The following is a 230686-nucleotide window of genomic DNA, read 5'->3' as shown; positions in this document are numbered from 1 at the left end:
CCACCTGCGAGACAGCGTCGAACACTCCATCGGACTGGTCACGGCACTCAACCCGCACATCGGATACCAGGCCGCCACCGAGATCGCCAAGGAGGCACTCGAGAGCGGACGAGGAGTCGCGGAGCTGGTGCTCGAACGCGGCCTCCTGACAGCGACACGTCTCGAAGAACTGCTCCGCCCCGAACATCTCGCGAACCTCCAGAACTGAGGACCCGATGACCACGACCACCGATCAGCACGGCGCCGACGACGCCCTCCACGCCGCCGAGAACGACGGCTATCACAAAGGCCTGAAAACGCGGCAGGTCCAGATGATCGCCATCGGCGGCGCCATCGGAACCGGCCTCTTCATGGGTGCAGGCGGACGTCTGGCGCAGGCCGGCCCGGCACTCGTCATCGCGTACGCGGTATGCGGGTTCTTCGCTTTCCTCATCCTTCGGGCGCTCGGCGAACTGGTGCTGCACCGGCCCACGTCCGGGTCCTTCGTGTCCTACGCTCGCGAGTTCTTCGGGGAGAAGGCCGCCTTCGTCTCCGGGTGGCTGTACTGGCTCAACTGGTCGATGACCGCCGTCGTCGACGTGACCGCCGTGGCGCTCTACATGAACTTCTTCGGCCGCTACTGGGACCCGATCGCGTCGGTACCGCAGTGGGTCTTCGCCCTCGCCGCACTGCTGCTGGTTCTGTCGCTGAACCTGGTGTCGGTCAAGGTCTTCGGCGAGCTGGAGTTCTGGTTCGCCCTGATCAAGGTGCTCGCCCTGGTGGCGTTCCTGTGCATCGGCCTCTACCTCCTCGTCAAGGGGACACCGAACCAGGAGCAGGGCCTGTCGATGATCGCCGACAACGGCGGGCTGATCCCCAACGGTCTGCTGCCCGCCGTCGTCATCATCCAGGGCGTCGTGTTCGCCTACGCCTCCATCGAGCTGGTCGGCACCGCCGCAGGCGAGACGCCGAACCCCGAGAAGGTCATTCCGAAGGCGATCAACACCGTCATCATCCGCATCGCGGTCTTCTACGTCGGGTCCGTGCTGCTGCTGTCGCTCCTGCTGCCCTACTCCGCCTACCGCGCGGGTGAGAGCCCGTTCGTCACGTTCTTCGGCTCGATCGGAGTCGAGGGCGCGGACACCGCCATGAACCTCATCGTCCTGACGGCGGCGCTGTCCTCGCTCAATGCCGGGCTCTACTCGACCGGTCGTATCCTCCGATCGATGGCCGCGGCGGGCAGCGCGCCGCGCTTCGCGATGAAGATGAGCAAGGCCGGCGTGCCCTACGGCGGGATCCTGCTCACGGCAGCGGTTACCCTGCTCGGAGTGGTGCTGAACGCGGTGGTGCCCGAGCAGGCGTTCGAGATCGTGCTCAATCTCGCCGCGCTCGGCATCGTCAGCGCCTGGGCCATGATCGTGTTGTGCCAGCTCAAGCTCTGGCACCTGTCGAAGGAGGGCGTGGTGACGCGGCCGTCCTTCCGGTTGTTCGGCGCCCCGTACACCGGCATCGCCACCCTCGTCTTCCTGGTGGTCGTCCTGGTCCTGATGGGCTTCGACTACCCGATCGGCACCTGGACGCTCGCCTCCCTCCTGGTCATCGTTCCCGCGCTGGTCATCGGCTGGCGCGCAGCGCGACCGGGCATCGAGCGGCTCGCCCGCGAGCGCGCCCGTGCGGGAGGGGGAACGGTCGCCCGATGAGTTCACCCGCACTGCCGACGGTCGTCGTCCTGACCACCGGCGGAACCATCGCCAGCCGCGTCGGCCCCGACGGTGTCAGCACCACGGGCCGTCACGCCCACGACGTCCTGGTGGATGCCGGACTCCGCGTGGGAGTCCGGGTCCGAGTCACCGACGTCCTGTGCGTCGACAGTGCCGCGATGTCGCTCCTCGACATGGACACCGTCCGCGGCGCCGTCACCGCGGCGCTGCGTGACGACGCGGTGAGCGGTGTCGTCGTCCTGCACGGCACCGACTCCCTCGAGGAGACGGCGATGCTGATCGATCTCTCCCACACCGACGTTCGCCCCGTCGTGATCACCGGCGCCCAACGCACCCGCGGACCACGTCGAGAGCGACGGCCCGCACAACGTCGAGTCGGCGCTCCGCGTGGCCGCCGATCCCGAACGACGGGGCCACGGTGTACTCGTCGCCTTCGGCCCGCGCGTTCTCCGGGCCCGCGGGGTACGGAAATCGCACACGACCGCGCTCGATGCCTACTCCGGAACGCCGGCGGTGGACCCGGTTCCGCGGGAGACGCTGCCGGACAGTTCGATCGACGGGATCCGGGTCGACGTGGTCGCGCTCTACCCGGGTGTCGACGGACTCGTCATCGACGCCCTGCGGTCCGCCCGCACCGACGGGATCGTGCTGCAGGCGATGGGCGCGGGCAATGCGAACGCCGCCGTCGTCGACGCTGTGCGCCGGTGTACCGATGCCGGTGTCCCGGTGATGTTGTCGACGCGGGTGCCGTCCGGCGGTGTCGTCACCACCTACGGCGGCGGCGGAGGGGGCGCCGACCTGGTACGTGCCGGTGCGGTGTCCGCGGGCGACCTCAGTCCCGCCCAGGCGCGAATCCTGCTGTGCGCGTTGCTGAGCAACCGCCTGCCGGTCACAGCGGATCTGGCCTCGATCAGTACTGCTCGGTGACCATCACCGCAGTCGTCCCGTTCTCGAGTGCCTCGAACACGTGGGGCACGTCGCCGGGGTACGACAGGTAGTCCCCCGGCCCCAGCTCCTCGGTCGCGTCCACCGGCCCGCACACCGCCCGGCCGGACGACACCACCACGTGTTCGATCACCCCGTGCATGTGCGGATCGGACAGCCGGGGCGTCCCCACCTCGGCGGCGAGCAGGTACAGGTCGCGGCGCGCGGTCGGTGGGCAGGACGACAGCAGTGTCGCGGTGTAGTCCGACGACTCCGCGGCGATCGACGGACCCTCACCGCGTCGTACCAGGCGGACCTCCTGCCGCGGCGGTTCCACCAGGCGCGCGAAGGGCACGTTCAGCGTCACGCTCAGAGCCCACAGCGTCTCGACGCTGGGATTGCCCGTTCCCGACTCGAGCTGGGAGAGGGTCGACTTCGCGATACCCGCGCGCCGGGCCACCTCGGCGAGAGACAGGCCCGTACGTCGACGCTCCCGGACGAGCGACGCGGCGATCGCCGCGATGGGTGCGCTGTCGGACATGACTGCATGATGCCACAGTGTTCGTCTCACACTCCCTTCGTTCGCCTTGACGAACGGCACCGCGACCGTTCACCATGAGCATCATGCGTTCGATATGGCGAACACCCCTGTGGCTCACGCTCCGGGACGACCCCGACGTGGCGGTGCGGGACATTGCCGTGGTGTGCCTGGCCGACGCCCTGGTCGGTGCCTCGCTCGGTGCGATCGCCGTCGCCTCCGATCTGCCGTGGTGGCTCCCCTGCCTCCTGTCGATCGCGGTCTTCGCGGGCGCCTCGCAGTTCGTCTTCGTCGGAGTACTCACCGGCGGCGGCAGCGTTCTGGCCGCGGTGTCCAGCGCGCTCCTCATCAACGGCAGACTGCTTCCGCTCAGCTTCTCGGTGGCACCGCTGCTCGGTGACCGACCCGCCGCACGCCTGCTCGGGGCCCATCTGGTCACCGACGAGTCGGTCGCCTTCTCGATGGCCTCGACAACCAGGCGGGGCAGGACCCTCTCGTTCTGGTTCTGCGGCGCGTTCCTCTTCCTCGCGTGGAATCTGGGCGTGCTGGCCGGTGTGGGCCTCGGCGCCGGCGTGGAGAGCGCGGAGTCGCTCGGACTCGACGCCGCCTTTCCTGCCGTCCTGCTCGCACTCGTGATGCCCTCCCTGCACGATCGCGTGACACGCATCGCCGCGGGTGTCGGCGCCGTGGTCGCCGTCGCCGCTGGGGTCGTGGTGCCCGCCGGCGTCTCCGTGGTGCTCGCCCTGATCGCCGTCATGCCGTTCGTGCTCCGACACGGGCGTAGGAACGACGCCTCGTGAGCACCGGGGCCATTCTCGCGGGTGTCGCCGCACTCGCCGTCGGCACGTTCGCGTTCCGCCTGATCGGGATCGCGCTGCGCGGGCGCCGGGAACTGTCCGTGTCGGCCGAGAAGTCGATGACCACGGCGGTCGCCGTCGTGTTCGTCGCCCTCGTCGCGACCTCGACGTTTCCGCGTGACGCGGGCCTCGCGCTCCCCGCCGGGGTCCTCGTCGCCGCTGTTCTCGCCTGGCGCAAAACGCCTTTCGTGCTCGTGGTCGTCGCCGCAGCGGCAGTCACCGCGGGCCTGCGCTGGCTCGGCGTCAGCTGACCCGGGCACGGGCGTAGCATCGTCCGAGTGCCCTTGCTCCTGACCTCGCGTCGCTACGTCGACCTTCGCCTGCAGGCCAGCGCCATCTGTCGATAGACCGTGTTCCTCCCCGGTCCACTCGTCCACCGCGCACCCTTTTTCTCGGCCGTTGTTCTCGGCCGCCCCAGCATTCTCGGAAGGCACCACCATGTCCGCGCCCAGCGCTGCCCCCACCCGTCGACTGCCGCACTGGCTCACGTCGTTCGGGCCCCAGATCGTCGCCGGGTTGATCCTCGGCGTCATCGTCGGACTGATCGCCCGATCCATGCCCGACGCCGCCGACGGCAACCCCAACTGGCTCGTCGAGACGGTGTCAACCATCGGATCGAGCTACGTCAAACTGCTCACCGTCGCCGTGGTGCCCCTCGTGTTCACGGCCATCGTCAGCTCCATCGCCAACCTGCGCGCCGTCACCAACGCGGCACGCCTGGCGGGCCAGACCCTGCTGTGGTTCGCCATCACCGCATTCATCGCCGTGATCGTCGGCATCATCATCGGGCTTGTCGCGCAACCGGGTTCGCGCACCGGCGTCTCGCCAGATCTCGGGAAGGAACCGTCGAGCACAGGGTCGTGGTGGTCGTTCCTCACCGGCCTGGTCCCCAACAACTTCCTGGCGCTCGGCGCCCGCACCAGCGAGACCGAGGGTGCGCTGAGCACCACACTGAACTTCAACATCCTGCAGCTGCTCGTCGTCGCGGCGGCGATCGGTATCGCCGCGCTGAAGGTGGGCAAGGCAGCCGAGCCGTTCCTGACGTTCAACGCCTCTCTGCTCGCGATCGTGCAGAAGGTGCTGTGGTGGATCATCCGGTTGGCCCCCATCGGTACGGCGGCGCTCATCGCCAACGCCGTCGCCACGTACGGCTGGGACGCGATCGGCTCGCTGGGTGTCTTCACGGTCTCGGTGTACGCCGGACTCGCCATCGTGTTCTTCGTCGTCTACCCGATCATCGTTCGGGCGCACGGTCTCTCGATCCGCAACTTCTACTCGGGCGTGTGGCCCGCGACGCAGCTCGGCTTCGTCTCCCGCTCGTCCATCGGCACCCTGCCGCTGACCCAGCGCGTCACCGAGCGCAATCTCGGCGTGCCCCGCGAGTACGCGTCGTTCGCGGTTCCGCTCGGCGCCACCACCAAGATGGACGGTTGCGCGGCCATCTACCCGGCCATCGCCGCGATCTTCGTCGCCCAGTTCTACGGCGTCGACCTCACGATCACCGACTACCTGCTCATCGTGGTCGTCTCCGTGATCGGCTCCGCGGCGACGGCGGGCACCACCGGTGCCACGGTCATGCTGACCCTGACGCTGTCCACGCTCGGCCTGCCGCTCGCCGGTGTCGGCCTGCTGCTCGCCGTCGAGCCGATCGTCGACATGGGTCGCACCGCCGTCAACGTCACCGGCCAGGCGCTGATCCCGGCCATCGTCGCCAAGCGCGAAGGCATCCTGGACCAGGAGCGGTTCGACGCCCCGCGCAACGGCGACCCGTTCGTCGACGACGTGGAGCTCGCGCGCTAAATCACGAACAGCGGCCCGCGCACGAAACCCACGATCAACACCAGTAGTCCGCCGATCTCGGTGGCCGCGAGCGCATACATGAACGCATGCGTTCCCGGCACCGGGCGGACGAACTGGTTGTCGGTGTCGCGCAGGAATCCGTGCACCACGTAGCTGACGATCGCGGCGACGAAGAAGAAGACGACAGCCCCCGACGCGACCAGATTCACCCACGTCGGCCACGCGCCGAAGTGCACCAGCGGCACCAGGACCAGAGTCGCGAACGAGTACAGCAACGCCGCCCTGTGGGCGATGTCCACGTACGGGTGCGCCTGCCCGTTCTCGGACGTCGCCATCTGGCGAAACTTCCAGACGCCGAGGATCAACGCGGCCAGCAGGATCAGTGCGGACGCCAGGATCAGGAGCGTCGCGTCCCAGTCGACCACGCGTGCGGGAAGGCCGGAGGCCGGTCGGGTCGGGCCGCTACGGAGCGTCACGCGAGCATTGGACCATGGTGGGGCAGAATCTCCACCATGCGCCCCACGTCGTCCCCACCCTCACCGTCAGGGCTGCACAGCTCCGTCGAGGAGTACCGCGCGCGGTGGGATCACTTCGCCGCGGCCACGGCAGCGCTGTCGGCCGCCGTCGAGACGTTCGTCTCCGAGGCGGACATCGACATCGACGCCGTCGAGGCACGTACCAAGTCCGTGGAGTCCGCTGCCGGCAAGTTCGCCCGCCTCCGTGAGGACGGGTCGCTCGAGTTCAGCGATCCGCTCGCCGAGGTCACCGATCTCGTCGGGATCCGCGTCATCACATATCTGACGTCGGACATCGACCGCGTCGCGGACGCCATCTCGAAGCACTTCGTGCTGCTCAAGACCATCGACAAGTCGTCCCTCGCCCAGGAGTCCGGCGTGTTCGGCTATGCCGGACGGCACCTCATCCTCAGTGCGGACGGCGACCGCGTCCCGGCGGGCTGCGAGCAGTTCGCCGGCCTCGGCTTCGAGGTGCAGATCCGCACCGTGCTGCAGCATGCCTGGGCGGAGATCGAACACGACATCCGGTTCAAGAACTCCCGCACGCAGGGTTCGCCCACCATCGACCGGGCGTTCACCCTCGCGGCCGGGCTCATCGAGCTCGCAGACGCCCAGTTCGAACTCGCCGATCGGCACCACAAGGAGAAGATCACGGAACTGCGCGCGGCCGATGCCGCACGCGGGATGGATCTCCAGCTCACCGCCGATCAGCTGCGCACCATCGTCACCGACCTCCTTCCCGACTACACCCCCAGTCGGAGCGGTCACTACGAGTGGCTGCTGACTCTCGTCAACGCGAACGGGATCACGACGGGCGCGGAACTCGAGGAGGCCCTCGACCCCGCACGAGTCGAGTACGTGACGGCGGCCATGGACTACCAGTACCGCCCCGGTCAGGTGCGGATGGTGGACGACCTCCTGCTGGACCGCTTCGGCGAGGCCCACATCGCGCGCACCTCCTCGCTCACCACCGAGCGTGACCGTCCGGGCAAGCTGCGCTACCGACTGAGCAAGTTGCAGGGCCAGTCCGGCTGACGGGTGTCCGCTCGGTCTGGTATCCCTACGGCGTGACGACGCCACCGAACGACGCTCTGTCCACCATCACCGTGCGCGGCGCGCGGGAGAACAATCTGCGTGACATCGACATCGATCTCCCCAAACGGTCGCTGATCGTGTTCGCCGGGGTCTCGGGGTCCGGGAAGAGCTCGCTCGTGTTCGACACGATCGCCGCGGAGGCGCAGCGGCAGATCAACTCCACGTTCAGCGCGTTCGCCCAGACCTTCCTGCCGTCCTACGGTCGGCCGGACGCCGATCTCATCGCCAACCTGTCGGCCGTCGTCATCGTCGACCAGAAGCGCCTCTTCGGCAGCCCTCGCTCCACCGTCGGCACCATTACCGACATCGGCGACTGGCTCCGCATGCTGTGGTCGCGCGGAGTCACCCCGTCCATCGGCTATGCCAACGCGTTCTCGTTCAACGATCCCGCCGGCATGTGTCCCGAGTGTGAGGGGTTGGGCGAGGCGAAGGTCATCGACATCGACGAGTTGGTGGATCAGTCGAAGTCGTTGCGTGAGGGCCCCGTGAAGCACCCGGACTTCCTGCCCGGCAAGTGGCCCTACCGGCTGTACGCGGATTCGGGACTGTTCGATCTCGACGTTCCCCTCGAGCAGTACTCCCCGCGCGAGCGGCACCTGTTCTTCGACGCGTCGCCCGGCGAGGTCGAGATGGTCAACCCGGACGCCGTGTTCAAGACGTACGAGGGGCTGCTCTCCCGGTTCCGTCGAAGCTATCTCTCCAAGGATGCCGACGCGTTGAAGGGCAAGTCGAAGGAGGCGTACGACCGTATCGTCACGCGGGGAGTGTGCCCGTCCTGCAGGGGAACTCGCCTCAACGAGACGGTGCACGCCGCGACGCTCGAGGGACTCTCGATCCCCGACGCGTTCGCGATGCAGGTCTCCGACCTCGCCGACGTCATGGACGCGTGGGCGCTCGGCGACCTGGACGGCCCACGCCGCGAGGTGGTGACACAGCTCCGTCGACTGGTCGATCTCGGACTCGGGTACCTGAGCCTCGATCGTGCGACGTCCTCGCTGTCGGGCGGCGAGTCCCAGCGCATCAAGATGGTGCGCCACCTCGGCGCCACGCTCAACGACATGCTGTACGTCTTCGACGAGCCCACCACCGGGCTGCACCCGCGCGACGTGCACCGGCTGAACGACATGCTGATCGCGTTGCGCGACAAGGGGAACACCGTGCTCGTCGTCGAACACGACGCGGAGGTGATGGCCATCGCCGACCGCATCGTCGAGATCGGCCCTGGCGCCGGAAAGCACGGCGGCACGGTGGTCTTCGAGGGCACCTGGCCCGAACTGCGGCAGTCCGAGACGCGTACCGGGACGGCGCTGCGTCGAGACGGTCGATCGCGGCGCACCCCGCGCACTCCGAACGGGTGGATGCGCATCGAGAACGCCGACAGCCACAATCTGAAGAACGTGTCGGTGGACATCCCGCTCGGCGTTCTCGTGGCGGTCACCGGTGTCGCGGGCTCGGGCAAGTCGAGTCTGATCCACGGCCACCTCCGCGACGTCCAGCCCGACGCGGTGGTCATCGACCAGGCACCCATCCGCGGTTCGCGCCGCTCCTCACCCGCCACCTACACCGGACTGCTCGATCCGATCCGTGCACACTTCGCCAAGCGAACGGGACAACCCGCAGCGCTGTTCTCGCCGAACTCGGACGGAGCCTGCCCCGACTGTCAGGGCACCGGCATGATCTTCACCGACCTCGGCTTCACCGACCCGGTGTCGAGTACGTGCGAGACCTGCCAGGGTCGACGCTTCCGCTCCGGCGCGATCAAGCACACCGTCGACGGCGTCTCGATCGCCGACGTCTTCGACATGTCCGTCGACGAGGCCCGCGAGTTCTTCACCGTGAAGAAGGTGCGCGACGTACTCCGGCGGTGCAGTGATGTCGGTCTCGGTTATCTGTCCCTGGGCCAGAACCTGACGTCCCTGTCCGGCGGCGAGCGTCAGCGCCTCAAGCTGGCGACGGAACTGGTGGGCAACTCCCCGGTTCTGGTGCTCGACGAGCCCACCACCGGACTGCACTCGTCCGACGTGGACAACCTGGTCGGACTGCTGTCCGGCATGGTCGACGAGGGTCGATCGGTCATCGTGATCGAGCACAACATGGACGTCGTCGCGGCCGCCGACTGGGTCGTGGACCTCGGTCCCGACGGGGGTCACGACGGCGGCGAGGTGGTGTTCACGGGCACCGTCGACGAGCTCGTTCTGGCCCGGACGCACACCGGCACCCACCTCGCGCGGGCTCTCGCGGAGTAAACCCCCGGTAAAGTGCGGGCATGAGCGACACCGTCACCGCTGCCGCCAGTACGGAACTGGGTGGAATCGCAGGCTGGGCCGTCAGCCTGATGGAGAGCATCGGCGGGCCGGGCGCCGGCATCGCCGTGGCCGCCGAGAACTTCTTCCCACCGCTGCCCAGCGAGATCATCCTCCCGCTGGCCGGGTTCACCGCGTCGCAGGGTGGCTTCTCCCTCGCCAGCGCACTGTTCTGGACCACGCTCGGATCGGTGCTCGGCGCTCTCGGCCTCTACTGGCTGGGCAAGAAGCTGGGCCGCGACCGGATGTACGCCGCCGTGGACAGGATGCCGTTCGTCAGCACGGACGATCTGACCAAGGCCGACGAATGGTTCGTGCGCCACGGCCGCTCCGCCGTGTTCTTCGGTCGGATGATTCCGCTCGTGCGATCCGGCATCTCGGTGCCCGCAGGCGTGTCCGGGATGCCGGTCCTGCAGTTCCTGCTCTACACGACGCTCGGCAGCCTCCTGTGGAACACGATCTTCGTGCTCGCGGGCTACTTCCTCGGGGAGAACTGGCACTACGTCGAGGATTACGCCTCGGTGTTCCAGTACGTCGTCATCGGGCTCATCGCGGTGGCGGTGGTGGTGCTGGTGACCAAGCGCGTCCGGCGGCGCCGACGGTCGGACGCCTGACCGCACCCTGCACGGTCCTACTGCGCGAGCGTGGCCGCAGCCTGAGCCCACAGGAAGTACTTGTTGGTGCCGAGATCGCGCACCGTGGTGATGTTGAAGGCAGCCTTCAACTTCTCCGCATCGCCGTCGCTGACGCCCTTGAGGGCCGCGACCGGCGCGTCGGCCAGTTCCTCGATCGTCTTGTCCGCGTATGCCTTGTCGAACTTGTCGGCGATGCCTGCCATAACGTCCTCCTGACGACCGATGCGCGCTCTGCGCACCCTGGTCGACACTACGACTCGGGACTACTCGTGACCTGAGAGTGCGCTGAAAACACCGGCTGCACCATCATTTACGACGAACCGGACGTACTGCCACGTCAAGGAGACCCGGTAGCGTCGGCGCCATGACCCTCCACACCGCGGTGTTGCCGGGCGAACGTCGTCGAGCCACCGTGTTCCTTCATGGTCTCGGGTCGGCGGGTGTCGCTGCCTTCGGGACCGTGGCCGCGGGACTGGACGACCGCCTGCGGTTGCTCCCGGATCTGCTCGGATTCGGTGACAGCGCCGACGTGGCGACCGACGGCTACACCCTGGACGATCACGCGATCGCCGTCGCCCGGATGCTGGATCAGCACGAACTCGTCGGACTCGACGTCGTCGGACACAGTATGGGTGGATCCATCGCCATCGTCCTGTCGCGGGCACGACCCGACCTCGTACGACGACTGACCGTCCTCGAGCCGAACCTTCTCCCCTTCGACGGCGAGGCGAGTGTCGAGATCGCGGGACAGTCGGAAGAGGACTTCGCAACACAGGGAGTGACGTCACTCATCGCCCGGGCCGACGCCGCGTGGGCGGAGACGCTTCAGCTGGCCGATCCGGTCGCGCTCCACCGCAGTGCTGTCGGCCTCTGTGTGGGCCCGCCGGACACCACCGTTCTCGACATCCTGCTCGCGTCCCACGTGCCGAGAACACTGCTGTACGGATCGAGGACGGGAGAACCCACGCACACCGGCCGGCTTCGTCAGGCCGGTGTCGAGGTCGTCGAGATACCGAACGCCGGGCACGTGATGATGGCGGACGATCCCGCTGCCGTCATCCAGGTGCTCAGGTGATCTATGTGCCGGAGCGAGGTCAGGCGAAGGCCGCGCGCACGGATTCCAGGTCGGCAGCGACGGCGGCGCAGTCCCGCTCGAACTCCTCGTCGGTCATCCCCAGTTGCCGGACCGTGAACACCACCTCGGCGCCGTCCGGGTGAGCGAGCACGCGCAGCGGGTTGTTGACGACGGTGCCGTCGGGCAGCGTCACGTCGTGGTCCAGCACCCCGAAGTCGTTACGCGGGACGAACCGCACCCGGACGGTACCCATTGGTGACTCGGCCAGCAGGTCGTCACCGTCGCGAGTGAAGCCCGATGCGAGCCCGGCAGCCCAGGCGGTCAGGTTGTCCACATCGGCCAGGTAGTCGTACACCGCCTCGGGCGGCGCCGCGATCACTGCACTCACGTGTCGACTGATCATCGTGCGAGCGTAGCCACGCCACCGGCTGTCCGCGAGTACGTCCACAGTGTCGTGATCAGCGGCGATGCGACGACACTTCGGACGTACTCGCGAGGCCAGGAAAGCCTGCGAAGCCCTGGAGGCCCGGGATGGCTCGTCAGGCCGGCTCGGCGCGCGTCCAGGTGTTCACGAAGCCCACACCGCTGCGCACGAACAGCTGCGTCACGGGGCAGCAACGCTTGACCTCCGCGACGAAGTGATCGAACGCATCACCGGTCGCGTCGGTCTCCACCGTCGCCTCGACGGTGACGGTGTCGAAGTTCGAGTTCCCTTCGGCGCCGGTCACCAGGACGGCGGTGTCCAGATCACCCTGCACACGGAAGCTGAACTTTCCCAGCGTGATGCCGAGGTCCTTGGCGACGAGGGTGGCGGTGACCTGGTTGCACGAGGTCAGCGCACCGAGTGCGTAGAACAACGGACTCGGCGCCTCGTCCTTGCCGCCGAAGGCCGGGTACGCGTCGGCGTCGAACTCGTGCCCGGCCGTGCCCTCGACGACGAGGTGCTGGGCGACGCCGGTACCGGACGCCTCCACGACGAAGGGAACGACGGAGGTGCGAATGGTGGAAGTCATGCACCCCACGGTCGAGCACTGTCCACCCTCGGGCCAGGGTTGCGATCACGCAGATTCTCAGACCATCCGGTCATGACACCACGCCGACGTGTCCAGGGCGCGCAGCCCGTATGCGACGTTTCGGCGTTGCGCGTGCCTGCGCCGGACCGGGCAGACTGGAATGACCACAACCCACCTGAACAGGAGCCACACCGTGCCCTCAGTCGACCGGGACGTCGCCATCGTCGGAGCCGGGCCCTCGGGTCTCGCCGCCGCCACCGCGCTGCGGAAGGCCGGCCTCACCGTGGCCGTCCTGGAGGCACGCGACCGGGTGGGTGGCCGGACCTGGACCAAGGAGATCGACGGCGCCGTGCTCGAGCTGGGCGGCCAGTGGGTCTCGCCCGACCAGACGGCCTTGATCGACCTGCTCGGCGAGTTGGGGCTCGAGACGTTCGACCGGTACCGCGAGGGCGAGTCCGTCTACGTCGACACCGCGGGTGTCGCCACGCGCTACACCGGCGAGGACTTCCCCGTCGCGGAGTCGACCGTGAAGGAGATCGACCGTCTCATCGCGATGCTCGACACTCTGGCCGCGGAGATCGGGCCCGAGGAACCATGGGCCCATCCGCAGGCACGCGAGCTCGACACGGTGTCCTTCGAGGGATGGCTCGCGCAGCAGTCCGACGACGCCGAAGCCACCGCGAACATCGGCATGTTCATCGCGGGCGGGATGCTCACCAAGCCCGCCCATGCATTCTCTGCGCTGCAGGCCGTGCTCATGGCTGCGTCGGCAGGCTCGTTCTCGAACCTCGTCGACGACAGCTTCATTCTCGACAAGCGCGTCGTGCAGGGCATGCAGCAGGTGTCGGTCGCCATGGCCGAGCACCTCGGTGACGACGTGCACCTGGACGCGCCGGTGCGGACGATCCGCTGGACCGACGACGGCGTCACCGTTCTCGCGGACGGGGAGCTCGAGGTGACGGCGCGCCGGGTGATCGTCGCCGTGCCGCCGAATCTGTACACGCGGATCTCGTACGACCCGCCCCTACCTCGCCGTCAGCACCAGATGCATCAGCACCAGTCCCTCGGTCTCGTCATCAAGGTGCATGCGGTGTACGACAGTCCGTTCTGGCGGGAGGAAGGGTTGTCGGGCACCGGTTTCGGCGCCACCCAGATCGCCCAGGAGGTGTACGACAACACCAACCACGAGGACTCCCGTGGCACCCTCGTCGCCTTCGTGTCGGACGAGAAGGCGGACGCGATGTTCGAACTCGGCGCCGCCGAGCGCAAGCGTACGATCCTCGAGTCGATCGCCACGTACCTCGGACCGAAGGCGCTCGATCCGGTCGTCTACTACGAGTCCGACTGGGGCACCGAGGAATGGACGCGCGGCGCGTACGCGGCCAGCTTCGATCTCGGCGGTCTGCACCGCTACGGACGCGACGTCCGCACCCCGGTCGGCCCGATCCACTTCTCCTGCTCCGACATCGCGGCCGAGGGGTATCAGCACGTCGACGGAGCCGTGCGCATGGGCCACCGCACCGCCGAGGTGATCGTGAGCGCGCTTCGAGGCTGACCGTCAGGTCCCGCGTGCGATGAGGGCGAGCAGCAGCTCGGCGCGCACGCGGGCATCGTCGAGGGAGCACGGCACCGTCGCCTCGATGCGCGAGACCCTGCTGCGCAACGTGTGTCGGTGCACCCCGAGGGCCGAGGCCGCCGACTCCCAGTGGCCGTTCGCCTCGAGGAACGCACGCAGGGACGCCACCAGATCGGTCCCGTTGGCGGTGTCGTACTTCTCGAGGGGCGCGATGGTCGCGTCACCGACGGTCGCGAGGGCCTGACGCGTCGAGGCGTGCGCCAACAGGACACCGCCCACCAACGAGCCGAACTCCACGGGATCGGCGCCCGCCGCGGCGGACGACGCCGCCAGCCGACTCTCCTCCACCGCCTGCGCGAGCTGCGGAACAGGATGCGGCGCACTGATTCCCACCCGGAGCCGCCGACGTTCCGAGATCTCCAGACCGGCGATCGTCGATGCCGCGAACGTCGAATCGTCCGTTCCGCGCACCACCAGGGTCACCCGCGACGACCATCGTCGAGCGAACAGCTGACGGCCCGCCGCTGCGCTGTGGGTCGCCATCGCGGCCTCGACACGCTGGGCTCGCGAGGGCGTGTCGGCATCGACGGTCACGGCGCGCACGGTGCCGTCGGCCCCCGCGGCCAGGTCGATCTGCGCCCACACGGGTGCCAGGCCGTCGAGATCGGACAGCACGAGGCTCAGTGCCACGGAGTTGAGCTTGTCCTGCGCCGACTGCACCCGCGCCGGCTTCTCGAAGTCGAGCGCCAGGAGTGACGCCGCGTGACCCACGAGAATGTGGTCGACGTTCCCCAGCACCGGCCCCACCACCGCCACGTGGCCGTGCGTCGCCGAGCCGATGGCGATGCGCTGCACACTGATCGAGATGCCCGCCGGGGTCACCGAGACCCGACTGGACACGGTTCCGCGTTCGGCTGCGAGGGTGCGGATCTCGTCCAGCACACCGGAACCGCCACCGCGCGGATGCTGTTCGAGCACGCGTCCGGTGTCGTCGAGGAGCACCACCGCGGACGACGTGGCCGTCGCCAGCTCCCGGACGATCGCGGCGGCGCCTCCGGCGACCACGGCGCGGGTCATCCGCGGCTGCGCACGGGACGCACGCACGACGGCGTCGTACTGCTGCTCCGCCAATCGGTTCATCACGAGAGTCACCACCGCCGCGAACGGCGTGGGCAGGGGGACCTCGAGGACGGGCAGACCCAGCCGATCAGCGGCCTCGACGAGGTCGGACGGCACCTCCGCGAAGGAGAGGCCCGTGCCGAACCCCACCGCCGCCACACCGGCGTCGTGCAGTCCCTCGAGGTACGCCACCCGCTCCGGTGTCGTCACCGGCAGCCTCAACCCCGTGGTGAGCAGCAGTTCTCCGCCGGAGAGCCACCGGAACGGTTCCGACAGTTCCGTGGTGTGGACGAACGACACCTCGCGGTCCAGCCCGCCCGCGCCGGCTCGCAGTTCGAGGGCGAGCGCCTTCTGCGCCAGAACCCAGCGCACCGACACCGTCACGACGTACCCCTCTCCGGTCGGGAAGCTCCCGACGCAAGAGAACACCCCCGCTACCGCACTGGACAAGTCGGAGTGCCCCACCCCCGGACGATCATCGTTTTGTCCGCTGCCGTTTCGCAGCGTCAGGCGCACACTGATCGAACCACCCAGCCGCCCCGACGGAGAGGTACCTCGTGTCGCACGACGTGCTCCGCAACTACATCGACGGCGAGTTCGTCGCCAGTTCGTCCACCCTGACTCTCGACCTGATGAGTCCGGTCACCGAGGAGATCGTGGGCGTCTCCCCCATCTCCACCGAGGCCGACGTGAACGACGCCGTGGCCGCCGCGGAGCGCGCCTTCGCCACGTGGGGCAAGACGACTCCGAAGACCCGGCAGACCGCCCTGCTGAAGCTCGCCGACGCCCTCGAGGCCCACTCGGACGAGCTCGTCGAGGCGCAGAGCCGCAACACCGGCCAGCTGAAGCAGGTCATCGCCGACGAGGAGGTGACCGTCGGAGCCGACCAGCTGCGGTTCTTCGCGGGTGCAGCCCGGATGCTCGAGGGGAAGTCCGCCGGCGAGTACATGGAGGGTTTCACCTCCTACGTCCGCCGCGAGCCCATCGGTGTCGTCGGCCAGGTGACGCCCTGGAACTACCCACTCATGATGGCCATCTGGAAGATCGGGCCGGCGCTCGCGGCCGGCAACACGATCGTCCTCAAGCCGAGCGACACCACGCCCGAGAGCACTCTGGTGCTCGCAAAGCTGTCCAAGGGAGTCCTTCCCGACGGAGTGCTCAACGTGGTGCTCGGTGACGGCGGGACCGGCGCGACACTCGTCGGGCATCGGTCGCTGGGCCTGGTGTCCATCACCGGGTCCGTTCGTGCGGGCATCGAGGTCGCCGTAGCCGCCGCCCGCCAGCTCAAGCGCGCCCATCTCGAGCTCGGCGGCAAGGCTCCGGCCATCGTCTTCGGCGACGTCGACATCGCCTCGGCCGCGAGCGGTATCGCCGAGGCGGCCTTCTTCAACGCCGGTCAGGACTGCACCGCGGCGACCCGCGTGCTGGTGCACGAGTCGATTCACGATCAACTCGTCGACGCGCTCGCGGCCAAGGCCCGCGAGCTGACACCGGGCAGCCCGGACGACGCGGACGCGTTCTACGGACCGCTGAACAACAGTCGTCACTACGCGACCGTCACCGACAAGCTCGCGAACCTCCCGGCCTCCGCGACGATCGTCACCGGTGGCAACCGAGTGGGAGACAAGGGCTTCTACCTCGAGCCCACCGTGATCACCGGAGTCGACCAGCGGGACGACATCGTCCAGGAGGAGACGTTCGGACCGGTGCTGACGGTGCAACCGTTCGCCGACGAGGCCGAGGCGATCGAGAAGGCCAACGACGTTCGGTTCGGGCTGGCCTCGAGCATCTGGACCAAGGACCACGGCGTCACCCAACGCGTCAGTGCGGCGCTGGACTTCGGCGCCGTCTGGATCAACTGCCACATCCCACTCGTCGCCGAGATGCCGCACGGCGGCTTCAAGTACTCCGGCTACGGCAAGGACCTCTCGGCCTACGGCGTCGAGGACTACACCCGCCTCAAGCACGTCATGAGCTCCCACGACTGACATTCCCTGCTCTGCGAAGGATTTCACCATGGACATCAGCTACCGCCTTCCTCAGAAGCGCGCTCTCCTCACCGAACTTCCCGGACCGCGTTCACAGGAACTGACGGCCCGACGACGCGCCACCGTCGCCGCCGGCGTCGGTTCCAGCGTTCCCGTCTACGCGGCCGATGCCGATGGCGGCGTGATCGTCGACGTCGACGGCAACTCGATGATCGACCTCGGCGCCGGCATCGCCGTCACGAGTGTCGGCGCCTCCGATCCCGCTGTCGCGGAGGCCGTCCGGGAGCAGGTCGGCCACTTCACGCACACCTGTTTCATGGTGACGCCGTACGAGGGCTACATCGCCGTCGCGGAGAAGCTCGCCGAGCTGACCCCGGGTGACCACGAGAAGCGCAGCGTCCTGTTCAACTCGGGCGCAGAAGCTGTCGAGAACGCGATCAAGGTCGCGCGACTGGCGACCGGCCGCGACGCCGTCGTGGCCTTCGACCACGCGTACCACGGCCGGACGAACCTCACGATGGCACTGACGGCGAAGACCATGCCGTACAAGACGAACTTCGGGCCCTTCGCACCGGAGATCTACCGGATGCCGATGTCGTACCCCTACCGCGACCAGCCGGGGTTGACCGGTGAGCAGGCCGCGCTGGCGTCGATCGACCGCATCGAGAAGCAGATCGGCGCCGACGCGGTGGCCGCCGTCATCATCGAGCCCATTCAGGGCGAGGGCGGGTTCATCGTTCCCGCACCCGGATTCCTGCCGACTCTGCAAGCCTGGGCGCGAGAGAACGGCGTCGTGTTCATCGCCGACGAGGTACAGACCGGGTTCTGTCGAACCGGGTCGTGGTTCGCGAGCGACGACGAGGGAATCGTCCCCGACATCATCACGATGGCGAAGGGAATGGCAGGCGGAATGCCGTTGTCGGCCATCACCGGTCGCGCGGATCTCCTCGACCTCGTCCACGCGGGCGGGCTCGGCGGAACGTACGGAGGCAACCCGGTGGCCTGCGCGGCTGCCCTCGCCGCCATCGAGACCATGACCGCACTCGACCTGTCCGGACGCGCCCGCCACATCGAGTCCCTCGCCATGCCGCGCCTGCGCGCCCTCGCCGAGGAGACCTCGGTGATCGGCGACGTCCGCGGACGCGGTGCGATGCTCGCCATCGAGCTCGTCCAGCCGGGCACCGACATCCCGGATCCCGTCATCACCAAGGCCATCGCGGCGCATGCTCTCGCGGAGGGTGTCGTACTGCTCACCTGCGGGACGTACGGCAACGTCATCCGGTTGCTGCCTCCCCTCGTGATCAGTGACGAGCTTCTCGACGACGCGATGACGGTGCTGGAGAACACGGTTCGAACGCTGGCGGCACAGTGACCGACTCTGCTGCCCTGCTCGCCTCCGTCCCCACCGGTCTGTGGATCGACGGCGCGTTCGTCGACGCCGCGGACGGCGGCACGTTCGCGGTGCACGATCCCGCCACCGGTGACGTGCTGGCCCGCGTCGCCGATGCCGGTGAGAAGGACGCACTGCGGGCGCTCGACAGCGCCGTCGCCGTGCAGGACGAGTGGGCGGCGACCGCACCTCGGACACGGTCGACCATCCTGCGCGCAGCGTGGGAAGCGGTGATCGAGCGCACGGAGGATCTCGCGCTCCTCATGACTCTCGAGATGGGTAAGGCCCTCCCGGAGAGCCGCGGCGAGGTGACGTACGGCGCCGAGTTCCTCCGCTGGTTCAGCGAGGAGGCGGTGCGCATCCAGGGCCGCTACACGCAATCTCCGTCCGGCGCGGGCCGCATCCTCGTCACGAAGGTTCCGGTGGGTCCCGTTCTCGCGGTGACTCCGTGGAACTTCCCACTGGCCATGGGAACCCGCAAGATCGGCCCCGCCCTGGCGGCCGGGTGCACGGTACTGGTGAAGCCGGCCGAGGACACGCCGCTGACGATGCTGCTGCTCGCCGAGATCATGGCGGGCGCCGGGTTGCCGGCCGGGGTCCTGTCGGTACTTCCCGCGTCGAACGCTCCCGCGGTCACCGAGCCCCTGCTCGCCGACGAGCGACTCCGCAAGGTCACCTTCACCGGTTCCACGCGGGTGGGCAAGATCCTCATCGAGCAGTCGGCGCGCAACGTTCTGCGAACGTCGATGGAACTCGGTGGTAACGCACCGTTCGTAGTCTTCGACGATGCCGACATCGATGCCGCCGTCGACGGCGCCATGGCGGCGAAGATGCGCAACGGCGGAGAGGCCTGCACGGCTGCCAACCGCCTCATCGTCGCCGAGAGCGTCCGCGAGGAGTTCACGGAGAAGCTCACCGCACGGATCGCGGCGCTCACCGTCGGGCCCGGCTCGAGCGACGGGACGAACGTGGGGCCGCTGGTGAACGAGAAGCAGCGCACCAACGTCCGATCCCTCGTCGACGATGCGGTCGCCGCCGGTGCCCGCGTGCGCACGGGTGGTCACGTCATCGACGGCCCGGGGTGGTTCTTCGAACCCACCGTGCTCGACGAGGTTCCGCCGTCCGCACGCATCGTGCGCGAGGAGATCTTCGGACCCGTCGCGGCCATCACGAGTTTCGTGGACGAGCAGGACGCCGTCGATGCCGCCAACGACACCGAGTTCGGACTCGCCGCATACATCTACACCCGCGATCTCGATCGGGCACTGCGTGTCTCGGACAGGATCGCGAGCGGCATGGTCGGTGTGAACCGGGGCGTCGTGTCCGATGTCGCAGCCCCGTTCGGCGGAGTCAAGCAGTCCGGTCTCGGCAGTGAGGGTGGCACCGAGGGCATCGACGAGTACCTCGACACGAAGTACGTGGCTTTCCAGTAGGTCCGGTTCCACCGAAGCTTCCCGAAGGGATGCACCATGCGGTTGATCGTCGGTTATCTCGCCACTCCCACAGGAGAGGACGGGCTCGTCCTGGGTGTGCAGCTGGCCCGCAGTCTGGGTGCGGCGTTGGACATCTGCATGGTGGTGCCGCCCGACCGCGCCGTCCCGGCCGAGGCCAGGTTCGCCGAACTGCTCGCCCAGCGCGGCCGGGCGTGGCTCGACCAGGCAGCCGCGTCGGTGCCCGACGACATCGAGACCGTGGTGCATCTGAGCTTCTCGGAGTCGTTCTCGTCCGGCCTCATGGACGAGGCGGCGCGGCTCGGGTCGGACGCCATCGTCGTCGGTGGCGCCAAGGACGGCCTGCTCGGACGCCACACTCTGGGCACCGTGTCGACCGAGCTGCTGCACTCCGCCCCGATCCCGTTGGCCCTGGCGCCGTTCGGGTATCGCACGTCGACAGCCGACCGGATCCGCGAGGTGACGTGTGCCATTGGCACCCGCACGGGCGCCGACCTCGTGCTGCGCACCGCGGTCCGGTCGTGCGAGCGGATGCACACGTCGCTGCGACTGCTCTCGCTCGTTCCGCTCGACGACACCTCCGACGTCGAGTCCCTGCGCGACCCGGACCGAGAGGCGCGCGCCATCGACCACGCACAGCAGATGCTCGACGCCGCCCGGTCCGGTCTGCCCGAGAGTCTGACGGTGACGTCCTCGGTGGCCGACGGCTCGACGGTCGAGGCCGCGGTGTCCGGTCTGACGTGGGAGGACGGCGACGTGGTCGTCGTCGGGTCCAGCCGACTGGCACAACCGCGCCGCCTGTTCCTCGGCTCGACCGCGTCGAAGATGTTGCGTGCACTGCCCGTTCCCATGGTGGTGGTGCCCAGCACCGAGTTCCGTTCCGACATGCCCAGCAGCACCGATCCGACGGAGGCTTCCCGATGAGCAGTGAACTCACGTCGTCCAAGGGACTGGCCGTCGGACGGATCGGCACGTTGTCCGGCGCCGTTCTCGGCATCTCGTCCGTCGCACCCGGATACACGCTCACCGCCAGCATCGGGTTGATCGTCGCCGCGGTGGGCCTGAAGATGCCGGCCATCTTCATCGCCGGGTTCATCCCCATGTTCCTCACCGCCTACGCGTACCGGGAGTTGAACTCCGACTCCCCCGACTGCGGCGCCTCGTTCACCTGGTCCACCAAGGCCTTCGGGCCCTACGTGGGCTGGATGTGCGGCTGGGGCATGGTCATCGCGACCATCATCGTGCTCTCCAACCTCGCGGCCATCGCCGTGCAGTTCTTCTATCTGTTCATCGCGAAGCTGTTCGACACTCCCTCCATCGCCGACCTGCCGGGCAACAAACTGGTCAACGTCGGTACGACGGTCGTGTTCATCGCTCTCGCCACGTGGGTGGCCAGCCGAGGGATCACGACGAGCGAGAAGCTCCAGTTCGCGCTCGTCGGCTTCCAGATGGTGCTGTTGATCGCGTTCGCCGTCGTCGCGCTGGTCCACGTCGGCGCGGGGGACGCACCGGCCGGGTTGTCGTTCGACATCGGCTGGTTCGATCCGTTCAGCGGACTCACCATGGGCGCCTTCGTCATCGGCGTCACCGGCTCGATCTTCGCGTTCTGGGGATGGGACACGTGCCTGACGCTGGGCGAGGAGTCCAAGAACCCCACGAAGACACCGGGGCGCGCGGGGCTGCTGTGCGTCGCGACCATCCTGCTGACCTACCTGCTCGTCGCGGTCGCCGCGATGATGTACGCCGGTGTCGGCGAGGAGGGCCTGGGGCTCGGCAATCCCGACAACGCGGAGAACGTCTTCGGTGCCCTGGCCGATCCGGTGCTCGGCAGCTGGGGCGGCATGCTGCTCTACCTCGCGGTCTTCGTCTCCTCGATCGCCAGCCTGCAGACCACGTTCCTGCCGGCGGCGCGGACGTCGCTCGCGATGGCGGCCTACGGCGCCTTCCCCAAGAAGCTCGCCGAGGTGAGCCCGCGGTTCCTCGTCCCCTCCGCCGCCACCGTCGCGGCCGGTGTGATCACCGCGGTCTTCTACACGGCGGTGACTTTCCTGTCGGAGAACACCCTGATCGACACCATCGCGGCACTGGGCATCATGATCTGCTGGTACTACGGCATCACCGCATTCGCCTGCGTGTGGCACTTCCGCCGAACTCTGTTCGCCAGCGTTCGGAACACGGTGTTCCGGTTGATCTTCCCGATGCTCGGTGGCCTGGTCCTTTTGGCGGTGTTCGTCGTCTCGGTCGAGGAGAGCATGGACCCGGACAACGGCAGCGGCGCCGAGATCGGCGGCATCGGACTGGTGTTCTTCCTGGGCTTCGGCATCCTCATCGTGGGTGCGGTTCTCATGATGGTCATGCGCTTCGTGACGCCGGCGTTCTTCCGCGGCGAGACGCTCACCGTCGACACCGAGGCTCTGAAGGACGAAGCCGACCTGGTGGGGTGAGAGGCTCGTCAGCTGAGAGGCTCGTCAGCTGCGGGGCGAGCGTGCCTGCAGCCCCGCGATGAGCACTGCGAGCCCGAACTCGAACGCCGCGTCCGCGCGGCCGGCGCCCGAGGTCTCCAGCGCCGCGCGCATGGCGTCGTTCGCTTCGTCGGCCGAGGCCCAGACCTGTTCGGGCGCTGCGAGATCGAGCGCTGACCCCAGGACGAAACTGTCGACGGCGGTGATCGCGTGCAGCACCTCGGCGGGCGCGAAGCCGCCGTCGGACAGGGCCGTCGCCAACGCGTTGTACATGTCGAACGCCACGGCGGAGCGCACCGTGTGCGCCGTGAACAGCGGGATGGCGCGCGGATGTCGGGCGTAGTGGCGGCGGTACTCCTGCGCGATGCGGGAGACCGCCTCACTCCAGTCGCGGGAGTCGGCCGGGATCTCGATGCCCGCCATCATGCGCGTACGCATCAATTCCACGATCTCGGCCCGCCCCGCCACGTGGTTGTACAACGACGACGGCCGCACCGCCAGCCGCTCGGCGAGTCCCGGCATCGTGAAGTCGCCGTGCCGATCGACCAGCGCGAGTGCGGTATCGGTGATCAGGTCGGTGGACAGCAACCGTGTCGACGGACGCGGCATCGCCGGCTCCTTCCTCTTGCGTTCGGGCCGTCGTCACACCATACTTAACGAATCACATTCGTTTTACGGACGAGGACACCCGATGCTGACCATCACCGCCACCACCCCTCCGCCGTCGCCCGCCCGCACGCGCGAGACCGGCCGCCCACCGGTACGAGTGGCGCTGGTGCAGCATCGGTGGCACGAGGATCCGAGCGTGGTGCGCGCCGAACTGGAGGACGGGATCGCCACTGCGGCAGGGGAAGGCGCTCGCATCGTCTTCCTCCCGGAGCTGACCCTCAGCCGCTATCCGGCGTTCGTGCCGGGCGGCGAGAACCCCGCCCGCAGCGCGGAGGACCTGGCCACCGGGCCGACGGTCACCTTCGCCGCCGAGGTCGCCGCGCGTCACGGCATCGTCGTGCACGCGTCGCTGTACGAACGCGACGACACCGTCGGCGACGGCCTCGGGTACAACACCGCCGTCCTGGTCTCGCCCGACGGCGAGGTGACGGCCCGGACTCGGAAACTGCACATTCCCGTCACCGCCGGCTACCACGAGGACACGTACTTCCGCCCCGGACCTGCCGACGACCCGTACCCCGTGCACCGTGCGGCGGACCTCGCACTGGGAATGCCGACGTGCTGGGACGAGTGGTTCCCTGAGGTCGCGCGGGCCTACTCGGTGGCCGGCGCGGAGGTCCTGGTCTATCCGACGGCCATCGGCTCGGAGCCGGATCATCCCGACTTCGACACCCAACCTCTCTGGCAGCAGGTCATCGTCGGCAACGGCATCGCGAACGGCACGTTCATGGTGGTACCCAACCGCCACGGTGACGAGGGCGCCATCACGTTCTACGGTTCCTCGTTCATCTCCGACCCGTACGGCCGCGTTCTCGTGTCGGCTCCCCGCGACCGCTCGGCCGTCCTGGTCGCCGATCTCGACCTCGACCAGCGTGGCGACTGGCTGACGCTGTTCCCGTTCCTCGACACCCGACGTCCGGACACGTACGGCACCCTCACCCAGCCCGTGGCGGGTACCCGGTGACGTGGCGCATGCCCGCCGAGGGCGAACCGCACGAGCGCACCTGGATGGCGTTCCCCAGCCCCGGTTACTCGCTCGGCGACACCGAGGAGGAGCGCCACGAGGCTCGCACGACGTGGGCCGCCGTCGCCCGCGCCGTGGCCGAGTTCGAGCCGGTGACCGTCCTGGTGGATCCCCGTGAGGCCCGCGTCGCCGCGGAGTACCTGGGATCGGGCATCACGATCCTCGAGGCACCTCTCGACGACGCGTGGATGCGCGACATCGGGCCGACCTTCGTGGTCTCGGACGACGGAACCGTCGGCGCGGTGGACTGGGTCTTCAACGGGTGGGGCGCGCAGGAGTGGGCGACGTGGGAGAACGACGCCCGGATCGGTGCACTGGTGGCGCGGGCGGCCGGCGTTCCGGTCGTCGCGTCCGACATGGTCAACGAGGGCGGCGGCATCCAGGCCGATGGCGCCGGAACTGTCCTCCTCACCGACACGGTGCAGCTCGACAGCGGACGCAACCCCACCTGGTCGAAGCAGGACGTCGAGGCGGAGCTGTCCCGCACTCTCGGTGTCGATCGCGCGATCTGGTTGCCGCGCGGCCTGACTCGGGACTCGGAGACCTACGGCACCCGCGGCCACGTGGACATCGTCGCCGCGATGCCGACGCCGGGCGTCGCCCTCGTGCACGACCAGCGCGACCCCACGCATCCGGACCACGAGATCAGCCGCGACGTCATGGATCTCCTCACCCGGGAGGGACTCCGTGTCGTTCCGGTTCCCGCACCGACCGTGCTGCGGGACGACGAGGGCGTCGTCGACTACAGCTACATCAACCACTACGTGGTCAACGGCGGGGTCATCGCCTGCAGCTTCGACGATCCGAACGACGACGAGGCGGTGCGCATCCTGTCCGAGGCCTATCCCGGCCGACGCGTCGTGAGCGTCGACGCCCGGCCGCTGTTCGCCCGGGGCGGCGGCATCCACTGCATCACTCAACATCAGCCGGCGCCTGTCGTACCCCTCCCCTAGCGTGACGCCACCGACAACGGGGGGACGGACATGGGCGGACATCGCCGGGGGCAGCGCAGACGCGGCGAGCAGAGGACGGTGCGCGAGGTCGCCGCACTCGTCGCGGAGCCGGGGTCGCAGTACGGCAGCCGCTGGAACGCGGAGCCGTACAGGTTCTGCGACTGCGACGACGAGGAGTGCGTCGGCGGCGCCGTCTACTGCGAGAACAGGGTCTACGCGCACGAGGAGCTGGGCCGCGTTCTCGGCCGACCGGACCGGCAGCGCGGCGCCTCGTAGGGTGGCAGGCATGACCACGCGCCCCGCCCCTGCGACCGTGCCTCGTATCGTCGGGCGGCTCGTCCTCGGCGCGTTCCTGGTGTTCGCCGGACTGAGCCACCTGTTCTGGGCCCGGCAGGAGTTTGCCGCGCAGGTACCGACGTGGATGCCGCTCGACACCGATCTCGTGGTGGTCGCATCGGGTGTCGTCGAGGTGGTGCTGGGCCTGGCTCTCGTCGCCCTGACGCGGTACCGGGTGGCGGTGGGGTGGGTCACGGCGCTGTTCTTCGTCGCCGTGTTCCCGGGCAACATCTCTCAGTTCGTCACGCACACAGACGCTTTCGGGCTGGACACCGATCGGGCACGAGGTATCCGGCTGCTGTTCCAGCCATTGCTGGTGATCTGGGCTCTGTGGGCCACCGGCGCCTGGTCGGCGTGGCGAGCACGTCGGCGATGACCGGTCAGCCGACGGCCCGCGTCGTCATGCGGTGCACCTCGGCCGAGTAGGCCACCAGGGTCACGAGATCCACGGACACGGGCGCCGACGTCACCGCGCGCACCTGTTCGGCGACCGCCAGCTCCACCGGCCATCCGTACGCACCGCCCGAGATGAGCGGGAACGCGATCGAGGATGCTCCGAGCGAGTGAGCCAGGAGAAGGGAGCGCTCGTACGCTGCGCGCAGGATCGGCGAGCGGTCCTCGCGCGCCGAGTACCGCGGCCCCACGGTGTGGACGACCCACCTCGCCGGCAGGCGGCCTGCGGGCGTCGCGACGGCGGCACCCGTGTCGAGTCCGTTCGGAAGGGTCGTCGCCCGCAGAATCTTGCAGGCGTCGAGGATCTCTCGTCCGCCTGCGCGGTGGATGGCGCCGTCCACCCCGCCTCCACCGAGGAGGGTCGAGTTGGCGGCATTGACGATCACGTCCGCGCGCACGGTGGTGATGTCTCCGGTGACCACATCGATGACACTCATGCTGCTGCTCCTTCTGCGAGGCGACGTCCCAGATCCGCGAGGTCCGCGGCTCGTCGTCCGGGGTACCCGTGCAGGATCGTGGTCCACGCCTCGGGGATCACCGAGGCGCCCCAGCGTGCGCCGAGAAGCCCACCGGCTATGGCCGCGGTGGTGTCGGTGTCGCCGCCCGCGCGGACACACGCCTCCAGCGCCGCTGTCAGCTGGTCCCCGTTCTCCTCGGTGGCCGTGATGGCCGACCAGGCCGTCTGGAGCGCGTGCACCACCCACCCGTTCCTGTCGAAGTCCGACGGGCGCCCCTTCTCCGCGGCGTCGAGCAACGGCGCCCAGGTGTCGCGCACCGACGGCTCCGCCGCGTCGAGGTACAGCGAGATGCCGTCGTAGGTACCGTGCAGGACGGCGTGCCGGATGCCGGCAGTCCAGATCTGGCATGCCTCCCCCGCCTGCGGATCACTGTGCGTCAGGGCGCTGATCTGCGCAGCGGCCACCGAGAGCTGATCCGGGTCGTCGAGATACGCCAGCGCCACCGGGGCAGTTCTCATCAGCGAACCGTTGCCGCCTGTCCTGCCGGACAGTCCTGCGGCGACGGCGGTCATCTCGGCAGCCGACCTGCTGCGCCGGGACAACACCGTGCGCGTCTGGATACCGACGTCCGCCGGGTTCGTGTCGATCCAGGCCACGAAGTTCGCCGCGACGCCGTCGAGTCCCCGGCCCTCCACCAGCGCCTCGGCGATGCAGAGGGCCATCGACGTGTCGTCCGTCCACTCGCCGGGCGCCCAGTCGAAGGTGCCGCCGCCGATCATGTCGATCACCGTCTCGGGCGTCGGGTAGCCGAACTCGTATCCGGCACCCAGCGCGTCACCGGCTGCGGTGCCGAGCACGACGCCCTCGGCGCGGTTCTTCTGTTCGTCGGTCAGCTTCATGTCGTCCCTTTGCTCGTTTGTGCGCTAACCATACCGCACCACTGCGCTAAGCTGCAACCCATGCCCTCCGATCTGACGTCGTACCCACGACCGTCCGTCGCTGTCGACGTCGCCGTTCTCACCGTCCACGGCGGAACGCTGAACGTGGTGACGGTGGAATCACCCTGGGGAGCTGCACTTCCCGGCACATTCCTGCATCCGGGCGAGACGCTCGCAGATGCGGCGAGGCGCGCGTTGAGCACCAAGGCCGGCATCGACGGCGTCGAGTTCCATCAGATCCGGATGTTCGACGCTCCCGACCGCGACGATCGAGGATGGGTCCTGTCGATGGCGCACTGCGCGGAGGCGCCCACCGACTCCCTGCCTTCCGGCACCGATCTCCTGGCCGTCGAGGCGGATCGGCCTGTGGAACCGATGGCCTTCGACCACGCCGACATGGTGTCCGCCGCCGTGGGCGACCTGCGGTCTCGCTACCTCACCCGTCCTGATCCGTCGCACCTGCTGGGAACCACCTTCACGCTGCTCGATCTGCGCACCCTGTACGAGACCGTGTTCGACCGCCCGCTGCGCAAGGACACCTTCCGCCGTCATGTGATCGGGGCGCTGGTCGGTACGGGCGCCACCACGTCGGCTGCGGGCGGACGCCCCGCCGAGCTCTACGAACGCAGGCCCGACGAGACGTTTCCCGGGTCCATCGCCGCGCTGCTCGTGTGAGTCAGTTGGGGGTCGGGCGCCGTGACGCCGGGATCCACCACGCCAGCGCAGAACCCGCCTGCACCACCACCAACGGCCACACCATCGGGGAGTGAAGCAGCGCCACCGCCCACACGATGGCCACTGCCGTCACGACGACGCGTGCCGAACGTCGGCGTTGCACGATCATCGTCGCGAGCACCCCGTGCCCCACCGCAGCGATGACGAGAACGAACGCCCACGCATCGGCGAGTGAGCCCACGAACATCGCGCCGGGCGACTCGTCCGCACTCGCGAAGGCAGCGAGGGCACTGACGACGACGGCGCCGAATCCCGCGATCGCGGCGACACACGCCACCGCACACTGGGTCGCGAACGCGACGAGCACCGCCAATGATGTTGCGTTGGTCAGACTTCCGATACCGCTGGAAGGAACGGGCAGAGTGGTCGAGTGCATGGTGAAGGCCTTCCGATCGTCCGCCGTGGCGCGGTACAGCCTTCGACGCCGCAACCACCCGCTCGGTTCCCGGCGCGCATTTCTGCACACAGAGCGGTTCCGGATGGTCGGATGTGCCCGTGGGGACACCGTTGTGTGCAGTGGGAGCACGGAACCGCAGGAGCGGAGCGTGCGTCCAACGACGTGTGCGCAGGAACTGTGGGGTACTCGCTGTCGCGGCAGTCGTCGCGTCACTCACCGGGTGCGGTGGGATGAGAGGCACCGCCGAGCCGGTCGCGATGGAACTCTTCGACCCCTGCACCGTGATACCCGACGAGGCCATCCGGGCGGCGGGGGCAGATCCGGCGACGAAGGACGACAGTGGTCCACTGAATTCCGATCAGTGGCGATACTGCACCTGGACCAGCGCGAGTCACTTCCTCGGCGTGCAGTCGACAACTCGGACCATGGAAGAGATACGCCGTAACGACACCACCGTGAACGCGGACGCTGTGCTGATCGATCAGCGAACTGACGCTATGACCTACCAACTCGACATTGCCTCTGACCGCAACTGCGTTGTGGCGTTCCCATGGGCACGCGGGGTCATCACCGTGCTGATCGACGTCAAGCTGTCCGTGGTCTCGGAGAACGATCCGTGTGCGGCTGCCATTGCATCGGCGACCGCCTTAGCTCCGTACCTACCGAACTGAAAGGAGAGCGCTGTGACTCGCGATCTGATCACCGATGCGCATCAGGCGGAACGATGCGCGCAAGCCTGCTCGCGATTCGTCGAGGGCCTCGACGCACTGTCGTACTCCGTCACACAGAGCACTCTCTCGGGCGGCTTCGGGACTCTGCCCTCCGGACTCGCGTTGGAGCGCAAGTACTCCGACCTCACCCACGGCCCGGAGGGTTCACTGAGCTCCGTGCTCGCGGCCCACATCACCGCCGTCACCAACCTCCGCGAGGCCTTCCTCGAAGCGGGTCGCGGGTATCAGGAAACGGAGGACGACTCGACGTCCCGCATCGGCAACACCGGCCCTCGCTGACCGACCCGCACTACTTCCAGCCACCTTCACCCCGCTCCGCCGGCGGAAAGGGGTGTGCGCGCCACGCAACCCGCGCACACCACCGCCACGAGCCGCCAACCACCGGCAAAGCACCACCCAGCCGACCGACCCGCACTACTTCCAGCCGCCCACACCCAACTCAGCCGGCGGAAAGGGGTGTGCGCACCACGCAACCCGTGCACACCACCGCCACGAGCCGCCAACCACCGACGCGCACGCACCGACCGACCGACCGCACCTCACGCAACCAGCGCACACCCCAAGCCCAACCCCTACCGCTCAGGCACACCGACCACGGTGAAGGGCTCCACCGGAGTGCCCCCACGCTTGTCGAACTGGCTGTTGACCACCAGCAGCTGATCGTCGACGTCGGCGACGGTGGTGGGGTAGGCGAAGCTGGGGTCGGTGATCTCACCGGTCACCCGCCCACGGTTGCCGTCGTCGTCGAGATCGACTGTGGCGATGAGGCTGTCGCGGTTGCGAACCACGTAGAGCGTGTCGTCCTCCATCTCCATGCCGTCGCCGTTCTGAAGTGTCGCGCCGCCGAGGTCCACCTGCGTGACGGCCTTGGAGTCGCGGGCCACGCGGTACAGGTTGCCGGTGCTGGACTGCACGATCACCAACGCGTTGTCGTCGTCCGCCTCGACGATGCCGTTGGCGTTGAAGCCCTCGCCGTACGCGAACGGGGATCCGGTGAAGTCGACGAACGGCTCCAACTGGCCCTCACCGGTGGCGTTCGCCGGGATGTGCCACAGCGTGGGGTTGCGCGAGTCGGTGATGAAGGCGTCGCCGTTGTCGGCGATGACGACGTCGTTGAGGAAGGTGGCGTCCTGGCCGAGCCCGTTGGTGAACTTCCCGCGCAGTGCGCCGGACTTCGCGTCGTAGATCCAGACGGTGCCGGTCGCACCGCCCGCCACGACGAGGGTGTTCTCGTCGTCGTCCCCGTCGACGTCCAGTCCCGCCGCGCCGGTGCGACCGTCCTGTCCACCGGGGAGGAACGGTTCGACGGTGGTGTTGCCGACCGTGCCGCGGAAGATGGCGCCGTCGGAGGTCGACGAGACGAAGAAGGTGTCGTCGTCGGCGGTGATGCCCTCGGGGAACACGCCGGTTCCCGGCAACGTGTAGACGGTGGCGTTCGAGGACGTACTCGCCGCCGACGACGACGGAGCAGTGCTGGACGACGACGGAGCAGCGCTGGAGGACGCCGGCGTCGCCTGCCCCTCCTCGCTCGACGACGAGCAACTGGTCAGAACGAGGGCGGTGGCGCCGGCGAGGGCGACAGCGGCGGACAGTCTGGTGCGGTTCATGACTCCACCATGCCCCATTGGTCCGAAAAGCGAGGTCAGGCTGTGTGACGGTCCGAACGAGAGGTGTTGTCGATGGCGACCTCGAGGTACTCGCCGAGCTGCTCCTGCAGGTTGCGGTCGAGTGTGCGGCCGAGCAACGAATGCACGGAATCGACTGCGAGAGTGCGCATGATCTGCAACATCTCGGTGGCCCGGAGGACGTCGTCACCCTCGGGAATCCAGCCCTCGCCGTAGCGGTCGACGATGTGACTCTTCACAGTCGAGATCATGTCCTTGGACATTCCGTCGACGGCCGCATGGAGCCGTTCGTGGATGTCCATGACCTCGCGGATTCCGAAGCCGTAGGTCGCGAGGGACGTGAAGCCCTGCAACAGCTTCGGATCGGTGAACGTGCATCGGTCGCCGTTGATGCGGGCCAGTCCGTACTCCACGAGCCTGGACAGCTGGACGCCGTCGGGGTCGCCGAGCATCTGCCGCGCCTCGTCGACGGAGACCGACTGCACCTCGCCGGTCGTCGACCACGGCTCGGTGAGGGCGCGCTGCAGACCGAGAACCTCGGTGAGGTCCTTGCCGCTCTCCCAGCCATCGATGAAGTCGCTGATGTGTGTGGTCGTGTAGCCGCGCTGGAGCAGGATGTCGATCAGTCGCAGCCGGGCGAGGTGCGAGTCGTCGTAGATGCCGACCCGCCCCCGCTTACGCGGGGGCGGGAGCAGTCCACGCTCACGGTAGGCCCGGACGTTGCGCGAGGTCGTGCCCGCGGCATGAGCCAGTTCGTCGATGCGGTACTCGGTCATCGACTCACTCCTCCACTCGGCCGGACCTCCAGACTAACGCTCCGTCACACCGCGGCGACGACCTCGTCGACCGGTGCCGTCGCTGCCGCCGTCACCGAGTAGTCCGGCAACAGCACCGTCTCGAGCTGCTTGACGTACTGCGTGGCGAAGCCCGGAAACATCGTGGCGTTGAAACCGTCCTCGGTGAGGTACCAGCTCGAGCACCCCGAGTTCCACGTCGTCTTGGTCAGCCGCTGCTGCAGGTCCGCGTTGTACTCGGCCTGCACCGAGGCGCGGACGTCGAGCACGAAGTTCTGGTTCACGGCGGTGGCGATGGCATCGACCAGGTAGTCGATCTGCGCCTCCATGTAGACCAGGGCGGAGCTGTGGCCGGGTCCGGAGTTGGGCCCGAACGTGAAGTACATGTTCGGGTACCCGGACACCGCGATCGACTTGTAGGCGTGCGCTCCCCGGCTCCACTCGTCGGCGAGGACGCGCCCGTCGCGCCCGGTGATGGGGATCGGCGACCCGGTCTTGGAGACGTCGAACCCGGTGGCGAAGACGATCGCGTCGAACTGATGCTCGACTCCCTCGACCGTGCGGATTCCCTTCTCGGAGATCTGTGCGATGGGCCAGGTGACGAGCGTGCAGTTGTCCTTCTGCAGCGCCGGGTAGTACTTGCTGGTCATCAGCAGGCGCTTGCAGCCGGCGCGGAACTCCGGCGTCAGCTGGCGCCGCAGCCACGGATCCGGAACCTGACTGCGTAGGTGCAGCTTCGACACTCCCTCCACCACGCGCGTGAGCGGCGAGTTCCAGACGACCCCGAGGGCGACCGACTCGTGGCCCCAGAACCAGGCCTTGCGCGCGACGCTCTGACTGAAGGGCACGCGGCGGTAGATCTCGCGAGTCAGTCCGCGGGTGCGGAAGTTGGTGCGGGGCAGCACCCACCCCGGCGTGCGCTGGAAGACCTTGACCGACTCGGCGACCTTCACCAGCTCGGGAACGATCTGCACGCCGCTGGCTCCGGTGCCGACGACGGCGACCTTCTTGCCGGCGAAGTCGTAGTCGTGGTCCCACCGGGCGCTGTGGATCTTCGCTCCCGCGAAGGTCTCGACGCCGCGGATCTTGGGCAGGCTGACGTTCGCCAGCGGTCCCGACGCCATCACGACGGTGCGGGCGAGGACGGGTTCCCGGTCCTGGACCGAGATCTCCCAGAGCGACCGGGACTCGTGCCAGGTGACGTCCACGACGGTGTGACCGAACCGGAGGTAGCGGCTCAGCTCGAACTTCTCGACCATCGAGTCGATGTAGCCCAGGATCTCCGCACTCCCGGAGTAGGTGTGCGACCAGTCCGGATTGGGGGCGAAGCTGTACGAGTACAGGCGGGACGGAATGTCGCAGGCTGCACCGGGATACGTGTTGTCACGCCAGGTCCCACCGGCACGTGTGCCGCGTTCGAGGATGGCGATGTCGCGAATCCCCCGTTGCTGCAGCCGGATCGCGGCACCGATGCCGGCGAATCCGCCTCCGATGATGGCGGTGGAGAGAATCTCGGTCATGCGACGGGCTCGTACGTGAGTTCCTTGGACCACGTGGGCTGCGGGCGCAGCAGCCGCTTCGGGTACTTGGCCGTCAGCGTCACCATCGAGTCGGCGAACTTGTGGTACGGGTGGTCGCGGTTGATGACGACGCTCCCGTGCCAGCTGATGAAGCGGTACATCGGCAGACGCTTCGGAAACTCGCTGCGTTCGCCCACCTTCTTGAAGCGCTTCATCGCGGTGTAGAGGCGCTCCTCGTCGACACCCATCTCGACGATGTTGTCCCGCATCTTGTTCAGCAGTGGGATGTACCGCAGGGTGCCGATGATGAGCGACGGATGCATCCAGGCGCCGATCGTCTCGACGAGAATGCGGCGCATCTTCGCGTGGCCCAGCAGGTCGATGACCTCGAAGTCGACGGCGAGGTGCCGCGACTCGTCCGCGTTGATGCGCTTGAACACTTCCTGGCAGACCGGGTCATCGATCTCGTCGACGATGAACTTGACCAGCGCACCGTCGAGCGCGACCTCGAGCATCGGGATGACGGTGCCCAGCACGGCGAGCGGCGTCTGATCCGAGTACTTGTCGAGCCAGTCGATGATCAGCTTGACGTTGACGTTCGGCTGCGGGATCTCGTCGTTCTCGAGCATGCCCCACCGACGCATCAGTGCCAGTTCGGCATTCGCGTGCTTCTGCTCCTCCGCGTGGAAGTAACGGTAGATCTCGCGCAGCGTCTCGGTGGGCGCCTTGCGTGCCATCGCGGCGAATCCGCGCGCACCGACGTTCTCGATCCACATGAGGTCGGACAGGAACGGCTTGAGCTTGGCATGCTGCTCGGGCGGGATCATCTCGGCGCCGGGGGCGTCCCAGTCGATGTCCGCGAGGGACCACTGGCGGTCCTTGATCTTGTCCAGCATGGCGTCGAAGTCGAAGGCCATCGTCATACTCCTGTCGAGGCGGAAACAGCGGGAAGGGACTGTGGGGCGGGCTCGCCGGGGAGCAGGCGGTCGAGCAGCCCTGCTCCGCGGGTGTAGAGGGTGGGGAGGAGCCGTTTCGTCAGCCAGATGGCTTTCGCGTCGAGCTGGGGCACGACGTAGAGGCGGTTCCTGTCGTGCGCGTCGAGCGTGGTGACGGCGATCCGCTCGGGTGAGAAGCCGGTCCACCGCATCAACCTCTGCGCGAGTTCCGTGGAGCGCTCGGTGATGCGACCGTCGACCGCGACGTTGGTCTTGACGAAGGTCGGGCACAGCACGGTCACGTGGACACCCGACCCGGAGAGTTCGGCCGCGAGAGTCTCGGACAGTGACATGACGCCCGCCTTGCCGACGTTGTAGGGCCCCATCGTCGGTGCCGCCGCGAATCCCGCGGCGGAAGCCACGTTGATGATGCCGCCGCGACCCGCGGTACGGAGCAGCGGAACGAACGTCTCGCAGCCGTGGACCACTCCCCACAGGTTGATGCCGAGCGCCCAGTTCCAGTCCTCGAACCCGATGTTGCCCACCGGCTTGCCACCGATGCCGACGCCGGCGTTGTTGATCACGAGCGTCGGCGCGCCACCGAACTCGAGCTCGGCGAACAGCGCGAGATCCTCGACCTGCGACTGCACGGCGACGTCGCACTGGACGGCAAAGCCGGGGCCGTCGAGCATCCGCACCGTCTCCTCGGCGCGTTCGAGTGAGATGTCCGCGCAGACGACGCGGCCACCGCGGCGGGCGATCTCGAGTGCGAAGGCGCGGCCGATGCCACTGCCGGCGCCGGTGACCACGGCGTCCGCCCCGTGGGTGAGGCGTGGTCTGGGTCGAGAGAACATCAGTGTCTCGTCTCTGTTCGATGGAGAGCTGTCAGGGCGTGCGCGGCGCGGGCGAGTGCCAGGTCCGCTTCCGGGCTGATGCGCGGCAGAGCCTGGAACACGTGCACCTGGTCGGGCCAGATCTCGAGCGAGCAGGTGCCACCTGCATCGACCACCAGATCGCGCAGGTGCTCGGCGTCGGCGACGAGCATCTCCGCACCGCCGGCCTGAACCACGAAGTGCGGCAGTGCCGTTCCCGCCTCGACCGCCAGTCGTAGGCGCCGCCCGTCGGGATCCTCGCCGCGTGTGTAGAGCGCGGTGAGTGCCCGCGCCGCCGCTGCGGAGATCATCGGGTCGCGACGGATGCGCTCCCGGTTCTGCGCGAGGGTGAAGGTCAGATCGATCAACGGCGAGAACAGGAGGACCGCACCAGGCTGCGGAACCGATCGTCGGGCGTTGTCCAGCACCAGGTCCAGCGCGAGGTGACCGCCCGCCGAGTCACCGGCCACGACGACCGACTCGGGTGCGCGGCCGCTCGACAGCAGCCAGCGGTACGCCCGCTCGACGTCGTCGGCTGCGGCGGGGAAGGGGAACTCGGGGGCGAGTCGGTAGTCGACCACGAAGACCGGACGCTGCGTCGCGCGGGAGAGACGCGACGCCAAGCCGCGGTGCGTCCGTGCGGAACAGATCGCGTACGCGCTGCCGTGCAGATAGAGGATCGGGTCGGCGGTGTCCACGGAACCGTCCCCACCCTCGACCGGCCTCCGGCCTGCCCCATCTTCGACCGGCCTCCGGCCTGCCCCATCTTCGACCGGCCTCCGGCCTGCCCGCGCGTCGACCCACTCCCCGACCACACCGTCCTCGCGCACGGTGCGGACGACCGTGCCGGGTGCGATTCCGCCGCAGGCACGCATGGCCACCTCGACGAGGACGCGGGCGACGCGTTCGCCGCCGCGTCCGAACGGCAGTCGGGACGCGATGGGTCGCAACGTCGACTGCGTTGCTCGGGCCGCGGCGCGGGACCGCAGGGACCCCCGCTCGGGGATCGGACGCGTCGATGTCATGCCGGAAGCGTCACGGATGACTGTGCCATTTGTCAATGGCCTATAGTTCAATGAAACAATCTTCGGTGTAGTCCGGAGTGCCGGACACACCCGGCCGACGAGGGGAAGACATCGTGGCGATCGACTCCGCGGACACCGCCGTCCGCACACTCCGACTGCAGGTCGACGAGGTGATCCGCGAGACGGCGGACGCGGTGACGTTGGTCCTGTCCACTGCCGACGGCGAGGCTCTGCGCTACCGCCCGGGCCAGTTCCTCACGGTCGAAATTCCTCTGAGCGACGGCGGTTCCGCCGCACGGTGCTACTCGTTGTCGAGCAGTCCCGACACCGGCGAGCGCCCCGCGATCTCCGTCAAGCGCACCGCGGGCGGCCTCGGGTCCACCTGGTTGTGCGACACCGCGACGGCAGGATCCGCACTGACGACACTGGCTCCCGCGGGCACCTTCGTTCCCGCGCGATGGGATCGCCCGCTCGTCCTGGTCGCCGCCGGCAGCGGCATCACGCCCGTGATGTCCATCCTGAAGACCGCGTTGGCGTCGCACGACGGACGGGTCGTGTTGTTCTACGCGAACAGAGATCCGGACTCGGTCATGTTCGCCGCCACCCTCGACGATCTGCAGCAGCAGCATCCGGACCGCCTCACGGTGCGGCACTGGCACGAGTCGGCGTCGGGCCTGCCCACTGCCACCGGTCTCACCGACGCCGTCTCCGGCATCGCCGACGCCGACGCGTACCTCTGCGGGCCGGGGCCGTTCATGGAGGTGGCGCAGCAGGGGCTCCTCGCGGCGGGGGTGTCGCCCGAGAACATCCACCGTGAGGTGTTCACGTCGATCACCACCGACCCGTTCCACACCACCCTCGTCGAGACGTCCTCGGCCACGGGCGTTCCCGTGTCCGCGGAGGTCGAGGGCGACGATCACTCGTTCCACTGCGCACCCGACACCGTGCTGCTCGACGCCATGCTCGCCGAGGGAATCGACGCCCCGTTCGTGTGCCGCGAGGGCAACTGCGGCGCCTGCGCGTTCACTCTCGTCAGCGGTGACGTGCACATGCGCGTCAACGACACGCTGGATCAGTACGAGCTCGACCGGGGAGTGCGCCTGGCCTGCCAGTCGGTGCCCGTGTCCGACGCTCTCACCATCCGCATCGACTGACCGACCGAATCCCTGACACCACAGCCGCACCAGGAGACCTCATGCCCGTCATCACCAAGCACGTCGAGATCGCCGCACCGGCGTCGGCGACCTTCGACTACCTGTCCTCGTACGAGAACGTGCCGGACTGGATGTTCGGCGTCACCTCGTTCGTCCCCGTCGGACCGGTGTCGCGCGGCACCGGTGACCGCTTCGACGCCGAGATGAAGCTGGGACCCAAAGCTCTGCACTCCACGGTGGACATCGTCGAGTGGGTCGACGGTTCCGTCATCGCGTTGTCGTCGGTGAAGGGTTTCGAGACCAGTTCTCGCTGGGTGGTCACCCCCGTGGACGACGGACACTGCGTCGCCGACGTCGAGTTCCGCTACGAGTTCCCCGGCGGGTTCACGGGCAAGGCACTCGCGAAGGTGGTCGAACCCTTCATCAACCAGGGGATCTCTGTCACCGATCGGACCCTGCGCTCCCGGTTGGAGTCGCCGCGCAGCACCTAGACTCACCCGGTGACCACGAAGGACCAGCGAGGACGCATTGCCACCGCACTGTGGCGGTGGTGTTCCCGCTTCGAGCCGATCGGCCTCGTCGTCGGACTGGTCTTCTACTGCTGGTCGATGTCCCCGTCGCTTCTCCCCCGACCGTGGTACCTGCAGGCCGTCGCCACGGGCCTCTCGGTCGCGTGCGGTTACGGCGTCGGCGTTCTCGTCGTGTGGAGCGTCCGGCGGATGGAGCTCACTCGCGAGTGGCCCGAACGACTGAGGCGGTGGGGCTGGTACGCGATCGGCGCCGCCGCAGTCGTCGTGCTCCCGCTGTTCCTCGTCCTCGGGGCGTGGTGGCAGAACATCTCCCGCGAACTCGTGGGCATCGAGCCGAGCCAGTCGTGGGACTACGCCGGAGTCTTCGTCGTCGCCGCGATCGTCGTCGTCCTGGTGATCACGCTGGCGCGCGGAATCCGCCGCGTCACAGACCTTCTCATCGCACTGATCGGTCGTGTTCTCCCGCCGCCCGTCTCGCGTGGTCTCGCCGTCGTCGCCGTCGGTGTGGTGCTGGTGTTCGCCGTCGAGGGGCTCCTTGCCACCGGGATCTCACGCATCTCCAACGGGTCCGCCGCTGCGGCCGACACCGGGAGCGCCGAGGGCGTGGAACGGCCGTCGGCGCCCGAACGGTCGGGCTCGCCCGAGTCGAACGAGGAGTGGGACACCTTGGGCCGCGAGGGGCGCACCTTCGTCGCGGGCGGCCCGACGTCGGACGAGATCGCATCCGTGACGGGACGGCCCGCCCTCACCCCGATCCGGGTCTATGCGGGACGCAAGTCCGTCGACGCCGACGGGCTCGGCCTCGGCCGGGACACCGTCGACTCGCTCGCCGATCGACTCGTCGCCGAACTGGACCGAACCGGCGCCTTCGATCGCGAGTACCTGGCGATCGCGACGACCACCGGTCGAGGGTGGGTCAACGCGTCCGTCGCGTCCTCACTCGAGTACCTCGCCGGCGGCGACACGGCGATCGCGGCGGTCCAGTACTCGTACCTGCCCAGTCCGTTGGCGTTCCTCGCCGATCGCGACACCCCGCTCATCGCGGGCCGCGCCGTTTTCGAGGCCGTCTACCAGCGCGTGCAGGACCGTCCCGAGAGCGATCGCCCGAAGCTCCTCACGTTCGGTGAATCGCTCGGGTCGTACGGCGGCCAGGACGCCTTCTCCGGAGTGCAGGACATGCTGGCGCGCACGGACGGCGCGCTGTGGGTGGGGACGCCCAACTTCTCCGAGCAGTGGTCGCGTGTCACCGACTCACGGGACCCGGGCAGCCCCGAGATCCTGCCCGTGATCTACGGCGGGCAGAACGTCCGCTTCGCCGCGGAGCCGTCCGATCTCGACGCGCCCGGTCTGGTGGACTGGGAGAGCCCGCGCATCGTGTACTGGCAGCACCCCAGCGATCCGATCGTCTGGTGGTCGTTCGACCTGCTGTTCGGCAAGCCGGACTGGCTCCGGGAGCCGCGCGGCGTCGACGTCGACAAGGGGATGACATGGATCCCTCTGGTCACCTTCTGGCAGGTGACGCTCGACATGGCGCTCGCCGCCGAGGTGCCGGAAGGCCACGGTCACGCCTACGGCGCCGATGCGGCCTCCATGTGGGCGCCCATTCTGAACGTCGACGACTCAGAGCTGGTGAACCGCGTCACCGACGCGATGCGGTGACTCCCTGAGCGCGCTCGCGCGGACCCACCACGCGAGCGAGATCAGCGAGATCACCTCCACGACGACGAGGATCCGTTCGACGTGGCCGAGGGTGACGACGCGGTACCACGGTGTCGAGGTGGTCATGCCGACGAGCAACGCGTACCCGATGGGCGTGATGGCCACGACGGACAGCACACCCAGCACGAACGTCCGTCGGGCGTGACGGGCCCACTCGCTCGACCGGATCCACGGCGCGGCGAGGGCGATCACCGCCACCGGGATGCTGACGAACGCGACCGCGGCGCCCGCGCGGTGCACCGCGCCGCCGAGTCCGAGCGTCGCGTCGTTGCTCCAGTCCTGCTTGGGAACTGCGACCACGGCGACGAGTCCCACCGTCCACAGTGTCATCGCCACCGCGGCGACCGACGACGCGCGCAGCAACGACTGCCGGACGGCAGCGACGAGAACGGCTCCGGATCCGACGGCGAGGAGCAGCACCCCGGCCGTGAACACCCATTGCTGCGCGCCCAGCCCGTACTCGCTGATGGTGCGGCGCAGATGGGCGGGCGACCCGAGTGCGGTGACGACGTCGAGGACGACGACCGTCGCGGCGCCGAGCAGGATGGAGAGAAGCCCGAGAGAGGCGAGGCGGGTCTGCACAGGGTCCTTTCGGCAGCGGATCTACGACTCCACTGTGCCTGACGGTGAGCCGGACACGGCGACCGTCAGGAGACGCCCACGCGCGCGGTCGATCTGGTCGAGGCACGAGGCCCGCCCTGCCGGATCCGTCATCTCCCGTCGGCACGCCTCGTCGAGGAGGTCGAGGTGGTACCGGACGCGGTCGATCGACGCGGTCGCGGTCGCTGCCGCACCGAGCCGCTCCGCCATCCGGATACCGGCAGCGACCACCATGGGGCTCGCCATCGCGTAGATCCGTACCGCGCCGAGTGCGTGGTCGATCAGGTCGACCACGGACACCCGACGCAGAACGATCCGTACCGTTCCGGCATCGTCGGTCCGGGCACCGCACGGCGGCGGACGGCCGACGAGAGTCGCCATCCCGACGGACAGATCGTCCAAGGCGTTGCGAGCGGTGTACGGATCGTTCGTACCCGAGGACAGAGCCCGCACCGCCATCTCAGCCAGCTGCTCGACGGCGAACTCGATGTCGTGCTGCGGAGTCCGTTCGTCGCCGATCTCGACCGCGGACTCGATCTCGCGCAGGTGTGACGCGGAGGCGGATCCGCTCCACCGTCGTGACTCCGCGATGGCGTCTCCCTCGATCACGTGCTCGCCCGGTCTGCAGAGCAGCACCACGACGGCATCGGCGTCGACGGCCGAGGACAACGCCGCGTCCTCGTCCACGTCGACGACGACTCCGGAGCGCGGAGCACGCACCGTGTCGACGTGGTCGGGCAGCGTCACCTCGGAATCCGACGCCGCGTCGGCCGGCGGCTCCGTCGGGTAGAGCTCGTCGACGGCTGCGGAGAGTTCGTCCCGCACGCGCGAGGACAGCGTCGCCACCTGAATCGACTGGGCGATGTGGTGGATGAAGTACACCAGCACGCCGACATCGAGCACCGCGAGGAGCACGGCGACGTTCACCGCGATGTCGGGTACGAAGACGTCGCCGTCCGAGTCGAGCGACCGGATGGAGCGCAGCACCATCAGTGCGTAGAGGAAGGTCGCTCCGAAGATGCCGAGCACCACCTGGTTCCCGCGGTCCGCCATGAAGTTGCGCACCAGTCGCGGGCCGTAGGTCGAACTGGCCGTCGCGAGGACCGAGATGGTGATGGAGAAGGACGTCGCCGCCACGCCGAGCATCGACCCGCCGATGGCGCCGAGGATGTCCCGGCTGCCACTCGCACCCACGTGATAGAGCAGCGACCCGCCGATCCCGATGCCTCGATCGAGGAGCCACCGATCCAGAGCGACCAGGAGTTGAGCCAGGACGACAGCGACGACGCCCAGGACCGCGGGGACGAACCAGAACGTGCCCTGCAGCCGTACCCACCGTCGTCTCATGGGTTCATGGTGCCCTGACGGTGGGTCGACGTGTCAGACCACCGCGATCGCGTCGATCTCGACGAGCATCTCCTCGCGCGGCAGTCCGGTGAAGACCGTTGTGCGACTGGGCAGGACGTCACCCTTCGTGTGTTCGAGGACGAAGGCGCCGTACGCCTCGTTCATGACGGCGAAGTCCTCACGCTTCGTCAGGTACACCCGCAGCATCACGACGTCGTCGAAGGTCGCGCCACTCGCCTCGACGATGGCCTTGACGTTGGTCAGCGTCCGCGTGGTCTGCGCCGCGACATCGCTGGGATACAGGTACTCGTTGGTCGCCGGGTCGACGGGTCCCTGCCCGGACACCTGGACGAACGGGCCCTTGCGCACGCCCTGCGAGAAGGTATGGGCGGGTGCAGGCGCATCGGTGGTGAGAACGGCGATCTTGTCGGTCATGCGGGTTCCTTCGTCGGGGTCGGACTCCAGCCGAGTTCGGCGGAGATGGTCTCGGCCACCGCGCGCACCTGCGGCAGGGTGCCGAGGACGCGGGCGTGGTCGAGCAGCATGTCGGGCACGGACATCGACACCGCGGCGACGATCGAGCCGGTCCCGTCACGCACCGGCACGCCGATGCAGTTGACGAACGACTCGTGTTCCTCGTGGTCCTCGGCGTATCCCTGACGGGTCACGAGGGCCAGTTCGTCGAGGTAGCGCTCGGGCGTGTCGATGGTGCGGTCGGTGAAGCGGGTGTATTCGATGCGATGGGCGACGCGGACCTGCTCGTCCGCAGGCAGCCCGGAGATCAGGATCTTTCCGACGGCGGTGCAGTGCAACGGGGCCGGGCGTCCGACACGGGAGTACATCCGCACGCTCTGGGTGGCGTCGAACTTGTCGATGTAGACGGCCTCCCCCGACTCGTAGGTGGCGAGGTGGATCGTCTGCTTGGTCTCCGCGTTCAGTGTCGCGAGGTACGGCCGCGCCAACGTCCGGATGTCGCGCTGCTCCAACGATCGGTTGGACAGTTCGAACAGTGTCGATCCCAGGCGATATCGGTGTTCGTGGTCGTGCTGGACGAAACGCTCCGCCTCCATCGCGCGCAGCAGTCGCAGGACCGTGGTCTTGTGCACATCGAGGTGGGCGGCCAACTCGTCCAACGATCGCGGACCGTCGGCCAGCACCCGGAGCAGGCTGAGCGCGCGGGACACACTCTGACTCATACGGCGATTCCCCTCTCGGCGTCGTAGTCGATGGTCGACCACTCCTCGTCCGAGGATGTCACCAGTGCATCGAGACGGTGCAGCGGAAGCAGATGGGCGGCGTCGCCGTGCGCGGTGAGGGCGCCGGCGGCGCACAGGTGCCCCAGCCTGATCGCACGCTGCTGGTCGTCGCCGCGGAGGACACCGGCCAGGTAGCCACCGGCGAATGCGTCTCCCGCGCCGATCTTCTCGACCACCGACAACCGCAGGGCCGGGACGTCGACACGCTCGGTGCCGTCGAATCCCACGACCACGTGGGCGTCGTTCTTGATCACCAGGCGGCGCGGCTCGGGGAACAGGGCACGCAGCGCGTCGGGGTCTCCGGTGCCGAACACCTCCTGCGCTTCGTCGGCACCCATGAGCACGATGTCGCTGCGCCGGACCTGTTCCCCCAGAACGGTATCCGCGCTCCCGGTGGTCCACAACCGCGGACGGTGATTGAGGTCGAAACTCAGCAGACCGGGCGACGACGCCAGCGCGGCCGCAGCCTCGCGCGCGGTGCCCGACAGGGCGAGCGTGATGCCGCTGACGTGGACGAGGTCGGCAGCCGTGAGCACCGGTGTCGCCCCGACGATGTCGTCGACACACAGCGCACTGGCGGCGGAACCGCTGCGGAAGTATGTCATTCGACTCTCCCCGGCGGGTAGGTCCGACGCGTGACCGCTGCCCGAACCGCGCTCCTTGACATACATCCCGGTGGTGCGGGTCTGGTCGACGATCACCGCCGACGTGTCCACCCCACTCGCGCGCATCGTTTCCATCAGGTAGCGGCCGAAGCCGTCGTCACCGACGCGCGAGAGCCAGGACGCCTCGACGTCCAACTGGGCGAGGACCCGCGCGACGTTGGCCTCGGCTCCTCCGGCCGACCGCTCGAACGTGTCCGAGTGTTCGAGCGGGCCGGGCTGAGCGACCATGACCACGAGCCCCTCGCCGACACACACCACCCGTGGAGTCGCCGCGCCGGGTGATCTCACATCAATTCCCTTCGATGTCTTGCGAGTTGTCCCTGTTCGTTGCAGACTAACGACACCGAACACAGTTTGCAATCAGCGTTGCAAAATACGCAACGCTACAGCGCCGCATCCGGCGCAGGAGGATTCGATGATCGACAAGGCCGCCGTCGAGGCGCTGCACGACCGCACTCTCGGCCCCGAGTACAAGTCCGTCCCACCCGCCGCGTGGGGCCTCGCCGTGCGCGACTATCTGGCGACGGCGCCCACTCTCGCCGAGTTCGCGACCCCGGTCGTCACACTGGATCGCCGACACCTCACGTCGAACATCGATGTGATGGCGCGGTGGGCCGATGCGGCCGGCATGCGTCTGGCACCGCACGGCAAGACCACGATGGCGCCGCAGCTCTGGGCCGAGCAGCTCGAGGCGGGCAGCTGGGGAATCACCCTCGCCACCGGGTGGCAGGTACAACTTGCTCGCGCATTCGGCGTGCAGCGCATCCTTCTCGCCAATGCACTGGTCGACCCGGTGACACTCCGCTGGATCTCGGCGGACCTCGACGCCCACGACGACGTCGAGTTCGTCTGCTGGGCAGACAGTGTCGACACCGTGGCACGCATGACGGAGATCCTGGGCGCCGTGACACGACCGATCCCGGTGATCGTCGAACTCGGTGGGCCGCACGGCCGCACCGGGGCACGCAGCGTGGACGAGGCACGACGCGTCGCGGCCGCGATCTCCTCGTCGCCGTCGGTGACCCTCGCCGGCGTGGGCGGATACGAAGGCGCGCTGGCCCACGACCGCACACCCGCAGGACTGGACGCCGTGCGCGCCTACCTCGACGAGGTCGCCGCCCTGCACGCCGGTCTCGCCGCCGACGGCCTGTACGAGGGACGAGCGATCGTCACCGCGGGTGGTAGCGCGTACCAGGACCTGGTGGTCGAGCGGCTCTCGTCCGTCGTCGACGACGACACGGCCGTCGTGCTGCGCTCGGGCGCCTACGTGGTGCACGACGACGGTTTCTACGCCGACATCTCCCCGCTCATCGCCTCCCGCGTCGGCGCACAGCACCTGTCGTCCGCGATGCACGGCTGGGCACGCGTGGTGTCGCGCCCGGAACCCGAACTCGCACTGCTCGATGCGGGCAAGCGCGACTTCCCGTTCGACGAGGGGCTGCCGACACCGCAGCGCATCGGCGGCCGGGACGCGGAAGCGGGGCACCACATCTCGGCGCTCAACGATCAGCACGCCTTCCTCCGGACGCCGGGCACGGCCCGCGACGACGTTCCCGTCGGGACGGTCGCACGGCTCGGCCTGTCGCATCCCTGCACGGCGTTCGACAAGTGGCGTCTGCTTCCGGTCGTCGACGACGCCGACGCGGCGAACCCGCGCATCGTCGACCTGATCCACACCTTCTTCTGATCATGGCGGACATCCTCTTTCGCGGCGGTGACGTCGTCGACGGCACCGGGTCCGACCGAGTCCGCGCCGACGTTCTCGTCGACGACGGACGCATCACGCGGGTCGCGGCACCGGGCACCGTCGCCGACGCGCGGATCGTCGTCGACGTGCCTCGGGGCCACGTCGTCGCACCGGGTTTCATCGACATGCACGCCCACTCCGACCTCGGACTCCTGACCGCGCCCGGACACGTTCCGAAGATCACCCAGGGCGTCACCACCGAGGTGCTGGGTCAGGACGGGCTCTCCTACGCACCCGTCACCGACGAGACGCTCGCGGTCATCCGCCGTCAGATCTCCGGATGGAACGGCAATCCCACCGATCTCGACATCACGTGGCGCTCGGTCGCCGAGTATCTGGACCGGCTCGACCGGGGCATCACCCCCAACGCCGCGTACCTGGTGCCGCAGGGAACGTTGCGCTATCTGGCCGTCGGAGCGGATCAGCGTCCCGCCACCGCTGCCGAGATCGAGCACATGCGAGAGCTGGTGGCACAAGGCATGTCCGAGGGCGCAGTCGGCATGTCGAGCGGACTGACCTACACGCCCGGGATGTACGCCGACACGGGCGAACTGCGTGCGCTGTGCGAGGTCGTCGCCGAGTTCGGCGGCTTCTACGCTCCGCACACTCGCTCCTACGGCAAGAACGCTCTCGGCGCGTACCGGGAGATGATCGACCTCTCCCGTGAGACCGGCTGCGCCCTGCACCTGACCCACGCCACCATGAACTTCGGCGAGAACAAGGGCCGCGCCGGCGAGTTCCTCGACATGGTCGACGCTGCGATCGACGACGGGTGCGACATCACGCTCGACACCTATCCCTACCTCCCCGGTGCCACCACCCTGTCCGCGCTGCTGCCCAGCTGGGCGATGTCCGGCGGACCCGACGCAGCGCTGGGCCGTCTCGCCGATCCCGACGTGCGGCGCCGCATCACCGACGACGTGAACCGCTACGGCTCGGACGGCTGCCACGGCGTCACGGTGGAGTGGGAGACGATCCAGCTCAGCGGCGTCGCGAACGCGGATCTCGACCGCTACGTCGGGAAGACCGTCCTCGAGATCGCGACCGAGGAGGACCGCGCTCCCGTCGACGTGTTCTTCGACGTGCTCCAGCGAGACGCGCTGAGCACGACGATCCTGCAGCACGTGGGGCACGAGGAGAACGTGCGCGCCATCATGGTGCATCCCCACCACATGGGCGGCAGCGACGCCATCCTGGTGGGCGAGCGTCCGCACCCGCGGGCCTGGGGCACGTTCCCGCGCTACCTCGGCCACTACGTCCGCGACGAGGGTCTGATGTCTCTGGAGGACTGCGTCCATCACCTCACGGGACGGCCGAGCGCACGACTCGGTCTCACCGATCGTGGTCTCGTCCGCGAGGGCCACGCAGCAGATCTCGTGGTCTTCGATCCGGCGACCGTCCGGGACACCGCCACCTTCGACCACCCCAAGCAGCAGGCCGTCGGCATCGCGCACGTTCTCGTCAACGGCTCCGTCGCCGTGCGCGACGGCGTCCCTACCGGGACACTCGCCGGCCACTCCCTCCGCCGCACCTCTCACGGAAGAACCTCATGACGACCCGTTTCGATGACGCACTTGCGACGATTCTCGAGGACCGCGCGCTGGTGGTGGTCCGCGCCCCGTCCATTCCCGACCCCGCCGCGTTGGCCGACGCCCTCGTCGCCGGCGGACTGCGGGCCGTCGAACTGACCTTCACCACACCGAACGTGCTGGACTGCCTGCGCGCAGCGTCGTCGTCCGGTGCCGTGATGGGTGCGGGCACCGTGATGACGGGTGATCAGGCTCGCGCCGCCATCGACGCGGGTGCACGCTTCCTCGTCACTCCCGGACTGCGTCCCGACGTCGCCGCGGTGGCGCACGAACGGGACGTGCCCGTCATGATGGGCGCGCTCACGCCCACCGAGATCATGGCGGCGCTCGATCTGGGCGCCGCCGCGGTGAAGGTTTTCCCCGCGAAGCTGTTCGGCCCCAGCTACTTCGGTGATCTCCGCGGACCGTTCCCCGACGTCCCCCTCGTTCCGTCCGGCGGCGTCAATGCCGACAATGCCGCCGACTACCTCGCCCGCGGCGCCGTCGCCGTCACCGCGGGCACCGACGTCGTTCCACCGGCCGCGGTCGCGGCCGGGCTCTGGGACGACATCACCGCTCGCGCCACCTCGTTCGTCCACTCACTCTCCCGCTGACTCTCCACATACTTCGAAAGGCAACCTCATGGGTTCCGTCGTCGACTGGTTGAGGACGTCCACTCCCGGACTCCTCGTTCTGTGCGGTATCGCGATCGCGGTCCTGCTCGTCGTCATCATCAAGGTCAAGCTCGAACCGTTCATCGCCCTCCTCATAGTCGGCCTGGGACTCGCTGTCGCAGCCGGACTTCCGGTGTCGCAGATCGTGGGAACCGCCATCAAGAGCGGCGACTCGATTCTCGAGACGGGCTTCGGCGGCATTCTCGGCCACATCGCCGTGATCATCGGACTGGGTACCGTTCTCGGCGCCATCCTCGAGAGGTCCGGTGGTGCGCAGGCACTCACCGCCAAGCTTCTCGGCGTCTTCGGTGATCGCGGCGCACCCATCGCGATGGGTCTGCTCGGCCTCATCTTCGGCATCCCCGTCTTCTTCGACATCGGCATCTTCGTTCTCGCCCCGCTCGTCTACGTCGCGGCGCGACAGGGCGGAAAGTCGTTGGTGTTGTACGCACTTCCCATGCTCGCGGGCCTGTCGATGACGCACGCGTTCCTGCCTCCGCACCCCGGCCCCGTCGCTCTGGGCGGCCTGCTCGAGGTCAACCTGGGCTGGCTGATCCTCATGGGCTTCATCTGCGGGATCCCCGGCTTCATCGCGGCCGGTCTCGTGTGGGGCAGCTACATCGGCAAGCGCATCATCGTCGAGGTGCCCGAGGACTTCGTCAACGATGCCGACGACGACGGACCGCACACGTCGGGTGGCACTGCCGTCGAGACGAAGCGTCCCGTGGTCACCACTCCCCCGTCCGTCGCGACCATCGGCGCCATCATCGCGGTGCCCCTGGTGCTCATCCTCGGGGCCACCTTCGGCACCATTCTGCTCGACGAGGGCAACCTGCTCCAGGTCCTCACGTTCTTCGGCACCCCCGCGGTCGCTCTGCTCATCGCGGTGCTCATCGCGTTCTACGTCCTGGGCATCCGGCGCGGTTCGACGGTGCAGGAATTGTCCACTCTCACCGGCGAATCGCTCCGCCCGGTCGGCATGCTGCTCCTCGTCGTCGGTGCGGGCGCGTTCTTCGGCAAGGTCATCTCGGCCACCGGCATCGGTACCGCACTCGCGGACACCATGTCCGCGGCGGGACTGCCGATCATCGTGCTGGCGTACATCATCAGCTGTGCGCTGCGTATTGCGCAGGGATCGGCGACCGTCGCCATCGTCACGACCGGTGGCATCGTCGGACCGCTCGTCGCGGCGCAGGACTACTCGCAGATGTCCGTCGCGCTCATCGCCATGGCGATCGCGGCCGGATCCATCATCCTCAGCCACGTCAACGACGGCGGGTTCTGGATCATCGCCAAGTTCTTCAACCTCACCGTCAAGCAGACGCTGCAGACGTGGACCGTGCTGGAGACCGTGCTGTCGGTCGTCAGCTTCGCCGTGGCAGGGGTGCTGTTCGCGATCGTAAGCTGACGATCATGCCCACCTTCGTGACGGACGACGACGTGACCCTGAGCTACCTCGACGAGGGCAGCGGTCCCATCGTCGTCCTGGTCGCCGGATTCGGCGCCCCGGCGACCACGTGGGTGTTCCAACAGGATGCGCTCGTGCGGGCCGGGTATCGCGTGCTCGCGCTCGACCGGCGCGGCCACGGCGACTCCGAGGCACCCGATCACGGCGCCACCATGGCGCGGCACGGCCGGGACCTCGACAACTTCCTCACCGCGGTGGGCGTCGAGACTGCCGTGCTGATGGGTGGCTCCATGGGCGCGAGCACCGTCTGGTCCTACATCCGTACGACCGGGACGTCGAGGGTCCGCGGTGTCGTCTCGGTCGATCAGACGCCGAAGATGATCAACGACGCGTCGTGGCCGCACGGCTTCTACGGTCTGACCGACGCCACCGTCGACGGGTTCTTCGCGAAGGGCATTCCCGCCACGGGACACGGACCCTCGACATTCGCCTCGCTCCTCCCCGTCGCGAAACTGATTCTGCGCCTGCGGTCGATGCCCAGAATGGTGTCGTCCGAGACACCGCCCATGAGAGCACTTCTCGACGACCACGCCCGCCAGGACTGGCGCGCGGACATCCGGGCCGCGGACGTACCGATCCTCATGATCGCGGGACGGAACAGTCAGTTCTGGCCCTCGGATCACGCAGTGGTCACCGCGCGCGACACCGTGCAGGGTCAGGTCGCGCTGATCGACAGCGGCCACGCCGCGAACATGGACCGTCCACGTGAGGTGAACGAGGCCGTGCTGACCTTCCTGCGCGGCATCGGGTACTGACTGTCGTCTGCGCGACGGACAGTGGAGATGCCCGTCGTCTGATTGCATGGACCGGTCACAGTCCGCAGATGGTGAGCTCTGCGAAGCATGCCCCCGACGTCGGGGTCCCCCGAAGTCGTGGCTACCGAGCTGCCCGGAACAAAACGTACGGTCCTCCCAGAACAGCAGCGCAGCGCTGCTGCGTCGAGCAGGGGGACCGATACAGATGCAGGCAATGATGACCGACGACGACATCGTGAGACCGGCCCTCAGCGTGCGGGAGGTGGAGGTCCTGCGGGCGTGGATCATCAGCGACTCGAAGGGCACCGTCGCACGGTCGCTCTTCATCTCCCCCGCCACGGTCAACACCCACATCGCGCGCATTCGCGAGAAGTACGAGGCGGTAGGCCGCTCCGCCGGGTCCAAGGCCTCGCTGGTCGCCCGAGCACTGCAGGACGGTCACGTGGGGTTGGACGAGCTGTAGGTCGCCTGGCGTTTTCGCTCCGCTCACGCCACCTACCGGCGGGATCCCGCGCGACAGGGCGCCGAGAGGAGCAGAAACTCCACCGCTCAGACCACGACGACAGTGACGCCGGCGTCGCGGAAGGGCTGCACCTGCTCCTCGGTCGCGCCGGTATCCGTGACCAGGGTGACGCCCTCGGGGAGGGGCGCCCAGGCGTGGAACGGACGCTGACCCAGCTTCGCCGCGTGCGCGAGCACGTAGACCGTGCCGGCGCGTTCGATCATCAACTCCTTGAGCCGCGTCTGCTCCAGCTCGGCCTCGCAGATGCCGCGGTCGGCGGTGACCGCGTCCGCACCGAGGAAGGCGCGGTCGAAGGACACGCGAGCCAACGACGCCTCCGCGAGCGGTCCTACGAAGCCCTGCGACAGGTGACGCAACGTACCGCCCAGGCACTCGACGCGCACGTCGTCGGCATCCGCCAGCGCCTCGAGCGCGGTGAGACCCGCGGCGATGACCGTGAGGCCCGTCGAGTCACGGAGGTACTCCCCCATGGCACCGACGGTGGTGCCGGCGTCGAGCAGCACCGTCTCGCCCGGGTGCACCTCTCCCGCAGCCCACTTCGCGATCGCACGCTTGGCGTCGAAGCCCTCGACCGCACGCTGGCGCAGCGACGACTCGGGGTGTGGGTCGAGCGCGATCGCGCCGCCGTACGTGCGCGCGAGAAGTCCCTCGGCGGTCAGCTGCGACAGATCCCGACGAATGGTCGAGGCCGTCACGCCGAACTGCACGGACAGGTCCTCCACACTCGCCAGACCACTCGTCTTGGCCAGGCGGACGATCTCCGCGCGCCGCGCCTGTGACTCCCTGAGCGCCATACCCGAAACCTAGCCGACGTCGGCGGTGCTGGTCGCCAGTTCGGCGGCCTGTCGCAGGGCTTCCACCATGCTGCCGGCCTCGGCGATGCCCTTGCCCGCGATGTCGAACGCGGTGCCGTGATCCACGGAGGTACGGATGACGGGGAGTCCCACGGTGATGTTCACGCCGGCCTCGATGCCGAGAACCTTGACCGGTCCGTGGCCCTGGTCGTGGTACATCGCGACGATGAGGTCGTAGTCACCGCGACCCGCGAGGAAGAAGGCGGTGTCCGCGGGCAGCGGTCCGACGGCGTCGATTCCGTCGGCCTGCAGCTTCTCGACGGCCGGGACGATCTTCTGATCCTCCTCGCCGTACCCGAACAGGCCGTTCTCGCCGGCATGCGGGTTGATACCGCACAGGCCGATCTTCGGGTTGCTGTTCCCCGATCGCACCAGTGCCTCGTACCCACGGCGGACTGTCCGCTCGACGAGGCCCGGCTCGATCTTCGCGACGGCGTCGAGCAGTCCGATGTGGGTGGTCACGTGGATGACCTTGAGCTTCGGCGTCGAGAGCATCATCGACACCTCCTCGGTACCGGTGAGGTGCGCGAGCAGCTCGGTGTGACCGGGGAAGATGTGTCCGGCGGCGTGCAGCGCCTCCTTGTTGAGCGGCGCGGTGCAGATCGCCTGGACGTCACCGGCGACGGCCAGTTCGGCTGCGACACGGATGTATTCGTAGGCAGCATGTCCCGCCACTGCGGACAGCTCACCCCAGGCCAGATCTGCGGGCAGCAACCCGAGGTCGATGACGTTGATGCGCCCGCTGGTGAACTCGGCATTGGCGATGCGCTCGATCGAGACGATGTCGCACTGCACACCCAGCACGTCGGCCGCGAGTCGCAGACGCGCGGCGTCACCGATGACGACGGGCTTGCACCACCCCGCCACCTTGGCATCGAGCACGGCGGGGACGATGACCTCGGGGCCGATGCCCGCGCCGTCGCCCATCGTCAGGGCCACGACGGGCAGGTCGAGAGTCTGGAGATCGGTCGATGTCATGGCTGAGTCCTTCGGTCGGAGCGTGGTGTCCGGCGAGCCGCCGGTGAGGTAGGAGTGGATGGCGGACAGGCTCTCTCGGTCTCCGAAACTGCCCGGCCGCGTCACGACGCGTCGGCCCCGCGGGTCGACGGACACGACGGCGCCGTAGTGCACGTGCCCGAGCGGGCGCAGGGTGTCGATGCCGAGCGCGGTGATGACGGCCCGTGCCGTCTCACCGCCGGTGAGCGCGAGGTCGACCGACAGTCCGTCGGTGCCCGCGCGGACGTACTCGGCCAGGGCGACAGACAGGTCACGGGTACGCGCGACGTCCACGGACCCGGTCACGGTGAGCGCGACCGAGCCGTCACGCAGGGCGGAGGAGAGCTCCCGTGCGTCGGCGAGGCCGGAGAGGACGTCGTCCGCGTCCACAGTGAGCAGCCGCACCCCGTCCTCGGCGAGACGACGAACCTGCTCGACGGCGACCGAGGAGGCGGTGCCCACGACGACGAGGACGGGATCGCCCGTACGCGAGACGGAGTGAGGCGTCGCAGTACCACCGAGACCCCGGGCGACAGCCGCGGCGAGCGCCGAGGTGCCCACCAGGGTCACCTCGGGGCGGTCGGCCACTGCCGCCACCACCGCGTCGAGATCAGCGTCGGACTCGATGTCGCACACGACGACCCCGGTCGCGACCGAGAGCGCGTCGATGGTGACGAGCGGAGCATCGAGCATGAGCGGCAACGACTCCGGCGGCGCCTCGGATTCGGCATGCCAGAGATCGGTATCGGCGAGCGGACGACCGTCGACGTGGAGCACGCCGCCGCGCACGACGCGGTCCAGCAGCGGGAGGCCGCCGGCGACTATCACCGGCCCACGCTCGGACAGGGCGCGCACCGTGGCTGCGACGTTGCCGCGCAGCAACGAGTCGATCTTCGCGAGAACCCGGCCGCCCGACGGGACGGAGCGCAGCGCGGACGACACCAGCAGTTCCGCCCGCTCGGCGGCCATCGCTCGGGTGTCGAGATCCACGACAGAGACTGCAGCGCAACCGATCACGGCGTCGAGCGTCAGAGACACGTCGGGCGTGCGGTCGAGGAACACTCCGGCGACCTCCGCGGCGCCCGAGAGGTCGTCGGCCAGTACGACGAGTGAGGTCATCCTCGTACCGCCCTTCCCCTTATTGCGCGAACCACGCATACAACTGTAGCCCAGTTGCGCGTTTCGCGCAGATATTTCACAACGACGCTCCCGCGCACTGCACGATCGCCTGGCCGGTGATGTTGCGGCCGAGAGGGCCGAGCAGGAAGCCGATGAGCCCCGCGACCTCCGACGGGTCGATGAAGGCTCCGAGAGGCGGGAGCTTGGGCGGAGTGTGCGCGCGCGACGGATCCCCCAGCATGGCGGTGTCCGTGGGCCCGGGCGCAACGACGTTGACGGTGATGCCGCGGGACACCAGTTCCATGGCCCACGACCGTGCCATGCCCGTCAGCGCGGACTTCGTGGCGACGTACTGGCTCTTGCCGGCATTGCCGGTCATGGTGCGACTTCCGACGAGAACGACTCGGGCACCGGGTTCCAGAGCGTCGACCACGCCGTTCACCAGGACCTCGGCCGCGGCGACATGGACCTGCCACATGTCGCGGAGGTCGTCGACGTTCAGCGACCCGAGCGGAGCCGAACGCTGCAGTCCCGCAGCGTGAACGACGGCGTCGACCGCGGACAGACCCGACGCGATCTCCGCCACCGCGTCCAGATCACCCAGGTCGGACTCGACCCACGTCAGGTTCTCGTGCTCGATCTCCGGTTTCCGACGACTCAGCCCGGTGACACGCCACCCGTCGTCGAGAAGCGAGAGGGCCGTCGCCGCACCGATTCCGGAGCTGACGCCCGTGACGACGGCGTGCTTCACGACAGCCACTCCGGCTGCACCTCGCAGTACTCGATGGCCTGACGGAAGCGCGTGAAGGCCACGTGCAGCGTCGGACCGTCGGCCACGATGGACGGGTACGAGAACTCGCGGTTCAATCCGTCGCGGGAGTTGTTCGACAGGCAGTACCCGTCGCCCTCCTCCAGGTTTCGGCGCACCGGCCAGGTGACACCGCGATCGGACGAGATCGCCAGGGCCATCGGCGCTCGGGGTGCGCCCCAGAAGGCGTGCCGCGGGTCGCCGTCGTCCAGAGGCGAGTCTTCCTCGACCGTTTCCTGCTTGTCCGCGATGCCGTGATCGTCGATCTCGTCGTACAGCGACAGTCGGCGCGCCGTGGCGTCCTCACGACTGGACTCGTTGTACACCAGGGCGAGTCGATCGTCGGCCAGCACGACGAACTGCACCGACGAATTGTTGTTGGGCAGCTCGGTGGGGACGGGAGCGCTCCACGTGTCACCGTCGTCGTCGGAGACGGAACGGTAGACGTGGTCCGCCCAGCGGCTGCGGTAGAGGGCGACGAGCTGATCGTCGGACACCCGGCCGATGTTCATGTGGACGCACCCGATGCTGTCGGGAACGACTACCTCGCGCCAGGTGACGCCGTCGTCGTCCGACACCATGACGCCGGAGTAGTCACGGTCGCCCACCCACTTGCGGCCTTCGATGCGGACGCAGTGGAAGACAGGCAACAGGATCCGGCCGGAGGGCAGCGTGACCATGGGCTGGCGTACGAACACGCCACCGGCCTCGGTCTCCGGGATGAGGACGTCGGTGTCACCCCAGGTGCGCCCGCCGTCGGGCGAGATCCGCCGAAGCACCCGTGCGGTGTCCTGGTTGCCGGCGTGTTGCGAGGTCCACAGCAGCCAGATCTCGCCGGACTCACGCACGTTCAGCACGGGATTCTGCTCCGACCGCGTCCCGTCGTCCGACAGACGAATCGGCTGCGACCACTCGTCGCCGTCCCGTCGGGAGAACCACACGCTGATGTCCGGAACACCTTCCTGTGTGCCGGCGAACCAGACGCATGCAAGCGAACCGTCAGGCAGCACAGCCAGATTGGCCGCGTGGTTCTGCACCTCGGGCGGGGTCAACAGCGCATCACGGCGCCCGGGCTCGGCGGTGGGGCGCACGATGCCGTCGGCATCCAGTGTGGTGGTCACGGGGATCTCCTCGATCAACTGACGAGTGTCGCGGCGGACAGGTTGTAGGAGTTGGTGGGACGCAGGGTCACGTCCTGGATGCGTTCGCGACGCGCCATCACCGACTTGGGAACGAAGGACCACAGGCAGGGCACGGTGTCCCAGATCTGGCGCTGCGCGTCGGCGAGAAGCTGAGTGCGTCGGGTCTCGTCGACCTCCTCGGACGCACGCGCGATGGCCGCGGCGATGTCGGGGAACATGTACCCGTGGTAGGTGTCTCGGGTCTGCTCCTTCTCCGGGGTGCCGGCGTACATGCCCTGCATGATGGTGATCGCGAGCCCGGTCGGACTCGGGAATCCGTTACCCAGGATGTCCCAGTCGCCCGCCTTGCCCTGACGCCACTGCATGATGTCGCCGCCCGGCTCGAACTGCTGCAACGTGGTGCGGACGCCGATCGCCGAGAACATCTGGACGACCGACTCCATGATGTCGGTGTCGGCAGCGAACTCGCCGGACTCCCAGATGATCTTCAGTTCCAGATCGGAGATGCCGAGAGCGTCGAGCTCGCCACGCGCCCGCGCCGGGTCGTACGTGTACTCCCCGGTCTCGATGGCGCCGTCGAGGATTGCGGGGATGACGCCCTTGGACGCGGTCGCCGATCCCTGCATCACCTGGTCGATCAGCGCCGGCCCGTTGATGGCGTACGTCAGCGCGCGGCGCACCCGAGCATCGGCGAGCGGATGGTCGGCAGGCTTGCGGAAGTTGTAGAAGAGCTGATTGAGCCGCACACCGTCGACACGATCGACCACGACGTTCGACAGGCCCCCGAGCTGGTCCGCCGCGTCGGGCGTGATGGAGTCGATGACGTCCACCTCGCCGCTGCGCAGCGTGACGACGCGCGAGGACTCCTCGGGGACGAAGCGCACGCGCACCGTCTCGATGTTCGGCGCAGTGCCCCAGTACTTCGTGTTGCGTTCGAGCGTGTAGTTGCCGGTACCGCGATCGGCCGACGTGACCACGTACGGGCCGGAGCCGAGACCGGTCTGCAGTTCCTCGGGCTTGTTGTCCGCGGCCGGCGTGATGAGGATGTTGGACATCAGGTAGTCCAGCACCGGGACGGGCTTGGTGGTCAGCAACGAGAAGCTGGTGTCGTCCATCTGCTCGACCGTCGGCCACTCCGGGAAGAAGCCGCCGACGAACGATCCGTCGACCTCGCTGTACATCCGGATGGCCGTCGCGACGTCCTGCACCTGCACGGGCGAGCCGTCGGAGTACACGGCACCCTGCCGCAGGTGGACGAACCAGCGGGTGGGCTCGACCAGATCGAAGCGGTCGGCGAGGACGAGCTGCGGCTTCAGATTCGCGTCGATCTCGGTGAGCGCCTGTCGCACGCCGCGCTGCACGGTGAGGGCGGCGTCGAACTGGTTGAGCTTGTTGTCCAGGCTCACCAGCGACCGGTTGAGCGCCAGGCTCACCGTCGTGGGGCCCGGTGTGCCGGTAGGCGTGGCGCACGCACTGGCACCCGCGCCCAACACCACGCCACCACCGAGCAGCATCCCGCCGCGCAGGAGATTGCGGCGGGAGAACTGCTGGTTGAACGGCGATCTGGTCATCGTCGACCTCTCTTCGAACTTCGAGCGTCATGAGGGGCTGCGGGTCAGGAGCGGAGCTGCACTGTGACCGCAAGCACACCTGGACTGTACGCAGGTCTGCACACAACACGCAACTATGAATTGCTACTTGCGTGATTCGCGCACAAGTGCCATTGTGAGCTGAGTTACATCGAAGCCCGCGCTCGTGACCAGCCAGCGCAGAGGCATCTCCCGAAAGGTCGTTCGATGCACATCACGAACACATGCGCGGTCCGACGGACGGTGACCCGGTGACCGCCGGCATGATCACGCCCGCCGACGCGCCGGCCGCCGAACCCGCGAAGACGAAGTCGAAGTCCGCGGGCACTGCGCGCTACATCGTCAAGCGGCTCGGTCAGAGCGCGCTCGCGATCTTCCTGACGCTCACCACGGTGTTCGTGCTGATCCGTCTCGCACCCGGCGATCCCGCCTACGCGATGGCGGGCCCGCTGGCCTCCAGCGAGGACATCGAGCGGATTCGCCAGAGCATGGGTCTGGACCAGTCGATCATCACGCAGTACCTGAAGTACCTGCAGGGACTGCTGCAGCTCGATCTCGGAACGTCGTACTCGTTCCAGGCGCCCGCCTTCGACGTGGTGCTCGATCGCCTCCCCTACACACTGACGCTCACAGTTGCCTCGATCGGACTGACGACACTGCTCGCCATCCCGCTCGGTGTCTGGATGGCACGCCGTGCGGACACCCGCCGCGAACTGGGCGCCAACGTCGTCACGATCGCAGGACAGTCGATGCCCGACTTCTGGACGGGCCTGATGCTCATCACCATCTTCGCCGTGGTGATCCCGATCTTCCCGGCCGCCGGCTTCGCCACGTGGTCGTCGCTCGTCCTGCCCATGGTCACCGTCGCCATCCTGCAGATCGCATTGATCTCCCGCATGGTGCGTCGAGAGATGGTCGGCGCCTTCGGGTCCCAGTACGCGACGGTGGCGCGCGCACGCGGGGTGTCGGAGCGGAAACTCATCTGGCGCTACGCCCTGCGCAACTCGTCCATCCCCGTTCTCACTGCCCTCGGCACACGCTTCGCGTCGATGCTCAACGGTGTCGTGGTGGTCGAGGTCGTGTTCGCCTGGCCCGGTGTCGGATCACTCGTCGTCCGTCCGCGCGCTCGAGACCCGCGACTACCCCCTCATCCAGGCCACCGTGCTCGTCACCGCGGTGCTCGCCGTCTTCGTCCAGCTCCTCGTCGACCTCTGCTACCCGCTTCTGGACCCCCGTGTCCGCCTGGGGAAGGGAACGTCCTAGATGACAACAACACTCGAGCCCCCGCAGGCGGAGCGCCCGTCGGCAGTCACCGCGAAGGACATCGCCGAGGCAGGCTCCACTCGGCGCGCCCGCGACAGCCGACTGAAGATCTGGGTGGGCAGCGTCTGCGCACTCGTCGTGATCCTCCCCGTCGCGTTCGCTCGTGTTCTGCCGCTGCAGGATCCGGACGCCACCGATCTCGGTGCCCGCCGTCTCGCACCGCTCACCGACGGCCACCTGTTCGGAACAGACCAGCTCGGACGCGACCTTCTCGCCCGCGTTCTGTACGGCGGCCAGGTATCACTGCTCGTCGGCATCCTCGCCGTGCTGGTCTCCGGCCTCATCGGCCTGACCCTGGGCTCCATGGCCGGCTACTTCGGCGGCTGGGTCGACACCGTCATCAGCCGGTTGCTCGAAGCGCAGCTGTCCCTCCCGCTGCTCATGATGCTGCTCCTCGTCGTCGCCCTTTTCGGGCCGTCCATCCCGGTCATCACGTTCGTCATCGCCATCGCGCAGTGGCCCGAGATCGCCCGCCTGACACGCTCCCTGGTGCTCGTGGAGCGCGAGAAGCCCTACGTCGCCGCATCGCGGGTACTCGGACTCGGCAAGGTCGCCATCCTCACGCGCCACATCATCCCGAACGTCATCAAGCAGACCTCGCTGGTGGTGCTGCTCCTCCTCGCCCAGGCGGTGCTGCTCGAGTCCGCGCTTAGCTACCTGGGCGCCGGACCGCAGCGACCGTTCGCCACGTGGGGCCGCATCATCTCCGACGGACAGGACTACATCACGACGTCGTGGTGGCTGGTCACCCTGCCGGGCCTCGTCATCGTGTCCCTCGTCATCGGCGTCAACCTCCTCGGCGACGGTCTGCGCGACCGTCCCGCCGGCTCGGGCCTCAAGGCTCTGCTGGGGCGCTTCGCCATCTCGGGAAAGAAGGCCTGACATGACCGAGTCACTGCTCACCGTCGACGAACTGCAGATCGAGCTGGTCACCGACAACGGCATCGTCCGCGCCGTCGACGGGGTCTCCTTCGACATCGCACCGGGTGAGACCGTCTGCATCATCGGCGAGTCCGGCTCCGGCAAGTCGACCACCGCGATGGGGATCCTCGGGCTGCTGCCCGACGATCTCGCGGTCCTCTCCGGCCGTGCACGCTGGAAGGGCACCGACATCCTCGGCGACGACAAGGCGCTGCGGAAGATTCGGGGCGCGGACATCGCCCTCATTCCCCAGGACCCGATGACGGCCCTCTCCCCTGTCCACACGGTGGGATCGCAGCTGCGAGAGGCCATCCACCACAGCGGTGTTCGCGGCAAGTCCGCGCAGACCACCCGCGCCGTCGAACTGCTCGATCAAGTCCACATCGTCAACCCGGCGGACCAGCTGAACAGGTACCCACACCAGTTGTCGGGCGGCATGTTGCAGCGTGTCCTCATCGCATGCGCCCTGGCCGCCGATCCGGACCTCATCGTCGCCGACGAGCCCACCAGTGCACTCGACGTCACCGTCCAGGCCAGCATCCTCGACCTCATGCTCGAACTGCAGGAGCGCACCGGCATCGGCATGCTGCTCATCACCCACGACCTGGGTGTTGCCCGGCTGATGTCCGACCGGATCCACGTCATGAAGTCGGGCCGGTTCGTCGAGAGCGGCGACGCCCAGTCGATGGTTCGCAATCCCCAGAACGCCTACACCAAGAAGCTTCTCGACGCGGTCCCCCAGCTGGGCACCTGGTCGGGCGCACCCGCCGATCAAGGAGTCCCGGCATGAGCCTGTTGACCGTCGACGACCTGGTCGTCGAGTATCCCGTCGCCACCGGCACCTTCCGCGCCGTCGACGGTGTCAGCTTCAGCGTCGACAAGGGCGAGACCCTCGCGATCGTCGGCGAGTCCGGCTGCGGGAAGTCGACCATCGCCAAGTCGATCGTCCGGCTGCTGACACCGACGTCGGGGCGGATCCTCGTCGACGGGGTCGACATCGCCCGGATGAAGGAGCGGGCCCTCAAGCCCTTCCGCTCGCGCGTGCAGATGGTCTTCCAGGATCCGTACGGTTCGCTGGATCCGCATCTCACGGCCGTCGACATCGTCGGTGAGCCGCTGCGCCTCAAAGGTGTTCGCTCCAAGGCGGACCGGGCCCGACGTGCCGCCGAGCTGATCGACCAGGTCCAGCTGCCGGCGTCCTCCCTGCACCGCCGTCCCGGTGAGTTCTCGGGAGGTCAGCGTCAACGCATCGGCATTGCGCGCGCCCTGGCGTCCGAACCCGAGATCCTCGTGTGCGACGAGGCCACCAGTGCGCTCGACGTGTCGGTGCAGGCGCAGGTGCTCGACCTGCTGCGCACCATCCAGCACGACACCGGCATCACGTACGTCTTCATCTCGCACAACCTCGGCGTGGTGCGGGAGATCAGCGACAACGTCGTCGTCATGCGCAAGGGCGGCGTGGTCGAGAGCGGCGCCACCACAGACGTTCTGACCAACCCGCAGCACCCGTACACGGCAGCCCTGCGCGCCGCGGCGCTCGACCCCTCCACGATGGAGGGCGTCAAGCCGCGCTACGTTCTGTCGGGTCGACCGGCACCTACCTCTGGAGTACCCGCATGATGTTCGGCTCCCTGCCTTTCGGCCCGATGGTGCTGGGCACCATGACTTTCGGCGACACCGTCGACCTCGAGGGGTCGCGCGCTCTGCTCGACACCGCACTCGACGCCGGCATCACCCACATCGACACCGCCAACGGGTACGCAGGCGGAGAGTCCGAACGCATCCTCGCGCAGTTGCTCGCCGGTCGACGCGACGAAGTCACCCTCTCCACCAAGGGCGGCATGTTCCTCGGCGACGCAGACGGCCACTCGCCCCTGTCACCCGAGGGGCTGCGGCTCGGACTCGAGGCAAGCCTGCACCGGCTCGGCACCGACCACGTCGACCTCTTCTACCTGCACCAGCCCGACCGCGCGTCGTCGCTCGAGGACACCCTCGGGACCGTCGCCAAGTTGGTGGCCGAAGGCAAGGTGGGAGCGCTCGGCGTCTCGAATTTCGCCGCCTGGCAGATCGCCGAGGTGAACCGCGTGTGCGACGAGGTGGGTGCGCCGCGGCCCGTCGTCGCGCAGCAGCTCTACAACCTGCTGGCCCGCCGCGTCGAGGAGGAGTACGCCGAGTTCGCCGCCGTCAGCGGCATCACCACGATGGTCTACAACCCGTTGGGCGGCGGCCTCCTCACCGGCAAGCACTCGTTCGACGAAGCTCCCGGCGAGGGGCGGTTCGGCGATTCGCGGCTGGCCGCGATGTACCGCGAGCGGTACTGGAACACCCAGATCTTCGACGCGATCACGCGCTTGTCCGCGGTGGCGTCGGACGCCGGCATGCCGCTCACCGAGCTCGCCCTGCGCTGGTTGCGATCGAAGCCCCTCACCGGACCGATTCTGTTGGGCGGCTCCAAGACCAGCCACCTGCAGGCCAACATCGACGCACTGGGCCGCGGTCCGTTGTCCGACGACGTCGTCGCCGCGTGCGACGAGGTCGGTGCGGCACTGCGCGGTCCGATGCCTGCCTACAACCGATAGGAAACCTTTCATGTCTGCCGCCGATTTCGCCCGTCGCATCCGTTCCCGTGAACGGGCACTGGGCTACTGGTCCGTCATCGACTCCCCCGTCTCCACCGAGTGGCTCGCCCACGTCGGGTGGGACTACATCTGCCTCGATCTGCAGCACGGCCTCATCGGTTACGACGGGATGCTGCGCGGCCTCACCGCCATCGACGCGGCTCAGGGCCCGGCCGGACTCGTGCGGGTCGAGTCCAACGACCAGACCTACATCGGCAAAGCACTCGACGCCGGTGCGCGCGGCGTCATCGTGCCGCTGATCGACACCGCCGAGGACGCCGCCCGCGCCGTCTCCTACGTGCGCTACCCACCTGCCGGCGTGCGCTCGTACGGCCCGATGCGCTCACAGCTACGCGTCGGCCCGCTTCCCGCCGAGGCGAACGACAGTGTCGTCGTGCTCGCGATGATCGAGACCCCCGACGGCCTCGAGAACGTCGAGGCCATCTGCGCCGTGCCCGGACTCGACGGCGTGTACGTCGGGCCGTCGGACCTGCGCATCGCCGTCGGTGGCGCCTCCCCCTCCGACAGCTCCGTGGACGACGTGTTCGACGCGGCACTTGTGCGTGTGCAGGAAGCAGCCGCCGCGGCAGGGATCGCGGCCGGCATCCACACCCCCTCCGGCGAGGTCGCGGCGAAGCGCCTGGCACAGGGCTACACCTTCGCGACCGTGGCCTCGGACCTCACCCACCTCAAAGCTGTGTCCGAGGGGCACCTGAAGGCTGCGCGGGGGTAGGGGTTCCGGTCGAGCGATCCGCGCCGAGAGGAGCGCGAGTGGGCCTGGTGTTCCACTCGTGAGCCGTGCGGGCGGGATCCCGCGCGCAGGACACGCACGTGGAACACCACGACCAGAGCTGCACCGCCTGTCGTACCGCCGCGTTACCTTCCTCCTCCGCATCGACTTCCGGGGGGGAAACTATGTGCAGAGGGTGCGTCTCAGTGCCGGACATCAAGAGGAAGATCGCGCGCCACGGGTGGGCGGTGACCGCCGTGGCCGGGTCGGATCACGAGGTACCCGACGTCGCGTACACGACGGGCCTCACCAGCAGGTCGTTGCCCGAACTGATCGTCTACGGACTGCCGTTCCATCTGTCGGGGAGCCTGCTCCACGACATGGCGTCGCAGATGGTCGCCGGTCTCGCACTGTCGTCCGGGATCACGATCCGCAGTGCGACCGGCGACGAACCGGACATCGTGGTCATTCAGGCCGTCAATACCGCGGACATGGTGGTCACCGGTGCGCTGTACTCGGACTTCACTGCGCTGCAACTGGTGTGGCCGGACGTCGACGGCCACTTCCCGTGGGAGGAGGAGTACTCCATCTGTGCCCACCACCAGCCATTGATGGGCGTGGGGTGGGTATGACGGTTCGGGCCTGACCCGGGCGTGGTGTTCCACTGTCCGCCCTGTCGAGCGGGTTCCCGCGTCCGACATCGGAGGAAAGGGACACCACGCCCAGCGCGGAAGAACAACGAAATGGTCACAAACCATTCGGCCGAGTAACGAGTCGCCCGGAGATGCAGACACACTGAGGACACCAGACCACCCGAGAGGATCCTCATGCGCTCGCTCACGAAGCTCGCCGGAGCCGCGTTCGTCGGCATCACTGCCGCGACGATGTCCGTCGTCGGTGCCGGCACCGCGTCTGCGGTCGACTACCCCGCACCGGTGCCCGTCGATCCGGCGGCCTTCCTGCAGGGCGATGTCGCGTACTTCTCCACCGGCGCCGCCAACTGTTCCATCACCCCGGCGGGGGTCGTGGGTTGCGATCTTCCGGGCGGCGAGTACCTCACCCAGATCCCCTTCGCCCCCGTGGTCTACGACGTGGCGATCGACGTGCCGTGGTTCCCGGCTCACCCGACCTTCGGGATCGGCGGCCCGCGTGGGCGTGCCGGGAGCACTCCCCTCGGTGGCTCGCTCAGCTACGGCGGGGCCACCTGCTACATCGGCTTCAAGGGATCGCTGAACTGTTCCTCGATGGGTCACTCGTTCACGGTGTGGACGCCGTACATGACGTTGAGCTGACCTGAACGCAGCGAGTCACTTCGGATCGGAGCCGCCGTACTGCTGTGATCGCGCAGTGGACGGAGGAGCAGCCATGGAACCGAGTGCCGAGATCGACGCACTGATCGCCCGACACCCCGACTGGCGCGGTGACGCCCTGGCGGAAGCACGACGGGTAATTCTGTCGGTGGACGACGGCATCATCGAGGGCTGGAAGTACATGGGCTCCCCCGCCCGGGATCTCGACGGGCCGCTCATCGTCGGCGACATCTTCAAAGCGAAAGTGAAGCTCGGCTTCCAGTACGGGGCGGCGCTGGACGACCCGAAGGGCATCTTCAACGGTGAGCTCGGCGGGAAGCAGCGGCGCTCGTACGAACTCTTCGAAGGTGACGTCGTCGACGCGGAGGCATTGGCCGGACTGGTCCGTGCGGCGATCGAGCGGAACCGGAACAAGAAGGCCGAGTCGCGCAAGAGATAGCCCCGCAGCCCTACACTCAGCCCCCGTACTTGGACGTCACCCGGTTCTCGAACCACTGCAACGCCATGGTGGGCGGCAGCGCCATCACGAGAATCAGCACCACAGTTCCCATGATGTTCTCCATGCGGATCAGGCTGACGTTGCGTAGCAGTTCGTACCCGATGCCGCTCGATGCCGAGAACATCTCGGCGAGAAGTAGACCCAGGAACGCCAGACCGAAGGTCATGCGCATACCCGTCGCGAGCGAGGGCAGCACCGACGGAACGACGATCTGCCGCACCAGCCGTGGCCAACTCACCTGCAGGGACGCGGCCATCTTCAGGTGGATCCGCTGCACGGACGCCGTGCTCTCCACGGCGACCAGGAACATGGGAATGAAGGCCGCATAGAACGCGAAGCCCGCGCGGCTCAGCTCCCCGATTCCCAGAAACGACAGGAAGATCGGGTAGAGCACGATCTTCGGGATGCTGTTGATCGCATAGAAGATCGGGACCACCGTGCGGGCCCAGAACGGGGTGAGCCCGAGCGCTAGGCCGAGTAGCGACCCGACGATCGTGCTGCCCAGGAAGGCGAGCACCAGGATGCGGAGCGAATCGAGCACGTTGGCACGGAAGTCCGGATTCCCGAGATCGGCGACCAAGGATCGCATCGCCTCGAGCGGCGTCGGGAAGATCAGACTGTCGGCGACGACAGCCGACACCCACCAGATCACCACGGCGAGCACTGCCACCACGAGCGGCGGCACCACACGACGTGCGGTGTGCACACCTCGACGCCGGGGCGCTACGGCCGGCGCGGCGATGGTCGGGGGCAGAGTGGCCACGGAGCGACTCATCAGCGACGCCTCCAATCGAATCGGTTGAGGGCGGCGGAGATGCCGAACGTCGCGATCAGGGCGATGGCCGCGACCACGAGGATGCCTGCGTACATGTCGGCGATGTCGAAGCTGTCGTACGCGATGGAGATGAAATGCCCGAGACCCTGTGTGGACAGGATGAACTCGCTGGCCAGCACCGAGATGATCGCGTAGGAGAGCCCCAGCTTGAGGCCTGTCACGATGTTGGGCAACGCGTACGGCAAGAGAATCGAGCGAAAGTACTGCCAGCGGCTGAGCATCAGCGTGGTGCCCAGTTTGGTGACGATAGGCGACACGGCGTTGAAGCCAGTGCGCGCATTGAGGGCCACGACACCGAACGCGAAGATGGTCGACAGGATGGCGATGGGTGCGACGCCGGCACCGAACAGCACCACCATGATCGGGTAGAGCGCGAAGGTGGGCACCGCGTAGTACACGTTGAGGTATGGCTGGAACGCTCTGTCCCACAGCTCGAATCGCCACAGGACGTAGGCCGCGGCCACCCCGGACACGGAACTGAGCACGAACGCGACCACGATGATGCCGAGCGTCCGTCCGAGAGCGTCGACGAGGAAGTCCGTCTCTGTCAGCAGTCGGAGGGCGGTGAAGAACATGTCGGACACCGGAACGATGTCGAGGGGGGACGCGAAGAACCGTGCCGCGATGTCGACGGCCACCAGTGCCGAGACCAGGATGACCACGGTCCACCCCCACGCCGGTAACCCCAGTGACGTGGCGGGTGCCGGCCGCAGATAACCGGGAACGACGGAGCTGCGTCCGGTGGTGCTCACGGCTCGATGCTCATCGTCTTCTTGGCCTCGTCCCGCAGCGTCGACCAGATGCGCTCGTGCAACGCGACGGCATCGGGACTGGCCAGCACGTCCTCGGACCGGGGCCGCGGCAGATCGATCGGTACCTCGTCGATGAATCGGCCCGGGCGGGCGCTCATCACGAGCACGCGGTCGGAAAGCAGCACGGCCTCCTGGATGCTGTGCGTGATGAACAGGACTCCGCAGGTGAGCTTCTCGACGATCTTCAACAGCTCGTAGGACATCACGAGCCGGGTCTGCTCGTCGAGAGCGCCGAAGGGCTCGTCGGCGAGAATGAGATCTGGCTCCATCGACAGGCACCGTGCGATGGCGACGCGCTGTCGCATACCGCCCGACAGCTGCGTCGGGTAGTGGTCGCCGAATCGCGCGAGCCCGACGGTCGCGAGCAGCTCGTCCGCGCGCTCGCGGCGCTCCTTCTTGCCGACTCCCCGCACTTCGAGTGCGAAGGCGACGTTGTCGCGAATGGTGCGCCACGGCAACGTCGCGGACTCCTGGAAGATCACTGCTGTCTTGGTGCGCGGTCCACTCATCGGCTGGTCGTCGATGGTCACCGTACCGCTGTCATGATCCTGTAAGCCTGCGAAGATCTCGAGAAGTGTCGACTTCCCGCATCCACTCGGACCGACGATCGACACGAACTCACCGCGCCCGATGGTCAGGTCGATCTCGTGCAGGGCGGTCACGTCACCGAAGTGTCGGGAGACCGAGGAGGCGATGGCTATGGCCGACGACGTCTCGGGTCGGGGTCTGGTCGCAGCGTGGGTCACGTCGATACCTTCTTCTCGAGGAGCAGGTCAGGCGGGGCAGTCGCCGGGAACGTCGTCGTCGACGTCGGGGGCGAGGAACTCGGGATCGAACAGGGTGCAGAAATCGGGCACACGGTCGCTGCCCGACGCGTCCACACCCGACTGGGCGGCCTCGACGGATGCCGTGTCGAATCCGCCGCCCCAGGTGTCCACGGACGAGGCACGTTCGACGACGGCGGTGGCCGACTCGACGTCGAATCCTGTGTATTCCGCATAGATTCGGGCGGCTGCGACGGGGTCTGCCTTGATCGAGGCGACCGCGTCGGTGTACCCGTGGTTGATCGCGCGGACGACGCCGGGGTTGCTCGCGGCGTAGTCCTTGGTCGTGGTGATGGTCGACTGCAGGAATCTCTTCATGTAGTCGGGGCTGCTGACGATGAGCTTGAAGTCCTCCGGCCGCTGTTCGGCGACGATGGACGGAATCAGGGCGATGTCGACGGAACCCGCTTCGAGCAGGGCCAACCCCTCCCCGATTCCACCCGACGACACGCGCTCGATCCGCGCAGGATCCGCTCCGGCGAGGGAGGGCAACAATCGGGTGAGTGCGTCCGACGCGGAGTTCGGTCGCGTGTACGCCCACCTTCGGACGTCGTCGATCGAGTCGACCGCCGAGTTCGACGCCAGCGCATAGAAATTCATCGGATACGGACCCTGGGTACCGCCACCCACGATGCGCAGCTCGGACCCACCGGCGTCGGCCTGCACGATGGAGGGGTAGCTGACCTCACCGATGGGGATGTTGCCGTCGAGGAGGGTGCGCATGGTCGCGCTGCCGCCCTTGCCCGGAACGATGTTCTCGACGATGACGCCGTACTTCTCGAACAGTCCCTGCTTCTGTGCGACGAGCCACGGGATGCTGTAGATCTCGGCGGCAGCCGACACCGTCACGTCGATGGTGACGGGGTTCGCGGGGTCTGCGTCGCGGCCCGGTCCCGAACTGCAGGCGGTCAGTCCGACGGTCAGTCCGAGTACCGCCAGGAGCGGCGCGACTCTGCGTCTGTACATCTGTTCCTCGCTGGCTGGTCGATGTGGTGACGGACCACGAGAGGCGTCTCCGACGCCTGATCCGTTCGGTTGCAGTGCGGTTGGTGATCCACGCAACACCGACTTTACGGGATACATACGATGATTGACAGCGTTCGTGGTGATTTGTCACCCGCGATTCCGACAATTACCGCTCAATCATCTGATGTATGACGGCCAGGGCGTCGCTCGTGCCAATCGGTCGCGCCCTGATACCGCACCCCGGCCTCGAAGAGCACACTCTCTCGACCTCGCGCAGCGGTGAGCTGAGCACCGACCGGCATCCCCGACAGTGGGTGGAACCCCACCGGCAGCGCGAGAGTCGGTCCGTCGTGCAACGACCACGGATAGGTGAACTGACCCATCCGTCGAGACAGGGCAACCACGCCGTCACCGCCGGCGAGGGGCGGCACGTCCACGGGCATCGTCGGGGTCAGCACCAGGTCGACGTCCTCGAGGACCGGACGCAGCAGGGCTCGGAACCGTTCGCCCGCCTCGTGCGCCGCGGCGCGATCCTCGTCGGTGATGCCGAGCCCCAGCATGATTCGTTCTCTGGTCGCCGCCTGGAACAGGGACGGTTGCGTACGCAGCCTCGCTCGATGGTGACGCGCGAGATCGCTGTAGACGATCGTGTAGACGATGTCCTGGGCGTCGGCCGCGAAGGGCAGCGACACGGGAACGATCGTCACGTCCAGCTCGGCGAACAGGCTCACGGCGTTTCGGACGGTACGGGCCACACCCTCGTCCACGTCGGCGCAGATGAACACGTCCGGCACTCCGACACGGACTGTGCCCGTGACGTTCTCGGTCGAGCGGGAGGACAGTGCGTCGAACAGGGCGGCCACCTCCCCGACCGTGCGCGCCATCGGGCCCACCGTGTCGAACTCCTCGCTGACCGGGTGAACACCGGCCGTGCTGATCGACCCTCTACTCGGACGCAGGCCGGTGACACCGCATGCGGCGGCGGGGAGTCGGACCGAACCGCCGGTGTCGGTACCCAGCGCGGCGTCCACGATTCCGGCCGCGACGGCGATACCTGAGCCTCCGCTGGAGCCACCCGGAACCCGGCCGAGGTCCCACGGGTTACGTGACGGCCCCGCGGCCGAGTTCTGCGAGGTCACGCCGACGGCGAACTCGGCCATGTTCAGTTTCGCGGTCACCCGAGCGCCGGCCGCACGTAGGCGTGTCACCACGTCCGCGTCGTGGTCCGCCCGGTGGTCGGCGAAGTAGGCCGAGGCACAGGTGGTCTCGATGCCGGAGACATCGATGTTGTCCTTGACCCCGACGGTTTTCCCGGAGAGAGGCCCCTCGCCGGCCGGGGGTGCATCGATCCATCGGATGACACTCCCCAACCGAAGGTCGAGAGCGAGCGGGGACAGGTCCGGTGTCTCACCGGCCTGTCCCCCACTCTCGGTCAGGCTGCGCTCCGCGCTCGCAGCTCCGCCGTCGCGTCCTCGTCGACGGTCCACGATGCGGTGTTCACGACCACACCGTAATCGCGTCGCGCGTCCTCCTCGGTGAGGTACTCGTCCCAGACGTCGCTCAAAACCTGGAACGGGTCCCGCTCGAAGGGATCGCCGAAGCCGCCACCGGACGGGAGCTTGATTTCCAGGGTCTCACCGGCACGGATCGTCTCCTGGGTCACCTTGGAGTAGAGCACCTCCTCGCGGTCGGTCCCGGCGTTACGAGTGAACGCACCCGAGACGCCCTGGTGCCCACCGAGTGCTCCCGCCGGCGGATCCGAGCGGTTGTCCGCCTCGGAGCCCAGGAACGTGTCGGTCTCCATCAACCACTTGCGCACGCTGCCGATACCGCCACGCCACTTGCCGGGAGCCGGTGCCTCGTCGCGCAGCTCGTATCGCAGCGCCCGCATGGCGTGGTTGAGCTCGAGCTCCTCGATGGGGTTGTTGCGGGTGTTGGCCATCAGCGCGTCGACGGCGTCCATGCCGTCCTTGCCGTTGCGGCCGCCGTACGACCCCTCGTTGATCTCGATGTACACCCAGTACGACTCGCCGTCGGGCGCGATTCCGGAGTACGCGATGGCACACAGCGCCGCGGACGATCCTGCGATCGCATGGTCCGGAAGGACCGGTGCGAGAGCGAGATTGATCGAGTCGAACACCCGGTTCACCTGAGAGAAACGCGCGAAGCACGACGCCGGGAAGTCCGGGTTGAAGATGGTGCCCTCGGGTGCGTACGCCTTGACGGGTCGGAAGCAGCCGTCGTTCTGCGGAACGAAGTCCTCGGTGAGGTCCTCGTCCAACAGAATGGTCCGGATCGCCGAGACCGCGACCGGGAGGACCGACCCCTCGAAGGGGACGTTGAAGGCGGTGGGGACCTGACTGTTCGAGCCGGTGAGGTCGATCAGGATGTCCTCCCCCTCGACCTGCACGCGTACGGCCACCTTCAGCGGCTCGTCGCGGTTCTTGCCGTCGTCGTCGAGGTAGCCGATCGGTGCCTCGTAGCTGCCGTCGGGAATCTCGCGGATCTTGGCACGCAGCATGGACTCCGAGTAGTCCATCCACCGTTCGCCCGCACTCATGACGGTGTCGAGACCGTACTTCTCGAGCAGCTCCGTGAAGCGCTTCTCGCCGATCCGCGAGCACGCGATCAGGGCCTCGAGGTCGCCACGGTTCTGCTCGGGGGTGCGGACGTTGTCGAGAATGTGCTGGATGAGGTAGTCGTTGCGGACGCCCGCCTGGTAGATCTTCATCGAGTCCATGAGCTTGCCCTCGGCCCACACGTCGACGACGTCCATGCACAGTCCGGGGAAGTTGCCGCCCACGTCGGAGACGTGGCCGGTGCAGCCCGCGAAGCCGATGTGTTCGCCCTGCCAGAAGATCGGGATGATGACGCCGTAGTCCGGCGAGTGTGCGGCGCCGTGGTACGGATGGTTGTGCAGGATCACGTCACCCGGCTCGTACGTTCCCGCAAGCCTGCGGTTGACACCCCGAATGTAGGCGGGGATCGAACCGCAGTGCATCGGTGTGGAATCCGACTCGCACAGCTCACGCCCATTGATGTCGAAGATGCCGGCGCCGAGGTCCTCCGACTCGCGGATGAGGCTGGAGTACGCCATCCTGTAGAGCACCTGGGCCATCTCCTTGGCCATCGACTGCAGGGCACCGCCGATCACCCGGAGCGTGATCGGATCGACCTCCACGTCGTTCCACGTGCGCGTGGAGTCACCCGCCAACGAAACTCCGGTGGTGGGCATCAGCGTCTTGCTCATGCGAGGTTCCTCTCGATGATGATGTGGCCGACGGCGTCGACGGTGGCGTGCTGATTCATTCCGACGATGGTGGTCGAGTCGAACTGCTCGACGATGGCGGGTCCGTCGAACCTGTTGCCCGCCAGCAGGAGAGATCGCTCGTACACCGGGGTCTCGACCCATTCGGGCTTCGCGGTGTCGTCTTTCCAGAAGAGCGCGCGGGCCGTGGTCTTGATCGCGGCGGAGGCGTCGGCGGTGCCCTTCTCGATGTCGGCGATGCGCACGTGAGGCACCGCACCGACGCCCGTGACACGGACGTTGATCAGCTGCACGGGCTTGTCGTCGAAGCGCTGGGAGTACGTGCGCCCGTGCGCCTCGTGAAAGGCCTCGGCCGTCGTCTTCACCCAGACGTCGTCGATCTCGCCGTCGGGTGCCTGCACGCGGAGCTCGTACCCTTGCCCCACGTAGCGGCAGTCGACGCTGCGCTCGAGCGAGATGTTCTCCGGTGCAACCCCGTCCGCCCGCAACTGGGCCACTGCCTGCTCGGACAGCCGCTCGACCTGCTGACGCAGCAGCTCGATGTCCGGGTCGGCCGACGAGGTCCACACCGTGGTGGGCTCCTCGTAGCGGATGTCGGTGGTGAGCAGACCGACCGCCGACGTGATGCCGGGGTGACCGGGCACGATGACGCGCGGGATACCGAGCTGATCGGCGATCTGCCACGCGAACAGCGGCCCTGCTCCACCTTCCGCGATGAGGGAGAAGTCGCGGGGGTCGTACCCCTTGCGCACCGAGTGCAGGCTGATGGCTTCCGTCATGGAGTGCGCGAGGATCTTGAAGATGCCCATCGCCGCCTCGTCGAGAGGCGCGTCCAGCTTGTCGGCGATGTGGGTCTGGATGGCGGTGCGGGCGAGTTCCGGCTGAACCCGCATGGTGCCGGACAGGAAACTGTTCTCGCGCAGCCACCCCATCATGACCATCGCGTCGGTCGAGGTCGGCTCGGTACCGCCGTGGCCGTAGCACGCAGGTCCGGGAACGGCACCGGCGCTGCGCGGTCCGACGCGGAACATGCCGCCGTCGTCGACCACCGCGATGGAGCCACCGCCGGCGCCGATGGTGTCGACCTCCGCCATCGGCACCATCGCGTGGTAATCGCCGATGCGAGTGTCCAGGAGGTGCTTCATCCGCAGTGCGCCGTCGGGCGCCACTCCCACGTCCGCCGAGGTGCCGCCGACGTCGAGGGTGATGACGCTCGGGAAGCCCGACGCCTTGCCGATGGCGCAGCCGCCGAGGAGACCGGCGACCACGCCGCTGGTCAGCAGTGACACGGGGATCTCACTGGCGCTCCGGGAGGTGACCAGTCCGCCGGCGGAGGTCATGAGGTGCACGTCCTCGCCGACCTGTGCCGCGCTCGCCTTCTGTGCGAGGTTCTCGATGTACTGCGACGTCTTCGGCCCGATGAACGCATTGAGCGCGGCGGTGGAGAAGCGCTCGTACTCGCGGTACTGCGGAGCGACCTCACTGGACAGCGACACGAAGACGCCGGGGAACTCCTCGGCGATGATCGCCTTGACCCGCTGCTCGTGGGTCGGGTTGCGGTACGAGTGCAGAAAGGCGACGGCGATGGCGTCGACGCCTCGCTCGCGCAGGAGCCGAACCTGTTCCCGCACAGCATCTTCGTCCAGGGGTGTCAGGACCGCGCCGGAGGCGTCGATACGCTCCGGAACGACGCGCCGGTTCCGCCGCGGTACCAGTTGCCACTTCTGCCACGGCAGATCCTGGTAGTTGGAGTAGTTGAGGGGTCGCTTCTTGCGTGCGATGTGCAGGAGGTCGCGGAACCCCTCCGTCGTGATCATTCCGACGTCGCACCCGTTGTGCTCGAGGACGATGTTGGTGGCCACCGTCGTGCCGTGGAAGAACATGTCGATCTCGGCCGGGTCGATTCCAGCCCGCTCGGCCAGGACAGCGATGCCGTCCATCGTGCCGATCGAGGGATCGTGGTTGGTCGACGGCGTCTTGTGCACCACCACGGTGCCGTCGTCGTCCCACAACACGAGGTCGGTGAAGGTTCCACCGACGTCGACTCCGATTCGTTTCATGTGCCATCCAATTCTGTCGGCTCTCACGTGGGGAGCAGGAGTGGGACGACCGGGACGCGTCGCTGCAGTCCGGGAGTCCGTGCGGGGTCTCTGTACACCCTGCGAAGGTGACCCGAGTCATAGTGCGCCACCCCGTGCCCGAAAGCAATACCTCTGATGTTTCGGGCAGGTGAAGCGTTGTCACGCACCCTTCGGGCCAGTTCGACGGCATTCGACACCCTAAACAGCCGATGTATCACCGAGGTGACCATCTTCCGATGCCACTGCTCACCGCAGTCGCTCGCGCTACGCTCGTGCTGTTCCGCCACCGTCGCCCCACGTGATCGCCCGTCGTCACGAGCCGGACGACCGACCGAGAGGCCCGCCTCAGTGCCCGAATCCTCGACCGCCGATCCGAGCGCCAAGAGCACGCCGGCCTACGCCGCACTCGCGACACGACTGCGCGACCGCATCCTGTCGGGCGAACTGCAGCCGGGTGAGCGCCTCCCCAGCGATACGGAACTGACGGCGGAGTTCGGCGTCGGCCGGAGCACCATCCGCGAAGCCCTACGGTCGTTGGCGAGCCAGAATTTGGTCCTCACCACTCGCGGCGTCACGGGCGGCAGCTTCGTGGCGGTGCCCAGCGTCGGCCACATCAGCGAGCACCTCGAAACCGGTGTCGCGCTCATGACCACGGCCGATGCCGTCACTGTCGACCAGCTGATGGAGGTACGCAACCTCATGGAGGTGCCTGCGGCGGGCATGGCCGCCTTCCGCCGCACCGAGGACCACCTCGATCAACTGCGCGCCTCGATCTTCGATCCCACCGACGCCCAGGGGCCGGAGACCTTCGTCAAGAACCAGGAGTTCCACCTCGTCCTGCTGCGCGCTGCGCAGAATCCCCTGCTCGAACTCATCACGGCACCGGTGTTCCGGGTGCTGTCGAAGCGATTCGGTCGTGATCACGCGCCGGAGGGCTTCTGGCAGTGCGTCGACCATGACCATCGGGCGATTCTCGACGTCGTCGCCGCGGGCGACTCGATGTCCGCGATGGACATGATGCGTCGCCACCTCGACCATCTGGGCGGCTCCTACCGACAGATGGACAAGCTGCGCACCCAGTAGCACCAAACATCTGCTCTTTCCTCAGAATCGACCGCATCGGATCCTGCAGATCCGGTCAGATCTCCCCCTTGACGGTCTAATCATCTGATGTTTATGGTTCAGGTGCAGGCTTCGCCGACCGACACAGGGAGACACCGTGGCAGTCCATCCGGCCGTTCTAGGGCGCTTCTTCGAGGATTACGTGGTGGGTGACGTCTACCAGCACCCTCTGGGACGCACCGTCTCGCAGGCCGACAACACGTGGATCACGCTGCTGTCGATGAACACGAACCAGAACCACTTCAACGCACATCTCGCGGCGCAGAACCCGATCACCGAGGGGCGCGTCATCGTGAACTCGGGCTTCACGGTTGCGGTGATTCTCGGCATCTCCGTACTCGACATGAGCCAGAACGCGATCTCCAATCTCGCGTTCACCGACATCAAGATGTCTCATCCCGTGTACGAGGGCGACACGCTGTACGCCGAAAGCATCTGCACGGGCCTGCGACTCTCCGAGTCCCGCCCCTATGCCGGCATCGTCTCGATGATCACCCGTGGCCTCAATCAGGATGGCGTGGAGGTCATCTCGTGGAAGCGCTCCGTCATGGTGGCGACGCGAGAGAGCGGCATCGGCCAGAACTACTTCCCGGAGGCGCAGAGCGGTCCGCTGCAGCTGCCGTCCGACACGAAAGGCGACGCACGATGAAACCACTCGAGGATGTCCGCATCATCTCGCTGGAACAGTACGGCGCAGGCCCGTTCGGCAGTCTTCACCTCGCCGACCTCGGTGCCGACGTCATCAAGATCGAGGACCCCAACGTCGGCGGTGACGTCGGCCGGTACGTGCCGCCGTTCAACGAGGGCGAGGACTCGCTCTTCTTCGAGACGTTCAACCGCAACAAACGCAGTCTGTCGCTCGATCTCTCCACACCCGCCGGGCGCTCCGTCTTCGAGGACCTCGTGAAGTCCAGCGACGCAGTCTATTCGAACCTGCGCGGTGACGTTCCCGCCAAGATCGGCATCACGTACGACGATCTCAAGCACCTCAACCCCGCTATCGTCTGCTGCAGCCTGACCGGGTTCGGTATGACCGGTCCGCGCGCGAAGGAACCAGGTTACGACTACATCCTGCAGGGACTCGCGGGCTGGATGAGCGTCACCGGTGATCCCGACGGCCCACCCACCAAATCCGGTCTCTCGCTGGTGGACTACTCGGGCGGGTTCGTCGCCGCGATCAGCCTGCTCTCTGGTCTGCACGCCGCGCGGCGTGACGGTGTCGGCGGGGACTGCGACGTGTCGCTGTACGACACCGCGATGTCGCTGTTGACGTACCCCGCGACGTGGCATCTCAACGCGGGTTTCGAGCCGGTGCGAACCAAGAATTCGGCCCACCCGTCGCTGGTCCCGTTCCAGGCCTTCGAGGCCACGGACGGCTGGCTCATCGTCGGCTGCGCCAAGGAGAAGTTCTGGGAACGGCTCGTCGTCGCCATCGGCCGACCCGATCTCGGCGCCGATCCTCGCTTCGCAAGCTTTTCCCTGCGGGGGCAGAACAAGGACGTTCTGCTGCCGATGTTGGAGGACGTGTTCGCGACCGACACCGTCGCACGTTGGTTGTCGCTGCTGGGCCCGGCAGGCGTTCCGTCCGGACCGATCAACGACGTGGCGCACGCGCTCACCGAACCCCACACGCTCGCACGCAATCTCATCGTCGAGACCGAGCACCCGGTGTACGACACGGTGCGCCAACTCGCCTCCCCCGTCAACTTCGGGCCGCAGCGTCCCGAATACCGACGTGCACCGCAGCGCGGGGAGAACCTCGAGGAGATTGTGGCCGAACTCGGCTACGACGAGGAGACCATCGCCACCCTGCGCCGTAGCGGCGCCTTCGGCGAGGTGACGGCCGAGGCACACGCGTGACCTCGACCGTGCTGACCGAGTGGGCGACGGGAGTGACACTCGACGATGTGCCGCCGGCCGTGCGGCACGCGACCGCTCGTCACCTGCTCGATTCGGTGGGTACCGCGGTGGCCGCGCAGCGTCTGGGCCACGGACGCGCCGCCTGGACCGTCGCCGACGGTCTCGGCGGCCCTCCCGAGGCCCGCCCGTTGACGGGGAACCGAGCACTGTCCGCACCCGCCGCCGCCCTGGCCACCGGCGTTCTGGTGCACGCGCTCGACTTCGACGACACGCACGCTGGCGCGCTGGTCCACGCCACCGCCGTCACCCTGCCGGCAGCCTTCGCCGTCGGCCAGCAGACCCACGCCACCGGTGCCGAGGTACTCACCGCCGCGACACTCGGCCTCGAGACGGCCTGCCGGCTGGGCGCTGTCAGTCCCCACGGTTTCCACGCTCGGGGAATCCACGCGACCGCGGCGGTGGGCCCGCTCGCTACGGCCGTCGTCGCCGGTCGACTCGGAAAGTTCGACAGCCAGACCCTGGTCAACGCTCTCGGCATCGCTGGATCGTCGAGCTCAGGCCTGCTCGAATTCCTCGACACCGATGCCGACACCAAAGCGCTGCACCCTGGCACGGCCAGCTTCAACGGCATCCTGGCCACCCGCCTCGCAGCCGCCGGCGCCACCGGACCGGGCTCCGTGTTGGAAGGGCGACGGGGTATCTATGCGGCACTCACCGATCGACCCGTCGACCTGACCGTTCTGACCGACGATCTCGGAACCCGCTGGGAAGCACTGGGGATCGGCATCAAGCCGTACCCCAGTTGCCAGCTGATGCACGTCACCCTCGACGCGGTGTCCGCCGCTGTCGCGGGCCACGACATCCACATCGACGACATCCGTGACATCGAGGTGCTGGTCCACCCGGACTCCACCCCGTTCGTGTGCGGACCCAACACGGGCGTCGCCTCCCCGCGCAGCACGTACGACGGCAAGTTCGATCTGCCGTGGAGCGTGGCCGCGTTGCTGCGCGACGGCGTGGTCGACGTATCCACCTACACCGACGCGTCGATCGCCCGAGCCGACGTGCTGACAACGGCGCGCACGGTCCGCGTCGTCGAACGTCCCACCGACGGGCCCGCGGCCGCCGCTCCCGGACACGCCACCATCACCCTCGCCGACGGCCGTGTGCTCGTGGGAGACGTCGGCGGAAGTCGCGGCAGTAGCGCATTCCCACTCGACGACGCGGCACTGCGGGAGAAGTTTCTCGGCAACTGCGGCCACGACGCTCGTGCGGACGAACTCGCCGATCGCGTTCTCGGACTCGCCGACGAACACGACCTCTCCGCCGTGCTCGATCTCGCCGCAGCCATCGCGCCCGCCCCCTGACCCTCGCCTGGAAGAAGGACACCACCATGGATTTCACGTACGACGAACAGCAGACGGCGTTCCGTAAGGCATTGCGCACCTTCGTGGACAAGGAGATCGTCCCGGTCGCCAACGAGTGGGAAAAGACCGGCCGCTACCCCACCGAGATCGTCGACCACATGAAGGCCATGGGCCTGTTCGGAATCACGACACCGGAGGAATACGGCGGCCTCGAACTCGACAAGGTCTCCTTCACTCTCGTCTACGAAGAGTTGGCCCGAGGGTGGATGGGCATCGCCGGCATCGTCGGCAGCCACAACCTCTCGTGCTGGATGATCGCCAAGCACGGCACCGATGAGCAGAAGCAGTCTCTGCTCCCGAAGCTGGCCACCGGTGAGTGGCGCACCGGCGTCGGCCTCACCGAGCCAGGTGCGGGCACCGACCTGCAGGGCATCAAGACCACCGCCAAGCGCGACGGCGACCACTACGTCGTGAACGGCGCGAAGACGTGGATCACCAACGCGCGGCATGCGAACGTCCTGCCCGTGCTGGTGAAGACCGACACCTCCGCCACCCCTCCCCACAAGGGCATGAGCCTGCTGCTCATCGACACCACCAGTGAAGGTTTCGAGGTCCAGCGTGACATGGGAAAGCTCGGTTACAAGGGCACCGAGTCGTGTGAGATCAGCTTCGACAACGTCCGGGTGCCGGTCGACGCACTCCTCGGCGGCGTCGAGGGCCGTGGACTGCAGCAGGCGTTGTCCGGACTCGAGATCGGCCGACTCAACATCGCGGGTCGCAGTGTGGGAATCGCGCAGGCGGCCTACGACGCCGCGCTGCAGTACGCGAAGGAGCGCACCGCCTTCGGGCAGCCCATCGCCGAGTTCCAGGCGATCCAGTTGAAGATCGCCGACATCGCCACGCAGCTGCAGGCGGCCAGACTCATGACCTACTGGGCTGCATCGCAGGCGGATTCGGGCAAGCGCGTCGACATGGAGGCGGGCATGGCCAAGTACTTCGCGTCGGAGGCCGCCATCACCGCCAGCCTCGAGGCCATGCGCATTCACGGCGGCTACGGCTACTCGACCGAGTTCGTCGTCGAGCGTCTCTACCGCGACGCGCCGCTCATGGCCATCGGAGAGGGAACCAACGACATCATGCGCACCGTCATCGCGAAGTCGTTGGTCGCGGGATCGAGCGTGATCGGGTGAGTGCGGCGCTCACCTACCTCTACGTCCCCGGCGACATGCCGGCCCGCTTCGACAAAGCGCTCGCCTCGGGTGCGGAGGCCGTCGTGCTCGATCTGGAGGATGCAGTCGCTCTGCGGGACAAGGACTCCGCACGCGCGGAGGTCGCCGCCTGGGTCGCTGCGTGCGAGCCCGGTGACGTCGAGGTCTGGGTGCGCGTCAACCCGGGCCCGCTGCAGGAAGCCGACATTCGCGCGGTGGCACATCCCCGGCTGACCGGGGTGTGGCTCCCCAAGGTCGGATCACCCGAGGAGATCGCGATCGCCGATCGGGTGCTCGCCGACGTGTGTCCGCACGCCGCGGTGTCGCCGTTGCTCGAGACGGGTGCCTCGCTGTTCGACGCGCTCGCCATCGCGCGAGGACCCCGTGTGCGCTTCCTGCAGATCGGTGAGGCCGATCTCGCCGTCGACCTCGGTATCGACGGCGAATCGGACCCCAGCGCGCTGCTGTTCGCGCGGTCACAGGTGGTCGCGGCCAGCGCCGCCGCAGGCCTCCTCCCCCCGCTGGGGGCCGTGTCCCGCAACTTCCGCGACCTCGACGCGTTCACCGCGGACACGCAGTCACTGTCGCGTCTCGGCTTCGTGGGCCGCGCGTGCATCCACCCGGCCCAGGTCCCGGCGGCGCGCGCGGTGTTCGAGCCCACGCCCGAGGACGTCACCCGAGCACGCGCCGTGCTCTCGGCCCTCGAGTCCGGTGGGGCCGGGGTCGACCAGGACGGCCACCTCATCGACGAAGCAGTCGCGAAGCGGGCACGGCGGGTGATGGAGCGCGCGTAGAGGACGAGTGGGTTCGGGCCCGAAACATGTCGGTGCCCTGCTGTACACAGTGAGTAGGCAGACGGATGATTCCTGCCGGCGACGCTCGGTTCTCCGACGTCGAGCTAGCTGTTCGCACAGAATCGAGAACCCATGGACCACGACAGTCGCGGCTTGGGCGGTATCCCCGCCGGCAATCCCGGTTTCACTATCGCAGTCGAGATCGACCGACCCTTCGACCAGATCGAACCGGACGAATACCTCCGGCTACTGCACTTGGTCGGTGACGACGCGGCCAGGATCGACCGTTCCCTACTCGGTCACGCACGCGTCGTCCTCGACGTACCCGGCAGCGGATGGTGGGTCTCCGGACAGGCCGCCCTCCACGCCGTCGACAGGCTGGCAGAGGAGTGGACCGTCCTCGGTGTCGAGACGAGCCGATCGGACCTCTGGTCCACCAGCCCTCACATGGCCGAAAGTCGCCTCCCCCGCACTCGCCGACTGCCGGCGAGTGAGGGCACGCGGTACACCGTCATCATCGAGGTCGAGCCATTCGATGCCGATCACGGCGATATCGAGCTCGCCCGGCACTTCCCGTTCGGCGAGCGCGCCGACGCCGTCGTCGCCGAGAACGGACTCGACCACATCATCGTGTCGAGGCGCGATCGCGACGTGTCCTGGGCCTGCCAGCTCACGGCGAAATCCTTGCACTCCATCAGCGGTGAGTGGTCCATCACGCGCATCAGGGCAGTCGAGACCGCGGTATGGAAACGAGAGCACTCTCGTCCGCGCGCCGACAATCGGCCGACGGCAATCCCGGAGTGGCAGTACGCACTCCGCATCGACGGCACCAGATGCGTCGTCGTCACCGACAAGGATGTCGACCTGGACAACTGGTACGCGAGGTACACCAACTCGGACGGCATGTCGGGCGTCGAGCAGTTCTTCCACGGCCCCGCCTGGTTGACCGACGACGGCGTTGCGAACCTTCGGAGGAACGGCGACGCCATCGACGCATGGATCGCTCCCCTGCCCCGCGGTGGACTCCTCGACAACATCACCGACGGATGCGGCCGAGTTCTGCCCGTCGACGACTCCGAGGGCACCGCAGCATGGTTGATGGAATCGATGTTCGACAAGCCCGCCGGCCTGATCATCGAACTCGGTCCCAGCGACTACGACCCCGACGACGAGGGGGACGTGTTCAACGCGCAGATCCACGTCCTCGACGACGGCGTGTACATGGTGCGCCGATCGCGAGCCGTTCTCCAGCGACTCCGACTGGTCGACCATGGTGTCGAGGGGTTGGAGCTGGACCACTGGCATCACGACGACCACTTCGACGACTGCACGGACGGTTATCTGTTCAGCCGCGACACCCAGCTCATCGCCAACGCGTGCGTCGCGTGGTTCCGGCAGAACGGCGTGACCGACGAGCGCAGTGCGCTGGGCTGCTCCTACGAGTTCGTCGACGAACTCCCCCGCACCTCCTGACAGTCCCACGAGAGGACCCCATGACATCGACGTCCGACGCCCTCACTCGCGCACTGAATGACGTGCCGTTGAAGGAGATGGACCCGTCACTGCTCGCCCACGCCATCCGGTACGAGGCGCGCGGTCGAGGACTCAAGACCTCACCGCTCGAGGATGCTCTCGCCGTGGCGTCCTACGCCCATCTGATGCAGCGCCGCACCACTCGCGGCGATCAGATCAACGATCCGTACATCACGCACCCATCTCGAAACGTGCTGCGTCTCATGAGGTACGGATGTGCTGATCTCGACGTACTCGTGGCCACGGCCCTGCACGACACCGTCGAGGATCAGTCCGACCGCATCGTCGATCTACTTGGCGGGAGCCAGGCTCTCGGCGCACTCGAGGCACACTTCGGTGCGGAGGTCGCACGCCTCGTCGTGGCTGTCACCACCCCGCCGCGCACCGGCGAGGACCGTGCCGCGCAGTACGTCGAACACGTGACGGCGGTGATCCGCGATCCGAAGGTGTTTCTGGTGAAGGTGTCCGACTTCGTCGACAACGCCGGCAGCCTGAAGTATCTGGTCGACGAAGCGAAGCGGACGAAGCTGCTTCGCAAGTACGCACCCCTCGTGACCGTCTTCGAGGCGGCCGCCACCGAGCACGGCGAGGCACTCGGACTCACAGCCGATGGGATGGCAGATCTGCGCGATCACCTGGCGTCGATCGGGGAGCAGACGGAGGGCTGATACCGCGTCATTCCAACCAGATGCGATCGGCGAAGCCACCACGGCGTTCCCGCTTGTCTGCTGCAAGGGCGGCCACATCCTTTATCGTGAGCCCCAAGGACGACGCCAGACAACTGACGACCTCGAACACGTCCGCGAGCTCCTCCGGTCGCTCGTTGCGACCGGCACGCCGGAACTCGTCGGCCTCCTCCACCAGCTTCTCCGCGAGAGCCAGCTCGAACTCGTGCGTGTCGAGCTGCCGTGTCCGCGGGACGCGACCCGAGTGCTCGATGATGTCGGGAATCAGGTCGCGAACGAGTTTGCCCATATCGCTAAGTTTGATGCCATGCACCCACGCACGCCAACCGACGCCCTGACACTCGGCCAGCATCTGGTCAGTGTGCTGGACAGCGGGGCACGGGTGGCGACCTACAAGCTCGCAGTCCTGGTCGCTCTACTCGAGTACTGCGTCGAACACGTTCCCGCGGAACAGGACGCGAGTGTCGACGTCGACCTGACGGACCTCGCTGAACGCGTCATCGCCCTGTACTGGCGCCAGGTGCGCGATTTCGAGGGGGTGTACCTGCGGCAGTCCTCCAACCGGATCGCGCGAATCCCGGACGCGGTGCGGCAGTTGGCGGCGGAGACACTGTCATTCGGCCGTCACGTTCCGCTCGAGACCGCGGCCACTGCGGCACCCGAACTGTGGGAGAAGACGGTCGACACAGTTCGGCTGACCATGATCCAACAGCCACTTCATCGCCTGCAGAAAGTCCCGGGAGCCTCGACCCAGTCGACGTTTCTCTACGACGATTCCTGGATGCACGACGCAGTGGGCAGAAAACGGATCGCAGAAGTCGGCAATCGCATCACCCTCCATCCGGGTGTCGCTTTCGGCCTCGCGCGTTTGTCCGGCCTACTCAAGCCAGGTCTCTTGCTTGCCTGGGTCGACGACGTGCGTCGAATGAACCCTGCGTTGTCCGAGGGCGTCCCCGACCTCGAGGGACACCTCTTCGGCCAGGACCGTATCGCTCTGCAGAGACCGCGGCAGGTCCTGATCGACGAGTACGGGGACCGTTGTTTCTACTGCGGATCACGGGTGGGGCCGGCAGCCCACGTCGACCACGTACTGCCGTGGTCCCGAGTCGGGCTGGACGGACTGGCCAACCTGGTGCTCGCCTGCTCCAAGTGCAACACGAGCAAATCCGACCTGCTCCCTGAGCGGACCCATGTCTCCCGCGCGCTCGATCGCGATCCCGACCGATTGACGAGTCTGGCCGCGGCCATCACGTGGCCCGTCCAGTACCACCGAGTTGTCACTGCTGCGCGAGGTCTCTATGCCACTCAGCCCGACGCGTCCCCGCTGTGGCGCGCGCCGGGCGACGTCGTACCCCTCACGCGGGATGTCACGTGGCTGCACGCGAAGGTGATTCTCCGCAGCTGAGTCATCGAAGCGCCGCCACTTCCCGCCAGACTCCGACGGACAGCAAGTCCGCCTCCGATCCGCTCGACTTCCGGTCAACCGCGAGGGTTGCGCCGCGCGCGGACGGCTGGTGCGGGCGCGAATCAGTCGTCGACGACGACACCGTACCGAGTCGCCAGATCCGCGAGGCCGTCGTCGTACCCCTGCCCCACTGCTCGACACCTCCATGCGGTGCCCCGTCGGTAGATCTCGGTCAGAATGAGGCTCCGCTCGGTGGTCGCGGCGTCCAACACTGCAGTGGCGATGCGCGATTCAGGCGTGGAGAGCGAGATCGCCACGGCACCGACATCACCGAAGGTGTGCTCGTTCTCGATCGCTGCGGCGATCACGATGCGCTCGATGTCATCCGGCACGACACTCAGGTCGATGCGGACGCCCTGCTCACTGTCCCCGTCGAGGGACAGCACCACGGCCCCGTCGGACGTGGACGGGGCGTTGTAGAACACGAAGTCCTCGTCGCTGGACACCACCTCATCCGCTGTCGTCAGGAATGCGACCACGTCGACGGCGATGGGATCTCTGTCGGCGGCGCGCCACGACGCGTCCACCGTCACCACAGTGGTGTTCTCCGGCAGATCGACGACGCCTCCGCGCGGAACGAGCGGGGCCATCGACGGCCGGGTGGTGACCTCGACGCGCGGCGTCACCTCGTCGAGGTTCAAAGCCCTGTCCACGTCGATCGAGGACAGTGTCGTCAGCTGTCGTTCCCGTACGCGTGGCATGCGCGGGTCACCGTCGCCATGGGAGAGAAGGAGTACGTCGGTCACGCCCGCACTCAGATTGACGGCGGGGGTGGCTCCCAGCTGGATCAGTCGCGACCGCATGAGCACCGACTCCGCGTGGGAGCCTCCCATCACCAGGACACGGCGAGTCGCCCACGGTGCGGCGGACGGCGCGGGCAGAGGCATCGTCGCCACGACGGGATTCCGTGGGCCCTTCCGGGTGCCGGGGCGAACGACGCGCACCAGATCGTGCAGCACGTGCTCCGTGATCACCGGAATGCCCTGAGAGCGAGCCCGAGTCACCTTCACACTCTCCGACGCGGGATCGGTACAGACGACGACACTGGTGTACCTGCTGACGGAGTTCATGACGTCGAGGCCGGCCTCGGTCAACTGCTCGGCCAGACGCAGTCGTGGGATGCGCGTCTCGCCGCTGATGACGACGCGCATTCCTTGAACCAGCCCGTGTGCGACGTCGAGCCGTCCGGGGTTCTCCCAGGCGCACTGTGTTCGAGGGATGGAGTCCGGGTAGAGCGTCAGGCGGTCACTGCAGGTGACGACCGGAAGTGGCAGATCGAGTGAGCGTGCCAGCCGAGAGCTGTGGGTGAAGATCTGCGCCAGGACGTGGGCATCGTCGTAGGCGTCGTGCGCCCGCGACTGCATCACCTTCCAGTGCGCGGCGAGGGTGGACAGCTTGTGATTCGAGAGGTCGGGCTGGAGTCGTCGGGACAGAGCCAACGTGCACAACCGCTGACGCGTCGGCATGTCCAGACCGGCGCGCATGGATTCGAGCTTCAGAAATCCGTGATCGAAGCTCGCGTTGTGCGCCACCATCGTGCGTCCGTCGAGCATCGACATGAGCTGCGGCGCGATGTCCTCGAAGCGCGGAGCGCCGGCCAACCGCTCGGGTGTTAGCTTGTGGATGTGGACCGGGCCGGGATCGCACCCGGGATTGACGAGAGTCGACATCTCACTCGAGACGCGTCCGTGATCGTCCAGCGTCAGGGCAGCAACACTCAGCACCCGGTCACGGTTCGCGTTCAGCCCTGACGTCTCGACGTCGACCACGACCCAGCGGTCGTCGGGCACCGAGGTTGCACTGCGCATGGACATCCACCTTCGCGAGGAAACAGACTGCCCGGTCACTATGCACGACGACTACGACATCTCAGTCGGCCGGCGCAGCCGTGCTCGCTCGGGTGACCAGGCTGGGGGCGATGCTGAAGCGTCGGGTGCTCGACTTCCCGGACTCGATCTGCTCGAGCAGGATCTCGACGCTCCGGACGCCCACCTCGCTGAACTCCTGGCGGATCGTCGTGAGCGGCGGTGAGTAGAACTCGGCGTCGGGAACATCGTCGAAACCGACCAGGCTGATGTCCTCGGGAACCCGCCGCCCGTGGGCGTCGAGCGCGCGCAGCACTCCGAGCGCCATGGAGTCGTTGCCTGCGAACACGGCGGTGACACCTTTTATCTGCGCGAGGACGGTGCCGGCCGCGTAGCCCGACCGGGCGGTCCAGTCCCCGTTCATCATCGGCGGCGGGTCGATCCCCCGCTCCTCCTGCACCGACCGCCACCCACTCACCCGGTCCGCGGCCTCGTACCATCCCAGAGGCCCGGCCACGTGCCACACTTCTTGGTGCCCGAGTTCCAGGAGATGCGACGTGGCGTCCCTCGCTCCGAGGACCTGGTCGACGGACACCACCGCGAGATCTCCGGCGGGCGATCCCTCGACCGCGACGAGCGGCAGTTCGCCGGCCAGCCCCGCGATGTCGCCGTTGTCGGTGCGCAGCGGCGCGACCACCACCACACCGTCGACACCCTGCTTGTGCAGACTCCGAACGCACGCGTTGATGGCGTCCTCCTCCAGCGAGGTCGGAACCCCCACCAGCACCGAGTAGCCGGCGTGCCGGGCGGCCCGCTCGACGCTGTACAGCGTCGAGACCGGTCCGTGCAGAGCAACTCCCGTCGCGACGATGCCGATGGTGCGGTTGCTTCCCGTGACCAGAGCCCGAGCCGCGGTGTTGGGCCGATAGCCCAGCTGGGTGATGGCCTGCGTGACCCGCGCCCTGGTCGCGTCGGTGACGTGGGGATGACCGTTGATCACCCGCGAGACGGTCTGATGGGATACCCCGGCAAGTTTGGCCACGTCCGTCATGGCCGGCCCTCGAATCGGCGTCACAGTCCCCCCAGTTCACTCGTCCGTCGTCCAGGATCGCAGGTTCGGCCCCGCCGCGCCGATCTACCTCGACACGGGCGGCGACGCGGTGGCCGCGGGGGCAGCTTTCGTGTCGGTGGAACCGCCCAACATCTCGGCCGGAACCGGGAGACCCATGTAAGTGGACGGTGCCGGTTTCTCGGCCTTGTCGGGTCCACCCCCGCGTCCGCTGGCGGCTCGGCGCTTCGTCCAGATGTCGAAGGCGACGGCCGCGAGGAGGACGAGACCCTTCACCAACTGGACTCGCTCGCTGGGTGATCCGATGAGGGACATCCCGCTGTTGATGACGGCGATGATCAGTCCGCCGGTGAGTGCGCCGACGATGCGCCCGACGCCACCCTGCACGGCTGCGCCACCGATGAACGCGGCCGCGATGGCGTCGAGTTCGAATCCGTTGCCCGCAGTGGGTCCGGCCTGGTTCAGTCGGCCGGCGAAGATGATTCCCGCCAGGGCCGACAGGACACCCATGTTCACGAACAGCCAGAACGTGACCGGCTTGACCTTGATGCCGGAGAGCGACGCGGCGTGGATGTTGCCGCCGATGGCGTAGACGTGCCGGCCGAACACGGTCTTGCCCGCCAGTGTCGAGTACCCCATCACCAGTACCGCGAGGAGGATCAACACGTACGGCAGATTCTTGAAGCGGGCCAGCTGCACGGCGATCGCCAGCACGAGCAGTCCGGCGAAGGTGACCTTGGCCAGGAACAGCGGCAGTGCATCGACGACCTGGCCGTACTTCTGACGTCCGGTTCGAGTCCGCCACTGGCTGAACACGATTCCGCCGATGGCGGCGATGGCGACCAGCAGCGTGAAAATGTCGGCGCCGCCGAGGGGTCCGAGGCCGACGTTGCCCAGGAATCCGGGAAGGAAGCCGTTGGAGAGTGTCCGCACCGGTCCGGGGAACGGCCCGATGCCCTGATTGCCGAGCACGATCAGGGTGACTGCGCGGAAGACGAGCATGCCCGCCAGCGTCACGATGAACGCGGGGATGCCGAAGTACGCGACCCAGTAGCCCTGCCAGGCGCCGATCAGTCCGCCCACGACGAGCGTGATCAGCACCGCCAGCGGCCACGGAACGTTCTGTTGGACCATGAGAACACCCGCGATGGCGCCGGTGGCCGCGACCACCGATCCCACGGACAGGTCGATATGGCCGGCGATGATGATCACGACCATGCCGATGGCCAGGATCAGGATGTACGAGTTCTGCACCACCATGTTGCTGATGTTCTGCGGCACCAGCAGTTGACCGCCGGTGAGTGCGGTGAACAGCAGGATGATCAACGCGAACGCGATGAAGATTCCGCTCTGGCGGAGGTTTCGCGTGAGCAGCCCCCGGACGGTCGACAGCTGATTCATCGAAGTACTCCTGTTCCACGGGTCATGAGATGCATGAGAGATTCCTGCGTCGCGTCCTCCCGAGTCACCTCACCGGTGATGCGGCCTGCGGACAGCGCGTAGATCCGATCGCACAGCCCCAGCAGTTCGGGCAGCTCGGACGAGATCACGAGAACGGCCTTGCCTGCATCGGCGAGGCTGTTGATGATCGAATAGATTTCGAACTTGGCGCCGACGTCGATCCCTCGCGTCGGCTCGTCGAGGATGAGCACGTCCGGATCGCTGAAGATCCACTTGCTCAACACGACCTTCTGCTGGTTGCCACCGGAGAGCTTGCCGACGACGGCGTCCACGTTGGGGGCCTTGATGTTCATGCTCTTGCGGAAACCCTCGGCAACCTCGTACTCGTGGTTGTCGTCGACGAATCCGTGAGCGACCAACTTGTCCAGGGCCGCGGTGGAGATGTTGCGCTTGATGTCGTCGATCAGATTGAGGCCGTAACGCTTGCGATCCTCGGTCGCGTACGCGAGACCGTGCTCGATCGCGTCGTTGACGGACTTGACGTGAATCTCTTTGCCGTACTTGTACAGCCGCCCGGTGATGTCCGTGCCGTAGCTGCGCCCGAAGACGCTCATGGCCAGCTCCGTACGGCCGGCACCCATCAGACCGGCGAGGCCGACGATCTCGCCGCGTCGCAGCGTGAGGTTCGCCTTGTCGACGACCATGCGGCCGTGCTGGGTGGGACTGTGCACGGTCCAGTCCTCGATGCGCAGCACCTCCTCCCCCACCGTCGATTCGTGCGGCGGGAAGCGGTGCTCGAGATCGCGGCCGACCATGAGCGAGATGATGCGATCCTCGGTGACGTCCGGGTCACGCATGTCCAGTGTCTCGATGGTCCGACCGTCACGGATGATCGTGGTCCGATCGGCGATGGCCGCGATCTCGTTGAGCTTGTGCGAGATGATCACGCACGTGATGCCCTCGTCCCGCAGCCCGCGCAGGAGCTCGAGGAGATGGGTGGAATCCGAGTCGTTCAGCGCTGCAGTCGGTTCGTCGAGAATCAGGAGCGTCACGTCCTTGGACAGCGCCTTGGCGATCTCCACGAGTTGCTGCTTCCCGACACCGAGGTCGTTGACGACGGTGACCGGGTTCTCCCGCAGCCCTACACGGTTCAGTAGGGCTGCGGCCTCGGAGTTTGTGCGGTTCCAGTCGATGAACCCACGCTTGGACCGTTCGTTGCCGAGGAAGATGTTCTCGGCGATGGACAGATACGGACTGAGCGCGAGCTCCTGGTGAATGATGACGATGCCCTTGGACTCGCTGCTCCGGATGTCGGAGAACTCGCAGGACTCGCCGTCGAACACGATGTCGCCGTCGAACGAGTCATGGGGATACACACCCGACAGGACCTTCATGAGCGTGGACTTTCCTGCACCGTTCTCGCCGCAGATCGCGTGTATCTCGCCGCGCTCCACCGTCAAGGTGACATCCTGCAGTGCTTTCACGCCCGGGAACGTCTTGGTGATCCCGCGCATTTCCAAGATCTGGCTCGTCATCGCCGAACTCACTTCAATTGATCCTCGGTGTAGTAGCCGCCGTCGACGAGGAGCTTCTCGTAGTTGTCCTTGTAGACGATCTCGGGCTGCAGCAGGTAGGCGGGAACGACCTTCTCACCGTTGTCGTAATCGGTCGTGTTGTTGGTCTCGGGGGTCTGGCCCTCGAGAACTGCCTGTGCCATCTGGATGGTGACCGCCGCCAATTCGCGGGTGTCCTTGTAGATGGTGGCGTACTGCTCACCGGCAATGATCGACTTGACCGACGGGACCTCGGCGTCCTGACCGGTGACGATCGGATACGGCTGACCGGCGGTTCCGTAGCCGTTGCTCTTGAGCGCGGACAGGATTCCGATGGACAGGCCGTCGTAGGGCGAGAGCACGCCCTGCACCTTCTGGCCCGACGAGTACGTCTTGGTCAGCAGGTCCTCCATGCGCTTCTGAGCGGTCGCCGGGTCCCAACGAAGGGTTGCGGCCGTCTCGAAGTCGGACTCACCGCTGCCGATCTTCAGGGTTCCCTTGTCCAGGTACGGCTTCAGGGTCTCCATGGCACCGTCGAAGAAGAAGGTGGCGTTGTTGTCGTCGGGCGAACCGGCGAAGACCTCGATGTTGAACGGGCCGGCGGGGGCGTCGGCCTTGTCGGTGCCGTCCTCGTTCTTCAGGCCGAGGCCGACCAGCAGGGACGTGGCCTGGTCGACGCCGACCTTGTAGTTGTCGAAGGTGGCGTAGTAGTCGACGTTCGGCGAGTTGCGGATGAGGCGGTCGTACGCGATGACGCCGATGCCGTTGTCCTTGGCTTCCTGCAGCTGCGTGGTGATGGCGGTGCCGTCCACGGAGGCGACGATCAGCAGCTTCGCGCCCTGGGTGATCTGGTTCTCGATCTGGTTGACCTGGGTGGGGATGTCGTTCTCGGCGTACTGCAGGTCGACCTTGTAGCCCTTCGACTCGAGCGCGCTCTTGAGGTTGTCGCCGTCGGCGATCCATCGAGCGGACGACTTGGTCGGCATGGTGACACCGATCAGAGCGCCGGCCGTGTCGCCTCCCGCCGAGGGGGCGACGTCGGCGGTCTTCGTGCTGGACCCGCACGCGGTCACCGTGATCGCTATCGCCACCGCGGCCGCAGCCACCGGTAGGTGTCGGAACTTCATCGTGTCTCCTCGGGTGGTGGCTGGTCGGCAGGGACGGCATTCGATTCGCCGTGCTGCGGATCATGCTGCTGTCGAGTGGTGTGAATCACACCGCTCAGCGAGTGTGAGCGATAACATCGACGATGTCAATGCGTCCTTCTAACTGGACTTTGCGACGTGTTAGCGCTAACAGGCTTCGCCAGTCGATCCGCGTTGGCACCACCCAGCTCAGACCACCGTTATGCTTCGGTGCATACAACTACCGAATCAGGACGACTCATGACTCACCCCGGATCGCACGCCTTCGACGACGGCCTCACCCTCGAGCCTCTGGGCGACGGTCGCTACCGCGGCCGGACCTCCGCGCCGTACAACAACATGGTCGGCCCCTTCGGCGGGCTCACCGCCGCGACGCTGGTCCGGGCCGTCGAGCTTCATCCCGACCGACTGGGCGACCCGGTGACGCTGACCGTGAACTTCGCGGGGCCCATCGCCGAGGGCGAGTTCGAGATCTCCACTCGCGCCGTGCGGACGAATCGCAGCAACCAGCACTGGTATCTGGAGCTGAGCCAGGACGGCACGGTCGCCACCACCGCGACCGCGGTCTTCGGTACGCGCCGCACCACCTGGGACGCCCTCGAGTCGTCGCCTCCCGCGATGCCCGACCCCGCGGACGTCGACACGGTCGACTTCCCCGAGTTCATCGCCTGGGCGAACAACTACGAGATGCGGTTCACCGCCGGTGCATTGACCGAGACGGAGTCCGCCGATTCCGTTGCGACGCTGTGGGTCCGGGACTCTCCCCCGCGCCCGATGGACTTCGCGTCCCTGACGTCGATGAGCGACATCTTCTACCCGCGGGTCTTTCAGCGGCGCGGGAAGTACGTCGCCGCCGGAACCATCTCGCTCACCGTGCACTACTTCGCGACGGCGGAGGATCTGGCGGCGCAGTCCGACGGGTACGTCCTCGGGACCGCGCACGCACGACGATTCCATCAGGGCTACTTCGACCAGACCGCCGAGCTGTGGAGCACCAGCGGCACTCTCCTCGCCACCGGACACCAGGTCGTCTACTACAAGGACTGATATCGGGTCCCTGCCGAGCCGCAGTGTGCACAATGTGACACAGGGCACGTAGGTCGTGCGCCTCGCGGATCGACCGGCAGGAGAGTCATGAAGAGCACCATGCAGGACACCCCGTTGTCCATCGGCCAGCTCGTTCGATACGGCACGTCGATGCACGCATCGGCGACGATCACCACGTGGAGCGAGGCGGGGCCGTCGAACATCACGTTCGCCGAGCTCGGTCGACGCGCCGCCAGACTCGCCCACGGTCTTCGAGCGCTCGGAATCGACGGGGACCAGCGCGTCGCCACCTTCATGTGGAACAACTCACAGCACATGGAGGCCTACATGGCCGTGCCCGCCATGGGTGCCGTGCTGCACACGCTGAACATCCGCCTGTTCCCCGAGCAGCTCACGTACATCGTCGAGCACGCCGAGGACAGCGTCATCATCGCCGACGCCAGCCTGCTCCCCCTGCTGACGCCGCTCCTGCCGACCATGACGACCGTGCGGCACCTCGTCGTCGTGGGCGCCGACCCCGCACAGGTGCAGGCACCGGACCACATCGAGGTGCTGGGCTACGAGGACGTGCTCGCAGGCCACCCCGACGAGTACGAGTGGCCCGAGCTCGACGAACGTGCGGCTGCGGCAATGTGTTACACCTCGGGCACCACCGGTGACCCGAAAGGCGTCGTCTACTCGCACCGATCGATTTGGCTGCACTCGATGCAGGTCTGCATGACCGATGCCATGGCGCTCGCGCAGTCGGACACCGTGCTCGCCATCGTGCCGATGTTCCACGCCATGTCCTGGGGACTGCCGTACGCCGCGCTGATGGTGGGGGCGTCGCTCATCATGCCGGATCGCTTCCTACAGCCGGCGCCGCTCGCGGAGATGATGACGACCCTGCGACCCACCGCAGCCGCCGCTGTCCCCACCATCTGGCAGGCACTGCTCGCCCACCTCGAGGACCACCCGGCGGACCTGTCGAGCCTGCGCGACGTCACCGTGGGCGGCAGCGCGTGCCCGCCGAGCCTGATGCGGGCGTTCCACGAGAAGTACGGCGTTCCCATCTCCCAGGCGTGGGGCATGACGGAGACGTCGCCGCTCGGCACGTCCGGGCGCCCCGACGTCGGACTGTCTCCGGAAGACGAGTTCGACTTGCGTTGCACTCAAGGACGTTTCGTGTCCGCTGTCCGCGCTCGCCTGGTCGACGATTCGGGCACCGTCCTGCCGTGGGACGGCACGCACGTCGGCGAACTCGAGGTGCGCGGGCCGTGGATCACGGGCAGCTACTACCGCAGCGACGCGTCCGACAAGTTCGACGACGGGTGGCTGCGGACCGGCGATGTCGGCACCATCTCCGAGGGCGGATACCTGACGCTGACGGACCGGTCGAAGGACATCATCAAGTCCGGTGGGGAATGGATCTCGTCCGTCGAGCTCGAGAACCACGTCATGGAGCATTCGGCTGTGCGCGAGGCCGCGGTCATCGGTGTGCCCGATGATAAGTGGGACGAGCGACCACTCGTCGCCGTCGTCGTGCGCGAGGGTCAGACCGTGACCGCGGAGGAGCTCCGCGACTTCCTCGACGGTCGAGTTGCGCACTGGCAGTTGCCGGAACGCTGGACCTTCATCGACGAGGTGCCGAAGACGAGTGTCGGCAAGTTCGACAAGAAGCGGCTGCGCGGGTCGCATGCAGACGGTGCGTTGGAGGTCGTCGAGGTCGGCTGACGCAACAACGTCAGACGCGGGACACGAGCACTTCCGTCGACCCGTCGAAGGCGCTTCCCGGTGGAGCTGTGGGTGGGGCGTAGTTGAAGCGGTACCGGGTCGGCTCACTCAGTCGAGTCCGCGCCCACTCCTGCGTCAAGGGCTGGACCGGGAAGGTCGAGACGATCTGGGTCCTCGAGCTCGTCACCAGTCCGTACACGACTGCGGTGGAACCGCTTCCAGGATCGGCGACGTAGACGGTGCGCATCGCGTTGGCGGTGTCGACCACCTCGTCGAAGGCGAGGACGACGCGTGTGGTTCCGACCGGATCGCTGAGCGCGGGCAGGACCGTGGATGCGACGCGCTCCATCAGAGGGGTCTCGGATGCCGTCGGCTGAAGGTGAGTGGGCTCCTTGCCGAAGGCGACGGCCAGGTCGCTCGTGAGCCACCTTTGACGTTTCAGTCCGTACGGGGTGACCACTGTCGACAGCAGATAGCCGTACGTGTGCATCAGTCCCGCATGACCGATGGGGAAGTCGTAGACATCGGTCAGCCCTCTGTGGAGCCAGGCGAAGGTCGCCTCGTCGAACACCGGTGCCTGCACGTTGTCGTCGATCACCGTCGACGACGTCCACTGGGCCAACTGCTCGTCATCGTGCTGCGATGCCAGCACCTGCCTCACCAGCCAGGGGGCCGGTGCGCTCGGCTCGTCGAGGTCGCCCGTTCTGCTGAGAAGCTCCGCAGTGGCGGACGATTCGGCGGACAGGCCTTCCTCTCCGGTCACGCCAGCGGCAGAAGATAGTTGGTCACATCGTCCCAGGTCGTAAATTTCTCGGTACCGAACGGGATCAGCTCACCCTCGAATGTCTCTGCACCGTTGGCACGTCGATCATCCACCAGGAAATCACCCCGGTTGAGATTCTTGTGATGGGAGAGGATGAGGCGCTTGTAGGCCACTGACCCGGACTCGTACCCCAAGTGCCACTGCACCCACTTGACCTTGTCGTGCCACGCCTGGGCGTTCTTCCACGGAGCGGTGGACAGAATGTAGGTATCAAAATGCTCAGCCAGCAATTTGTAGGCTTCCAACGCGCCGTCGATAGGCTTCATCAGCGAGAAGATGCGCGGAACCTCGTCCAGGTCTTTCTCGAAGCCGACGATCTCGGGGGGGTGCAGTCGGTCGATACCGGATTGGAAATTGACCAGCGTGTTGTCGAGGTCGACGTACAGAATCTTCTTCTTTTCAGGCATGCGTCTCCCGGTGAGAAAAATGAGGGGGTTGCCGTCCGAGTGGAGGCAACATCAACATAGCAGTGCGCACTGACACGGATGCGGACTCGATTGTTCACTCGCACATTCCACCGATTGCTCTGTGCACTGGCTGTGTCCACTTCCAGGGGCAACCCAGTCGTTGGGCCCACCGCGCCCCCTGGCGTGCTGAGCAACGCAGGGACTGAGGTAGGCCCCCACACCGGGCCATGTCCAACCTTATGGCCACAGGGTTGGATACGGCGCGGTCGTATCAAACCTTGTCGACGGTGTCGGACGTCGATGCCACTCTCGGCGGTGCCTGGTTCCCACGGCACAGGACCCCACTCCCGCCGACGACCCTTGTCGTGACCACCGGTTGCGATCGGAGAGGATGTTCCCGATGCCACCACGTAGACGCTCCACCACGACTCGTACCGTGAAGGCCGGTCAGAGCAGCGCAGCCCGGAAGTTCGCCGGCACTGCCAAGAGGCCGACCAAGCGCCGCACACCCGCGAAGAAGACCGCAGCTCCGGACCTGCGCGTGCCCGACGCCGGTGAGCGCGTGTGGGTGCTGGACGTCCCCTTCGAGGATCGCTCCGCCGCGAGTGCTGCTGGAGCGCGCTGGTACCCCGGCCCACGAGTGTTCGCGTACTACGGCACCGAGTTGCCCGAGTACCTGCAGCCGTACGAGTCGATGCCGTACAGCCTGCAGCGGTGGCTCGAGGACGACGCCAACGAGACCTGGCGCCCCGAGACAGTGCATGCCCGTTCGCTGCTGCCCCGCGACACCCAGCTCGAATCGGTGCATCGGCAGCTCACTGCCCTCGAGGAGGGCTTCCCGTACTTCGCACAGATGGACTCCACCGGCTTGGGCAAGACCCTGTCGGTGTGCGAGGCGGTGCGGCAGATGTCTGCTGCCGAGATCGGCACCGTTCTGGTCGTCGCTCCGAAGGGAGCGCTGCCGGGGTGGCGTCGGACAATTGCCGACAGTGAGGCCGACATCGAGCCCTCCGACCGCAAGCGCTGGCTTCTGGTCACGTACCAGTCGACGAAGAAGCTACTGTCCGTCCCACCGGACACCGATCTGGGGAAACGCAAACGGACACAGAACAAGCGAACGATCACGCTCGGCGAACTGCGATTCGACATCGACGTCGTCATCGCCGACGAGTGCCATGCATTGATGAACATCGAATCGCAGCAGTCGCAGATCGTGTGGCGCTACCAGGAAGCCGCGCGGTCGGTGGTGTGGATGTCCGCGACCCCCGGCTACCAGCCGCTGCACTTCGCCTACATGGCGCGCGCGATCGAGCAGTCACGCGGCGTCGAGATCGTGGGCGACGACGACCAGCTCGGCTACGCCCTCACGGTGAAGTGGGCCAACTTCCTCGAAGAATCCGGTTTCGCGATCAAGGCCGGCAAGGCGTCGACCGGGCTGGCCACGTGGCGCTGGGAGCCAGAAAATGCTGCCCGTCGCGAGCGCGATATCGCTGCCGTGCACGGGTGGCTGTCGGGAGGTGCTGTGCCGTGGTCGATCTCGCGACCGTCCCCGCCCACGCCACGTGAACCGCTGGGCCAAGAGCTGACCGCCGCGCAGAAGCGGCTCTACAACTCCGCATGGGTCGACTACCGCAAGGAGGTCGGGCTGCCGATGTGGAAGGTGTCCGGCGGCAAGCGAGTGCTCCAGAAGAATCCGAGTGTGCGTGCCGCGACACTGCGGTTCCGTCAGAAGTGTTCGTATCTCCGCATTCCCGCGTCCGCGGACCAAGTGCGCACGTGGGTCAAGGCCGGCAACCAGGTGTTCGTGTCGATGTTCTACCGCGAGTCCGTCGCCGCCCTCGCCGACGACCTGCGCGAGGGCGGGCTTGCCGTTGCAGTAGTCGACGGCAGCATGAGCAGTCCGGAGCAGGAGGCCGAGATCCGGCGCTTTCAGACGGGTGACGCCACCGTCATCGTGTCCACCACAACGAGTGCCATCAACCTGCACACCAACGAAATGCTGCTGCCCGAAGGCACGACGTCCACTCTCGCGCCGCGGGTGACGCTGATCCACGACCCTCGGTGGACACCCATCGACATCCGTCAGATCGAGGGCCGCGCCAACCGCATCGACAAGGACCACAACCACACGACCTCCACCTGCTATTACGGCTACGCCGAGGGGACCGTCGAGGAGGAGATGGTGCTGACCGGAGTGGAGCGAATCGCCGACCTGGGATCGATCGTCGGTCAGGCCGATCTGATCGATCCGGAAGCGTTCCTGGCGGCTCGGGTTACTGCTGACAGCTAGTCATCATCCGGCAGTACATAGCTGTGGCAGATTGCTACACTAGGTGCACGACAACGAACGGAGCAGCTCATGGGTACGACGTCATCGCTACGGGTCGACGATGAACTGTATGCATCGGCGAAGCTGGTCGGCAGTGCGTCGAGCCGGAGCGCAGCCCAACAAATTGCACACTGGGCACTGATCGGGCGTGAGATCGAGGCCTCACATCACATAGCCTCACGCGACATCGCCGGGGTATTGGCAGGTCGGCAGAACTACGACGCGCTCACCCCGCGAGAGCAGGCAGTCGTACGCGCGGAATGGTCCGAGCGAATCGACGCGATGTCAGAAGGCCTGGATCTGCGCAGCGAATTCGAGGCAGAAGGACGGGCCTTCGTCGAATGCGACGAAGACGGCGCTGTGATCGAGCATCGTCCCTGACGGAATGACCCGCGACCCGGTTCTGCACCTGCTTGCCGGCCCGAACGGCGCCGGCAAGAGCACCTTCTTTGCTCGGGTGCTGGCGCCCGTCACTCATCTTCCCTTCGTCAACGCCGACGAGATCGCTACCGAGACCTGGCCCGGTGACGAACAAGCGCACGCGTACGACGCATCGAGGTTGGCCGCCGAACAGCGGGTGGCCTTACTCGCACAGGCCGCCTCGTTCGTCACCGAGACAGTCTTCTCGCATCCGTCGAAGCTCGATCTGATCGAGACGGCGAACGAGGCCGGGTACCTCGTCACACTTCATATCGTCGCCATTCCGGTCGACCTGGCCGTAGCCCGCGTCGTCAACCGCGTCGAGATCGGCGGTCATTCCGTGCCCGAGGCAAAGGTCCGTGAGCGATACGTGCGCCTGTGGCCCTTGGTTCGATCCGCGATCGATGTCGTTGAAAATGCCCGCGTCTACGACAATACCAACGCAAGCAACCCCTTTCGCGTTATCGCTCGTTACGACCATGGTCGACTGGTCGGGGACCCGTCATGGCCGTCGTGGGCTCCCGCCGCACTGATGACCTGACACCTCAGCCGCGCAGCGACACGTGCAGACCATGCTCGGATGCCGTGTGGATCGGATAGGTGTTGTCCAGGTGCGTCGTGTCCACCGCGGCGTCCGGGTGCGCCTGAAGGAAGTCGTGCACGAACACCGCGATCATCGACGACGCGAACGACTTGCCAGGGCACGATCTCGGACCCTTGCCGAAGGGGATCACCAGCGGGGCGACGTGATCCGTCGCGTGGGCGTTCAGTATCCGGTTCGGATCGAATGTCGGGCCGTACACCGCGTGCACGGCCTGAATGTTCGACATCACCAGCGTATTACGGTGCAGATCGATACTGCCGTCACCGAGAGCGATGCGGCAGTCGTCGATCACCCGCCCGTTGAATACGGACCCGGGGGTGTCGATGCGCAACGCTTCCATCACGCACGCACGGACCACTACAGAATCGCCCAACGACTCGACGGGCACAGCCGAGAAGGCGTCCTTCCACTGCGTGTTGGCGGGATCGAGCAGATGCTTCAGCGTGGCGAGAATGGCCGTGCGCGTCGTGTCGACGCCGGCGATGAAGGACGTCGTGGTGTCGTCACGGACCATGGTCGACGAGAACCCCGAGATGCCGTGCAACCGCCTCATGTGGCCGGCAATGGTGTCGTCGAGCGGCATATCCGCCAGAACCGAAGCGTGCCGCACCAGCGTCCGAGTGTTGATTCGCATCCACCGCTGCTCCCGCGAAAACGTCCACCGTTGCAGCCGTGGCTCGACTCTCATCGCGTAGGTGTTCGCACAGCGTCGGAGCCGTAAGAAGTTGTCGTACATCGCATCCGCAAACGGCAGCGCCCCATGGGCGCCGCTTTCGTCGACGTAGTCGATCACTGTCGTCGCCGCGTCACCCCACACTGCCTCCGCCACAGCAGTGCGTACGCACTCGGTGACTATCGGCCGCAGGTCGATGCTGTCGTCGTCCGCACGAACATGAGCCGGCAATGCGCGCGTCATCGCTGCACGGGCGGATCCGGCGCTCGTCGCCACGATCATGTTGCGTTTGCGGTCGCGGAAACGGGGCTGTTGCGCCGACGAGAAGGTCAGCGCTTCGGGACTCAGTTGACCGAACGAATACTGCGCGGCGGTGTCACGATCGATATGCACACCGGCGATCTTCGGGTTGACGATTGCTTCGATGGCCCGGCGCGACACCCCATACAGCTGCACTCGACTGCCACGCCAGGTACCGATGAAATCGGACTCTCGATCGTCGACGAACAGGTAGTCGCGCGACAGCTTCTTGCCGAACGCGTCGGACACTTTCCGTTCCGACGACAACGGCAACGGTCCGCCGATGAAACGGATCCCTTGCCGTTGGTAGCTGGCGCGCTGAGCGAACACCGACGCCACGCCACCACGCTCCTCGACAGGGCCGGCTCTGCCACGAACCGGACTCAGCGTGACAGTAGTGCCCAGCAGGTCACCGCGCTTGGGATGATTCACAACCGGCGACGGCCGGCCTCACGGAACGGTCAGCAGGCCCAGCCCCGGGAACAGTGTTTCGGAGAACGGCGCGGGGAACTGTCGACTCTGAGTCACCACAACGGCGACCTGACCGGGTCCGGTATCTGCAACGACGTCGAGCGGGAGCCCTCGGGCGCCGGCATTCGGATCGACAGCCGAGAGATCCTCGGAGGCCCAGTGGCGGAAGTCGACGGCGCCGGCCGCTCCCGTCGAGAGATTGCGCCACTGCACCGTCATCCACCGGTAGTTGTACTGGTAGTAGTACGGCTTGATGTCGGCGGCGGAGAACCGGACCGAGCCCGGTCTCTCCCCCACCGTCGCCTTGATCGGCGTGGTCTGGATGAGCCCGCCGGGCACGCTGACCGGGCCGATCTCCAGACCCGTCACGACGGGCACCTGCAAGATCGACGTCTGGGGTGCAGCGGATGCCGTTCCCGCGCCCACCCCCAGTAACACCGGGATCGCGAGTGCCAAGGCCACTGCCGCTCGACGCGTTGTCTGTCGCATGGTCATCACTCTGGCACCGTCAGGCAGAAAAAGACCGATCGTTTTGTGACTGTTACCGAGTCTTGATGGCTCATCCCAATCGGGGGTGTAGGAGTTGGGGTCTGAAGCCGCCGGTCTCGAGCAGGCTTCGGGCGATGTAGTTGGTCAGGTTGCGGAACCCGAGTGCGGAGCCGCGCAGGTGTTCGAGCCGTCCGTTGAACGCCTCGGTCGGCCCGTTGCTGGTGCCGGGTCGTTCGAAGTAGGCGAGCACGTCGGCGGCTCGTTTCTTCAGGGTCCGGCCCAGGGTGGTGAGCTCGGTGAGCACCTTGGGGACGCCGGCGCTGAGGTCGGTGATCAGCTTCTCCATGAGCTCGCGGCCACGTAGCCGGTCCTCGTGGCGATAGGCGGCGATCATGCGCTGGTAGACACCCCAGGTCGCCTCGACCTCGACGTGAGCGTCATCAACGAACAGCGCGCGTAGCCTGTCGCTCTGCTTGTCGGTAAGCAGGTCCGCGCCGGTGTGCAGCGTGCGCCGCGACTTGTAGAGCGGGTCGTCCCTGAACCCACGGTGCCCGTGGATCGCGAGTTGGACCCGGCGCCGACACCTGTCGAGGGCGTCACCGGCCAGGCGCACGACGTGGAAGGGATCCATCATCGTGACCGCGTCCGGGATCTCCTCTGGCCTCCTCGTGATCGGCCCGTCGGGGATCGTCAACGTGGTGCGGGTGTCGAGGCGATCGGGTCCGACGGCTCGGCGGGGCGCGATCGTCTCGTGCGTTGGCGGACTACGGGAGCTTGGACGCGAGGACGTCGGCCGCCAGGATCTCGGGTGCTGCGCCGAGGAGGTGCTGATTGGCCATCAGGGCTGCGACGATGGCGCCGTTGGCGTGGGCGTCGCGAGCGGCCTCGTCGGGGAATGCATCGAAGATCCAGAAGGTGTCGGCGTGGGTCCTAGCCGCGAACCAGACAATCGTTCCTACTTCTTCGTTGGCGAGTGCGACAGCGCCGGCGAGCAGATCGGCGAGCGCGTCGTGCTGTCCATCGGCCGCGACGATCTTGGCGACGAAGGCATACGGAAGTGATGCGGGTGTGGACATGAGGGGTTCTCCTTGAAGTCGGGGTTCTTCGTGGGGCGAGTTCAGCGTATGACGAGCGAGGGCCGGTGGGGAGTGGCGTATACGACAGTATTGCTATTGTTCGCGCCATGCGTATCGGACTGATCGCGATCGACGGCTGCTTCGGTTCGGCTGTCGCGTCGGTCATCGACATCGTGCGGGTGGCCGACGGAGCCCGCGGCGATGTCGACCCGCGGATCGACCCGATCGAACTCGCCATCCTCGGACCGAAACGGCGAGTGACCACGACGGCATCGATGACCCTGTCGGTAGACCACCCGCTGTCGGAGTCCGGAGAGTTCGACGTGGTCGTCGTCCCTGCGCTTGGAACCCTCACGGCCGCCGCTACCAACGACGCCCTCCAGAGCCGAGATGCACGTTCGGTCATCGCCTCACTCGGGCGCCTCGACGACGCGACCACCCGGATCGCCGCGGCGTGCACCGGCGTGTTCGCCGTCGCCGAGACTGGACGGATGCATCATCGGCGGGCGACGACCAGCTGGTTCCTGGGGCCGGAGTTCCTGAAGCGCTATCCGACCGTCGCCCTCGATCTCGACACCATGGTCGTGGTCGACGGGAACCTCGTCACCGCCGGCGCCGCGTTCGCCCACATCGACCTCGCGCTCTCACTCGTGCGATCGATCAGCCCCGACCTGGCCCAACATGTCGCCAAGCTACTCATCATCGACGAGCGTCCGTCGCAGGCGGCCTTCGTCGCCTACGAACATCTCCGGCACGAGGACCCGATCGTCGTCGAGTTCGAACGCTTCGTGCGCGCCCGCCTGGACGAACCGTTCAACGTCGCCTTCGTCGCGCAGTCGCTCGGCACCAGCCGGCGCACCCTCGAACGACGAGTCCGTGCGGCGCTCAACCTCACTCCGCTCGGCTTCGTCCAACGGCTTCGCATCGAACGAGCTCGGCACCTCTCAGCAACCACGGACCTCACCTCCGCCGAGATCGCGCTACGGGTCGGCTACGCGAACGCCGAGACTCTGCGCTCCCTCCTGCGCAGGGAGCGACGCCGTTCCTGACCTATCGCCATGCCTGTAGCCGGTGTCCTAGCGCTCGGTTGGAACCACCTCTCAGCACGTCGCGTCGACGCTCCTGCGTCGCCCCTGGACGACCCACTCGACACGCCCGCAGCACAGGCCATGTGACGTGCCCCGGCTTCCCGGACGGTCGGGGTTGGGTGGCTGTGATGTCGCTGCGTTCTCGTCGAGGGGGTCAGCAGACCCGATCAGGGTCGATTGGGATGAGCCGCGAAGGCGGTCAGGTCAGGGCGGCCGAAGCCGGCCGGCGGGGTAGCGTCGGACACGTCGAGGTCTTTCGGATGGATGGCGTAGGAACCTCCATCGTCGGGAGACCTCGACGTCTATCTGCGGACCGACGCGCCCGGCCGACCTACACCGTCATCTGGGAAGAGCCGTCTTGATGTCTGCCGCCGCTTGCGGGCGACTGCTTGGATTGGAGTTCCCTGATGAAACAGCAGCGTCCACCCAGCATCTACCCTGCGCCACCACGAGCTTCGGCGCGCGTGACGACCCTCATGCCAGGTCTCGTAGGTCACGTGAACTATGTCGTCGGCGATCCTCCGGCCGTTGAAGTTCGCGCTCTTGATGGGCTCGGACTCGGGCGCGTCGATCAGCGCCGCAATCATCTCGCGCCGCGTCCACAGCCGACCCGACGCGCCGATCTCCTCGAACGACGGGTCGAGCAGTCGGTCGAGTTCAGTTTGCGATGAGCGCGTCGCCGGATCGAGTAGTGCCTTCTCCAGACCGATCACGTGCTCGATCGCCATGTCTCTCATCACATGATCGTGGACTATCGACCCCGGTTTCCGGGGGCTGGATTCCACTATCAGGTCCTGTCGTACGCCGGCCGTACTCTCCGAGCACACGATCCTGGGGGGGGACCTGATGAGTAAGAGCCAACGTAGGGCCAAGGCCGAAAAGCGCACCGCGCAAAGACGGCCGGCATTGTGCTGGCACGACGTGCTGAAACGTTTCGCCGAATGGTTGGTGAACTCGGGCTGCACCACAGACCCGTTGGCGGCATATTCGACGGCGATGGCAGTCGACCGATCCAGGCGCGAACACGACATCCTGGTCGCGGGATCCGACATACCACTGGAGTTGTTCGACACAGACGTGTACGCCGACGAATGCGGACACACACCGTGGTCACCTTACGACACTGTCGATGCTCTCGATCTCTTCGCCAGATTCGTTCGCGAAGAACATGTTTCGCCGACACAGACAGACGACTTCGCGACGTTGGTCCGGGCCTCCCCGCCACGCGCGGCACCGGTCCCGCGACGTCGCTCGGCACCACTCGGTCCGACCACCCTGACGTCTCACGTCCGGCGGGTTGCTGCCTGGTGCGAAGACAACGGCAGCGTTCCCGACCCCTGCTTCGCACACCCGCGCTCGAGCAGGCAGCTTCGAGACGCCCTCGGCCCGACCGGTGAAGGCGATACCATCAGCGAACTGCTGTCGACGGTGACGTACCAGGTGGTTATCGCGACCGCGTTGGGAGTGGGCGTCCTGCGCAACGAGGATCGAACACTTCGAGCAGGAGACGCATTCGATCACTGGCTCTCGGCACCGAGCGAGGAGTGGCGACGCAGAAGTCTCGTCGAGGCCTACATCGCGTGCTTGGAACCCGTTGTCGCACTGAACGCCTCGCCGCAGCGGGAGATAGCCGCAGCCTGCGCGGCGCTGTGGTTCATCCTCGTCCGCTCCCTGGTCGACGACCCAGCCCATGACGGCGAAGCTTTCGACGCGGGCATCGACACCGACATCGAGAAAGTCAGCGCGTGGGTGTTCGTGATACTGGCAACCATGGTCGACCTCGGACTGATCGTCCCGGTGAACGGACAGTTCTGTGTTCCGGACTCTCACGCGCCGGCACTTATCGAGGCGCTCGATCGTCGTCGTCTCGACACGTCGACGCCGGCGGATCTCGAGCGTCGATCCTGATCGTGGACTTCAGACCCCGGATTCCGGGGCCCAAGGTCCACAAACGACTCTGGCCCATGCACGACGCGCGTGCATGGGCCAGAGGGCCGTGAACTACGTGGTCGCAGACTCCAGAGCCTGATTGAACGTCTTGCTCGGACGCATGATCGACGTCGCCTTCTCGGGATCCGGGTAGTAGTACCCGCCGATGTCGACGGGCTCACCCTGCGCGTCGCCGAGCTCCTTGACGATGGCCTCTTCCTGATCGGCCAGCGTCTTGGCGAGCGGCGCGAAGTGCTTGGCCAGCTCCTCGTCCTCGGTCTGGTTCGCCAGCTCCTGCGCCCAGAACTTGGCCAGGTAGAACTGGCTGCCGCGGTTGTCCAGCTCGCCGGTGGTGCGCGACGGGCCCTTGTTCTCCTCGAGCAGCTTGCCGGTCGCGGCGTCGAGGGCCTTGCCCAGGACGTTCGCCTTGCCACCGGTCTTCTTGCCCAGGTCCTCGAGGCTCACGGCCAGCGCGAGGAACTCGCCGAGCGAGTCCCAGCGGAGGTGGTTCTCCTCGATGAGCTGCTTGACGTGCTTCGGCGCGGAACCGCCGGCACCCGTCTCGTACAGTCCGCCGCCGGCCATCAAGGGAACGATGGACAGCATCTTGGCGCTGGTGCCGAGCTCGAGGATTGGGAACAGGTCCGTGAGGTAATCGCGGAGGATGTTGCCGGTCGCGGAGATGGTGTCCAGACCGCGGACGACGCGCTCGAGCGTGTACCGCATCGCGCGGACCTGCGACATGATCTGGATATCGAGGCCCTCGGTGTCGTGATCCTTCAGGTACGTGCGCACCTTCTTGATCAGCTCGTTCTCGTGGGGGCGGTACGGATCGAGCCAGAAGAGCACCGGCATTCCCGAATCGCGCGCACGGTTCACGGCGAGCTTGACCCAGTCCTGGATCGGCGCGTCCTTGACGATGCAGAGGCGCCAGATGTCGCCCTTCTCCACGTTCTGCGTGAGCATGACCTCGCCGGTCGCCACGTCGACGATGTTCGCGACGGCGTCCTCTTCGATTTCGAAGGTCTTGTCGTGCGAGCCGTACTCCTCGGCCTTCTGCGCCATGAGGCCGACGTTGGGAACGGTGCCCATGGTCGTCGGGTCGAACTGGCCGTTCGTCTTACAGAAGTTCACCATCTCCTGGTAGATGCGGGAGAAGGTCGACTCCGGGTTGACGGCCTTGGTGTCCTTGGGACGGCCGTCGGCTCCCCACATCTTGCCGCCGGCGCGAATCATCGCGGGCATGGAGGCGTCGACGATGACGTCGCTGGGCGAGTGGAAATTGGAGATGCCGCGTGCCGAGTCGACCATGGCCAGCTCGGGCCGGTGCTCGTGGCACTTGTGCAGGTCCTCGACGATCTCGTCGCGCTTCGACGCCGGAAGGGTGTCGATCTTGCTGTAGAGATCGGAGAGGCCGTTGTTGACGTTGACGCCGAGCTCTTCGAAGAGCTCGTTGTGCTTGGCGAAGGCGTCCTTGTAGAAAACGCGCACCGCGTGACCGAAGACGATGGGGTGCGAGACCCGCATCATCGTGGCCTTGACGTGCAGGGAGAACATGACGCCGGTCTCGTAGGCGTCCTGCATCTGCTCTTCGTAGAACTTGTCCAGCGCCTTGGCGCTCATGAACATGCTGTCGATGACGTCGCCGTCGGTCAGCGAGACCTTCGGCTTCAGAACGACGGTCTTGCCGCTCTTCGTCTCGAGCTCCATCTTGACCTCGCGGTCGCCCTCGACGGTCATCGACTTCTCACCGTGGTAGAAATCGCCCTCGCGCATGTGCGCGACATGCGTGCGCGACGCCGGCGACCACTCGGTCATGCTGTGCGGGTGCTTGCGCGCGTACTCCTTCACGGCCTTCGGCGCGCGGCGGTCGGAGTTGCCCTCACGGAGAACCGGGTTGACGGCGCTACCGAGGCACTTGGTGTAGCGGTCGCGGATCTCCCGCTCCTCGTCCGTCTTCGGGTTGCCCGGGAAGTCGGGGATCTTGTAGCCCTTGTCCTGCAGTTCCTTGATCGCGGCGTGCAGCTGCGGTACCGAGGCACTGATATTGGGGAGCTTGATGATGTTCGTGTCGGGCAGCTGGGTCAGCTTGCCGAGCTCGGCCAAGTTGTCCGGCACCCGCTGGTCCTCGTCCAGGTAGTCGGGGAACTCGGCGAGGATGCGACTGGCAACGGAGATGTCGCTCGACTCCACCTCGATCCCGGCTGCGCTGGCGAAAGTGCGGATGACCGGCAGGAACGCGTGAGTCGCCAGCATGGGCGCCTCGTCGGTCAGGGTGTAGATGATGGTCGGCTTTTTCTCAGTCATTGCAGGTCTTGCCTCGTTTTCCGTCTGCTCGACGTCGTCTGTCCTTGTGGGCTCGGGAACAACTTTAGTCGTGCAGGGCTGTGTTGTGGCGACCCCGGTCCAGCGGGCTCGATGTGTCTCGAGACATAACCTGACCTGCGCCGACGATCTCCCACCGGCGACCCAGGAGGTTACTAATGAGTAACCTTCCGTGACCAGCAGGGCTTTTGTGCCGCGGCGCCGCTCTGACGACACGAACGCACACTGCCTTCTACTGCATGAGAAGCACGTCCTCGCCCGCAGTACCGACAAGTTGGTTGCCGAATCGTTCAAGGACCTCGCACATGAGCATTTCGTACGGTCAGACTCCAAGTGTCACGCTACCGCATTTCAGGGGCATCTGATGCCCCCCCCCCAGTCCTCACCCCCGGCCCGGACTGCGACCCCTTCGATCCTGCCGAAGCGGGCAGGTCCAGGTGCTGAAAAAGATACACGCCACGATAGACGGTCATCGCCGCATGAGTGCTCCAGCCGGAACCGGAGCGTCCTGCGTGGAGTAGCTGCACAATCGGGGTCATCTGCGCGTAGTAACGTAACTTCCGCTTAGGGGGCCGGTACTGCACGCCGGCACCGAGACAGGAGGCCCGTCTAACACGATGCAAACAAAGATTCACGGTCCACGCCCTACGGTTTAAGCCAAGTAGGCCACCCCTGAACCTGCGATAAGCGCAGTATCCTCAGCGAAGGAGCTAGAAATTTCAGACGCTAGAATGGCCATTTCCATACTATATAATCAACTACTCGTAAACCCCGCGGTGCGACACACGTGGGGGTACTCCGAATGGCGAACCGACATAACCGTTCAACGTGGCGCGCTTGACCGCAAGAAAGCGATCAAGCCCGGCGCGATTAGCCGGGCAACCGGATGCGATCTCCGAAACGAAGATGTTCCATTATACGTCTTCTCCATTGAGCGATACTTGGAGCTCAAAGCGATACTGGCAATCCGAGGAATACTCGGATCGGAAAACATCGCCAACGCACCCAAGTATCTGAAGCAAGCCAGCAAACGTGCAGATGCGACCAGTGCAGCGTTGACCGAACTAGCTCCGTCGTTGATCAGTTCAGAGATCGAATGGGTATCGTCGATAATTAGCGAGTCATCCGGGAGTCCGATCCGAGACCACTTTCAAAGTATTTACCACGAACTACTGCCACGCGAAATCAGGCACGCAGTCGGACAATTCTATACCCCGCAATGGCTCGCCAGGCATACTCTCCGCCAACTGGGTTACAAGTCGGAGGACCCTGATTCGCTACTACGGACCATTTGTGATCCAACTTGCGGATCCGGCGTTTTCCTGGTGGCCGCCGCGGAAGAGGTCCGCCAAGCCGTCCAAAATAGGAGTGTCACAATTGAGGCCGGTTTGGAGCAAGTTGCCCACAGGCTCACCGGTGCAGATATTGGGGCGCTTCCGTGTCTACTGGCTACTACCAACCTGATACTTGCCTTATCAGCCATCTCGATCGATAACAATATAGAACTAATATCGGAAGCGTTACACTCCATAAAATGCGCAGACGCTCTCGATGCACAATCGGGAGATCAAGTTAACGCCGATGTTGTAGTTAGCAACCCACCCTGGACCAATTGGGAGTACATGCCAACGGAATTTCGGCAGAAGCATATAAACTTATGGCCTCGTTTAGGGATCTATAAGAAATCAGTCAAGAACGCCGGTTTCAGCAAGGAAGATGTGTCTGCATTGTTTGTCGCCCACGCTATTGCACACCGCTTGAAACCAGGTGGCGACTTTGCGTTCATCCTTCCCGAGTCGCTAGTAAAATCTGCAACGAATCATGCCGAGTTCCGTCGATTCGAAGTAGGCATTCTCCCCCGGCCTTACGCGATAACGCTTATGGAAGACTTCGTGGCTACAAAGCCTTTTGACGGAGTCTCGAACAGAACTATTGGCATCTATGGTCGGTCAGATAGTCTCACGCGTTACCCTATTGCAGTACATAAATGGGGAAAGTTACCCGGAGACAAACAACCAGTAACCGGGAACGCGGGTCTTAGTTTCGACCCCGTCATCCAGTGGGCGACGTTGTCGAAATCTGATGACGTTACTAGCAGTTGGTCAACTAGTAGCGCAAGTGCGAGTGCTCTTCATCGCGCGGTGGACGGTCCTAATATGTATCGCGGACGCACTGGCCTTTTTACTGGAGGCGCCAACGGCGTCTTTCACATTCGTCGCCTGACAACGAGGGGAGAGTACATAACAGTAGAAAACGTCACCGAGAGAGCAAAGCGCAAAGTGGATACAGTTCGAGCTGTCATCGAACCTACATACATCTACCCGTTCCTTCGCGGTCGAGATGTATCGCAGTGGAAATACGACTCGGAAATTTCCACATTGCTCCCCCATACAAAAGAAACCAAAATGCAACCTGTTGACGAAGAAACAATGCGCGAAGAGGCGCCCTTGACATACGACTATCTTTCACAATTCAAATCAACACTCGCGGATCGACGCGGATTCTCGAAATGGGAACTTCCCTATCTTCAAACGGCATTCTACGCATGCCAGCGAGTTGGCGAGTACACCTTCTCCGACTGGAAAGTAGTCTGGCGATACATCTCAGCGCGTTTTACGACAGCAGTAATTGGCCCCTCCAAAGAAGATCTCAAACCACATATTCCGAATGAAAAATTGATGTTGATTGCGTGTGGGTCAAAAGATGAGGCATTTTTTGTTGGTGGGATTCTCGCATCTGCGCCGGTCATCAGCCACGTCCACAGTCGCATGGTTTCTACCCAGATCCCACCAAGCATCGTTCAGAACATCGCGATCCCACAATTCAATCCAAGGAACTCGATTCACATGGAGATTGCACGCTTCTGCGAGTTAGGGCACCAGCACACGGGCAAAGGCCTAGGCCCTGAAGCACGTCTGTGCGCCGATGAGATCGACATGTTGGTATGCCGTTTGTGGGGTCTTTCCGAGATTGCAGTAGCAGCCGAACGCCGTAGTATTGGATACTAATATTGCCCTTAAGTTTGCTCGCGGCATTGGGTTGAAAAGCCGCCGATTCTGGATTGATCTATGATTCTTATCGGCGGTTCAGGGCCGACCCTTCTATAGTTTGCACGGGAATCGGGCCCAGCACTCCGATCGCAGACCGCTTAGAGACCCGTCCATTAGTGAACTACAGTATTCGCGCCTTGGTTAAAAGATGAAAGAGCAAATGTACATCCCATCACCTGGCCTGCGCATTCGAACATAGCCAGGTCACCGTGAGAGATCCATCTTGGTTGTGTGTGAACGCTAATGCCGAGGTTCACCTAGCGCAGTTGGCTACTAAATCCTCACTGATCAACCCATATTGTCGCCCATCCAGCAGAAACCTCGCGAGCGCTCCGAGGCGCGGATTGAGTCGGCCCGAGAACGGGGACTCCGGGAGCGTATTTCTTACCCATGACTAATGCGTTGGCAGCACTGTAGTGTTCCTCGTCGAATCGTATACCGAGGACGGTGCAAAGGCCCAATCGATTTGCGGCGAGCGCGGACTTGTAACTCGATTTATGTTGGAAGAAATCATCAAAAGTATGCAACATTGGAGCAAGCGTCCCGTTGACGTTCTCCGAGTAACCAATACCATCCACGATTCCCCACATCTCAAGCACCGACTGGGTTGAGTCTTTATAGAATTCGAGACGCTCTCTGATAGCAATATTTGTCTTAGCCTTATCGACACCGAACTGACCAGGATCTGATGACTGCACCAAGGCAAACACTAGAGCCCTGGGCTGTTCATGCTTGTCCAGGACCACAATGTCGGCACTTACGGTTCTTGCTGCATCTCGTTTCACAATTTCGAAAGTGTCGAGCGATACGTTAGGGTCATAGCCACCCATTGGGTTTATGGCTTTATTTTCGGGCAGTATTTTTATACCGCACTCGGAAAGAACTCTTGCTATCTCAGCTTCTGCACCATGTCCACGACGCTTTGTCTCGTTCTGCTGAACTTCTTTTGGGTAAAGCCACTTTTCTTGAACGGCTTTTCTTGTTGGTGCGTCCATGGACCGGTATACCTGGAGAACAGTCAGGGCACCTTTCGCGGTCAAATACTCAGCAGTTACTTGCGCCGCACGAAAACGGCGCTTCGAGGGGCCGTGCGAAATGAGCCGCAGGATTGCCGACGTGGTATGTCGTCTCATCTCACTCGGTAGACAACCACAGATTGTCGGAAGTTCGTATGGCACTATGAGTTGCCGGCTCAGCAAATAGCTCAAGTCTAGGTAGAAACGCTTATCCGATATCGATGCCAGCATTCTTAGCTCGATAGCTAACAACGCGTCTTTCACTAAGAGGTCCGTGAGTGTTGTTTCGCTGAGAGATACATTCGTGGACGCAGCAGATGTCGGAAAGAGGTGCTCAATCTTCAGTAGACCGTTAGGATCTCGCGAGGCCCCTGCTAACGGCATTTCCTCCTGGGAGGCGACGTGTGTCCAGTATTCCCCTAGAGGTGGTCCACAATCGCCCATTCCTACAGAAGCATGATCTGCGTTCATCAATGACCTCCTTGCGTGTAAGCAAGAGTATCACCGACCGGCGGTTGTCCAGCCCGCGAAGTCGAGGCGCGAGCTGCCGAGCGGCGCTTCCGGGCTTGTGACGCGGTCCGCGGCCACTCTCAACGTCATTGCACGACCCTCAGATCAGCATAAATGGCACATTGCCTGCTTTCGGTCCCTGCGCTTCCAAGTCGCACATTTTCTTTGGGCGACCGGTCTAATTGGTACCCGACCGGCAGGTCTGGGTGGTGCCGCCTCGCCTTCACTAGCGCCCAGATCACCTCCCGATTCGTGGGAACGATGCATGCGGCGCCCAGCGGAACTTGAGCGCCCACGGATCGAAAAGCACCCCTCTCGCGCTGATCCCGACCAGACGGTAGCCGGCCTGCCGCAACACCATTGGCAGCGCCTGGGTCGAAGGCCGAAGCACACCCTGGGGTCCCCGGGGTGCTGAGTGAGGGTGCGGGCACCGTAGGGCGAACACGTGGTAGTTCAATGCCCACCTCGGTACCAGCACACATGGTCTCGGCGTCAAAGTCGTCGGCTTGAGCAAGATGTCGGTGAACTGGTCTGCGCTGACCTCGACAAGGCGGCTTGTGCTTGCCTTCGCTGCCTCGACTTGTCGAAGCGGACGGTGGAGGATTCGTCAAGAGGTAGTGGAGTCAACGACGGTGGCCCCTCCCACCCCAGCTCGGCCTGACGGCACTCGTGCTGCCCTGCTTCGACCTCACGTCCGGCCCGCAGTGGCTGTTCGTCGGAATCCACGTCGTGAACGTTCTGTCCGCGACGCAGGACGTCGTCACCGATGGGCTCGCCGTTCGACTGCTCGACGCACGCGACCGAGGAGTGGGCAACGGGATCCAACTCGGGGCGTACCGCATCGGCATGATCGTCGGCGGCGGCGTTCTGCTGTGGTTGTTCTCGTTCGCGGGATGGCGAGCACTGTTCGTCGCGATGGCCGTGTTGATCGTCGCGTCCACGATCCCGGTCCTCCTGCTTCGCACTCAGCTCGACAGGGCGGACGTGCGACCGACCGAGTCGACGACCGCAGTCCGCCTCGCCGGAACGTGGTGGGTTCGTCTGCGCCGACCGGGTGTCATGGCCTTCATCGGCCTGATCGCCGCCTACAAGTTCGGCAACTCGATGGGGTCGGCCCTCGTCGGTCCGTTCCTCTCCGACCTCGGGCTCTCCCTGGGTCAGATCGCGCTCCTCGAAGGCGGAGTCGCGTCCGGCTCTGCACTCGCAGGTGCGGCGCTCGGCGCCTGGTACGCGACGCGCTTCGGCCGACGGCGCGCCCTGCTCGTCGCCGGCATCACCCAGACCCTCGCGCTCGGCTTTTACGTTGCCGCGGCACTCGACATCGGCGGGCTCGCCCTCGTGGTGACTGCCAGCGTCAGCGAGCACGTCTTCGGCGGCGCCGCGACCGTCGTGCTGTTCGCCCTCATGACGGACGCCTCCGAACGCGTCTACGCCGGAACCGATTACACCCTTCTTGCGTGCGCCGTCGTCTTCTCCCAAGGCATCGCCGGACTCGCTGCAGGCGTGGTGGGCCAAGCCTTCGGCTACGCCGCGATGTTCGGGACGGGCCTCGTCCTGTCAGGGCTGGGATGCGCGCTCCTGCTCTGGGCGCTGAAGAGAGGCATCGGGCCCGTGCAGTTGGGCGAGTCGGGCGTCATGGCCCCCGATCAAACCTGACCTCGGCAGCCGTAGTGTCGAACCATGGGAGTGCGCGCGGGTGTGGTGGTCACGGGTAGTGAAGTTCTGGCGGGGCGGGTCAGCGACCGCAACGGTCCCTGGGTGGCCCGGCAACTCCTACAGATGGGAGTCGATGTCGCCCATCTGACGGTGTGCGGTGACCGGCCGGCCGATCTGACGGCCCAGGTCCAGTTCCTCGCCGACCAGCACGTCGACCTCATCATCACTACCGGCGGCCTCGGCCCGACAGCGGACGACCTCACCGTCGAGACCGTCGCCGCGCTGTACGGCCGGGAGATGCACCTCGACGTCGAACTCGAAGGCCGCATCACGGCCATCGTCGAGCGCTGGCGCAGTCGGCTCGGTAGCGTCGCCGACTCCGAACCACTGCGAGCGGGCGTACGCAAGCAGGCGATGGTTCCTACCGGGGCACAGTCCATCCCGCCGACGGGCACAGCACCGGGCGTGGCGATGGCCGATGACTCGGGCACCCTCCCCACGGTCCTCATCCTTCCGGGCCCGCCCTCCGAACTGCAGGCGATGTGGCCGGAGGCGATCGACAGCGCGCCCGTCGCTGCAGTGCTCACGCGGAGGGCGTCGGTCACCGAAGACACCATTCGGGCTTACGGATTGTCGGAGGCCGACCTCGCCGCGACCTTGCGCACCGCAGAGAGCTCGATTGCCGGGTTCAGCGATCTGGCGATCACGACCTGCCTGTCGCGCGGTGAACTCGAGATGGTCACCCGCTACGAGGAGTCCGCGGCCGCCGCCTACTCCGACGTGCTGGCGCTCATCGAGCAACACCATGACGCGCAGATCTTCTCGACCGACGGATCCACCATCGACGACATCGTGGCGACTCGATCCGGTGGCCGCCGCATCGCGACGGCGGAATCATGCACCGGCGGCATGATCGCCGCACGGCTCACCGATCGGGCGGGCTCGTCGGCCTACGTGGTCGGCGGCGTGGTGTCGTACGCCAACGAGGTGAAGATCGGTTCCCTCGATGTCCCAGCCGCCATGATCGAGGAGCACGGCGCCGTCAGTGAACCCGTGGCCGCCCGCATGGCGGAAGGAGCGCTGCACCGCGTCGGTTCCGATGTCGCCGTCTCGACCAGCGGTGTCGCGGGGCCGGGTGGTGGCACGGAGAGCAAGCCCGTCGGAACCGTGTGCTTCGGCATCGCTGTCGCGGGCCGACCGACCGTCACGCGGACACTGCGGCTACCCGGTGATCGTGCGAGTGTCCGCGCACTCTCGGTCACCGTCGCGATGCACATGCTTGCGGATGCACTGAGCGACGCCTGAGGGCCGGATATGACGCTCCCACGCTGGCAGTTCGCCTCGGATGATCTCCTCACGCGCTACGTCGTGGTCACCCACGAGGACGTGAGCGGCTGGTCCATCCACACCCACCATGTCGACGGCACCACTGACACGTCTCTGTTCAACGAGCAGCCGGGGCTTGTCGACGACACCGGTCGGGTGTTCTTTCACGACGACGGGCCGACGCAGGTGTGGGCCGCAGAGATCGACGCCGCAGCCCTGCTGGTCAGTCTCGAAACGCCGACGGGCGTCCTGCTCGAGGTCGACCAGTGGGACGCGATGACCGCGTGGCTCGTCGAGTCGATGCAGGACGAACCAGCCGGGCTCGTCATCGATCTCGGTCCCAATACCGACATCCCCGACGACGAGATCGACGACATCGAGCTCATCACCGCTCAGCTTCACCGTCTCGACGACGGGGTCGTGATGGTGCGCCGCTCACGCCGCATTCTGCACACACTTCGCTTCGCCGATCATTCGGTGCAGAAACTGGTTCTCGACAGATGGCACCACGACGGGCATTTCGACGACTGCACCGATGGCTATCTGTTCAGCCGCGACCTCGCTCTCGCCGCCGGCGCGTGCGTTGCCTGGGTGCGTGATGCCGGTGGTGTGGAGGCCGCCGATCGGCTCGGGTGTTCGTTCGACTTCGCGGACGAGCTACCCGGGCAGGCATGACGTCCTGCAATCAGATCGCGCTCGGTGTCACGTGTTTCGAACAGGTGCGCGGAGCCGGGCTCCGCAAGAGGAGTTCTCAGAAGGGGGGAACTCCACTCTCCGGCGGCCATACGGATGAACTGCGCCCACCATCGCCCCTCGGACGGCACACGTTCGACCGTCATGGCAGACAGTCCATTGTCACCAAAGCTCAGGATCTCGTCACGGGTCAAGGGCCACGGCGGCCCGTCGACTTCCGCGCCGTCCGCGCGGATTCCGGACACCACACACAAGGTCCCGGCGGGCGCGACCGTCGAGGCGATGGCCGAGATCGCGTCGACACGGACCCACACTGGCATGGACTGCACCGTGATCGACTCGACGACGAGATCGAACGCGGACGCCCATGCCGTCGGCATGTCCAACATGTCGGCAACTTCGTACGACACAAGTGAATCCGGGAATCGCGTGCGCGCGGCCTCGACCGCAGTCGACGAGATATCGAACGCTGTTGTGTCGTAGCCGAGTGAGGCGACGTACTCGGCGTCGGTACCGTACCCGCATCCCACGACCAAGGCCCGCAGACCCGGACGCCCAGATTTCGCCAGGCGCTCCACGATCAGAGGATTCGGCTCGTCCCTATCCCATGGAACGACGGCATTGCCCTCGGCGGCCTCGCGATAGAGCCTCTCGAACCACCCTGTCGGATCACGCTGGTCCATCGCGTCGGCGGCGAGCCGACTCGCGTCGGCATCTCGATCGGTCACGTGCACTCCGCATCCGCTCGCATCGGGCCTGTTCCCGACTACTCATCCAGTGTCTCAGGCCCGAACTACACGTCAGAAACTGCTCGCCGCGACGACGACATCTCGCATCGGTCGAGTGCGACTGTAGCGACTCTGTGCTGCCTGCAGGGTGCGGTCGTCCCGGTCTGCGCGATGTCGGATGAGCGGTAACACTACTGGCGTTGCGCGCGCTGTAGATGACCGACTATCGATGGGCGACACCCTGGTTGTCGCGAGACCCTGTCGCTGACAGCGACCGTCATCCACGTCCTGTGATGCGCAGTCCCCGCCACCCAGCCGCAGCGGACGCCAGGACCCCGGCTGCTCCCCCGATCACCGGATAACTCCACCAGGGAACCGGAAGCGCGTTCCACCATCCAGAGCCGGCGTGATCGAGCGTCAGGGTGGTCGAGTAGCTCCTCGTTATCTCCACACCGCGCAACGGCGCATAGGCGCCGTCGTAGATCACCTCGCTCTGATCACGATAGAGGGCGAACCCCTCGACACCCAGGAAAACCAGGCCGATCACGACGCCCGCAAGGGCGCCCCACAGAACGAGAATGCGCACGCAGCACCCTAACCGGCGTCACGCCGTGCGCGGCTTCCCTACGCCGCGAACAGCGGTCATACCTCGACAGTAGGAACGGCTCGAGTCAGCCCATGTGAACCGGGGTGTCGCCGGCCGGCAGGTCGGTCTTGCGGGCACGAACCAACACCAGCACGATCGGCGTGATCAGGATGACCATGATCGCCGCTGCCGCGAACGCGTGCGCGTATCCGGAGACCTCCGCGGAGAACATGTAGTCGATCGTGGAGTTGATGAAGTTGCGGATCGGTTCCGGCAGGGCAGCGAGCTCGGAATCGGACGGCAGGGTCTGCGACGCCAGGGCCTCCGGGGGCACTCCGGCGGGCGGCACGGGCGCGATGTTCGACGACAGGTAGGACGACTTGGCGGACGTGTAGATCGTGGTGAAGACGGCGGTTCCCAAGGCGCCACCGATCTGCAGGGCTGCGTTGACGAGTGCGCTGGCAGCGCCGGCATCGTGATCGGCGACCCCGATGAGGGCCACGTTCTGCATCGGCACCATGAGCAGACCCAGCCCGAGCCCGAGGAGCATCACTCCGGGAAGCACGTGCGTCCAGTACGAGGTGTCGACGCCGATCTGCGTGAGCAGGACCAGACCGATGGCCGAGATGACGGGGCCGGCAGCCATCAACGGCTTCGGTCCCACGCGAGGCATCAATGCGGACGCTGCGGCGGCGGTGATCATGATGCCGCCGGTCATGGGGAGGGAGGCGACTCCGGCCACGACGGGGCTGAATCCGAGCACGATCTGGAAGTAGAAGGTCAGGTACAAGGTGCCGCCGAGAAGGGCGGCGCCGATGATGGCAGAACCGAGGTAGGCGGACCCACGGTCTCGATCCAGCAGGACGCCCAGCGGCAGAAGCGGATTGGCCGAGCGGGACTCGACGACGACGAACGCGGCCAGTAGAACGATGCCTAGCGCGATGAAGCTGAGGGTTGAGACGTTGGACCAGCCGTCTTCAGCCTCGGTGAACCCGTAGACCAGTGAGCCGAGCCCGAGGGCGACCAGAATCGCGCCGGGAACGTCGTACCGCGTGTCGCCATCAGCCTTGCTCTCCTTGACCAACGGGATGGCGGCGGCGGCGGCGAAGATCGCGACGGGAACGTTGACCAGCAGGCACCAGCGCCAGTTGGCGTACTCGGTGAGCACGCCGCCGAGCAGCAGGCCTACGGCAGCGCCGCCACCGGCGATGGCACCGAAGACACCGAACGCCTTGGCTCGTTCCTTCTCGTCGGTGAACGTGGTGGTCAGGATGGCCAGCGCAGCGGGGGCGAGCAGGGCGGCGAAGACGCCCTGGCCGGCGCGGGCGATGAAGAGCTGGTAGCCCTCCTGCGCCAGGCCACCGATGGCCGAGGCGATCGCGAATCCCGCCATGCCGACGAGGAAGGACCGCTTGCGGCCCCAGTAGTCGGCGATGCGGCCACCGAGCAGCAGCAACGCACCGAACGCGAGCGCGTAGGCGGTGATGACCCACGCGCGGCTGCTGTCGCTGATGCCCAGGTCTTCCTGCGCCTGCGGCAGAGCGATGTTGACGATGGTCGCGTCCAGCACGATCGTCAGCTGAGTGATGGCGACGATGCACAGCACGAGCCAACGACGCTCGTAGTTCGGATTGGCGTCGTTCTCTGACGACACGATGTCGGGCGTGCTGGTCACGGGCGTGCCTCGGTCCTGGGAAAGGTAAGCGGTGGAATGTCTGTTCGACGATTCGAAAATGTACCGTTGCGGTCCGACACGGTCAAACGAACTAGTTGGTTGGCGTAGGATTCGGCCTGTGAAGTCGGACACCCCCATCTCCCCCGCCGCCTCTGACACGCGTGAACGAATCCTCGATGCCGCACGCCGCGAGTTCGCCGAGCACGGCCTCGCCGGCGCTCGCGTCGACCGGATCGCACTGGCGTCTCGCTCCAGCAAAGAGCGCCTGTACGCGTACTACGGCGATAAGGAGCGGCTGTTCGGCGCGGTACTGGACCTTGGTTTCCGGCGATTCGTCGAGTCCGTGCACTTCACCCCACGCGATCTACCCGGGTACTCCATGGATGCCTTCACCCGCCTCGCGAGTGAGAAGGACGAGCACCGGATGCTGCTCTGGGCGCAGTTGCAGGGCCATCTCCCCGCGAGCGAACACGCCGAGGTGATGAGTGAGCGTGTTCGCGAGGTCGAGCAGGCTCAGCGCGACGGATACGTCGACTCCCATTGGAGTGCAGCCGATCTGATGACGTTGATTTTCGGTGTGCTGTTCAGCTGGTTCACCACACCGGACCTCGACCAGCGAGCCCATCGGCGGTGGGACGACGACGAGATCGCGCGGCATCGTCTCGTCGTCGGCGAGGCGGTCAGGCGATTGGCGGAGCCGCGGGTAGAACGGTGATCACCCGATAGAAGGAGCCCAATGACCGTGACCGAGGAGCGCCGCCTGATCGCCATCGCCGCACTCGCCGGCGTCGCTCAGAACGCCATCGCGATCCCCTACGTCCGCGAGCACGGCACCCGGTCGGTGGCGGACTTCTTCGTGGGCAAAATCTGGTCGACGGTGCCCGGAAAGTTCGCGATGGTCGATCTGATTCTCGTCGTCGTCGCGTTCCACGCGTGGGCGCTGCCCGAGTCGGGTCGACTCGGGATCCGCCGATGGTGGTGGGCGACGCTGACCATGACCTTCACCGTGGGAATCGGCACCGCGATACCCTTCTTTCTCGCTGCACGGGCTCGGGCGTTGCGACTGGCGCCCTGACGGGGTTTCCGCGCGGGAAGACGTGCCCCCGCTGCACAGCATTCCGCGTAGAGACTCGTTCTCGACAGATGACACCAACGACCCGCGTGTCGACGACTGCACCGACGGGTGCCTGATGATCGCCTCGACCGCCCTTGCCGCGGGGTTGCCGCCGTACATAACCACCCCGACGACTACATCCGACTGGACAAGCTGCTGCAGGTTGTCCCCGTCGCGCGCCCGCGACTCCGCACGAGAGCAGGCAGTGACGGGTGGTCGACTCCCTGCTGCACAACCACGTTCACCCCATCGCCACGAGATCCCGGTACCTCTCCACCATCGTCCCGATCACCTGATCCCCATCCGCCGCCCAGACAGCCGCGTTGAAGATTTCCACCTCCACGTCACCGCGGTAGCCGGCCTCCTCGACCCACCGCCCGATGGTCGCGAAGTCGATCACCCCGTCGCCCATCATCCCGCGGGACAGAAGGGGGTCGGCTTCCATCGGCACCAACCAGTCGCACACCTGGTACGAGCTGATGCGGCCCCGCTCCCCTGCGGTCTTGATCTGTGCCTCGAGGTCGGGGTCCCACCACACATGGAACGTGTCGACGACGACGCCCACCGCCTCCACCGGATGCGGCTCCGCCATGGCCAGTGCCTGACCCAGCGTCGAGATAACCGCCCGATCGGCCACGAACATCGGGTGCAACGGCTCCAACGCGATCCGCACGCCACGCTCCAGCGCGTACGGCACCAGTTCGGCGAGCCTCTCGGACACCCGTGCCCGCGCACCGATGAGGTCGCGATCCGGGATCCCGCCCATCACCATCACCAGCTCGGGTGCACCCAGCTCGGCGGCCTCGTCGAGTGCGCGACGGTTGTCGTCGAGCCCGTCATCGTCGATGGCCGTGAGGAAACCACCGCGGCACAGGGTCGACACCCGCAGCCCGGCATCGGAGATCATCTTCGCCGACTCCGTGACCCCGGCTTCCTGCACGCGGTCACGCCACGGCCCGATCGCGCCGAGCCCTGCCCGCGCCGCACCCTCGACGGCCTCCTTCAGCGTCCAGTTGTTCACCGTCTTGGTGTTGAGAGACAGACGTTCGAGACTCATGCCGACACCCCGTTCAGCTCCAGGTACACGCCCATCCGGTGCACGGCCAGGGCCGGGTCTGCCAGCAGCCCAGCACGATTCGCCAGGACGAACAGCTGCGTCAGATGCTTCACACTGCGGCCTGACGCCAATCCGCCGACCATCGAGAAGCCCGGCTGCTTCCCGTTCAACCACGACAGGAACGCGATGCCCGTCTTGTAGTAGTAGGTGGGTGCCGCGAAGATGTGCCGGCCCAGTTCCTGCGTCGAACGCAGAATCTCCCCGGCACGAGCAGTGTTGCCGCGATCGAGCTCTTGCAACGCTGTGGACGCCGCGGGGTAGATGCCGGCAAAAATGCCGAGCAGCGCATCCGAGTGGTGCACACCGTCGCCCATGATGAGCTCGGGGTAGTTGAAGTCGTCCCCGGTATACAGGCGCACTCCGTCGGGCAGAGCCGCGCGAAGGGCGATCTCATGCTTGGCGTCCAGCAGCGACACCTTCACACCGTCGACCTTCGCTGCGTGTGCCTCGATCAATCCGCGGAACGTTGCGGTCGCGTCGTCCACCACTGCGCTGCCCCAATAGCCCTCGAGCGCAGGGTCGAACATCGTTCCGAGCCAGTGCAACACGACGGGCTCGTCGACCTCGTCGAGCAGCGTCGAGTAGACGGACAGGTAGTCGTCGGGTGACGACGCCACCCGCGCCAGCGCACGCGAGGCCATGATGATGACCTTGGCGCCGGACTCCCGCACCACCGCGATCTGCTCACGGTAGGCATCGAGGACACGAGCGAGACCCTCCCGACCCGACGGCAGCGTCGTCAAGTCGAGTTGATCAGTTCCGGCTCCACACGCGAGTAGTCCGCCCACCCGTGCAGCCTCGGCACCCGAACGTCGGATCAGCTCTGCGGTCGCGGCCCAGTCGAGGCCCATGCCGCGCTGCGCGGTGTCCATCGCGTCGGCGACTCCGAGTCCGTAGGACCACAGCTCGTGCCGGTAGGCGAGGGTGGCGTTCCAGTCGATGTCGGCCGGTGCGCCGGGGGTGTTGTCGCCCGTCACTCGCGGAATGACATGTGCCGCTGCGTACGCGATGCGCGAGGTGATCGGGGAGGTGGGCTTCGTCCACTCACCGGGCTCCCCCAGCTGATACGAGCCGTGGCCCGGCAGCGCGATGGTGAGGCGCGAGTCGACGGCGGTCACAGCGAGATCTCCGGCACGTCGAGGCGGCGGCCCTCCGCGGAACTGCGCAGTCCGAGCTCCGCCAGCTGCACACCGCGCGCGGCGGACAACAGGCCGTAGCGGTGGGGGCGCTCGGCGATCACGTCGCGCAGGAACTCCTCCCACTGCAGCTTGAAGCCGTTGTCCAGATCGGCGTTGGCCGGGACGTCGAGCCACTGGTCGCGGAAGGGCTCGGTGACGGGCAAGTCGGGATTCCATACGGGCTTGGGAGTGTGCGAGCGGTGCTGGGCGACGCAGTTGCGCAGTCCCGCCACTGCGGAGCCGTGGGTGCCGTCCACCTGGAACTCGACCAGCTCGTCGCGGAAGACCCGAACTGCCCACGACGAGTTGATCTGCGCGACAACCCCGTTCTGCATCTCGAAGATGCCGTACGCGGCGTCGTCCGCGGTGGCGGCGTACTCGTTGCCCTGCTCGTCCCACCGTGTCGGGATGTGGGTGGTGGCCTTGGCGGTGACGGTCTCGACCTTGCCGAGGATGCCCTCGAGCACGTAGTTCCAGTGGCAGAACATGTCGACGACGATGCCGCCGCCGTCTTCGGAGCGGTAGTTCCAGCTGGGTCGCTGCGCGGGCTGGCCGTCGCCCTCGAAGACCCAGTAGCCGAACTCGCCGCGCAGCGAGAGGATGCGTCCGAAGAAGCCCTCGTCGACCAGTCGCTTCAGCTTCACCAGTCCGGGGAGGTAGAGCTTGTCGTGGACGACGCCGGCCGTGACGCCCGCGTTCTGCCCGATGCGCGCCAGCTCGATGGCCTGCGTCAGCGTCTCGGCCGTCGGCTTCTCGGTGAAGATGTGCTTGCCGGCCTTCATCGCCGACGACAGTGCCTCGGCGCGACGCGAGGTCACCTGGGCGTCGAAGTAGATGTCGATCGACGCATCGTCGATGACCGACTGGGCGTCGGTGGTGTACTCGGCGATGCTGTGCTGAGCGCAGAGTTCCTGCAGCTTGGCCTCGTTGCGACCGACGAGCACCGGCTCGACCTGGACGCGCGAGCCGTCCGCGAGCAGCAATCCGCCGGCGTCGCGGATCGGGAGGATGGAACGCAGAAGGTGCTGACGGTAGCCCATGCGACCGGTGACGCCGTTCATGGCGATGCGCAGGGTTCGGGTGGGGTGAGACATCGAATGGCCTTTCTGACTGCTCGGCAGCCAGGTCTGAAGAGGTGCACGACCGAGTGGATCGAGGCGCGCGAGGGCCTCGGGAGACGGTGCGGCGGAAAGTCCTGCACGCGTCGAGGGGCAAGTCAGCTTCGGAATGCGCTTTCCAAGCTATGCTGTCGAGGTCGATCGGTCAACAGGCACCGGCGGACCGCAACGATTTCGTGGGGGTGGCGAGCATGGCGGCAGTGCGATTGCGTGACGTGGCAGCAGCGGCCGGCGTCTCCCAAGCCACGGCATCACGGGTGCTCAACGGCTCGTCGAGGGTGCCCGGCGAGGGGGTGGCCGACCGAGTGCGCGCCGCCGCAGCCGATCTCGGCTACATCGCGAATGCCCAGGCCCAGGCCTTGGCGCGCTCGTCGACGGGCCTGATCGGCCTCGTCGTGCACGATGTCGCCGATCCGTACTTCTCCTCCATCGTCCGCGGCGTTCAGAACGAGGCACGTGACGCCGGCAAGCTCGTATTGCTCGCGAGCACCGAGCGCGACTTCGCCATCGAGCGGCAGTCGGTGAGCACGTTCATCTCCCACCGTGCCGACGCCATCATCCTGGCCGGATCGCGGCAGAGCGGCGACCTCGACCGTGCCCTGGAACGCGAGTTCGAAGCGTATCGGGACAATGGTGGTCGCGTCGTCGTCATCGGCCAGCCCATGCCGTTCGGAGCGGCCGTCGAACCCGAGAATCATTCTGCATCAGCAGCATTGGCCGAAGCGCTGTACGAGCACGGCCATCGGCGGTTCGCCATCATCGGCGGCCCGGGCAACATCCGCACGTCCGCGGACCGTCGCAACGGATTCGTCGAGGCACTGTGCCGCCACGGCATCACCCCGGAGATCGAGGTGGCCGGTGACTTCTCCCGCGACGGCGGGTACAGCGCGGCACGACGCCTCGCGGCAGCCTTGGAACTGACGCCCGGTCACGGCACTCCCCCGTGCGTCTTCGCCGTCACCGACGTCATGGCCATCGGAGCCATCGCCGCGTGGCGTGAGCTGGGCCTGAGCGTTCCCGACGACGTCTGCGTCGCGGGCTTCGACGACATCCCCACCCTGCGAGACCATGTCCCGAGCTTGTCGACGGTCGCCCTGTCGCTCGTCGACATCGGCGAGCGTGCCGTACGGCTCGCGCTCGACCCGTCGGACCGCGCCCTCGACGCGCACGAGTACGCACCGGGAACGGTCGTGCTGCGCGCGAGCAGCGCCCTGAACAGGTAGTTGTCCGTTTTCCTTGACACTGTGGGCGCGATCACATTAGATTCGGCCGCAGCTTCGGAAAGCGCATTCCAGCGGGAGTAGTCGGACCCGCACCACTACTAGCTTTAGGACTCCTCATGGCGGTAACAACGTCGGTCGAGGCCCCACTCGCTGCACCGTCGGCACCGCATCCCGCGCCGACGCGTCGTCGACGGTTTCCCTCGTTCCGCAACACCTGGTCCGGCTTGTGGCGGCCCCTCGCTCTCGTGGCTGCGCTCGTCGTCGCGTGGTGGGCGGTCACGACCACCGAACTGGTTGCGCCCTACATCCTTCCGTCCCCCGGTGACACCTGGTCGACGATGGTGGACAACGCGTCCTACCTCGCCGGCCACACCTGGGTGACCACCTACGAGACCATCGCGGGCTTCGTCATCGCCGGCCTGGTCGGCATCGCCGTCGCGGTGGTGATGATCTACTCGTCGTCGATCGAGAAGACGATGTACCCGCTGATCCTCTTCGCCCAGGTCATCCCGAAGATCGCCATCGCACCACTGTTCGTCGTGTGGCTCGGCTTCGGCGCCAGCCCCAAGATCCTGGTGGCCGTCCTCATGGCCTTCTTCCCCATCGTCATCGCGGGCATGGCGGGCCTGCGGTCCGTCGACCCGGAGATCCTCGAACTGACGTCCACGATGGGCGCGAGCAAGTGGAAGACGTTCTGCAAGGTGCGCTTTCCCGCCTCGCTGCCGCAGCTGATGTCCGGCCTCAAGATCGCGGCCACGCTCGCCGTGACCGGTGCGGTGGTCGGTGAGTTCGTCGGCGCCAACGAGGGACTCGGCTACGTGATCCTCCAGGCGAACGGGAACATCGACACTGCAATGCTGTTCGCCGCTCTCATCATCATGTCTCTGCTCGGCATCCTGCTGTTCCTCGTCATCGAGATCGCCGAGAAGTTCCTCATCCCCTGGCATGCGTCGCGCCGCTCCACCGCGTCCGTCGGCGCAGTGTGACCCGGCTGCCTCACCCACACCTCCTCGAAAGAAGACTTCCATGAAGCTCAAGACTGCCCTCGTGGCTGCGGTAGCCGCGTCGCTCGCTCTCGCCGGATGTGGCGGCGGCGGTGGTGGTGCGGAGAAGGCTCCCGGCGCCGACGGTGAGACCACCGCGACGTCGCTGATGCTCAACTGGTACCCCTACGGCGAGCACGCACCGTTCTACTACGGCGTGCAGGAGGGGATCTTCGCCAAGCACGGCATCGACCTCACCATCACCGCCGGCCAGGGCTCGACCAAGACCGCGCAGGCCGCCGGCTCGAACCAGACCGACTTCGGCTGGGCCGACTCCGCCGCCGTCATGTCGAACATCGACAAGGGCGTGAAGGTGAAGAGCCTGGGCGTCTTCCTGCAGACGACGCCGTCGGCCGTCCAGGTCTACGCGGACGGTCCCATCCAGACCACCGCGGACCTCGCCGGCAAGACCATCGCGGTCTCCGCCGGTGACGCACCCACCACGACGTTCCCGATCTTCCTCGACCGCGCCGGTGTCCCCGAGGACCAGGTGCAGCAGCAGAGCCTCGACTCCGCGGGCAAGATCGCCGCGATGCTGTCCGGTCAGGTCGACGGCCTCATCGGGTTCGCGCACGACCAGGGACCGAATATCGCGAACAAGTCGGGCCGCGAGATGCGCTACCTCCGCTACTCCGACGAGGGCCTGAACTTCTTCAGCAACGGCCTGATCGCCAACACCTCGACCATCGAGAGCTCGCCGGAACTGGTGCAGGCCATGGTCGACGCCACCACCGAGTCCTTCGAGGCCGCCATCGCCAACCCCGAAGAAGCCGTGAAGGCCATGGTGGGCAAGGACCCGCAGACCCCGCCGGAGTCGGTGCTGCTGCAGCAGTGGCAGGAGACCATCCCGCTGCTCACCACCGCCAACACCGAGGGCCAGGCACCGGGCGTCAATGCCGAGGAGGACTGGACCAACACCATCTCCATCCTCGGTGACGCCGGGCTGACCGAGGTCGGAGCCGAGCCGTCGAAGTACTGGGACTCCTCCTTCACCTCCAGCAAGGAATGAGCGACGACATGAGCGCCATCACCCACGAACGCCCCACCACCGTCACCGACACCGCGGTTTCGGTCGAGGGTTTGACGGTTCAGTTCTCCTCCAAGCGTGGCGACGTCACCGCCCTGTCCGACGTCGACCTGAAGGTCGGCAAGGGTGAGTTCGTCTCCATCGCTGGCCCGTCGGGCTGCGGCAAGTCCACCCTGCTCAAGGTGGTCGCCGGCCTGACCGGCGCCTCCCGTGGCTCTGTCGAACTGGCAGGCCGCGAGGTGAAGGGACCGCAGCGCAACATCGGATACGTCTTCCAGCGCGCCGCGCTGCTGGAATGGCGCACCGTCCGCAAGAACATCCTGCTCCAGGGCGAGATGCGCGGCATGAACAAGAAGGCCGCCGCAGCGAAGGCCGACCAGCTGATCGAGATGACCGGCCTGACAGGCTTCGAGGGCGCACTTCCCCACGAGCTGTCCGGCGGCATGCAGCAACGCGTCTCCCTGTGCCGAGCTTTGCTGCACGAGCCCGAGGTGCTGCTGATGGACGAGCCCTTCGGCGCCCTCGATGCCCTCACCCGCGAAAAGATGAACGTCGAGCTGCACCGCATCTGGCGGGAGACCGGGACCACGGTCATGCTGGTCACCCACTCCGTCGCCGAAGCCGTCTACCTCGCCAATCGGGTGGTCGTCATGAGCCCCAGGCCGGGGCGGATCGTGGACATCCTCGATGTGGACCTCCCGGTGCATCGGGAGTACAGCGCGACGATGGAGAGGCCAGAGTTCATCTCCGTGGCCAACACGGTGAGGGATCTGCTGGGGGCTACGACGGGGGCGGACTAGCCCCCCGTCGAATTCGAAGGCCTTCCAAGTTGCTGTCGGTGCAACGTCCTAAACTCAAGCTCATGACGGACAGAGCGATGCAAGTGCTGGTCACCGACCTCGATAACACATTATGGGATTGGTTCGAAGCCTGGTTCCAACCGTTCTCAGCTATGCTTACTCGACTGGCAGATCTTAGCGGCGTCTCTCAGGACGTGCTTGAGGCTGAGATCCGACAAGTGCATCAGGCACGCGGAACAACCGAATACTCGAATCTTCTCAATGAGATTCCCGCGCTCTTGACTGCCTCCGCACCAGGAAGTCCGGCAGATGTGTTCGACGAAGCTCAACACGTTCTTAACTCCCGGCGAAGGACTGCTACGGCTTTGTATCCAGGTGTTTACGACGCGCTCACACAAATCAAGGCCGCCGGTATTAGCATCGTCGCGTATACCGAATCGACCGCATACTGGACAGAATGGCGGATTAAACACACAAACCTCGACGGAATAATTGACGTTTTGTATTCAGCCCCTGACCACGAACTACCAGGGGGTGCAAATCCCCAGATCTTGCGGACGGGTTATCTGGCCGACTCCGAGTACGGCTTGAAGCGTACCGAACACCACCACGTCCCTCGCGGGGTGACCAAACCCAATGTCGAAATCCTCAGTTCGATACTTCGCGACCAGAACTGCCCACCAAGCCGGGCTGTCTATGTAGGCGACTCACTGATGAAAGATATCGCTATGGCTCAGTCCGCTGGTGTTTTAGACGTTTACGCACGATATGGCACCGTTCAACACAAGTCCGAGTATGAGCTGCTACGTCGGGTCACACACTGGCCTGACGAAGATGTTGCTCGAGAGAAGGCCGTAACGGCAGCTACAAAATCTCAAATCAAACCAACCTTCACATGCGAATCTCGTTTCGACGAAATATTGCCACTTCTAAAATTGCAATCACTGGACTCGACTTCAATTCATCATGAACAGCAGGCAGTCCGTTGACTGACGTAGATCCACGCACCGAGCTAACCAGGGACCAGCAAGTCGGCCATTACATTGACTTATGGAAAAAGACCGTAGACGTACAGCAACATTTCAACGATATTGAGTGGCGCATTCGCGGTTTAGCCTTAACTGTTGCTACCTTCTCTATCGGCGCGGCCGGCGTGGCCGCGAAAGACGGAGCTAAAGTCGGACCACTGAGCTTGGGAACCATTTTGGTTCTTGTTGGGCTCGTATTATGGTACACCTTCTACTTTGTCGACCGAGCTTGGTATCACCCCCTTCTGAAGGCGGCAGTAGTTCAAGGCACTAATATTGAAGACGAGATCAAGAAGGAACTCCCCCACGCCGGAATGACCGCTGCGATTACCGCGGGTAGCAAGTATCGACCAGGTAGAATAGTCGGAGCCCTGAGTGGCAGGGAGAGCATGCAATCCGAAGACAAACTTGTTTGGTTCTACAAGGTCGGCGCTATCGCTCTTATTTTTGCTGCCACCGGGCTTCAACTCAACGTGTTGTTTGAAGACAGTCGATCCGAACCTATCGCTGTGCTTGATTCGGTACCGCCGACTTCAAACGCAACCACTTCATCAAATCCACCCCCAACGAACAATTTTGCCCCCCAGGTGACACCCGGAGGAACTCCCCCACCGTCCGTCCCGCCAAAGACGGCGTTGCCGGAGCCGTAGTTACTACCTTAACCCCCGCTCCGGGACACGCGAGCCAGTGGTGTATCAAAAGGGTATATTCCCGCGCTACATGCGAAAGTGTCGTAGATTGAAGCCGAAATCAATTTGGCCCGATGTCCACCGCTTGTGCGGTTTCTAAGAACCGGCAAATAGGCGTTGTCGGCCTTACCCGCAGACACGGCAAGCCCCTGAAGCGCGTCGCCAGCGGCCGTAGGTAGCCAGTTACGATGCTCTAGAAAGAATTCTGTCCGATGAATCGACAGATCCCCGCCGTCTGCGTGTAGAGCTGATCCACGGTTCAATCATTTGATGACTTGATCCGCAGTGCTTATCAGACAAACGGCTAAGCCGGGTGCATCCGTCGAACGGACGACAATATCTTATGACTGCACGAGCGTGTTGGAATGGTCCGCGGCGAATGGATTTGCGTTCGGCAATACTAGTCCCTCAACTCAACTAAAGACGGTCGTGAGGACTACGGGCGTACTACACCTACAATCGGTCGAGTGCGTCATAGAGGGCCGCACGGTGCTGATCCGCATTAGGACCGACATCAAAAAATACCAGATCGCAAGTCGGCGCGAACTCACTAACTCTCAATGTGGCGGGGTACCTGTCGCCCCTTCCCAGTGCCACCGGGTAGAGAAGCACAGCTTTGTCGGCCTGCAATCCACAGTGCCTCGCATACGCAACCACCTGATAGATGTCAGCCCGTCGAACCCGGATGCGCTGTCCTCGAGTGGGACTTACATCGACGGAGTCATCGTCGGCCGATGACTGACCAGAACGCAGAACGCTCTTGTACTTCGCGTCGAGAACGAGCAGCGTGCCGTCCGACCGCCGCATGACATAGTCGGGCTTCACTGGCGTTGAGCCATTCACTTTATGGTCGTCGTCGAAGTCGGTTACGGTCGCGCGGTAGCTTCCGCTAACGCGAGAGGCTCCTGGCCAGGCCTCCAGGACGTTCCGTAGGGCTTGCTCATACAAGCTATTGAGAGACCACATGATTGCATCTTGCTCGTGGCCCCCGATTTCAGTGCTGACGTAGGTGCCCTTCAGCAGCGCTGTCGTGAATGCCACGATCGGTGTGTAGTGCCGAAGCGGGCCCGATAGATTGAGGCGTAACGCATCCTGTGGTTGAGCCGGTACGTCCTTCACAGCGCTGAACAGCGACAAGGCGTGACGCACCATCTCGTCTAACGCGACGCGTGCAGGTTCGCTCAGGACAGCGCGGACCAAGACGGCCACCTTTCGAAGGCCTGCCTTCAGATAACGATTAGCTGCAGTGTCGTGTGACGGCTCACTGAAGCGTGCCGGGACGACGTGCGGTCGCGCCTGCGAAACAGATCGGCTTAAGTAGCGGACGACAACGATGCGACCGCGGACGCGGCCCACGAGGTCCTCCTCGCGTACCACGTACCCCCGGCGGAGCCATCGGGTCGCGAATGCGAGTACCTCGGCGACGTACCACCCAAGCAGGCACGCAGCCGGCTCCGAACGCAGTGACGCCAGGTTTGTTCGTGCGTCCTTTAGTCTCATTCCGGCGCTCTTCGTGCCGTACGCCCAATCAGCCAGAAAAAATAGGTCTAAGCCGTCAATTTTGGGACTGACGCGCAGATGCACCGGGTCACCAGCGATATCGAGACGCACGATCCCTGCGAAGTCAGCGGATCGGACCGTCCACTCGCAGTCCCCGGGATTCTTGTGAAACGTGAGACTGAGCTCTTTCCAGCGCTCCTCGCTGACGGCCGCGACTAACTCGTCTGTAGCACGCGCAGTGGACTGCTCGGAGATCTCAAGAACCGGCACTCCGAGGTCCCAGAGTGCCGTCGCTGCGGCCTCAGTCATCGCTCGCCGAGTCATTCGCGGCGGCGAGTGCGCTGAGCAGTTCCGCCTCGACCGATTCTTGTCCACTTGAGACGCCAACAATGCCCAGAGTGCTAAGCACCGACGACAACTTCACGACGTCGACTAAGCCTTCGGCGGCGTACTCACGCAGCAACGGGATGACCTCGTACGCGAATCGTCGAGCGAGCAATCCGAGGGACCCCTGTTCCGTTGTCGCGCTACCGGACGGCAGGAAGTAGGAGTGGCCAATGGCAAGCGCCGCGTTGTTGTCCTCGACGGTGAAAAGCGTAGCGGTGGCATCGAACAGGCGGCGCGCGGCGGCGCGGTCGGACGTGCCCACCCATCCGGCTCGGTCGATGACCGTCGCATCCGGCTCCAGGTTTATGAATGTGAACCGTCGACGCAGTGCGTAGTCGATGAGCGCGATGGATCGATCGGCGGTGTTCATCGTGCCCAGCAGGATGAGGTTCGAAGGAATTGTCATAGAGGCATCCCCTTCGACTGCATACGGCGTCCGAACTCGAGCGTCCCGATACTCCAGCGCGTAAAGAAGTTCGCCGAAGACTCGGGCGATGTCGGCCCTGTTGACCTCATCGACAACCAAGATGGCGTCACACATGCTGCCTAGCTGGCTCAATTCGGCCGCCACGGCCGAAAGCAGGCTTAAGATGCGGTGCTCAGCCCGGAAGTTCACGCCGTTGGCCGAGGGGACAGGTGCGAGCGTGCGTACGAAGTCCTCATAGCCATATGACGGGTGGAACTGCGCGATATCCCAGACAGCCGAAAGGCCCAGCCTCACAACCTCGCGCGCGACTGCCTCTGGCGAGCGCTCGTTCGAGGGTAGCTCAGCGAGAATTTTAGACAGGTTGGAGTTGTCCCGGCGCTCGCCGGACGCCCAGTCGACGTATTCGAGCGCGACGTAGGTCTTGCCTGTACCGGGAGCGCCCTGTAGAATAACTTGCTTCCGACGCTGGGCCTCCTCGTGCAGCAATCTGAGATGGGGCGGCACCGCAACGCGGGTAGATGCCGGCACCTCGACGCGGGGACGAGCTGCAGCACGAAATTCTTCCTTAGTTAAGCCGAACCAGCGGTTTGCCTTCCAGAGCAGCGCCAGCTCAGTCGGGTCGCCTCGTCTGGCCACAGCGGGACTGACTTGACCTCGAATGCGCTCAAGGAGGAACTCAATAACCGCAGGCACGAACTGAGCGGTCGGAAGAAATTTTGAAGCTCCAATGATCGTGGCGCCGTGCTTCTCCGGCGTGAACAGTGGCACGGATGCCGCCTGATTAAGGAGGGTCGACGCGCCCTTGCGGGCGTTCGCTCCCACGTCGAGAGCAACGAAGGACTGCTCCACGACATCGGTCGAGAAGCCAGCTGGATCGAAGTGACCGGCTTGATCGACAAGAGTATCTTCCACCACCTTAGCGATTCGCGGCTCAGCCCAGGCTCGAGCTGCCCATGCCAGCGCGTTGGCGGTCGCCTGGTCGCCGGCCTTGGCTGCGCGGAGCCAAGCGTCCTCAAGCAGCTGGTCATCGCGGAAGAGAAACAGGCTCCTCACCCACGAGGCGGCGCTCTCGGCGCTGTTCCGAACTGCGATGTCGGTGACTTGCTGCAAACTCATCCCCGCTGAAACTTGAGTAGCCGTCGAAGTCAGACTTGCGAGGGTGGTGTTCCTAGTTAGAGACATGTTATCGAGTCCAACTTCCATGCGGCGATGCTATCGGCGTCGCTGCGTGGTTGCTCGGTTCCGCTGGGTGTGGCGGGTCCGACTTCCGCTGCGCCTGCAGTGGGTCACCAAGATCTGATGTAAGCTTGCTCTCAAGATCTAATTGGAGGAATTCGCAGTGACAACAGTTGGTGAGCCTCCACGGTCGAGCACGACGGCCGTGCAGGCGCTTCGCCAGGCGCAGGACGCGCCGCCGCTTCCGACGGTCGAGGGTGGATTCAAAACCCTCTACGCGGATCCGCCGTGGCAATTTCAAAATCGAACGGGCAAGGTCGCCCCCGAGCATCGGAGACTTGATCGATATTCGACCATGTCGCTGGACGCAATCAAAGCATTGCCCGTCGCCGATCATGTCGCCAAGGACGCACACCTCTATCTCTGGGTACCAAATGCACTGCTGCCGGAGGGCCTCGACGTCTTAAAGGCGTGGGGTTTCAGATACGTCTCGAACATCATATGGGCCAAGCGCCGCAAGGACGGCGGTCCGGACGGCCGCGGCGTCGGTTTCTACTTCCGGAATGTCACGGAAATTCTCCTGTTTGGCGTTCGCGGTTCTATGCGCACGTTGCCGCCCGCCAGATCGCAGGTCAACATGGTGGAGACTCGCAAGCGAGAGCACTCCCGCAAGCCCGACGAGTTCTACCCTCTCATTGAGGCGTGCTCACCTGGGCCCTACCTAGAGATGTTCGCGCGACGCGCTGAGCCAGGCTGGTACGCGTTCGGTGACGAAGCGTCAGAAGAAATCGAGCCGCGCGGCCGCGAGCAGCGTGGGTATAAGGGGGGTGAAATTGAACGCACCTGGCAGCCGAATAAAGCACCGGCCCTTGCTCCGCATCAAAGAATCGACGACGGCCTTACGGACGAGCTGGCGAAGCTCACGCGGGTGCTTTACGAGTCCGGTCAGAGCATACGGGACATTGCCAACTCGACGGGATACAGCATTCAACGAGTGCGGACACTTCTCCAGCACGCTGGCGTGGACTTACGCCCTCGCGGAGGCAGTCGCTGACGTCAACACCACGCATCGCGGCTGGTGCTTGCGAAGCGGGATTGCTCAAGGTTCGTTCGTCGCGGCCCAATTCACCATACTGGTAGTAGCCGGCGACCGTATCAACGGCTACTATCCGCGGGTGACCTTTCGGACGCCAGTTTCGGACCCTACGTCGATCGACCAACGCGTGTATAAGACTGGGGGAATCATAGTCCCGCTCCCCTCGCACCGGCGCATCTTCGTCATACATTAGCAGCGAGGTGTCTACAGGACACGCTCCGCGTACCATGAAATCTGACCCTCTGAAGTGCAGCCAACCTTATGGGTCCCGATAAACTCGCGGATAATTTTCCGAGTCGTGAGCCGCCCAATAACGAGGTTCGATTTTTCCGAAGAGGTCAAAAGTTCCCAGACGTCGTTGTTCTTATGTTGCGATTCAGCGATCCAGTCCATTCGACCGGAACCATCGAATGTGCCGCCAACAACTAAACGGCTCAAATCATCCGAGGAGCCAATGGCAACGACGAATGATCCGTCCCACTCATCGTATTCGCTACGCCCGTGAAACCTATCCAACAAAGAGTCGGAGCGTAGTCGGTCATTTCGACCCGACTCGCCACGCGGCTCGAAATCCACTGTTACAGTTTCATCAAACTCAACCCTCCCGAACACCCTTCGGGTTTCTGCACGCACAACGTCCAGAAACAAGTTCTGGTCTAGTTTCATTTTAGCGATAATGTTGCGGATTGGTTCGAATCCGGTCACAAAGAGGTGCTTGGGGCGGGGGTGTGGGCCCGGGAACATTGTAAGCCAAGTCAGAAGCTCATCGCGGAACTCGGCGGCGCTGGGTCGATCGCTAGGACTGAGGCTCGTGGCTTGTTCCATCAACACATCGAGAGTTGCGGCATCTGGACCACCGAATCGCGCCAACGAGACCCGATCGGTTGAAACCGTTAGACGCCCTGGCGGTGGAAGCGTCACTACGCTCTTACCGCCCAGCGTTCGCCGCCTTTCTGCGAGAGACCAAAAGGTATGCGCCAGCGAGTAAATATCGGCGCGGTACCAATCAATTTTTTCGTTGTAGAAGCGAGCCTCGGGGGCTAGATAGTTTCTTGGCCCAAGGGATTCCCCTTTTCGCGTCACGGTTGGCGTAGTCGTGTCATCGAACCACGCGGCGATACCGAAGTCAGCAAGTACCGGCCCATCCCCGTACCAGAAGAGATTCTCCGGTTTTATGTCGCGATGAGCGACAGTAGGCTCTGGCGGACGCGAGAGAGCGTCGAGGGTGTCGGCAAGGGTAGCCGCGGACTTGACGACCACTTCGAAATCGACCTCGGCAAGTTTATCCGCCAAAGGAATCGCGAGGGGCATGACATACCAAAGCTCATCTACATCGGCGTGCCAGTCCAGTAACGATAGCACTCCCGCAGTATTATTGCGGGTAAGCGCTCGCATTCCGGACAGTTCATCTCCAAATCTGGCTATTGCCTTTTTGGTATTATAGGTAGTCGTTTTGATTACCGCGTCGATTGCCATACGGCCACTCGAGTCGACACGTGATGCCAACCTCACATGTGGCTTGCCCGCCACAGTGCGACCGATCCTCCATGAACTGAACTCACCGTCGACAGTTCGCCCTTCAACCAGAGTGTACTTCGGCGGTTTATTGGCAGGTCTATGCGCGCTCACGACCCGACAGTAGCGCCTCATCCAGCCCGACGAGTCGGGAATGCACTAGCTAACCGCTATAACCGTGTCGTTCGCATACAGTAAAGACGAGCGACAACTGAAGGAGACACACAGCTGTCTGACGGCGGACTCCTCGACCATCCGAGGAACGCTGCGCTCCGGGGTATCGCGAGCTATAAGGCCCTATCGTCAGAGGTCAACGGCCAAATTCCTTCGGTTGAGCTCGAATGCGCCGATGCGCGAGGCCTCGCGATACGGTGATTGCGGCGAGTCGCGGTGGTTAAGCAGAACCTCAAGCCTCTGAGAGGCACGCGACACGTTCTGGGTCTCCGCCTCGAGAGTTGGGTGTCATGTATCGGATCCGGCGCGACATACACGACACCCTGGCCGCCGGGCTCAGTCGAATATCGTTGCTCGCGGGCGGTTTACAGGTCGGGAGCAATGACGGACCGGAGAATATCTCCAACACGTCGGCACTGATTCGGTCCACGGCTCACGAGTCCCTGGACGAGCTCAAACGCATCATCGGCGTTCTCCGCGGGTCCGATACCGGCGGCGAGGATGCTGGTCGGCGAAGCATCGCGGGAATCGGAGACCTCGTCGACGCAGCGCGTTCTGCCGGGTGTCGGGTGACGCTGGTTCAGGACATTCATCCCGGTGTGGTCGGCGATCTGACCAGTCATACCGCGTATCGCATCGTGCAGGAAGCTCTGACCAACAGTCAGAAGCATGCCCCGAGTTCCCCCCTCCACATCACGGTGAGTGGGGCGGACACCGACGGCATCAGCCTGACTGTGCGCAACCACATCTCGACGACAGCGCAACCAGGCCCGGGTTCCCGAACCGGACTGGCCGGTCTCGCGGAGCAAGCTCACAACGCCGGCGGGTGGGTGCGCTGGACTGCCACGGGTGGAGAGTTCATCGTGACGGCCTGGCTCCCCTGGTACTCCTGACGCGTCAGTCCTTCACCAGTCCGCCGTCGACGACCAGGTTTTGCCCCGTCACCGCTCTCGACCACGGCGATGCGAAGAACAGCACGGCGTCCGCAAATTCGGCCGGCGTCGTCACTCGGCGCAGCGGGGTGCTCTCGGCGATCATGTCGAACACCGCAGGCGGGGTTGCGGAGCTGGCGTCCGTGGTCCGCAGCAGACCACCGGACACCATGTTGACGGTGATGCCGTCAGGTCCGAGGTCCGCCGAGAAGGTCCTCGTCAGCGCCAACAAGGCAGCCTTCGCCGCCGTGTAGTCGTGATAAGGAACGACGGGGTTCTGCACGAGGTTGGTGCCGATCGTGATGATCCGCCCGAATCCCGCCTCCCGCATGCCGGGCACAGCTGCCTGCGTGGTGTGCAGAGCGCCGGCAACGCTGCCACGGAACTGCGAGTCGAACGCCGACCACTGGATTTCGTCGGCCTTGGCACGGTCGTCGCCGTTGAACGAGAAGTCGATCAGAGCGTTGTTGACGACGGTGGTGACAGTCGATCCGAAATGTTCACGTGCGCTGTCGAACAGCGCGTCGACCTGCTGCCGGTCCGTGACATCGGCCTGCACTGCTTTTACGCGTTCAGGACCGAACTCGGTTGCCAGAGCATCGGCTGCGGCTGCACTGCGGTGATAGTTGACCACGACGCGGGAACCCTGCTGCAGGAATGCTCGCGTAATCGCAGCACCCAGTCCGCGAGCACCGCCCGTCACGAGCACGATCTGTTCGGCCAACGGCACTGTGCGCATCTCGACATCCCTTCGCCAGCATGACCTGGTCAGGTTCGACGGGCGTGTTCTCAGCCGGTTCGGTTCGGCACCCCGTGTCGGACTCCATGAAACACCTATCCGCTGTGGCGTGTCGGCGCGACCCGATACGGTCGACCCATCATGGACTCCGATGCGGTCATCACCGTTCTCGTCGTGGACGACGACGCATTCGTTCGTCGCGGCGTAGCGGACATCTTCGCTGCCACCACGGACATCGTCGTGGTCGGATCGGTCTCGGACGGTGACGAGGTACCCGCCGCAGTGGCCGCTCATCGGCCCGACGTCGTCCTGATGGATCTGAAGATGCGCCGAGTGGACGGACTCGACGCCACCCGAGCATTGATGGCATCGGCGCACCCACCGAAGGTCGTCGCTATGACGGCGATGGACGTGGACGATCTGGTGGTCCGGGCCATCGAGGCCGGTGCCCACAGCTTCCTCAGCAAGTCGGAGGCGCCCGAGACGTTCCACCAGTCGATCCGCGCCGTCGCTGCCGGGAACACTTTGTTCTCCAAAGAGTCACTCCGAAAGATCGTGGCCACTACCCGACCACCACGGCCTACTGTGACGCTGGAAGCGCTGACCGACAAGGAACGAACAGTGTTGTCGGTCATGGCATCCGGGGCAACGAACGCCGACATCGCTCGGCAGCTCTACATGGCAGAGACCACGGTGAAATCGCATCTCACTGCCGTCAATCACAAGCTGCACGTCACCAACAGGGTCGAGGCTGCGCTGATGGCGTTCCGTGCGGGACTGGTTGTCTGAGGACCTCGGGTCAGGCTACGCCTGTTGCGCATGCTTTAGCCGGACTCGTGCTGGTCTTTCGCGTGAATCGATCCTTAAGCTTGCTGCAAACGACATAAGGCTGTTCAATCGTCATTATCGGCGGTAACGTGGCCTTAAGTTGTCTCTGGCAAGCATTGGAAACCCGCATGGCACCTCCTCGAAAGTCGCGTCGTACCGATGTCAGCAATCTCGCCAGGTCTTTCACGACACGCCGTCACGAATTGGGTCTGACGCAAGCTGAGCTCGCTCTGCTGGCCGGAGTCGGCCGTTCGACTGTTCAAGCTATCGAGGGCGGCAAGGACGCGCCTCAACTCGACGGGGTCAACGCCGTCGCTGACGCGTTGGGGTGCGATCTGACGCTTGTGACCCGCGCCGGAGCCATCGTCGAACCAGGGGAACGATGACCACCGGAGCCGACTTGCGCGACATCGATCGAGCAGACGTCTACAAGGGCAACGTTCGCGCAGGGTCACTGACGAGGTCCGGCGACAACGTCAGCTTCCACTACGACGATGACTACCTGGCACGACCCGGCGCGGACCCGGTTGCCTGGTCGCTGCCCACCGACGCTGTCGACGTCAGCGTAGGAGCGGGGAGCGTGCCGCCCTTCTTCGCAGGATTGCTCCCGGAAGGTGTTCGTCTCTCCGGTGTGGTCGCCGGGATGAAGACGTCGGAGGACGACCACTTCACCATTCTCCTGGGCGTCGGATCGGACACTATCGGCGACGTGCGCGTCGTCCCCCACGGAACCGAGCTGCAGCCTGCAACGCTGGCCTTCGATCCGGAATCCCCGTCACCGGACTTGCGGGCGTTGTTCGATCAGTTGTCCGGGCCGGATTCGATGCGCGTCGATACCGCGAGCTTGCCCGGGGTGCAAGGCAAGGTGTCCGCCCAGATGTACACGTCGCCCGTAGCGACGACGCACGGGGCAGCCATTCTGAAACTGGCTCCGCCGAACCGCTTTCCGCGTCTGGTCGAGAACGAGAACTTTTTCATGACTGTCGCCGAGAGCTGCGGGCTCGTCGTACCGCGTCGGCACACAGTGACCGACGCCCGTGAAGTATCGGGACTTCTCGTTCAACGTTTCGATCGGGACGGTGATCGCAGGCTCGCGCAAGAGGACGCGTGTCAGATCAACTCGCTGTACCCATCGTCGAAGTACCGGATGAAGACCGAGACGGTGCTCGACACGCTCGCCTCGACTGTCGAACTCGGTGGAGGTTCCGCGCGCCAGGCGGCGCTCGAACTGCTCAGGCTCACCGTGTACTCGTATGCGATCGGCAACGGAGATCTCCACGGGAAGAACTACTCCATTCGCCGGAACACCAGCGGAATGTGGGGAGTCACTCCGGCATACGACCTGCTGTGCACTCAGCCGTACATGGGCTGGAACGATCCGATGGCACTGACGTTCTACAGTCGGAACAATAAGTGGTCGCGCGACCACATAGTTGACGGCGCGGCACGCCATCGACTTCCACGTAAAGCGGTAGAGCGAGTTCTGGACGACGTGTGCGCCGGTGTACGCGCGGCGACCAGCGACGCGAAATCGATCGGCTTCGACGACAAGACGACGTCGCGGATGACCAGGTTCATCAGCGCGCGCTGCGACGAGCTGTCCAGCTGACGCACATCCGACATCCACCCGCGCAAGTCAGGTCGCGATGACGGACAGCATGTGGCAACAGATCACGCGTACACAGCCGCCCCGCAGATTCCACACTCCTCGAACTCGGTGCGCTTCCAGCGCGCGAGCGGGATGAAGAAGACGCTGAACTGCTTGTACTGCTGCATCCGAGCCCACTGAGTGGTGTTGTGGCAGCGCTGGCAGGTGCGGGTGTGGCCCGCGCCGAGGGATCTGCGTTTCAGGCCGAAGCCGAAGAGGAGGAACACCTCTCCCAGGATAGGTGGTCTAGCCGTTCTGAAGAACCTCTCGCAGCGTCATCGCACGCCGACCCGTCACCCGCTCGACGTCGTCGGTCACGGCGCTGAGTTCGCCGGAGGCGATTGCGGTGTACGTCGACACCCAGGCATCGTTCTGCCAGTCCGGAGCGTTCCATACAGCGCGTGACTCGTACGCCTCGTCCAGGGTCTCGTCGTGGAACGACACCGCACGACCTCGAACGTCGGCAATTGTCGCGGCCACCTCGGACATCGACAGCGCCTCCGGCCCCGTCAGGTCGTAGGTCTTGTTCACGTGCCGCTGAGGGTCGGTCAGAACTCGTGCCGCGACTCGCGCAACGTCTGCACGCGCCACCAAAGACACTCGTCCGTCCCCCGCGGGACCGCGTATGACACCGTCCTCGCCGGCGAACAGTTCCATGACGTCGCTGTAGAAATTGTCGCGCAGGAACGTGTGGTTAAGCCCGGACTCCTGAATGTGCTGCTCGGTGAAGTAGTGATCGCGCGCGAGAGTGAACGTCGCGTCCGGCGCCGCCCTGAAGAACGACGTGTAGACGATGTGCCGAACTCCGGCCTGCACCGCAGCATCGATGAAGGTGCGGTGATCCGCCAGCCGTGTCGCATTCTCGGCGCCGGACACCATGAACAACACGTCGATTCCTGCCAGGGCCTGCGTGGCACCTTCCGCGTCACTGTAGGAACTGGTGCCCACGGTGGCACCGGGCAGCTTCGGCGCTCTGGAGGGATCGCGAACCAGCAAGTGTTGTGGTGTGCCGGCTTCCGCGAGATGCGCTGCAACAACGCCTCCCACCGAGCCCGTCGAACCTGTGACAGCAATAGTCGGCATGATCGTCCCCCGCAGCAGTGTCGAACGGGTGACCGTTCGCGTTCGGGTCGAGTATGCCCGTCACCCACTCGCCACCGCCCGCCACAAGCGCTCGCTGACCCCCACCACCGCGTCGACAAGCTCCAGGGGCCGTAGGTCCTCCAGCTCTGCGTCGAACCGAGCCAACGATGCCGCGATGCCCGTCCACGACCACGCGCCTATGCGGACGCGACACCGACCGTCACCGAGATCTTCGACCGTCCCGTCGGCGAGATAGGGAGCGACCTCCGCCGCGGGAAGGTGCACCGTCGCCTCCCCTTCACACGCCCAATCACCCGAGACCGTGCCGAGGAAGCGTCGACGGAGCAGCTCGGCCGACGAGCCGCCGGGGATCGGACGCGGAGTGAATCGCACGCCCGTTCGCATCTTCGGTATCATGCGGTCGACTCGAAACACACGCCAGTCCTCGCGGTCGAGATCCCACCCGACGACGTACCAGCGACCTCCGGCTCCGACTACTCCGTGCGGCTCGACGCGTCGCGGAGGTATCACTGAATCATGTTCCGCCGATGCGTAATCGAAGCGGATCACCTCGTGCTTGCGTGCCGCCTCTCCTAACGTGCGTAGCACCGCGGGATCGATCGTGTCTCCGGCCGCAGGCAGCGCAGTGAGAGCCAGCGCGTCCACCCGGTTGCGGACGCGGGTAGGCATGACAGTTCGGAGGGTCGCCAAGGCTCGCTCGGCGGCATCGGCGATGTCGATACCCAAGGCCGGCACGACCTGCAGGGCGAGCGTCAGTGCGACCACCTGGTCGTCGTCGAGAAGTAGCGGCGGGACTTCCTCGCCCCCGTCCAGCCGGTAGCCACCGTCGGACCCGCGCAGCGCAGCGACGTTGTAGCCGAGAACGCGCAATCGGTCGACGTCGCGGCGGATGGTCCTCGGGCTCACACCGAGCCGCCCGGCCAGCTCCGTGCCCGGCCACTCGCGGCGAACCTGGAGCAACGACAACAGGGTCAGCATGCGCGAGGACGGTTCCGACATGAGTCGAGTATGGGCGACCAAGCGGTCAGGATCTGACCTATTGGCCTGCGATCGTCGTTCCTGTCGGCAAAGCCTGCCGGACCGAACTACTCGAGGAGTCTCGATGACCGTCATCACCGCCTTGCACATCAACCTCCGCGGCAACGCACGTGAAGCGTTGGAGTTCTACCAGTCCGTCTTCGGTGGCGATTTGGTCGCATTCCCGTACGGCGACACCGCGTCGGGACAGGGACCGACCCAGTCCGAGCAGGTCGCCTGGGGTGAGGTCAGCACACCCGGAGGGTTCCGCGTCATGGCGTACGACATCCAGGACTCGCTTCCCTACAACGCCGGTGAGAACGCCTTCTACAGCGCGCTGCGAAGCCACGACGCGGACGAGATCACCGCAGCATTCGAGGGTCTATCGACTGGGGCAACGGTGTTGGTGCCGCTCGGGCCGGTCGGGTTCTCACCGCTGTACGGCAAGCTTGTCGACAAGTTCGGCGTTACGTGGATTTTGGACGTCATCCCTAAGTGGTGACGCAACTCCAGCTGGTTGTGGACTTCCACCCCCGCTGAGCGGGGGTAGAAGTCCACGACTCGGGTCACTCGACGATCAACACATCCAACCGCCGCGGCCCGTGGACCCCTTCCACCCTGTTCAGCTCGATGTCACTGGTCGCACTCGGACCGCTGATGAAGGTCAGCGGTCGAGTGGCGTCCAGCACCGCGAAGGCCTGCGGCACCGTGTCCACCACCTGGTCGGCGCGGACGATGCAGATGTGATGGTCCGGAACCAGAGTCAGAGCCCGACGACCCTGCGCGACAGAGGCATCGAGCACGATCGTCCCCGTGGCAGCGATCCCCACCGCGCAGCCGGTGATCACCGCGTCGAGGGCATCGAGTTGGTCGATCAACAGGCTGTCGTCCGGAACCACCGCGATGCCGTCGACCCAGGCAGAGGGTAGATCGACGGGGACTACCGCTCGACCATCACCGAGCAGCGACGCCACCGTGCCGGCAATTTCCGACTCGGAGATCCGGTACACCTGAGCCCGGTAGTCGTCGACCGTTTCGGCGAAGCGGTCGACGTCACCCGACCCGACAAGAGCAGCTCGGTCGTAATCGCGCGGAACATCCACGCCGGCAACCCCGCCCGCGGTCGCGGCACGAATGCGCTCGAGAATCTCCGACTTCGCGTTCATGACTCGTCCTCGTGCGTTCGTGCCCACCACTGGCGGAACGTTTCCTTCGGAGGGGCCGGCATGTCACGGCTGGTGGTCCACAACGATCCGGGGAACGGAAGCGACTCGATGTGGCCCTTCTTCCCCGCCAGCAGGCGTCCGACACCCGCAGCCTTCTCGGCCATCCCGAATCGCTTCGGCGAGTTCATCGCCCACCCTGCCGCCCGCATCGCGATCTCCTGCGCGCCGGGGATGCCGCCGCGTTCGGAGTCGACCTGCTCGGCCCGTAGGTGCACCAGAATCTCCGGGATGTTGATACGCACCGGGCACGCATCGAAACAAGCCCCGCACAGCGACGACGCATATGGCAGTGAGGCATTGGGATCGTCGTGACCGGTCGTGCCGGTGAGCTGCGGCGACAGAATCGCACCGATCGGGCCCGGATACACCGACCCGTACGCGTGCCCACCGGTCCGCTCGTAGACCGGGCACACGTTCAAGCATGCGCTACACCGAATGCAGTTGAGGGCGGCGCGGCCTACCTCGTCGGCAAGCACGTTGGTTCTGCCGTTGTCGATGAGCACCAGGTGGAAATTCTGAGGACCGTCGCCTTCGTGCACTCCGGTCCACATCGACGTGTACGGGTTCATCCGCTCGGCCGTGGACGAGCGGGGAAGCAGCTGCATGAACACTTCGAGGTCCGCGAACGTGGGGACCAGCTTCTCGATGCCCATCAGCGTGATGAGGGTGTCGGGCAGCGTCAGACACATCCGCCCGTTGCCCTCGGACTCCACGACGGCGAGCGTCCCCGTCTCGGCGACACCGAAGTTTGCGCCGCTGATGGCCACCTTTGCCGACAGGAACTTCCGTCGCAGATGTTCCCGTGCGGCCATGGCCAGTTCGCGCGGCTCATCGGTGATGGCCGCGTCGACACCGGGCATCCGGCGCAGGAAGATCTCGCGAATCTCCGCCCGGTTGCGGTGGATTGCGGGAACCAGGATGTGACTGGGCTTGTCGTCACCGAGTTGGACGATGAGCTCGGCCAGGTCGGTCTCGATCGCGGCGATGCCCTCGGCTTCGAGGTACTCGTTCAGGCCGGTCTCCTGGGTGGCCATGGACTTCACCTTGACCACCTCGTCACTGCCCGTGGCCTTGACCAAGTCCGTGATGATGCGATTGGCTTCGTCGGCGTCGCGTGCCCAGTGCACCACTCCCCCGCGGGCGGTGACGTTGGCTTCGAGTTGCTGCAGCAGTTCGGGCAGCCGCGACATCACGTCGGTCTTGAGGGCACTCCCGGCGAGGCGCAGTTCCTCCCAGTCATCGCACTCCGCAACAGCTCCCAGTCGCTTCTCGCGGATGGTCTTGGTCGCGGCCCCGACGTTGCGCCGCATCTGAGTGTCCTGCAATGCGCGCTTTGCAGCCTTCGGGAAGCTCTCCTCGCCGCGGATGTTGCCGATACCGGGCGAGCCCAGGAACGTTGTCATCGTGCCTCCGTCGATGCCAGGATCTCGGCCAGGTGCACGGTTTTGACGCCGGTGCGCAGGCGGGACAGTCCGCCGCCGATGTGCATCAAGCACGACGAGTCCCCGGCGCTGCATACCTCGGCACCGGTGGAGAGGACGTTGGCCATCTTGTCCGACAACATCGCCGTCGAGGTCTCCGAATTCTTCAACGCGAACGTTCCGCCGAAGCCGCAGCACGACTCGGCCTGAGGCAGTTCGACCAATGTCATGCCGCGCACGTTGCGCAGCAGTTCGAGGGGTTTGTCGCCGACGCGCAGCATTCTCAGCGAATGGCACGTGGGGTGGTAGGTGACGCGGTGCGGGTAGTAGGCGCCGACGTCGGTGACACCGAGGACGTCGACGAGAAGTTCGGACAGCTCGTAGGTGCGTCCGGCGATGTCCTCGGCGCGCGTGGCCAGATCCTCGTCACCTGCGCGGCGGGCGACCATCGCGTGCTGGTGACGGACCGATCCGACGCAGGAACCGGATGGTGCGACGGCGACGTCCCACGACGACTTTTCGAACACCTCGACGTAGTGACGCACCAGGGGTGCGGCCTCTTTGAGGTAGCCGGTATTGACGTGCATCTGGCCGCAGCATGTCTGATCCGACGGGAAGACGACGGTGTGACCGAGCCGTTCGAGCAGTGAGACAGTCGCTTTCGCTGACTCGGGGAAGAGTGCGTCCGCCAGACAGGTGGCGAACAGGGCGATCCGCATGGAGCCTCCAGAGCGTGTGGTCTGACCACAGTAACCCCTGTGGTCGGACCACACCAGCTATTCTCCGACAATGCGCGCACACGAGGTGGTTCTCCACCGCATCGAACAGGACCTGGCGGCCGCCCGACTCCGCGTCGGCGACCGGCTGCCGGCCGAGCGCGCACTCGCGGAGGAACTCGGCGTCGGCCGGAGCTCGGTTCGTGAGGCCATCCGGGTGCTGGAGGCGATGGGCGTGGTGAAGACGTCGGTCGGGTCCGGTCCCGATGCGGGCGCGATCGTCGTGGCCGATCCCGCCACGTCCATCGGCTCGGCACTGCGGCTGCACATGGCCACGCAGTTCCTGCCCATCGCCGACGTGGTGCAGACGCGCGTACTGCTCGAGTCGTGGGCGCTACGCGAAGCCGCGGCGCGCACCCCCGACCTCAGTGCCATCGACGATTTACTGGACCGAATGGACGACCAGAGCCTCGAACCCGATCAGTTCCACCGCCTCGACGCCGAGCTGCACGTACGGTTCGCCGGGCTGGCCGGCAACGTGCTGATCGAGGCGATGATGACCTCGCTCCGCGACTCGATCCATGGCTACGTCATGGACGCCGTTCCGATGCTCGACGACTGGTCGGCCGTCGCCGTGAACCTGCGGTGCGAGCACCGCGGCATCGTCGACGCGCTGCGCCGAGGACACGGTGCCAAGGCCGCCACCCTGGCGCGCGAGCACATCGAGGGGTTCTACGGGTTGATGCGGCTCGACTAGCTCAGCGCGTCGTGGCCGGGTCCGGCAGCGCCATCCCTCGCTCCCCCATCACCTCGCGCAGGCGGTCGGGGTAGTCGGTGATGATGCCGTCGACACCCATGTCCATCAGTGCCGCCATGGTCGCGGGATCGTCCACCGTCCACGGCACGACGCGAATCCCGGCGGCATGCGCGGACGCCACCATTTCCGGTGTCACGTAGAGCTCGAAGTCCGGATCGCCCACGGCTCCCTTCTGCGGGCTGCCCTGGACGGGCGAGAGGGCATGGGCGCCGAACGATTGCACCGCCGCCACCGGGTCGCCGTCGAAGTCGTCGATGTCGAGACCGCCCAGCCACGGGGATGCTCCCGCTTCCCCTACTTCGAGGAAGTCGGGCTCCGTGAGCGCGACCAGGCGCACCGACGGGTCGACTGCTTTCACCGCGCGCAGGGCGCCCCAGTCGAAGCTTTGAATGGTCGTGCGATCGAGCAGTCCCGCCGCCCCGACCGAGGCGAGCACCACGTCGGCGAACTGCTTACGGGGCGCCGTTTCGGTGGGCGCCGCCGCCTCCACCTTGGTCTCGATATTCAGCTGGACCGTGGAGTCGTACGAGTTCACCAGAGCGAGCACCTCGTCGAGGGTCGGGATTCCGGCATCCGTCGCCACTCGCTGTTCCGGGTAGCCGTCGAGCTGCGCCACACCACAATCCAGGGTCCGCACCTGTGCCAGCGTCAGGGTGTTCACGTACTTCCCGACGTAGGGGAACTCGGGATCGTTGTCGGTCGCGGGCCGGGTATCGCGGCACTTCGCGTCCGACACCTTTCGGTCGTGCGTGACGACGGCGATGCCGTCCTCGGTGATCTGCGTGTCCATCTCGAGTGTGGTGACGCCGAGCTCGAGGGCGTTGGTGAACGAGGCGAGCGTGCTCTCGGTGACCAGTCCGAGGCCGCCGCGGTGCGCTTGGAGGTCGAAGCCGTCGAGCGGCTGCGCGGTCTCGGTCTCTTGCGTGGAGCAGGACGCCAGCGCCATACACATCGAGACGGTCAGCAGCACTCGTCGCATCGCCATGACGCCCACGCTAAGCCGGGAAGGTGAACGCTCGATGGATCAGCGCGCGCGCCACCCCTGGTCGGTCGACCCTCGCACCACCAACGACGGCTCGAAGGTGAGCTGCCGGAACTCGTGAGCGCCCGACGCCGAGACCTGCTCGAGCAGTAGTTCGGCTGCAGCCCTGCCTAATTCGGCCCGCGGCTGCGAGATGGACGTGAGGGGAACTGCTGCACCCGCGGCGTAGTCGATGTCGTCGTATCCGACGATGGCCAAGTCCTCCGGCACACGCACGCCGCGGTGCACACATTCCTGCAGCACGCCCAGCGCCAGCAGGTCGTTCGCGCACACGACGCCGGTCGGCGGGGCGTCGGTCATGTCGAAGATCTGCGCGGCGGCTCGTGCGCCGGCCTCGATGGACAACGACGTGGACCACACCGTCGACATGCGGGTGCTGGCCGATTCGGCGACAGCAGTGAGGGCACCGGAGCGGCGGTCGCGCACCTGCCGAATGCTGTCCGGGCCGCCGACGTAGACCAGGGTGCGGTGTCCCAGATCCATGAGATGCCGTGCAGCCAAACGCCCTCCGAGGACGTCGTCGACCGCGACCGACGATCTGCCGGGGGCGTGCGACCCGCGATCGAGCAACACCACCGGAGTGCCCTGGCGGTCGAGTTTGTCGAGCATCGGCACGTTCTCACCCACGGGACTGAGCAGAATGCCCTGCACGCGCTGCTCCATGAGCAGGCGAAGCTGACGGTTCTCGCGCTCCTCGGACTCGCCGCTGCCGACGATCACGGTCAACAGATCGTTCACGTCCGCCACGGATTCGGCACCGGCTGCCACGTCGAGGAAGAACGGGTTGCGGGCGTCGAGGACTACGACGGCGAGCATGCGGGACTGGCCGGCTCGAAGTTGGCGGGCCGCGTCGTTACGCACAAAGCCGAGCTGCGCGATGGCCGCCTCGACGCGCTCACGGGTGGCGGCGGAGACCATGTCGGGCTTGTTCAGGACATTGCTGATGGTGCCCATGGACACTCCCGCGAGAGCGGCGACCTCACGCATGCTTGCTGCCACGATCGCCCCCCTTCGATGCCGTTACCGTCGCCATTGAATCGGTTTACCGGTGTCGGCGCAACTGAACGGCGTTCTCGAACCCACCGAGCCGCCCCGCGGCACCCCAACTCGTGACCGATCTTCATTGTTGCTGCTCAGCGCTGGGTACATCACGGTTCGGTAACGCTCTGCTCGTGATCCGGGTCACGGGGTTGACCAGTGGCCCCCGTCACTTCTATGTTCACGGGGCTGAATGAACCGATTCAATTCGAGCCGGTTCGGTCCGACGGAGGTCCCATCCATGAGCGTCCCCAGTGCGACGACGCCCACCGCAGTTCCCCTGCTCGAAGTCCGTGACGTCACCAAGTCGTTCGGAAGCGTCGCCGCCGTCTCCGGTGTGTCGTTTCCGCTCTACGGCGGTGAGGCGCACGCACTCGTGGGCGAGAACGGTGCCGGCAAGTCCACCATCGTCAAGATGCTGGCCGGTGTGCACAAGCCGGACACCGGCACGCTGCTCGCGGGCAGCACCCCGATCACGCTCGACTCCCCCGCCGCCGCGAAGGCCGAGGGCATCGCCGTCATCTACCAGGAGCCGACGCTCTTCCCAGACCTGACCATCGCCGAGAACATCTACATCGGTGCCCAGCCCACCTCGCGCGGCCGGATGATCGACCGCGGCGCCATGAACGCCGCCGCCGAGGCACTGTTCACGCGCCTGGGCGTTCCGATGGACCCGAACCGGCTCGCCAGCGGACTGTCCATCGCCGACCAGCAGCTCGTCGAGATCGCCAAAGCGCTGTCCACCGAGGCGTCAATCATCGTCATGGACGAACCCACCGCAGCGCTCTCCGGCAACGAGGTCGCGCGGCTGTTCAAGGTCGCGCGCTCCCTGTGTGCCGACGGCGCGGCCGTGCTGTTCATCTCGCACCGGTTCGAGGAGATCTTCGACCTGTGCCAGCGGGTCACCGTCATGCGCGACGGTCGCCACATCTCCACCGCGCCACTGGCCGGACTCACCGTCGACGACCTGATCAAGCAGATGGTGGGCCGCGAGCTCGGCGCCCTGTTCCCCAAGCTGGACGTCGAACCGGGTGCCGTCATCCTCGAGGTCGAGAACCTCACACGCGCCGGGGTGTTCACCGACGTCAGCTTCCAGGTGCGTGCCGGTGAGATCGTGGCGCTCGCCGGCCTGGTCGGCGCCGGACGCTCCGAGGTCATGCAGGCGGTGTTCGGCGTCGACCCCCGCGATTCCGGTTCCGTCAAGGTCCGCGGCAAGGTACTGAAGGCCGGTAATCCCAAGGCCGCCATGCGAGCGGGCATCGCCCTCGTTCCCGAGGACCGTCGCCAACAGGGCCTCATCCCTGAGATGTCGATCGAGCGCAACGCGACGCTCACGCGCTCACAGGCGTTGTCGCGCTTAGGGTTCCTCGTCGGCGGTGGCGAGCGCCGCTCGGCCCAGGAATGGACGAAGAAACTGCAGACCAAGTTCTCGCGCATCACCGACCCTGTCGGCACCCTGTCCGGTGGCAACCAGCAGAAGGTGGTGCTGGCCAAGTGGCTCGCCACCGACCCGATCGTTCTCATCGTCGACGAGCCCACCCGCGGCATCGACGTCGGCACCAAAGCCGAAGTCCACAAGATCATCTCGCGTCTCGCCAGTGAAGGAGTCGCCGTCGTCATGATTTCCTCGGAATTGCCGGAGGTGCTCGGTATGGCCGACCGCGTGCTCGTCATGCGCGAAGGTCGCATCGCCGCGGAGATCGATCGCGATCATGCCACCGAGGAATCGGTCATGTTCGCCGCCATGGGATCGGAGTCCGCAGCATGACCGTCACCACCCAGACCGCACCGGCGGCCGATCCGCTCAAGCCCGTCACCAAGGACGGTAGCTCGCTGGTCGAGAAGATCCTCAGAATGCGCTCGCTGGGCATCCTCGGCGCGCTCGTCGTCCTCATCGCCGTGACCGCGGCGACCAACAGCTCGTTCCTGTCCGGTCAGAGCATCCGCGATCTGCTGCTCGCCGCGTCGATCATCGCCGTGCTGGCCGTCGGCCAGACCGTCGTCATGATCACCAAGAACATCGACCTCTCCGTCGGTTCGGTGCTGGGCCTTTCCGCCTTCGCTGCAGGGTCGGTCATGAAGGCCGGCTCGCCGATCGTGCTCGGCATCCTCGCGGGCATCGTCGTCGGCACGCTGTGCGGAGTCTTCAACGCGTTGCTCGTCCGCTACGGCGGCGTTCCCGCCCTGGTGGTCACGCTCGGCACCATGTACATCTTCCGCGGCATCGCCTTCTTCTGGGCGGGCGGCGAGCAGATCACCGCCGACGAAATGCCCGGCTCCTTCCTCGATCTCGGCACGGCCAGCGTTCTCGGACTCCCCGTCCTGGTGATCGTCGCCGTCATCGCACTCGTCGGAGCGGGCATCTACCTCGGCCGATACCGCAGCGGCCGCGACCTCTACGCCATCGGGTCCAACGGTCACGCCGCCGAACTCGCCGGCATCTCCGTCGGTAAGCGCACGCTGGCGGCCTTCGCCTTCTCCGGCGCCATGGCCGGTATCGCCGGAGTCATGTTCGCCGCCCGCTTCGGCACCGTCGACGCGGCGGCCGGCACCGGCTACGAACTCAACGTCATCGCAGCCTGCGTCGTCGGCGGCGTGGCCGTCGTCGGCGGTGTCGGCACCGTGTGGGGAGCCGCCCTCGGCGCCCTCCTGCTGACCACCATCAACAGCTCGCTCCCGGTCCTGCAGATCGATCAGTTCTGGCAGCAGGCGATCGTCGGCGCGCTCATCCTCATCGCCATCGCGGCGGATCGCATCGCGGCCGTGCGTGCCGCCCAGCAACTTCGGAAGAGGAGCGCTCATGTCGAGTGATCTCGCCACCCGTCCCGACGCCCCCGCACCGACCGTGCAGCAGGGCAGTCGCATCCGGGAGCTGCTGGCCAGCTGGGACACCGCGGTCATCTTCCTGACCATCGTCGTCGTGCTCGGTGCGTCGGTCATGAATCCCGACTTCGGCAGCGCCACCAACTTCACCTTCCTGGTACTCGACCTCGCGCCGATCTTCCTCATCGCGCTGCCGATGACGCTGATCATCGTCACCGGCGAGATCGACCTCTCCGTCGCCAGCACTCTCGGTCTGAGCGGCGCGGCGATGGGCTGGATGTGGAACAACGGCTTCACCATCGAGGCCATCGTCCCGATGTGCATCCTTCTCGGCGCACTGCTCGGCGCGCTCAACGGATTCCTCGTCGCCACGCTCGGTCTGCCGTCCCTCGCCGTCACGATCGGCACGCTCGCGCTCTTCCGCGGACTCGCCTTCGTCCTGTTGGGTGACACGGCCGTGTCCAACTTCCCGCGTGCTTACACCTCGTGGGTCACCGGCACACTGGGTGACTCGTCGGTTCCCAATCTCGCTGTGCCACTGGTCATCCTCGCGGTAGTGTTCGGCGCGGTCCTGCAGTTCACCTCGCTCGGCCGCAACATCTACGCCACCGGCGCCAGTGCCACGGCCGCGAAGTTCGCCGGCATCAACGGCAACCGCATCAAGTTCTGGCTCTACGTCGTCGCCGGAGCGGTCGCCGCCCTGGCCGGTGTCCTGTGGAGCCTGCGCTACTCGAGTGCTCGTGCCGACAACGGTGCCGGCCTCGAACTGTCCGTCGTCGCCGCAGTCCTTCTCGGTGGCGTCTCGATCTTCGGAGGCAAGGGCCGGCTCGTCGGCGTTCTCGCCGCCGTCGTCCTCCTCGCGGCACTGCAGAACGCGTTGCGTCTCGAGGACATCTCCAACGAAGCACTCACCGTCGTCACCGGCGTCCTGCTCATCGTCGCCGTCCTTCTGCCCAACCTCATCAAAGCAGTCCGCACCTCCTCGGACCGTCGCAAAGCCGTCGCACGACTCTGATCCACCCCCTTCCCGAAAGGTCCACCATGTCCCGCACCTCCCGGCGCCTCGCGCTGGCGCCGTTCGCCGGCATCGCCGCCCTGTCTCTCGTCCTCACCGCCTGCGGTGGCACGACGCAGGAGTCTGCCTCCGAGTCCTCCGACAGCGGGAGCCGCGTCACCGGCACCGCCAACCCCGACGCCGAGATCCAGGACGGCCTCAAGATCGGCTTCCTGCCCAAGCAGCTCAACAACCCGTACTCCGACATCGAGGTCGCCGGTGGCGAGAAGGCCGTCGGCGAGTTCGGTGGCGAGTACAAGCTCGTCGGTCCCAACGACGCCAGCGCGTCGTCGCAGGTGTCCTACATCAACACTCTGATCCAGCAGAACCAGAACGTCATCGCGATCGCTGCTAACGACCCCAACGCCGTGTGCCCCTCGCTGAACCAGGCACGCGACGCCGGCGTCAAGGTCGTCACCTTCGACTCCGACGCCGACAAGAGCTGCCGCGACCTGTTCATCAACCAGGCCACCACCGAGGGCGTCGGCGAATCGCTGGCGAAGATGACCAGCGACCAGATCGGCGGATCCGGCAAGATCGCCATCCTGTCCGCAACTCCCAACGCCACCAACCAGAATGCGTGGATCGAGGTGCTGAAGGAGCAGCTCGCCTCCAACCCGGAGTACAAGGACATCGAGCTCGTCACCACCGTCTACGGCAACGACGACGACCAGAAGTCCTTCCAGGAGACCCAGGGTCTGCTGCAGACCTACCCGGATCTGAAGGCCATCGTCTCCCCCACCACCGTCGGCATTTCCGCTGCCGCCCGCTACATCTCGGGCTCGTCGTACAAGGACAAGATCGTCCTCACCGGACTCGGCACGCCGAACCAGATGCGTGAGTACGTCAAGAACGGCACCGTGAAGCAGTTCGCGCTGTGGGATCCCACCGACATCGGCTACCTCGCCGCCTACGCCGGTGCAGCCCTGTCGTCCGGTCAGATCACCGGCGCCGAAGGTGAGAAGTTCACCGCGGGCGAGCTCGGCGAATACACCATCGGTGTCGACGGCGAACTGGTCCTCGGACCGCCCACGGTCTTCGACTCCGCCAATATCGACCAGTACAACTTCTGACATGAACCGGTACTGCTTCACGCTCCAGCTCAGGCCGGAATCGGTTCCCGAGTACTCCCGTCGTCACGCCGAGGTGTGGCCCGAGATGCTCGAGGCACTGAAGGCCAACGGCTGGAACAACTATTCCCTGCACATCCGTGACGACGGCCTGATCGTCGGCTACGTCGAAAGCCCCGATCTGGGCGCGGCGCAGGCAGCAATGAGCAGTACCGACGTCAACGCACGGTGGCAGGCCCAGATGGCTCCGTTCTTCACGGGCCTCGGGTCTGCCACCCCCGACGAAGGATTCGTGCTGCTGCGCGAACTCTTCCACCTCGAGACTCAACTCCGCGAAGGTCACCCATCATGAGCACCACAGCAGTTCAGGACATCTCGGCCCTCGCCGACTTCGGTATCGAGGTGCCCAGCTGGGCCTACGGAAACTCCGGAACCCGCTTCAAGGTCTTCTCCACCGCCGGCGTGCCCCGCACCCCGTTCGAGAAGGTCGCCGACGCCGCCGAGGTCAACCGCGTCACCGGCGCAGCTCCCCGCGTCTCGCTGCACATTCCGTGGGACAAGGTCGACGACTACTCCGCGCTCGCCTCCTTCGCCGCCGAGAACGGCGTCGCACTGGGAGCCGTGAATTCGAACGTCTTCCAGGACGACGATTACAAGCTCGGGTCACTGACCAACGCCGACAAGCGGATTCGCGCCAAGGCCGTTGCCCACCACCTCGAGTGCGTCGACGTCATGCGGGCCACCGGCTCGAAGACACTCAAGCTCTGGCTTCCCGACGGCACCAACTACGCCGGGCAAGACTCCATCCGTGCGCGCCAGGATCGTCTCGCCGAGTCGCTGCAGGAGATCTACGCCGGCCTCGACGACGACCACACACTGCTCATCGAATACAAGTTCTTCGAGCCGTACTTCTACACCACCGACATCCCCGACTGGGGCACGTCGCTGCTGCATTGCCTTGCCCTCGGAGACAAGGCGAAGGTGGTCCTCGACACCGGGCACCACGCGCCGGGCACCAACATCGAATTCATCGTCACGCAGCTCATCCGACAGAACAAGCTGGGCGCCTTCGACTTCAACTCCCGCAACTACGCCGACGACGACCTCATCGTCGGTGCCGCGGACCCGTTCCAGCTGTTCCGCATCATGCACGAGATCGTCGCCTCCGATGCCCACCTCCCCTCGTCGGGCATCAACTTCATGCTCGACCAGTGCCACAACATCGAGCCGAAGATCCCCGGTCAGATCCGGTCGATCATGAACGTGCAGGAAGCCACCGCGAAAGCGTTGCTCATCGATGCGTCGGCACTCGAGAAGGCGCAGATCGACGGCGACATCCTCGGTGCCCACGCGGTGCTCATGGACGCGTACAACACCGACGTCCGTGGGCTGCTGGGCGATCTGCGGGAGTCCCGCGGCATCGACCGTGACCCCGTCGCCGCCTTCGCCCGCTCCGGGTACATGGAACGCGTCGAAGCCGAGCGCGTCGGCGGACAGCAAGCGAGCTGGGGAGCCTGATGGGCCTGGAGCGGACGGTTCCGAGGAAGACCCGCCTGGGTCTGGTGTCGGGCGGACTGGGTGCGTACTGGCCACAGTTCCCCGGTCTCCTGGAGACGCTGCAGCAGTCCGCTCGCTACGTCACCGAGCGGTTCGAGAAGCAGGACTGCGTCGTGATCGATGCCGGCTTCGTCTCCGATGCAACGGAATCTGCCTCTGCGGCCGAGGAGTTACGAGTTGCCGATTGCGACCTCGTCGTCGTGTTCCTGACGACGTATCTCACGTCGTCGATGGTGCTACCCATCGCGCAACGAGTCGATGCCCCGGTGTTGTTGATCGATCTGCAACCCACCGAGGCCATGGACCACGCAACCACGGGGACCGGCGAATGGCTCGCGTACTGCGGCCAGTGCCCGCTCCCCGAGGTGGCGAACGTGTTCCGACGCAGCGGTATCGACTTCCGCTCCGTCTCGGGCTATCTCCACGACGAGAACGCGTGGTCCCGCATCGAGGCATGGGTGGGAGCCGCGTCGGCGCGCGCTGCGCTGCGACACTCCCGGCTCGGCCTGATGGGGCATCTGTATCCGGGCATGCTGGACATCTCGACCGACATGACACTGCTGTCGTCGCAGTTCGGCGCCCACGTCGAGGTACTGGAATTCGACGACCTGCGGGTGCGTGTGCAGAGCGTCACCGACGCCCAGGTGGACGAGCGACTCGAACTCGCGCGCAGCGTCTTCCACCTCGACGACTCCGTCGTGAACGACGACTTCGCGTGGGGCGCTCGCGTATCGGTCGGCCTCGATGCCCTCGTCGACGACTTCGGACTCGACGCGATGGCGTACTACCACCGCGGACTCGACGGCGAACTGCACGAACGTCTCGGCGCCGGCATGATTCTGGGCGCTTCGCTGCTCACAGCCCGCGGAATTCCGTTGGCCGGCGAATACGACATCCGCACCGCCGTCGCCATGCTGATCGCGGACCGCCTGGGCGCCGGTGGGTCTTTCACCGAGCTTCAGGCACTGAACTTCCGAGACGGTGTCGTCGAGATGGGGCACGACGGGCCCGCCCACCTCCAGGTGTCGGCCGGCGAGCCTCTGCTCCGCGGACTCGGCGTCTATCACGGGAAACGCGGATACGGCGTCAGCGTCGAGTTCGACGTACAGCCCGGGCCCGTGACGACCTTCGCTATCGGACAGAACCGTGACGGCTCGTTCACGTTCATCACCTCCGAGGGCACCGTTGTCCCCGGGCCTCTGCTGCAAATCGGCAACACCACGTCCCGCGTCGACTTCGGGCGCGATCCCGGCGAGTGGACGGACGAGTGGAGTGCCACCGGCACCGGCCACCACTGGGCACTGTGCGTCGGGCACCGCGCCAAGGACATCAAGGCCGCAGCAGAGCTGCTCGGCATTTCCTATACCAGCGTCTAGACCTACTCAGGAGAACCACTGTGACGACGATCGACGATCTGATCGCCCGGTCCAACAGACTCGGCGCCGATGCGCGCAACACCAACTACGCGGGCGGCAACACCTCCGCGAAGGGAACCGAGACCGACCCGGTCACCGGTCAGGACGTGGAACTGCTGTGGGTCAAGGGTTCCGGCGGCGACCTGGGCACGCTGAAGCCCGCCGGGCTCGCCGCGTTGCGACTCGACCGCGTCCGCGCCCTGAAGGACGTCTACCCCGGCGTCGACCGCGAAGACGAGATGGTCGCCGCCTTCGACTACTGCCTGCACGGCAAGGGCGGTGCGGCACCGTCCATCGACACCGCGATGCACGGACTGGTCGAGGCGGCTCACGTCGATCACCTCCACCCCGACTCGGGCATCGCCCTCGCAACCGCTGCCGACGGGGAGGAGCTGACGCGCAAGTGCTTCGGTGACCGTGTGGTGTGGGTGCCGTGGCGTCGCCCGGGCTTCCAGCTCGGCTTGGACATCGCCGAGATCGCCGAGAAGAACCCGCAGGCCATCGGGTGCATCCTCGGTGGACACGGGATCACTGCCTGGGGCGCGACCAGCTCCGAGAGCGAGGAGCGGTCGCACGAGATCATTCGGACCGCCGAGCAGTTCCTTGCCGACAACGGTCGCTCGGAGCCCTTCGGATCCCCGCTGGCAGGCTTCGAGGCACTGCCGTCGGACGATCGACGAACCCGCGCCGCGGCCCTGTTCCCGCTGATCCGCGGGCTCGCGTCGACCGACCGACCGCAGGTGGGTCATTTCGACGACAGCGACGCCGTCCTCGACTTCCTCGCCTCGTCCGAGCACCCGCGTCTAGCTGCACTCGGAACGTCGTGCCCCGACCACTTCCTGCGCACCAAGGTCCGCCCGATGGTGCTCGACCTCCCGACGACTGCATCGTTGGAGGATGTGTCGGCTCGACTCCGTGAGCTCCACGTCGCGTACCGAGAGGACTACGCCCGCTACTACACCCAGCACGCCGAGGCCGACAGCCCGTCGATGCGCGGCGCCGATCCCGCCATCGTGTTGATCCCCGGAGTCGGCATGTTCTCCTTCGGCGCCAACAAGCAGACCGCCCGCGTCGCCGGCGAGTTCTACATCAACGCCATCAACGTGATGCACGGCGCCGAGTCGGTGTCGACATACGCGCCGATCGACGAGCGCGAGAAGTTCCGCATCGAGTACTGGGCGCTCGAGGAGGCGAAGCTCGCTCGGATGCCCGCACCCAAGCCGCTGGCCACCCGGATCGCACTGGTGACCGGCGCCGCGTCGGGCATCGGCAAGGCCATCGCGCAGCGTCTGGCAGCCGAGGGTGCGTGCGTGGTGATCGCCGACCTGGATGTGGAGAAGGCCGCCGCGGCCGCTGCCGAGATCGGTGGCTCCGACGTGGCCGTGGGGATCGCCGCCGACGTCACCGACGAGGGACAGATCGCTGCCGGTTTCTCCGACGCCGTATTGGCCTTCGGCGGAGTGGACCTCGTCGTCAACAACGCCGGACTGTCCATCTCCAAGCCGCTGCTCGAGACCACCCTCAAGGACTGGGATCTGCAGCACGACGTCATGGCCCGCGGATCCTTCCTCGTCTCCCGCGAGGCGGCCCGCATCATGATCGAGCAGGGCATGGGAGGCGACATCGTCTACATCTCGTCGAAGAACTCGGTGTTCGCCGGACCCAACAACATCGCGTACTCGGCGACGAAAGCTGACCAGGCCCATCAGGTTCGGCTACTCGCCGCCGAGCTCGGTGACCACGGCATCCGCGTCAACGGCATCAACCCTGACGGCGTGGTCCGCGGTTCGGGCATCTTCGCCGGCGGCTGGGGCGCCAAGCGTGCCGCGGTCTACGGCGTGGAGGAAGAAAAGTTGGGCGAGTACTACGCACAGCGCACGCTGCTCAAGCGCGAAGTGCTTCCCGAGCACGTCGCCAACGCCGTGTTCGCCTTGACCGGTGGAGAACTGACCCACACGACCGGGTTGCACATCCCGGTCGATGCGGGTGTCGCAGCCGCGTTCCTGCGCTGATGGGTGCATTCGCGGCGGTGGATCTGGGGGCGTCGAGCGGTCGAGTGATGCTGGGGCGGGTGGTCGACGGTCGGGTGGACCTGACGGAGATCGCGCGGTTCGAGAACCGTCCTGTGCGCCTCGGTGGATCGTTGCACTGGAACATCCTCGCCCTGTACCAGGGTGTGCTCGACGGATTGCGGTCGCTGGTCGACCGGTTGGACGGCGAGCCGTTGACGTCCGTCGGCATCGACACGTGGGCGGTCGATTACGTCCTTCTCGATACCGACGGGCGCATGCTCGGCGTCCCGTTCCACTACCGCGACTCCCGCACCGACGGTGAACACGAGGACCTGTTCTCTCGCAACGGCATTGCTTCGTTGCCGTTCAACACGGTGTACCAGCTGCTGGCCGAGTCGCTCGATACTCTGAGCGTCGCTAGGCGCCTTCTCATGGTTCCGGACCTGTTGGCGTACTGGCTCACCGGCGTCGCTCGGGGCGAGGTGACCAATGCGTCGACAACCGGGCTCCTCGACCCGCATACCCGCGTGTGGGACCGCTCCTCGATTGCCTCGCTGGGCCTCAAGGCCGACCTGCTTCCCGAGCTCGTCGCACCAGGGGTGCCCATCGGACCGCTCACCGCCGACGTCGCCGCCGTGGTGGGCACCGAGTCGTCGGTCGTTGCAGTCGGCACGCACGACACAGCGTCGGCCATCGTGGCGGTTCCGGCTGCGACACCCAACTTCGCGTACATCGCGTCGGGCACGTGGTCGCTGGTGGGAGTCGAGACGCGGGAGCCGGTGGTGACGTCTGCGGCCCGAGACGGTGGGTTCACCAACGAGGCGGGTGTCGACGGCACCGTGCGACTGCTCCGCAACGTCATGGGTATGTGGCTGGTGCAGGAGTCGTTGCGGCAGTGGGAGCGTGACGGTCTCGAGCTGTCGCTCGGCGCACTGCTCGTCGAGGCTGCCGGTCTGCCCGCGTCGACGGTCATCGATCCCGACCTCCCGGTGTTCCTGCCACCGGGCGACATGCCGGCGCGAATTGCCGCCGAGTGCCTCGCGGCCGCGGTGCCGGTTCCGACGACACCCGCGTCGTTCGTGCGCTGCATCGTGGACAGCCTCGCGGCGGCATACGCCCGCTCGGTGCGTCTGGCCGGTGAACTGTCGGGCATCGACGTCGAGGTGGTGCACATCGTCGGCGGCGGTTCCCAGAACGCGCTGCTGTGTCAGCTGACCGCTGATGCCACCGGGCTGCCGGTGGTCGCGGGACCGGTCGAGGGATCCGCACTGGGCAACGTGCTGGTCCAAGCCAGGGCTGCCGGTGTGGTGAGCGGCGGGCTCGCCGACCTGCGACGGGTGGTGCGGAACTCGTTCGAGTTGGTGGAGTACCTGCCGACGCGGTGATCGTGTGCAGTGATCCGCGCTGTCCGCGGATTACTGCACAGGATCCGTAGTGCGGCTCGCCGCGGGTGGTGCGGGAGTTGAGGAGGTTGCGGCGTCGATCCAGACCCGCAGGTCGTAGTCGAACTCCAGAGCTGCCGCGTTCACGGAAATCCACCCCTGTCCCATCGACCTGCCCGCGCCCATCTGAGCGCGGCGAGCTCCCGGGCGTCCGACGTAGTCGTCATCGCGATCGCGCGGTACCCGCACCAGCAATGCTCCGCCGCCGTTGCCGACGGATACGACCATCTTCCCGTCGACCATGAACGCCAGGCCGCCGAACATCGCCTTCTCGGTCACGGTGGACCTGGCGGACAGCGCAGCGCGAACCCGGTCCTCGAGGTCGGCGTCACGAGCCATGGGGAAACTGTACGACGCCTCCCGACGTGTCGGAAGGTGCGCGGAGCCGCGGAATGCGCGGGTGAGCGCACCGTCGCGACGACGATGCCGGATCTCACACGAGTCCGCTGGGACTTTCGAACGTGAACCCGCGCGCTTCGAGTTCGGCGAGGCGCCGCTCGCCCTTCTCGGTGATGCACGCCCGGACGACCTCGGAAATCATCAAAGCGCTTCGATCCGGCGCTACACGAGGGACTGCGGTGTCGAGTCGTCACGGATTCCTTGAACCTTGAACGCCAGCCCGCCGAGCATCGGACCGCGTCGGATGGTGCGCGGAGCCGCGGAATGCGCGGGTGAGCGCACCGTCGCGACGAATGCGGTGTAGAAGCATTCGCCTAGCGACGCTTTCTGCACCGGATCTCACAGCAGGCCGCTACGGGTCTCGAACGGACCGATCGTGTTGTCCCACGTCATGCCCTGCGCCTCGAGCTCCGCAAGGCGTCGCTGACCCTTTTCGGTGATGTTCGCACGAAAGACTTCACACCAGATCAGGTCTTCACGCTTCGTAGCGTGCAGGTAGCCCTGACTGGTCCCATGTCCCTCGGCGATCCGGCGCATCGACTCGTCGATGTCTACGTCCCACTCTTCCCACCCGACCTCGTTGTTCGCCAGCGCTCCGAACGTCATCAGCCCGGATTCAGCGAACCAACGAATAACACCGGCAACTGTGTCGATCGTGGTGCTCCAACCTCGGAATCCGGAAACCATGGCTACGAAGCCCCACAGCGGCATCCAGTCGTCATCGAGTTCGTCGAGCAGTCGAAACTCCAGGCCCTCTTCGACATTCATCGCACATGCACCTTGATCGCTTGAGTACCTTTCGGCTTCACGATGTCGATCACTGATCCACCAGACTTGCTGTCGACTCGCAACTGGATTCCCGTACCGTCCGGCAATTCGTATCGCTCGATAATTTTGACACTGTCACCTGTTCCGACCGCCCTACCCTGCTCAGTGAGTTCGTCGAATACGGTTCGTACGTCCTCTTCCGACTCCACTTGTCTGTTGACACCGCGTCGGCCCGGCTCCGTCAGATCGTTCAACACGTCGTCGACACCCGCCGCATCGACCGGCCCCGCATCCTGGAAGAAGCTGTCCGGCAGCGCGTCGTGGATCGCATCCCACGCATCCGTCCCGAACCGATCGACCAGTGCGAAGGCCATCGCGCCGACGGACAGCACTCCGGCCGCGATCATCGCGTGCACGGCCGCCTCCACCGCCCAGGCCAGGCCGATCGCGAGGGGAACGAAGTGGCGTGGTTCGCCGTCGAGAAGTGCAGCGGACGCGTCGTCGATGGACCGGGCGGCGGACTTGTCCGCGTCTATCAGCGCCTGCACATGCGCCGCGATGACCGCCGCATGGGAGCCACCGTTGTTGACCACCGACCAGTCCGGTGCGACGAGGCAACCGTCCGCCTCGGCCACGACGACAGCGTCGAGAAGTGCCTCGCGAGCAACGGTGATGGCAGAAGCACCATCCACTACAGCGCGCTCCAGCACCCGAAGCTGAGTCGTCCGGCGTTGCGCTGCAGCAAGATCACGTCCGAGACGACCTACCGCAGCATCGCCGGCCGCACCCTGCCACGCCTCGCGCAGATCTACACGGCTGCGGTCGATTGCCGCCGCCCGAAAGTCGAGGACTGACGCTCCGTCACCGATCCACGCCGCGTCGATCCGCACGCTGCCGGGATCCCACGACGCCACCACCTCTCGACGCGGCGCGAGCTCAGCGACCTCCACGCTGGATCCCCTCCAGCCGTGCGGCATTGGCCGAGTCCGCGCCGGCGTACCCGACGGCAGCGACATCCAGCGATCGCGCTGTCGCAGAGAAGCCCGCGACGAGATCGTTCAGTGCCGAGACGGCTCGCTCTTCCGCTCGAGCGAGTGCGGCCGCGGTCGACGCTCCGGGCAGCGCGACCACACCGCGCGGCACCACACCGATCTGCTCCGCCTCGCCGAGCACAGCTCGGCTCGCGGCCCGCACAGCCCCCACATCAGCGACGACGAACATCGTTCCCACCCCCCCTCGCGGGGTAGGACGCGTCAGTCGCTCAGCACGTTCCACTGTCAGCGTTTGCGCTGTTCACGCCGCATCAGGCGTAGTGTTCGCCGTATCGGAGCCATCTGGTTCCCTTGATCAAGGGGCTGACACCATGGCTGACAAGTCTCCGCGCAACTCGATGACACAGAAATCGGGCAAGTCGCTGAAGGAAAAGCGACTCGACAAGAAGACGAAGGCCGCGGGGAACATCGCCGCCGACGACGCCTCCGCCACGGTGAACAAGAAGAAGCGCTGACCACCCGGTAGCGACCGACCACGCGGGGTACACCGTGGGATGAGCGAAGAAGCGCGCCGTAACGACGGTGACAACGACGGTCCCGTCGAGGAGGAGCTCGAAGAGAGCTTCGACTCGGTGGTCACCGAGGGTGCCGAGCGTCTGCACCGCACCGTCCGAGCCGTGATCGTCACCGGACTGTTCGGCGGACTCGAGGTGGCGCTGGGCGTAATGGCCTACCTCGCGGTGCTGGACGAGACGAGCAGCCATCTTCTCGCCGGGCTCGCGTTCGGGATCGGCCTCGTCGCAATCTATCTCGCGCACAGCGAGCTCTTCACCGAGGACTTTCTCATGCCCATCGCCGCGGTGGTCTCGAAGGACGGCACCCCGGCACAACTCGCGAAGCTCTGGATCGGCACTCTTCTGGCCAACCTGGTCGGCGGGTGGGCGGTGATGTGGCTGGTCGCGCAGGCGTTCCCGCAATGGCTGATGGTGCTGTCCGAATCGGCACACCACTTCGTCGACGCGCCCTTGAACACGCAGTCGATCTGTCTGGCGATCCTCGGCGGCAGCACCATGACGCTACTGACCAGGATGCAGCAGGGAACCACGTCGGACGTCGCCCGCATCATCGCTGCCATGGCGGCCGGCTTCCTGTTGGCGGGGCTGCAGCTGTTCCACTCGATCCTCGACTCGCTGTTGATCTTCGGCGCGATCCACGCCGGCGCGGACGTGGACTACCTGCAGTGGATCGAGTGGTTCGGATACACGGTGGCGTTCAACATCGTGGGCGGCGTCTTCCTGGTGACGGCCCTGCGCCTCGTGCGGACGAAAGAGCTGGTGAAGTCCGAACGGAAGGACGAGGCGGCCTGAGACAGCAGAACACCCTCACCAGTCGACTGGGGAGGGTGTTCTGGTCGTGCGGGGTGCGGAGGGTCAGCCGCCGACGCCCACGCGCACGTCGGGAGCCCCGAGCCGTGCGGCATCGGCGGTCTCGTCGTCCGGCTGCGCCTGCGATTCACGCTCTGCCGCAACGCGCTTACGGTAGTGCTCGATCTCGTCGGACACGTGCTGCTCGTCCCACCCGAGGATGGGTGCGACCAGTCCGGCGACCTCGGCTGCGGCAGCTTCGCCGCGGTCGGCCAACTCGATCGACACGCGGATGCGCCGCGTCAGGATGTCGTCGAGGTGCTGCGCGCCCTCATGGCTCGCGGCGTAGACGGCCTCGGCCTTGAGATAGTCGGGTGCGTTCTCCAGCGGCTTGCCGAGCTCCGGGTTCTGATCGATCAGGTCGAGGACCTCACCGACCAGGGTGCCGTAGCGACCGAGCAGGTGCTCCATGCGTCCGACGCGCATCCCTGCGCGGTCGGCCGCGAGTTGGCGCGCGTTCCAGGCGCCGTAGTACCCGTCGGCACCCACGAGCGGGATCTTCTCCGTGACGCACTCCGGAACCTTGCGCTCCATGTTGTGCACCGCGGAGTCGACCGCGTCCTTCGCCATGACCCGGTACGTCGTGTACTTGCCGCCGGCGATGACGGTGAGGCCACGTACGGGGCTGGAGACGGCATGCTCGCGGGACAGCGTGCTGGTGGAGTCGGATTCGCCGTACAGCAACGGACGCAGTCCGGCGTAGACACCGACGACGTCCTTGTGGTCCAGCGGATCCTGGAGCAGCTTGTTGACGTGCCCGAGGATGTAGTCGATGTCGCTCTTGCTGGCCGCGGGATGCGCCAGGTCGAGCTTCCAGTCGGTGTCGGTGGTGCCGATGATCCAGTGGCTCCCCCAGGGGATCACGAACAGCAGCGACTTCTCGGTGCGGGTGATGATGCCCGTCGAGCTGTTGATGCGGTTGCGCGGCACCACCAGGTGCACGCCCTTGGACGCGCGAACCTGGAACTGTCCGCGACCGCCGACCATCTCCTGGATCTCGTCGGTCCACACACCGGCAGCGTTGATGACCTGCTTGGCGTGGATCTCGAACGACTCCCCCGACTCGAGGTCCGTCGCGACGACGCCGATCACGCGGTCGTCCTCGCGCAGGAAGCCCGTGACGCGAGTGCTGTTGGCGCACAACGCTCCGTAGGCCGCGGCGGTGCGGGCGATCATCATGGTGTGGCGGGCGTCGTCGACCTGGCCCTCGTAGAAGCGCACGGCACCGCGGATGGCGGAGCGCTTGCCCGACGGGAAAGATTCCAGCGTCTTCTTCTTGCCCAGGTGCTTGTGGTGCGAGGGCACACCGCGACCGGCACCCATCACGTCGTAGACGCCGATACCGAGGCCGACGTACGGCCGGTCGATCAGCTTCTCGAGCGGGTAGATGAACGGCACGGGGCGGGCGAGGTGCGGGCACAGGTCGTTGAGGACCAGCGACCGCTCCTTGAGCGCCTCGAAGACCAGCGCGAAGTTGAACTGCTCGAGGTAGCGCAGGCCACCGTGGAACAGCTTGCTGGACCTGCTGGACGTCCCGGCGGCGTAGTCACGCGCCTCGACCAGACCGACCTTGAGGCCACGGGTGACCGCGTCGAGGGCAGCTCCGGTACCGACGACACCGCCGCCGATGACCAGAACGTCCATCTCCTCCGTGGCGAGACGACGGAGTGCTTCCTTGCGTGCTTCGGGGCTGAGAGCTGTTGTGGTGGAATTCATTCGGCATCGACCCAATCGAGTGTTCGTGTGACGGCTTTCTTCCAACCGGCGTAGAGCTTGTCTCGCTCCGCGTCATCCATGGACGGTGTCCATGTCTTGTCCTCGGCCCAGTTCTCGCGGATCTCGTCCTCGCTCGCCCAGAAACCGACGGCCAGGCCCGCTGCGTACGCCGCGCCCAGTGCGGTGGTCTCGGCGACCACCGGCCGGACGACATCCACGTTCAGAATGTCGGACTGGAACTGCATCAGCAGCTCGTTCACCACCATACCGCCGTCGACCTTGAGCACCTCGAGGTCGACGCCCGAATCGGCGTTCATGGCCTCGATGACCTCGCGCGTCTGGTAGGCGGTGGCCTCGAGAACGGCCCGCGCCAGGTGGCCCTTGTTGACGAAACGGGTGAGTCCGACGATGGCGCCGCGGGCGTCGGAGCGCCAGTGCGGGGCGAACAGACCGGAGAACGCGGGCACGAAGTAGGCGCCGCCGTTGTCGTCGACGGAGCGAGCGTCGGTCTCGATATCTGCTGCGGTGGAGATCATTCCGAGGTTGTCACGCAGCCACTGCACGAGCGATCCGGTGACGGCGATGGAACCCTCCAGGGCGTACACCGTCGGCTGGTCGCCGATCTTGTAGCAGACCGTGGTGAGCAGTCCGTTCTTGCTCATCACCTTGTCGGTGCCTGTGTTCAACAGCACGAAGTTGCCTGTGCCATAGGTGTTCTTCGCCTCACCGGGCGACAGGCACGCCTGACCGAACGTGGCGGCCTGCTGGTCGCCCAGGATGCCGGCGATGGGAACACCGCTGAGCGAACCGCGCTCGCGGACATTGCCGTACACCTCGGAGGAGCTGCGGATCTCGGGGAGCATGGACATCGGGATGCCCATGTCCGCACAGATGCCCTCGTCCCAGGACAGGGTGTCGAGATCCATCAGCAGCGTGCGCGAGGCATTGGTGGGATCGGTGTAGTGCAGACCGCCGTCGACACCGCCCGTCATGTTCCACAGGACCCAGGTGTCCATGTTGCCGAAGCACAGCTCGCCGGCGTCGGCCTTCTCCTGCGCGCCCTCGACGTTGTCGAGGATCCACTTGACCTTGGGGCCCGAGAAGTAGGTCGCGAGCGGCAGGCCGGTCTTCGCGGTGTACTTGGTGGCGTCGCCCCCGCCGAGCTTGGTGACGATGCGGTCGGTGCGAGTGTCCTGCCAGACGATCGCGTTGTAGACGGGCTTGCCGGTGGCGCGCTCCCACACCAGCGCGGTCTCACGCTGGTTGGTGATGCCCACGGCCGCGATGTCCGACGGGGTGAGGTCGGCAGCGGCGAGGGCTCCGGCCGAGACACTGCGCACGTTGTTCCAGATCTCGACGGCGTCGTGCTCGACCCAGCCGGCCTGCGGGAAGATCTGCTGGTGCTCACGCTGATCGGCGGCAACGACGGTGCCCTTGTGATCGAAGATCATGCACCGCGTCGAGGTGGTGCCCTGATCGATCGCTGCGACGTAACGGGTTTCGGTCATGAGTGGTTCCCCTGGGTAGTGGAGTGGACGATCATGCGGACTTCTCGGGCAGACGGCTGGGCTCTTGCTCGTCGTCGCCGTCGGGATCGGCCGGCAGGAACCGGCCCACCAGGTTGTCGTACAGCAGGACGCCGATGGGGCCGCCGATGATGGGCCCGAGGATCGGCACCCAGAAGTAGAGGCTGCCGTACTGATCTCGCCATGCCCCACCGTATCCGGTGATGAACGACGCCAGGCGGGGTCCGAAGTCACGAGCCGGGTTGATCGCGTACCCGGCGTTGGTGCCCCACGCGAAGCCGATGGCCACGACGATGAGACCGATGATCAGGGGCGCCATGTTGGCCAGGGGCGGGCTGTTGCGCGTGTCGGTCACGGCGACGATGAGGAAGAGCAGGATCGCGGTGCCGATGATCTGATCGATGAGCGCCGAGCCGAGGCTGACGGGCAGCGTGCCGTTACCCGGGAGCGTCGAGAAGATCGTCTGGGTGGCGGTGGTGTGCTCGGGGTCGATCGCGTTGAGCATGTCGTTGTAGTTCCACCGCACCAGCAAGGCTGCCACGAAGGCGCCGAGTGTCTGAGCGAGGGCGTACGGCGCGACCTTCGACCACGCGAAGCCTCGGAACAACGCGAAGGACAGCGTGACCGCGGGATTGAGGTGGGCGCCGGTGGCGCGGCCGGCGACGTAGACGCCGAACATGACACCCAGGCCCCAGGCCCAGGCGATGGAGTCGTGGTCGCCGAGGCTTCCCGACTCACCACCGGAGACCACCTGCGCCACGACGCCGGCACCGAACAGAATCAGAATCATCGTTCCCGCGAACTCGGCTGCCATCTCTGCGGGCAGCCCCCACTTCGCGCGTTTGTCCGTCACGCCATCTCCCTCGTGTTTGTGATCCAGGCCATAAAGAGCAACTGGAAGCCATGCTAGGTGACATGCACGTTGTCGCAAACCGCGTGCACATATGTGCAACTCGGACCGGATCGCGATACCGCGGCGGTCCAGATGTGGTTTAGCGTGGGCTCATGTCGGAGCTGCAGATCTATGGGGAACCCCTGCTCCCCGACGCGACGGATCCGCGCACGATCGACGCGGTGCAGGCGGCGCGGCTCTACTACTTCCAGGACTTGACGATGGCCGCGATCGGCCGCGAGATGGGCGTCTCCCGCAGCACGGTGTCGCGGCTGATCACCTTCGCCCGCACGTCGGGACTCGTGGAGATCAAGATCAGCACCGCTCTCGGCCAGGCACCCGGGCTCGAGCGTGCCTTCGCCGATCGGTACGGCGTCCGTGCCCACGTCGTGCCTGTTCCGGAGACCGTCAGCGACGTCGATCGCCTGGACCGGGTCGCCATGTTCGCGGGCCGCCTGCTGACGACGTTCTTCGCCTCCGACATGGTCATGGGCGTCGCGTGGGGCACGACGGTGAGCGCGGTCAGTCGACACCTCGCCCCGAAGCGCACCCACAACTCGCACGTGGTTCAACTCAACGGCGCAGCCAACACGCGCACCACCGGAGTGTCCTACGCGACGGACATCGTCCGCACTGTCTCCGACGCGTACGGCGCTCTCCCCCAGGGCTTTCCGGTTCCCGCGTTCTTCGACTACCCGGAGACTCGGCAGATGCTGTGGCGCGAACGCAGCATCAAACGCGTGCTCGACCTGCAGGACCGGATGGACCTCGCCGTGTTCAGCATCGGCGTGCACGGCGGCGCTGTACCGAGCCACGTATACAGCGCGGGTTACCTGGAGAAGTCGGATCTCGAGGAACTCGACCGGGACGGCGTCGTCGGCGACATCGCCACCGTCTTCCTCCGCTCCGACGGCAGCTACGACCGCATCGCGCTGAACGAACGTGCAAGCGGCCCACGCCTGGACCGACTCAAAGCCGTGCCGCGACGCGTGTGCATCGTCGCCGGCGAGTACAAGCTCACCGCGCTGCGAGCGGCCCTCGCGGGAAAGATCGTCACCGATCTCGTGATCGACGACCTCAGCGCGGCGACCCTGCTGCAGGCGTAGGTCAGCCCTTCTTCTTCGTTCCCGGCAGGATGCCCGCGGAGATCACGGCCTTGACGTAGGGGCGCGCGGAGGAGATGAGCTCCTCCGCGTCGTCGACACCGCGCCACGCGGCGGCGGCCATCGCATCGGTGCGGTCCTCGATGTGGCGGTCGAGTGCGACACCGTCGTCCGTCAGCGTCTCGACGCCGTCGGCTGTCGTGACGAGACCGCGCGCGGCGAGACGCTCGGCCGCCGAGTCCCACTGTTCGTCCGACCACTCGCGCGTCAGCTGGGTGATGCGACGCCCCAGCACCCGACGAGCACCGGGCTCGGGATGCTGGGCCTCGTGGAAGACACCGGCCTCCGTCGGATCGAGGTCTGCGTCGAGGAGAGCCGCGAGGTGGCCGTCGCCGCGCCATTCCCGCAGAACCGCGATGGCGTGCCACAACTGCAGGTGCGGGACGTCGGGCGCCGACGACTGATGCCACGCTGCGGACAGTGGGCGGCCGGCGAAGGTGAGCGTGTCGCCGATGCCGTGCAGGCGGTCGGCCAGCGACGTGAGGCCCGGGTCGGACACCGACTCACCCAGCGCACCTCCGAGGACGGTGTCCAGCGCGTCCCATCGGCGCCGAGCCACGGTGTCGAGGCCGGCGGCGATCGCCGCGGGCCAGGAGCGCTCGATCAGCGTGGTGTTGAAGCTGTAGAACGCGGCGGCGACCACCCCGGCGGCACACGGCCCCATCGGCTCGGCGCGCGAGCCCACGTACCAGGCGTGTCCGTCGAGACCCGTGTCCCGGCCCGCCGCTCCGAGTTCGGGATTGAAGTACGCCGAGATGTGGAAGGGCTCGAACGTGCGGTACGCGGCGCGGGCATGGGCGGCTGCCGTGGAGTCGGTCATGGGACGAACCTACTGGGCGCGATGTACCGCGGGACCCCCGAATCGACGACAGCGCTGGACACCCCCTGGTGGGAGTGCCCAGCGCTGAGTCGAGCGCAGCGTCAGGACGCCGAGGCCTCCAGTGTCGTCTGCTCACCGGTGTTCTCGGACTGCGCGATGCTGATCTTGCGCGGCGCGGCGCGCTCGGACAGCGGGATGTGTACGGAGAGAACACCGTTGTCGTACGACGCGGTGATGCGCTCGGTGTCGATGCCGTCACCCAGCGCGAGCTGGCGACGGTAGGTGCCCGTGAAGCGCTCCGAGGTGAGCCACTGCCGGGAGTCGCCGCTCGGTGCCGAACGGTGGGCCGTCACCGTGAGGGTTCCACGGTCGACGTCGAGGTCGATCGAGCCCGGATCCACACCGGGGAGATCCGCGTCGAGGACGTAATGGTCGTCGACCTTGTACAGATCCATCGGCATGAACCGCGGCGAACGGTCGGTGCCCGACCCGGCTCCCAGCAAGCTCGAGGTCACGGCGTCGAGGTCACGGAAAGGATCGAAACGAAGCACAGCAACACACCTCCTGTATCTCGTGGACACCGAGCCCGTCATGCTCGGCTCCTCTGTGCGTGACACCGAATTTAGCACTCTCCACCCGAGAGTGCCAAGTACCCTCCAGAGAATTTTCTGGCCGAAGTTGCTCTCGCAGTGCAGGACTGGTCGACGGTAGGTGCGGCCCGCTCACGGCGACTACGCTGAGGGAAGTGCGCGAAACGGACACCGCCGTTTCCGGAAGAAAGGCCTCCCACCCATGGCGATCGACTACACCAAAAGGCCGTCCACCCCCGCCCCGGCAGCGGGCGGCGTCAATCTGAGCAAGGTGACGCTGTCGAAGGCCGCGCCGACGGTGAATCTGGCCAAGAAAGGTGAGAGCCAGGGCGCGATGCGCGTCAACCTCAACTGGTCGCAGGGCGCGGCCGCACCCGAGCCGAAGAGGAAGGGCTTCCTCGCGAAGCTCGCCGCCGCGTCGTACGGCACCGGCGGCGTCGACCTCGACCTCGGCTGCCTGTACGAGCTGGCCGACGGGTCGAAGGGCGTCATCCAGGCGCTGGGCAAGAGCTTCGGTGCCCTCGAGAGCGCACCGTTCATCCAGCTCGACGGCGACGACCGCTCCGGATCCGTCACGGGCGGCGAGAACATGCACATCAACCTCGCGCGGCCCGACGCCTTCAAGCGCATTCTTATTTTCGCGATGATCTACGACGGCGCCCCGAACTGGGCCGCGGTCGACGGCGTCGTCACGCTGTTCCCCACCAGCGGCCCGCAGGTGGAGGTGCGTCTGGACTCCGACAACAACTCCGCCCGCATCTGCTCCATCGCGCTGATCCAGAACACCGGCCAGGGCATCACGGTCACGCGCGAGGTCGAGTACATCCAGGGCAGCCAGGCGGACCTGGACAAGAAGTACGGCTGGGGCATGCGCTGGGCGGCCGGGCGCAAGTAGCCGGTCAGGGCGCCGGCAGCACCTGCGTGAAGAGAACCGCCCCGGTTCCGTCGCACAGGTTCACCGTCAGCGACCGCGAGTACTTGTCGATCAGCACCTCCCCGAAGTGCTGGAAGGTATCGAGCGGTGAGGCATTCGGCTCCGGCGGTGCGTGCACGAACACCGCCTCCGGGCCGAAGGTGGGATCGAGGTCGTTCGGCCCGAACGCACCCGCGTTGAGAGGCCCGCTGACGAACTCCCAGAATTCGCGGAACTCCTGGTAGGCGGCGCGCTCGGGTGAATACCGATGCGCCGCCGTGTAATGCACGTCGGCGGTGAGCCACACGGTGCCGGTGACGTCGTTCCGGTCGATCGCGGTGAGTACCTGCGCGATGTCGGTCTCCCGACCGAGCGGGGCACCGGGGTCACCGTTGCCGACGCCCTCCTGCGCGGTCTTGCCGTCCGGCACCACGAGCCCCAGGGGGAGGTCGTTGGCGATGATCTTCCACGTGGCGGTCGAGCGCGACAGCTCGTCGATCAGCCACCGCCGCTGTGCATCTCCGAGAATCTCCCCGGTCGGGGCGGTGTTGGCACTGTTCGCGTCCTTGTAGCTCCGCATGTCCAGGACGAAGACGTCGAGCAGCGGACCGTAGGCGATCTTCCGGTACACCCGCCCGTCGACGGCCTCGGCGGGAGCGACCGGGAGCCACTCGTGAAAGGCCTGCAAAGCCCGCTGCGACAACAGGTTCACATCTTTCACGGTGTACTGCTCGAGGTCGAGAATCTCACCGGGATACCAGTTGTTGACGGTCTCGTGATCGTCCCACTGCACCACCTGCGCGACCGAGGAATTGAAGCGCCGGTAGTTGTCGTCGGTGAGGTTGTACGCGTACTGCCCGCGATACTCGTCGAGGGTCTCCGCGACCTTGGACTTGGCCTCGGACATCGTGTTCCGCCACACCCGGCCGTCGGGCAACGTGACGCTCTCCTCGAGCGGCCCGTCGGCATAGATGACGTCGCCGCTGTGCAGGAACAGGTCCGGTTCCCGATCGGCCATCGCTCCGAAGATGGTCATGCCGCCGATGTCGGGATTGATCCCGTAACCCTGGCCCGCCGTGTCGCCGCCCCACAGGAGGCGAATGTTCGACGGGCTGTCGGGAGCCGTGGAGAACACCCCGGTGACGGGCTCCGACGTGGCGCCGTCCTCGCCCTCCAGCGTCACGCGGTAGTGCACTCGCTGTCCCGCCGGCAGACCCGTGAGGCGCAGCACGCCGGTGCCGTCGGACTGCGGTGTGAGGAGAGGTCCCCGCGTCGTCGTGACGGAGGAGAACGCGTCGGTGGCCGACGTGTCGACGATCATCGTCGCGGGCGTGTCCGACCGTGCCCAGACGAGCGCACCATCGGCACGGACGTCGCCGCTCGCGACGCCGTGGGTCAGCGACGGGCGCGCCCGCACCAGGGTGGGCCCGGTGCTGCAGGCGAGCAACGGCGTGGCCGCGGCACCGAGCGCGGCGTAGCGGAACAGGGAGCGTCGCGAGATCTGCATGCTCCGCACCGTGCCGCACGGACTTGAACGGGGCGTGACTCTCAGGAGGACAGCCGGGTGCCCGATCGGTCGAACTCGGCCCGGTGCGTTCCGTCCGCTCCCGTGACCAGGATGGACGCCGCCGAGTCCCGGTCCGGCGGAAGAAGACGCACCGTCACCGCGCTGGTGGAGTCGCTCTCGAGGGCGGTGATCACCGAGGTCACGATGTCGCGATCGACCACGCCGGTCGCGTCCGCGCCGCGGTCGTCGAGCAGGACCACGTCGACTCCCCGACTCCGCGCGGCCCGCGCCGCACTGCTCACCTCGGAGTCGGCCAGTCCCGCGGCACGCAGGGTGTCCCGCAGATGGAACTCGAGAAGACGGCAGCTCAGTCGCTCGTCGTCGGACAGCGGCTCACCCGAGGCGATCCTGGTGAGGAGAGGGCGGGCCAGCTCGTCGAGCCGGGTCAGCTGCAGGTCCCGCTCGTGCAGTGCCGCGGCGGCCGCCGCTTCCTCCGCTGCCTGTCTCGTGGACTCCTCCCGTAGCCGGAAGATGTCCGTGACGGGTGAGCGCAGCGCGAACGCGAAGAACGTGCCCATCAACACCAGCGCGCCGCTGGGCAGCACGTACAGCACGGCGTCGACCGCGCTCTGCTCGGTCAGCAGGCACCAGACGAGCGTGACGACGAAGATGCCGAGGAACCCGGCCCACGCCCACCACGTGCGCCCACGGACACAGAGGAAGGTGTAGATCCCGGCCGCCGTCCCGATCGGCCACATCTGCAGAGGGCTCCCGATCGGCACCGGAAGCGCGGCGAGGACGATCGCACACGACAGCGGGCCGGTGAGCGTGACGGCTGCCGTCGCGCCGAAAGGGATCGGATCGCCCGGGACGCGGAGGAGTGCCGCGACGGACACGGCATGCAGGACGACCGCCACCGCGACGAGCGCCGGCTCGGTGACGCCCTCGAGTGTCGAGGCGGCGGCCAGAACGACACCGGCGACGTTGAAGGCGACCACCACGAAGGCTGCACGCGTGTGCATGCCCAGCAGAGTCGTGACATCGTTCGTTCTGCTCACTGTGCCTCCCACCGCAGTTCGACGACTGTGCCCCGACCCACCGCAGTGCGGAGCGCGGCGGAGCCGCCCGGAAGCCGGTGCATGCGGTCGAGAATGCTGACCCGGACGCCCAGGCGATGTGCCGGTATCGACGACAGATCGAAGCCGGGGCCGTCGTCCGTCACCGTCACCCGGAGTCCGAGTGGGGAGAGCGCAGCCACGACCGACCGGTGGGCATCGGGGCCCGCGTGCCGCAGGCTGTTCCGCATCGCCTCGGCCATGGCGGCGCCCACGGTGCGGACTGTCTCGGCCGGCACAGTCCGTTCCGCCGCATCGGCCTCGAACCGGAAGCTCAGTGTCGCCGATGCGTCCACTGCCGCGGCCGCGGCGCGAAGGTGCGCGACCACGTCCTGCACATCGAAGTCAGCGGCAGGCAGCGTGTTCCGTCGCAACGTGTCGAGCTCCGCCAACGCGACGCTCGCCTGGTCGACGAGACGTTGATCCATCGGACCGCGCGATGCGGCGAGGAGCGTGGACATGACGTTGTCGTGGATCAACCCGTCGAACCGTCGACGTTCGACCGTCCGCGCCTGCACAGCGGCAGAACTGGCGGCCTGCGCGTAGGTGGACTCGCGGGTGCGATCGAGAAGGAAGCCCGTGCGCGACGCCGTGATCGACGCGGCGACGAAGATGAGGCTGAAGCCGAAGCTGTAGACGATGTCGGCCACCAACGGACTCCGGTCACCGGCGTCACGCAGATAGTGGTTGGCCAGTTGGACGCCCGTGACGGCCACCGCGAGATGGAGGAACGCCCAGCGCGGCCTCATCGACACCGCAGCCCCCAGAGAAGCCAGGGCAGGGAAGAGGGAGAACCAGGCAGCCTTCCCGTCGGGCAGGGTCTCGCCCGTCCATCCGAGCGGCCAGGTGAGCAACCCGAGCAGGAAGACCACGGCGCAGGCCGCCGCCAGTGGCCGGAGCGCACGCTGACCCCGCCGGCCGAACGACGCGGCGCCCAACGCCAGTCCGGGTCCGAAGAACAGGACGAGCCCGACCGGAGTCCACCAGGACGCCGACACCCCCTCCAGATCGCGGATGAGCGGAATCGACACGAGCAGGTAGAAGACGTAGCCCACGCCGATGAAGCGGCCGAACATCGTGAGGATCTGATCGGCCGCGCTGCGCTCCGCCGTCGTCACGACTTCCTGCGTCGACGAGGAAACGGCAACCACCCGTCCTCCAGTGCCCGTTTGTAGAGATCGGTCTTGGTCGGGGCAGGCCTGCCGGCGTCGGCGTACTTGAGCCGGATACGACCGAGATAGTCGTTCACCGTCTCGGGCGAGATACCCATGGTCGACGCCACCCGCGTGGCGGTCTCCCCGGCCGCGTAGAGCGTGAGCAGTCGTCGATGCTGCGGGCTCAGATCCACCGCGGCGAGCTCGGGATCCCCGTCGATGGCTGCCGCCCAGTCGATGGTGGGCACCATCTCGCCCCGGGCTGCACTCCGCACGGCGTCCACCACCGACTCGATCGGCTGGGACTTGCGCACGACGCCGAGCACGCCGGCGCGGGCGGCCGAGCGGACCAGGAACGGATCCTCGCCCGAGGTGAGAACCAGCACGTCGAGCCCCCGGGCGCGGATGGCCTCGACGTTGGCCACCGGCGAGGACCCGTCGCGCAGTCGCAGGTCGAGGATGACCAGATCGAGGTCCGTGGTGACGTCGAACAGTTCGGAGACCGTGGGGGCGCTCGCGACGAACTCGAGATCGGGATGATCGGCGAAGGAATCCCGCAGACCACGGACGATCAGTTCGTGATCGTCGACCATTCCGATTCGCGCACGTTCGACCCCCACCGGACCCCCTCAGCCACAAAGTCGTCAGAGCATAACCATCTGACCGGTCGTGTTGTAGTGCCAGGTGTCAGCGCCGGAGCTCCTCGGCGATCGCGAGAACGCCGATGCGCACCTCCTCGAAGCTGGTGCTGAGCGGGCTCAGGCCGAGCCTGATGCCGCTCGGGGCCCGGAAGTCGGGGATGACACCGCGCTTCCACAGCCGCGCCGTGACCTCGCGGAAATCGGGGTGATCGAGCGTGACGTGTCCCCCGCGCTCGTCCGCGTTCTCCGGCGAGGCGATCTCCACGCCCAGTGGCACCAGGTCCGAGCGCACCAGCTCGAGCGCGTACTCGGTGAGAGCGACCGACTTCGCGCGGATCGCGTCCATGCCGACCTCGCCGATCATGGCGAGCGTGTCCTGCATCGCGATCATGCCGAGCACCGGCGGGGTGCCGCTGATGACGCGTCGCACGCCCTCGGCCGGGACGTATCCCTGCTCCATGGCGAAGGCGTCGGCACGCCCCATCCATCCCCATACGGGCTGCCGAAACTCGGGCAGATGCTCCGCGCGGACGTAGGCGAACGCGGGCGAGCCGGGACCACCGTTCAGGTACTTGTAGGTGCAGCCGACGGCGAGATCGACACCCCACTCGTCGAGACGGAGCGGCACGGATCCCACCGAGTGCGACAGGTCGAGCACCACCAGGGCGCCGACGTCGTGCGCGACACGGGCCGCCGCGGACGCGTCCGCGAGAAAGCCCGAGCGGTAGGCGACATGACTGAGAAGCACGAAAGCTGTTCGCTCGGTGACGACATCGGCGATGTCCGCAGTCCGTACGCCCGACCGCCGGTCCGAGTCGATCCACACCAGCGTCAGGTTGAGTTCGGACGCGATGGACTCGAGGACGTAGCGATCGGTCGGGAAGTTGTCGCGATCGAGCACGATCTCGGTCCGGCCCGGCCTCAGCGCCGCCGCCCCGCGCGCGATCTTGTAGAGCAGGACGGTGGTGGAGTCACCGATGACGGTCTGCCCGGGTGCTGCACCCAGGGCCACCCGACCGAGCGTGTCGCCCAACGTGATGGGCAGCTCGAACCATTCCTCGTCCCACCCGCGGATCAGCCGGCCACCCCAGTCCTGCGTCATGAACGTCGAGACACGCTCGATGCTCGCCGTCGTCGGCCGACCGAGCGAATTGCCGTCGAGATAGGACACGACAGGATCGGCGTCGTCGGTGTGGAAGCGAGAGCGGTACTCGCGCAGGGGGTCCCGTGCGTCGAGGTCTGCTGCGGTCATGACTGTCCGATCTCGGTGCGGGCGGCGAACAACTCGGGGAAGAACGTCAACTCGAGGGCACGCTGGAGGAAGCCGACACCACTGGAGCCTCCGGTACCGCTCTTGTGCCCGATCGTACGGAGCACTGTGCGCATGTGCCGGAACCGCCAGAGCTGAAAGTTCTCCTCCAGGTCGACGAATTCCTCGAACGCCTCGTACGCGGCCCAGTTCTCGGTCGGGTTCTCGTAGACGTGCGTGATGAGCGGCATCAGGTCGTCGTTGCGGGAGTAGGGCGCGGTGACATCGCGGTGCAGCGCGCTGGCCGGGACGTCGTGGCCGGCACGCGCCAAGCAGCGCCACAACGCATCGTAGACACTGGGTTCCTGGTGCACACGAGTAAGCAATTCCGTTGCTGTGGGGTCGGATTCGAACACCGTGAGCATGGCGTCGTTCTTGTTGCCGAGCACGAACTCCACCGCGCGATACTGAGCGGACTGGAACCCGGAGGAGTTCCCGAGGAAGCCGCGGAACTGTGCATACTCCGTCGGCGTGAGCGTCGCGAGTACCGACCATTGTTCGGTCAGCGTCTTCTGGATGTGCTTGACCCGGGCGACACATTTGAGCGCGAACCCGAGATCGTCGGCATCGAACGCATCGCGCGCCGCAAGAAGTTCGTGCAGGACCAGCTTGAACCACAGCTCGGTGGTCTGATGCTGGATGATGAACAGCAACTCGTCGTGATGCTCCGGGACACTCACCGGCTTCTGCGCACTGAGCAGAGTGTCGAGATCGAGGTACGCCCCGTAACTCATCCGCTCGCGGAAATCGGTGACGATGTCCTTCTCGATGGCGCGCTCGTCCATTGCTCCTCTTTCGTCGATTCCCCCGAGCCTAGGACGTAGATTCGAGGGATGAGCGAGTCCTCGGAACGAATCGACGTCGTCCTGCACCCGGACGCCGTTCGAGACCTCGGCACGGTGACCGACCTGGTGCAGTCCGCGCTCGCTGCGCGCGGCGCCACCGGGGAGGTCCACGTGTCGGACGACGTCTCCGTGGCATCCGGTGACGTGATCGTGGTCCCGACCGCGGTTGGACGCGTCGGCACGCAGGCGAGCGACCGGTGTGTGGTGCGTGTCGACTACGGCTACGTGGCCGCGGACCTCTCGGCGGGCCTGCACGCCCACATTCGCGGACGGGGACTCGGCGGGCTGCGCTACGCCGTCGACAGGATTCACCATCACCGACTGCACCCGGCGACCGTCGAGTCGTATGGGGCGCACCCCGAACAGTTCGCCGAGGTGCGGGGGACGAGCGGGCCGGTCGTCGCCCTGATCCACGGCGGCTATTGGCGGGCACCGTGGCGACTCGACTCCCTCGACGCCGCGGCCATCGATCTGGCCGACCGCGGCTACGTCACGTGGAACGTCGAGTACCGCAGCCCCGACGAGCACGGGTGGGAGACGACGACGGCGGATGTCGCCGCGGCCCTGAAGCACGCTGGTGCGCAGGCCGTCCTCGGCCATTCGGCAGGAGGACAGCTCGCGATGCGCTGGGCCGCGGATGCCCGTCCCGCACTGGCCGTGAGTCTCGCCGGAGTCCTCGACCTGAAGATCGCCGACGACCGCGGCCTGGGTGACGGCGCGGTGCGTGCAGCCCTGGGCTCGCGGTACACGGATGCTCACGCGGAGTCGTCCCCCCGAGCGCTACTGCCACTCGGGGTTCCGCAGATCGTGGTGGTCGCGGCGTCGGACGATCCGAACCTGAACGACATCGGCCGCGAGTACGTCACCGCAGCATCGGCCGCAGGTGACGATGTCACGCTTGTCGAGGGCCCGGGAGACCACTTCAGTGTCGTCGACCCGCGGTCGGAGATCTGGCCCGCCATCGTGGAGCGGATCGAGGGACGACTCCCCCGCTGATCGTCACTCGTGCGCGGTGTACTCCGCGTCGGTGACGGGGTCCATCCACACGACGACGTCGTGCTCGTCGTCGCCCTCGTTGATGGCGAGGTGCACCATCAGGCGATCCGGTGCGGCGCCGTGCCAGTGCACCTCGTCGGCCTCGAACAGCACGCGGTCGCCGGGACGGATGACCTCGACCGGCCCACCCTGCCGCTGGCACAGACCGACGCCCTCGGTGACGAACACTGTCTGGCTCAGCGAGTGGCGGTGCCAGTGCGTGCGCGCCCCCGGCATGAAGTGGACCAGGTTGGCGGAGACCCGCGACGGGGCCGGAGCTGCGGCGACGGCGTCGATGTAGACGTCGCCGGTGAACCAGTCGGCCGGACCCTTGGTGGTCGCGATCGAGCTTCGGGTGATCTGCATGCGCGGTTCCTCTCGTCGGTGGTGCTGGTGTCCAGCATTCGCGGTGCCGGTCCACGGGGGAAGTCCCTGCCGAGGAGCGCCCCCGGCAGGGCACCCCGGTCGTCTAGGTGAACAGGGCGTCGACGATCGCAGCCTTGTCGGCAGCGCTCTGCGGATGCGTCAGCATGCCCTCGACGGCGAACACCACGACCTTGGTCCGCGCGGCGATCCGCTCCTCGGCGACGCCGACGTGGCGCAGCTCCTCCGCGACCAGCGCATCGGCCATGGCATGGAAACCGTTGTGCCACTCGTCGATCGGAGCCGACACCGCAGCGCGGGCGTGAACGGTGTCCACCAACCGGTGGTAGCGCTCGAGTTCGGTCACCACCCACGTCAGCCGTTCCTGCGGTGACGTCACCTCCAGCCCTGCGAAGCGCGTCAACGCCGTCGCCGTGATCTCGGTGAGGGCGGCGACGAGCAGTTCGTCCTTGTCGGAGAAGTACCAGTAGATGGTGTTGGGCGTGACGCCGGCGCTCTGCGCTATCCGGCTCAGCGGGGTGCCGTCGAATCCGGCCTCGACGAACAGGGCCGTCGCGGCGTCGACGATCTCGGCCCGCTTTTCTTCCCGATCCTGCGGACGTCTGTTCCGAGGCATGCGGTCACCCTATCTTGATGCTCGATCAAGACGCTGCTACGTTCTCTTGAACGTCAATCAAGAGGAGCCCGCATGCCTGACACCGTTCGCGACGACCTGTGGTTCGACTCCGGTTCCGATCGCTGCGCGATCTCGGTCCTCCGACCTGCCGGGCTCGACGGTTCCGCGCCGATCATCGTCATGGCCCACGGCTTCGGATCGGTGCGCGCGTTGCGCCTCCCCGCCTACGCGGACCAGTTCGTCCAGGCGGGCTACGTCGTCGCGCTGTTCGACTACCGGCACTTCGGCGACAGCGAAGGAACCCCACGGCAGCTCCTGGACGTGCGCAGGCAGCTCGAGGACTGGCGCAACGCGCTGGCCTTCGCCCGGCTACTCGACGGCGTCGACCCCGACCGCGTCGTCGCATGGGGCACCTCGTTCGGCGGTGGCCACGTCCTCACCCTGGCGGGCACGGGCGAACGACTGGCCGCGATCATCGCGCAGGTCCCGCACGTGGACGGCATCGCCGCCGTGCGCTCCGCCGGCCTGCGCCAGACCCTGCGTCTCGCACCGGCGGCCCTCTCGGACCAGATCCGGGCTCTGCTCGGTCGCGAGCCCCGCTACATCGACTCGATCGGTGAACCCGGCGCCCTCGCCGCCATGGTCTCGCCCGACGCCGCCGTCGGACGTGACCGCCTTCTCGAGGCGTCGGGACTGCAGACCGGTGACTACCCCGAGACGGTCGCCGCCCGCATCCTGCTCCACATCGGCCTGTACTCGCCGGGGAAGACGGCCGCGAACATTCAGTGCCCCGCCCTCGTCCAGATCGCCACGAACGACGCCATCACCCCGACGGACATCGCGCTGCGCACCGCACGAAAGATTCCCCGCGCCACCGTGGTGACGTACGAGGGTGGTCACTTCGATCCCTACGTCGAGCCGCTCTTCCCCCGGATCATCGCCGACCAGCTGGCATTTCTGCGGGAGGCCGTGCCGATCCCGCGATGACTCACCGGGACTACTTGCGGCCGGGCGGCTGCAGGAACTTCATGGCGCCGCGCAGGACCGGCTCGGGCACCTTGTCCTTGGCCGCCATCGCCTTGTCCATCACCTTGGTGCGCGTCTCGGTTCCGCGGCCGAAGGCCTTGTTGAGCGCTGAGCCTTCGGCATCCATCTGTACGTGCAGCGGGGGAGCGCCGTCCTGCTGCGCGATCGCATTGCTGATGACGACGCGCTGGATCTCGCTGGTGCCCTCGAAGATGGTGTACAGCTTGGCGTCGCGGTACCACTTCTCCACCGGGTGGTCGGTGATGTAGCCCCACCCGCCCATCGTCTGGATCGCCCGCTCGGTGGAGGCCACCGCGACCTCGGTGGCGGCGAGCTTGGCCATCGACCCCTCGCCGCGCTCGAAGGCGACACCCGTGGCCGCCATCCAACTGGCGCGCCACGTCAACAGGCGCGCCGCGTCGATCCGCATCGCGAGATCCGCCAGCGGGAAGGCGATGCCCTGGTTGTCGATGATCGGCGACCCGAACGCCTCACGCTCGTTGGCGTACTTCGTCGCGTACTCCAGTGAGGCACGGGCGATTCCGAGGGCCTGAGCGGCCACCATCGGTCGCGTCTGCTCGAGCGCTCCGAGAGTGGCGGAGCGACCTCTGATCCCGGTCTTCTCCGCCTCGCGGGCCTTGGCCAGCTTGTGCTCGAGCTTGTCGAGGCCGCCCAGGAGGTTGGCGCCGGGAACGCGGACACTGTTGAACTTCAGCTCCGCGGTGTGCGAGGCGCGGCACCCCAGCTTGTCGAGCTTGCGCACGAGTTCCAGTCCGGGGGTCCCGCCGGGGACGATGAACAGGGCCTGGCCCTTGTGACCGAGTTCCGGGTCCACATTGGCGTTGACCACATGCACGTCCGCGATGCCGCCGTTGCCGATCCACATCTTGTGGCCGTCGATGATCCAGTCGTCGCCGTCCTGCCGCGCGGTGGTCCGCAGGTTGCGAACATCGCTGCCGCCCTCGGGCTCGGAGATGGCGAGCGCCGCCAACTTCAGATCGTCGGGGGTGCCGAAGCACTGTGGAGCCCACTCGAGCATCTGCTCCGGCGTCGCCGCCTGGCCGATGGCCGACAGCGCGAGCGCCGGCATCACCACCGCGAGACCGATTCCCGCGCAACCCCAGAACAGTTCCTCCATGAACACCGGCAGCGACAGGCCGGTCGGATCACCGATGAGGTCGCGGTAGAACAACGGCGAATAGAACCCCGCGCGGGCCGCCTCCTGCAGCACCGGCCACGGGAACTCCTGCTCCTTGTCGTAGTGCTGAGCAACGGGCCGAACCACGTTCTCGGCGAAGTCGTGAGCACGGCCGACCAGCTCGTGTTGGGCCGGTGTGAGCGTCAGATCGAAAGCCATCATGTCCCCCCAGGACGTAGTTGCGCCGGGAGTACCCCGCCCCGGCGAGTGTTACACGTCACTCCGTTTCATCGGGCAATGCGTTCGCGAACAGTTGCGCGAGGTGCTCGCCGCGACGATCCGTGAGATCCGACAGCTGGGTGCGGCAGGAATAGCCGTCGGCCAGGATCGACGCGGTGTCCGCTGCCGACTGCATCGCCGGCAGAAGTTGCTGACCGGCGATGGTGACCGAGACGTCGTAATGCCCCTTCTCGACGCCGAAATTCCCGGCGAGCCCGCAGCAACTACCGAGGCGCTGCACATCGGCGCCCGCTCTCTCGAGCAGAGCCGCGTCTGCGCCCCAGCCCATCACGGCGTGGTGGTGACAGTGCGGCTGCGCCACCACCTCTCGGCCGTTCAGGGACGGCGGTTCCCACCCGCGCTCGGTGAGCAGTTCGGCCAGCGTGCGGGTGGCATCGGCGACCGGCGCGGCGCGCTCCTTACCGAGCAGTTCCGTTGCGTCGCTGCGAAGTACACCTGTGCACGACGGTTCGATACCCACGATGGGAACACCGCCGTCCGACGCCTCGGTCAAGGCGTCCACGGTGCGTCCCAGGATGCGCTTCGCGGCATCCAGTTGACCGGTCGAGATCCACGTGAGACCGCAACACTGCTGCTTCTCGGTCAGCCGGGGCCGGTAGCCCGCCGACTCGAGCACACGCACCGTCGCGCGGCCCACCTCGGGCGTGAAGTGATTGGTGAAGGAGTCGACGAAGAGCACGACGGGATCACCGGTCGTGGGCCGGTGCGATTCGTGAAACCACTGCCGGAACGTCCTCGGGGCGAACTCGGGTATCGAGCGACGCGGATCGATGCCCGCCGCCCGCAGTGCAAGCGGCCCCACCCCCGGAAGCCGCGCCGCAGCGTTGACGGCGCGCGGCGCCCGAGCGGCGACAGCAGCCCAGCGCGGGAGCCACCCGAGCGAGTAGTGCGCCACGGGGCGTAGCCGACGTCGGTAGCTCTGGTGCAGCACCTCCGCCTTGTACGACGCCAAGTCGACACCGGTCGGACAGTCCGAGGCACATCCCTTGCAGGACAAGCACAGATCCAGGGCATCGTGCACCTCGGGCGAGCGCCACCCGCCGGTGACGTCGGAGCCGTTGATCATCTCCTGCAGTACCCGGGCGCGCCCGCGGGTGGAGTCCTTCTCCTCCCGAGTCGCCAGGTACGACGGGCACATCACCCCGCTGGTGCCGGCGGTGTCCGCGCGGCACTTGCCGACGCCCGTGCACCGGTGCACGGCCTGACTGAAGTCGCCGCCGTCCTCGGCGTAGGCCATCGCGAGCAGCGTCCGAGGCTTTGCGGACGGGACACGGAGATCCGCATCGAGTGGTCGAGGATCCAGGAGCACACCGGGATTGAGGATGCCGTCGGGATCGAACACATGCTTGACGGCACCGAACAACGCGAGTGCGTCCGCCGAGTACATCAGCGGCAAGAGCTCACTGCGCGCACGGCCGTCGCCGTGCTCACCGGACAACGACCCGCCGTACCGCGCCACCAGCGTGGCGGCGTCGACGAGGAACCGGCGGAACACCCCTGTCCCACCGGGCTTGTCGAGCGGCAGGTCGATGCGCACGTGCAGGCACCCGTCACCGAAGTGCCCGTACGGCAGCCCGGTCACCCCGTACTGCGTCATGAGGTCGTCGAAGTCGCGCAGGTATCGGCCGAGCGAGGCCGGCGGTACCGCCGCGTCCTCCCACCCGGCGTGTGCCGGCAACCCCGCGGGACTGCGCCCCGCGAGTCCGGCTCCGTCTGCTCGGATCTGCCACAGCCGAGCGGTGCGTTCCGCGTCGGTGACCACCAGGGAGTCGACCGCTCCGCAGCCGCGTGCGACCGCGTCGGCTCGGTCCGTGGCCTGCTCGCGGGTATCGCCGACGACCTCGACGAACAACCACGCGGCGCCGCCGGGAAGCGGCGGAACCGCATGGGGTCCGCGGCGTTCGCGGACGACGTCGACGATGCGCGAATCGATGCCCTCGCATGCGGTGGGCGTGAACGTCAGGACGGTGGGCGCGGCGTCACCGGCGGTGGCGATGTCCGGGTACCCGAGAACGACGAGGATGCGGAACGCAGGCTCCGTCACCAAGTCGACGGTGGCGCGCGTGGTGACCGCGAGCGTGCCCTCGCTGCCCACCAGCATCCGGCGGACGTCGAAACGGTTCTCCGGCAACAGGTTCTCCAGCGCGTAGCCGGAGACCTGGCGGCCGAACGTACCGAATTCCGTTCGGACGGTTCCGAGTCCGCCGGCGACGATCTGCCGCAGCGCGTCGAGAGTCGGAGACGTGGTGTCCCTCGGCAGGTGCAGCTGCTCCCCGCTGCCCGTCACCACGTCGAGCGAGGAGACGTTGTCGGAGGTCCGGCCGTAGCCGAGAGTGCGCGAGCCGCACGCGTTGTTCCCGATCATGCCGCCGACGGTGCAGCGCGTGAAGGTGGACGGGTCGGGACCGAACCGCAGCCCGTGCTGCGCCGCTGCCCTCTGCACCACCGACTGCACGGCGCCGGGTTCGACAGTCGCGGTGCGCGCCTCGGGGTCGACGTGGAGCACCCGGTTCAGGTGCCGACTGACGTCGAGCACAACCCCGGTACCCACCGCGTTGCCGGCCACGGACGTGCCGCCGCCGCGCATGGTCAGCGGGACCCCGGTCTCGCGGCACACCGCGACGGCCGCCGCGATGTCCTCGGTGCGACGGGGCCGCGCGACGACGAGCGGGTGCACGCGGTAGAGCGACGCGTCGGACGAATAGGCGGCGCGGGTCGTGCCGTCGGTGAGCACGTCGTCGAGGCCCCCGCGGCGCAGTGCGCGGGCGCAGTCCTCGGCGGAGATCACCGTGTCGACGCTACCGGGCCGGGTGGGCGGGGGTGTGGGGTTGGCGGGGGCGAAGCGGGTGGGTGCGGGGCGGGCGGGTGCCGGCGCGGGTGGGTGGGTGCCGGCGCGCACTGCGCGGCAGTACGCGCAGGCCGTGCCTGCGCACGGTGCTGGGCGGTGAGCGGATGGTGGTGCTCGCTTGTCCGCGCACGCTCCGGTCGGGTGCGCCGGTTGTGGTGAGCGGGGGTGCTGACGGTCGCGCGGATCGGCGCGTCGGTCGGCGCCGCAGACGCGCACCGTGCAGCAGTACGCGCAAGTCCGTGGCCTGCGCGCAGTGCTGGGAGCTGCGCGGCCAGCGGTCGCGGCGGATCCGAGCACCGTTCGGACACCCGCGCCGGTTGGACCGCGCGCGGCTGACCAGAACCCGCGCGGATCCGCATGGGAACCGCCGGGCCGCTGACCGCGTCCAAGTTCGAGTGCGATGGATTCGAGGTGGGGTGGCCGTGGCTGCGCTCGTGTTCTGCGGCGCCTGCTCCCCCGGCGTCTCGGGCGAACCCGTCGCGGAGCTGTGGGATCCGTGCACCATTCCGAGTGACGCCGTGGCGGCTGCGGGCGTGAACGCGGAGATCGTCGACTCGGGTCAGTTCGATCAGGGAAACAGTCAGTGGCGGTACTGCTCGTTCCGGCAGGACTGGTTCGTCCTGACCATCTCGTCGACGACCACAGCGATATCAGAGTTCCGCGGAGACAGCCGATCCGTGAACCAAGAGGATATAGATATAGGCGGGCGCCCAGCGCTCAGCTTCCAGCAACTTCCGGGAACTCTCGACGAGGCCTGCCACATCGCGTACGCATCGACCGCAGGGGCAATTGAGTTCGCCGTGAGAAACGCGGGTGATCCATCAACTGTCGGCGACTACTGCGCAAAAGCCAGGCGCATTTCAGGCGCTCTCGAGAGCGCGACACCACCATGACGGGGGCACCGTGACAGGGTTGAACGAGCTCGAAATAACCACGGAGGCCGCGGAGCGATGTGCCCGTGCGTGCGCAGAATTCGCCGAAGGCATCACCGCCGTGAGGTCGACCATCCAAGTGCAGGACTTCGCACAGGGCTTCGGAACCCTCCCCTCCGGCCAGGCGCTGGCGCGCAAGTACTCCGAGCTCGCGGTGGGTGGGCCGGGGTCTTTGTCGACCTTGCTTCAGGCGCACATCGCGATCGCGTCGTCGCTCGCAGACACCTTCACAGAGATGGGTCGGAACTACGAGTCCACCGACAGCGAAGCGGCACAACGCATCACGCCGAAGTAGCCTTCACTTCAGCGCATCGAGATCCGTCTTCAACAGCATCACGTTGTAGTCGGACCAGCGCGAGGCAGTGAAGTACAGGTCACGCCCACTCGACTTCGGGTGGATGTACGGGGCGTAGACGCCGCCGATGGTCTCCGCACGCCCGAGCAGAGTTGTCATCGGGCTCCACGGTCCCTGCGGATCCGTGGCGGTGCGGGCGACGATCGAGCCCTGGTTCTCGTCGCCGTAGAGCATCACGTACTTCTTCAGGTACGCGTTCCACGAGACGCTGAGCTCGCTGACCGGTTCGTCGACGACCTTCTTCGAATCGGCGACATCGGTCGACCACGGGCGCGCGACATCACCGGTGGAATACTCGTACTTCGTCAGATCGAGGATGTCCGCCGGTTGCACACGGGCGAGAAAGGCTGCACCGAAACGGCCGTTGGGCGTTCCGAACTGGTACAGCCAGCCGTCGGGACCCTTGGCGTATGCGTTCATCTGGAATCGGCCGTTGGCCTCGTTGACCTGAGCGACACCGGGAATCGTGACGCCCTTGTTGACGCGAATGGTCATCGGGTCCGTCGTCCAGCTCTGCCCGTTGTCCCTCGACGTCGCGATGGCCGAGAAGTTGGTGACCCACCGGCCGGGGTCTCCCCAACTCTGCACGGACATGTAGTTCAGGTACTGCACACCGTCGATGGCAATGGCGGCCGTCGGGATGGTGGTCACCTCGATCTCCGGCAACCGCAGCGTCGGGACGATCTGCTCGGCGTACCGAGGCGTCGCCGGCAGGACGATGGAGCCGGACGCACTGTCGCCGGGCACGGCGTCGGGAACGGTGATGCCGTCGGAGAGGTTGTCGTCGCTGGATCGCAGCAGCAGGTTGTTGCGCCACTGCTGCCCGTTCACCGAGCAGTTGCCGAAGGAGTCACCGAACGCCATGAGCGTCTGGCCTGCGCCGTTGTCCCAGCTGATGCCGAGATCGGTACCCGAGATGCCGAAACGGTCGTACGTGTTGTTGGCGCTGAGAGGTCCGGTCACCCACCCCACGGACTGTGTGTTCCCACTGCGGATCGGGGCGAGCGGCTGCTGAGTCCCGCGCGGGTTGCTGCCCCCGCCGCCACTCGATCCGCTGCTACCGAAGAAGCCGCCCAGCAGAGACGAGCCGGGGCCACCGAGACCACCGCACGGTTCCGCGGACGCGACCGGTGCCGACAGCACACCCAGACCGCTGGCCACCAACGTCAGCGCGGCCCCCACCGCGATCTGCCGACTTCGTGCTCGCATACTCCGACCCCCACCGATCGACTGTGTGACTCACGTGACTCATGTGACTGATGTGGTGAGTGTTACCGAAAAGTGGGCATGCCGCAACAAATGCGTGTGTCGGTACTTGACAAATGAGAATTACACGGTGGGTATTTCAGCCGCACAATGAGGGCGGCCGGTGCGCCCCCGACGGACGCACCGGCCACGAGGCCCACGTCGGTCCGCGGACTCCAGTCCAGTGTGCCCCTCGGACCGGACGGTATGCCGAGTCCTGAGTCACAAGCGTTTCGCGTGCACGCTGTCGAGCACCAGAAGAGCCGCACCCTGAACGACGACGGCGGCACCGTGCCCGGAGGACTGCTCCGGCGTCACCCTCCCGCCGAAGGTGGGCCGGTGGTACAGGAGATGTGCACCCAGGGCGACATAGACGACGTCGAGTCCGGTGTTGATCCACAAGGTCTTCCGCAGCTTGTCGGCCGCAACCTCGGTGGACCGGGCCGCCCCGATCCCGGCGATGGCGAGATCGATGGCACCCCAGCCCGCGGTCTGGATGCCGAAAGCACGGACCGCGGGAGAGCCGCCGCCCAACGCTGCGGCGGCACCGACCGCGACACTGCCGCCGCCCCACCAGAGAAGCCGTCGACCGAGATCCTTCGCGACACTGTGTGCTGACGTCATGGACACCAGTGTGCCCACTCGAGCGGTCAGACGATGCCGGTCTCGTGCAGGGTTCGCACCTCGTCGTCGCTGAGACCGAGCTCGGCGAGCACGGTGTCGGTGTCCGCGCCGTGCGGACGTCCGGTGTGGCGGATGCTGCCAGGGCTCTCCCCCATGCGCCACATGACGTTCTGCATGCGCACCGGCCCGAGAGCGTCGTCCTCGACCGTGGTCACCATCTCGATGGCGTTGACCTGCGGATCGTCGAGCAGCTCGCTCGGCTTGTAGACGGGGGCGACCGCCGCGCCGGCCTCCTCGAAGGCCGCGATCACCTCGTCGCGCGTGCGCTCGGCGATCCACCCACCGACGTATCCGTCGAGCAGGTCGGCGTGGGCCGCGCGCTGACGACCCGTCGCGAACCACGGCTCGTCGAGAACCTCGGGGTGACCGACGAGGCGGAGAACGCGTTCGGCGATGGAGTTGGCACTGGTGGAGATGGCCAGCCAGTGCTCGTCCTTGGTCCGATAGAGATTGCGGGGCGCGTTGTTGCTCGACCGGTTACCGGTGCGCTCCTGGTCGATGCCCAACTGGTCGGCGTAGATGATGCCGGGCCCGACCGCCGTCATGATGGGGCTCAGCAGATCGAGATCGATCTGCTGGCCTCTACCCGTCTTCGTCCGGTGCAGCAGGGCCATCGAGACCGCCGACGATCCCGCGATACCGGCCAGCGAATCCGCCAGACCGAAGGCGGGAAGCGTCGGCGGTCCGTCGGCCGAGCCGGTGAGGTGGGCGAACCCGCTCATCGACTCGACCAGAGTGCCGAACGCCGGCCTCGTCGAGTAGGGACCGGTCTGGCCGAAACCGGTGACACGCAACAGAATCAGACCCGGATTGATCTCGGACAGCACGTCGTAGCCGAGGCCCCACTTCTCGAGGGTGCCCGGCCGGAAGTTCTCCACCACCACGTCGGCGTCCGCGACGAGCTTGCGGAAGACGTCGGCCCCCTCGGGCTTGCCGAGGTTCAGCGTCATGCCGCGCTTGTTGCGGCTGACCATCGTCCACCACAGCGGATGGCCGTCCTTGTCCAGACCGTGCCCACGCATCCCGTCCGGCTTGGTGGGGTGCTCGATCTTGACGACGTCGGCACCGAAGTCGCCGAGGATCTGGGCGACCAGCGGACCGGCGAGGATCGTCGACGCGTCGAGAACGCGGATCCCTTCCAGGGGCCCGGTCACTTGTAGGGCCTGTGCAGGTAGCGGCCGGTCGGCTCCCCCGCGACAGCGCCGTTGTCGAGTACGCGGTGGCCACGCACGAACGTGTCGGTGACCTTCGCGCCGAGTTCGAAGCCCTCGAAGGGGGTGTACTCCTGCGTGGACTCCGAATCCTCGGGACGCACCGTCCACGTGTGATCGGGATCGACCAGTGCCAGGTCGGCGTCCATACCGACGGCGATCTCGCCCTTGCCCGGAAGTCCGTAGCGACGAGCGGGATTGAGCGACGTCAGCTCCGCGATGCGGCGCCAGGTGAGTCCGCGCTTGCGGCCCTCGCTGACCAGTCCCGGCAGCAGGTACTCGGCGCCGCCGAATCCCGACTTGGCCGCGAAGATGTCGCCGCGGTCCTCGGCGAATTTCTTCTCGTCCTTGCAGCACGCGTGATCGCTGACCACCCAGTCGATGTCGCCGCCGAGCAGGTGCTCCCACAGGGCCTCGACGTCGTCGCGCGGGCGCAGCGGCGGGTTGACCTTGCCGCCCAGTCCGTAGGCGGTGTCGATGTCGGCGAGCAGGTGACCGATGGTCACCTCGCGACGGAAGTTGACGTGCGGGAACGCCTTCGCCATCCGCATCGCGGCGGTGAGAGCCTTGCGGGAGGAGAGGTGCAGCAGGTTGATGTTGGGCAGCTGCGTCTCGTCGGCGAGGAACGACGCGATGGTGACCGCGAGCCCCTCGGAGTGCGGCGGACGCGAAGCGCTGTACGCCGCTAGGCCGGTGAGCGTTCCCTCCTCCTCGACGAGCTTGGTGTAGGCGCTCATGATCTCGGCGGTCTCGCAGTGCAGCGAGAGCGAGATGTGATCGGCCTTGTCACCGAGCTGCTCCCGTGCGGCCTGGATGCCGCGCATGACGAACTCGAAGTGCGCGAGGTCGTAGCGCTCGCCCTCCGGCGTCATGAGGAATTCGCTCTGGTCGGTCGAGCGCCCGTGCAGCCCGTGGCTGCCGTAGAACATGAAGATCTTGAACGACGTCACACCGTGATCGGTGATGAGCGAGGGGATCTCGGCGATGTGCTCCTTCGACATCGGCGCGAGGTGGTACGCGTAGTCGACGAACGGCTTGCCCTCAGTGGCCTCGAGCACCGTCGGGAACACGTCGGCGTACGAACCACCGGTGTTCATGTAGTACTGACCGGTGCGCATGTAGGACAGCGAGGTGGTGACACCGCCCTGCACGCAGGCCCTGGACTCGGTGTAGGCGTCCTCGCCCAGCGGGTTGTAGATGCCCCAGTGTTGGTGCGCATCCACCACTCCGGGGAACGCGACCTTGCCGGCGGCGTCGACGACGGTGTCGGCGCTGGACGGATCGATCCCCGCCTCGATGCGGGTGAACGTCCCGTCCTCGATCAGCAGGTCGAGGAATTCGCCGTCCTCGGGATGATCGGCGCCCGGACGTACGACTCGGGCATTGGTGATCAGAAGCTTCGTCATGACAATCCTTCTCTAGTGATGAGTACCGGCCACGACATCTGCGGCCAGATAAGCGAGTCCGAGTGCGGGCAGCAATCCGTTGCCGGCGAGGTACCCCGCGGCGCCGTGGCCCGAGATGCCCATCGCAGCGCCGCCGGAGGCGAACAGTCCCTCGATCGCGGTGCCGTCGGGTCGCAGGACCCGAGCGTTCCCGTCGACGACGAGGCCGCCCTGGGTGTGGAACAGCGCGGGGACGATGCGGACCGCGGCGTACGGCCCGGTGAGCTCGTGCTCGAACGAGGTGCGCCCGTGCGGGTCCGACTCCTCACCCCGCGCGTACCTCTCGACGGCCGCGAGTTCGTCGACGACGACATCGGCGGGGAGCCCCAGCGCGTCGGCCAGCTCGGCCGGCGTGTCCGCCCACACGACGGCGCCCGAATCGACCGTCTGACGAAAGTCGGTGAACGACAGACACTTGTCGTGGATGTCGCGGTCGATGACGATGACGCCCTCGGACTCCGGGCGGGCCGCGAGATGGGCGGCGTACTCGGAGTAGCCCGTCGTCTCGTCACCGAAGCGTCGTCCCGTGAGGTCGAGGACGACGCCCCCGTGCATGACGGTGGCCCACCCGACCAGGGTCGACGCCTTCTTCGACAGCGCCGCATGCCCCTGGTACGCATCGAGATACGCGGTCGCGGCGCCGAGACGGTCACCGATGGTGAGCGCGTCTCCGCGGGAATGCTCGCTGCCGTGGTAGCGAGCCTGCGCGATCTCGGGCACGTGGGTGGCGACCCGCTCGTGGTCGCCGCCGTACCCGTTGGTGGCCAACAGCACCGCGTCGGTGGGGATCGTCTCGGTCGACCCGTCCGGGAGCGTGATCACCGCAGCGGTGACGCGACCGTCGTCGACGCGGACGTCGGTCAGCCGGGCCGGTGCCAGAACGTCGATGCGCGGCTCCGCCGTCACCGCGCGCACCAGGTGCTCGAGCAACACGCTTCCGTGCCGACCCTCGACGGTGTGGCAGCGCAGTGCCGAGTGACCGGGGTAGGCGAAATCGGTGACCAGCGACAACGGCACGTCGAGGTGATCCGCCATCCATTCGACGAGTGGCGCGCTCACGCGGGCGAGGGCTCCGGCGAGCTCTGCGTCGGCCGTGCCCTTCGTCTTGCGGAGCACGTCCTCGACGAACGTCTCCGGGGAGTCCTCGATGCCCGCCTCACGCTGCCAGCGGGACCCCGCACCGGGGATCATGGCCGTCGACATCGCGGTGTTGTTGCCGCGCTTGAAGTGGTCGCTGGCCTCGACGACCAGCACGTCGAGTCCGTGCTCGGCGGCACGCAGCGCGGCGATCAGTCCGCCGCCGGCGCCGGCGACGATCAGATCGGGTCCGTCCGCGCTCACGATGCCGGCTCCAGCTCGTCGCGCAGTGCGAGCAGGCGCAGGGCGGTGGCCGTGGGATCCACGACCAGCGGTGAGGTTCGCGGCCCGGTGAGATCGACCGCCGAGCACGCGTTGATGGCCACCGAACACGTCAGCGCACGAGCGTGGACGGTGACCGCGTCGGCCCAGGCCCGCGAATCCGCGATGTCGTCGAACGACAGGTCCATGACGACGGTCGGCTCGGCGGCGATGCCGTAACCCGCCACGCGGCGGTCGAGTTCGGCAGCGATGGCGGCATTGCGGGCGAGAGCGCCGAGGCGGTGGCCCTGCGAGGCGTAGAACGACGCGGTGAGTCGCGTCAGTCCGTACAGGGGACGCTCGAAGGAGTCCGCCTCCTCCGCACACGGATCGAGCACACAGTCGGGCAGGTACCCGTCGAACTCGTCCGGATCGGACGCGCGGAAGGCGGCGGCCAGCGCCACTTCGGACGCTCGGACGTCGGCCTCGGTGTCCAGCGCGCGCGGAGCATCGGGACCGATGTTGCGCAGGACGACGGACACGCCCACCGGGCTCAGTGCGTCGTACCGCTCCTGACGTCGCCGGAACTCGGCGAAGTCGACATGGATGGGGGTGTATGCGAGCAATCGCACGGGGAAACTCCTGACGAGAGGTGCGGCATCAGATGCCGAGGTACGCAGCCTTGACGCGATCGTCGTGGGCGAGCTCGGCTCCCGTACCGGTGAGCACGATGGATCCGCTCTCGATGACGTAGGCGCGGTCGGAGATCGCGAGTGCCTGTGCGGCGTTCTGCTCGACGATCAGCACGGTCACCCCGGTCTCGCGGATCCGCACGATGGCCTCGAGGACCTCGGCGGCGAGCTTCGGCGCCAGGCCGACGGACGGTTCGTCGAGCGTGAGCACACGCGGCTTCGACATCATGGCGCGGCCGATGGCCAGCATCTGCTGCTGACCGCCGGACATGGTGTCCGCGCGCTGGGTCCGCCGCTCGGCGAGAATGGGGAACAGATCGAAGACGCGGTCGAGCGACTCCTTCGTGGACCCGCGCTTCTGGGTGTACGCGCCCATCTCCAGGTTCTCGGAGACCGGCAGCGAACCGAAGAGTGCGCGGTCCTGGGCGACGTGCACCAGTCCCGACCGGACGATGCGATCGGCGCGGTTGCCACTGATGTCGTCGCCGTCCAACATGATGCGGCCCTTGCTGGGCGTGACCAGACCCGACAGGGCGCGCAGCGTCGTGGTCTTGCCGGCGCCGTTGGCTCCGATGAGAGAGACGATCTCGTCCTTCTCCAGATGCATCGTGACACCGTGCAGGATCTCCAGTCGCCGGTAGCCGGCGTGCAGATCGTCGATCTCGAGCATCATGCGGTCTCCTCACCCAGATAGGCCTCGACGACGCGGTGGTCCTCGATGACGGTGCGCGGATCCCCCGCTGTGAGGACCGCGCCCTCGTGCATGACGACCAGACGCTCGGACAACGCCATGACCGCGGCCATGATGTGTTCGACGAACAGGACGGTCTGCCCGCCGCTGTGCAAAGAGCGCAGCAGCTCGATCATCGGCGCACGTTCCGCCGGAACGAGTCCCGCGAGCACCTCGTCGAGCAGGACGACCCGCGGTTCCATGGCAAGAGCGCGGGCCAGCTCCAGGCGCTTGAGTCCGGCCGTCGACATCGTCGACACCGTCCCGCCCACCTGGTCGGAGAGCTGCACCCGGTCGAGCACCTCGAGAGCGTGCCGACGCGCGTCCTTCCGCGACTTACGCTTGGACAGTGCGGCGATGGTGACGTTCTCGAGAACGGACATCGACTCGAACGGCCGCATCAACTGGAACGTACGCACCAACCCAGCGCGCGCGATGCGGTCCGCGGGCCACCCCGTGATGTCGGTGCCGTCGAAGATCACGCGACCCGACGTCGGCGGCTGCTCGCCGGCCAACAGCGAGAACAGAGTGGTCTTGCCGGCGCCGTTGGGGCCGATGATGCCGAGAAACTGCTCGTCCGGGACGTCGATGCTGACGTCGCGCACCGCGTGGATGCCCGAGAACGACTTGCTGAGATTCTCGATACTGAGGACGCTCACTTGCGCCACCTCTCGCGAATCGTGCCGAAGATCCCCTTGGGCAGGAAGATCACGATCAGGATGAGAATCACCGAGTAGACCGCCACGTCGAGTCCGATGGATCCCTGCAGGAACTCGAGGAACGCGGGCGGGTTGCGCAGCAGCTCGTTGATGAGCTCCGACAGCGGCCCGATGACCGCGGCGCCGAGCACCGGTCCCCAGATGGTCCCGATGCCGCCGATGACGGCCGGGACGATGGCCTCGACGGACACCGCGGATCCGAATGCCTGCTCGGGGCCCACGAAGAAGTAGTACTGCACGTAGTACACGCCGGCCACGGCCGTGAGGGCGCAGCTCGCCGCGACCGCGATGAGCCGGTACTTCATCGTGTCGATGCCGAGAGAGGCTGCCGCGGTGGCGTCGTCACGGATCGCCTGCACGTACTGCCCCGGGCGGGACCGGACGTAGAAGATGGTGCCCAGCACCGCGAGCGCCAGGATCACCAACGGGATCCACAGGTAGTTGGCACTGCCCTTCTCGAACTGCAGCATCCACCACGAATCGCGCGGCAGGATCGGCACGTTGAAGCCCTCGGTCTTGTTGAAGACCTCGAGATTCTGCACGAGCAGCAGGAACATCTGCGCGAAGGCGAACGTCGCCAGGGCGAAGTACGACCCGGCCAGCCGGTAGCGCAAGCACAGGTAGGCGATGGTGGTGCCCACCGCGGCGGACACCACGGCGCCGACGAGCATGGAGATCCACGGCGAGATGCCGTGCTCCACCAGCAGATACGCACCGGTGTACGCGCCGATGCCGAAGAACGCCGCGTGACCGAAGCTGAACATGCCGCCGAAGCCGCTCATGAGGTTCCAGCCGACCGCCATGATCGCGAAGATCAGCGTCCGGACCGCGACCGTCTGCGCCTGCTCGCCGAGCACGAGCGGGAACGCGGCGACGACCACGAATCCGATGACGAGCGTGAGCAACTGGCGTCGCAGCCAGGAGTCCTTCAGCCGCGTGTCGGACGCGGAGTCCGTCGAGACATCCGTCGTGGTGGTCATCGGCGTCCTCCGTACAGACCTTCGGGCTTGAGAAAGAGCACCATGACGAACACGGCGAAGACGAGGATCAGCGATCCGGTGCCGGGGAGGTACAGGGCGCCGACCGTCTGGACCAGACCGATGACGATGCCGCCGACCATGGCTCCGACGACACTGCCGAGACCGCCCAGCACCACGATGACGAAGGCGAGAATCGTGAACTGCTCGCCCACCGACGGGGTGAGAGACGTGAACGGTGTCATCAGACCGCCGGCGACGGCCACGCAGGCCGCGCCGATACCGAACGTCAGCGCGTAGACGCGGCCGATGTCGACTCCGACGAGCTTGGCGCCCTCCGAGTTCGACGCCACCGCGCGGATCGACAACCCGAGGCGCGTGCGTTCGAGCACCGACTTCAGCGCGATGGCCACGACCGCGGCACCGACGAACGCGAGCACCCGAGGCCAGGCCGCGACGGTGCCGAGTATCGAGATCGATCCGTCCACGGGCGCCTCGACCGACTTGGGCCGACCACCGAAGACCATGAGGAGCACGTTGATGATGAGCAACGACAACCCGAGTGTCACCAGTAGCGGACCCTCGTGGCTCCCGCCGATGGTGAGCTTGGTGAGCAGGGTGGCCTGCACGATCATGCCGAACACGAACATGACGGGAACCGCGAGAAGCGTTGCCACGTAGACGGGCAACCCTGCCGTCGACAGCGCGTACACGATGTACATCGCCAGGGTGAGCATCGCGCCCTGGGCGAAGTTCACGATGCCGAGCACACCGAAGATGAGTGTCAGGCCGACCGAGATCAGCGCGTAGACCCCGCCGAGCAGCAGACCGGACACGATGGCCTGGCCGACCAGACCCTGGTCCTTGCCGCCGACGAAGAAGATGACGGCGAGGATCACCACGAGCGCTCCCCCGACGGCGACGCCGGGATTCACGGCGCGCCGGGTCTTCTCCGTGGCCGCGCTCTCGGCGACGACCGTCACCGGCCCGCTCCCGCGGGGAACTCGATGGCCTCGGTGGCGAACTCGTCCGGGAAGACCTGGGTGACCTGGCCGTCGCGCACCTGCATCACGATGACGGTCGCGTTGGAGTTCTGACCGGTCTCGTCGAACTGGATGGGACCGGAGAAGGCGAGCAGCGGATCGTCGATGGTGACGCCGGAGATGGCCTCGCGCAACGCTTCCGGATCCGCGTCGGCGCCGTCCTCGAGTCCCGCCGCGATGACCTCGACGGCCTGGTAGGACAGCATCGCCGCCGTCTCCATCGGACGGCCGTACTTCTCCTCGAAGCGCGAGCGGATGTCGTTGACCCGGTCGCTGGTGGCGTCGAAGTGGTAGTTGGCGGACAGCACGCCCTCACCGGCGGTGCCGGCGGCAGCCGGGAAGGAACTGTCGTCGAAGGCGCCGTTGGCGATGCCGTAGACACCCTTGACGTTCACGTTCAACTGCTCGACGGCCTTCGCGATCAGCAGACCGTCCGGGTAATAGCCCGTCGCGACGATGACGTCGGGGTTGGAGACCGCGGCCTCGCGCACCTGCGTCGTGGCGTCGGAGAAGTTGGTGGCCGGGTACGTGATCTCCTGCACCGAGGAGATGCCCTGGTTCGCGGCCTCCTTCTCGAAGGCGTCGAACACGCTGTCACCGAACGAGCCCTCGATGTGCAGGTACGACACGCGATCGATCGGCTGGCCGGTCTGCTCCTCGATGGCCGCGAGCGCCTTGGCGCCGTCGGTACCCATGCTGGAGGCGTTCGGCTGGATACGGAACGCGTACTGGTAACCCTGGTCGAGGATCTTGTCGTCGACCGCGACGTCGATGACCAGCGGCACTCGCGAGCGCTCGGCGACCGATGCGACGTTCTGCGTCACGTCACTCTGATAGGTGCCCACCAGGGCGACTGCGCCGTCGTCGATCAGACGCTGCGCCTCACTCTGGCCGACCTCCGCCTTGCCCTGGCTGTCACCGGTGACGAGTTCCAGTGGACGCCCCTCGAGCGAGGAGATACCGCCGGCACCGTTGATGTCCTCGACGGCCAGTGCGGCACCGTCGTTCATCAGTCCACCGACACCGGCCAGCGCACCGGTGGTGGGGTGCACGGATCCGATCTTGATGGGACCCGAACCGTCCGATCCGGACGAGGATCCACACGCAGCCGTGCCCAGAAGGGCCACTGCGGCGAGCACGCCTACGACTTTTCTCATGATTGGATCTGCCTTCCGCGCCGATCGAGGCGCCGAGTCTCGGGAAACCGTGTGACCGAAGGACACGGCCTGTGTTCCGCTCAGCGCACCACTTAGTGGGTGGCTATTCCCTGCAGTACTGAGTATTACACGCATCACTGGGTCAGAACAGGCTCTTTGATGACTTTCTTGTTACGGGTATGGTTCGCTCAGCGGAACGCGCCGAAGCCGCGCACGTACTCAGCGAATGTGGAAGGTTGGCCCCATGGCCGCAACTACCAGCTCGACCGGCACCGACTCCGCGTCGACGGGAACCGAATCGGCGGATCGGGTGGCCGACGTCCTGCTGTCCTTCGCGCAGTCCGACCGGGCACTGGGAGTCACGGAGCTCGCGCGCCGCCTGGACCTGAGCAAGGCTGTGGTGCACCGGATCCTGCAGTCCCTGGCATCGCGCTCGATCGTGCAGCCGGTGGCGGGCGAGTCCACCTACTCCCTCGGCCCGGCGGCCATCGGACTCGGTACGAAGGCATGGAGCCAGCTCGACGTCCGTTCCATCGCCGCTCCCATCCTGCGCCGACTACGTGCGCAGACCCTCGAGACGGCGACGTTGTCCGTCCTGGTGGGGCATCGGCGGGTCTACCTGGACCAGTACGAGAGCCCGCAGGAGGTGAAGATGGTGGTGGAGATCGGCCCGCAGTACCCGCTGCACTCCGGCGCCTCGAGCCGCGCCATCCTCGCGTTCCTTCCGCCGCACTACGCGCACGAGGCCTTCGAGGAGCTGCGGGGCAGCACTCCGGACGCCGACGAGACGACGTTCCTGGCCCGGCTCCAGGAGATCAGGGACACCGGCTACGGGACCTCCATCAACGAGCGCAACACCGGCGCCGCCTCCATCGCCGCCCCGTTCTTCGACGCGGCCGGCCACGTGCTCGGCTCGGTCAGCTCCTCCGGACCGGCCTTCCGCTACTCCTCCACCGCCGACGACGATCACGTGGCGCACGCCGGTCAGGTGCTGGCCGCCGCGCGCGCGATCACGCAGAGCCTCGAAGCGCGGGCCGCCCGATGACCCGCCGCATGCCGCGCTCGTTCCTCTACGTGCCGGCCGTGAAGCCCGCCTTGTTCGACAAGGCCGTCTCGGGACCGGCCGACGCCGTCATCCTCGACCTCGAGGACGCGGTCCCACTCGAGCAGAAGAACACGGCGAGAACCGATGTCGCGCAGTGGCTGGACCGACCGCGCGACGGTGGAGCGCAGGTGTGGGTTCGCGTGACACCCGAGTTCCTCGCCGAGGACCTCGCCGCGGCGGCCCGACCCGGCGTCACCGGGATCATCGTGGCCAAGTGCGGGGCGGCCTCCCTCGCGGAGGCGGACGAGCGACTCGGAGACGCGGACATCGCGATGGTGGGTCTGGTGGAGACCGCGGCCACCCTGCGCGGCCTGACCGACCTGGCGAGCAGTTCCCGACTGGTGACCGTCGGCATCGGCGAGGTGGACCTGCTGGCCGATCTGCGGATCACCCGCGCGGCGGACACCGACCACGTGGTCGACGCCATCCGCGCGGACATCGTGATCGGCTGCGCAGCAGCGGGTCTGGAGGCACCGATCGCACCGACCTCCACCGAGTTCCGCGACCTCGACGCATTCGTCACCACCACCGCGCACTTCGTGCACATGGGCTTCCGCTCCCGCACCGCGGTGCATCCCGGTCAGGTGCCCGTGATCAACGATGCCCTGACACCGGCGGCGGACGACGTGCGCCGGGCCGAACGCCTCGTCGACCTGTTCGACCGGGCGGCCGGCGGGCCCACGGTCGACGACGACGGACGCTTCGTCGACGAGGCCGTGGTCCGCGGCGCCCGGGAGATCCTGGCCCGCGTCCGACTCTAATTCCCCAGAGTACGAATCGAATCGAACAGCACGCCCGGGTCCTCGAGGTCGGCGAGGCCGGTGCACTGCGCTGCGAAGGCGTCGGCTGCCTGCACGCTCAGCAGGCCGTCGACGTTGGCCGCGAACTTCGCTCGAACGTCCTCGAACGACAACGGCCGCTCCGGTCCACCGCGCGTGGTCAACACCTCTTCGACGACGGTGGTGCCGTCGCTGAGATACGCCGTGAGAACGGCCGGGAACTGGTGCGGGAAGATGGCGTCGCACTGCGCGTCCGGGACGACGTCGACGCGCGCCATGATGTCGCGACGCTCCGTCGACGTGGCCTTCTCGTCGGTGTAGTCGTCCAGTACCGCACCGAGTCCACCGCCACCGAGCATGCCCACCGCCACCGCGTAGGGCCCGCTGAACTGAGCCATGTACCCGGTCTGCGGGGTGCGCTTGACCTCGATGGGTTCACCGATGGTCCGAAGGTTCGCGGCCGGGACACCGAGGACGTACTTCTCGACGTCCGCCGGCGCGATGCCCCGATTCCGCAACGCCGCCGCCGCATCGAGAGCCGCGTGCGTGAAGTGGTTGGCCGGGTAGGGCTTCACGAAGAGACCCGGCGCGGCCCAGGTGCTGCCCAGGCCGTCGGTGATCTCGGCAGCGCGCCCGCTCTGGTGCAGCCACGCCTGAAAGAATCCGAACCTGCCCTCGAGCACCGTCGGCGGTCCGGTGATGCCATGCCGAGCGAGACCCGCCGCGGACACGCCGGAGTGCGCCGCCCACCCGCAGTGCATGCGCTTGACCGTGCCACCGGTGCGGTTCGCCTCGATGATGCCGGCCGCCATCGACGCCGCGATACCGAGCGTGTCGACGATGCCGTCAGCCGAGGCGCCGCCGATCACCGCGGCAGCGGCCGCACCGCCCATGGCTCCACAGATGGACGTGGCGTGCTGCCCGTTCTCGAAGAACACCGAGTTCTTCGTCTCCGGATCGAAACCCGCCATGCCGAGGCGGACACACACCTCGAGGCCGATCGCAATGCCGCGCACAAGGTCCCGGCCGGAGGCACCGTGCTGCTGCGCCGCGGCGAGTGCGGCCGGTACCACCGACGCGCTGGGGTGCAGTACCGAGGGCAGGTGGGTGTCGTCGAAGTCGAGGGAGTGCGCGAGCACCCCGTTGACGAAGGCCGCGAGGGTAGGCGGCAGGTTCTCCTCCACGCCGACGGCCGAGGCGACGGCCCGGCCGCCCTGCTCCCGCGCCCACGCGGTGGCCATCGCACTGGTGTCGAGTTCCGTGGCCGCGATCGCGATCCCGAGCGTGTCGAGGACGCGGAGCCCGATGCTGTCGACCACGTCGACAGGCAGATCGTCGAACGAGTGCTCCACCGCGAACTCCGCCAGCGTGCGGGCGAGTGTGGACTCGGTCATGCCGACACCACCGCGAGGGGGCGCACCGGCGATCCCGTGGCGCCGAAGATGTTGAGCGGCACCAGGACGAAGGTGAACTCGTACGTCCGGGTGCGTGCGAGCTCCTCGAGATCGAGGGCCTCGATGATGTAGATGCCGCTCTCCACCAGCAGGACTCGGTGAGCGGGAAGCAGCGCGTGGCCACCGCCCGGCGCGAGGCGTTCGAAGGCGATGGTGTCGGCGCCCGCAGCGTGCACCTCTCGGGACGCGAGCCACTGCGCGCCGGGCTCGCCGACGCCGGGAACCCCGGACAAACCACCGACATAGGGCTGACCCTCGTCGAACAACTGCGCCCACCCACTGCGGATCAGCACGACGTCGCCGGCCGACACCTCGACACCCTGAGCGGCGCAGGCGGACTCGAGGTCGTCGACCGTGATCTCGTCGCCGCCCTCGAGTCGCTCGGTCCCGCGCACGGCCGGAATGTCGAGCAGGATGCCGCGGCGGATCATCGGCGCGATCGTGTGCACGCCGAGCTCGACGTACTTGCCGCCGACACCGGCCTCGGCCGCGTCGACACCGCCGTGCATCTTCCCCTCGTGGGAGACGTGGGCGAGCGCGTCGATGTGGGTTCCGACATGCGTTCCGGTGGTGATCATGTCGTTCGCGGCGCTGCCGCCGTCCGACCGGGTCATGTCACCGTGCCGACGCGGAAGCGTGTGCCAGAACTGCGGGTGATTCGGCGACTGCGGCATACCGACCCGCAGCTGACGTCCGAGATCGACCGTGCGTACACCGGCCGTGACGGCCTCGAGAAGTCTGTCCGACATGGCTCGATTCTCTCCTCTGGACTGGGTTCACGGTGCGCACTGTTCCGCTGAGCGGATCGACACCGGAGACACCGGGGTGCCTGACTGTTGTCGATGCCGACCCTAGCAGCCCTGATCACGTCCGGCAGATGTATTGACCAGCACGAGTGTCAGTCCTAGCGTTGTCGCATGACCGACTCGGCGACGTTCCTTTCAGCGGAACAGGTGCGACTACGCATCGACGATCTGGCGCGTTTCTGCGTGGACCTCCCCGCGACCGGTACCGCGTACGAGAGTCGGATCCGCACCGTGCTGCTCGACCTTCTGGGCGTCACCCTGGCGGGAGCGCGGACACCGGAACTGACCGCGCTTCTCACGCGGTGGCGAGCCGAACCGGGCACGACGGCCACCGTCGGCCGCGGCGCCCACACCGGCGTGGAGACGGCGGCCTACCTGGACGCGATCGCCTCGTGCTGCCTCGAACTGGACGAGGGCAACAAGTACGCGGCGGGTCACCCTGCCGCCCATGTGCTCCCGGCCGCCGTCGCAGCGGCCCGCCTCAGCGCGCAGCCGGTGCCGGGCGACCGGTTCGTCGCCGCCGTGGTGGCCGGTTACGAGGTGGCCACCCGCTTCGGCGCCGCACTGACCCGCGACCCGAAGTGGCACACCCACGGACACTGGGGAGCGACCGGCGCCGCCGCCGCCGCTGCCGTCGTGTGGGATCTCGACGCCGAGCGCACGGCGGCCGCGATCGACGCCTCGACCGCGCTCGTGCACGTCGCACCGTGGGCCGTGGTGCTCGCGGGCAACTTCGCCCGGAACCTGTGGATCGGCGGCGCCGTCCGTGCGGGACTCGACGCCGCGCGGTTGTCCTCGGCAGGACTGGTGCACAACAGCGGCGCGGCGGCGACGACCCTGGGTGACATCGTCGGCACTCTCGATGCCGACAGGCTCGCACCCGCGCCGGACGGCACGTTCGCCCTCGATCAGGGGTACGCGAAGCGCCATGCCAGCTGCTCGTACACCCACGCCGCCGTCGACATCGTGCAGGCTCTGCGCACGAACCTGGATACCGCCGACATCGCGAGCGTGCGCGTCCGCACCCACGCGCTGGCGGAACCCCTGTTCCGTCGGCACCCCTCGACGCGGCTCGGTGCGATGTTCTCGCTGCCGTTCGTCGTGTCCGCCGCGGTGGTGGCCGGAAGCATCGACGTGGAGACCCTGACGCCCGGCAGCGCGACCTTCCGTGCGGCGGAGGAGTTCAGCGCACGGGTGGACGTCGAGTCGTCGCCCTCGCTCACGGCGCTGCTGCCCGACCGACGCGCCGCGGAGGTCGACATCGTTCTCGTCTCCGGCGAGACCGTGTCGGCCGGTTCACCGGATCCGGTGGGCGACGTCGACCATTTCCCGTTGGACCACGCACAGATACTGGAGAAGATCGAACGGCTCGTCGGCGCGGAGGACGCCGGGCGGATCGATCGCGTGGTCACCGATGTCCTGCATTCTTCGGACGTGGTCCGAACTCTGACCGCACTGCCCTGAGCAGCGCGTTCCGGCGGAAACCGACCACCCTGTAACGTGACGCGCGCCCCGCGCGACGTGTGGTGTGACCCGTTGCTGCCATTCACCTGAGGACCTGCATGACCGCGTATCCGCCGCCGTTCCAGCCGCCCCACATCGAGGCCCGCAAGAAGGGCAACAAGGGCAAGATCACGGCCGCTGTCGCCGCCTTCGTGGGCCTGTCCGTCGTCGGACTGGGGCTGATGCAGGAACCCGAACCCGTCGCCGCGAGCGCGCAGACCACCCTCACCACCACGTCGGCCGCACCGACCACCACTCCCCGCGCGACGACCACCACCCCGCGGCCGACCACCACGACGTCGACGACCACTGCCGTCACGACCACTCCCGAGACCGTCACCGTGTACGCACCGCCGCCCACCACGACGGTGCCATACGTCGAGACCCCGTACGTCGAGGTGCCGGACGTCGACGTGCCGGACGTAGACCGCGCCTACGTCCCGGCGCCCGTGCCGTTCGTCGCGCCGGTACCCGCACCGGCTCCGTACGTCGCGCCGGCCGTCGTTCCCGAGTCGTCCGGATCGACGTACTACACGAACTGCACCGCGGCTCGGAACGCCGGTGCGGCGCCCGTAAGGGTGGGCGACCCCGGCTACGGCTCGCACCTGGACCGCGACGGAGACGGCGTCGGGTGTGAGTGAGCTCAGCGCACGCTCTTGAGAACGGTCACCGCCGGCTTGGCCACCCCGTTCGAGCGGTAGACCCCGAAGTAGTTCTCCTTGTCGGGGTTCACCGCGGTCATCGCGGCGCGGTCTGTGGTCTCGTAGAAGAAGATCGGCCCGGCCCACGAATAGGACAGGCGGTTGTCGACGGCCTGTCGGTAGGCCGTCGCCTGTACCTGCTCGCTGACGCTCGGGTCGCCCGCGGTGGCGGCGCCGGCCTCGGTCATGACGATGAGCTTCCCGGCGTCGCCGTTCTCGGTCATGATCGTGCGCGCGCTCTTCTGGTAGATCGTGCCGTCGGGATTGGTGAAGTCGACGCTCATCTGCGACCACGCGTTCCAGTCGGCAGTGTCGTTCGGCAACGCGGGCGCGGTGTACGGGTGCCAGCCGACGGCGTCGACGTACGGTCCGGCGCCGAGGTCGTACATCTGATCGAGGTAGGTGATCGGTGAGACGGCGTGCCCTTCCGGGCTCTGACCCGTGGTGCCGTAGGGGGACAGTCCGGCGGCCACGATGCTGATGGTGCTGGTGGTGGCGGCCTTCATCTTCGGGTAGGCCGCCTTCAGCAGATCGACGTAACCCTGCACGTTCGGCTTACCCGTCACCGGATCGGCCCAGAACATCCACAGGTTCGGCTCGTTCCACACCTCGAACGACCGAACCCCCTGCGGCGCATACCTGCTCACGACCTTGGCGGCGAACGTCGCGTAGTCGTCCGGGTTCGTGGGCGGTGTGCTGCCGTCGCTGGTGGTCCGAGCCCACGGCGGTGTCTTCTGGATGAGCAGCAGGACGTTGAGGGACTTCGCTTTGGCCGCCGCCACAGCACCGTCCGGACCCGACCAGTTGTAGGCGGTCGGCCCACCGTCCTGGACGTACCACCAGTCGATCTCGATGCGGACCCACTTGGCGCCCGTACCCGCGACCCGGGTCGCCTGTGCCTGCTGGGCGCTCCAGCTGCTCCGGAAGTCGATGCCGTTGAGCCCGATGCCCTGGCGTCCGACATACGGACTCGCCGCCGACGCGGTCGGCACCGACAGGGTGGCGATCACCGTCGCCACCACCAACAGAATCTGCGCAACGCGTCTACCGACCTGCATGACCGACTCCCCGACCGATTCGGCTACCGCGACACGCGGAAGCTCTCGGTGTCAGAAGTACCACCAGTCACACCAGTCACACAGGTAACACGCCGAACGCCGGTTCGATCACCTCAGCGCGCGCTTGAGCAGCTTGCCGCTCTGGTTACGCGGCAATTCGTCCATGAACCGCACCTGCTTGGGGATCTTGAACGGTGCGATGCGACCCGAGACGTGGGCGATGATCTCCTCGGCGGTCACCGCACGACCGTCCTTCACCGTCACCACCGCCGTGATCGCCTCGATCCACTTCTCGTCCGGAACGCCGATCACCGCGACCTCGGCCACCGCCGGATGGGTGTAGATCGCGTCCTCGACCTCCCGCGACGCCACCAGGATGCCGCCGGTGTTGATGACGTCCTTGATGCGGTCCACCACCGTCACGAATCCCTCCGCGTCCCGGGTCACCAGATCACCGGAGTGGAACCATCCGTCGCGGAAGGCCTCGGCCGTGGCGTCCGGGTTCTCCCAGTACCCGTCGCACAACTGCGGTGAGCGGTAGAGGATCTCGCCGGGTTCACCGTCCGCCACGTCCTCACCGTCGGCGTTCACCACCCGCGTCTCGACGAAGAAGACGGCGCGCCCGCACGAGGCGGGCCGTGCATCGTGCTCCTCCGGCTGCAACACCGTCGCCAACGGACCGATCTCCGACTGTCCGAAACAGTTGAAGAACCGAAGGTCCGGATACCGCGCCCGCAGCCGCTCCAGCACCGTGACCGGCATGATCGATGCCCCGTACTGCGCCTTGGTCAGGGACGACAGATCGCGGGTCTCGAGATCCGGGTGTCCCGCCAGAGGGACCCAGACCGTCGGCGCCAGGAACAGCGAACCGATGCGGTCGGCCTCGACGCGGCGCAGGATCTCCGCGACGTCCGGCTTCGCCATCAGGCGCACCGTCGCGCCGACCGACAGGTACGGCAGGGCGAACACGTGCATGCCGGCCGAGTGGTACAGCGGCATCGCGACGAGCGGGGCGTCGTCGGCGGTGAACGCCAGTGCCAGGACGGACGAGACGTACTCGCTCACCAGCGCACCGTGAGACATCATCGCGCCCTTGGGCTTCGACGTCGTTCCCGAGGTGTACAGCAACTGGGCGAGATCGGTGGTCAGCACCGTGGGCAGCGCGACCGACACGTCGGGAAGGTCGAGAAGCTCCTGCAGAGAGAGCACGACGTCGAGATCGAGACCCGTCCGCACGGCGTCGACCGCCGGCGCCAGAGCGTCGTCGACCAGCAGCGCGCGAGCACCGGACTGGCCGACCAGGTAGGTCAATTCGTCCTCGACGAGGGCGTAGTTGATCGGCACGTGCACCAGCCCGGCACGGCAGCAGGCGAGGAACCCGACGATGTAGGAGTCGGAGTTGGTGCCGTAGGCCGCGACCCGCTCTCCCGGTGCGAGCCCCGTCGACACCAGGTACCGAGCGACGCGGGACACCGCCGCGTCCAGTTCCGCATAGGTGTGCGTTCGACCGTCGAACTCCAGGGCTGCCCGGTCCGGGTACCGACGCGCCGACCTCGTCAGGACTGCGTCGACCGTGCTCACGCGAACATCAGCTGTCATACCTCGGACACTAGAGAAGGCCGGGCGCCTCCGGTGCCCGTTCGAGACGAGCGCGAAGGAGCGACCACTCCGAGGCGGTGACCACGGACGGATTCGACTGCTGGGGCGACCGGAGCATCTCGAGTCGGTCCAGCCCGGCCGTCCCGGCGCACTCCGCGGCCGTCACGGGCTCGCCGAGCGTGGTGATCTCGGTGGGAACGTGAAGGCGCGGATCGTCGGGATCGTGCATGTCGACAGCGGGGCCGAGCACGGTCCCCACGCCCCAGAATCCCCGCGCGGGGTGCACGCCGGATCGGTTGCTCACCCACAGCAGGATGGGCTGACCGGCCGCCATGAGGCGCGAACGGTAATTGGGCGCCACGCACCAGTCACCGCCCGCGTGCCCGTCGGCGAGCAACGAGGCGACGTCGGTCCTGCGGGGATTCACCGTGATGACCCACGCCCCGAGAGTCCGGGCCGTCACCTTCTCCATGCGCGCGTCCTCCCTGATTTCTGTGAGACTCCAGTAACATTCTGCTCGGAAATGGGTATAAGTCAGCGACTGACCCACCAACCGAGGACACGTGATGCCAGCACATCGGCGACCGACTCGCACCGGACGACGGATCGCGGTGATCGGCGCCGCAGTGACCGTGCTCGCCGGCGCAGCCACCACCACCATGGTGCTGTCCGACAGTGCCCCCGCCACGGCCAGTGCCTCGGACGCCCCCGCACCCGCCGCGCCGGTCACCGCAGTCGACTCGCCCGTCGCCCTCGACACTCCGGCGGTGCAGATCGCTCCCCTCGCCCAGCAGGCCGCCGAGGAACCGTTCGACGCCTTCGCCGAGATCATGCAGATGGCCGGCTACCCGACCGACCCGGACACCGCCGCCTTCATGGACACCTCGGTCACCTCGATCTGCCGGGACCTCGCCGTCGGACGCACCGGAGTCGACATCCTCGCCGACACCGCCGACCGGACGCGGGTGCGCGGATGGTCGGACGAGCAGTCGGACGGACTCGTCTACATCGGCGTCGCCTCCACGTGCTCCGCGTACTCGCACCTGCTCCCCTGACGCTGGAGATCCACCGACCGGCCTCCGGCCTTCCCGCACGTCAGCGCCGGAGTTGCCGTGCGCCGTCCCAGCCGGGCGGCGGCGGTGCCGTCGAACTCCACGGATGCCCGCGGTCGATCCACAGCCGGCGCCAGGATTCGGGCGTCACCCCCAGATCGTCGTCGGTGACGCCGAACTCGTAGCCGCACGACGGGCAGATCTCGTACGACGCTCCCGCCTCCGACCACGGCGGGTCCGCGAGACCGGGGTAGTGGCAGACCGGGCAGAGGTGAGTGGTCATTCCGGAACTCCTGGTTGGCGGTCCCAGTACGACGCACCGGATCCGGGCTTGAAGTATGTCTTGGTGGTGCCGTCCGGCGTGTAGGACGCGAACGTGTTGGTCTCCGGGTCGTACATCCGCACGGTGCCGTCCGGGCCGACCTTGACCTGATGCGAGCCCTCCGTGCGGAACCGCGCCGCGATGTCGGCGTACTCGTCGGCCGACCGTGCACCCACGTCAGCGCCGTGGCGCGCGAAGTGGTCGTCGAGCGCACGAGTGGACGACCACCCAGCCGGCGGCGGACCGGCAGCACGCTCCGCCGCACTGACGTCGTCCAGGCCGACGGGCACACGAGTGGTCAGATCCTCCACGTCGTCGGCAGCTCGTCGCACCGTCGCCATCGACGTCTCGGTGCGCCGCATCCGAGCGAACGCGTGCAGCGCCGCGATGACCGCGCGCACTCTCGAGGCGGTACGTGCGAAACGACCGGCCGCGATCGCCGCTCCCGCCGCGGCCGACAGTCCCGCGGACACGAAGGCCAACCCGATACCGACCGCGACGGCCGCCGCCTCCTCCACTGCGAACTGCTCGATCAGGTCGCGGATGTCGCGGCGCGTCTTCTCGAGCTGCTCGGCGTAGTCGTGGCACGCGGCGGCCAGCCCCGAGCACGCACCCGCCACCGCTTCCACTGCCTCGGACAGTCGACGGAGGTCCCGCACCATCGCGTCCCGCTCCGGCACGTTCACGGCACCCAGATCGGCTGCGGCACCGAGCACCTCGGACCGTGCGTCGAGCATCGCCTGCCCCAGCACGATCCACGCGCTCGACGCGTCCCGCAGTGCGTCGGTATCGCCGTTGGGGCACGGCACGCCGACCGCGTCGGCCAGCTCCACCGCACCCTGGAGCCCCGGGCCGAGGTCACCCACCGCGCTCGGGTACTCGAGCTGCCGCGCGGCGGACGGTGCCCGCCCTGCCGGCGGCGGGGTACTCGGAACCACCGCGATCGACTCCGCCGCAACGTGATTCGCACCCGCCTGATCGACGAGCCGCGCCAGCACCGACGTCGCCGAGAACGTCGTGGCGAGTGCGCGGGAGAGATCGACGACGGATCCGTCGTACGCCCGGCCCCACTGCTCACCCGCGGCGTCGCTTCCCGCCATCGCGGCCCACGCGCGCGACGCACCGTGGTGGACGTTCACCGCACTCGCCATGATCTCGTCCGCGCGATACACCGACCGAGCCGCCTCGGCGTAGACCTCGGGTGACACGTCGAGAACGACCGGGGGCGCCATCAGTCGCGCCCGAACATGCGGCTGTTCGACTGGAGGGCCGCGGTGTACGACGAGTGTGCCCGGCGCGCAGCGTCTCTCATGGTCTCGACACCGACCGCCATCTCGCGAGCCCCAGCCGACCATGCGCTCTGCGCGGCGCGATGAGCCTCTGCCGCCGTGCCCTCCCACGGCAGGGCGGACACCCGCACCGACACGTCGTCGAGTGCGACCCGCGTGGCCTCGGCCAACCGCGTCAGCCTCACGACCACGGCATCCAGTTCGGCCAGGTCGACTCGGTAGCCCGTCACACCGCACCCGCGATCGCGGCCCCGGACGTGTCGTCCTGTCCCGCATAGGCAATGGCTGCGATCTCGAGTCGACCCGCTGAGTCCTCGAGCGCCGCGACCACCGACCGGGCGCCGTGATGAACGGTGCCCCACCCGTCGACGAACGCCGTCGCCGCCAGGCCCTGCCACGAGGCGGACACCGCGGCGACGACCGAGGCGGCCTCCGCGACCTCCCGCTCGAGATCCAGCGACACCCTGCCCAACGCCCTGGCCGCGTCCACCATGGTCGCCGCGTCGGCAGCCGTGTGTTCCATGCCGTGCTCCCCCCGCCCGGCGCCGGCGACCGGTCGTCGGCGGCGTGTGCAGGCATGGACGGGCAGAACTCACGTTCGGTTCCCGCGGAACCGGTCAGCAGTGTCCGGACACACGAATGCGGCGCCTGCCCCGTGCAGACGCCGCATTCGGATGGTGGTCACTGTGCTCCGTGGTGACGGTGCACGGTGATCAGATCAACGCTGCCCCCTCGTTCGAACGAACAGTCCGCAGCATTGACCCGGATATCTCTCGGTGATCAGCGGTCGAGCTTGTGCTTCACCGTCTCGGCCAGATCCTGACCGAAGCTCTGCGCGACCGACAGTCGCTTCTGGGCGACCCGGCGCGGGGCGTTGCGCCGACGGCGCACCACGACGACGGCCACGATCGCACCGACGACGGCGGCGATGACGGGGGCGCTCACTGCGGAGGCCTTCTTCACGTCGGACGAGTTCGCGTCGAAGCTGCGCACCTGCTGGGCGACGTTGTCCGCGGCGTGCTTGGCACGATCGGCGACCTCGCCGGCCTTGTCCTGCGCCTTGGCAGCGACCTCGTTCGCCTTGTCGGCTGCCTTCTCCGCGACGTCCCCGGCCTTGTCGGCCACCTCGTTCGCCTTGCCGGCAGCCTTGTCCGCGACCTCGTCGGCCTTGTCGGAAGCCTTGTTCGCCGCGTTCTCCGCCTTGTCTGCGACGTCCCCGGCCTTGTCCTTCACAGCACCCGCGGCGTCGTCGACAGCCTGACCGGCCTTGTCGGCGGCCTGCTTGCCGTCCGCCTTGGTCTGCTGGGCTGCACCCTCGGTACGCAGCGAATCGTCGCCCGTGACCTCTCCGGCCTTCTTCTTCGCGGCGCCTGCGGCCTCGTCGACCTTGTTCTGAGCCTTCTCGATGAAGTCGGCCATGATGCACTCCTTTCGACGCTGCCCCTACCGGGCGCGCTCGTGTTCGTATGAAGGTGAGTCGTACAGAGAACGGAGAAGCGCGCGCCGACGACACATGATCTGGGTCACAGCCCGCGTCGACCTGACGGGACGACCGGACCGGTGACCGCATTAAGGTCGGCGCATGGGATCCAACCGACCGGGCAACCGCGGGCAGAAGCGCGCCGCCAAGACCGCGGCGCGGAGACGCCGACAGACCTCGGGGCCGACGGCGTCCACGACAGAACGGGTGCTCGCTCGCTTCGTGACGTGGATGGCCGCTCAGGAGGGCGCGGGAGACGTCGAGCCGACGCGTCGCGTCGTCGAGTCGCTCCTGGGTGAACTCACCCGGGTCCACGAGGGATTCACCCCCACGGCCTGGACCCCGGACGACGCCCACCTCGTTCTCGACGCCGCCGAATCCGTCCTCTCGCAGAACACCGAGGCGAGCGAGGACGCCGCGCTCCACCTCGTGTTCAGCGCCCTGTCCTATCTGACGTTCCTCGACGACGAGGACATCTGGAGCGGCAGCGACGCCGACTACGAGCACTGCATGGAGGACCTCACCGATTTCGTCGACGGCGTCCCCGACACGCTGACGCCCGAGGACATCACCCTGCCCGAGGTGACCGCGGACGCGGAGTCGGCGGCACTGGCCGAGCTCGCGATCGTCCGCGACGTCGACGCCCTGCTCGCCTGGTCGAGCACCGGTCGGCCGATCGACGCGAAGGAGGTGGCCGCCGCGCTGGGGCTCACCGTGCCCGCGTCGACGTTCCAGATGCCCGCCGACGTGCCCGAACTCGCCCACGCCTGGACCACCGCCGTGTCGTCCGGCGTCGTGGAGATCTCGGACGCCGGCGCCGCTCCCGGACCACTCGCGGCGAACGTCCGGGCGCGCGAGGCGGACGCTCTGCGCACCGTCGTCGCGGCGCACGTCACGGCGCAGTTGTCCGCCGACGACGAGATCGACGTCTCCGCCTCGGTGGCCGACAGCTTCGTCGCCCAGGCGGTGCTCGCCGCCATGACGCCGGACCCGCCCGAGGGCAACCTGGACGAGAACTACGACGACCTCGAGGGCGAGGACAAGCGGACGGCGGAGTTGGTGACCGCGAAGCTCCGAGCGTTCATCGACCAGGGACTGCTCGTCGGCGGAGAGGTGTTGCTGGTGCCACCCGAGCTCCGGCACGCGGTACTCGACGGCGTGGGACGAGCGGACATCTTCGGCACCGTTGCCGCCGAGACCTCCGCCGAGGACTGACACCGCGGCGTAGCGTGCGCGGCGTGGCCCTGATTCATCGCGCGACCATCGTTCCCACCAAGATCGACCTGCTGCGGCAGTGGGTTCCGCTGCAGCCGTGGGCGGCAGGCATCGACGTCGGCACGCTCGAGGTCGTCGACGCCTACCGCTTCGACGATCCCGACGGCGAGGTGGGACTGGAGTCGCACCTGCTCCGCGCCGCCGACGGGACGATCCTGCACGTGCCTCTCACCTACCGATCGGCACCGCTTCCCGGCGCCGAGACGGCGCTGATCACCACCATGGAACACAGCGTGCTCGGGACCCGCCACGTTCACGACGCGGCGCACGATCCGGTGTATCTGGCGACGCTGCTGCGGACCGTTCTCACGGGCGGAACTCAGGCGGCGTTCGAGTACGCCGAGCCCGGGCCCGATCGCGATGTCACCGCACTCGTCCACGGAACCGGACAGGCCGGCGCCGACGTTCCCGACGTCCACGCGCCGTCGGTCGACACCCGCGGCACCGACACCGTCGTCGACGTCGGCACCGCCGTGCTCACCCTGCATCGCGTCCCGCTGGACGGCCCGGCCGATCGCGACGCCCTTGTCGGCACGTGGGCCGGACGGGCTCACCCTGCCGTTCTCGCGACCGCCGTCCTGCATGGAACCGCGCACGGCGGGTAGGCCACTGCCGACGAGCGGGGCCGACACGTGACGGGGGCGGGGGCGTGTCGACGCCCCCGCCCCCGGGTCATCCCGCCGACCAAGTCATCCCGCCGGCTGGGTGTCGGGAATGCCGCTCTCCGGTGGGGTCGCCTCCTCACCGGTGTACTCCTCGACGGCCGAGTCGCCGATGTCCGTGACCAGGACCGGGGTCAGGTTCTCCGGCTTTCCGTTCGTGATCTTGTAGACGCTGGCACCGGAGATGCCGAGGTGACTGTCCTCGGAGTAGCGGAACGGGGCGAGCTGAGGGCCGGGCAGGTCCTTGCCCTGCGACTGCAGCGCCGACACGATCGACTCCCTGGTCGGGTTCTCGCCCGCGGCCTGCAGCGCCTGCACGAAGGCGTAGGCGTGGCTCATGCCGTAGATGCGGTAGTTGGTCAGCTCCTCACCGGTTCCGTTGGCGGCCCACACCTTCTGCCACAACTGCGTCCACGGGTTGTCCGGCGAGTCGATGCCGGGGATGTACTCGAGGGAGATCATGTTCTCGAGCGACGAGGCGCCGTCGGTCACCGCGCCTTGCGAGAAGCGTCCGAGCAGCGACCCCACGAGGTCCACGTCGGAACCGATGGAGCTGTAGAACCATTCGGGCGTGTAGTTCAGTCGGCGGGAGACTAACTGGCTCAGTGCTGTGTACGACGGGACGTTGAAGCCCAGGATCAGATCGGCACCCGCCGCCTGGAGGGACGCGATCTGCGGGGCGACGTCGGTGTTGCCGGACGTGTAGCGGGCGACGCCGACGATCTGATCCTCGAGGTACTGGCGCACCGCGGCCTCGCTGTCGCGGCCGAGGTCGTCGTCCTGCAGGAACAGGCCCACCTTGGCGTCCGGCCGGTTCTTCTGCACCCAGTCGCCGATGATCTTGCCCTCGACCTGGTAGTCGGGCTGCCACCCGAAGGTGTTGGGGTACTTGGCCGGATCGTTGCCCCACATGATCGCGCCCGAGGACACGAACAGATCGGGGACGCCCTCCTCGTTGAGGAAGTCGATGACCGCGCTGTGGGTCGCGGTGCCCAGACCGCCGACCATCGCGAACACCTCGTCCTGCAGGACCAGCTCGTTGACCACCTGTGTGGTGGTGGTCGGGTCGTACGCGTCGTCACGCACGAGGTACTCGATCTGCCGACCGTTCACCCCGCCGGCGGCGTTGACGTAGTCGAAGTAGGCCTTGGCGCCCGTGGGGATCTCGCTGTACCCGGGAGCGGCGACTCCCGTCAGGGGATAGTGCGCACCGATCTTCACCGAGGTGTCGGTGATCCCGACGGTCGAGCCCTCTGTGGACTCCTCCGACTCTTCACGGCCACCCGCGCCGCACGAGGCCACCAGTACGACGGCCGCAGCGAGAGCGGTGCCCCGCTGCGCCCATGTTCGGATCCTGTTCATCGAACTCCTTCTCTCTTCAGACGACGCTGTACGAGACGACCGCGGACCGTGCCGACCAGTCCGAGTGGCGCGAAGAGGATCACGACCACGGTGAAGATGCCGGTGACCAGAGGCGCGAGTTCCGCGGCCTGCAGGCTGCTCAACCCGGCGTCGAGGCCCAGGTTGGTCACCACCGGCGGGATGTAGGTGAGGAGCGCGGCACCGATGAGAGCGCCTGTCAGCGAACCGAGTCCGCCGATGACCACAGCGGAGAGCAGGGTCAGGGACAACACCAGCGTGAACCCGCTCGGCGCGGCGATGCGGGAGGCCATCGCCATGATGGCCCCGGCGGCACCGGCACACGCGGCACTGACCACGAAGGCCAGCACCCGTGCCCGCCCGAGGTCGATCCCCGCGATCTCGGCCGACACCTCGTCGTCACGCACGGCGCGCCAACGCCGTCCGACGCGACTCGACGACACGTTGGCCAGCAGGAAGAACACCAGCACGAGCAGGAACCACCCGACGTAGGCCACGAACTTCGTGGACGTCAGCTCGTTTCCGGTGACGAAGAAGGCGATGTCGTCGAGCGCGGACGGCACGTCGGGACTGGGCACGATGAGACCCTGCTCGCCCCCGAGATACTCCGAGAAGTACAGCGCGAGACCAGGGACGGCGACGGCGAGCGCCAATGTCGCGCCGGCCAGGTAGGGCCCGTGCAATCGCGCCGCGGCGACCCCGACGACGACCCCCACCAGACCGGCCACGACGGTGGCCGCGATCAGGACCAGGGGCACCGACCAGCCGGACTCGTTCGCCCGCAACATCAGTGCCGCGGTGTACGCGCCGACCGCCATGAATGCGCCGTGCCCGAGGGAGAGCTGACCGTTGAGTCCGGTGAGCACGGTCAGTCCGGCCGCGGCGATCGCGAGATACGCCACCGACGTCAGCTGGCTCTGCCGGAACGTGCTGACGCTCTCCAGCACGAGAATCACCACGACGAGGGCCAACAGAGCGCCGAGCAGGTGCCGCCGCACCGGAGTCGACACCACGCGGGCGACGCGCGAGCGTGCGGGTGAGGGGGTGGGCCTGTCGGTCGTCGTCACGGTCATGTCAGACCCTCCTCGCTGCCGCGGCAGCGAACAATCCGGTGGGACGCAACAACAACACCGCGATGAGGATGACCAGCGCCGCGAAGGACACGAGGTCCTGCCCGATGTAGCCACTGACCGCACTGAGCCCGACGCCCATCAGCAGTCCGCCCACCACGGCGCCCACCGGGCTGTCGAGACCGCCGAGCACGGCGGCCACGAATCCGAACACCACGACGGAGTCCATGTAGCCGGGGTGCACCAGCGACCCGCCGGCGATGAGCAGACCCGCGACCGACCCGACCACCGCGGCCAACGCCCATCCCAGCGTGAGCATGCGGCCCACGCGCACTCCCAGCAGGCGCGACACCTCCTGGCTGAAAGCACTGGCGCGCATCGTGAGTCCGAGATCGGTGAACCGGAACAGCGCGACCAGCGCGGCGAGCACCACCAGCACCGCGACGACCTTGTAGATGTCGTTGCCCGTCAGCGCCACGTCCACGGACCCGATGCGCCGACCGTCGAGACCGAACGGAGCGGGAAAGGACCGGAACTGGTTGCCGAACACCAGTGCCGCCACCGCGTGGATCACGATGAAGAGACCGAGAGTGAGGATCACCGGATTGATGTGCGACGCGCTGTCGACGTACCGGATGATCAGTCGCTCGATCAGCGCGCCGAGCACGAGGCCGGAGACGAGCGCGGCGGCGAAGCCGACCCAGTAGGAGTAGCCGGCATCGACCACGACGAGCGCCACGTACGTGGTGATCATCGCCATCGGCGCCTGCGCGAAGTTCACGATGCGCGTCGAGCGCCAGATCAGCACGAGTGCCAGAGCGAATGCGGCATAGACCATCCCGTTGGTCACTCCGTTGATGACGATGGTGAGCAGTTGTTGCACTCTGTCGTCCTTTCGTGAGGGTGGTCAGAAGCCGAGGTAGGCGTGGCGGAGTTCCTCGTCGCCGACGAGGTCGGCCGCCGGACCCTCCCGCGCGACCGTCCCCAGGGACAGCACGACGGCGTGTTCGGCGATGGACAGCGCGCTGCGGGCGTTCTGCTCGACCAGCACGACGGTGAGGCCGTCCGAGTCGACCGAGTCACGCAGCGTCTGGAAGATCTGCGCCACCACGCGGGGAGCGAGCCCGAGCGACGGTTCGTCGAGCAGCAGGATCGTGGGGGTCGCCATGAGGGCGCGCCCGATCACCAGCATCTGTCGCTCACCGCCCGACAGCGTGTGCGCGGTCGACGCCCGACGCTCCGCGAGAGCCGGGAACATGGACAGCACGCGGTCGATCCCCACCGCGGCCGCGGACCTGTTGCGGCCCAACGCCCCCAGCCGCAGGTTCTCCTCCACGGTGAGTTCGACGATGACCCCGCGGCCCTCGGGCACGTGCGACAGTCCACGTCGTGACATCGACTCCGGACTCGCTCCGACGAGGTCGACCTCGCCCATCCGGATGTGGCCGGCCACCGGCGGGTGCAGCGCCGAGATCGTCCGGAGCAGGGTCGTCTTGCCGGCACCGTTGGCCCCGAGCACCGCGGTGACCGCGCCGCGGGGCACCCGCAGCGACACGGAGTCGAGCGCGGTGACGGCGCCGTACCGCACCGTCAGATCGGACACGGTCAGGGCGTCGCGGGTCGCCTCGTCCCGCACGACGTCACGCATCACGGTCCACCTCGTCCCCCAGGTAGGCGGCGAGCACAGCGGGATCCTCGCGCACCGTGTCGGGTGTCCCGCGCGCGATGACCTTCCCGAAGTCCAGGACCACCAACCGATCACAGACACTCATGACCAGATCCATGTGGTGCTCGACCAGGAGGATCGACATCCTCGAGGTGAGTCCGCGGACCAGCTCACCCAGCTCGTCCATCTCCGCGTTCGACAGACCCGACGCCGGCTCGTCGAGAAGCAGCAACGTCGGCTCCCCCACCAGCGCCCGCGCGAGCGCGACGCGTTTGCGCACCGCGTACGGCAGGCTGGGCGGGTACCGGTCGGCGTACTCGTCGATGCGGAGTTCGGACAACGTGGCCAGAGCCCGGTCGCGGATCGCGGCGGTGTCGGCCCCGCTCCGAGCGAGTCCGAGCAGCCCGGCGACGATCGAGGTCCGGGCGAGATGGTCCGCACCGACCATGACGTTCTCCACCACGGTCATCCGGTCGAATAGCCCGAGGCCCTGCAGTGTGCGGCTCATACCGAGTGCCGCCAGGGCGGTCGGCTTCAGCCGGCGTACCACCCGGCCGTTCCGGGTCACGGTGCCCGACTGCGGCGCGACGAGGCCGCACGCGACGTTGAACAGTGTCGTCTTGCCCGCCCCGTTGGGTCCGATGACTCCGACGACCTCGCCTCGTCGGACATCGAGTCCGACGTCCGACAGGGCGACGATGCCGCCGAACGACACGGTGACGGACGACAGCTCGAACACGGACTCGGTCATGGTCTCGATCGTTGACACAGTGGCCCACCTCACATCTCGGTGGCACTCACTATGGTCACTCCGCACAGTCGGCGATATGGTCTCCGCGCACGAAAAGGGTCATGCCGTGGGCACCAATTTCGGTCAAACCGCTCGAACCGTCGGGCGCTGTGCGCAAAAATGCGCGCATGGCGTCGCCGTCGATCGGCCGTGGATCGGGGCTGCACCCTGTCCGCGGACGGCTGTCGGCGGAGGAACGTGCCGCGATCCAACGCGCGTGGGCGACGCTGATCCCGGAGGCGGACGCCATCGCCGACTCCATCACGTTGGCTCTGTTCGAGCAGGACCCCGACTATCTCCAGGCCGGCTCCGACATCACGGCCGTGGTCCGTCGCAGCACGCGGGAACACATCCGTCTGGGGCTGCGCAAGCTCAGCGGCACGCAGCACGGTAGCGAGGACAACACCGAGGTGTGGCGGCGCACGGGTCGCGAACGCGCGCGCCAGGGCATCCCCATGGAACTCGTGCTCAAGGCGTACACCCTCGGTAGTCGAACGTTGTGGGAGGAACTCGTCAACGCTCGCGGCGCGAATCCCGGGCTGCTCGAGCCGCGACTGCTTCTCGTCGCCGGCCAACGGTTGTGGCACGCACTCGATGCGCAGAACACGATTCTCGTCGACTCGTACCGGCGTGAGACCGCACGGATGCAGCAGCGCGACGTCACGAAGATCCTCGCCGTTCTCGACGGCTTGCGCGACGGGCGCGGAGCCGATCCCGCGTTCGTCGTCGATGCGCGGAACACACTGGGGCTCACCGCACAGCATCGGATCGCGTGCGTGGTGGGCCCGCTGTCCGAGCGAGGTGACCCACCCCTGACCTCACCGGAGGACGCCGTCGACGGCGTGACATCACTGTCGCACTGGCACATTCGCGACGGAGTCCAGTTCGGCGTCGTGTGCCCGGCCAAGGCGGACCTCGGCCCGGTGGCCGAGGCTCTCGCCGCACGCGCGGTCGGCCCGGTGGGCATCGCCGCGTCGACGGACGGACTCGTGACCTTCGCCGCCGCGTACCGAGCTGCCGCGCGCACGGCGGCCACCATCGGCGCCGGCGACACTCCCGCCGCGGTGGCCACGGACCGACTGCCCCACATCGTCATGTCTGCCGACGACGAGATCTCGGATCTGGTCGTGTCCCACGCACTCGGGTCACTGAACGGACACCCGCCCGCGCAGCGGGAGGTACTGCTCCGAACTCTGGCGCACGTCCTCGCCACCGACGGTTCACCCACCAACGCCGCCAAACTGCTGTACTGCCACCGGAACACGGTGATCTATCGGCTTCATCAGGTCGAGGAACTGACCGGCCGATCCATCACCGCGCCGGACGACCGGCTCCTCCTCACCCTTGCCCTGGTCCGCTCCGGGCACTGGGCGGACGCGGTGGCCGGCGTCGGCGCCGCCGCGACTGTCACACCAGAGAGCTCGACCGCAACGTCAGCACGGTGATCTCGCTCGGTGCGAAGACACGGAACGGTGGACCCCAGAACCCCGTGCCCCGGCTCGTGTAGAGCTGCGTGCGGGCGCCGTGTCGGCTGAGACCGTGGACGACCGGTTGATCGAGTCGGACGAGCAGCCCGAACGGCCAGATCTGTCCACCGTGCGTGTGCCCGGAGACCTGCAGATCCACTCCCGCCGCCACGGCCGCGTCGATCTGCTTCGGCTGATGCGCCAGCAGGAAGATCGGCAGCGATGGTTCCGCGTCCGTCAGCGCGGCGGTCAGATCCGCGCCGTGACCCACCTCGCCCGACCCGCGCGCGGTCCTGTCGTCCACCCCGGCGACGACCAGCCTGTCGCCACCGCGCATGACGGTGATGTGCCTGTTGTGCAACGAGTCCCAGCCCAGCGACGTCATGTGGTCGAGCCACTCCTGGGCCTCGCCGAAGTACTCGTGATTACCCGTCACGTAGACGCGCGCCGACTTCGCGTGCACCCGTTCCAGCGGCGCCACCTGCTCACGTCGGCGCTCCACCGACCCGTCGGCGAGATCACCCACGTGGCAGACGATGTCGGCGTCCTGGCGATTGATCTCCGCCACGACGTCGGAGGACCAGACGGACCGTTCGATCGGCCCGTAGTGTGTGTCCGTCACCAGGACGACGCGGAGCCCGTCGAGTCCGGCGCCGAGTCGATCGAGCGTCACCGTCACGTGCTTCGTGCGCGGCAGCCGCATCGCCTCGCGTCGTCCCCAGACCGCCAACGCGACGATGACGGCCAGCACGGCGCCGGCGACGATGCGTGATCGCAGCGGATCGTCGACCCCGGCGATGCCGAGCCCGAGCCGTACGACGAGCCCGATGAGCGACCACACGAACGCGATCCACACCAGTCCGAGCAGGGTGTCCCCGATGCGGGCCCATCGGTCGGAGTGTGCCCGACCGTGCCCCTTCGCCATGCCGATCACGAGCGCGGCGGCAGCACCGACCGCGACCACCGTCGCGATGATCCTCGCGGCGATCGGCCAGTCAGCGCCGGTGAACGCGAGAGTCCACAGCGGCGCCCCGAACAGGATCGCGAGAACGACTGTCACGACGGCGAGCCGGCCCACGGGCGGCCTGCCGGACGGAGTGCTCTCGCGAACCTCGCCCGGCACTGAGTGGTCCGACATGGTGCACGTTCCTTCGGTGTCGGGAGCGTCGGCGATCTCTCGAGGAGCATCGCCGCGCGTGGGAGAGACGCGTCAACCGTACGCGGAACCGTGCGGCCGGTCCGCGCGTCGAATGTCACGGGGATCGTGGCACCGCGGTCGGGGAGGACACGAACATGGGGTTCGACATCACGGGGGTGATCGGTGCCGCGGGCGAGACGATCTCGGACGCGGCGTCGGAGATGGTCGACTTCGCGACGGGACACGACAGCGACGCGGCGGAGTCCGCGGCACGACTGACGGCGGAGTTCCACGCCGACGGCGCCGTCCGGGTCGCCCGCGAGGCCGTCGACAGGTCCAGGGTGGGCGACACGGCGAGCGGCGCGAGCGTCGTGGTCCCGGAGGCGTTCGACGGGATGTCGCACCCCGAGATGTTCGCGTACACCACCGAACTCACGCCGGAGCTCCTCGATTCCGGTGCCGCGATGTGGCGCGAGGCCCACACCCGGGCGACCGCACTGGTGTGGACCCTGTGGAACGACCTCGGCGCCGTGCTCGGGACCGACTGGCAGGGCGCCGCGGCCGACTCCGCGCTCGCCGCGATCACGACGTACCGCACCGAGTCGCTGCGCACCCTCGACCTCATGGACATCGTCGCGGGCAAGCTCGAGCAGTCCCGCGACGGGTTCGCACTCACCCGCGCCACCATGCCCGCCCCACAGTCGTTCACACCGTCGGACTGGGCGCGCACCGCGATGACGGCCGCGTTCCTCGGACCCGTCGGCGCCGCCGGGTCGATCACCGCGATGATGGCCGAGGAGGAGGAGCGGCGCGCCGAGGCCGTGGCGGTCATGAACGGCACCTACGTCCCCACCGCCGTCCGAGCCGATCACGGCGTGCCGGTGCTCACGCCGCCGGGAGATCCGGCGAGCGGGTCCGCGTCGGGTTCCTCGTCCTCGGCGGCCGGTGGCATGCGCGGAGGTGTCGACGCCGCATCGCTCGGTTCGACGGCACTCTCGTCGCTCGCGGCGACTCCCGCACCGACCACGGCGGCGTCGGTCGGCGACTCGACGCCCGTCGCAGGGCCACAGCCTGCGGCCGCCGCCCAGAACTCCGCGGGAGCAGGCACGAGCAGCACCCCGAACGGCGCAGCTCCGCCGTCGGGTGTCGCACCCGTGAGCACGGCACCGGTCGGCCCGTCGGGATCCCGGCCTGCCCTGACTTCACCCGCGGGCTTCGGGCGCGGCTCGACCCCCGCCGGGTACGGGACGGCAGGGCAGCGGTCATCGGCGGGATCCGGTGGGTCGGGCGCGCGGACACTCGGTCCGGGATCCTCGTCCGGGCGCGGCCCCTCGGGCGGTACCACCGGCCCCGTCCTGCAGAGCGCGACCTCAGCCGGCGCGGGCGGTTCCGGCGCGGGCACCCGCGCGGCGGCCTACGGACCGGGCGCAATGATGCCGGGGAGCCGCGCCGGTGGAGACCAGGACGGCGACCACACCACGGCGGGGTACCTCGTCACGGCGGACAACGGCGACCGCCTGGTCGGGGAGCTCCCACTCGTCGCTCCCCCGGTGATCGGGTGATCGTTCGAGCGGCTCCCACGGGGGTCGCCTCGTGGCACCTCACGTCACTCGAGTTCGCCGTACTCCTCGACCGGATCGGCCGCGATCGAGTGCCGTTTCCCTTCTCCTGGACCACGCGCGTTCGCACAGCCGCGGATCTGCGTGCGGAACGCGAGGCCGCCCGCCGCCGCCTCGGTGACCGATCGCTGCTGGCCGCCGCGTCCCTACTCGGCGGACCCGGACTCCAGGTCACCGCCTGCGGGGTGGAGTCGGGCGATCGACGCGTCCGCATCCGAGCCGCAACCTCGTACTCCGCAATCCCGCTCCATTCCGACCGGCCTCCGGCCTTCCCGCTCCATTCCGACCGGCCTCCGGCCTTCCCGCTCCATTCCGACCGGCCTCCGGCCTTCCCGCTCCATTCCGACCGGCCTCCGGCCTTCCCGCTCCATTCCGACCGGCCTCCGGCCTTCCCGCTCCATTCCGACCGGCCTCCGGCCTTCCCGCTCCATTCCGACCGGCCTCCGGCCTTCCCGCTCCATTCCGACCGGCCTCCGGCCTTCCCGCTCCATTCCGACCGGCCTCCGGCCTTCCCGCTCCATTCCGACCGGCCTCCGGCCTTCCCGCTCCATTCCGACCGGCCTCCGGCCTTCCCGCTCCATTCCGACCGGCCTCCGGCCTTCCCGCTCGCCGTCGTGGTGGTCCAGGACCCGGGACCGACCTCCGACACCGGCGGCACGGTCCACGTCCACGCCGTACCACCGGAGCGCATGACCCACACCCTCACGGCGGCGCTGCCCCACCGCCGCGCGGGACGGGTGACGCCGTCGTCCGTGTCCCGCGACGACGTGGTCCGCGTTCCGTCGTCCCACCTGCACGATTCGCGTGGCGACACCGACCGCGATCGCGTGATCCACATCCTCGACGGGCCACGGGAGGGGCTCGGTGAGATCGTCGTGGGACACGGCGGCGACGGCCCGCTCGAGGCGATCGCCGGCAGACGGTGGATCGACGCGCTCGGTGACGGGCGCTACCTGGTGCACGCGACCGAGGTGGTGACCGTGCTGCCCGCGACGGCCCAGACCATCGCGACGGCGCTCGACGACGAGATCCGACGGGCCGGTGCGGTACCACCGGTGACGGGTACACGCAGCTAGGGTTGGGCCCATTGAACGCTGCGGCGCTGACGCGTGCGCGGCCGATCGAGAGGACTGGGCAGATGAGCGATCGCTACCCGCGCGACTCCGACAACCGCGACGTCGGCAACTACGGCTACGACGACCGCACTCGGGCCTACGGTCGGCAGGAGCCCTACGCCGAGCCCGGTGGTCAGCGCTACGCGCCGCAGAAGCCCGCATCGTCCGGACTGAAGTTCGACGTCGGCCCGTTCATCGGCGGAGTCGTCGCCACAGCCATCACCACGTTCATCGCAGGATGGGTGGCCACGGCTATCGTCCAGGCCGTCTACAACCGCACCGGAACCAGCGTGTTCTGGATGTACGGACTGGAGGATCCCTGGATCGCCGGTGTGTACGGCGCCCTCGCCGCGATCCTCGCCGGAGCGTTCATGCTCCTGCTGTTTCAGGCGGTGCCGTCACCGAACACGTTCTTCAGCTGGATCGCCGGACTGGTGGTCGTCGCGATCATCGTGCTGCCGTTCCTCGCCGCAGGAGCGATCACCGCTGCGTTCGGCTCCGCGATCGTCAACGGCCTGATGGGGTTCGTCATCGTGGCCCTGCTGTCCACCACCGCGGCCAAGACGTATCACGGTCGTCCCTGACGGCCCCCGTCGTGCGTGACGCTCAGGGAATCCAGTACCCCTGAGCTTTGACCGACCTGCGCGGAACGCGGTAGTCGGACTTCAGGATCGACGCGATCGAGCGCGTCGTGACCGTGTCGCACGCGACCCATGCGGCGTGGCGGGACGCGTCGAACGCTGCGGCCGAGACGGCCTCCACCATCGAGGCACCGTCGTCACGCCGTCGTACTCGATGGACCTGCGTGGCGCTCGTCGCTGCGAGCGGGAGCGCGTCGTCGCCGTCGTGCACGGTCTCGAGCCACAGAGTGACGGGAAGATAGTCGGGCAGTGCGGCCAGCAACGAGTTCACCGCGGGAAGTGCCGCGCTGTCTCCCGCGATGAGGTACCCGGCGGGAAGCGGGTCCGGTACCGCGTACTTCGAGCCCTGGAAGGTCGCCTCGAGGTTGTCGCCGGGGGCGGCGCGTCGTGCCCAGTGCGCGGCCGGACCGTCGTGCAGCGCGAACTCGAGGTCGAAGCGGTCGTTCTCGGGGTCCGGGTTCACGACCGTGTAGGCACGGTGGTGCAGCGAGGCACTGCCGTCGTCGGTGGGAAACCACAGGCGCAACCACATCGTGGGATGCACGGGCTTACGCGTGAACAGTCCACCCGCGGAGACCGTCAGCCGACGGTAGTGCGGGGTGACGTCCTTCGCCGCGAGAACGGTGAGCAGTACGTCCGAGCCGCCCATCAGTTTGAGGACCGTGCCCTGCCAGCCCTTGGTCTGCTCGCTGGTCGCTGCGTCGCTCATGCAGCTGAGGGTAGCCTAACCCTGACCGACGCGGGGGTGCGCCAACTCCTCGAGGTACTCCGCGATGCCGTCGTCGTCGTTGCTCGCGACCACCCGATCGACGAGAGCCTGCACCTCGGGGATGGCATTGGACGGACAGATCGCGGTGCCGGCCCACGCGAGCATCTCCAGATCGTTGCGTGCGTCTCCGGCGGCCGCGACCTCCCGCCGGGCGATGCCGCGGCGCTCGCACAGCGCCGCCAGAGCGGTCGCCTTGGACACTCCGCGCGCGGCGATCTCCACGTAGGGCGCACCGGAATGGGTGACCGAGACATCGTCGACACCGCCGGCGAGCAACGCGCGGTAGAGATCCACGCTCGGCACGGTGGCGTGGCGGGCGACGATCTTCACCATGTCCTCCCGCAACCACGGGAAGGCCGGAGGCCGGTCGCTGTCGGACGGGAAATCACCACCCACGACAGTGTCCATGGTGGACGGGTCGCGGTGATGGTCGGAGAACACGCACAACGCGGCGTAGCCCGTCTCCGCGACGAACGAGGTGGGTCCGACCGCGGCGACCACGGTTCCCGGTACGAGGGCGCGCACCCGGTAGACCGCGGCCTGACCGATGGCGACGTCCATCCCCACCGTCTCGGTGATCACGGGTGTCCCGTCGGCGAGATCGATGAGGACGGCGCCGTTGGCGCACACCGCAATTCCGCGGAAACCGCTCTGCTCGGCGAACTCGTGCACGGAGTGCCGAGCACGGGCGGTGGCCCACACCACGTCGATCCCCGCGTCTCGCGCTGCCGCCATGGCGTCGGCGGTGCGCGCTGAGATGGTCCGGTCGGAGCGCAGCAGCGTCCCGTCGAGATCGGTGGCGAAGAGTCGAACGGTCACCGGGTCAGCCTCTCACCCGGTGACCGTTCCGACCGGGAGTCAGCTCAGCGCGTCGGCGATGGGCGTCTCGCCCTGGTCGAACTCGATCATGCGGCCGGCGGTGGACGGGGTGTCGAGCACGGTGGCGATCACGGCGGCCACGTCGTCGCGACTGACCGAGGCACCCGTCGCTCCCTGCTCCTTGGTGGTGATGGAGCCGGTGCCGGCGTCGTCGGTGAGGCCGGACGGCGCGACGATGGTCCAGGACAGGTCGCTGTTCTTCAGGTGCTGATCGGCCTCGGCCTTCGCCTCGGCGTACGCGTAGAAGGAGTCGTCCGGGGAGACACCGTGATCCGGGCCCGCACCGAAGTACGACACCAGCACGAACCGCGGCACGCCCGACGCGGACGCCGCGTCGATGCAGCGGATGGCGGCGTCCCGGTCCACGGCGTACGTGCGGTCGGCATCGCCACCCCCGGCGCCGGCAGCGAAGACGACGGCGTCGTGGCCGGTCACGGTTCCGGCGATCTCCTGGGTGGTCTGCGCCTCGACGTCCGCGACGACGGCGGTGGCGCCGGTCTTCTCGATGTCGGCGGTCTGATCGGGATTGCGGATCAGCGAGGTGACCTGGTGCCCACTCTCGGTCAGAATCTTCGCGAGCTTCAGGGCGATCTTGCCGTGGCCGCCGACGACTGCGATGCGTGACATGAGTTCAGGGTGTCCCTTCTTCGAGCACGGGCGGCCGTACGACCGTCCACGGAGGGGGGTTCCCTGCTGTCGGCGCCCGACAAACATCGGACGCCGATCAGGGATACGGTCTGCCCGCCGCGGCGGGACCACGCACCTTTCCGACGAGCCCGGCGACTGCCAGGATGGTGACCACGTAGGGCAGCATCAACATGAACTCGCTGGGTACCGGCGAGCCGATGATGCCGAGCACGTTCTGCAGGTTGGACGCGAATCCGAATAGCAGGGCCGCCAACGTCGCACGGACGGGATCCCAGCGTCCGAAGATCACGGCGGCGAGGGCGATGTAGCCGGCACCGGCGGTCATCTCCTTGCCGAACGCACCGACCGACCCCAGGGTGAAGTACGCGCCGCCCATGCCGGCGATGGCGCCCGCGAGGCAGACGTTCCAGAAGCGGGTGCGTGCGACGTCGATACCCACGGAGTCCGCGGCGCGCGGATGCTCACCGACCGCGCGCAACCGCAGGCCCCACCGCGTGCGGAAGAGGCCGACGAACACGGCCGCCACAGCGATGTACATGACGTACTCGATGACCGTCTGCCGGAACAGCACCGGACCGATGATCGGGATCTGGGAGAGCAGCGGAATCTCGATGCGGGGGAAGCGCGGCGGCGTGTTCAGTGTCGCGGCACTGGGGACCAGCACCTTGGAGTACAGGAAGCTGGTGAGCCCGACGACGAGCACGTTGAGCACCACGCCGACGATGACCTGGTTGACGAAGTACCGGATGGAGAACACCGCGAGGACGCTGCCCACCAAGGCTCCTGCGACGAGTGCCGCGGCGAGACCGACGTACGGCGACCCGGTGAGCGTCGCGACCACCGCGCTGACGAACGCGCCGCCGAGGAGCTGGCCCTCGATGGCGATGTTGATGATGCCGACGCGCTCGGAGACGACGCCGCCGAGCGCACCGAAGATCAGCGGCGTGCTGAGGGCGACGGTTCCGAGGAGCAGCCCCGGCACGGGAATGGTCTCGCCCACCGCGGACCACGTGAGGAACAGCAGGACGAACGCGACGGCGAACACCGCGGTGACCGCCACCGGTGTGCGCTGCCCCGCCCGGGTGCGAACCGCACTGACCAGCGTGAGGGCGGCGAGCAGGATCACGAGCGCGATGCACGTGGCGCGCGCGGGCAGCCCCACGTCCGGCAACCTGACGAAGTCGCTGTCACTGGCCAGGGAGAACGTGCTGGTGCCGCTGTCGCCCCGCAGCCCGAAGGCCAGCAGCGCGACGACGGTGACGACACCCAGGACGACGGGAAGCTTCCAGGAGGCGGCGGGACGGGACCCGGCGTCAGGAGGAGCCGTGGCGAGTGTGCTCATCAGCTCACCCCTTTCGCTCGAGGTTCGGGTAGTCGGAACACCGCTCGCACCAGGGGCGGCGCGGCGATGAACAGGACGATGACCGACTGGACGACGAGCACGATGTCGATGGGGATCGACTCCGCGGCCTGCATCGCGAAGCCGCCCGCCTTGAAGGCTCCGAACAGGATGCCGGCGGCGAACACACCCCACGGACGCGAGCGCCCCAGCAGTGCCACCGTGATGGCGTCGAATCCGATGCCGGCGTCGATGTCAGCGGAGAAACCCGTGGTGACGGTACCGAGCACCTGTGCGACACCGGCGAGCCCGACCAGAGCACCCGACAGGACCATCGCGTAGATGTACACGCGCTCGACCTTGATGCCGGCCACGCGGGCCGCGGAGGCGTTCTCCCCCACGACACGGAACCGGAAGCCGACGCTCGACCTCTCGAGCAACCACCACACAGCTGCGGTCACGGCGATGACGAGGACGAAGCCCCAGTGCAGCGAGTACTTCGATCCGAACAGCGACGGCAGGATCGCATCGTCCATCATTGCGGGCGTCTTGGGGTTGTTGGAGCCGGGTGCCTGCAGCGCGCCGGGAGTGCGCAGCAGGTACGAGATCAGGTAGAACGCGACGTAGTTGAGCATGATCGTCACGATCACCTCGTGCGCGCCGGTCCGCGCCCGCAGCAGTCCGGCGATGCCGCCCCACAGCGCGCCGCCGACGACACCGGCCAGGATCGCGACGATGAGGTGCACGTAGGGCGGCAGGTCGAAGGTGAACCCGACGTAGCCGGCACACGCGGCGGCGATCAGCATCTGGCCGCGGCCGCCGATGTTGAACATGCCGACCCGGAACGCCAGCGCGACACCGAGACCCGCGGCGATCAGCGGGGTGGCGAAGGTGAGGGTCTCGGTGAGCGGACGGATACCGTCCGCGAACCGAGGCCGTCGGAAGTTGTAGACACTGCCCTGGAAGAGCGCCGAGTAGGCGCCCCAGACCGAGTCCCAGATCGCGGAGAGCATGTCCGTGGGGCGTGAGAAGAAGTAGCCCGCCGTCTCACGCACCTGCGGATCGGTGACGGCGATGAGAATCGCGCCGACGACGAACGCCATCAGGACCGACAGCAGGGACAGCAGCACACTGCCACTGGCGATCTTGCGCAGCACCGACTCGGACGTGGACGGCGGCGTAGCGGTGCCCGTCGCGGTCACGCGGCTCCCTCGGTGTTCGCGTCGGTGGAGTGGCCTCCGGCCATGAGCAGTCCCAACTCTTCTCGTGAGGCGTCGCCGGACACGATGCCGACGATGGTGCCTCGGTACATCACCGCGATGCGGTCGGCCAGCGCCGACACCTCGTCCAGTTCGGACGAGATCACGATGACGGGGGTGCCCGCGTCCCGCGTCGCGACGATGCGCTTGTGCACGAATTCGATGGATCCCACGTCGATTCCGCGCGTGGGTTGCGACGCGATGAGCAGGCGCAGGTCGCGCCCGAGTTCCCGTGCGAGCACGACCTTCTGCTGATTACCGCCCGACAGTCGTCCGACGGCCGTGTCGATGCTCGGCGTGCGGATGTCGAACTCCGACACCTTCTCCGACGCGAACGACCGGAGGAAGGACCGCACGATGCTGCCACGAGCGGAGAACGGCCCGCCGTGCGAGCGGTCGAGCATGAGATTCTCGGCGATGGTGAACTCGCCGACGAGTCCGTCCTCGGTGCGGTCCTCGGGAACGAAACCCACACCGGCGTCGAGCACGGACTTCACGTCGCGACCGACCAGTGAGGCACCGTCGAGCGTGATCTGACCGGTCATCGCCGGATGCAGACCCAGCAGTGCTTCGGCGAGCTCCGTCTGACCGTTGCCCTGCACGCCCGCGATCGCCAGGATCTCGCCGGCGCGCACCTCGAAGGACACGTCGTTCACCACCGGGCCGGCAGCACCCGGAACCGTCAGGTTCGACACGACCAGCGCGGCATCCCCCAGCTGCGCCGGGTCCTTGGCGACGCGCAACTGCACGTCGCGACCGACCATGAGGGACGCCAGTTCGCCGTCGGTGGCGGTCGGCTCGGCCTGGCCGACGACCTTTCCGAGGCGGACGACGGTGATGCGATCGGCGACCACGCGCACCTCACGCAGCTTGTGCGTGATGAAGACGATGGCCGTTCCCGCCTCGGCGAGCTGACGCATGATCGTCATCAGCTCGTCGGTCTCCTGCGGGGTGAGGACCGCCGTCGGCTCGTCGAAGACCAGGATGTCGGCCTCGCGGGAGAGCGCCTTGATGATCTCGACGCGCTGCTGCACGCCGACCGGGAGATCGCCCACTGTCGCGTCCGGATCCACGTCGAATCCGAAGCGGGCCGACACCTCCCGTACCAGCGCACGAGCCGCGTCGAGGTCGAGGCGACCGCCGAACGTCGTCTTCTCGTTGCCCAGGATGATGTTCTCGGCGACGGTGAACACCGGGATCAACATGAAGTGCTGGTGCACCATGCCGATCCCGGCGCTCATCGCCTCGCCGGGGCCGGCGAAGGTGCGCCGCTCCCCGTCGATGAGGATCTCGCCCTCCTCCGCCCGGTACAGGCCGCTGAGGACGTTCATCAGCGTCGACTTCCCGGCACCGTTCTCACCGAGCAGGCAGTGGATCTCCCCCGCCTCGACGGTCAGATCGATGTGGTCGTTGGCGACCAGGGAACCGAAACGCTTGGTGATGCCCCGGAGTTCGAGCTTCGGCAGGTCGTGCCCGGGGCTGCTGTCGAGCGTGGACGCGGTGTCGTTCGACGCCATCGTCAGTTGGGCGACGAGGGCGACGTGACCGTGATCGATCCGTCGATGATGCCCGCGCGGATCGTGTCGAGTTCACCCTGCAGAGCCGGATCGACCTGCGACTCGAAATCGTGGAACGGCGCGATGCCGACACCGTCGTTCTCGAGCGTGCCGACGTACGGGGTGTTGTCGAAGGAGCCGTCGCCGACCGCCTTGACCACTTCCTCGGTACTGGTGGCGAGGCCCTTGGTCACCGACGTGAGCACCAGGTCGGAGACCGACGGGTCGGAGACGTACACGTCGGCGTCGGCGCCGATCAGCGCGATCGGACGGTTCGCGTCACGGATGGCCTGGGCAGCGGACTGGTAGATCGGACCACCGACCGGGAAGATGACGTCGGCGTTCTGGTCGATGAGGCCCTGCGCGGTGTTCTTCGCGACCTCGTTCGCCTCGAATCCACCTGTGAAGGAGCCGTTCTGGGCGTCGACGTCCCAACCGATGACGCGCACGTCGCGGTTCTTCTGCTCGTTGAAGTACTTCACACCGTCGGCGAAGCCGTCCATGAAGATGGTGACGGTGGGGAACTGCGATCCGCCGAAGGTACCGACAGTGTTGGTCTTGCTGTAGCTCGCTGCGGCGTAGCCGGCGAGGAACGCGGACTGCGCCGTGTCGTAGGTCAGCGGCTTGACGTTGTCCAGTTCGATGGACGAGTCGTCGACGATGGCGAAGTTGACGTCGGTGTTCTGCTCCGCGGCTTCCTTGGTGGCGTCCGCGAGCGCGAAACCGACCGTGACCACCAGTCCGCAGCCCTGATCGACGAGGTTGTTCAGGTTGGGCGTGTAGTCCGTCGGGGAGTTCGACTGCACCGTGATCGGCTCGACGTTCAGTTCGCCGGCCGCGGTCTGCAGGCCCTCGTAGCTCAGCTGGTTGAAGGACTTGTCGTCGAAGCCGCCGGAGTCGGAGACCATGCACGGGGTGAAGTCACCCGAATCGGATCCGCCGCTCGCGCTGTCTTCCGGCGCTGACCCACAGGCGGTGACCAGGGTGAACGCGCTCGCGACTGCGACGGTGGAGAGTGTTGCTCTGGAAAGGGTGTTCGGCACGGGTGTGCTCCGTTTCGCTCGTGGCTGTGATGGAACATTAACCCGAGCGTCGGACGAGCGCCGAGCGTCCGTCCGAAAACCTGCGTGCGACCCCACCCCCGGACATGCCACTGGGGCCGGACACTTGTCGGTGTCCGGCCCCAGTGTGAAGTTTCGGTGGGTTACTCCGAAATCAGATCGCGCGAACGCCGCTCGCCTGAGGACCCTTGGCGCCCGAGGTGACCTCGAACTCGACGCGCTGGTTCTCTTCGAGGCTCTTGAAGCCGGTGCCCTGGATCTCGGAGAAGTGGACGAACACGTCAGGTCCATCTTCCTGAGCGATGAAGCCGAAGCCCTTTTCGGCGTTGAACCACTTGACGGTGCCCTGAGTCATGGTGTTGCTCCCTACAGCTGATACTTCGAGTTTCACACCGTGTGAAACCCGGGCCGGCACTGAACGTGACGAACTCCGAGTTTCCTCAGAAAGACGCACACGCTCGCAACTACAAGTTCCCAGCGAGCGTGCATGAACACGAACACACAAAAACTACGACCTGTCAGCTGCGATAAGGCTACAACACACCGGGGACCATGCGCCACCGGTACCGCGTGAGGTGACGCGAAGCACCGAGCGGGTATACCCGTCTCATGACCGACCCGACGACCTCCGTGGCCGACGCGCTCGTCGCGCTGCGTGACCGCGCGCCCCTCGTCCACGCCGTGACCAATTACGTCACAGCGGGTTTCACCGCGAACGTGCTCCTCGCCGCCGGTGCCAGTGCGGCCATGGTGGACAACGAGGACGAGGCGGCGCTGTTCGCCGGGGTGGCCGACGCGGTGCTGATCAACCTCGGCACGCCCCAGCCGCAGCTGCGTGAGGTGTACCTGGCCACCGCGGCGGCCGCCGCGGCTGCGGGCACCCCGTGGGTGCTGGACCCCATCGCTGCCGGTGGACTGCCGTGGCGCGGCGCACTCGCCCGCGACCTTCTCGAGCACCGACCCGCAGCCGTGCGGGGAAACGCTTCCGAGATCATCGGTCTCCACCGCCTGACCGGACTCGACACCGACGAGCGGAACGGGTCCGGACGCGGCGTGGACAGCTCGGACGATCCGGCGGACGCTCTCGACGCCGCACGTGGCCTGCTCGCCTACTCGACAGCGGTGTCCGCGAGTGGGGCGATCGACCACATCGCCCACGAGGGCGGACTCGCGGCGGTGCACGGCGGCAGCGTCCTCATGACGAAGGTGACCGGAACCGGGTGTTCGCTCGGAGCTCTCGTCGCCGCGTACTGCGCCGCCGTCGACGACCACGGAGTCGCGACGATCGCGGCCCACACGCACGCGACGGTCGCCGCCGACATCGCGGCCGAGACCGCCACCGCGCCCGGCTCGTTCGCGGTCGCCTACCTGGACGCACTGCACGCCGTCACTCCCGACGACATCCTCCGGCGCGCGCACGTCGAGTGGCTGCCACGGTGACGTCACCGATCACCGACTACCTGGAGGCCGTGCTGCGCGACTGCCGGGACTCGGACGGCGGCGAGGTCCTCACGGGCAACCGCATCCTCTCGGAGGCCGACCCCGACGTGTTCTCGGTCGCCGTCGTCACCGTCGAGGGCACGGTCTACTGCGCCGGCGACGTGGACTCGTCCTTCTCGATCCAGTCCATCTCCAAGGCACTCACCTACGCCCTCGCGCTGGCCGACCGTGGGCTCGACGCCGTGCACCGCAAGATCGACGTCGAGCCGTCGGGCGACGCGTTCAACGAGATCTCGCTCGAACGCGACACCGGCCGCCCGCGCAACGCGCTCATCAATGCCGGTGCCATCGCGGCACACTCGTTGGTCGAGGGGCGTGACGTCGAGCATCGCGTCGACCGGATCCTCGCGCTGCACTCCGCGTTCGTCGGCCGCGACCTCTCGATCGACGACGACGTGTTCGACGCCGAGATGGAGTCGAGCGACCGGAACCTGGCGCTCGCCCACATGCTCGCCTCGGTGAAGGTCCTCGAGTGCGATGCACACGAGGTCGTCACCGGGTACGCCAGGCAGTGCAGCATCGACGTCACCACACCCGATCTCGCGATGCTCGCCGCGACGATGGCGAACGGCGGTGTCCATCCAGAGAGCGGCGAGCGGGTGGCGACGTCCGCCGTCGTGCGACAGGTGCTCTCGACCATGACCACGTGCGGGATGTACGACGGTACGGGGGACTGGATCGCGAACGTCGGCATTCCCGCGAAGAGCGGTGTGTCCGGCGCGATCATCGGGGTGCTGCCCGGTCAGCTCGGGATCGCCGTCCACTCCCCACGACTCGACGATCGGGGCAACAGCGTGCGCGGGGTCGAGGTGTTCGAGCGACTGTCGCGGGACATGGATCTGCACATGATGGACATCGCCCCGTCTGGTCACTCCGCGGTGCGCCGGGCCCGTGAGGAGGACGGCCGCACGGTGTACGAGCTGCAGGGCGACATCCGGTTCGCCGGCGCGGAGAACATCATGAGCCGCGTCCTGGCCGACCTTCCGGACGAGCC

At 66.8% G+C, this 230686-nt stretch carries 223 protein-coding genes, 5 pseudogenes and 1 riboswitch (2 of these 229 running past the window's edge); of the genes and pseudogenes, 108 read left to right on the top strand and 120 right to left on the bottom strand.

From position 1 onward, the window contains the following. The 4 genes and pseudogenes from QE397_RS03845 to QE397_RS03830 form a co-directional block, all read left to right on the top strand. Nucleotides 1-208 carry the 3' end of an aspartate ammonia-lyase gene (locus tag QE397_RS03845; RefSeq protein WP_056448361.1) on the top strand. The gene continues 1190 nt to the left of window position 1, outside the view, so the window shows 208 of its 1398 coding nt (coding positions 1191-1398); the start codon falls outside the window, past its left edge; the stop codon is at nt 206-208. Nucleotides 209-215: 7 nt separating this feature from the next. Next, nucleotides 216-1679: an amino acid permease gene (locus QE397_RS03840; RefSeq protein ID WP_222639145.1), complete on the top strand. Its 1464-nt coding sequence runs from the start codon at nt 216-218 to the stop codon at nt 1677-1679. Next, a pseudogene (locus tag QE397_RS03835) lies at nt 1676-1975 on the top strand (asparaginase domain-containing protein); the annotation flags it as partial. The gene QE397_RS03840 and the pseudogene QE397_RS03835, both read left to right, overlap by 4 nt. Nucleotides 1976-2087: 112 nt before the next feature. Next, entirely contained in the window at nt 2088-2627 is a 540-nt protein-coding gene (locus tag QE397_RS03830) for an asparaginase domain-containing protein (RefSeq protein WP_307091862.1), read from the top strand. Here the strand turns inward: QE397_RS03830 and QE397_RS03825 are convergent. Continuing rightward, a complete protein-coding gene (locus QE397_RS03825; RefSeq protein WP_056448549.1) occupies nt 2611-3165 on the bottom strand; it encodes a helix-turn-helix domain-containing protein in 555 nt (184 codons plus the stop codon). The genes QE397_RS03830 and QE397_RS03825 overlap by 17 nt on opposite strands. An 83-nt stretch (nt 3166-3248) precedes the next feature. Between QE397_RS03825 and QE397_RS03820 the strand changes: the two genes are divergently transcribed. The 3 genes from QE397_RS03820 (at nt 3249) to QE397_RS03810 (ending at nt 5819) form a co-directional block, all read left to right on the top strand. Then, a complete protein-coding gene (locus QE397_RS03820) occupies nt 3249-3962 on the top strand; it encodes an AzlC family ABC transporter permease (RefSeq protein WP_222645971.1) in 714 nt (237 codons plus the stop codon). Further along, nucleotides 3959-4270: an AzlD domain-containing protein gene (locus QE397_RS03815; protein WP_222651222.1), complete on the top strand. Its 312-nt coding sequence runs from the start codon at nt 3959-3961 to the stop codon at nt 4268-4270. The genes QE397_RS03820 and QE397_RS03815 overlap by 4 nt, the downstream gene beginning before the upstream one ends. 187 nt (nt 4271-4457) lie before the next feature. After that, nucleotides 4458-5819, top strand: coding sequence for a dicarboxylate/amino acid:cation symporter (locus QE397_RS03810; protein ID WP_307091860.1), 1362 nt, complete (start codon nt 4458-4460; stop codon nt 5817-5819). Here QE397_RS03810 and QE397_RS03805 read toward each other — a convergent pair. Next, entirely contained in the window at nt 5816-6244 is a 429-nt protein-coding gene (locus QE397_RS03805) for a hypothetical protein (RefSeq protein ID WP_307097338.1), read from the bottom strand. The two genes, QE397_RS03810 and QE397_RS03805, sit on opposite strands and share 4 nt — an antisense overlap. Before the next feature lie 87 nt (nt 6245-6331). Here QE397_RS03805 and QE397_RS03800 point away from each other — a divergent pair, with 87 nt between their 5' ends. Genes QE397_RS03800 through QE397_RS03790 form a run of 3 tightly spaced genes read left to right on the top strand, consistent with a single transcriptional unit; the run spans nt 6332 to nt 10346 of the window. Further along, nucleotides 6332-7369: a GTP pyrophosphokinase family protein gene (locus QE397_RS03800; protein ID WP_307091859.1), complete on the top strand. Its 1038-nt coding sequence runs from the start codon at nt 6332-6334 to the stop codon at nt 7367-7369. Between the two features lie 32 nt (nt 7370-7401). Next, nucleotides 7402-9675 carry an excinuclease ABC subunit UvrA gene (locus tag QE397_RS03795; RefSeq protein WP_307091857.1) on the top strand — a complete coding sequence of 758 codons (2274 nt, stop codon included), beginning with the start codon at nt 7402-7404 and terminating at the stop codon, nt 9673-9675. Between the two features lie 20 nt (nt 9676-9695). After that, nucleotides 9696-10346 (top strand): DedA family protein, encoded by a 651-nt coding sequence (locus tag QE397_RS03790; protein WP_222645872.1) that lies wholly within the window; start codon nt 9696-9698, stop codon nt 10344-10346. A 17-nt stretch (nt 10347-10363) separates the two neighbouring features. Here QE397_RS03790 and QE397_RS03785 read toward each other — a convergent pair whose 3' ends face one another. Next, entirely contained in the window at nt 10364-10570 is a 207-nt protein-coding gene (locus tag QE397_RS03785) for a hypothetical protein (protein ID WP_027504928.1), read from the bottom strand. A 161-nt stretch (nt 10571-10731) separates the two neighbouring features. On the opposite strand from QE397_RS03785, the gene QE397_RS03780 reads away from it, so the two are divergent. Further along, complete coding sequence (locus tag QE397_RS03780; RefSeq protein ID WP_307091854.1) at nt 10732-11442, top strand: alpha/beta fold hydrolase; 711 nt, start codon at nt 10732-10734, stop codon at nt 11440-11442. Between the two features lie 19 nt (nt 11443-11461). Here the strand turns inward: QE397_RS03780 and QE397_RS03775 are convergent, their stop codons facing one another. Both QE397_RS03775 and QE397_RS03770 read right to left on the bottom strand, forming a co-directional pair. After that, nucleotides 11462-11845: an SRPBCC family protein gene (locus tag QE397_RS03775; RefSeq protein ID WP_222632774.1), complete on the bottom strand. Its 384-nt coding sequence runs from the start codon at nt 11843-11845 to the stop codon at nt 11462-11464. A gap of 136 nt (nt 11846-11981) precedes the next feature. Continuing rightward, nucleotides 11982-12455, bottom strand: a complete 474-nt coding sequence (locus QE397_RS03770; RefSeq protein WP_307091851.1) for an OsmC family protein — start codon at nt 12453-12455, stop codon at nt 11982-11984. A gap of 193 nt (nt 12456-12648) precedes the next feature. On the opposite strand from QE397_RS03770, the gene QE397_RS03765 reads away from it, so the two are divergent. Beyond that, the gene (locus QE397_RS03765) at nt 12649-14010 is read left to right on the top strand and encodes an NAD(P)/FAD-dependent oxidoreductase (RefSeq protein WP_307091849.1); all 1362 of its coding nucleotides are present in this window, start codon (nt 12649-12651) and stop codon (nt 14008-14010) included. A 3-nt stretch (nt 14011-14013) separates the two neighbouring features. On the opposite strand, the gene QE397_RS03760 is transcribed toward QE397_RS03765, so the two are convergent. Then, nucleotides 14014-15534: a PucR family transcriptional regulator gene (locus QE397_RS03760; RefSeq protein ID WP_307091846.1), complete on the bottom strand. Its 1521-nt coding sequence runs from the start codon at nt 15532-15534 to the stop codon at nt 14014-14016. Between the two features lie 173 nt (nt 15535-15707). Between QE397_RS03760 and QE397_RS03755 the strand changes: the two genes are divergently transcribed. Genes QE397_RS03755 through QE397_RS03735 form a run of 5 tightly spaced genes read left to right on the top strand, consistent with a single transcriptional unit; the run spans nt 15708 to nt 22423 of the window. Next, on the top strand, nt 15708-17138 hold the full coding sequence (locus QE397_RS03755) for a gamma-aminobutyraldehyde dehydrogenase (RefSeq protein WP_307091844.1): 1431 nt from the start codon (nt 15708-15710) through the stop codon (nt 17136-17138). Between the two features lie 28 nt (nt 17139-17166). Next, complete coding sequence (gene gabT, locus QE397_RS03750; RefSeq protein ID WP_307091842.1) at nt 17167-18510, top strand: 4-aminobutyrate--2-oxoglutarate transaminase; 1344 nt, start codon at nt 17167-17169, stop codon at nt 18508-18510. Beyond that, nucleotides 18507-19961, top strand: coding sequence for an NAD-dependent succinate-semialdehyde dehydrogenase (locus QE397_RS03745; protein ID WP_027504921.1), 1455 nt, complete (start codon nt 18507-18509; stop codon nt 19959-19961). The genes gabT and QE397_RS03745 overlap by 4 nt, the downstream gene beginning before the upstream one ends. 36 nt (nt 19962-19997) lie before the next feature. Beyond that, the gene (locus QE397_RS03740; protein ID WP_307091838.1) at nt 19998-20903 is read left to right on the top strand and encodes a universal stress protein; all 906 of its coding nucleotides are present in this window, start codon (nt 19998-20000) and stop codon (nt 20901-20903) included. Next, nucleotides 20900-22423 (top strand): APC family permease, encoded by a 1524-nt coding sequence (locus QE397_RS03735; RefSeq protein ID WP_307091837.1) that lies wholly within the window; start codon nt 20900-20902, stop codon nt 22421-22423. Before QE397_RS03740 ends, QE397_RS03735 begins: the two co-directional genes overlap by 4 nt. 24 nt (nt 22424-22447) lie before the next feature. Here the strand turns inward: QE397_RS03735 and QE397_RS03730 are convergent, their stop codons facing one another. Further along, a complete protein-coding gene (locus tag QE397_RS03730; RefSeq protein WP_307091835.1) occupies nt 22448-23050 on the bottom strand; it encodes a TetR/AcrR family transcriptional regulator C-terminal domain-containing protein in 603 nt (200 codons plus the stop codon). Between the two features lie 82 nt (nt 23051-23132). Here QE397_RS03730 and QE397_RS03725 point away from each other — a divergent pair, with 82 nt between their 5' ends. Genes QE397_RS03725 through QE397_RS03710 form a run of 4 tightly spaced genes read left to right on the top strand, consistent with a single transcriptional unit; the run spans nt 23133 to nt 25799 of the window. Next, nucleotides 23133-24074: a nitrilase-related carbon-nitrogen hydrolase gene (locus tag QE397_RS03725; protein ID WP_027504917.1), complete on the top strand. Its 942-nt coding sequence runs from the start codon at nt 23133-23135 to the stop codon at nt 24072-24074. Next, a complete protein-coding gene (locus tag QE397_RS03720) occupies nt 24071-25087 on the top strand; it encodes an agmatine/peptidylarginine deiminase (protein ID WP_307091833.1) in 1017 nt (338 codons plus the stop codon). The genes QE397_RS03725 and QE397_RS03720 overlap by 4 nt, the downstream gene beginning before the upstream one ends. A 30-nt stretch (nt 25088-25117) precedes the next feature. Continuing rightward, entirely contained in the window at nt 25118-25363 is a 246-nt protein-coding gene (locus QE397_RS03715) for a hypothetical protein (RefSeq protein ID WP_307091831.1), read from the top strand. Nucleotides 25364-25373: 10 nt separating this feature from the next. Continuing rightward, a complete protein-coding gene (locus QE397_RS03710; protein WP_056448542.1) occupies nt 25374-25799 on the top strand; it encodes a DoxX family membrane protein in 426 nt (141 codons plus the stop codon). A gap of 4 nt (nt 25800-25803) precedes the next feature. Here QE397_RS03710 and QE397_RS03705 read toward each other — a convergent pair whose 3' ends face one another. After that, nucleotides 25804-26313, bottom strand: coding sequence for an O-acetyl-ADP-ribose deacetylase (locus tag QE397_RS03705; protein ID WP_056448287.1), 510 nt, complete (start codon nt 26311-26313; stop codon nt 25804-25806). Beyond that, nucleotides 26310-27233 carry an ADP-ribosylglycohydrolase family protein gene (locus QE397_RS03700; RefSeq protein WP_307091829.1) on the bottom strand — a complete coding sequence of 308 codons (924 nt, stop codon included), beginning with the start codon at nt 27231-27233 and terminating at the stop codon, nt 26310-26312. Before QE397_RS03700 ends, QE397_RS03705 begins: the two co-directional genes overlap by 4 nt. A 60-nt stretch (nt 27234-27293) precedes the next feature. Here QE397_RS03700 and QE397_RS03695 point away from each other — a divergent pair, with 60 nt between their 5' ends. Beyond that, on the top strand, nt 27294-27947 hold the full coding sequence (locus QE397_RS03695) for an NUDIX domain-containing protein (RefSeq protein WP_222649559.1): 654 nt from the start codon (nt 27294-27296) through the stop codon (nt 27945-27947). 1 nt (nt 27948) lies between these two features. Here QE397_RS03695 and QE397_RS03690 read toward each other — a convergent pair whose 3' ends face one another. Next, complete coding sequence (locus QE397_RS03690) at nt 27949-28383, bottom strand: hypothetical protein (protein ID WP_307091826.1); 435 nt, start codon at nt 28381-28383, stop codon at nt 27949-27951. A gap of 251 nt (nt 28384-28634) precedes the next feature. Here QE397_RS03690 and QE397_RS03685 point away from each other — a divergent pair, with 251 nt between their 5' ends. Then, entirely contained in the window at nt 28635-29075 is a 441-nt protein-coding gene (locus QE397_RS03685; protein ID WP_307091825.1) for a DUF3558 family protein, read from the top strand. Nucleotides 29076-29087: 12 nt separating this feature from the next. Next, complete coding sequence (locus QE397_RS03680) at nt 29088-29414, top strand: hypothetical protein (protein ID WP_307091824.1); 327 nt, start codon at nt 29088-29090, stop codon at nt 29412-29414. A gap of 293 nt (nt 29415-29707) precedes the next feature. Here the strand turns inward: QE397_RS03680 and QE397_RS03675 are convergent, their stop codons facing one another. From QE397_RS03675 to QE397_RS03650, 6 genes are read right to left on the bottom strand one after another with little or no spacing between them, the layout of a single operon-like run. Then, nucleotides 29708-30742: an SMP-30/gluconolactonase/LRE family protein gene (locus QE397_RS03675; protein WP_307091822.1), complete on the bottom strand. Its 1035-nt coding sequence runs from the start codon at nt 30740-30742 to the stop codon at nt 29708-29710. A gap of 35 nt (nt 30743-30777) precedes the next feature. Continuing rightward, a complete protein-coding gene (locus QE397_RS03670; protein WP_307091819.1) occupies nt 30778-31536 on the bottom strand; it encodes a MerR family transcriptional regulator in 759 nt (252 codons plus the stop codon). Nucleotides 31537-31580: 44 nt separating this feature from the next. Beyond that, on the bottom strand, nt 31581-33074 hold the full coding sequence (locus tag QE397_RS03665) for an NAD(P)/FAD-dependent oxidoreductase (protein WP_222632788.1): 1494 nt from the start codon (nt 33072-33074) through the stop codon (nt 31581-31583). Beyond that, on the bottom strand, nt 33071-33991 hold the full coding sequence (locus QE397_RS03660; RefSeq protein WP_027504905.1) for a hypothetical protein: 921 nt from the start codon (nt 33989-33991) through the stop codon (nt 33071-33073). The genes QE397_RS03665 and QE397_RS03660 overlap by 4 nt, the downstream gene beginning before the upstream one ends. 2 nt (nt 33992-33993) lie before the next feature. After that, nucleotides 33994-34863, bottom strand: coding sequence for an SDR family NAD(P)-dependent oxidoreductase (locus QE397_RS03655; protein WP_307091816.1), 870 nt, complete (start codon nt 34861-34863; stop codon nt 33994-33996). Next, nucleotides 34863-35906: an alpha/beta hydrolase fold domain-containing protein gene (locus tag QE397_RS03650; protein ID WP_307091814.1), complete on the bottom strand. Its 1044-nt coding sequence runs from the start codon at nt 35904-35906 to the stop codon at nt 34863-34865. The genes QE397_RS03655 and QE397_RS03650 overlap by 1 nt, the downstream gene beginning before the upstream one ends. Before the next feature lie 113 nt (nt 35907-36019). Between QE397_RS03650 and QE397_RS03645 the strand changes: the two genes are divergently transcribed. The 3 genes from QE397_RS03645 to QE397_RS03635 are packed head-to-tail and all read left to right on the top strand — an operon-like array spanning nt 36020 to nt 39249. Then, nucleotides 36020-37060, top strand: coding sequence for a ferredoxin--NADP reductase (locus tag QE397_RS03645; RefSeq protein ID WP_235578954.1), 1041 nt, complete (start codon nt 36020-36022; stop codon nt 37058-37060). Between the two features lie 41 nt (nt 37061-37101). Continuing rightward, a complete protein-coding gene (locus QE397_RS03640) occupies nt 37102-37551 on the top strand; it encodes an SRPBCC family protein (protein ID WP_051613146.1) in 450 nt (149 codons plus the stop codon). Between the two features lie 9 nt (nt 37552-37560). Further along, nucleotides 37561-39249 (top strand): alpha/beta-hydrolase family protein, encoded by a 1689-nt coding sequence (locus QE397_RS03635; RefSeq protein WP_307091810.1) that lies wholly within the window; start codon nt 37561-37563, stop codon nt 39247-39249. Here the strand turns inward: QE397_RS03635 and QE397_RS03630 are convergent. Genes QE397_RS03630 through QE397_RS03610 form a run of 5 tightly spaced genes read right to left on the bottom strand, consistent with a single transcriptional unit; the run spans nt 39211 to nt 43465 of the window. After that, nucleotides 39211-39891: a DUF998 domain-containing protein gene (locus QE397_RS03630; protein WP_307091808.1), complete on the bottom strand. Its 681-nt coding sequence runs from the start codon at nt 39889-39891 to the stop codon at nt 39211-39213. The two genes, QE397_RS03635 and QE397_RS03630, sit on opposite strands and share 39 nt — an antisense overlap. A gap of 21 nt (nt 39892-39912) precedes the next feature. After that, a complete protein-coding gene (locus QE397_RS03625) occupies nt 39913-41256 on the bottom strand; it encodes a DUF2254 domain-containing protein (protein WP_307091806.1) in 1344 nt (447 codons plus the stop codon). Between the two features lie 33 nt (nt 41257-41289). Then, nucleotides 41290-41691, bottom strand: coding sequence for a RidA family protein (locus QE397_RS03620; protein WP_307091804.1), 402 nt, complete (start codon nt 41689-41691; stop codon nt 41290-41292). After that, nucleotides 41688-42452, bottom strand: coding sequence for an IclR family transcriptional regulator (locus tag QE397_RS03615; protein WP_307091802.1), 765 nt, complete (start codon nt 42450-42452; stop codon nt 41688-41690). Before QE397_RS03615 ends, QE397_RS03620 begins: the two co-directional genes overlap by 4 nt. After that, entirely contained in the window at nt 42449-43465 is a 1017-nt protein-coding gene (locus QE397_RS03610) for a sugar kinase (RefSeq protein WP_307091800.1), read from the bottom strand. The genes QE397_RS03615 and QE397_RS03610 overlap by 4 nt, the downstream gene beginning before the upstream one ends. Before the next feature lie 127 nt (nt 43466-43592). Between QE397_RS03610 and QE397_RS03605 the strand changes: the two genes are divergently transcribed. The 6 genes from QE397_RS03605 (at nt 43593) to QE397_RS03580 (ending at nt 49852) form a co-directional block, all read left to right on the top strand. Beyond that, nucleotides 43593-44864: an amino acid deaminase gene (locus tag QE397_RS03605; protein WP_307091799.1), complete on the top strand. Its 1272-nt coding sequence runs from the start codon at nt 43593-43595 to the stop codon at nt 44862-44864. 2 nt (nt 44865-44866) lie between these two features. Continuing rightward, entirely contained in the window at nt 44867-46477 is a 1611-nt protein-coding gene (locus QE397_RS03600) for an amidohydrolase family protein (RefSeq protein WP_307091797.1), read from the top strand. Beyond that, nucleotides 46474-47106: a bifunctional 4-hydroxy-2-oxoglutarate aldolase/2-dehydro-3-deoxy-phosphogluconate aldolase gene (locus tag QE397_RS03595; RefSeq protein WP_056448239.1), complete on the top strand. Its 633-nt coding sequence runs from the start codon at nt 46474-46476 to the stop codon at nt 47104-47106. Before QE397_RS03600 ends, QE397_RS03595 begins: the two co-directional genes overlap by 4 nt. Nucleotides 47107-47134: 28 nt before the next feature. Further along, nucleotides 47135-48574, top strand: a complete 1440-nt coding sequence (locus tag QE397_RS03590; protein ID WP_027504896.1) for a GntP family permease — start codon at nt 47135-47137, stop codon at nt 48572-48574. Nucleotides 48575-48579: 5 nt separating this feature from the next. Next, a complete protein-coding gene (locus tag QE397_RS03585; RefSeq protein ID WP_307091793.1) occupies nt 48580-49389 on the top strand; it encodes an alpha/beta fold hydrolase in 810 nt (269 codons plus the stop codon). 205 nt (nt 49390-49594) lie between these two features. Beyond that, nucleotides 49595-49852, top strand: a complete 258-nt coding sequence (locus QE397_RS03580) for a LuxR C-terminal-related transcriptional regulator (RefSeq protein ID WP_037184874.1) — start codon at nt 49595-49597, stop codon at nt 49850-49852. Between the two features lie 86 nt (nt 49853-49938). On the opposite strand, the gene QE397_RS03575 is transcribed toward QE397_RS03580, so the two are convergent. The 5 genes from QE397_RS03575 to QE397_RS03555 form a co-directional block, all read right to left on the bottom strand. After that, nucleotides 49939-50706: a DeoR/GlpR family DNA-binding transcription regulator gene (locus tag QE397_RS03575; protein ID WP_307091790.1), complete on the bottom strand. Its 768-nt coding sequence runs from the start codon at nt 50704-50706 to the stop codon at nt 49939-49941. 9 nt (nt 50707-50715) lie between these two features. Continuing rightward, the gene (gene pdxA, locus QE397_RS03570; protein WP_307091788.1) at nt 50716-52881 is read right to left on the bottom strand and encodes a 4-hydroxythreonine-4-phosphate dehydrogenase PdxA; all 2166 of its coding nucleotides are present in this window, start codon (nt 52879-52881) and stop codon (nt 50716-50718) included. A 76-nt stretch (nt 52882-52957) separates the two neighbouring features. Continuing rightward, on the bottom strand, nt 52958-53641 hold the full coding sequence (locus QE397_RS03565) for an SDR family NAD(P)-dependent oxidoreductase (protein ID WP_307091786.1): 684 nt from the start codon (nt 53639-53641) through the stop codon (nt 52958-52960). Further along, on the bottom strand, nt 53629-54810 hold the full coding sequence (locus tag QE397_RS03560) for an exo-alpha-sialidase (RefSeq protein ID WP_027504890.1): 1182 nt from the start codon (nt 54808-54810) through the stop codon (nt 53629-53631). The genes QE397_RS03565 and QE397_RS03560 overlap by 13 nt, the downstream gene beginning before the upstream one ends. Nucleotides 54811-54824: 14 nt before the next feature. Continuing rightward, a complete protein-coding gene (locus tag QE397_RS03555) occupies nt 54825-56402 on the bottom strand; it encodes an ABC transporter substrate-binding protein (protein WP_307091782.1) in 1578 nt (525 codons plus the stop codon). Nucleotides 56403-56644: 242 nt separating this feature from the next. On the opposite strand from QE397_RS03555, the pseudogene QE397_RS03550 reads away from it, so the two are divergent. From QE397_RS03550 to QE397_RS03505, 10 genes and pseudogenes are all read left to right on the top strand, one after another. Beyond that, nucleotides 56645-57481, top strand: a pseudogene (locus QE397_RS03550) (ABC transporter permease); the annotation flags it as partial. Nucleotides 57482-57515: 34 nt separating this feature from the next. Then, the gene (locus tag QE397_RS03545; RefSeq protein WP_307091780.1) at nt 57516-57683 is read left to right on the top strand and encodes a hypothetical protein; all 168 of its coding nucleotides are present in this window, start codon (nt 57516-57518) and stop codon (nt 57681-57683) included. Continuing rightward, nucleotides 57684-58625 (top strand): ABC transporter permease, encoded by a 942-nt coding sequence (locus QE397_RS03540; RefSeq protein ID WP_307091778.1) that lies wholly within the window; start codon nt 57684-57686, stop codon nt 58623-58625. A 1-nt stretch (nt 58626) separates the two neighbouring features. Continuing rightward, nucleotides 58627-59454, top strand: coding sequence for an ABC transporter ATP-binding protein (locus tag QE397_RS03535; protein ID WP_051613142.1), 828 nt, complete (start codon nt 58627-58629; stop codon nt 59452-59454). Beyond that, nucleotides 59451-60284, top strand: coding sequence for an ATP-binding cassette domain-containing protein (locus tag QE397_RS03530; protein ID WP_307091776.1), 834 nt, complete (start codon nt 59451-59453; stop codon nt 60282-60284). The genes QE397_RS03535 and QE397_RS03530 overlap by 4 nt, the downstream gene beginning before the upstream one ends. Beyond that, complete coding sequence (locus QE397_RS03525) at nt 60281-61243, top strand: aldo/keto reductase (protein ID WP_307091774.1); 963 nt, start codon at nt 60281-60283, stop codon at nt 61241-61243. Before QE397_RS03530 ends, QE397_RS03525 begins: the two co-directional genes overlap by 4 nt. Nucleotides 61244-61253: 10 nt before the next feature. Then, nucleotides 61254-62015, top strand: coding sequence for an HpcH/HpaI aldolase/citrate lyase family protein (locus QE397_RS03520; RefSeq protein ID WP_307091771.1), 762 nt, complete (start codon nt 61254-61256; stop codon nt 62013-62015). Nucleotides 62016-62218: 203 nt separating this feature from the next. Continuing rightward, nucleotides 62219-62644: a DUF4262 domain-containing protein gene (locus tag QE397_RS03515; protein WP_307091769.1), complete on the top strand. Its 426-nt coding sequence runs from the start codon at nt 62219-62221 to the stop codon at nt 62642-62644. 195 nt (nt 62645-62839) lie between these two features. Then, nucleotides 62840-63304, top strand: a complete 465-nt coding sequence (locus QE397_RS03510; RefSeq protein ID WP_027504884.1) for a hypothetical protein — start codon at nt 62840-62842, stop codon at nt 63302-63304. Between the two features lie 73 nt (nt 63305-63377). Then, complete coding sequence (locus QE397_RS03505) at nt 63378-63761, top strand: DUF1801 domain-containing protein (protein WP_307091767.1); 384 nt, start codon at nt 63378-63380, stop codon at nt 63759-63761. A 16-nt stretch (nt 63762-63777) separates the two neighbouring features. Here QE397_RS03505 and QE397_RS03500 read toward each other — a convergent pair whose 3' ends face one another. The 7 genes from QE397_RS03500 to QE397_RS03470 form a co-directional block, all read right to left on the bottom strand. Then, on the bottom strand, nt 63778-64584 hold the full coding sequence (locus QE397_RS03500; RefSeq protein ID WP_307091766.1) for an ABC transporter permease: 807 nt from the start codon (nt 64582-64584) through the stop codon (nt 63778-63780). A gap of 11 nt (nt 64585-64595) precedes the next feature. After that, nucleotides 64596-65408, bottom strand: coding sequence for an ABC transporter permease (locus QE397_RS03495; protein ID WP_307091764.1), 813 nt, complete (start codon nt 65406-65408; stop codon nt 64596-64598). After that, nucleotides 65405-66214, bottom strand: a complete 810-nt coding sequence (locus QE397_RS03490) for an ABC transporter ATP-binding protein (RefSeq protein WP_222649582.1) — start codon at nt 66212-66214, stop codon at nt 65405-65407. Before QE397_RS03490 ends, QE397_RS03495 begins: the two co-directional genes overlap by 4 nt. 27 nt (nt 66215-66241) lie before the next feature. Beyond that, on the bottom strand, nt 66242-67258 hold the full coding sequence (locus tag QE397_RS03485) for an ABC transporter substrate-binding protein (RefSeq protein ID WP_307091761.1): 1017 nt from the start codon (nt 67256-67258) through the stop codon (nt 66242-66244). 173 nt (nt 67259-67431) lie between these two features. Beyond that, complete coding sequence (locus QE397_RS03480) at nt 67432-68745, bottom strand: amidase (RefSeq protein ID WP_231568576.1); 1314 nt, start codon at nt 68743-68745, stop codon at nt 67432-67434. Then, complete coding sequence (locus tag QE397_RS03475) at nt 68691-70508, bottom strand: hydantoinase B/oxoprolinase family protein (RefSeq protein WP_082042838.1); 1818 nt, start codon at nt 70506-70508, stop codon at nt 68691-68693. Before QE397_RS03475 ends, QE397_RS03480 begins: the two co-directional genes overlap by 55 nt. Beyond that, complete coding sequence (locus QE397_RS03470; protein ID WP_027504877.1) at nt 70505-72586, bottom strand: hydantoinase/oxoprolinase family protein; 2082 nt, start codon at nt 72584-72586, stop codon at nt 70505-70507. The genes QE397_RS03475 and QE397_RS03470 overlap by 4 nt, the downstream gene beginning before the upstream one ends. A 369-nt stretch (nt 72587-72955) precedes the next feature. Between QE397_RS03470 and QE397_RS03465 the strand changes: the two genes are divergently transcribed. The 8 genes from QE397_RS03465 to QE397_RS03430 all read left to right on the top strand — a co-directional run bounded on the left by QE397_RS03465 (nt 72956) and on the right by QE397_RS03430 (nt 81159). Further along, nucleotides 72956-73690 (top strand): FadR/GntR family transcriptional regulator, encoded by a 735-nt coding sequence (locus QE397_RS03465; protein ID WP_307091758.1) that lies wholly within the window; start codon nt 72956-72958, stop codon nt 73688-73690. Between the two features lie 136 nt (nt 73691-73826). Beyond that, complete coding sequence (locus tag QE397_RS03460; RefSeq protein ID WP_027504875.1) at nt 73827-74378, top strand: MaoC family dehydratase; 552 nt, start codon at nt 73827-73829, stop codon at nt 74376-74378. Next, entirely contained in the window at nt 74375-75589 is a 1215-nt protein-coding gene (locus QE397_RS03455; RefSeq protein WP_307091756.1) for a CaiB/BaiF CoA-transferase family protein, read from the top strand. The genes QE397_RS03460 and QE397_RS03455 overlap by 4 nt, the downstream gene beginning before the upstream one ends. Continuing rightward, nucleotides 75586-76956 (top strand): MmgE/PrpD family protein, encoded by a 1371-nt coding sequence (locus QE397_RS03450; RefSeq protein ID WP_042572948.1) that lies wholly within the window; start codon nt 75586-75588, stop codon nt 76954-76956. The genes QE397_RS03455 and QE397_RS03450 overlap by 4 nt, the downstream gene beginning before the upstream one ends. A 26-nt stretch (nt 76957-76982) precedes the next feature. Beyond that, nucleotides 76983-78146 (top strand): acyl-CoA dehydrogenase family protein, encoded by a 1164-nt coding sequence (locus tag QE397_RS03445; RefSeq protein ID WP_027504872.1) that lies wholly within the window; start codon nt 76983-76985, stop codon nt 78144-78146. After that, complete coding sequence (locus QE397_RS03440) at nt 78143-78958, top strand: CoA ester lyase (RefSeq protein WP_307091752.1); 816 nt, start codon at nt 78143-78145, stop codon at nt 78956-78958. The genes QE397_RS03445 and QE397_RS03440 overlap by 4 nt, the downstream gene beginning before the upstream one ends. Nucleotides 78959-79090: 132 nt before the next feature. Further along, a complete protein-coding gene (locus QE397_RS03435; RefSeq protein WP_307091751.1) occupies nt 79091-80431 on the top strand; it encodes a hypothetical protein in 1341 nt (446 codons plus the stop codon). A gap of 20 nt (nt 80432-80451) precedes the next feature. Further along, nucleotides 80452-81159: an HD domain-containing protein gene (locus tag QE397_RS03430; protein ID WP_307091749.1), complete on the top strand. Its 708-nt coding sequence runs from the start codon at nt 80452-80454 to the stop codon at nt 81157-81159. Between the two features lie 7 nt (nt 81160-81166). On the opposite strand, the gene QE397_RS03425 is transcribed toward QE397_RS03430, so the two are convergent. Beyond that, the gene (locus tag QE397_RS03425) at nt 81167-81466 is read right to left on the bottom strand and encodes a nucleoside triphosphate pyrophosphohydrolase (RefSeq protein WP_307091747.1); all 300 of its coding nucleotides are present in this window, start codon (nt 81464-81466) and stop codon (nt 81167-81169) included. Nucleotides 81467-81484: 18 nt separating this feature from the next. On the opposite strand from QE397_RS03425, the gene QE397_RS03420 reads away from it, so the two are divergent. Further along, entirely contained in the window at nt 81485-82582 is a 1098-nt protein-coding gene (locus tag QE397_RS03420) for an HNH endonuclease (protein WP_307091745.1), read from the top strand. 122 nt (nt 82583-82704) lie between these two features. Here QE397_RS03420 and QE397_RS03415 read toward each other — a convergent pair whose 3' ends face one another. The 5 genes from QE397_RS03415 to chvE form a co-directional block, all read right to left on the bottom strand. Beyond that, the gene (locus QE397_RS03415; RefSeq protein ID WP_307091743.1) at nt 82705-84450 is read right to left on the bottom strand and encodes a TerD family protein; all 1746 of its coding nucleotides are present in this window, start codon (nt 84448-84450) and stop codon (nt 82705-82707) included. A 61-nt stretch (nt 84451-84511) separates the two neighbouring features. Beyond that, nucleotides 84512-85498 carry a LacI family DNA-binding transcriptional regulator gene (locus QE397_RS03410; RefSeq protein WP_307091741.1) on the bottom strand — a complete coding sequence of 329 codons (987 nt, stop codon included), beginning with the start codon at nt 85496-85498 and terminating at the stop codon, nt 84512-84514. A gap of 84 nt (nt 85499-85582) precedes the next feature. Next, entirely contained in the window at nt 85583-86917 is a 1335-nt protein-coding gene (gene mmsB, locus QE397_RS03405) for a multiple monosaccharide ABC transporter permease (RefSeq protein ID WP_027504867.1), read from the bottom strand. Beyond that, on the bottom strand, nt 86914-88452 hold the full coding sequence (mmsA, locus tag QE397_RS03400) for a multiple monosaccharide ABC transporter ATP-binding protein (RefSeq protein WP_307091738.1): 1539 nt from the start codon (nt 88450-88452) through the stop codon (nt 86914-86916). Before mmsA ends, mmsB begins: the two co-directional genes overlap by 4 nt. A gap of 8 nt (nt 88453-88460) precedes the next feature. Further along, nucleotides 88461-89597, bottom strand: coding sequence for a multiple monosaccharide ABC transporter substrate-binding protein (gene chvE / locus QE397_RS03395; RefSeq protein WP_056448189.1), 1137 nt, complete (start codon nt 89595-89597; stop codon nt 88461-88463). A gap of 258 nt (nt 89598-89855) precedes the next feature. On the opposite strand from chvE, the gene QE397_RS03390 reads away from it, so the two are divergent. Then, entirely contained in the window at nt 89856-90662 is an 807-nt protein-coding gene (locus QE397_RS03390; RefSeq protein WP_222630734.1) for an acyl-CoA thioesterase II, read from the top strand. 87 nt (nt 90663-90749) lie between these two features. Continuing rightward, nucleotides 90750-92375 carry a long-chain fatty acid--CoA ligase gene (locus tag QE397_RS03385; RefSeq protein WP_307091733.1) on the top strand — a complete coding sequence of 542 codons (1626 nt, stop codon included), beginning with the start codon at nt 90750-90752 and terminating at the stop codon, nt 92373-92375. A 10-nt stretch (nt 92376-92385) separates the two neighbouring features. Here the strand turns inward: QE397_RS03385 and QE397_RS03380 are convergent, their stop codons facing one another. Next, nucleotides 92386-93138 (bottom strand): hypothetical protein, encoded by a 753-nt coding sequence (locus tag QE397_RS03380; protein WP_307091731.1) that lies wholly within the window; start codon nt 93136-93138, stop codon nt 92386-92388. Beyond that, nucleotides 93135-93605, bottom strand: coding sequence for a hypothetical protein (locus tag QE397_RS03375; protein ID WP_307091729.1), 471 nt, complete (start codon nt 93603-93605; stop codon nt 93135-93137). Before QE397_RS03375 ends, QE397_RS03380 begins: the two co-directional genes overlap by 4 nt. A gap of 400 nt (nt 93606-94005) precedes the next feature. Here QE397_RS03375 and QE397_RS03370 point away from each other — a divergent pair, with 400 nt between their 5' ends. The 3 genes from QE397_RS03370 to QE397_RS03360 all read left to right on the top strand — a co-directional run bounded on the left by QE397_RS03370 (nt 94006) and on the right by QE397_RS03360 (nt 96895). After that, on the top strand, nt 94006-95895 hold the full coding sequence (locus QE397_RS03370) for a DEAD/DEAH box helicase (protein ID WP_307091726.1): 1890 nt from the start codon (nt 94006-94008) through the stop codon (nt 95893-95895). Nucleotides 95896-95964: 69 nt separating this feature from the next. Continuing rightward, nucleotides 95965-96315: a hypothetical protein gene (locus QE397_RS03365; protein ID WP_307091724.1), complete on the top strand. Its 351-nt coding sequence runs from the start codon at nt 95965-95967 to the stop codon at nt 96313-96315. Between the two features lie 4 nt (nt 96316-96319). After that, nucleotides 96320-96895, top strand: a complete 576-nt coding sequence (locus tag QE397_RS03360) for a zeta toxin family protein (protein ID WP_222630724.1) — start codon at nt 96320-96322, stop codon at nt 96893-96895. A 4-nt stretch (nt 96896-96899) separates the two neighbouring features. Here the strand turns inward: QE397_RS03360 and QE397_RS03355 are convergent, their stop codons facing one another. The 4 genes and pseudogenes from QE397_RS03355 to QE397_RS03340 form a co-directional block, all read right to left on the bottom strand. Then, entirely contained in the window at nt 96900-98270 is a 1371-nt protein-coding gene (locus tag QE397_RS03355) for a cytochrome P450 (RefSeq protein WP_307091722.1), read from the bottom strand. A 111-nt stretch (nt 98271-98381) separates the two neighbouring features. Further along, nucleotides 98382-98891, bottom strand: coding sequence for a hypothetical protein (locus QE397_RS03350; RefSeq protein ID WP_307091719.1), 510 nt, complete (start codon nt 98889-98891; stop codon nt 98382-98384). Nucleotides 98892-98961: 70 nt separating this feature from the next. After that, nucleotides 98962-99561 (bottom strand): annotated as a pseudogene (locus QE397_RS03345) (transposase); the annotation flags it as partial. 94 nt (nt 99562-99655) lie between these two features. Further along, entirely contained in the window at nt 99656-99967 is a 312-nt protein-coding gene (locus QE397_RS03340) for a putative quinol monooxygenase (RefSeq protein WP_006247389.1), read from the bottom strand. Between the two features lie 107 nt (nt 99968-100074). Between QE397_RS03340 and QE397_RS03335 the strand changes: the two genes are divergently transcribed. Continuing rightward, complete coding sequence (locus QE397_RS03335; RefSeq protein WP_027504856.1) at nt 100075-101016, top strand: GlxA family transcriptional regulator; 942 nt, start codon at nt 100075-100077, stop codon at nt 101014-101016. 341 nt (nt 101017-101357) lie between these two features. Here QE397_RS03335 and QE397_RS03330 read toward each other — a convergent pair whose 3' ends face one another. Further along, nucleotides 101358-101783: a DUF4440 domain-containing protein gene (locus QE397_RS03330; protein ID WP_307091715.1), complete on the bottom strand. Its 426-nt coding sequence runs from the start codon at nt 101781-101783 to the stop codon at nt 101358-101360. 712 nt (nt 101784-102495) lie between these two features. Here QE397_RS03330 and QE397_RS03325 point away from each other — a divergent pair. Beyond that, nucleotides 102496-102963: a hypothetical protein gene (locus QE397_RS03325; protein ID WP_307091712.1), complete on the top strand. Its 468-nt coding sequence runs from the start codon at nt 102496-102498 to the stop codon at nt 102961-102963. Between the two features lie 93 nt (nt 102964-103056). Here QE397_RS03325 and QE397_RS03320 read toward each other — a convergent pair whose 3' ends face one another. After that, nucleotides 103057-105291: an NADP-dependent isocitrate dehydrogenase gene (locus tag QE397_RS03320; protein WP_307091710.1), complete on the bottom strand. Its 2235-nt coding sequence runs from the start codon at nt 105289-105291 to the stop codon at nt 103057-103059. Nucleotides 105292-106040: 749 nt separating this feature from the next. On the opposite strand from QE397_RS03320, the gene QE397_RS03315 reads away from it, so the two are divergent. After that, the gene (locus QE397_RS03315) at nt 106041-108317 is read left to right on the top strand and encodes a class I SAM-dependent DNA methyltransferase (RefSeq protein WP_307091708.1); all 2277 of its coding nucleotides are present in this window, start codon (nt 106041-106043) and stop codon (nt 108315-108317) included. A gap of 323 nt (nt 108318-108640) precedes the next feature. On the opposite strand, the gene QE397_RS03310 is transcribed toward QE397_RS03315, so the two are convergent. After that, a complete protein-coding gene (locus QE397_RS03310; protein WP_307091706.1) occupies nt 108641-109354 on the bottom strand; it encodes a hypothetical protein in 714 nt (237 codons plus the stop codon). 1170 nt (nt 109355-110524) lie between these two features. Here QE397_RS03310 and QE397_RS03305 point away from each other — a divergent pair. Then, nucleotides 110525-111541: pseudogene (locus QE397_RS03305) on the top strand (MFS transporter); the annotation flags it as partial. Nucleotides 111542-111565: 24 nt separating this feature from the next. Then, entirely contained in the window at nt 111566-112846 is a 1281-nt protein-coding gene (locus QE397_RS03300) for a competence/damage-inducible protein A (protein ID WP_307091704.1), read from the top strand. Between the two features lie 560 nt (nt 112847-113406). Here QE397_RS03300 and QE397_RS03295 read toward each other — a convergent pair. The 3 genes from QE397_RS03295 to QE397_RS03285 form a co-directional block, all read right to left on the bottom strand. Beyond that, nucleotides 113407-114288, bottom strand: a complete 882-nt coding sequence (locus QE397_RS03295; RefSeq protein WP_307091702.1) for a bifunctional 2-polyprenyl-6-hydroxyphenol methylase/3-demethylubiquinol 3-O-methyltransferase UbiG — start codon at nt 114286-114288, stop codon at nt 113407-113409. A gap of 277 nt (nt 114289-114565) precedes the next feature. Beyond that, entirely contained in the window at nt 114566-114874 is a 309-nt protein-coding gene (locus QE397_RS03290) for a hypothetical protein (protein WP_307091700.1), read from the bottom strand. A gap of 85 nt (nt 114875-114959) precedes the next feature. Beyond that, on the bottom strand, nt 114960-116549 hold the full coding sequence (locus QE397_RS03285) for an MFS transporter (RefSeq protein WP_307091698.1): 1590 nt from the start codon (nt 116547-116549) through the stop codon (nt 114960-114962). A gap of 31 nt (nt 116550-116580) precedes the next feature. Between QE397_RS03285 and QE397_RS03280 the strand changes: the two genes are divergently transcribed. Both QE397_RS03280 and QE397_RS03275 read left to right on the top strand, forming a co-directional pair. Further along, a complete protein-coding gene (locus QE397_RS03280) occupies nt 116581-117264 on the top strand; it encodes a TetR family transcriptional regulator (RefSeq protein WP_307091696.1) in 684 nt (227 codons plus the stop codon). A 21-nt stretch (nt 117265-117285) separates the two neighbouring features. Further along, nucleotides 117286-117624, top strand: a complete 339-nt coding sequence (locus QE397_RS03275; protein ID WP_307091694.1) for a DUF2834 domain-containing protein — start codon at nt 117286-117288, stop codon at nt 117622-117624. 280 nt (nt 117625-117904) lie between these two features. On the opposite strand, the gene QE397_RS03270 is transcribed toward QE397_RS03275, so the two are convergent. From QE397_RS03270 to QE397_RS03260, 3 genes are read right to left on the bottom strand one after another with little or no spacing between them, the layout of a single operon-like run. Beyond that, a complete protein-coding gene (locus QE397_RS03270) occupies nt 117905-118720 on the bottom strand; it encodes a sugar phosphate isomerase/epimerase (RefSeq protein WP_307091691.1) in 816 nt (271 codons plus the stop codon). After that, entirely contained in the window at nt 118717-119898 is a 1182-nt protein-coding gene (locus QE397_RS03265) for a dihydrodipicolinate synthase family protein (RefSeq protein ID WP_307091690.1), read from the bottom strand. The genes QE397_RS03270 and QE397_RS03265 overlap by 4 nt, the downstream gene beginning before the upstream one ends. Then, the gene (locus tag QE397_RS03260) at nt 119895-121052 is read right to left on the bottom strand and encodes a Gfo/Idh/MocA family protein (RefSeq protein ID WP_307091688.1); all 1158 of its coding nucleotides are present in this window, start codon (nt 121050-121052) and stop codon (nt 119895-119897) included. The genes QE397_RS03265 and QE397_RS03260 overlap by 4 nt, the downstream gene beginning before the upstream one ends. 215 nt (nt 121053-121267) lie before the next feature. Between QE397_RS03260 and QE397_RS03255 the strand changes: the two genes are divergently transcribed. The 6 genes from QE397_RS03255 to QE397_RS03230 all read left to right on the top strand — a co-directional run bounded on the left by QE397_RS03255 (nt 121268) and on the right by QE397_RS03230 (nt 126847). Beyond that, entirely contained in the window at nt 121268-122299 is a 1032-nt protein-coding gene (locus QE397_RS03255) for a LacI family DNA-binding transcriptional regulator (RefSeq protein ID WP_307091686.1), read from the top strand. 116 nt (nt 122300-122415) lie between these two features. Beyond that, a complete protein-coding gene (locus tag QE397_RS03250; protein ID WP_027504835.1) occupies nt 122416-123285 on the top strand; it encodes an ABC transporter permease in 870 nt (289 codons plus the stop codon). Nucleotides 123286-123325: 40 nt separating this feature from the next. Next, complete coding sequence (locus tag QE397_RS03245) at nt 123326-124351, top strand: ABC transporter substrate-binding protein (RefSeq protein ID WP_027504834.1); 1026 nt, start codon at nt 123326-123328, stop codon at nt 124349-124351. Between the two features lie 8 nt (nt 124352-124359). Then, nucleotides 124360-125169, top strand: a complete 810-nt coding sequence (locus QE397_RS03240; protein ID WP_307091684.1) for an ABC transporter ATP-binding protein — start codon at nt 124360-124362, stop codon at nt 125167-125169. Nucleotides 125170-125231: 62 nt separating this feature from the next. Further along, nucleotides 125232-126158 (top strand): HAD family hydrolase, encoded by a 927-nt coding sequence (locus tag QE397_RS03235; RefSeq protein ID WP_307091682.1) that lies wholly within the window; start codon nt 125232-125234, stop codon nt 126156-126158. Next, nucleotides 126155-126847 carry a hypothetical protein gene (locus QE397_RS03230; protein WP_307091680.1) on the top strand — a complete coding sequence of 231 codons (693 nt, stop codon included), beginning with the start codon at nt 126155-126157 and terminating at the stop codon, nt 126845-126847. The genes QE397_RS03235 and QE397_RS03230 overlap by 4 nt, the downstream gene beginning before the upstream one ends. A 492-nt stretch (nt 126848-127339) precedes the next feature. On the opposite strand, the gene QE397_RS03225 is transcribed toward QE397_RS03230, so the two are convergent. Next, the gene (locus tag QE397_RS03225; protein ID WP_307091679.1) at nt 127340-128695 is read right to left on the bottom strand and encodes a hypothetical protein; all 1356 of its coding nucleotides are present in this window, start codon (nt 128693-128695) and stop codon (nt 127340-127342) included. Continuing rightward, a complete protein-coding gene (locus QE397_RS03220) occupies nt 128688-130316 on the bottom strand; it encodes an McrB family protein (RefSeq protein ID WP_307091677.1) in 1629 nt (542 codons plus the stop codon). The genes QE397_RS03225 and QE397_RS03220 overlap by 8 nt, the downstream gene beginning before the upstream one ends. 265 nt (nt 130317-130581) lie before the next feature. Here QE397_RS03220 and QE397_RS03215 point away from each other — a divergent pair, with 265 nt between their 5' ends. After that, complete coding sequence (locus QE397_RS03215) at nt 130582-131430, top strand: MT-A70 family methyltransferase (protein WP_307091675.1); 849 nt, start codon at nt 130582-130584, stop codon at nt 131428-131430. A 246-nt stretch (nt 131431-131676) separates the two neighbouring features. Here QE397_RS03215 and QE397_RS03210 read toward each other — a convergent pair whose 3' ends face one another. Beyond that, nucleotides 131677-133122 (bottom strand): protein kinase, encoded by a 1446-nt coding sequence (locus QE397_RS03210; protein ID WP_307091673.1) that lies wholly within the window; start codon nt 133120-133122, stop codon nt 131677-131679. Nucleotides 133123-133451: 329 nt separating this feature from the next. Between QE397_RS03210 and QE397_RS21750 the strand changes: the two are divergent. Continuing rightward, nucleotides 133452-133634: pseudogene (locus tag QE397_RS21750) on the top strand (histidine kinase dimerization/phosphoacceptor domain-containing protein); the annotation flags it as partial. A gap of 96 nt (nt 133635-133730) precedes the next feature. Then, nucleotides 133731-134054 (top strand): sensor histidine kinase, encoded by a 324-nt coding sequence (locus tag QE397_RS03205; RefSeq protein ID WP_307091671.1) that lies wholly within the window; start codon nt 133731-133733, stop codon nt 134052-134054. A gap of 4 nt (nt 134055-134058) precedes the next feature. On the opposite strand, the gene QE397_RS03200 is transcribed toward QE397_RS03205, so the two are convergent. Then, entirely contained in the window at nt 134059-134832 is a 774-nt protein-coding gene (locus tag QE397_RS03200) for a 3-oxoacyl-ACP reductase (protein WP_373425205.1), read from the bottom strand. Beyond that, nucleotides 134823-134917: riboswitch (TPP riboswitch) on the bottom strand. It overlaps the preceding gene by 10 nt. Nucleotides 134918-134973: 56 nt before the next feature. Between QE397_RS03200 and QE397_RS03195 the strand changes: the two genes are divergently transcribed. From QE397_RS03195 to QE397_RS03185, 3 genes are all read left to right on the top strand, one after another. Next, the gene (locus QE397_RS03195; protein ID WP_307091669.1) at nt 134974-135621 is read left to right on the top strand and encodes a response regulator transcription factor; all 648 of its coding nucleotides are present in this window, start codon (nt 134974-134976) and stop codon (nt 135619-135621) included. Nucleotides 135622-135788: 167 nt separating this feature from the next. Continuing rightward, the gene (locus QE397_RS03190; RefSeq protein WP_082042946.1) at nt 135789-136046 is read left to right on the top strand and encodes a helix-turn-helix domain-containing protein; all 258 of its coding nucleotides are present in this window, start codon (nt 135789-135791) and stop codon (nt 136044-136046) included. Beyond that, entirely contained in the window at nt 136043-137269 is a 1227-nt protein-coding gene (locus QE397_RS03185; RefSeq protein WP_307091667.1) for a type II toxin-antitoxin system HipA family toxin, read from the top strand. The genes QE397_RS03190 and QE397_RS03185 overlap by 4 nt, the downstream gene beginning before the upstream one ends. A gap of 62 nt (nt 137270-137331) precedes the next feature. Here the strand turns inward: QE397_RS03185 and QE397_RS03180 are convergent, their stop codons facing one another. From QE397_RS03180 to QE397_RS03170, 3 genes are read right to left on the bottom strand one after another with little or no spacing between them, the layout of a single operon-like run. Continuing rightward, nucleotides 137332-137535, bottom strand: a complete 204-nt coding sequence (locus QE397_RS03180) for a zinc-ribbon domain-containing protein (protein WP_056073455.1) — start codon at nt 137533-137535, stop codon at nt 137332-137334. A 19-nt stretch (nt 137536-137554) separates the two neighbouring features. Further along, complete coding sequence (locus QE397_RS03175; protein ID WP_307091664.1) at nt 137555-138391, bottom strand: SDR family oxidoreductase; 837 nt, start codon at nt 138389-138391, stop codon at nt 137555-137557. Nucleotides 138392-138451: 60 nt separating this feature from the next. Next, nucleotides 138452-139411 (bottom strand): YafY family protein, encoded by a 960-nt coding sequence (locus tag QE397_RS03170; RefSeq protein WP_307091663.1) that lies wholly within the window; start codon nt 139409-139411, stop codon nt 138452-138454. 103 nt (nt 139412-139514) lie between these two features. On the opposite strand from QE397_RS03170, the gene QE397_RS03165 reads away from it, so the two are divergent. Then, entirely contained in the window at nt 139515-139931 is a 417-nt protein-coding gene (locus tag QE397_RS03165; protein ID WP_307091660.1) for a VOC family protein, read from the top strand. A gap of 64 nt (nt 139932-139995) precedes the next feature. On the opposite strand, the gene QE397_RS03160 is transcribed toward QE397_RS03165, so the two are convergent. The 3 genes from QE397_RS03160 to QE397_RS03150 are packed head-to-tail and all read right to left on the bottom strand — an operon-like array spanning nt 139996 to nt 142795. Beyond that, complete coding sequence (locus QE397_RS03160; protein WP_307091657.1) at nt 139996-140595, bottom strand: lactate utilization protein C; 600 nt, start codon at nt 140593-140595, stop codon at nt 139996-139998. Further along, the gene (locus QE397_RS03155; protein WP_307091655.1) at nt 140592-142058 is read right to left on the bottom strand and encodes a LutB/LldF family L-lactate oxidation iron-sulfur protein; all 1467 of its coding nucleotides are present in this window, start codon (nt 142056-142058) and stop codon (nt 140592-140594) included. Before QE397_RS03155 ends, QE397_RS03160 begins: the two co-directional genes overlap by 4 nt. Then, nucleotides 142055-142795 carry a (Fe-S)-binding protein gene (locus tag QE397_RS03150; protein ID WP_307091653.1) on the bottom strand — a complete coding sequence of 247 codons (741 nt, stop codon included), beginning with the start codon at nt 142793-142795 and terminating at the stop codon, nt 142055-142057. Before QE397_RS03150 ends, QE397_RS03155 begins: the two co-directional genes overlap by 4 nt. A gap of 70 nt (nt 142796-142865) precedes the next feature. On the opposite strand from QE397_RS03150, the gene QE397_RS03145 reads away from it, so the two are divergent. Then, nucleotides 142866-143549 carry a FadR/GntR family transcriptional regulator gene (locus tag QE397_RS03145; protein WP_307091651.1) on the top strand — a complete coding sequence of 228 codons (684 nt, stop codon included), beginning with the start codon at nt 142866-142868 and terminating at the stop codon, nt 143547-143549. A 1-nt stretch (nt 143550) separates the two neighbouring features. Here QE397_RS03145 and QE397_RS03140 read toward each other — a convergent pair whose 3' ends face one another. Next, the gene (locus QE397_RS03140) at nt 143551-144555 is read right to left on the bottom strand and encodes a glycerophosphodiester phosphodiesterase family protein (protein WP_373425273.1); all 1005 of its coding nucleotides are present in this window, start codon (nt 144553-144555) and stop codon (nt 143551-143553) included. A gap of 78 nt (nt 144556-144633) precedes the next feature. Beyond that, a complete protein-coding gene (locus QE397_RS03135) occupies nt 144634-145650 on the bottom strand; it encodes a LacI family DNA-binding transcriptional regulator (protein ID WP_307091650.1) in 1017 nt (338 codons plus the stop codon). A gap of 280 nt (nt 145651-145930) precedes the next feature. On the opposite strand from QE397_RS03135, the gene QE397_RS03130 reads away from it, so the two are divergent. From QE397_RS03130 to QE397_RS03090, 9 genes are read left to right on the top strand one after another with little or no spacing between them, the layout of a single operon-like run. Then, entirely contained in the window at nt 145931-147457 is a 1527-nt protein-coding gene (locus tag QE397_RS03130) for a sugar ABC transporter ATP-binding protein (protein ID WP_307091648.1), read from the top strand. Further along, nucleotides 147454-148500, top strand: a complete 1047-nt coding sequence (locus tag QE397_RS03125; protein ID WP_056073472.1) for an ABC transporter permease — start codon at nt 147454-147456, stop codon at nt 148498-148500. The genes QE397_RS03130 and QE397_RS03125 overlap by 4 nt, the downstream gene beginning before the upstream one ends. Next, nucleotides 148490-149527 (top strand): ABC transporter permease, encoded by a 1038-nt coding sequence (locus tag QE397_RS03120; RefSeq protein WP_307091645.1) that lies wholly within the window; start codon nt 148490-148492, stop codon nt 149525-149527. Before QE397_RS03125 ends, QE397_RS03120 begins: the two co-directional genes overlap by 11 nt. A gap of 26 nt (nt 149528-149553) precedes the next feature. Next, a complete protein-coding gene (rhaS, locus tag QE397_RS03115) occupies nt 149554-150639 on the top strand; it encodes a rhamnose ABC transporter substrate-binding protein (RefSeq protein ID WP_307091642.1) in 1086 nt (361 codons plus the stop codon). 1 nt (nt 150640) lies between these two features. Next, nucleotides 150641-150988 carry an L-rhamnose mutarotase gene (locus tag QE397_RS03110; protein ID WP_222630632.1) on the top strand — a complete coding sequence of 116 codons (348 nt, stop codon included), beginning with the start codon at nt 150641-150643 and terminating at the stop codon, nt 150986-150988. Then, nucleotides 150985-152154, top strand: a complete 1170-nt coding sequence (gene rhaI, locus QE397_RS03105; protein WP_042573776.1) for an L-rhamnose isomerase — start codon at nt 150985-150987, stop codon at nt 152152-152154. The genes QE397_RS03110 and rhaI overlap by 4 nt, the downstream gene beginning before the upstream one ends. Further along, on the top strand, nt 152154-153569 hold the full coding sequence (locus QE397_RS03100) for an L-fucose/L-arabinose isomerase family protein (RefSeq protein ID WP_307091639.1): 1416 nt from the start codon (nt 152154-152156) through the stop codon (nt 153567-153569). The genes rhaI and QE397_RS03100 overlap by 1 nt, the downstream gene beginning before the upstream one ends. Nucleotides 153570-153589: 20 nt before the next feature. Next, nucleotides 153590-155620: a bifunctional aldolase/short-chain dehydrogenase gene (locus tag QE397_RS03095; RefSeq protein ID WP_307091637.1), complete on the top strand. Its 2031-nt coding sequence runs from the start codon at nt 153590-153592 to the stop codon at nt 155618-155620. Then, nucleotides 155620-157005 carry a rhamnulokinase family protein gene (locus tag QE397_RS03090; protein ID WP_307091634.1) on the top strand — a complete coding sequence of 462 codons (1386 nt, stop codon included), beginning with the start codon at nt 155620-155622 and terminating at the stop codon, nt 157003-157005. The genes QE397_RS03095 and QE397_RS03090 overlap by 1 nt, the downstream gene beginning before the upstream one ends. 30 nt (nt 157006-157035) lie before the next feature. On the opposite strand, the gene QE397_RS03085 is transcribed toward QE397_RS03090, so the two are convergent. From QE397_RS03085 to QE397_RS03070, 4 genes are all read right to left on the bottom strand, one after another. Beyond that, entirely contained in the window at nt 157036-157401 is a 366-nt protein-coding gene (locus tag QE397_RS03085) for a TfoX/Sxy family protein (protein WP_307091632.1), read from the bottom strand. A gap of 399 nt (nt 157402-157800) precedes the next feature. Continuing rightward, nucleotides 157801-158229, bottom strand: coding sequence for a hypothetical protein (locus QE397_RS03080; RefSeq protein ID WP_307091630.1), 429 nt, complete (start codon nt 158227-158229; stop codon nt 157801-157803). Then, nucleotides 158226-159119, bottom strand: coding sequence for a hypothetical protein (locus QE397_RS03075; RefSeq protein WP_307091629.1), 894 nt, complete (start codon nt 159117-159119; stop codon nt 158226-158228). Before QE397_RS03075 ends, QE397_RS03080 begins: the two co-directional genes overlap by 4 nt. A 46-nt stretch (nt 159120-159165) precedes the next feature. Then, nucleotides 159166-159450 (bottom strand): hypothetical protein, encoded by a 285-nt coding sequence (locus QE397_RS03070; RefSeq protein WP_307091627.1) that lies wholly within the window; start codon nt 159448-159450, stop codon nt 159166-159168. 142 nt (nt 159451-159592) lie between these two features. On the opposite strand from QE397_RS03070, the gene QE397_RS03065 reads away from it, so the two are divergent. Together QE397_RS03065 and QE397_RS03060 are read left to right on the top strand one after the other, a co-directional pair. Beyond that, nucleotides 159593-159736, top strand: coding sequence for a hypothetical protein (locus QE397_RS03065; protein WP_307091625.1), 144 nt, complete (start codon nt 159593-159595; stop codon nt 159734-159736). Between the two features lie 39 nt (nt 159737-159775). Continuing rightward, the gene (locus QE397_RS03060; protein ID WP_307091623.1) at nt 159776-160588 is read left to right on the top strand and encodes a formate/nitrite transporter family protein; all 813 of its coding nucleotides are present in this window, start codon (nt 159776-159778) and stop codon (nt 160586-160588) included. 63 nt (nt 160589-160651) lie between these two features. Here the strand turns inward: QE397_RS03060 and QE397_RS03055 are convergent, their stop codons facing one another. From QE397_RS03055 to QE397_RS03045, 3 genes are read right to left on the bottom strand one after another with little or no spacing between them, the layout of a single operon-like run. Next, a complete protein-coding gene (locus tag QE397_RS03055; protein ID WP_027504787.1) occupies nt 160652-162361 on the bottom strand; it encodes a glycerol-3-phosphate dehydrogenase/oxidase in 1710 nt (569 codons plus the stop codon). Next, entirely contained in the window at nt 162358-163869 is a 1512-nt protein-coding gene (gene glpK, locus QE397_RS03050) for a glycerol kinase GlpK (RefSeq protein WP_307091620.1), read from the bottom strand. The genes QE397_RS03055 and glpK overlap by 4 nt, the downstream gene beginning before the upstream one ends. 31 nt (nt 163870-163900) lie before the next feature. Next, nucleotides 163901-164701 carry an MIP/aquaporin family protein gene (locus tag QE397_RS03045; protein WP_307097332.1) on the bottom strand — a complete coding sequence of 267 codons (801 nt, stop codon included), beginning with the start codon at nt 164699-164701 and terminating at the stop codon, nt 163901-163903. Between the two features lie 191 nt (nt 164702-164892). Between QE397_RS03045 and QE397_RS03040 the strand changes: the two genes are divergently transcribed. Further along, nucleotides 164893-165885, top strand: a complete 993-nt coding sequence (locus QE397_RS03040) for a sugar-binding transcriptional regulator (RefSeq protein WP_307091618.1) — start codon at nt 164893-164895, stop codon at nt 165883-165885. Nucleotide 165886: 1 nt separating this feature from the next. On the opposite strand, the gene QE397_RS03035 is transcribed toward QE397_RS03040, so the two are convergent. Both QE397_RS03035 and QE397_RS03030 read right to left on the bottom strand, forming a co-directional pair. Further along, complete coding sequence (locus QE397_RS03035; RefSeq protein WP_222639013.1) at nt 165887-166762, bottom strand: hypothetical protein; 876 nt, start codon at nt 166760-166762, stop codon at nt 165887-165889. A gap of 101 nt (nt 166763-166863) precedes the next feature. After that, nucleotides 166864-167313, bottom strand: coding sequence for an Hsp20/alpha crystallin family protein (locus tag QE397_RS03030; protein ID WP_307091614.1), 450 nt, complete (start codon nt 167311-167313; stop codon nt 166864-166866). Nucleotides 167314-167554: 241 nt separating this feature from the next. Here QE397_RS03030 and QE397_RS03025 point away from each other — a divergent pair, with 241 nt between their 5' ends. Further along, on the top strand, nt 167555-168247 hold the full coding sequence (locus tag QE397_RS03025; RefSeq protein ID WP_307091612.1) for a tellurium resistance protein: 693 nt from the start codon (nt 167555-167557) through the stop codon (nt 168245-168247). A 4-nt stretch (nt 168248-168251) separates the two neighbouring features. Here QE397_RS03025 and QE397_RS03020 read toward each other — a convergent pair whose 3' ends face one another. The 6 genes from QE397_RS03020 to QE397_RS02995 form a co-directional block, all read right to left on the bottom strand. Continuing rightward, a complete protein-coding gene (locus QE397_RS03020) occupies nt 168252-169772 on the bottom strand; it encodes an alkaline phosphatase (protein ID WP_307091609.1) in 1521 nt (506 codons plus the stop codon). 41 nt (nt 169773-169813) lie between these two features. Continuing rightward, nucleotides 169814-170830, bottom strand: a complete 1017-nt coding sequence (locus tag QE397_RS03015) for a hypothetical protein (RefSeq protein WP_027504779.1) — start codon at nt 170828-170830, stop codon at nt 169814-169816. Beyond that, on the bottom strand, nt 170827-172005 hold the full coding sequence (locus tag QE397_RS03010; RefSeq protein WP_307091606.1) for a sensor histidine kinase: 1179 nt from the start codon (nt 172003-172005) through the stop codon (nt 170827-170829). The genes QE397_RS03015 and QE397_RS03010 overlap by 4 nt, the downstream gene beginning before the upstream one ends. Then, entirely contained in the window at nt 172002-172634 is a 633-nt protein-coding gene (locus tag QE397_RS03005; RefSeq protein ID WP_307091603.1) for a response regulator transcription factor, read from the bottom strand. Before QE397_RS03005 ends, QE397_RS03010 begins: the two co-directional genes overlap by 4 nt. Nucleotides 172635-172728: 94 nt before the next feature. Continuing rightward, nucleotides 172729-173934, bottom strand: coding sequence for a kynureninase (kynU, locus tag QE397_RS03000; RefSeq protein WP_307091600.1), 1206 nt, complete (start codon nt 173932-173934; stop codon nt 172729-172731). Beyond that, nucleotides 173931-174776, bottom strand: a complete 846-nt coding sequence (locus QE397_RS02995) for a tryptophan 2,3-dioxygenase (protein WP_307091598.1) — start codon at nt 174774-174776, stop codon at nt 173931-173933. The genes kynU and QE397_RS02995 overlap by 4 nt, the downstream gene beginning before the upstream one ends. A 48-nt stretch (nt 174777-174824) precedes the next feature. On the opposite strand from QE397_RS02995, the gene QE397_RS02990 reads away from it, so the two are divergent. Beyond that, nucleotides 174825-175832, top strand: a complete 1008-nt coding sequence (locus QE397_RS02990) for an alpha/beta hydrolase (protein WP_307091596.1) — start codon at nt 174825-174827, stop codon at nt 175830-175832. A gap of 3 nt (nt 175833-175835) precedes the next feature. Here the strand turns inward: QE397_RS02990 and QE397_RS02985 are convergent, their stop codons facing one another. Both QE397_RS02985 and QE397_RS02980 read right to left on the bottom strand, forming a co-directional pair. Beyond that, nucleotides 175836-176237: a cupin domain-containing protein gene (locus QE397_RS02985; protein ID WP_307091594.1), complete on the bottom strand. Its 402-nt coding sequence runs from the start codon at nt 176235-176237 to the stop codon at nt 175836-175838. Nucleotides 176238-176340: 103 nt separating this feature from the next. After that, entirely contained in the window at nt 176341-176871 is a 531-nt protein-coding gene (locus tag QE397_RS02980; RefSeq protein ID WP_307091591.1) for a TetR/AcrR family transcriptional regulator, read from the bottom strand. Nucleotides 176872-176943: 72 nt separating this feature from the next. On the opposite strand from QE397_RS02980, the gene QE397_RS02975 reads away from it, so the two are divergent. After that, on the top strand, nt 176944-177858 hold the full coding sequence (locus QE397_RS02975) for an alpha/beta hydrolase (protein ID WP_307091590.1): 915 nt from the start codon (nt 176944-176946) through the stop codon (nt 177856-177858). Between the two features lie 10 nt (nt 177859-177868). Here the strand turns inward: QE397_RS02975 and QE397_RS02970 are convergent, their stop codons facing one another. Beyond that, on the bottom strand, nt 177869-179254 hold the full coding sequence (locus QE397_RS02970) for an acyl-CoA dehydrogenase family protein (RefSeq protein ID WP_307091588.1): 1386 nt from the start codon (nt 179252-179254) through the stop codon (nt 177869-177871). A gap of 58 nt (nt 179255-179312) precedes the next feature. Continuing rightward, on the bottom strand, nt 179313-182123 hold the full coding sequence (locus tag QE397_RS02965; RefSeq protein ID WP_307097329.1) for an FAD-binding and (Fe-S)-binding domain-containing protein: 2811 nt from the start codon (nt 182121-182123) through the stop codon (nt 179313-179315). 482 nt (nt 182124-182605) lie between these two features. Here QE397_RS02965 and QE397_RS02960 point away from each other — a divergent pair, with 482 nt between their 5' ends. Both QE397_RS02960 and QE397_RS02955 read left to right on the top strand, forming a co-directional pair. After that, nucleotides 182606-183076, top strand: coding sequence for a DUF3558 domain-containing protein (locus QE397_RS02960; RefSeq protein ID WP_307091585.1), 471 nt, complete (start codon nt 182606-182608; stop codon nt 183074-183076). Nucleotides 183077-183194: 118 nt separating this feature from the next. Continuing rightward, nucleotides 183195-183410 (top strand): hypothetical protein, encoded by a 216-nt coding sequence (locus QE397_RS02955; RefSeq protein ID WP_307091583.1) that lies wholly within the window; start codon nt 183195-183197, stop codon nt 183408-183410. A 3-nt stretch (nt 183411-183413) separates the two neighbouring features. Here the strand turns inward: QE397_RS02955 and QE397_RS02950 are convergent, their stop codons facing one another. The 11 genes from QE397_RS02950 to QE397_RS02900 form a co-directional block, all read right to left on the bottom strand. Next, the gene (locus tag QE397_RS02950) at nt 183414-184679 is read right to left on the bottom strand and encodes a DUF4185 domain-containing protein (protein WP_307091581.1); all 1266 of its coding nucleotides are present in this window, start codon (nt 184677-184679) and stop codon (nt 183414-183416) included. Between the two features lie 258 nt (nt 184680-184937). Further along, a complete protein-coding gene (locus tag QE397_RS02945; RefSeq protein WP_307091579.1) occupies nt 184938-185339 on the bottom strand; it encodes a hypothetical protein in 402 nt (133 codons plus the stop codon). Between the two features lie 26 nt (nt 185340-185365). Further along, complete coding sequence (locus QE397_RS02940; protein ID WP_056442086.1) at nt 185366-186553, bottom strand: CaiB/BaiF CoA-transferase family protein; 1188 nt, start codon at nt 186551-186553, stop codon at nt 185366-185368. Further along, the gene (locus tag QE397_RS02935; RefSeq protein WP_307091578.1) at nt 186550-188016 is read right to left on the bottom strand and encodes a dihydroorotase family protein; all 1467 of its coding nucleotides are present in this window, start codon (nt 188014-188016) and stop codon (nt 186550-186552) included. The genes QE397_RS02940 and QE397_RS02935 overlap by 4 nt, the downstream gene beginning before the upstream one ends. Before the next feature lie 12 nt (nt 188017-188028). Continuing rightward, nucleotides 188029-189396, bottom strand: coding sequence for an FAD-binding protein (locus QE397_RS02930; protein WP_307091576.1), 1368 nt, complete (start codon nt 189394-189396; stop codon nt 188029-188031). After that, nucleotides 189393-190025, bottom strand: a complete 633-nt coding sequence (locus tag QE397_RS02925) for a hydantoin racemase (RefSeq protein ID WP_307091574.1) — start codon at nt 190023-190025, stop codon at nt 189393-189395. Before QE397_RS02925 ends, QE397_RS02930 begins: the two co-directional genes overlap by 4 nt. 28 nt (nt 190026-190053) lie before the next feature. Beyond that, complete coding sequence (locus QE397_RS02920; RefSeq protein ID WP_222645601.1) at nt 190054-190758, bottom strand: ABC transporter ATP-binding protein; 705 nt, start codon at nt 190756-190758, stop codon at nt 190054-190056. Further along, nucleotides 190755-191474 (bottom strand): ABC transporter ATP-binding protein, encoded by a 720-nt coding sequence (locus QE397_RS02915; protein WP_197027740.1) that lies wholly within the window; start codon nt 191472-191474, stop codon nt 190755-190757. Before QE397_RS02915 ends, QE397_RS02920 begins: the two co-directional genes overlap by 4 nt. Then, nucleotides 191471-192514 carry a branched-chain amino acid ABC transporter permease gene (locus tag QE397_RS02910; RefSeq protein ID WP_056442070.1) on the bottom strand — a complete coding sequence of 348 codons (1044 nt, stop codon included), beginning with the start codon at nt 192512-192514 and terminating at the stop codon, nt 191471-191473. Before QE397_RS02910 ends, QE397_RS02915 begins: the two co-directional genes overlap by 4 nt. Next, nucleotides 192511-193494, bottom strand: a complete 984-nt coding sequence (locus QE397_RS02905) for a branched-chain amino acid ABC transporter permease (protein ID WP_027504755.1) — start codon at nt 193492-193494, stop codon at nt 192511-192513. The genes QE397_RS02910 and QE397_RS02905 overlap by 4 nt, the downstream gene beginning before the upstream one ends. Next, nucleotides 193491-194711, bottom strand: coding sequence for an ABC transporter substrate-binding protein (locus tag QE397_RS02900; protein ID WP_027504754.1), 1221 nt, complete (start codon nt 194709-194711; stop codon nt 193491-193493). Before QE397_RS02900 ends, QE397_RS02905 begins: the two co-directional genes overlap by 4 nt. 244 nt (nt 194712-194955) lie before the next feature. On the opposite strand from QE397_RS02900, the gene QE397_RS02895 reads away from it, so the two are divergent. Next, nucleotides 194956-195756: an IclR family transcriptional regulator gene (locus tag QE397_RS02895; RefSeq protein ID WP_222645593.1), complete on the top strand. Its 801-nt coding sequence runs from the start codon at nt 194956-194958 to the stop codon at nt 195754-195756. An 8-nt stretch (nt 195757-195764) separates the two neighbouring features. Further along, nucleotides 195765-196577, top strand: a complete 813-nt coding sequence (locus QE397_RS02890) for a CoA ester lyase (RefSeq protein WP_307091567.1) — start codon at nt 195765-195767, stop codon at nt 196575-196577. Here QE397_RS02890 and QE397_RS02885 read toward each other — a convergent pair. Then, entirely contained in the window at nt 196574-197989 is a 1416-nt protein-coding gene (locus tag QE397_RS02885; protein WP_307091565.1) for an MmgE/PrpD family protein, read from the bottom strand. The two genes, QE397_RS02890 and QE397_RS02885, sit on opposite strands and share 4 nt — an antisense overlap. Next, the gene (locus tag QE397_RS02880; protein WP_307091562.1) at nt 197986-198798 is read right to left on the bottom strand and encodes a cyclase family protein; all 813 of its coding nucleotides are present in this window, start codon (nt 198796-198798) and stop codon (nt 197986-197988) included. The genes QE397_RS02885 and QE397_RS02880 overlap by 4 nt, the downstream gene beginning before the upstream one ends. Before the next feature lie 168 nt (nt 198799-198966). On the opposite strand from QE397_RS02880, the gene QE397_RS02875 reads away from it, so the two are divergent. Next, a complete protein-coding gene (locus QE397_RS02875; protein ID WP_307091560.1) occupies nt 198967-200319 on the top strand; it encodes an MmgE/PrpD family protein in 1353 nt (450 codons plus the stop codon). A gap of 98 nt (nt 200320-200417) precedes the next feature. Then, complete coding sequence (locus QE397_RS02870) at nt 200418-200999, top strand: excalibur calcium-binding domain-containing protein (RefSeq protein ID WP_307091558.1); 582 nt, start codon at nt 200418-200420, stop codon at nt 200997-200999. A gap of 2 nt (nt 201000-201001) precedes the next feature. Here the strand turns inward: QE397_RS02870 and QE397_RS02865 are convergent, their stop codons facing one another. The 3 genes from QE397_RS02865 to QE397_RS02855 all read right to left on the bottom strand — a co-directional run bounded on the left by QE397_RS02865 (nt 201002) and on the right by QE397_RS02855 (nt 204188). After that, the gene (locus tag QE397_RS02865) at nt 201002-202117 is read right to left on the bottom strand and encodes a cellulase family glycosylhydrolase (protein ID WP_307091556.1); all 1116 of its coding nucleotides are present in this window, start codon (nt 202115-202117) and stop codon (nt 201002-201004) included. A gap of 108 nt (nt 202118-202225) precedes the next feature. Continuing rightward, a complete protein-coding gene (locus tag QE397_RS02860) occupies nt 202226-203716 on the bottom strand; it encodes a fatty acyl-CoA synthetase (protein ID WP_307091554.1) in 1491 nt (496 codons plus the stop codon). 10 nt (nt 203717-203726) lie between these two features. After that, nucleotides 203727-204188: a hypothetical protein gene (locus tag QE397_RS02855; RefSeq protein WP_056442050.1), complete on the bottom strand. Its 462-nt coding sequence runs from the start codon at nt 204186-204188 to the stop codon at nt 203727-203729. Nucleotides 204189-204282: 94 nt separating this feature from the next. Between QE397_RS02855 and QE397_RS02850 the strand changes: the two genes are divergently transcribed. Then, nucleotides 204283-204771: a hypothetical protein gene (locus QE397_RS02850; RefSeq protein WP_222632946.1), complete on the top strand. Its 489-nt coding sequence runs from the start codon at nt 204283-204285 to the stop codon at nt 204769-204771. 40 nt (nt 204772-204811) lie between these two features. On the opposite strand, the gene QE397_RS02845 is transcribed toward QE397_RS02850, so the two are convergent. The 5 genes from QE397_RS02845 to QE397_RS02825 form a co-directional block, all read right to left on the bottom strand. After that, the gene (locus QE397_RS02845) at nt 204812-205051 is read right to left on the bottom strand and encodes a hypothetical protein (protein WP_222639501.1); all 240 of its coding nucleotides are present in this window, start codon (nt 205049-205051) and stop codon (nt 204812-204814) included. Continuing rightward, complete coding sequence (locus QE397_RS02840; protein WP_307091550.1) at nt 205048-206322, bottom strand: hypothetical protein; 1275 nt, start codon at nt 206320-206322, stop codon at nt 205048-205050. Before QE397_RS02840 ends, QE397_RS02845 begins: the two co-directional genes overlap by 4 nt. Next, nucleotides 206322-206609 carry a WXG100 family type VII secretion target gene (locus tag QE397_RS02835; protein ID WP_307091549.1) on the bottom strand — a complete coding sequence of 96 codons (288 nt, stop codon included), beginning with the start codon at nt 206607-206609 and terminating at the stop codon, nt 206322-206324. The genes QE397_RS02840 and QE397_RS02835 overlap by 1 nt, the downstream gene beginning before the upstream one ends. Beyond that, nucleotides 206606-206902, bottom strand: a complete 297-nt coding sequence (locus tag QE397_RS02830) for a WXG100 family type VII secretion target (RefSeq protein WP_307091547.1) — start codon at nt 206900-206902, stop codon at nt 206606-206608. Before QE397_RS02830 ends, QE397_RS02835 begins: the two co-directional genes overlap by 4 nt. A 257-nt stretch (nt 206903-207159) precedes the next feature. Continuing rightward, on the bottom strand, nt 207160-207798 hold the full coding sequence (locus QE397_RS02825) for a hypothetical protein (protein WP_261778159.1): 639 nt from the start codon (nt 207796-207798) through the stop codon (nt 207160-207162). A 163-nt stretch (nt 207799-207961) separates the two neighbouring features. Here QE397_RS02825 and QE397_RS02820 point away from each other — a divergent pair, with 163 nt between their 5' ends. Next, the gene (locus tag QE397_RS02820; protein ID WP_307091545.1) at nt 207962-209074 is read left to right on the top strand and encodes a hypothetical protein; all 1113 of its coding nucleotides are present in this window, start codon (nt 207962-207964) and stop codon (nt 209072-209074) included. 23 nt (nt 209075-209097) lie between these two features. Then, the gene (locus QE397_RS02815) at nt 209098-209739 is read left to right on the top strand and encodes a hypothetical protein (RefSeq protein ID WP_307091543.1); all 642 of its coding nucleotides are present in this window, start codon (nt 209098-209100) and stop codon (nt 209737-209739) included. Nucleotides 209740-209823: 84 nt separating this feature from the next. Here the strand turns inward: QE397_RS02815 and QE397_RS02810 are convergent, their stop codons facing one another. From QE397_RS02810 to QE397_RS02790, 5 genes are read right to left on the bottom strand one after another with little or no spacing between them, the layout of a single operon-like run. After that, nucleotides 209824-211158 (bottom strand): ABC transporter substrate-binding protein, encoded by a 1335-nt coding sequence (locus QE397_RS02810; RefSeq protein ID WP_307091540.1) that lies wholly within the window; start codon nt 211156-211158, stop codon nt 209824-209826. Then, nucleotides 211155-212249 carry a branched-chain amino acid ABC transporter permease gene (locus QE397_RS02805; protein ID WP_307091538.1) on the bottom strand — a complete coding sequence of 365 codons (1095 nt, stop codon included), beginning with the start codon at nt 212247-212249 and terminating at the stop codon, nt 211155-211157. The genes QE397_RS02810 and QE397_RS02805 overlap by 4 nt, the downstream gene beginning before the upstream one ends. Nucleotide 212250: 1 nt before the next feature. Then, nucleotides 212251-213129 carry a branched-chain amino acid ABC transporter permease gene (locus tag QE397_RS02800; protein WP_307091537.1) on the bottom strand — a complete coding sequence of 293 codons (879 nt, stop codon included), beginning with the start codon at nt 213127-213129 and terminating at the stop codon, nt 212251-212253. Nucleotides 213130-213153: 24 nt separating this feature from the next. Continuing rightward, nucleotides 213154-213894, bottom strand: a complete 741-nt coding sequence (locus tag QE397_RS02795) for an ABC transporter ATP-binding protein (RefSeq protein WP_037184775.1) — start codon at nt 213892-213894, stop codon at nt 213154-213156. Then, nucleotides 213887-214663: an ABC transporter ATP-binding protein gene (locus tag QE397_RS02790; RefSeq protein WP_261775734.1), complete on the bottom strand. Its 777-nt coding sequence runs from the start codon at nt 214661-214663 to the stop codon at nt 213887-213889. Before QE397_RS02790 ends, QE397_RS02795 begins: the two co-directional genes overlap by 8 nt. 167 nt (nt 214664-214830) lie before the next feature. Here QE397_RS02790 and QE397_RS02785 point away from each other — a divergent pair, with 167 nt between their 5' ends. Next, nucleotides 214831-216147, top strand: a complete 1317-nt coding sequence (locus QE397_RS02785; protein WP_307091534.1) for a helix-turn-helix domain-containing protein — start codon at nt 214831-214833, stop codon at nt 216145-216147. Here QE397_RS02785 and QE397_RS02780 read toward each other — a convergent pair. After that, nucleotides 216110-217306 carry a metallophosphoesterase gene (locus QE397_RS02780; protein ID WP_056442021.1) on the bottom strand — a complete coding sequence of 399 codons (1197 nt, stop codon included), beginning with the start codon at nt 217304-217306 and terminating at the stop codon, nt 216110-216112. The genes QE397_RS02785 and QE397_RS02780 overlap by 38 nt on opposite strands. Before the next feature lie 155 nt (nt 217307-217461). Here QE397_RS02780 and QE397_RS02775 point away from each other — a divergent pair, with 155 nt between their 5' ends. The 3 genes from QE397_RS02775 to QE397_RS02765 all read left to right on the top strand — a co-directional run bounded on the left by QE397_RS02775 (nt 217462) and on the right by QE397_RS02765 (nt 220624). Further along, nucleotides 217462-218868 (top strand): hypothetical protein, encoded by a 1407-nt coding sequence (locus tag QE397_RS02775; protein WP_307091532.1) that lies wholly within the window; start codon nt 217462-217464, stop codon nt 218866-218868. Then, entirely contained in the window at nt 218865-220001 is a 1137-nt protein-coding gene (locus tag QE397_RS02770) for an ESX secretion-associated protein EspG (protein WP_307091530.1), read from the top strand. Before QE397_RS02775 ends, QE397_RS02770 begins: the two co-directional genes overlap by 4 nt. 62 nt (nt 220002-220063) lie before the next feature. Further along, on the top strand, nt 220064-220624 hold the full coding sequence (locus QE397_RS02765; RefSeq protein WP_051613116.1) for a hypothetical protein: 561 nt from the start codon (nt 220064-220066) through the stop codon (nt 220622-220624). Between the two features lie 22 nt (nt 220625-220646). On the opposite strand, the gene QE397_RS02760 is transcribed toward QE397_RS02765, so the two are convergent. The 8 genes from QE397_RS02760 to QE397_RS02725 all read right to left on the bottom strand — a co-directional run bounded on the left by QE397_RS02760 (nt 220647) and on the right by QE397_RS02725 (nt 228547). Next, nucleotides 220647-221390 carry a siderophore-interacting protein gene (locus tag QE397_RS02760; RefSeq protein WP_307091527.1) on the bottom strand — a complete coding sequence of 248 codons (744 nt, stop codon included), beginning with the start codon at nt 221388-221390 and terminating at the stop codon, nt 220647-220649. A 15-nt stretch (nt 221391-221405) separates the two neighbouring features. Further along, entirely contained in the window at nt 221406-222269 is an 864-nt protein-coding gene (locus QE397_RS02755; RefSeq protein ID WP_307091525.1) for an HAD hydrolase family protein, read from the bottom strand. Nucleotides 222270-222308: 39 nt separating this feature from the next. Further along, nucleotides 222309-222956, bottom strand: coding sequence for an SDR family oxidoreductase (locus QE397_RS02750; protein WP_027504733.1), 648 nt, complete (start codon nt 222954-222956; stop codon nt 222309-222311). A gap of 97 nt (nt 222957-223053) precedes the next feature. Next, nucleotides 223054-224319 (bottom strand): ABC transporter permease, encoded by a 1266-nt coding sequence (locus QE397_RS02745; RefSeq protein WP_027504732.1) that lies wholly within the window; start codon nt 224317-224319, stop codon nt 223054-223056. After that, on the bottom strand, nt 224319-225518 hold the full coding sequence (locus tag QE397_RS02740; protein ID WP_307091523.1) for an ABC transporter permease: 1200 nt from the start codon (nt 225516-225518) through the stop codon (nt 224319-224321). Before QE397_RS02740 ends, QE397_RS02745 begins: the two co-directional genes overlap by 1 nt. Beyond that, nucleotides 225515-227092 (bottom strand): ABC transporter ATP-binding protein, encoded by a 1578-nt coding sequence (locus QE397_RS02735; RefSeq protein ID WP_307091521.1) that lies wholly within the window; start codon nt 227090-227092, stop codon nt 225515-225517. Before QE397_RS02735 ends, QE397_RS02740 begins: the two co-directional genes overlap by 4 nt. A gap of 2 nt (nt 227093-227094) precedes the next feature. Next, a complete protein-coding gene (locus QE397_RS02730) occupies nt 227095-228039 on the bottom strand; it encodes a BMP family protein (RefSeq protein WP_231476226.1) in 945 nt (314 codons plus the stop codon). Between the two features lie 307 nt (nt 228040-228346). Further along, entirely contained in the window at nt 228347-228547 is a 201-nt protein-coding gene (locus QE397_RS02725; protein ID WP_027504730.1) for a cold-shock protein, read from the bottom strand. Between the two features lie 254 nt (nt 228548-228801). Here QE397_RS02725 and thiM point away from each other — a divergent pair, with 254 nt between their 5' ends. Continuing rightward, the gene (gene thiM / locus QE397_RS02720) at nt 228802-229632 is read left to right on the top strand and encodes a hydroxyethylthiazole kinase (protein ID WP_307091518.1); all 831 of its coding nucleotides are present in this window, start codon (nt 228802-228804) and stop codon (nt 229630-229632) included. Next, nucleotides 229629-230686, top strand: partial view of a glutaminase A gene (glsA, locus tag QE397_RS02715; protein ID WP_222649697.1) — the 5' portion only. The gene runs 136 nt beyond the window's last position; 1058 of the gene's 1194 nt are visible here — the first part of the coding sequence; its start codon is at nt 229629-229631; the stop codon falls past the right edge of the window. Before thiM ends, glsA begins: the two co-directional genes overlap by 4 nt.

The organism is Rhodococcus sp. SORGH_AS_0301, assembly GCF_030818285.1.
Lineage (GTDB): Bacteria > Actinomycetota > Actinomycetes > Mycobacteriales > Mycobacteriaceae > Rhodococcoides.
This window is presented reverse-complemented; position numbering and strand designations above follow the sequence as displayed.

Coding starts and splice junctions, on each gene's coding strand:
- QE397_RS03840 (WP_222639145.1), top strand. CDS start 216: ATGACCACGACCACCGATCAGCACGGCGCCGACGACGCCCTCCACGCC.
- QE397_RS03825 (WP_056448549.1), bottom strand. CDS start 3,165: ATGTCCGACAGCGCACCCATCGCGGCGATCGCCGCGTCGCTCGTCCGG.
- QE397_RS03820 (WP_222645971.1), top strand. CDS start 3,249: ATGCGTTCGATATGGCGAACACCCCTGTGGCTCACGCTCCGGGACGAC.
- QE397_RS03810 (WP_307091860.1), top strand. CDS start 4,458: ATGTCCGCGCCCAGCGCTGCCCCCACCCGTCGACTGCCGCACTGGCTC.
- QE397_RS03800 (WP_307091859.1), top strand. CDS start 6,332: ATGCGCCCCACGTCGTCCCCACCCTCACCGTCAGGGCTGCACAGCTCC.
- QE397_RS03790 (WP_222645872.1), top strand. CDS start 9,696: ATGAGCGACACCGTCACCGCTGCCGCCAGTACGGAACTGGGTGGAATC.
- QE397_RS03785 (WP_027504928.1), bottom strand. CDS start 10,570: ATGGCAGGCATCGCCGACAAGTTCGACAAGGCATACGCGGACAAGACG.
- QE397_RS03780 (WP_307091854.1), top strand. CDS start 10,732: ATGACCCTCCACACCGCGGTGTTGCCGGGCGAACGTCGTCGAGCCACC.
- QE397_RS03775 (WP_222632774.1), bottom strand. CDS start 11,845: ATGATCAGTCGACACGTGAGTGCAGTGATCGCGGCGCCGCCCGAGGCG.
- QE397_RS03770 (WP_307091851.1), bottom strand. CDS start 12,455: ATGACTTCCACCATTCGCACCTCCGTCGTTCCCTTCGTCGTGGAGGCG.
- gabT (WP_307091842.1), top strand. CDS start 17,167: ATGGACATCAGCTACCGCCTTCCTCAGAAGCGCGCTCTCCTCACCGAA.
- QE397_RS03740 (WP_307091838.1), top strand. CDS start 19,998: ATGCGGTTGATCGTCGGTTATCTCGCCACTCCCACAGGAGAGGACGGG.
- QE397_RS03735 (WP_307091837.1), top strand. CDS start 20,900: ATGAGCAGTGAACTCACGTCGTCCAAGGGACTGGCCGTCGGACGGATC.
- QE397_RS03730 (WP_307091835.1), bottom strand. CDS start 23,050: ATGCCGCGTCCGTCGACACGGTTGCTGTCCACCGACCTGATCACCGAT.
- QE397_RS03725 (WP_027504917.1), top strand. CDS start 23,133: ATGCTGACCATCACCGCCACCACCCCTCCGCCGTCGCCCGCCCGCACG.
- QE397_RS03715 (WP_307091831.1), top strand. CDS start 25,118: ATGGGCGGACATCGCCGGGGGCAGCGCAGACGCGGCGAGCAGAGGACG.
- QE397_RS03710 (WP_056448542.1), top strand. CDS start 25,374: ATGACCACGCGCCCCGCCCCTGCGACCGTGCCTCGTATCGTCGGGCGG.
- QE397_RS03705 (WP_056448287.1), bottom strand. CDS start 26,313: ATGAGTGTCATCGATGTGGTCACCGGAGACATCACCACCGTGCGCGCG.
- QE397_RS03700 (WP_307091829.1), bottom strand. CDS start 27,233: ATGAAGCTGACCGACGAACAGAAGAACCGCGCCGAGGGCGTCGTGCTC.
- QE397_RS03695 (WP_222649559.1), top strand. CDS start 27,294: ATGCCCTCCGATCTGACGTCGTACCCACGACCGTCCGTCGCTGTCGAC.
- QE397_RS03690 (WP_307091826.1), bottom strand. CDS start 28,383: ATGCACTCGACCACTCTGCCCGTTCCTTCCAGCGGTATCGGAAGTCTG.
- QE397_RS03685 (WP_307091825.1), top strand. CDS start 28,635: ATGAGAGGCACCGCCGAGCCGGTCGCGATGGAACTCTTCGACCCCTGC.
- QE397_RS03675 (WP_307091822.1), bottom strand. CDS start 30,742: ATGAACCGCACCAGACTGTCCGCCGCTGTCGCCCTCGCCGGCGCCACC.
- QE397_RS03670 (WP_307091819.1), bottom strand. CDS start 31,536: ATGACCGAGTACCGCATCGACGAACTGGCTCATGCCGCGGGCACGACC.
- QE397_RS03665 (WP_222632788.1), bottom strand. CDS start 33,074: ATGACCGAGATTCTCTCCACCGCCATCATCGGAGGCGGATTCGCCGGC.
- QE397_RS03660 (WP_027504905.1), bottom strand. CDS start 33,991: ATGGCCTTCGACTTCGACGCCATGCTGGACAAGATCAAGGACCGCCAG.
- QE397_RS03655 (WP_307091816.1), bottom strand. CDS start 34,863: ATGTTCTCTCGACCCAGACCACGCCTCACCCACGGGGCGGACGCCGTG.
- QE397_RS03650 (WP_307091814.1), bottom strand. CDS start 35,906: ATGACATCGACGCGTCCGATCCCCGAGCGGGGGTCCCTGCGGTCCCGC.
- QE397_RS03640 (WP_051613146.1), top strand. CDS start 37,102: ATGCCCGTCATCACCAAGCACGTCGAGATCGCCGCACCGGCGTCGGCG.
- QE397_RS03625 (WP_307091806.1), bottom strand. CDS start 41,256: ATGAGACGACGGTGGGTACGGCTGCAGGGCACGTTCTGGTTCGTCCCC.
- QE397_RS03620 (WP_307091804.1), bottom strand. CDS start 41,691: ATGACCGACAAGATCGCCGTTCTCACCACCGATGCGCCTGCACCCGCC.
- QE397_RS03615 (WP_307091802.1), bottom strand. CDS start 42,452: ATGAGTCAGAGTGTGTCCCGCGCGCTCAGCCTGCTCCGGGTGCTGGCC.
- QE397_RS03605 (WP_307091799.1), top strand. CDS start 43,593: ATGATCGACAAGGCCGCCGTCGAGGCGCTGCACGACCGCACTCTCGGC.
- QE397_RS03600 (WP_307091797.1), top strand. CDS start 44,867: ATGGCGGACATCCTCTTTCGCGGCGGTGACGTCGTCGACGGCACCGGG.
- QE397_RS03595 (WP_056448239.1), top strand. CDS start 46,474: ATGACGACCCGTTTCGATGACGCACTTGCGACGATTCTCGAGGACCGC.
- QE397_RS03590 (WP_027504896.1), top strand. CDS start 47,135: ATGGGTTCCGTCGTCGACTGGTTGAGGACGTCCACTCCCGGACTCCTC.
- QE397_RS03585 (WP_307091793.1), top strand. CDS start 48,580: ATGCCCACCTTCGTGACGGACGACGACGTGACCCTGAGCTACCTCGAC.
- QE397_RS03580 (WP_037184874.1), top strand. CDS start 49,595: ATGCAGGCAATGATGACCGACGACGACATCGTGAGACCGGCCCTCAGC.
- QE397_RS03575 (WP_307091790.1), bottom strand. CDS start 50,706: ATGGCGCTCAGGGAGTCACAGGCGCGGCGCGCGGAGATCGTCCGCCTG.
- pdxA (WP_307091788.1), bottom strand. CDS start 52,881: ATGACCTCACTCGTCGTACTGGCCGACGACCTCTCGGGCGCCGCGGAG.
- QE397_RS03555 (WP_307091782.1), bottom strand. CDS start 56,402: ATGACCAGATCGCCGTTCAACCAGCAGTTCTCCCGCCGCAATCTCCTG.
- QE397_RS03540 (WP_307091778.1), top strand. CDS start 57,684: ATGACAACAACACTCGAGCCCCCGCAGGCGGAGCGCCCGTCGGCAGTC.
- QE397_RS03535 (WP_051613142.1), top strand. CDS start 58,627: ATGACCGAGTCACTGCTCACCGTCGACGAACTGCAGATCGAGCTGGTC.
- QE397_RS03530 (WP_307091776.1), top strand. CDS start 59,451: ATGAGCCTGTTGACCGTCGACGACCTGGTCGTCGAGTATCCCGTCGCC.
- QE397_RS03525 (WP_307091774.1), top strand. CDS start 60,281: ATGATGTTCGGCTCCCTGCCTTTCGGCCCGATGGTGCTGGGCACCATG.
- QE397_RS03520 (WP_307091771.1), top strand. CDS start 61,254: ATGTCTGCCGCCGATTTCGCCCGTCGCATCCGTTCCCGTGAACGGGCA.
- QE397_RS03510 (WP_027504884.1), top strand. CDS start 62,840: ATGCGCTCGCTCACGAAGCTCGCCGGAGCCGCGTTCGTCGGCATCACT.
- QE397_RS03505 (WP_307091767.1), top strand. CDS start 63,378: ATGGAACCGAGTGCCGAGATCGACGCACTGATCGCCCGACACCCCGAC.
- QE397_RS03485 (WP_307091761.1), bottom strand. CDS start 67,258: ATGTACAGACGCAGAGTCGCGCCGCTCCTGGCGGTACTCGGACTGACC.
- QE397_RS03475 (WP_082042838.1), bottom strand. CDS start 70,508: ATGAGCAAGACGCTGATGCCCACCACCGGAGTTTCGTTGGCGGGTGAC.
- QE397_RS03470 (WP_027504877.1), bottom strand. CDS start 72,586: ATGAAACGAATCGGAGTCGACGTCGGTGGAACCTTCACCGACCTCGTG.
- QE397_RS03455 (WP_307091756.1), top strand. CDS start 74,375: ATGAAACCACTCGAGGATGTCCGCATCATCTCGCTGGAACAGTACGGC.
- QE397_RS03445 (WP_027504872.1), top strand. CDS start 76,983: ATGGATTTCACGTACGACGAACAGCAGACGGCGTTCCGTAAGGCATTG.
- QE397_RS03435 (WP_307091751.1), top strand. CDS start 79,091: ATGGACCACGACAGTCGCGGCTTGGGCGGTATCCCCGCCGGCAATCCC.
- QE397_RS03430 (WP_307091749.1), top strand. CDS start 80,452: ATGACATCGACGTCCGACGCCCTCACTCGCGCACTGAATGACGTGCCG.
- QE397_RS03425 (WP_307091747.1), bottom strand. CDS start 81,466: ATGGGCAAACTCGTTCGCGACCTGATTCCCGACATCATCGAGCACTCG.
- QE397_RS03420 (WP_307091745.1), top strand. CDS start 81,485: ATGCACCCACGCACGCCAACCGACGCCCTGACACTCGGCCAGCATCTG.
- QE397_RS03415 (WP_307091743.1), bottom strand. CDS start 84,450: ATGCGCAGTGCAACCTCGGTGCCCGACGACCGCTGGGTCGTGGTCGAC.
- QE397_RS03410 (WP_307091741.1), bottom strand. CDS start 85,498: ATGACGGACGTGGCCAAACTTGCCGGGGTATCCCATCAGACCGTCTCG.
- mmsB (WP_027504867.1), bottom strand. CDS start 86,917: ATGAATCAGCTGTCGACCGTCCGGGGGCTGCTCACGCGAAACCTCCGC.
- mmsA (WP_307091738.1), bottom strand. CDS start 88,452: ATGACGAGCCAGATCTTGGAAATGCGCGGGATCACCAAGACGTTCCCG.
- chvE (WP_056448189.1), bottom strand. CDS start 89,597: ATGAAGTTCCGACACCTACCGGTGGCTGCGGCCGCGGTGGCGATAGCG.
- QE397_RS03390 (WP_222630734.1), top strand. CDS start 89,856: ATGACTCACCCCGGATCGCACGCCTTCGACGACGGCCTCACCCTCGAG.
- QE397_RS03385 (WP_307091733.1), top strand. CDS start 90,750: ATGAAGAGCACCATGCAGGACACCCCGTTGTCCATCGGCCAGCTCGTT.
- QE397_RS03375 (WP_307091729.1), bottom strand. CDS start 93,605: ATGCCTGAAAAGAAGAAGATTCTGTACGTCGACCTCGACAACACGCTG.
- QE397_RS03370 (WP_307091726.1), top strand. CDS start 94,006: ATGCCACCACGTAGACGCTCCACCACGACTCGTACCGTGAAGGCCGGT.
- QE397_RS03365 (WP_307091724.1), top strand. CDS start 95,965: ATGGGTACGACGTCATCGCTACGGGTCGACGATGAACTGTATGCATCG.
- QE397_RS03360 (WP_222630724.1), top strand. CDS start 96,320: ATGACCCGCGACCCGGTTCTGCACCTGCTTGCCGGCCCGAACGGCGCC.
- QE397_RS03350 (WP_307091719.1), bottom strand. CDS start 98,891: ATGCGACAGACAACGCGTCGAGCGGCAGTGGCCTTGGCACTCGCGATC.
- QE397_RS03340 (WP_006247389.1), bottom strand. CDS start 99,967: ATGTCCACACCCGCATCACTTCCGTATGCCTTCGTCGCCAAGATCGTC.
- QE397_RS03335 (WP_027504856.1), top strand. CDS start 100,075: ATGCGTATCGGACTGATCGCGATCGACGGCTGCTTCGGTTCGGCTGTC.
- QE397_RS03330 (WP_307091715.1), bottom strand. CDS start 101,783: ATGGCGATCGAGCACGTGATCGGTCTGGAGAAGGCACTACTCGATCCG.
- QE397_RS03320 (WP_307091710.1), bottom strand. CDS start 105,291: ATGACTGAGAAAAAGCCGACCATCATCTACACCCTGACCGACGAGGCG.
- QE397_RS03315 (WP_307091708.1), top strand. CDS start 106,041: ATGGCCATTTCCATACTATATAATCAACTACTCGTAAACCCCGCGGTG.
- QE397_RS03310 (WP_307091706.1), bottom strand. CDS start 109,354: ATGGACGCACCAACAAGAAAAGCCGTTCAAGAAAAGTGGCTTTACCCA.
- QE397_RS03300 (WP_307091704.1), top strand. CDS start 111,566: ATGGGAGTGCGCGCGGGTGTGGTGGTCACGGGTAGTGAAGTTCTGGCG.
- QE397_RS03275 (WP_307091694.1), top strand. CDS start 117,286: ATGACCGTGACCGAGGAGCGCCGCCTGATCGCCATCGCCGCACTCGCC.
- QE397_RS03270 (WP_307091691.1), bottom strand. CDS start 118,720: ATGAGTCTCGAACGTCTGTCTCTCAACACCAAGACGGTGAACAACTGG.
- QE397_RS03260 (WP_307091688.1), bottom strand. CDS start 121,052: ATGTCTCACCCCACCCGAACCCTGCGCATCGCCATGAACGGCGTCACC.
- QE397_RS03255 (WP_307091686.1), top strand. CDS start 121,268: ATGGCGGCAGTGCGATTGCGTGACGTGGCAGCAGCGGCCGGCGTCTCC.
- QE397_RS03250 (WP_027504835.1), top strand. CDS start 122,416: ATGGCGGTAACAACGTCGGTCGAGGCCCCACTCGCTGCACCGTCGGCA.
- QE397_RS03245 (WP_027504834.1), top strand. CDS start 123,326: ATGAAGCTCAAGACTGCCCTCGTGGCTGCGGTAGCCGCGTCGCTCGCT.
- QE397_RS03240 (WP_307091684.1), top strand. CDS start 124,360: ATGAGCGCCATCACCCACGAACGCCCCACCACCGTCACCGACACCGCG.
- QE397_RS03235 (WP_307091682.1), top strand. CDS start 125,232: ATGACGGACAGAGCGATGCAAGTGCTGGTCACCGACCTCGATAACACA.
- QE397_RS03225 (WP_307091679.1), bottom strand. CDS start 128,695: ATGACTGAGGCCGCAGCGACGGCACTCTGGGACCTCGGAGTGCCGGTT.
- QE397_RS03220 (WP_307091677.1), bottom strand. CDS start 130,316: ATGAGTTTGCAGCAAGTCACCGACATCGCAGTTCGGAACAGCGCCGAG.
- QE397_RS03210 (WP_307091673.1), bottom strand. CDS start 133,122: ATGAGGCGCTACTGTCGGGTCGTGAGCGCGCATAGACCTGCCAATAAA.
- QE397_RS03200 (WP_373425205.1), bottom strand. CDS start 134,832: ATGCGCACAGTGCCGTTGGCCGAACAGATCGTGCTCGTGACGGGCGGT.
- QE397_RS03195 (WP_307091669.1), top strand. CDS start 134,974: ATGGACTCCGATGCGGTCATCACCGTTCTCGTCGTGGACGACGACGCA.
- QE397_RS03190 (WP_082042946.1), top strand. CDS start 135,789: ATGGCACCTCCTCGAAAGTCGCGTCGTACCGATGTCAGCAATCTCGCC.
- QE397_RS03185 (WP_307091667.1), top strand. CDS start 136,043: ATGACCACCGGAGCCGACTTGCGCGACATCGATCGAGCAGACGTCTAC.
- QE397_RS03175 (WP_307091664.1), bottom strand. CDS start 138,391: ATGCCGACTATTGCTGTCACAGGTTCGACGGGCTCGGTGGGAGGCGTT.
- QE397_RS03170 (WP_307091663.1), bottom strand. CDS start 139,411: ATGTCGGAACCGTCCTCGCGCATGCTGACCCTGTTGTCGTTGCTCCAG.
- QE397_RS03165 (WP_307091660.1), top strand. CDS start 139,515: ATGACCGTCATCACCGCCTTGCACATCAACCTCCGCGGCAACGCACGT.
- QE397_RS03160 (WP_307091657.1), bottom strand. CDS start 140,595: ATGAACGCGAAGTCGGAGATTCTCGAGCGCATTCGTGCCGCGACCGCG.
- QE397_RS03155 (WP_307091655.1), bottom strand. CDS start 142,058: ATGACAACGTTCCTGGGCTCGCCCGGTATCGGCAACATCCGCGGCGAG.
- QE397_RS03150 (WP_307091653.1), bottom strand. CDS start 142,795: ATGCGGATCGCCCTGTTCGCCACCTGTCTGGCGGACGCACTCTTCCCC.
- QE397_RS03145 (WP_307091651.1), top strand. CDS start 142,866: ATGCGCGCACACGAGGTGGTTCTCCACCGCATCGAACAGGACCTGGCG.
- QE397_RS03140 (WP_373425273.1), bottom strand. CDS start 144,555: ATGGCGCTGGCGTCCTGCTCCACGCAAGAGACCGAGACCGCGCAGCCG.
- QE397_RS03130 (WP_307091648.1), top strand. CDS start 145,931: ATGAGCGTCCCCAGTGCGACGACGCCCACCGCAGTTCCCCTGCTCGAA.
- QE397_RS03125 (WP_056073472.1), top strand. CDS start 147,454: ATGACCGTCACCACCCAGACCGCACCGGCGGCCGATCCGCTCAAGCCC.
- QE397_RS03120 (WP_307091645.1), top strand. CDS start 148,490: ATGTCGAGTGATCTCGCCACCCGTCCCGACGCCCCCGCACCGACCGTG.
- rhaS (WP_307091642.1), top strand. CDS start 149,554: ATGTCCCGCACCTCCCGGCGCCTCGCGCTGGCGCCGTTCGCCGGCATC.
- QE397_RS03110 (WP_222630632.1), top strand. CDS start 150,641: ATGAACCGGTACTGCTTCACGCTCCAGCTCAGGCCGGAATCGGTTCCC.
- rhaI (WP_042573776.1), top strand. CDS start 150,985: ATGAGCACCACAGCAGTTCAGGACATCTCGGCCCTCGCCGACTTCGGT.
- QE397_RS03100 (WP_307091639.1), top strand. CDS start 152,154: ATGGGCCTGGAGCGGACGGTTCCGAGGAAGACCCGCCTGGGTCTGGTG.
- QE397_RS03090 (WP_307091634.1), top strand. CDS start 155,620: ATGGGTGCATTCGCGGCGGTGGATCTGGGGGCGTCGAGCGGTCGAGTG.
- QE397_RS03085 (WP_307091632.1), bottom strand. CDS start 157,401: ATGGCTCGTGACGCCGACCTCGAGGACCGGGTTCGCGCTGCGCTGTCC.
- QE397_RS03080 (WP_307091630.1), bottom strand. CDS start 158,229: ATGAATGTCGAAGAGGGCCTGGAGTTTCGACTGCTCGACGAACTCGAT.
- QE397_RS03070 (WP_307091627.1), bottom strand. CDS start 159,450: ATGTTCGTCGTCGCTGATGTGGGGGCTGTGCGGGCCGCGAGCCGAGCT.
- QE397_RS03065 (WP_307091625.1), top strand. CDS start 159,593: ATGGCTGACAAGTCTCCGCGCAACTCGATGACACAGAAATCGGGCAAG.
- QE397_RS03060 (WP_307091623.1), top strand. CDS start 159,776: ATGAGCGAAGAAGCGCGCCGTAACGACGGTGACAACGACGGTCCCGTC.
- QE397_RS03055 (WP_027504787.1), bottom strand. CDS start 162,361: ATGAATTCCACCACAACAGCTCTCAGCCCCGAAGCACGCAAGGAAGCA.
- glpK (WP_307091620.1), bottom strand. CDS start 163,869: ATGACCGAAACCCGTTACGTCGCAGCGATCGATCAGGGCACCACCTCG.
- QE397_RS03045 (WP_307097332.1), bottom strand. CDS start 164,701: ATGGCAGCCGAGTTCGCGGGAACGATGATTCTGATTCTGTTCGGTGCC.
- QE397_RS03040 (WP_307091618.1), top strand. CDS start 164,893: ATGTCGGAGCTGCAGATCTATGGGGAACCCCTGCTCCCCGACGCGACG.
- QE397_RS03035 (WP_222639013.1), bottom strand. CDS start 166,762: ATGACCGACTCCACGGCAGCCGCCCATGCCCGCGCCGCGTACCGCACG.
- QE397_RS03025 (WP_307091612.1), top strand. CDS start 167,555: ATGGCGATCGACTACACCAAAAGGCCGTCCACCCCCGCCCCGGCAGCG.
- QE397_RS03020 (WP_307091609.1), bottom strand. CDS start 169,772: ATGCAGATCTCGCGACGCTCCCTGTTCCGCTACGCCGCGCTCGGTGCC.
- QE397_RS03005 (WP_307091603.1), bottom strand. CDS start 172,634: ATGGTCGACGATCACGAACTGATCGTCCGTGGTCTGCGGGATTCCTTC.
- kynU (WP_307091600.1), bottom strand. CDS start 173,934: ATGACCGCAGCAGACCTCGACGCACGGGACCCCCTGCGCGAGTACCGC.
- QE397_RS02995 (WP_307091598.1), bottom strand. CDS start 174,776: ATGGACGAGCGCGCCATCGAGAAGGACATCGTCACCGATTTCCGCGAG.
- QE397_RS02990 (WP_307091596.1), top strand. CDS start 174,825: ATGAGCGAGTCCTCGGAACGAATCGACGTCGTCCTGCACCCGGACGCC.
- QE397_RS02985 (WP_307091594.1), bottom strand. CDS start 176,237: ATGCAGATCACCCGAAGCTCGATCGCGACCACCAAGGGTCCGGCCGAC.
- QE397_RS02980 (WP_307091591.1), bottom strand. CDS start 176,871: ATGCCTCGGAACAGACGTCCGCAGGATCGGGAAGAAAAGCGGGCCGAG.
- QE397_RS02975 (WP_307091590.1), top strand. CDS start 176,944: ATGCCTGACACCGTTCGCGACGACCTGTGGTTCGACTCCGGTTCCGAT.
- QE397_RS02970 (WP_307091588.1), bottom strand. CDS start 179,254: ATGGCTTTCGATCTGACGCTCACACCGGCCCAACACGAGCTGGTCGGC.
- QE397_RS02950 (WP_307091581.1), bottom strand. CDS start 184,679: ATGCGAGCACGAAGTCGGCAGATCGCGGTGGGGGCCGCGCTGACGTTG.
- QE397_RS02945 (WP_307091579.1), bottom strand. CDS start 185,339: ATGACGTCAGCACACAGTGTCGCGAAGGATCTCGGTCGACGGCTTCTC.
- QE397_RS02935 (WP_307091578.1), bottom strand. CDS start 188,016: ATGACGAAGCTTCTGATCACCAATGCCCGAGTCGTACGTCCGGGCGCC.
- QE397_RS02920 (WP_222645601.1), bottom strand. CDS start 190,758: ATGATGCTCGAGATCGACGATCTGCACGCCGGCTACCGGCGACTGGAG.
- QE397_RS02910 (WP_056442070.1), bottom strand. CDS start 192,514: ATGACCACCACGACGGATGTCTCGACGGACTCCGCGTCCGACACGCGG.
- QE397_RS02900 (WP_027504754.1), bottom strand. CDS start 194,711: ATGAGAAAAGTCGTAGGCGTGCTCGCCGCAGTGGCCCTTCTGGGCACG.
- QE397_RS02895 (WP_222645593.1), top strand. CDS start 194,956: ATGGCCGCAACTACCAGCTCGACCGGCACCGACTCCGCGTCGACGGGA.
- QE397_RS02890 (WP_307091567.1), top strand. CDS start 195,765: ATGCCGCGCTCGTTCCTCTACGTGCCGGCCGTGAAGCCCGCCTTGTTC.
- QE397_RS02885 (WP_307091565.1), bottom strand. CDS start 197,989: ATGACCGAGTCCACACTCGCCCGCACGCTGGCGGAGTTCGCGGTGGAG.
- QE397_RS02880 (WP_307091562.1), bottom strand. CDS start 198,798: ATGTCGGACAGACTTCTCGAGGCCGTCACGGCCGGTGTACGCACGGTC.
- QE397_RS02875 (WP_307091560.1), top strand. CDS start 198,967: ATGACCGACTCGGCGACGTTCCTTTCAGCGGAACAGGTGCGACTACGC.
- QE397_RS02870 (WP_307091558.1), top strand. CDS start 200,418: ATGACCGCGTATCCGCCGCCGTTCCAGCCGCCCCACATCGAGGCCCGC.
- QE397_RS02865 (WP_307091556.1), bottom strand. CDS start 202,117: ATGCAGGTCGGTAGACGCGTTGCGCAGATTCTGTTGGTGGTGGCGACG.
- QE397_RS02860 (WP_307091554.1), bottom strand. CDS start 203,716: ATGACAGCTGATGTTCGCGTGAGCACGGTCGACGCAGTCCTGACGAGG.
- QE397_RS02855 (WP_056442050.1), bottom strand. CDS start 204,188: ATGGAGAAGGTGACGGCCCGGACTCTCGGGGCGTGGGTCATCACGGTG.
- QE397_RS02850 (WP_222632946.1), top strand. CDS start 204,283: ATGCCAGCACATCGGCGACCGACTCGCACCGGACGACGGATCGCGGTG.
- QE397_RS02845 (WP_222639501.1), bottom strand. CDS start 205,051: ATGACCACTCACCTCTGCCCGGTCTGCCACTACCCCGGTCTCGCGGAC.
- QE397_RS02840 (WP_307091550.1), bottom strand. CDS start 206,322: ATGGCGCCCCCGGTCGTTCTCGACGTGTCACCCGAGGTCTACGCCGAG.
- QE397_RS02830 (WP_307091547.1), bottom strand. CDS start 206,902: ATGGAACACACGGCTGCCGACGCGGCGACCATGGTGGACGCGGCCAGG.
- QE397_RS02825 (WP_261778159.1), bottom strand. CDS start 207,798: ATGGCCGACTTCATCGAGAAGGCTCAGAACAAGGTCGACGAGGCCGCA.
- QE397_RS02820 (WP_307091545.1), top strand. CDS start 207,962: ATGGGATCCAACCGACCGGGCAACCGCGGGCAGAAGCGCGCCGCCAAG.
- QE397_RS02810 (WP_307091540.1), bottom strand. CDS start 211,158: ATGAACAGGATCCGAACATGGGCGCAGCGGGGCACCGCTCTCGCTGCG.
- QE397_RS02805 (WP_307091538.1), bottom strand. CDS start 212,249: ATGACCGTGACGACGACCGACAGGCCCACCCCCTCACCCGCACGCTCG.
- QE397_RS02795 (WP_037184775.1), bottom strand. CDS start 213,894: ATGCGTGACGTCGTGCGGGACGAGGCGACCCGCGACGCCCTGACCGTG.
- QE397_RS02790 (WP_261775734.1), bottom strand. CDS start 214,663: ATGACCGAGTCCGTGTTCGAGCTGTCGTCCGTCACCGTGTCGTTCGGC.
- QE397_RS02785 (WP_307091534.1), top strand. CDS start 214,831: ATGGCGTCGCCGTCGATCGGCCGTGGATCGGGGCTGCACCCTGTCCGC.
- QE397_RS02780 (WP_056442021.1), bottom strand. CDS start 217,306: ATGTCGGACCACTCAGTGCCGGGCGAGGTTCGCGAGAGCACTCCGTCC.
- QE397_RS02775 (WP_307091532.1), top strand. CDS start 217,462: ATGGGGTTCGACATCACGGGGGTGATCGGTGCCGCGGGCGAGACGATC.
- QE397_RS02765 (WP_051613116.1), top strand. CDS start 220,064: ATGAGCGATCGCTACCCGCGCGACTCCGACAACCGCGACGTCGGCAAC.
- QE397_RS02760 (WP_307091527.1), bottom strand. CDS start 221,390: ATGAGCGACGCAGCGACCAGCGAGCAGACCAAGGGCTGGCAGGGCACG.
- QE397_RS02750 (WP_027504733.1), bottom strand. CDS start 222,956: ATGTCACGCATCGCAGTCGTCGGCGGCCACGGCAAGATCGCCCTGAAG.
- QE397_RS02745 (WP_027504732.1), bottom strand. CDS start 224,319: ATGAGCACACTCGCCACGGCTCCTCCTGACGCCGGGTCCCGTCCCGCC.
- QE397_RS02735 (WP_307091521.1), bottom strand. CDS start 227,092: ATGGCGTCGAACGACACCGCGTCCACGCTCGACAGCAGCCCCGGGCAC.
- QE397_RS02730 (WP_231476226.1), bottom strand. CDS start 228,039: ATGGTCTCCGACTCCGGCGGCTTCGACGACAAGTCCTTCAACCAGCTG.
- QE397_RS02725 (WP_027504730.1), bottom strand. CDS start 228,547: ATGACTCAGGGCACCGTCAAGTGGTTCAACGCCGAAAAGGGCTTCGGC.
- thiM (WP_307091518.1), top strand. CDS start 228,802: ATGACCGACCCGACGACCTCCGTGGCCGACGCGCTCGTCGCGCTGCGT.